Genomic DNA, 230,686 nt, shown 5'->3' on the forward strand with positions numbered 1-230,686 from the left:
ATGGGCACCACTATTTTATCATTTGAAGACCGTGTTGTCATCGAAACTCTTCGTTATGAAAACCGCTCCCTTAAGGGAGCGGTTTTCATAACGAAGAGTTTCGATGACAACACGGTCTTCAAATGATAAAATAGTGGTGCCCATAAAGGTCCTTCTTTCTAATGGAATGTTGTGGTGACACCATTAAAGACCTTTATGGGTTTTTATGTCCACTAATATGTTCAACTTAAATCTTACAATCTACCATAAATGTCTTTTGATGGCTTGTTTACTCATGCAATTGTCCATGAGCTAGATCAAAAATTAACTACTGGTCGGGTAGCCAAAGTTAGTCAACCTTACCCTGCAGAATTAATCATTATGATCCGTGCTCACCGGCACAACTATCCATTACTCATTTCTGCTAATCCAACATACCCACGAATCCAAATTACTGAGATCCCATACAAAAATCCAGTGGTTCCAACTAATTTTACAATGACGATGCGGAAATACCTTGAAGGTGCAATCGTCAATAAAATTGAACAAGTTGATAATGATCGGATTATCAAAATTACCTTTGACACTCGTGATGAATTAGGAGATAGTCAACAATTAGTTCTTGTGAGTGAGATTATGGCCCGGCATAGTAATATTTCACTCGTTAATCTTAAGACGGGTAAAATCATTGACACCATTAAGCATGTTGGCTCAGATCAAAATCGGGTTCGCCTGTTATTACCTGGTGCTACCTTTGTCATGCCACCAAAGCAAGATAAAGTTAACCCTTACTTGCCAAACCAAGTCTACTCTGATCTTGTAAGACAAACCGATGACACAGTAGAATTAAGTCATCAGTTACAGGAGCATTATCAAGGATTTGGCAAAGACTCCGCACGGGAATTAGCTGCAGAATTACTGCAAAGTGATAATTTACCAGCTACCTATCAGCACTTTCTTAAGCACTTTGAAAATCCAGAGCCAGTATTAATCACCCACTCTAATGGAAAGTCTCAATTTGCTGTGTTCCCTCCATTAAATATTGATGGTGAGTTGCAACATTTCGACTCCCTCTCTGCCCTTCTCGATGCCTTTTATGCTAATAAAGCAGAGCAAGATCGTTCCAAAGAATTAGCTGGGCAAGTGTTAAAGGTATTGAAGAATGAGCTAAAAAAAGATCGGCGAAAAGTAAAAAAACTGCAACAACAATTACAAGATGCAGCAACTGCAGATCAGTACCGAATTTGTGGTGAGATCCTTACTACCTATCTTAGTAAATTAACTCCAGGAATGAAAGAAATCGAACTTCCTAACTTTTATGATGATAATAAGCCACTGAAAATCAAGCTTGCTCCAGAATTATCACCATCGCGTAACGCCCAAAAGTACTTCACTAAGTATAATAAACTTAAAACCTCTGTCGAATATGTAAAGGAACAGCTAAAACTGACAAATGATGAAATCAAATACTTTGAAAACATTGAAAATCAGATTAAATTAGCTGCTCCTGCTGATATTCAAGAGATTAAACTAGAATTACAAGAGCAAGGTTATATTAAAAAGAAGAAAAGTGGGAAAAAGCAACGAAAAGTTAAGGTAAGTGCCCCAGAAGAGTTTCATACTAGTGATGGCACTACAGTTTTAGTAGGTAAAAATAACCTACAAAATGATCGTCTTAGCTTTAAAATTGCTAATAAAAATGAAATTTGGTTACATGTTAAAGATATCCCAGGTTCCCACGTGGTAATCCGCTCAACAAACCCATCTGAAGATACGATTCTAGAAGCTGCACAGTTAGCAGCATACTTCTCTAAAGGTCGCGATTCCGATAACGTGCCCGTTGATTATCTCCCTGTCAAGCGACTTCATAAGCCAAACGGAGCTAAACCTGGATTTGTTATTTTTACAGGTCAGAAAACACTTTATGTAACACCACATAAGCTTTCTAACTAAATGGAAAAGTTGAAATCTGTATTGATTATTGGAGCAGGAGCCAACGATGTTCAACATGGTGATGAGCTCGACTCTGCTATTTACCAGGTCTCACGCGTTTTTAAGCAAATGAAGATAAAAACAATCTTGGCAGATGATAACCCATTTTCAGTAAGCTTAGAAAATGTTGACCACGGTTGTATTGTCCCACTAAAAGTCGAAAGCCTAATGGATATTATTAATAAATTTCATCCTGATGCAATCTTACCTACACTGGGAAATCGTCGGGCTTTTGAACTTACCCAAGAATTACTAGAAAAAGGGATTATTCGTAAAGAAAATATTCAATTGCTAGGAGTCCCTGAAGCAACTATTCGTCAAATTAATAGTGCGGTTTTACTTGAACGAACCCTTCGTCAAATGGAAGCACCTGTTAAAAAAATCGTAACGGTTAATAATTATCAGGATGCTTTGGATGAGGCAACTAAACTAGGATATCCAGTTATTATCCGGTCGGTATTACCTAAGAGTAACAGTACGCGTAAAATCGTGCATGATCGAAGTGAATTGGCAGATGCGGTAAAGGCTTGCTTGAGCCAGTCGCGTGCGGAACAGGTAGTAGTTCAGCAAAGTCTTGCTGGCTATAAGGAAATTGAAGTCGTCGTTCAACGTGATAGTTCTGGAACGATGATGTTGTTGTCAATGATTGAGGATATGGACCCAATTGGTATCCATGCTAGTGATTCGATTGCTTTCAATCCTGTCCAAACACTTCGCGATCGGCAGATTCAGGATATTCGGGATACGGCTTTTGCTATTACTCGCAAATTAAGAATTGTTGGTACAAACCATATTCAGTTTGCCCTGGATACAAATAGTGATCGTTTTTATGTCATTAAGAGCAGTCCATACTTTGATCGAATTACAGCGTTTGTGTCGCAGTCAACTGGTTACCCAATTGCTCAAGTAACAGCACAATTATATGCAGGGAAGCATCTGCGGGACATTGATCTTGGCGAAAATTATGTTCATCATGCGGCTCTTATTGAACCAACGATGGATCATATTGCTGCACGGGTTCCAATATGGGGATTCAACGATTTACCAAAAGCTAGTCGTTTACTTGGAACAGAAAAGCGGTCGGTGGGGACGGTTTTTGGTATCGGCCGAAGCACTATTGAAGCACTTTTCAAAGCTATTGAATCCCGTTATCACGAGCCAGCTGACTTTCATCTTGCCGCTCAAAAGCAATTGACTGATGACCAATTAATCGCCAAAATTGTCCACCCAGAAGCAGGACGACTTTTTGTATTAATTGAAGCAATGCAGAGAGGATATTCAGTTAACGAATTAGCAGAGATGACAAAGATTGACCCATTTTATTTTGAACAGATTAATAAAATGCGGTTGTTGATTCGGGAAATTGCTGAGCATCCAAATAAAGAACCGGTTTTACAAAAAGCAAAGAGTTACGGATTAAGCAATCAGCTTATTGCAAGACTATGGAAAACTACCTCTGAGCAAGTTTATCAGATGAGTTTAGACCATCAATTGTTGACAAAGTACAAGGAAATCGAACCATCGGCCGGGGAGTTTGATCAACATACTAATAGTTTTTATTCTGCTTATGAAGAAGAAAATGAAATTAGCCGAACTTCCCAACCAAGTGCCCTTGTAATTGGAACGGGGGGACTACGTTTAGGATTAAGTAATTCTGGTGATTACTTTGTTGCTATGATGTTAAAAGAGCTTCATAATGAGGGCTTTAATAACGTCATTGTAAATTCGAATCCTAGTTCAGTTACGTTTAATCCAGAGTTAGCTGAAAAGCGCTATGTTGAGCCAGTAACGATTGAAAATATTTTGCAGATATTACGGATAGAGCAACCCCAGTATTTGTTTATTCCTGCTAGTTATAGTAAATTATTGAAATCATTGCAAAATTATGACTTGGATGTAAAAATCATCGTAATTCCAGATGAATTGCCAACTACTGCTGCTAGTAGCGATAGGCAACGTTACTCCTTCAATTATGTCTATGATGGTAATTATGCTTATCCATTAGGAACAATGACTGATCTTTTTTCACCAATTGCGTTAAACTATCAATCCACCGCTTTACGCTACCCGGCTGATCTTCCTTCGTCAACTTACCAAAATCTCAATGACCAGGCTAGTGTTGCTGTGTTAAAGCTGGAACAGCCAGGATTATACCAAGTGATTTTTGAAGAGAATGATGGTGAATTTAATTTAATTAAAGTTCAACCATTATCATTGCCAGAAGTAGCCTTTTTGTCAAAAGCACTTCATATTAGCTTACCAGGAATTTTTACTCAATTATTCACTGGTAAATTCGATAAAATGCTGGAGCCCAAACCGGTATCAGGGATTGTTAACTATCGTGCAACCTTCCCATTTAAGGCGTTGCGAGTCAAAGGTGGAATCCCTGCCCGCAACCGAGTTATTGGTGCTCAGATGCAATTTTTAGGAGAATAAGTGACAGCACGATACCTAATATTTGAAGATGGCTCAATTTTCGCTGGCGAAGGTTTTGGTTCACCAGCTGTTACTTTTGGTGAAGTTGTTTTTAACACCAGTATGACTGGTTACCAAGAAATCATCACTAATCAGGTTTATAATAACCAAATTGTCGTTTTTACCCAGCCGAATATCGGGAGTTACGGCATTCAACGTAATATTTATGAATCCATTGTACCGACAATTAAAGGAATTATTGTTCGTTCCCTTGCCGATGCTGGCACCGATGATAATGGACGACAATTGACACTTGATAAATACCTTCAACAAATGAATATTCCTGGAATCGCTAATATTGATACGCGAGCAGTAGTTCATAAGTTAAGAAAAGCTGAAAAGCCATTAAAAGGAAGTATTGTTCCAGTTCCAGATGATCACGCTTTTGACCAACTTCATGCGACAGTTTTAACGAACCAGCAAGTTGCTCAAGTCTCTACTCCTAAGCCATATCCTAATCCTGGAACCGGGTTAAGTGTTGTTGTGATTGACTTTGGATTAAAGAACGGAATATTACGGGAATTGAGTCGACGAAAATGCAATATTACTGTCTTACCATATACTGCAACGGCTGAAGAAATATTACGGTTAGATCCTGATGGGGTTGTACTTTCAAGTGGACCGGGAAACCCAAATAATGTTCGTAGGTCGGTCCTGGAAATGATTCGTACTGTCCAGACCAAAGTACCGATGTTTGCTATTGGACTAGGTCATGAATTATTCGGAATCGCCAATGGAGCAAATGTCCAGCAAATTCCGGTCGAACACCATGGGATGAATCACCCAATTCATGAAATTATTACTGACCACATTGTCTATGCGACTCAAGCAGAAGGATACTTGATTGATCGTAATTCGGTTGACCGCTCCCAGCTTTTTATTACATACGTTGACATGCTTGATAATAGTGTTCAAGGGCTTCGTCATCGTCGCTATCCAGCTTTTTCAGTTCAATTCTTTCCCGATGGTGCACCGGGGCCTGATGAAACTGATGGCTTGTTTGATGAGTTCGTTGATACAATGAATAGGAGGGGGGATCGTCATTGAATGTCTGAAGAATTAGAATTAACAATTGATGGTGAGATGGTGGGAAGGATTGATAAGCAGCTTGGTCATCACTTTGATCAATTTTCCCGATCACAAATTCAACATTGGATAGAAGATGGTCACGTCCTTGTTAATGGCGAACAGGTAAAGCCTAAATATAAGTTGCTTGTAGGTGACCACGTCCAAATAATTCCAGAAGAACCACAAAAAATTGATTTAACACCTGAGGATATTCCTCTTGATATTGTATATGAAGATGATGATGTTATTGTCGTTAATAAACCGCAGGGGATGGTGGTTCATCCTGCACCAGGTCATCCAAACCATACGCTTGTAAATGCTCTTTTATATCATTCACCACTATCAACTATTAACGGAGAATTTCGGCCAGGGATCGTTCATCGGATTGATAAGGATACCTCAGGACTATTGATGGTAGCCAAAAATGATATGGCGCACCGTTCTTTGACAGCTCAATTAAAAGCAAAAACTAATAAACGAGAATATGTTGCGCTTGTGCATGGAGTTATAAAAGAAGATAAAGGAACAATTGATGCTCCATTAGGTCGCTCATTAAAGGACCGCAAGAAGCAGGCAGTTGTAGTTGATGGACGTCATGCGATAACTCATTTTAATGTGTTAGAACGGTTTAAGAATTACACATTAGTTGCCTGCCAGTTAGAAACAGGACGGACTCACCAAATTCGCGTTCATATGAAATATATTGGTCACCCGCTGGCGGGAGATCCGTTGTATGGACCGCGAAAAACGCTTGCTGGCAACGGCCAATATTTACATGCTCGTTTGTTAGGCTTTAAACACCCCCGAACAGGTAAAGAAATGGTTTTTACGGCTCCATTACCAGCCTATTTCACAAAAATGCTTGAACATTTACGTAAGACAGACCAATAATTGTTACTGGGGATCGCTATTGTAATTATTTTAATTTTAACAATTTGTGACCAATTATTAAAATCTTGGGTTGCTTCTTCAATTGTTCTTGGTGGTAGTAAGCAGTTAATTCCTGGTATTATTGAGTTAACTAATTTACGAAATTCAGGGGCTGCTTGGAGCATTTTTGAAGGGCAACAAACTTTTTTTACCATTATAACTATTATTGCGATTATTGTAATTGGTTACTTTATCTGGCAGTACCGTAAAAATATTCCTATGCTAATTGGCTTATCATTGATTATGGCAGGAACAATTGGCAACTTTATCGATCGGTTAAGACAAGGGTATGTTGTGGATATGTTTGAAACAACATTTATTAATTTCCCAATTTTTAACATTGCGGATATGTGCTTAACAATTGGCGTAATCTGGCTAATAATTTGCATCTTAAAGGAGAAAGACTAAATGGAAGAAGAAACTCGTTATTTTTACCAACCAGACCTTACGGGGACAATTATTAGCTGGTGTTGGACTTTTCTCTTCTTTATTGCCGGTCTCGTAATTTGGCTTGAAATTACTCATTTTCAGTGGCTCAGCGCGCTCTTTTTTGCAGTTTTTGTAATCCTTGCCTTATTAGAATGGCGGCGACGAACCGTAGTAATCACTCCGACTAAAATGGTGTTTAATCGCTTGTTACAAAAACAGTACCTCGTTATCCCAATCTCTGATATTCGTCAGCCAGAGTTTACCAAGCATACGGTGACAATTACTGTGAATGGAGAGGTAATGAGTTTTACCTTTACTACCAAAGCAATTGCACGTTTGAAATTGGCATTGAAACAACAGGGGGTTCAATAAATGATCAAAATCTTTACAGATGCTGCAACAAAAGGGAACCCGGGCCCTACTGGTTTGGGAATAATAATAATTGCCAATCATAAGCAAATTCAGCTTGCAATCCCAGTAGATAAGGAAAGCATGGATAACCACCATGGCGAATTCGCTGCAGCTCACTTTGGATTTAAATATTTAATTGATCACTTTAGCAATAATGAAACAATCCTATTTTATACTGATAGCCGTATCTTAAGTGACGCAATCGGCAAAAATTATACAAAACATTACCAAAAAGAATTAGCAGCATTAAATCCTCTTCTCCAACACTTTCCAACAGTTGTTACCCAGTGGATTCCTGAAAGCCATAATCGTGGAGCACATAATTTAGCAAATCAGGCCCTCCATAAAATAGAGTGATTGGTTTCAGTTGATTACTTAAACCGTACCGGTAAGCAGGGTGCCTTAATCGGCATCCTTTTTTGTTTTAAATTTAATATAGAATTAGTGCGAAAATTATATCGGAGTTATAATGGAAATAAATATAAGCATGTAAAATAAATGACAGAACGTAAAACAGTAATTGACCTTGCAAGTTTTCAAAGTCATTTAACAGTTGATGATTATAAGGCTATTGGCGCTGATTATGCGATTATCAAGACAACTGAAAGTATTAATTATGTTAACCCATACATTCGTTCTTTGATTGATCGAAGTGCTGGCGGTGGAATTAAAGGGTTTGCTTTCTATCACTTTGGTCGTTTCCATAATGATGCGCAAGCGGTGGCCGAAGCAAACTACTTTATTGCTAACTCAAATGCACAAGCTAATGTACAACCTGGTACGTTAATGATTTTAGATGCTGAAATCTCTAACATGCCAACATCATCAGTGATTGCATTTCTTAATACTGTTCGGAATGCTGGGTATCATCCTGGATTCTATACATACAAGTACTTACTGCCTAACTTTAATTTAGAAGCCATCCATCCAAATATGGATATGTTCTGGTTAGCGGCATATCCATTAGCTAATGGGAAAGCAGCCGGAAAGAATCCGGACTTCAATTACTTCCCATCAGCAAATTATGTTGATATGTGGCAACACACAGATAACCTGCTTGGATACAACGTTGATGGTTCTATTACATTAACTGACAATGCTATTAAACTCTTTAATCCAAGTGAAGCACCGAAGCCAGAACCAAATAAACCAATTGAGCAGGAAACGCCAGCTATTACAACTGAGCTTCCATCCAATCACTGGGTTGATGATATGGGTGATCGTTGGTTTGCTGAGAAAGGTACTTTTATTACTGGTACAGCAATTAACTTACGCTGGGGCGCTAAGACAAATAGTGCCTTAATTGCTACATTGCCAGCTAATAGTGAGATTAAGTATGATGCATGGTCTCGTCACGATGGTTATGTATGGTTACGTCAGCCACGTCCAAATAATCAATATGGTTATCTTGTTTGCCGTGATGCAAATAACAACCAACCATTTGGCACATTTAAATAAATGCACTTATTATTAATGGCACTACCTTATCATGAAGTAGCATTACATCAAGCAGCCAAGCAAATTGACGATCCTTTAATAGTTGGATTTACTTTGCTTGTATTATTCGATATTGGATCGGGGATTGCCAAAGGCTTACGTAGCAATCACACAGCTACTCGGACAAATTCGACCAAAGGGACATATGGATTGGCAAAAAATTTTATCCTTATGATTGGAGTGCTTGCTTTTTATCCATATCTAATTTCAATCGGTTTTGATTATGTTGCACAAGTAATGGTATTGACATTCTGCTATCAATACTTGGTATCAATTGTCGAAAATTTAAATCAGATGGACATACAAGTTCCGTGGTTATCCCCAATCATTGACTCGTTAGCCAAAGCACTTAATGTTGCTAAGGCTCAAGATGACTACAATCCAGCTGATTTTCATAAGATAACTGGTGATTATAAAGTAAATAAGGAGGAAAAATAAATGCTAGAATCAACAAAATCAATTACCTTAACAGGAAAGTCCACAGTAAATGGTCAAGTAATCGCTAACTTTACCGCAAATGTATTTGATGATGATGCCGGTAATGATACTTTTAATACCTTCATCACTAATAAAGAGTTGTACGATGCTAACAAGAAGGTAGTGCGAAAAGATACCCAAGATTTCCAAAACTTGGTATATAATGCACAAGATGAAATCGCAAATTCCGCTGATAAGACAGCAGATAAAACAAATGAATAGATGAACAATATTGATATGAACTTAGTAGCTCAAAGTCTTAACCAAAAATTGGCAGTTGCTAATTACACGGCTGCCTCATGGGAAGCAAAGGCTACGCAACTTGACAATGAAAATAAACAATTAAAAGGTCAACTAGAACAATTGAAACAACAAAACGATGAAAAAGGAGATAAGTAAGTGTTAACACAATCAAAAGAAACTCGAAATGCTTGGCGAGCTTCACAGCGAATTTTGGATATTAAAGTTACGATTGATGGTAAAACATATGGTGCAACTGATATTAATAGTTTGAAGTACGATTCAGGAGCTTACAACGGTGATACGTTTGCAATTGGGTCTACGTATTCAAATACAGTTCAGATTGAATTCTCTCACCTTATTGAGGGATTGAAGCTGGGAATGGAAGTTCGTCCTAGCATTGGAATAAAAACGTCTAGCGGTTATGTTTATGAACCGTTGGGCGTTTTTATTATCTCCAGTGAAATCAAGATGGACCGAAATAATAATCTTACAACTGTTAGTGCTAGTGATCGTTTCTGTGGCTTAGAGGGAGGTTATGTATCTAAACTAACGTACCCAGCCAAAGTATTAGATGTCATTGCGGAGATCTGTGCTCAATCAGGTGTTAAGGCTAATACTGATGATTTAGCACGTCTTCCGCACCAAGCAGATTTGCCAGCCCCAATCACTGGTCAAAGCTACCGTAAAGCACTTGGCTGGATTGCTCAGTTGTATGTTGGTTATGCTCTGTTTGATCGACAAGGTTTATTTACAATTCGGACAATTTCTGAACCAAACTATGAATTAGATCCTAGTCAATATGAACAAGCAGGACTAACGAAGAATGAAGCCGCTTATAAGATTAATGGTATTCAGTGTCAAGTCACGATTACCACTAAAACTCGTGATGGTGAGAGTACAGAGGAAACCAAGACTTATCAAGCTGGGGATGCTACTGGATCTCAAATTAAACTCGAAAATAATATCATGACACCACAACGACTTAATGATATTTGGGAGCAATTGAAAGACTTGACTTTTTACCCGTTTAGTCTGAATTGGTTTGGAAATCCTGCTGTTGAAGCAGGGGATTGGCTACGGCTAGAAGATAAACAGGGAAATTCTTTCGTTGTTCCAAACAGTAGCTACACACTTGATTTTAATGGTGGCCTTTCTGCAACTTCAAAAGCTGATCAGACAACTTCTTCTGATCAAATGGTTCCTTGGCAAGGCAACGTTGCTCAAACAATCAAGGAATTAAAGATTAGAAGATCACCAGATGGGACAGTTGTGTTTCCGCCAAGCGTAACAGAACCACCAGCCAACGCTAAGTTCAATGATGTTTGGTTTAAGAAAAATGGTAATTCAACCGAACTTTGGATATTTGAAAAGCAAGATGATGGGTCCGGTAAGTGGATTCGTAAAGATTTATCTGATGACGAGATAAAGAAAAAGGTTGCGGACGCTCAACAAGGACTCAACCAAGCCAAAGCAGATATCATCAGCAATAAACAAAAAGCTGATGCAGACATTGAGAATCTCAACAAATCGATTGAAGATAATAAAAAAGTTGCCGATGAAAGCTTACAAAAGCTAAACGATTCGGTAACTAATCTGCAAGGTCAATATGATAACAATGTTGTTCCTAATTTAAATAAGGTAATGGCTGATGCGTCTGATGCACTGCAAAAGTATATCTCTGCTCAAAATTCAATTGCTGATCTAACTAAGCAGGCACAAGAGCAAGGCAAAGATATTGCTGATGTAACTAACACGGTTAAAGGGTTAAACATCAATTACGCCAATTTAGCAGGGGATGTTAGTTCCACCAAAGTTGACGTAAAAGGTCTGCAAACCACTATTGGTACTGCTAACGGTGATATCGCACAGTTAAAGCTTGATGCACAGAATCTACAAACAATGTTGGCTGGTAAAGTCGATAATACTACCTACACGAATTTTGTTAATCTAACTAATCAAGCTTTGAATGCTCGGTTAACTGCTAGCGATTTAAACGGTTACGCTAAAACTGTAGACGTGCAGGCGACGGCTAATGGGTTACGGGTTGATTTAAATGCTGTAACCGGAAAATTGAATAACATGATAGTTGGGAATCGAAACCTTATCAGAAATTCCGCTTTTCCAACAAACACTGACTATTGGGAATCAACGGCTGAGATTACTACTCATATTTTTTATTACCAAGGCAAGAAAAATTTATTTGTAATAAATAATTCAAGCACTGATGAAAAGGTATGTGACTCAGCACGATTTCCAGTAAAGCGAAATACAGATTATGTTTTTAGCTTCAAAGGGTTTATGTCGTGGAATGTGTCATCGTATGATGTATGGTTCTTGGCGAGAAAGAATGGAGAAACTTCACAATTCTCTTATTCTAAGCCGATTGTTTCAGGTCAAAGACTTTCTAACGGATCACTACAGTATGTAAAAGATATTGTATTTAACTCTGGGGATAATGATGAAGCTTATATTCGATTTGATAATAACGGATCAAACGATGGTAAAAACTCTGTATTATGTTTTGGTGAAATTCAATTAGAAGAAGGAAACAAATCAACGGCATGGAATGCTGCACCAGAAGATGAAAAACAACGTGTTGACGATATAGCTTCACAATTATCCGCCCGAATTACAGCTAACAGTCAACAATTTAGTTCTTACTATACAAAAGTAGAAGCGGACAATAAAACCAATTCAGCTAAGGAAGAAGCAAAAAGCAATGCAGTCAATGCGATCAAGAGTGAGGGTAATTGGCAAGGGCTAAATAATATTCTGACTAATTCAGGATTCTTACAAACTGCTGACGGCTTTTTACAAAAAGTTCAACAGACAACTCAACCAATGATTGATGCTAATAATGGTGGTGGAATCAACTTAGTTGGATTATCTGGTTTCCACAACATCAGTGTTGATCAGTTGAGATCGCGCTGGGCAGTTTCGGATAATGTTTCTATTAATGCTAAGGGCGGACGCAATCAGACCGGTAGTATTGTTATCGATGCCCGCGCAACTGATACTTACCGAGAGATAACACAAACAATTGATTTAGAACCGGATACTGATTATCGGCTATCTTTTCATTTATTATTTGTTGAATTAAATAATAAGGATTACAGTGCGTACACTTATTTAGTCGAAAAGGATTCATCGGGTAACAATGTAGTTCCATATCGTGATAGTAATCGTTTAATAGCGAACACTGATGACAGAAACAAAAATTCATTTATTATCCACACCAGTACATCAACTAGCAAAGGTATACTCTATATTCGTGCAAATCCTGGTACGAAGATTGAATTGGAAGAAGTAAAGTTAGAAAAGGGGAGAGTTTCTACTCCATGGTCTCCAGCACCAGCTGACTTTGCAACACAAATTAAATTTACGGAATTATCGCAATCTTTGGACGGCTTACGTTCGACGGTAGGAAGTAACTATGGTGACTTACTGACACAGATTAGCCAAAGCTCATCTGCTGTCCGCACTGAGTTAACTAATAAAATTACTGGTGTTCAAAACCAAATAACGACAACCGCAAACGGCTTAGATGCAAAAATTGCTGGTATTCGAGTTGGTGGTCGAAACTTAATTCAAAACAGTAATGCAAGTATAGACCGTGCTGTTCCTTGGGAGAACACCACGCTTCAAGCACATTCTTTTTACTATAATGGCACCAAGAAAATGTTTGTACTGCAAACAAATAGTAAAAACGAATTAACTAGCGGAAGTAACTGGTTCAAAATAAAGCCTGGTCAAAAATATACTTTTAGCTTTTGGGGCTTCCAGTCTTGGAATATGTCAAATTATGATGTATGGCTATTGCTCCGTCATTCCGGCGAGAACGGGAGTTATGATTCGACATATCAGATTGTTACTGGAGAACGACTATCAAATGGCAATTGTCAGAAAGTAACAAGAACTTTTACAGCACCTGATGGGTATGATGAAGCTTATATTCGCCTAGATAATAACGGATCCAATGACGGTAACAATGCCGTCTTTTTCTTTAATGAACTTAAACTTGAAGAGGGGACAATAGCGACTGATTGGTCGCCGGCTCCTGAAGATGATGATAAGGCTTTTGCAGCATTAAACGTCACTATCGATGGTTTAAAATCAACTATTTCAGGTAATTATGGTGATTTAAAAAATCAAATTACTCAAACAAACCAAACTACTCGCAATGAAATTGATGATAAGGTTAAGGGACTTCAGGGGCAATTAACCTTGCAAGCAAATAACTTTAATGTTTCTTTGAATAATCTTCAGATTGGTGGTACCAATTTAATTCGCAATTCTGGCAATTTCCAGAATACAAACTACTGGACTTTAGATTCATGGGGTGGTCAACGAGGACAATTAGGCCTGGGGAAACACGGCTTCTGGAAGAATAATCAAGAGAACCTATTAGAGATAACTAATTATGACGTAAATGCTACTGCCGTAGCAAAATCTAGTCGTTTCAATGTAAAACCAAGTACAACCTATACTTTAAGCTTTAATGGTTTTCATGACGTAAATCTAAAAAGCTACACGGTTTATTTCTTAGGCAGAAAATACAATTCCAGTAACGACTACGATGTGGTAGTACCGATAATTGCTGGCTCAAAATTATCAGCAAGTCAGTCTACGTATGTGAAGGTTCAATTTAATACTGGTAATTCAGATGAAGGATATATTCGGTTTGATAGTAACGGAATATTAAACAGTGGAATGTCGACTCTATATCTAGCTGATATTAAGGTAGAAGAAGGAGACAAAGCAACCGCTTGGTCACCGGCGCCAGAAGATCAAGTAGCAAAAGATCAAATTCTTGCTCAAATCAACATGTCTGCTGGAACGACTCTTATTCAAAATAACAAGATCTACATGGACGCCAGTTCAACTATTTTTAGTGGTAATGCATTTATCCCAAGTGCAGCTATTACTTCACTTAATGCAGATAAGATTACTGCTGGAACAATTAATGGTGCAAAAGTTAATGTCATCAACCTGAATGCGAATAACATTACTGCCGGGACATTAAAAGGTAGCAATGGTGAATTTTATCTCGATAGTGGATCCCTCCATGTTTGGCAAGGTGATCATAATGCCTGGATAGATAAAAACGGAATACATGATTCTGATAATAGCGGTAATAACGTTTGGATTTCCAATGGTTCAATTAGTGCTTATGGAAATTCAAGCGGTGCATATCTTTTTGATGGTGGCTTATATCTTCATAAAAGTCAATCTCTTTCAGACGCTGTCTTGAATCCAAACTATGGAAGCATTACTAAGAGTGATAATATTGTATCCTTTGGAACGTCTGGCTTAGATATTGATGGTAAGGATGGCTTTTTACTAAGAACTCATGGTTGGAACGATCAAACATTAGCTTATTTGAATGGAAACGAGATTATTGGTGCTGGTATTGCTGGAAAAAGTGATGGCTTTATGAATATTGCTGCTAAGAAGCAACTCTTCCTATATGCTGGCGAACCGGTTCAGAACGATAAGCTAAAAACAATACCTAAATTAGTATTGGACGGGACATATCAAAATGGTCAAACAGCATTGAAAGGCACGTTCTCGCAGTATTTCTTTCAAGGACCATCAAGTGGATTTTCTGGAGGAATAACACTACAAGATGAATTTGTTAATGTAGGAAGCTTAAATGGAAAAAATTATTTTTCTATTAGTAATGATGGTGCAATTAGTATCACAGCAAACGGCAAAAGTATTCTATCTTTAAACGGATTATTCCCAGGGGTTAATGGAGATTTTAATGTTAGTGGGAATTTTACTGTTACTGGTTCAAAAAATGCCGTTGTACCAACATCGCGGGGAATGGCAGCTATTAACGCCTATGAAACCGCCGAATATTACTTTGGCGATATTGGAGAAACACAAACTAATAGTAATGGTGTAGTTACTGTCATGATTGATCCTTACTTTTTAGAAACAGTTAATACATTGGTGCCATACCAAGTATTTCTAACTTCATATGGCGATGGAAACGTGTGGGTTTCTTCACGTTCAGCAAATAATTTTACAGTTAAGTCTAGCAAACCTAATATTCACTTTGTTTGGGAAATCAAAGCTAAGCGTAAAGGGTACGAAAATGATCGAATGAAAATAGTTAAAGGGGTTTTTAATAATGAACAATATTGATTGTATTCTCTAAAAATTTCTGGGACAGTGGTTAATCCTGCCCCACAAACAATGCAGGTTGCTATTCAAGATATTGATGCAAAGGCGACCCGTGATGCGCAAGGACTTTTACATCGTGATCGAGTTGCAACTAAAAGAAAAATAACATTAACTTTTGGTGCTTTAACAGTAGCAGAGTGCGCAAAGATTTTAGATTCTGTTAAGGCTGAATTCTTTAATGTTGAGTATTTAGATCCAGTAGACGGGCAAGTTCGATCGGGGACGTTTTATGTTGGTGATCGGACAGCGCCCGTTTATTCATTTGTAGGATCTTTACCAGTTTGGAAAGGTTTATCTTTTGATCTGATTGAGCAATAAATGGACTTGGAAGAACTTGAGTTAAGGTTTAGAGCTAATTATGGGGATGTACTCCAAAAAATGGATGAGTTGACTAGTCTCATCGGCCAAAAAACTAACGATATGCAAGTCAAAATCCAAAGCAACTTGGACCGTATTCAACAGAACATGAACGACAATGCTTCTAAAGCAAATGAGAAAGCCAAAGAAGAAGTTCGTCAACGTGAAGAAGCTGAAAATTCTAAGCAAAAATCTATTGAGCGTACAGCTAGCGTTCAAGATGATGCAACTAATAGGATTATCGAAGGAAACAAGGCGCAAGCTGAAAGTTCCAAAGAAGCTGTTAATCAGTCAGAAAAAAGCTTGGATAGTTTGACTGCTCGTTTACAGGAAGCAGCTAACATGCAACAACGAATTGCCCAACAAACTAAGGTAGCTCGTGAAACTGTTGGTGATATTCCGGTTAAACAAGTTCAACAAGAAGTACGTCCTAAAGAAAAGCCTAGACCAAGAATAGAAAACTCAAGCTTCGATGACTACCAAGAAAAAAGAATTCAGAGCTATATGCCTAAAAGGCCGGTTGATTTAGGGATTGATGATGAAATTCAAGCGGAAGTTTCCCGAGCTAAAAAGGAAATTGATGGGCTTGTATCCCACATCAACGAAAAAATGCAACAGGCGCAATCAATGCAACGTAGAATAGCAACATTGATGGCTAGCAAAGATAATCTTGATATGAGCAAACAAGGCAGCCAGGTTAGAGCAATGCGACTTGATGACCAGATTGCTAATGCACAAGTCAAGATGGAACGTTATCAGAACCAAGCCAAAGCCCTTGCGCAAGAAATGTCGCAAGAGCTTAATACTATTCCAAATTCACTCAAACGTATTGAACGTGAGATGGATCAAACGGAAGCAAAGATTGAACGGATTAGGCGTACTATTGCGGAAACCAAAGCACAAGATGCTGTTCTTGGTAGATCATCTGGTAATAACAAGGAACTTAAAGAAGCCGAAGCAGAGTATAAACGCCTTGTAAATCGAAGTAATGAATTGGCTAAGGCTTATAGTTACGTTAGTTCTCGTGGAGATGAATTACGAAATGCTTCTTCAAGAGTGAACACTACACTCGCTCAAGAAGGTAACACCGCATCAAATACAAGTTCACGGCTTAATCGGTTACGAAATACTATTTCAAACGTCACCTCGTCATTTAGGCGCATGGGTGATAGTGGTAGTTCCTCAATGAGAAGAGCTGGTACAAGCGCTTCTTTACTCAGTGAACGATTAAAGGGCGTCAAGATGGCAATGAGAATGTTAGCTAGTCAGTTAATTGTGTTTACATTGCTGTATCAAGGTATCATGATGCTTGCTCAGGGAATGGGTTCAGCATTGATGACTAACCGCCAATTTGCAAGCAGCTTTAATGCAATTAAGGTTAATTTACTGACCGCTTTCTATCCGATTTATAGCTATGTTTTACCAGCGATTAACGCGCTAATGAATGCCTTGCGTAAAGCGACTGGTTGGATTGCTCAATTTACTTCTGCTTTAACTGGTATGAGCCTTTCTGGTGCTCGTAGCGGGGCACAAGGACTTTATAACCAAGTTCGAGCAATGAACGATACTTCAAAAGCGGCAAGCAAAGCTAGCGATGCCGTCAAGAAGCAACAACAGGAACAAGCGAAGGCAGTTCAACGTGCTAACCAACAGATTGCCGAAGCTAACCGGCAAGGTGCAGCGGCAGTAGCGGCAGAAAACGAAAAGATTAAGGCTGCTAACGAACAAGCTAAGAAAGCCTTTGAAGATACTAAGAAGGCAAATGAAGACCTTCAAGCATCACTCATGGGCTTTGATGAGTTAAATGTTTTAGATAATAACAAAAACAATAGCGATAATGGTAGTTTTGAAGCGCAACCACTAGAGAAATTCACTCCACAACAAAAGCAAGATACGCCAATCTTTGATGATCCTGGCATTGATGACGGTGGAGCTGGTGATGAGGGCGATCCTGGTATTGATTGGAACGTTCCTCTTGAAGCCTCACAAAACGCTATTGATGCGGCTAATAAAGTCAAAAAAGTTCTTGGCGAACTATTTGATCCAATGAAAAAAGCTTGGGATGAAAAGGGTCAAGCTGTTGTTGATGCTGCTAAGTATTCATGGTCAGAGATCAAACGGTTATTAGGTGATGTCGGCCACTCGTTCATGCATGTGTGGGATAACGGAACAGGACAAAGAACCGTTGAGAATATCCTACAATTGCTGGCTGATATGCTAAATATCATTGGTGACATAGCGAGGGCGTTTGCGGAAGCGTGGGAAGAAGGCGGACGTGGTACACGATTCCTTCAAACTATATTTGATTCGCTGAATAATATCCTAGTTGCTATTCATCATATAGCTGAATCATTCCGTGAAGCTTGGAATACTGGTGATCTTGGCAAACGAATCTTTGCTAATTTGCTAGATCTCGCTACTAATCTTGTTAAGTTTATTGGTGATATTGCCAAAGCGTTCGATGAAGCATGGCAACACGGCAATAACGGAACTAAATTATGGCAGGCATGGCTTAATGCCTTAAATAATATCCTTAGAATTTTTAAGGATATGGTAGGGTCAATTGATGAAGCATGGAATCATTCAAGATTAGGTGTTTCAATTTGGGAACATTTAATTCAGATTGTAACTGGTATCGGTAACACAATAAGTAACTTAGCTAGCCAATTCGACAAAGCATGGCGACATGGGAATGTTGGAACATCTATCTTTAAGACTTTGCTGGGTATGGTAGATGATATGCTTAGTGCCTTAAGTGATATGGCAAATTATACTGCCAATTGGGCTAAGAAACTTGATTTCACACCATTACTCCAGTCAATTGATAGCCTGTTAAAAGCTATTCGTCCAGTAACTAAGGATATATGGGATGGTCTAGCTTGGGCTTACAAGAATGTTTTGCTTCCATTGGCTGGGTTTACGATCACGAAATTACTACCTGATTTCTTTGATCTACTAGCAGCCTCACTTAAAGTCGTACATAGCGTGATTAAAGCAGCTGGTCCAGTATTCGAATGGTTTTTTGATGGTTTTCTTAAACCGTTAGCCAAGATTACAGGATTTGCTATTGTCGGAGCATTAAAGCTGTTAACTGGTGCACTTGAATTACTGTCCGATTGGATTGATAAACATCAGACGGCAGTTAAAATAATGACTACCACTTTGCTTACGTTATTTAGCATTAAAGTAGCAGGAAAAACTATTTCTGGCATCAAAGACTTTATCGATACGCTTAAGATATTAACGATGCTTAAGTTTGACAAGTTAAAGGCTGGTGCCAAGTATGCTGACGATCTTTTAGGCACAGTAATTGAGTTTGGTAAACATCCAATAACTAAGATTCAGGAACTTGCCAAAGTTAGTTTTAATAATATTAAAACAGGCTGGAGCAATGCTACAAAGCTATGGGATGAAGTCAATAAGTCATGGCAAAACACTAATCTTGCTAAGACTGATTTTCTTAAATCTGCTAAGTCATCTATTAAGTCTGGCGAACCAATGAAGCTTGGCCAGAAGATGGGGATTGGCCTATCAACGGCTATGATTGGTGTAACGTCTGGAATCGATATCTATAAGGGTATCAAGGCTAACAACAAAGAAGACAAGTTCAAGAATTTTGGTTCTGGTATCGGTGGAGCTATTGGTGGCGGAATTGGGCTTTTCTTTGGTGGTCCGATTGGTGCTGCTATTGGTCAACAAGTCGGTTCATTTATCGGTAAATGGGGTGGCGTTGGTGCCTCTAAGTTTGGCGATGGATGGGCTAAATATGGCAAAGGTAAAAAGCCTAAAGATTGGGTTGAAGCTATTGGCTTTAAATCACATGAAATCCTAGATAACTTTACGTCTTGGGCTAAACAAGTTGGACCAAATATCAGTAACTATATTGGCAAAAGCAAGAAAAATATTGAAAAAGCTGGTAAGAACATTGGTAAATGGACTACTGGTTTTATCAGCGATACTCAAAAGACATTAAAGAAGTGGGCTTCGGGTATCGGAACTAACTTCAATAAAGATGTTGAAAAGAGTAAGAAACTTGCTGTTGCTGGTAGTAACAAACTTAAATCTTGGACTACTGGATTTGTTGATGATGCAAATAAGAACATCAAAAACTGGGCTCAGAAGATCGGTTCAAATATTAATAATGATGTAGAAAAAAGTAAAAAATTTGCTAGAAAAGCTGGTAGCAAGCTTGAAGACTGGACTACTAATTTTATTGGTGATGCAAAGAAAAAGGTTCATACTTGGTCATCTCAGATTGGTTCCAATATTAATTCAAGTGTTGAAGCAGGGCATGAGATGGCTACAAATGCTGGAACAAAATTAAAGGACTGGACAACTAGTTTTAGAGAATCAGCAAGTCAGCGGATCCGTTCGTGGGCACAGCGCTTGGGTGACCACATTAACAATGGTGCTGAGTCATCACGATCTGGTGCTATTAATGCTGGTAATAAATTATCTGAGTGGACTAGAAGCTTCTTTAATGGTGCCAATAGTAGTATTCATAATTGGGCTGGTAATCTAGGTGGTCATGTAAGCAACGGTATTGGGGGCGCTTACAATTCAGCTAAGAATGCTGGTGAGCGTTTAGGAAGTTGGGTTTCTAGTTTTAGAGATGGTACTTCGAGAACTCTTAGTTCATGGGCTGGTGGCCTTGGTGGCACTATTAGTAATGGAATCACTAGTGGTTTGCAAAGTATTAGAAATGCTGCTAACCGAGTAGCTGATGCCATTGTTACTCCAGTTAAGAATGCTACTAATAAGATTCGAGATGGTATTAACTGGGTGCTTAATAAACTTGGCGGTGGTTCTGTTGGCTGGGGATTCTTTAATTGGAATTCATATGAAACAGGGACACAAAATCATCCAGGTGGATTAGCATTAGTTAATGATCAAGACGGTGATATCTACCGAGAAAGTTATGAACTGCCAAATGGTGAGCAAGGACTGTTCCCTGCCAAACGTAATTTCTTAACTTATCTGCCGGCTGGTACTAAGGTCAAGACTGCTACAAATACCGCTAACGAATTAGCAAACATGGTCCCTAAATATGCTGGTGGGATTGGTAGCTTTAATTTTGACTTTAGTGGAATTAGTCGAGCACTTAGTGGTTTAAACTTTGGTGGCCTTTTTAGCGGTATTGGTGGATTCTTTGATGCTGCAATGGATGAACTCGAAAACGTTACAGATGACATTGCCCATCCCGAAAAACTCGTTAACTATATTGTCGATAAGTTTGTGACCTATGATTGGGGAGCAGGCGAGGTACCATTAAAACTCGCCAAGGGTGCTGTTAACGAAGAAAAGAAGGGGATGATGAACTGGGCCCGGAAGGTGATTGACCAATTCGGTGGTGCAACTCATCAAACCGGACCAGGTGCGGAAGGCTGGCGTAGTGCTGTTAAGAAAGCGTTACGTAAGAACGGCTTGCCTGCCAGTGCTGATTATGTAAATGCTTGGGTTCGCCAAATTCAAACTGAATCAGGCGGTAACGAACGTGCTATTGGTGGTAACGATGGTTTAGCTGACGGAAACGCAACTGGTCTTTTGCAAACAAAGCCAGGAACATTTAATGCTTATGCTTTCCCTGGTCATCACAACATCATGAAAGGTTACGATAACATGCTTGCCGCTATTAATTACGCTAAGCATCGTTACGGTTCTTCAATGTTGGCAGTTATTGGTCACGGACACGGTTATGAAGATGGTGGCTTAATTTCTAAACACGGCTTCTATGAAATTGGTGAAGGTGATAAGCCTGAAATGGTTATCCCACTAATGAATCGTGAATTAGGTATGCAACGGATTAACGAAGCGATTGCATTTATGAATCGGAATTTTGGCGGAGGGTTACAACTTCCAACAGTTCTCTCAAATAATGCAATTACTTCAAATTCTATGTATGCTGAATCTTCATCAAATAATGATGCAACAATGCAAAACGGCGGATTCAAAGAAATGAGTACCAACCTAGTAAATGCCATCGTTCAAGCATTACAAATGCAAAATACTACTAACAACAGTAATCAACCAGTTGACTTACACTTAACCGTTAAGATTGGTGATGAGTCATTTGGCGAACATGCTATCAAAGGAATTAACGCGGTAAATCAAAAGAATGGTCGAAATATGTTAAATATTTAAATGACGCAGATTGCCGCTAACAGGAAGCGAGAATTAAATGATTTACGTGCCAAAGCATACATGGATCACCGTTTAAGTGAGTTGGTAGCATTTGCGATTAATGATCCTGCTAAGATGCCTAAGTTAGAAGAAGCTTATCCGTTTGTTAAGGATGATATGAATCAGATAGAGCAACCACCTGAAGAAGAGCCCGATTGGAAGAGAGATCAAGCTATTCTTATGCAACAAGCTCAACGAATTAGACAATTTAATAAAGATAAAGGAGGAGGTGAATAGATGACAACTACTGTTAAGAAAGCAACAAAGACAATGCAATTAGGTGATTTGGAACTTGACTTAAAGCTCGGCGGTCGTGAGGTATTTAAGATTGAACGCCGACTCGGTAAGTCTATGTTGTCCTTGTTTATGGACTCTCAAGGTGGAAACAAGCTACCTCCAGTTAATGAAATTCTGATTGTCTTACAAGGCGCTAATCAAAATCATGGCGTAACTGATAAACGTGTATTGAATGCCTTTGAAAAGTACTTAGATGATGGTAATACCACGATGGATCTCTTCAATGCATTGATGGAACTATTTGAAGCGTCTGGTTTTTTCGGCAAAAAGAAGAAATCATCGAAGACCAATTCGGAATCGGACGAAGTGACATTAGATCCAGTGGAAGCGGGACAAGATCAGTTGCTGTAGATGAAGAACGTAAAATTTTATGGCGACTTATTGAAGCTAGACTTACAACGATTTGCGGTTGATAGTACTGATGGTTTAGTTGGTACTGGGACCAAGCTTGAGCGGTCAGAAGATGGATCAACGTGGGAAGAAATTGCAGATATCAAGACGATTCCCGAATTAGGTGGTGACACTGAAAAGGTGGATGTCACTACTTTGGCTGATGACCGACGGAAGCAAGTTGAAGGAATCCAAAACGCCTCTAACGTTCAGTTCCAAGCCGTATATAAGGGTGCTAGTTTTGCTAAGGCCCTAAAACAAGCCGGTGACCGGAAACAATACCAATGGAAAGTTACTTACCCAGATGGAATGACTGCAACGATGCGTGGCTCATATAACATTAAGTTTGCAGCGGTTGCAGTTAACGGGGCCTTAGGTTACACCATCACAATTACTGTATCTGATGGGCCACACTTCACTGCTGCACCAGGTAGTGAAACGCCAAAGGGCTAGATGGAAATCTACAACGTTAAAGCACTGGTATATAAGACGCTAAAATCTATTCCAGAATTAAAGATCGTCTCGCCATCGTATCCTGATAAATTTACCGTGTTTCCTATTGCTATCTATAAAACCTCCCAAACTTCTTTTATTCGTAATAACTGGCAAGAAGAAACCGATACTGAATGGCAGATAACAATTGATTTGTATAACGATAAAGGATCACTAACCAAGATAAAAAATGAGCTCATTGCTAAGTTTTCAGCAATGGGCTTTTCTAATAGCGTTGGTGACCAAGATTTAAATGGAATATCACGAGTAGTCCTTGTCTTTACAGGGGTTGTTGATAATACCAGTAAACGTGTATATCAGAAAGGATGAATGATTGAATGTGAGATTGTGGGGCTCAATGAGTTAAAAACTAAGCTACGAAAACTTCCTCAAGTTGTAGCAGATGCAACCGTTAACGGCCAAGAGACAGCAATTGAACAAGCTGAAGCCTATGCGGTCCAAGAGTTGCAATCTAGTATCAAATATTCTACTGGTGAACTTGCTCGTAGCTTTAAGCATGAAGTAAAAGTCGATGGAGATGAAATAGTTGGTCGTTGGTGGAATTCATCAATGATTGCTATTTTTCGTGAGTTTGGTACTGGTAAGGTTGGTGAACAATCTAGTAAGCAGCTTCCACCTAATGTGGCAATTATTTATCGCCAAACTCCCTGGTACATTCCAGCTGAAGAAGTTGATATTGATCTTACAAAAATCTATGGAATTCCAAAGGTTAAGATTAAAGACAAGTATTTTTATCGAACCAACGGCCAACCAGCAAGACAATTTATGACACCTGCTGCTAACAGAATAGCTAAGGAAGCACCTGGGATTATAAAGAAATCAGTTGACCAAGAGCTTCGTGATAAATTAGGTGGTTAAATGAGATTAAAAGAAAGTGCTCTCACAACCGTTTATCTTAAAGAACCGATGAATACTCAAGATGATGAAGGCTATAGTATTTCTGGCTGGGGTGATCCACAACCAATTAGGATGAATATTCAATCAGCTGGTGGTACGGTCAATGCTCAGATCTATGGAAAAGATATTAAATATATCAAGACATGTAAGTATCAAGGCGATTTACTTTCAGAAGGGCACGGCGAAGGATTTGGCATTTGCCTAAAGGTTCCGAGTTCGAGTGATCCTGATTATAAGATTACGGCTATTCAAGAGTTTTCTACTCATAAAAACGTTACTTTGGAACGTATCAAGAGGGATGAACAAAATGATTGAATGAATAAGCAAACACTTAAGCTAGATTTACAACGTTTTGCCACACCAATTCTTGATATGTTCGATCAGAATACGGTGCTTGATTATACTCGTAATCGTCAATATCCAGATATGTTAGGTGATACTTTATTTCCAGCAACTAAAGTTCCAACACTCGAAGTTGATATCTTAAAAGCTGGTAGTCGTGTCCCAACAATTGCTAACTACTCAGCCTTTGATGCCGAAGCTGAAATTGGTAGTCGTGAAGCAAGTAAGATGACTGCTGAATTAGCATATGTAAAGCGCAAGATGCAAATTACCGAAGAAATGCTAATCAAGTTGCGTTATCCACGTAACAATGCTGAAGCTAACTACTTAAAGCAATATGTATTCAATGATATTGATGCAATGGTACAAGCAGTTAAGGCACGTGGCGAAAAGATGACAATGGAAATGTTTGCTACTGGTAAGATTACTGATAAAGACAACGGTATTTCCATTGATTATCAAGTTCCAAAAGAGCATCAAACTACATTATCAAGTAATGCTACTTGGGATAGCGGCAGTGCTTCAATTATTGAGAACCTACAAGACTGGTCAGATAAGTTGGACATTACTCCAACACGTGCATTGACCTCTAAGAAGGTGTTGCGGACATTGATGCGTAGTACTGAAATTAAAGAGGCAATCTTTGGTAAAGATACTGGTCGAGTTGTTGGTCAAGCTGACTTGGATCAATTCATGGTTGCTCAAGGACTTCCGGTTATTCGTGCATATGCTGGTAAGTATCGTGAGGAAGACGCTAAGGGTAAAGTTAAAACACAAACATACTTCCCAGAAGATCGGATCGTTCTCTTTAATGATGAAGTACCAGGTGAAAAGATCTATGGACCAACTCCAGAAGAAAACCGTTTGATCTCAACTAATGCGCAAGTATCAGAAGTTGGTAATGTTATGGCTAAGATTTATGAATCCGGCGAAGACCCAATCGGAACTTGGGTATTAGCAGCGGCAACCATGGTTCCATCCGTGAGTGCTCGTTTAAAAGTTACGGATGATGAATTGATTAAGGAGCTAGTAGAAGAAGCAAATGCTCAGGTGCTAGATTATACGGGTCAAAAAGAATTAGTTGGTAACATGAGTGTGTATGTTAAAAAGTTGGCAGTCATTAATTACAATCGACTAGGGCTTGAAGGCGAAACGCAACGCTCGGAAGGTGGCGTAACTAATTATCTTGAAACTGGTATTCCAAAAGATATTCGACAAGGATTAAACCGTTATCGAATTGCTAAGGTGACGAAGCTATGAATGTACACACGATTTCAAGATGGTAAGCAATTAAACTTCCTTGCTTCTGAGAAGTTCACTGCTTTCCCTGAAACAATTAACAAGGACAATTACAACGTCCAAACTGATGACTTAGGGCGCAAGTATGTGCCTGCTGGGACAGTATATCCAACTAACGACGCAAAGGCTGTTGGTATTACTGTTAATGATGTATATGTATCAGAAGACGGTTCTAATCAAATGGTTGCCGTTATGCGTGAAGGTTGGGTATTGAGTCAACGATTAACTCCAACACCATCCGCAGACGCAATTAAAGCAATGACAGCAATTCATTTTAAGGATTTAGACACGACTGCTGATGCTACCCCAACAGATCCAAAAGCGTAGATGGAAAAAGTAAAGTTTTATAGCAATTTGCTAAAGCTGAACTTACAGCGGTTTGCAGATGAAGGACAAGATGGAGAAGGAGGTGCTGATATAGGAAACGAAGCAACGGATACTAATGATGATTCTGATACGCAAAATAAGCCTTTCATGACGTTCCAGACCCAGTCAGAATTGGATTCTTATTTTGATAAGAAATTAGACAAGGCATTAGGGACTGCTAAGGCTAACTGGGAAAAGGAACAAAGCGATAAGGCAAAGAAAGCTAAGGATCGCAAGAACATGACCGAAGAAGAACGACGTGAGGATGACTTCAAGCAACGGGAAGAAGCTTTATCTGCTCGTGAAGCTGATGTTACTAAGCGTGAGAATCGGAGTAAGCTTGCTTCTCGTTTAGTTGATGATGGTTTGCCAACTGGGTTAGTTGATGTTTTTGATGATGTTCTAGCTAACGAAGACAATATGAATGAAACGTATGAACGGGTAAGTGAAGTATTTCGTAGCGCTGTTCATGATGCCGTTGAAACTCGGTTAGCACAAGGCTCACGAACACCTAAGAGTACGGATGATAATTTGACTCATAAATCGGCTGGTGAGCTTTATGCTGAAAAGGCTAATAGTGCTAATAAATCTGAAAGCGATTTTTGGAAATAAATGAAAGTTGATAAAAATAAATTCAATTATTGGCAATTGCGAGACTTGCAGGACGAACAAAAGAACCAGGATGAAGCAACTAAACGCCTAAAGATTATTAACGCGGCGTATCAGAAAGCACAAGCATATTTAAGCGACGAGGTCCAAAAGATTTATCGTCGCTATTTTTATGCTGACATTACTGCTGATGAAGTTGCAACGATCATGTCTTCGCACATCTCACCATCTGAACTCGTAACCTTACAAGCGTTAGCAAGCAATATTGTCGATAAAGAAAGTAAGAAGGCTATTGATGATTACTTAAATCAACTAGCCGCTAAGAGCAGAATTACTCGATTGGAAGAGTTACAAGTTAAAGCGTATATTGCTGCTAAAGATGCTGGAGACGTTGAATTAGATCAGAATATTAAATTGCATACTGATGTGATTAAAAGAACCTGGGCCGAAGTTGAAAAGCAAGGAGCCGTATATGATAAAGCAAAAGATTACAAGCTCCCTAATAAAATAAAACCAGCCTTAGAACCTAAAGAGAACAGAATCGTTATCAAGAACCCTAAGACTGATAAGCAGATTGCAACGGTATCGATGGAACAAGACGTACCGAAGTCGAAAATTACTGAGATACCTAATCGTTACGTAGAAGCAGCATTAAATTCCAGATGGGAAGGCAAAAACTTTTCATCACGTATTTGGGATAATACTGATAAGCTTGCTGAACGCTTGCAAAAATTATTTACGGCTAAAGAGTTAAGTGGAATGTCTGAACGAGAAATGATTAAGCAAATTGAAGATGAGTTTAATACAAGTCGTTTCAATGCTAGTCGATTAATCAGAACCGAAGCTAATTATTTTTACTCTAAGGTAAAGCTTGATAGCTGGAAGAAACGGGGAGTTAAGCAATATCAGTTAATTGCTGTTCTTGATAGTCGAACCAGTAAGATATGTCGAGCAATTAATAATAAAATTTTTAACGTATCTGATGCAGTTATTGGTAAGAATGTGCCACCTTTGCATCCGTTTTGTCGAACTGTGCCTGTAATCTATCTAGGTAACAATAAATCTTGAGTGACTGTAAATGATGAGAATGGAACTCTGACGGCTGTATTTGCAAATAGTGAACGCATTGAAAATAAAACTTTGCTAAACGCATTTGAGAACACAGTTAATCAGCTTGTGGAGCAATACGGTCAATACATCACTGTTTTGTAGGTGGCTGTTGCAATTGATAGAGAATTACTTGGGGATGTTAATAAGCCAAATCTTGAGGCGATTAATTATGCTATTCGTAAACTGAAAGAACGACAAAGCAGGCTAGATAAACTTGCTGATTATTACAACGGAAATCAAGAAGTTAATAACCATCGCTTTGAGAATGCTAAAGTTAAGGCTTCTAACGTTATGATTAATCATGCTAAGTACATCACTGATATGAATGTTGGCTTTATGACTGGTAATCCGGTTAAATATACCGCCAAGAAAGGTAAGAATATTGACGATGTGTTAGAAGCACTAGAAAAGATTGATATTCATAAGCACGATATCGAGCTTGAAAAAGATTTATCTGTTTTTGGGTATGGCTATGAGTTGCTTTACCTTAAAACAATTGATCCAACTATTAGCATTGATGAGCTTGGCAATGAAAAGATTACTCCTAACACTGAATTACGAGTAGAAGCCGTTGATCCACGTGCAGCAATTGTTGTTACTGATGATACGGTTGAACATGAACCCTTGTTTGGGGTATTTGTGCAAGCAAAGAAGAATTTGAGTGGACAGATTAATGGTTATAGCGTCACAGTCTACATGCCAAAAAAGATTGTAGAATATCGCACTGAAGTAGGAATGGAAGTATCGACAGATGATCAAATCGTTGACGAATACGATAACTTATTCAATGCAGTTCCATTGATCGAGTATCGAAACAATGAAGAACGACAGGGTGACTTTGAACAACTAATCTCATTGATTGATGCTTATAACCTCCTTCAAACTGATCGAATTTCTGATAAAGAAGCCTTTGTCGATGCAATCCTTGTTACATTTGGCTTCAGTTTAGAAGAGGATACGGATGCTATTGAAGCATTAAAGAATGGTGTTATCAATGCACCTTCTCGTGACGATGGAGCTGATGTTGAATGGTTAACTAAAACTTTCGATGAAACACAGGTTAACTTGCTAAGTCAATCAATTGAGAATGATATTCATAAGATTTCATACGTTCCGAATATGAATGATGAAAAATTTATGGGTAATGTGTCTGGTGAAGCAATGAAATTTAAGCTGTTTGGACTTGAAAATCTTATCTCAATTAAGAAACGTTACTTCTTTGATGGCTTGCACCGGCGATTAAAATTGATTCAAACCATTGTTAATATTAAAGGCGGAAATTCAGATGTTGATGGTTGCGAGATATCGTTAACATCAAACATTCCGGTTAACTTGTCTGATGTAGTTAACAACATTAAGAATGCTGACGGTATTCTTCCTCGTAAGATTACTTATAGTTGGCTTCCACAAGTTGGGGATGTTCAAGAAGTTATTGATGAAATGGCTCAACAAGATGCTGATAACATCAAAAAGAACCAGCAAGCGTTACAGCGACAAGATCCAGACCGTTTAGAATTGGAGGATAGCCAAGATGATTCGAGTGAAGATTCAAAAGGAACCAACCAAGACGATAGTCAAAGCAAGCGGACACGCTGAATGGGGATAAAGACAGTTAGATTTAAGTTTACCCCGTTTAGTTGTAAACAGCTTCAAGTGCTTAGCTGGTGGGCTAATGATGAATTAAAGGGTTATGAAGCTATTATTTGTGACGGCTCCGTTCGTGCTGGTAAGACAGTTGTGATGTCACTTTCTTATGTGCTGTGGTCAATGACCCAATTCAATGGTCAGCAGTTTGGAATGGCTGGTAAAACAATTGGATCATTTAGGCGTAACGTGCTAAGACCATTGCGAAGTATGCTAGAAAGTGAAGGATATGCTATTCACGATTCAAGATCAGATAATATGCTAACGATCAGCAAGAATGGTCATACAAATTATTACTTTATCTTTGGTGGTAAAGATGAAGCATCACAGGACCTAGTTCAAGGTATTACTTTGGCTGGGTTCTTTTTTGATGAAGTTGCACTTATGCCGCAAAGTTTTGTTAATCAAGCCACAGCTCGTTGTTCGGTAACGGGCTCTAAGATGTGGTTTAACTGCAACCCCGAAGGACCCTACCATTGGTTCAAACTTGAATGGATTGACCAAATGAAAGATAAGCGAGCGTTACGACTTCATTTTATGATGCAGGATAATCCGTCATTGGCACAAGAAACGATTGATCGTTATAACCGAATGTATTCTGGTGTGTTCTATCAGCGTTATATCTTAGGGCTATGGGTAATGTCAGAAGGGGTTATCTATGACAATTTTGATCGAGATACGATGGTAGTTAATAAATTACCTAATCACTTTGAAAAGTATTATGTGTCTTGCGACTACGGTACACAAAACCCAACAGTATTTTTATTGTGGGGACATAATCATGGCACTTGGTACTTAGTTAAAGAATATTATTACTCAGGACGTGCAACTGCTCACCAAAAGACAGATGAGCAGTATTGTCAGGAGCTTAAGAAGTTTCTTGGGAACATTCACGCAAAGATTATCATTGACCCGTCTGCGGCTTCTTTTATTGCTGTGTTACGGAATAATGGTTTCCGAGTGCAAAAGGCAAAAAATGATGTGGTAGATGGTATTCGTGTTACCCAAACGGCAATGAATGAAGGCAAGATACTATTTAGCAATCAATGTCCTAATTTATTTAAAGAATTATCCAGCTATGTATGGGATGAAAAAGCAGCTGAACGTGGTGAAGATAAGCCAGTGAAAGAACATGATCATGCTTGCGATGCTATGCGTTATTTCGTTTACATGGTTATCCATAAAGGCTTCACTGCCAAGATTACTAAACGTCCACGTGTTCGTGGGTTATAGATGAGTAAGATGGAAGAAGCTAAGGCGGATTATTTAGCTGGAATGAAATATAAGGACATTGCCAAGAAGTATGGCGTTGCGCTTAGTACAGTTAAGTCATGGAAGACCAGGAATAAATGGCAACGAAATAATGCAACCAAGAAGAAAAGTATGCATACAAAAGTAAAAAGTACGCGTACAAAACAAGAAAAGGTTGCACCGTCGTTAACACCTCCAGAATTGCCAGATAGTAATGAACTTAATGATAAGCAAAAAGCCTTTTGTTTGTACTATTTACAGCGATACAACGCTACTTGGGCTTATCAAAAAGCTTATGGAGTTGACTATGGAACAGCCAATAAATTAGCAAATCGAATGATGGTAAATGATGGTATAAAAAAATACCTTACCAAATTAAAGAAACAGCAATCGCAAGACCTATATGCGACCGCCAATGACATCTTGCTACGTTACTTAAATCAAGCGACTAGCAACGTTACTGATGTTCTATCGTTTAGAACAGAAAAGCATTTGGCCTATTATAAGGTACGCGATAAAAATGGACCTTATGAAGATGGTGGGGGTAATTTCCGCTATGTGCCGAAGATTGACCCTGAAACAGGCGAACAGGCTTATTACTATACGAACATCGTTGAATTAAAAGATAGTAGCGAGATTGATACATCGAACATCAAGAGTATTCGAATTGATAAAGGTGAGCCAGTTGTTGAAATGGAAGATCGTCAGAAGGCAATGCAGATCTTACTTGATCGTTTACCTGAACCAGAAGTTAACGATGAAAGCACCAACTCATTACTTGCTGCACTTAGTAACGGTATGAAGAAGATATGGAGTGATAAAGATGGGGATAAAGACAGTTAGATGGGTGGACGTGGTGCATCTTCGGGTGTGAGTGTGAAAGGTAAGAAATATGGAACGGAATACCGTACTTTACTCCAATATAAGAACATTAAATTTGTGCAGTATAATGATGCACGTAATTCAAAAGTTCCAATGGAGACGATGACAAAAGGAAGAATCTATGTGACTGTTGGCAAAGGTGGACCTCGTTCAATATCGTTATATAACCGCAAGGGATTACGACTAGCACAAATAGATATTGCTGGAACTCCTCATAAGATTAACAATAAGCCCGAACTTCCCCATGTACATATTGGGTTCAATCATAATGAACATGGAGATAGAAAACCTAATTGGTATGAAAGACGTTTGATTAATGTTGTCAAGTCAGCATATAATAAATACAAAGGGTGAATGGGAAGTCAAAGAACGATAAGCAAGTATAATCTTGAATATTATTCATCTGATATGGCAACCGGTAAATTTGATATGCCTGTGTTAGCACCAACAATTTATAAGCCAAAATCATTAGTAGGATTTAATCAATTAAAAACAGCGAATAACTCGGCTGGAATCCATTTTTATTTAGATGATTACCAATTTGAAAGATTTTGGAATAGACCAGGTCTTTATATTGATAAATTAAGCCAATTTGATTGTGTATTAACTCCAGATTTTAGCCTATATCAAGACATGCCTTTACCTATGATGATGTGGAATGTATATCGCTCACGGCTGTTAGGACAAATGATGCAACAATTAGGATTAACTGTTATTCCGACCGTTTCATGGGCTGATGAGCGCTCGTTTGAATTTTGTTTTGATGGATTGCCCTTAAACAGCACTTTATCTATTAGCACAATTGGTGTGAAGAAGAGTGATAAAGCGAATCAGATGTGGCAACGTGGAGTATTAAAAATGATTGCCAAATTACATCCTAAGCAATTACTAGTCTATGGTGGCCAAGTTGATTTCATCTATCCAGATGGTATTGATGTTGTTTATTACGAGAATGATAATATCAAGCGATTGAGAGGTTTATAGATGGAAGAACATGTTAAAAGATTAGTAGTTGAGAGAGATGAGCTTTCGGATAAGCTTAAAAAGCTCTCGGAATTCATGAAGAGCGATGCTTTTAAGAAGCTTGATGAAGATGACAAAATGATTTTGAAAATCCAAAAAGATTCTATGAAAACATACAAACGAGCTCTTGGTTTACGTATCTATTGGGAAATCTAAATGAAATTTATTGCTATGTTAATGGTTCCAGTTATGTTTATTGGAGCCCTATTAATTAAGCCAACACTCATTGGCGTTGGTTTATTTGTTACATCGCTAATTGTCGAATTTTTGATTATTTATTTAGTGACTTATATGCTAGAAGCTCATTAAATGTTATTGGTGATATGTATGAAGAAAATAAAAACTTTTTTAATGGATAATCAGAGTAAATTATATAGTGCATGTTGTTTTTATCCATTTATATTTGCTGGAACTATCTGGGGAATACCTAAATTAATACATATATTTAGGAAGCCGTCAGAAACTTTATCGCTTTTTGTGCAATATTCATTTTTAACAAGCTGTTTAATATCTTTGATAATAGCGTTATGTATAATGATTTGTCTTGATAATAAAAGAATTGACGTGGTTGTTTCGCTAATTAATTTAGTATTTATATTAAGCATATCTAGGTTGCAGGCGGATCAACAGAATAAAATAACGATTACAATGGAAATTTTTATGCTTGTTTTCATATTGACTATTGGAAGCTATAGTGTTGCTTATGTAGTGGTGTCCCTTCTTAATAATCTTGGAAAATTGAAGATTTCAAAAATTGAAATTCCAGCAGAATGGATAGGATTTCTAGGAACTGTAATTGCAGCTTTAATAGGGCTTCTAAAAAAATAAGCTGACGTAGCTCAATGGTAGAGCGTCACAGTTGTTTCCGTTTCAACGTGGAGATAACAGTTCAACTCTGTTCGTTAGCAGTGTGCCCATCTTGGACCTCAGCAAGCAGTGCGACTCGTAAGCACTGCTATATACCATAATTATCAATGTACGGGTGAAGAAGGAGGCTGCCGAATAACCTCCTTTCTTCTGATAATCATGATATAAAAACTTAGTAGGGTTTTGCACCCATACAGCCTTGAAGCCTAAGTATAATCAGGACCACACAATCACCGCACCCGGTCGTAGTTTTCCGCCTACTCCTGTAACGGTATTGCTGTCCATTCATACGGTAATCCTTTAGCCGTTGAGTTAGATTACGTACTCTTCTGCTGATTACAGCACGGTTGCTACGAGACTATCAGAGTAGCATGTAAATTTAATGATCTAAAGGTGATCTTCTAAAACGCACAAACCAAATTTAATCGTTACCGTAAATTTATTTTGAAGTTAATGATAGTCTCAACGTGGATTATGGGTGGAACTATTAAAAGGGGATAATAAGAAAGCAACAATTGCGAACGTACAGAATTTCTTTTTAGACGAAGATAAATACCCAACTATTAGACGTAGATCGGGTGATTGGGGTATTAAATCGCCACAGAATGATATTACAGGTATTCGAGGATCAAGACGTGGCAATGGTTCAGAAAAAAGCATGATCGAATATGCTGAATACACGTTGGCAAAACGAGCGGTTGACTATGCGATTGCAGGATGCAGCAGTAGTTACCGGCACCCTAGCCAACAGATTATCAAGTATAGATATATTCAAGGTTTATCTCTTTCAGTAATTAAAGAGCGAATTAACAAATTCGGCAATTCTACTTACTATCGAGCTGATGATTATGCTTGCTTAGAATTTGCGGATTGTTTAGAAGCGGTATGTGAACGGCTTAATGTTGATTCTGATATTATTCCTGACTTGCGAGCAAAAAACAGGAAGAAAACGGGACAAAAATGGGATGAAAAGAGGACGAAAACGGGAATACAACGGGAGATATAAATGGGAAGAGTAATTCGTAGTTTTGCTGGATATACAGTAATTGGATTTATCGGGCTTATAGTTGCTGGCATTGCATTGTTAGGTCTAGGTGGAGTGCTATACATGGTATTTAGTATTTGGTATGCTGTCTTTTCTTTCTTTGGATAGATGGCAATACCTAAAAAACTATCTAAAGCAATGGATTCATTAACTGTTAATCATGAATGGGGTGGAGTTAATGAAATGCCAGAAGAGATCCTTGCTCCTAATGATTGGCGACTTCAAGAAATTATGAAGTTTCGTAAGGGTTTGAAGTTGCGAGAACCTAGAAGAATTAAAGAAGCTGAATGGCGAATTAAGCAATATTTTTATAAGCACAATATTAATAACCCTTTTGCACAAGCTTATATCTTGCGAAAAATTGGCACTAAACAGTCTACTATTCTAAAGATTACAGGGTTATCAAAACCTGAATACTATCGTCACGTAGGAGTATTGTTTCGTAATACAGGCTATTACGGACAATTGAGAATTACAGATGTAGAAGCAGTTTTAAGGCAAGAAAAAATATCTGACATTTTGAAAGACGTAAATAGCAAGATTAAAGGTTAAGTGAAACTTACCTTTGAAATTGAACCTGTAGAACAAGCACGGCCTAGAGCAACTCGAATGGGTAAGGGAATACGCTTGTATGATCCAAAGAAAGTGTCGGTATACAAAAAACAATTGGCGATGATGTGCCAATTTCAATACAAAAAAGAGCCTTTAACAGGCCCGCTAATTGTTAGTCTTAAATTTTACCGACACATTCAATCAAGCATATCGAAAAAAGAACGCGAATTGCGGATCGCAGGAGCGCACAGGCCCATTGTTAAACCAGATACAGACAATTACATTAAATCTACTTTAGATGGCTTAAACGGCCTGCTATGGGAAGATGACAACCAGATTGTAAAGATAGTTGCTGAAAAGTATTACAGTGACCATCCTAGGGTAGAAATCGAGGTAGAGGAGGTAAATGAAGATGGCAATACCTAAATGCTACACAAGTACAGAAAGACAGCCTTAATCGAAGCTGAGCGGTTCGATGGGTCAGATGAAATGATGAAGAAATATCATATTAATAACCGAGCTTGGATTGGTAGGGTGATTGGACCAGCGGATTTTCGATTGCCTACAAAAGAAGGATTAATGGAAGTAAAGATTGATGACTGGATAGCTACTGGCATTGATGGAGAACACTGGGCTATTGCACCAGATATATTTGAACGAACTTATGAGAGGGTAGATTAGATGAATTTGATCAAAAAATTATTAAAAGAGAATGCAGAAGTTGCAGGCAAAATGAGTCGTTTACAGGATTTTATGAAAACGAAAGATTACGACCGATTAAGTGCTAAAGAACAGCGTCTAATGATTATTCAGTACAACGCTATGCAAGTTTACGCTGATGTACTTTTACAACGGATTGATGAGATTAAGGAGCGATTGTAAATGGTATTTAACAAGCAAGAACTAAGGAAAATTATTCAAGCACCTATTTCGGTTGATATGAAGATTGATTTGATTGAACAACTTCACCATCAAGACGTTCAAAAAACTGTTAATAAGGAACTAGAATTAATCAGTAAAAGAATAGATACAGTGTTTAGTATTGAAAGAGCAGAAACTAACGTAACACCTGATCTCGAAGACAATGTTGATCCGTTTTTACTCGATGCATTGATGCTCAAAAAGAAAACAAAGTTAACTATTCCATATCTTCAACGTACTTTTAAAATCGGATACAATCGGGCAAATCGATTATTAGCTCAATGTGAGCAAGTAATGAATGAGGAGGAAGAGTAAATGAAGTGCCCGTACTGTCACACTGATTCTGATGGCAAGCCGCTAAAATACTTGAAAAATAACGAGGACTGCAACATCTTTCTTACAGGCAATGAACTTCACATTCGAGCTCTTAAAGGCTATACAAAGCCTAGTATGCTCTTAGATGTTAATTATTGTCCTAAGTGCGGTCGTAATTTGAATGAGAAATCATCTATACGTGAAAGAAAATGTTTTGAATGCAATGGAACTGTAACGCACAATTCGGGAGATACATTACTTAGTTTCTTTTTTGACGATAGAGAGAAAAAGAATTTTATCTTTCAAAGACATTTTGACTATAGATTTAGATATAACTTATTTTTTGATTTTTGTCCGTTTTGCGGAGCGCCATTGAACGAGGAGGAAAAGTAAATGAGTAGACAACGAAAAGTACATCATGAAATAGCATCACGACAACATACGTATCATGTAGCAAGGCATTTAGCATATAAATTTGGCTACAGGCACAAACCGCGTTGGAGAAAAAGCTGTCGAGCAACTGGCAAAAGTACTAGACAAATGACTTATGCAATGTTTGGCCCTGAGTATATGGGAGTAGAAAGGAAAAGCTAAATGGCAGAAATAATTAAAGAAGATTTTTCAAAGCAAAAATGCGGTGTGTGCCATAAACGCTTTGCTACTAAATGGTGCGATTACGTAATTCAATATCCCGAGTCATCAACATTTGTTTGTGGAAGAACGAGTTTTCAAGATTTTTTGTCAGCACAACGGCAAATAACTTGTGATTGTGCTTTGTGTGATGAGTGTGCTAAAAATCACGGCTTAATTGATTTTTGCCCTTACCACGAAAAAATTGTGAAACACGAGAAAATAGATACGCCTGATTATGTAGTAAAGTCACGTGTGGAAACATGGAGGAGAGAAAATGAGTAGATGAACGCAAATAGTTATATAACAACTGATGAGCTGATTTACACGATTAATCATAGTCAAGAAATTGATCGTGGCGATGAAATGGGTCCCTTTGCCGTTAAACGGGGCAAGTATGTTTATGTTTACCGCACATGGCAGGACGCACGAGACGAGGAAGAACGCAAGCCAATGTGGCTGATGATGATTCCTGTTAACATCGAAAGCTTATCAGAATTATACGAACGAGAAGATTTAGATGCAGCTGATTTGGAAAGTAAAGGCTTCTGGCCTCTAATTGAACTAATTAGCAAATACGCACATACACCGTTAGGCTTTCGAGGCACAGTACTAAGCGATAATGACAAAGAAGAACCGCATACAACCTACATGGATGTTCGCAAAGCTGTATACACAGCAATGGATCGTGGTAATGAGCGAAAGATTGAAATTAATCCAGATATTCAAGCGGATTGGAAGAATATTCCGTTTGATGATGAAACATTTGATCTGATTGTATTTGATCCGCCACATTTAGTTCGTGCAGGTAAAACGTCATGGCTTGCGAAGAAGTACGGAACCATTGACTTAATGACTTGGCCAAACGAATTTCATAAGGCTTTTCAAGAAATAATTAGAGTGCTTAAACCAACTGGGACAATGATTTTTAAATGGAATGAAGAACAAATTCCAATCAAAGAAGTATTCAAAGCGTTTGGTCAGCAACCAATATTAGGCGATATGAAGAGCAAGACGAAATGGAGCGTCTTTATTAAAAATGGCAGAAATAATTAAATGACTAAAGAAAAAGTGAAAAAGAAATGGGCTTCTACTCGGAAGCTATTAGAAATAACTGATAGTGAATATAACGGTGTAACACAAGAAGCTGCTAACCTGCGTTTTATCAAAACTAAGCTACAAATAGCAGTTTATTATCTGCAAATGCTTGATGAGCATGACAGCGAGTATCAAGTCCCGTGGAATAAAGAACAATTCAAATGGGCGCTTAGAAAGCCTGTCGGAGATAAAAAGAAACAACAAGCTAAAGAATGGTGCCACCAGTGCCGTTTAATGCGAGATAAAGCCTGTGCGACATGGAATTACGAGGAGGTAAAGACAGCATGAATGGCACGAGTTAAGAAGATTAAGATTAAAGGCTTCACGATCATTGACAATGACATAATCAATGATCCAAGAATGCATCTTAAAGCCTTAGGCCTCTTTGCGTATATGTGGAGTAAGCCAGATGATTGGCAATTTTACATCAGTGAGATTGCTACACATTTTAAAGATGGTGAATCAGCTGTAAGCAGTGCAATGAAAGAGTTAATGGAACTTGGCTATTTGAAGCGAACTCAAAATCGAAAAGACGGTAAATTCTCAACGTATGATTATGTTCTCCAAGAAATACCGAAACCAGAAAATCACAGTTCGGTACCGAAAGGCGATTTACCGAAACCAGAAAAACCGAAATCGGAAAAACCGATTCCGGAAAATCAAGGACTACTAATCACTGATAACACTAATACTGATTTAAATAATACTAATAAGCTGTTAGCTGATGCACAGCATTCCTTCCAGGAAATCACCACCCTTTGGCAAAATAATTGGGGATTCCCTAATGGGATTGCTCAACAAGATTTAACTGAGTGGAGTAAGGAATTTGGTAATGACCTTGTTTATTACTGTGTTGAGTTTGCTTTGAGACACAATGTAACAGCGAGAGGTGCAGATCCCTACCTTAACAGGAAGCTCAGCGACTATCGAAAACAAGGAATTAAGACCGTACAAGCTGCTATTGAGTCTGATCAACGTCACGAGCAACAAATGAGCCGTGAATATCAGCAAAAGAGTGTCTCACGTAAACGTCAACCAATTAACGAAGGCTTGCCAGGGTGGTTCAAAAAGCAACAAAAGCAAGAAGAACAGCCTAATAAACGGCACTACGAAAGAATTGATGATAGTGGGGATCCGATGCCACATGACTAAATGAAGCTGACAGCTGATAATTACTACTCTCATGAGACCGATTGGCAATACATGAGCGTGTCACTATTCAAGGACTTTGAAAAATGCGAAGCTCGTACCTTAGCCAAGCTCAAAGAGGACTGGCAACCTGTATCTAGCCCTGTGCCACTTCTTGTTGGTAACTATGTTCACTCGTACTTTGAGAGTGCTAAAAGCCATCAAGACTTTATCGAAGCTAATAAAAAAGAACTAATGACTCGACCTACTAAAACTAATCCTAACGGCCACCTCAGAGCCGAATTCAAGGGCGCTAACAGCATGATCCAAACGTTGCAAGCCGATGATATGTTCAATTACTTCTACGCTCCAGGCGACAAGGAAGTAATCGTAACAGGTGAGATTGACGGCTACTTGTGGAAAGGCAAGATTGACAGCCTTGTGCTTGATAAAGGGTATTTCTGTGATTTGAAGACAGTAGATGATATCCACAAGGGGCACTGGAATGCTGATGAACATAGATATATGCCATTTATTCAAGACCGAGAATATGACCTGCAAATGGCGGTCTACCGTGAACTTATCAAGCAGACCTTTGGTAAAGAGTGTCAGCCATTTATCTTTGCAATCAGCAAGCAGACACCACCAGATAAGATGGCAATTGATTTTAACGGCGTTGATGATGATTACCAAATGCAAGCCGATTTAGACAAGGTAAAGGAATTACAACCGCATTTCTGGAAAGTGATGACTGGAGAAGAAGAACCTGTTCATTGTGGCAAATGTGATTACTGCCGTGAAACGAAGATGTTAAGTGGATTTATACACGCAAGTGAAATCGAGGTATAAATGAATAATCAAGTAACTAAGGTAACAGTCAATCCGAAAAGTATTACTGATGATGTACTTGATCGAGTTAATGAGATGAAAGAGAAGGACGGCTTCTTGCTTCCTAAAGGGTACAGCGCCGAAAATGCTCTTAAATCTGCTTATCTCGTGCTTCAAGGCGTAAAAGATCGTAACAAGAGACCAGCACTAGAAGTATGTACAAGGCCATCAATTGCCAACACATTACTTAACATGGTAATTCAAGGCTTAAGTCCTGCTAAAACGCAGTGCTACTTCATTGTGTACGGTAACGAGCTTCAAATGCAGCGCTCCTATTTTGGTACAGTTGCCGTTCTTAAACGACTAGATAGTGTTAAGAATATTACAGCTCAAGTTGTGCATGAAGGCGATAAGTTTGAGATTGGCTCTGATGAGAACTTCCAAACAGTTGTTAAAGAGTTCCAACCAAGTATCGAAAATCAAGATAAAGAGATTGCCTATGCTTTTGCACGGATATTCAAGAATGACGGAACCTATGTTGACACTATCATGACTAAAAAGGAAATTGACCAGTCGTGGTCACAAACACGTCAAAAGAACAACAAGGTGCAACAGAATTTTAGTCAAGAAATGGCAAAGCGTACTGTGCTTAATCGTGCCGCTAAGATGTTTATTAACACGTCTGATGATAGTGACCTATTGACTGGTGCTATTAACGATACTACAAGCAACGAATACGATGATGAGCGCCGAGACGTAACACCAGAAAATAACGAACATCAGCAAACGACGAAAGAACTGCTTGATGGATTTAACAAGTCACAAGAAGCGAAGGCTAAGGGGGTAAAGCAAGATGGCAACAGCAACGAAGAGCAAGAAGCGAACGGCGAAGAAGTCGCAGACGGACAAACAGAACTCTTCAACGAAGGGACAATCAAGCCAGCTGATGAAGCTGACAGCTGAATGTTTAACCAAAAATTGAAAAAGGCAGAGGGATTTATCCTTCTACAAAATAATCTAATGAACGCAGTATTTGTTAAGCAAGCAACCCCCGTAGGTGATGTTGAAGCACTTACTCGCTATTACAAATCGCAACAAACTTTATCAGAATTATTTAATGAGCAAATGGGGTGGATGTAAATGAATGAACCAGCTTTAATTTGTACGGGCTTAACTGCTGCAATGTTAATCTCATTGTTTTGCGGATCTGGATTGTTCCTTGTCTTTGGATTTGTTCTTTTCTGGCAAATCTTAGGAGCATTAGGTGACCCAGATAATCCAAACAAAAAAGCCACCGGATCCGACACATCCGATGGCAAATAGATGGGACTAACGCCAAGACATCAAAAGCCATTTCAAAAGAAAGACTGGGCTTACCTAGACACATACATAAAAGCAAATATTGATAATAGTAGTCTTCCACATCCTAGTGTGGCTGTAGAATTAGATCAATTTGAAATGTCCAAGGAAGAAATCATTCAAGAACTAAAACGTAATGGCTATCAAGTTACTGATGAACATACTGGATTTTTAAGAGTTAGCTAAATGTTAGGTTTAGCAATTCCTTGGGTGGTAATTATGGCTTGCTTCTTAATTGGAGCAATCGTCAACGTTATCGAAGGCGAGAAGCTGAATGTGCTGAAAGAAAAGTACAGAAAGAAACATTAGATGGAGCAATCGCCAATAATCGTGACGGATAAACAGACGTTGCAAAGGATGATTGAAGAAGCTGTAACAGAAGCGGTCAAGCCATTCAAACAACAGCAAGAGCAATTATCTGACAATGACACAATTCCTATGTCCGATTTAATCAAAAGTCGTAAGTATGGTAGTCGTAATACGATTATGAAACTAAAAGATGAAATCATTAGTGATGATGATGTCTATCAAACGGAAACAGAAGGCGAAATTTTCATTAAACGAGGACGTAGGTATTACTTTTATATCAAGCGTTTTGATAATTGGTTTATGAAACGAAAGAGAATACATGAAGAAGAGTTGAAAATTGATCCACGCTTGAGAGGAGTGATGTGAATGCGGTTAGATCCTGACTGTATCAGAGATATATTAGTTGTCGTCGAAGATAATACCGACTTCTCAAAAGTAGCTACTACTGGAGATTTTATTGAATCCGGAATTGTTCAAAAATATAACATGAACACTATTGCATATCATATTCGGCAAGCTGATGAAGCCGGTTTATTGCTAGGGGTAACTTTTTGTCTTGGGGGCGATTTTTTAATTCAAGATCTTTCGCCAGAAGGCCATAAATTCTTAGCAGATATTCGTGAAGATAAGAATTGGGCTAAGACAAAAGCCATAGCTAGCAAAGTAGGCTCAACATCATTAAATGCTTTAGCCTCAATAGCAACTAATGTTATCTCGGCAGCCATCAATCAACGTCTAGGCCTTTGAATGTCAAATCTTACTTATGGAGAGCGAATGGCGATTCAACTATTAAGAAATAAAAAAGCTGGTCTCCAGCCTTCGACGCAACAAGCCATAGCCCAAAAATTTGGCCTTTCAAAGATGTATGTCAGTTCTATCATTGCTGAAAAGCAGCATGGCGAGAAATCGAATGCATGGAGAAAAAAGTTTGCAGCATATGCAGGGATGGAAAGCTAAATGAATTTAGCGCAAAGAATAAAACAGTTAGCAAGTAATCGTGGAATTACTATTGCTGAGTTAGAACGCAAAACTGGAATATCTAATGGTCAAATCTCTAAATGGAATGTTAGGTCTCCAAAAACTGAAAATCTTGAGAAAGTCGCTAAATATCTTGGAGTGTCTCTAGATTATTTAACCGGTAACTCGGATAGCAAAAAAACAGCTGACCTCGCAGATAAAGATACTGTGTTTACATATGAAGGGAGGGAAATTCCGCCTGAAGATTTAGAATACATGAAACGTTTATTGCGTGGTGATGAAGAATGAATGATTTATGAACAAATGAAAGAAGCTTGTGCTTATCTGTCAGAAAAAGCAGAAGAATATCACATTGATGTTAAATGGAAGCACTTTTCACCTACTACTCCGCCTGGCAGTAGCTATGAATACCGTCGAGTAGTCATGAATGTTGACTGGCATCGACCCGAAGAATTCGTTTTTCAATTTGCTCATGAACTAGCTCACGTTATACACGGCGACTCTGGTGATATTGTTTTCTATCACGCTAGTTTTACTGGAAAAGAATCAGTTGAATACAAGGCTAATGTCGGAGCTGTTAAATTATTGGTTCCATTCTATTGTCAAGAAGTCGATAGAGAATGTGTTAACAGTGCAAACTTTATGGAAGCTTTCCACGTACCTAACTATCTTTCAAGCGTAGTTGAGCACGAAATTACAGATTATTACATCAAATAAATGAAGAAAATAGGTTTAATATGTGCTGTTGTTCTAACGGGGATGAGCCTGGCAGCGTGCAGTAATCAATCAACTAAAGAGAAGCTTAAGCAATCTGAAGCATCGAGTCTTGCTGAAGAATCATCAGATACTTTAGATAAGACTTCAGATGAAGAGCTTTTCAGCGATGACGATGAATCAACTGATGCAACAGAAAATGCAAGTAATGCTAATGCGGAAACTACTGAAAATAAGTCTAGTACTAGTTCGTTTAGTGCGCCAAGTGTAAATACATCTTCTATTCAATTATCTGGTGGCTCTTCAGTAAATATTCAAAAGCCACAATTAAATAATTCAACTACTGATCCGACTACTCACAGAGTTCAAGTTGAAACAGCGAAAATACAACATGCTTGGAACGTTAAAAAAGGTATTGAGAATCCTGATGGAAGTGAAACACAAAACTTCAAAAATTGGGTAGCTAAGCGAGATCAAGCATGGGCTAATGGTCAAAGCATGGCTGAATATGATCAAAATCAAAAATATTAAATGAAAAAAGAAAATATAGATAATTCAATGATCGATGATAAAACAAAGAATTTAATAAACTACTTTCTAACAAATAATTTTCTTGACTATGCCAATGATAAAAACCCTAACCGAGCCTACATAAGCCAATTGTACTTCCCATTTTATAAAAACTTTAAACCATCTAGTACTATAGATTTTTCTTTCCCAATAACTGTTCTAGTTGGAAAAAATGGTAGCGGTAAAAGTTCTATTTTACATGCCCTCTATGGATGTCCTTATGGTCCAACAATTGAACATTTTTGGTTTTCCACAAGTGTTGATCCTATTGAAGATGGAGACGGAGAACATAGCCATCGTTATGTTTATACGTATAGACAAAAAGGAAAAGATGCAAAGGTATTATATTACCGAGCATCTCGTCCTGGAACGCAAACTAAGAAGGAAAATATGGATTATTGGGAAACTGGCAAACCTCATGCAGAATATGGTATGGACGAAACAAAAAGGTTTCCACCAATGAGGGCAAAAGTTACATATATTGATTTTAGAGAACAATTAAGTGCTTATGACAAATTCTTTTACTTTGGTAATACTAATGGTCTCAAAAAGAAGTCAAAGCAAGACTTCATCCGCTTAAAATCTGAATATTTAGATAATGTTCTAAATTCAGATAAGATATATAAAAGTCGAAGTAAAAAGAAAAATCACAATTCATCTCCTATTTCATTGACTAAACCTGAATTACGCTTTATTTCAATAATTCTTGGTGTTGAATATACTAGCGGGAAACTAGTTCACCATAATTTTTTTAGAAACGAAGGAGATTCAATTCTTTTAACTAAAGCAGGATTTACTTATACTGAAGCGCATGCTGGTAGTGGAGAATTTGCTGTAGCTAATTTAGTCCATCAGATTTTTAATCTAAAAAAGAATGAAAATAATTTAATACTATTGGATGAACCCGAAACATCATTATATCCAGGTGCACAAAAAAGGTTATTATATTTTCTATTAGAAATGACAAAAAAACTCCACTGTCAAATTATAATTGCCACACACTCACAAAATTTTATTTCAGAATTACCTAATTTTGCAATCAAAGCTATTCATTTTGACAGTACTGAAGGTATTTCATATATTACTAATGGTTGCTCTCCTTCTCGTGTATTTGAAGAACTAGACTTACCTATACCAAAATGTAATGTCTATACAGAAGATAGAGCAGCCGCACTTTTAGTTCAAGCTGTCGCGAATAACGAGAATATATCAAAATATTTTTCCATATCATATGAAGGAGATGGAGCAACTTCATTATTAAAAACTTATATTCTTTCTGATAGTTCTGGAAATGGTAATAATAACTACTATATTTTAGATGGTGACATGAAAATTGATAAAATTGACGTAGAGAATTTACCAAAAGTTAAATTAGAAGACAAGAACTTTATTAATGATTTATGTAATAATATTTGTGAAAAAATTAGTTTTCCTTCGTCTAAAGGAAAAGACAATGATTCTAAAGAAGATATTATAAAATATAAAGCACAATTGAAGTATTTACGTTATTTCTATAATCATGTACACTACCTTCCAAAGTCAACAACACCAGAACAAATTATTAAAGACAGCCAGTTTCTTAAGAGTCTTATTCCTCAAGGATGCGATATAAATGTATCTGAAAATAGACCTATTAAGGATGTATATTATGATATAGTAAAAGCTAGATTACTTGTTGATAAACCAAATTCTGAACAATATTATGCAGTAATTCAAGAATTAATAGCTAATTGGATTCGAAATTATTCAGAATCTCCTGAATACTACAGTATTAAGGATACTTTGTTAGAAATAAAAGAATTTTATGACAAGAGTACAGGGAAGTGAGTGAACTTAAGTATGGAGAAAAAGTTACAAGCAATAGACCTTTTTTCAGGATGTGGCGGATTAAGTGTAGGGTTAGAATCGGCTGGAATAAAAGTATCTTATGCTGTTGAACTTGATCCAAAAATCGCTAATTCCTACGAAGAAAATCATAAAAATACGACTATGATTAATAAAAACATCCGAGAAATTTCAGATGATGAATTTAAAAAGATAGGCAAAAACATCAATATAGTTGCTGGATGTCCACCATGCCAAGGTTTTACTAAAATCAATCGAAACAACATAAGGTCAAAATTCAATGATGACAGAAACACTCTCATACTGGACTACTTTAGAGCTATTAAAGATATTCTGCCTGATTTTATCTTAATGGAAAATGTTCCAGAAATAGTAAAGTTCGATAAATTTCATTATGTTGTTAACGAATTAGAAAAAATTGGCTATAGTATTAGCTATCAAATTATCAATGTCAATGACTTTGGAGTTCCTCAAAATAGACGCCGGCTAATTTTAGTTGGTTCAAGAATACGAAAAGTAAATTTACCTACTTTCCAAGCACAAAAGAAAATGACTGTCAAAGACGCTATTGGCAATTTAGATAAAAAAATCAATTCTAAAGACCCACTGCAAAGTATCTATTCACATCATACAGAAAGAATACTGAAAATAATAAAAATGATTCCTAAAGATGGTGGCAGTAGAACTGATCTACCAAAAAAATATTGGCTTGCCTGCCATAAAAAAGCAAACGTTGGTTTTAGGGACGTATATGGACGGATGAGTTGGAATAAGCCCTCTCCTACTATTACAGGTGGATGTCTTTCACCTTCCAAAGGACGGTTTCTGCATCCTACCCAAAATAGAAGTATTAGTATACGCGAAGCTCTACTATTACAAGGATTTCCTAAAGACTACAAGCTTAATCCAGAATACTCCAAAACTCTTCTGGCACAAATGGTTGGTAATGCAATACCACCACAAGTTGCTAAAGCTCAGGGAGAATATATTAAATCTATTCTACGTGAATAGATGAATAAAAACGAATTACTAGAATACATTGACACTAACTCATCAGCAATCACAATTTTCAAAGACAAAGTGCGTAATGATCAAGAAGCCAAAAATAAAAAGCGCCAACCCGCTAAGCGATGGAACGAAGCAAAGATTGAGCGCCAAGTGGATAAATTTACTGATGAGTTCATTGGTAGCGTCTATGACAAGATTTCTAAAGGACTTAAGGCGAATCGAAACACCCCTGCTCAAGAATGGATTAATTTTATTGAAACTAACGAAATTTTAGATAGCCTTGAAGAATCCGTTAGCATGATGGAGATTGGAGAAGATTAGATGTGGGTGGAAAAACGTGCCGATGATAACTACAAATTTATCGAAAGGTATAAGGATCCATTAACTGGTAACCTTAGGAAAGTATCTATCTTTTTTGAAAAGAATACAAATTCTACACGTAAAAAAGCGCAAATGGCATTAGAGAAAGAGATTCATCAAAGACTAGCCAAAATTCAAGATGGAACTATCAAAGAAGGAATTACGCTAGGACAGGTTATCAAAGAATGGGAGCCAATATATAAACAACAAGTCAGGAGTACGACTTGGCAATCATATTTAGTGGCAAAAAAGCATATCGAAAAATACATTGGCAATGATGTTCAAGTAAGTAAGATTACACCTAAATATCTTATTCATATTTATGAAGATATGCTTTACAAACATGGGTATAATAATCCAACTGTAAAAAGCGTTGAGTTTAAAATGAATAATATTTTACGATTTGCTTTCCGTCGTGATTATATTGCGAATCAACCACCAAAGTTACTACCGGTAGAATGGAAAAAGAATAAAGCAAACGATGTCGGAAAAAAATTTCTTGATCAAGATGAGTTACCATACGTTTTAAGCGAAATTGAAAAACTTAATCCTTTATATGAACAGATCTTTGATTGGCAATATTTAACCGGTATGCGTATCGGAGAAGTGCTTGCGTTAAGAGTCAAAGATATTAAGAAGAAAAGTGGAATCTACTATGCAAGTGTTTCAGGAACGTTAGACTATTCTGCAAACAAAGTTAGCGAATACGTACGCCAACCAATGCCTAAAAATGATTCTAGTTTCCGAGATGTTAAACTTTCTTCTGATGCCCTTGAAATTTATAAGCATAGAAAAAAAGGTAAACATAAAGACGATTTCCTTTTTCAAGATAATCATCAATGGTTTACCTTTACTAGATTAAATGCTAGTTTACGAAAAGTTAAACATGATTTGAAACTAGATAAGCAACTTACTACTCATACATTTAGGCATACTCACGTTTCAAAATTAGCTGAACTGGGAATGCCATTATATATCATACAAGATCGAGTAGGTCATAAGGACGCCGAAACGACTAGAGAAGTATATCTCCACGTTACTCAAAATGCTCGAAAAAAATACGATGATTTACTAGACAAATTATAAGTGCAAACATATCAGTTAATTGCTACTGCTGCTGCAGGTATTGAAGCATTAGTAGGAAAAGAACTAAGAGATCTTGGCTATGAAGTCAAAGTAGAAAATGGTCGGGTGCGTTTTCAAGGGACAATGAAGGATGTCATTCGGACTAATCTCTGGCTACGGACCGCAGACCGAGTAAAAATTGTTGTTGGTGAATTCGATGCTCGGTCTTTTGAAGAATTGTTTGATCGTACTGAAAACATTGCATGGGAAGATTTGTTACCAATTGACGCGAATTTCCCAGTGGAAGGAAAAAGTCATAACTCACAATTGCATAATGTGCCAAGTGTTCAAGCAATCACTAAAAAGGCGATTGTTCAACGCCTCAGTAATGCATACCACCGTCGGACTCGCTTAGCCGAAACTGGTGCCACTTACCCGTTAGAAGTAGCGATTAATAAAGACCATGTTCTTCTTACGTTAGATACTAGTGGAGAAGGGCTTTTTAAGCGTGGATATCGTAAAAATAAAGGTGGAGCACCGTTGAAGGAAAATATGGCAGCCGCCTTGGTGATGCTGGCTTACTGGTTCCCAGATAATCCATTTGTCGATCCTGTATGTGGTTCGGGAACGATTCCAATCGAAGCCGCATTATACGGTCATAATATTGCGCCGGGCATCAACCGTTCATTTATTAGTGAACAATGGGTTAACTTAGTTCCAGATGGTTTATCTGATGAAGTTCGGGATGAAGCCGATTCCTTAGCAAATTATGATATCGAATTAGATATCCACGGATATGATATTGATCAGAATATGATTGATATTGCTCAAGAAAATTCTCGTGCGGCAGGATTAACTCACGATATTACGTTTAAGCAATTAGCCGTAAAAGACTGGCAAACAAGCGAAGTTAATGGAGTTATCGTTGCTAATCCGCCATATGGTGAACGGTTAAGTGATAAGGAATCAGTTCATGAACTTTACCGGCAGATGGGTGAGTTATATCGTCCATTAACCACATGGAGTAAATATATTTTGACGGCTGATATGGAATTTGAAAATTATTATGGCGCACCCGCTACCAAGCGTCGTAAACTTTATAATGGTGCTTTACGAACAGATCTCTACCAATATTGGGGCAAAAAAGATCGCTCCAAGATCAAATCCCTTAAATAGAGGAAGCGAGACAGAAGTCACTTGTTACTTTGTTTTTCGACGCGAAGCTAGCCTCTGGGAGACCTCGCAAGCAACAATAGGCCTCCAATGTTTGGCTTTTTTGCCGGACGTTGGAGGCCATTGTTGTACTGCGTATTTGCTTTTTATGAAAGTAACTTAACTTATGTCACAATCCCTTTTTATGGATAATAAGAGAATAAAAATTGTATATATGTCGTTTTCTGGGAATGTACGGTCATTTACTCATCGGCTTCAAGAATACGCAACGCAACAACATCATTTGAATAATGAAAATCCTTTAGTCGATTTATTGGAGATTTCAGAGGAGACACTTCCGACTGAAAGCGATAGTAAATTTTTTGTTTTACTACCAACATATATGATTGGTGGAAGTAGATTTACGCCGACATTAACAGAGATTTTAACAACACCAATGCACGATTATTTGGAAAGCTATAACAATGTTAAATGTTGTGCGGGAATAATTGGCAGTGGGAACTTAACCTTAGGGAAGATGTATGTAATAACTGCCAAGACATACGCCAAAGAATATGGTTTGCCTTTATTGGACGCATTTGAATCTCGTGGCACCACCTGGGACATAGAACGCGTTTATAAAATATTAACTGATAAAGTAAATGAGAATTCATTAATGTAGTTGGATAACATAAAATTTACTCCACAAGATATTTTGCACAAGCAATTTAAGGAGAGAAATATTGGCAAAGGCTACGATGAAGCGGATGTTGATGCTTTCTTAGATGATGTTATTAAAGACTACGACACCTATAACAAAGAACTTGAACGTTTAAATGATGAAAACGAACGTTTGAGAGCAAAGGTTGATGAATTAAATCGTCAAGTAGAAGTTGGTTCATCTATGAGTAGCCAAACTACTTCCCGACAACCTGTATCGAGCGCTACAAATATGGATATTTTAAAGCGTCTATCTAATCTAGAACGTCGTGTATTTGGTTCACAGTTAGATGGTAATGATAATAATGACTCACATTTGCTTTAGATGAAGAGATTATGGATTACTGGCTATCGAAGTTACGAACTAAATATATTTAAGGATGATGATCCCAAAGTTCAAGTAATAAAAGAGGTGCTAAAAAAATATTTAAGGGCTCAATTAGAATTAAATGATGATGAATTTTGGGTAATAACTGGACCACAAATGGGAACGGAAAGATGGGGACTTGAAGCTGCTTTAGAATTCCAAGCGGATTTTCCACAATTAAAAACAGCTTTAATGTTTCCTTTTGCAGAATTTGGTAAGCAATGGAATGAAAGTAATCAGTTGAAGCTGACAAATATTACCCAGCAAGTTGATTTTTTTGCTAATGTTTCAGATAAACCTTATCAATCGCCACAACAATTACGGAATTATCAGCAGTTTATGCTTACCCATACTGATGAGGCTTTTCTTCTTTACGATCCAGAGTATGAAGGAAAAACTAAGTATGATTATGAGACGATTCAAAAATATATAGAAGAAAGTGAGTATTCGATGACGCTTGTTGATTTTGATGAACTTCAAGAAGAGGCAGAAGAATGGGCCGAGCGTCAAAGGGAAAAAGATGAATTTTAAGTGACCATTCACTATCCCAATGGTCAGCAACCTGTACAACACTATAATACACATAATGAATTACCGACACCACATCAATCTATTTATGCCAAACGTGGGATGTCATTAGAGGATGAGATCAATCATAGTAATCATTACTATTTGGCTCGCCATATTGCTGTTATTCATAAAAAGCCTACCCCTATTCAGCTTGTAAAAGTTGATTACCCCAAGCGGAGTGCGGCTGTTATTAAAGAAGCATATTTTCGGCGACCATCAACTACTGATTACAATGGAGTGTACCGTGGATACTACATTGATTTTGATGCTAAAGAAACACGTAATAAAAATTCTTTTCCATTAAAGAACTTTCATCCCCACCAAATTCAACATATGCGTGAATGTGTAGCACAGGGAGGAATTTGTTTTGCTTTCATTAAATTTACGGAGCTTGACCTGCTATACCTGCTTCCCGCTTCCAACCTGTTTAAATATTGGGACCAACAGCAAAATGGCGGCCGTAAATCAATTTTGAGAACTGATATCGCTAAAGAAGGCTATCAAATTCATTATCAACTCAATCCGCGTTTACCATATTTAAACGCTGTTGATAAAATAATTGCTGCAAAAGCGTAAATGTCAAATGATAATCAGTCAACGCGTAGTGAGCGTCATAATAATAATGACAATCAACAGCGCAATGTTGGCGGCTTAATAAAGAAAATCTTGCTATGGGTAGCAGGAATCGTCGTTCTACTAATGGTGGCATCTGCAGCTTTATTTTTCTACTATGCCTCAAGTGCTCCTAAAATTAGTAGAAGCGACTTAACAAGTCAGAGTATTACGACTATTTACGATGATCAAAATCGAGTGATTTCTCGTTTAGGAGCACAAAAGCGAGAATATGCCAAGGATAATCAAATTCCAAAGCAGTTAAAAAATGCTGTTGTTTCAATTGAGGATCGCCGCTTCTACAAGCACCATGGTGTTGATACAATTCGAATTCTTGGAGCAGCCACTTCTAATGTTTTTGGTCGTTCAGCCGGGATGCAGGGGGGAAGTACGCTGACTCAACAGTTAGTTAAATTATCCGTCTTCTCAACGGCTGCCTCTGATCGAACATTAAAACGTAAAGCCCAAGAAGCATGGCTTGCTATTAATGTTGAGCAGCATTTTAGCAAGAGTCAAATCCTTGATTTCTACATTAACAAGGTTTACATGGGAAATGGAATTTATGGAATGCAAACAGCAGCCCAGTACTACTACGGTAAAGATTTAAACGATCTTGATCTTTCCCAATTAGCCCTGCTTGCTGGGATGCCACAATCTCCCACTTACTATAATCCACTTGTAAGTAACACAAAGTATGCAACGCAACGGCGCAATGAAGTATTGAATGCGATGGTTCGCAGCAATTATATTACCCAATCCCAGGCTAACCAAGCTGCAAGCGAAAGCGTTACTGCTGGTTTAGACCCTGATCACGGTAATATTTCGGGAAGCGGAACTGCTGTAGATTCTAAGGTTGTGGATCCTTATGTAAAGCAGGTTCTTGCTGATTTACAGGCACAAGGATACGACCCTTATAGTGATGGGTTAAAGGTTCACACCAATCTTGACCTCGATGCGCAACAACACCTTTATGATGCTGCAAATAAAAATGTTCAGTTCCAAAACGATAAAATGCAAGCTGGAGTGGCTGTTACCGACCCCCACAACGGGCAAATTATTGCCATGCTCGGTGGCCGTCACACAGGAAATGTTGTGTATGGACTTAACCGAGCTGTGCAAAGCAATCGTAGTTCTGGGTCAACCGCAAAGCCATTAATGGATTATGGTCCGGCTATCGAATACTTGCAATGGCCAACTTTCAAATCAATTGCTGATACGCGGTTTGTCTTTCCTGGTACCAACACTGTCCTTCATGACCTTGACAAAAAGTACAAGGGTAATATGACAATGCGTGAAGCCTTAGTTCAATCACGGAATGTTCCTGCTATTCGCGCATTGCAAGCTGTTGGAATTAAGCGTGCTACTTCTTTCCTTGATGGATTAGGAATTTCACAAAAACAACCATATACTTTACAAAACGGGATTGCGTTGTATATCTCCCCACTCCAAGTTTCTGCTGCATATGCGGCCTTTGCTAATGGTGGTACTTACTACAAACCTTACTACATTAGCTCGATTACTACTCAAGATGGTTCAGTAAAGCAATTCAATCCTAAAGGTAAACGCGCAATGAATAAGGCTACTGCCTACATGATTACTGATATGCTTAAAGGAGTTTTCACGGATTCACAAGGAAGCGCAACTGACGCTCGACTCGACGGTGTTAACCAAGCTGGTAAGACAGGGACGACAAACTACCCTGGAAATTCTAGCCAGTCTGGCGTAATGGATTCCTGGATGGCTGGTTATACTAAGAATTACTCAATTGCAGTTTGGACTGGTTATGACCACCCACTCGAACCTGGTGGCAGCATTTCAGAACAATATGTAAAGTCAGCGCAATTGCTTTACAAGGACTTAATGCAATATCTTGACAGCCAAAATCACGCATCTGATTGGACGATGCCAGACACTGTTGAGGCTGTTCGAGTTAAAGGTAAACGTCAGCTTGTAATTCGTGATTCAAAATGGGCATTTGATTACACTGAAGATACATCGGATGATCGTGATAGTAGTTCTACTTCTAGCTCAAGCGATTCATCATCGTCTTCATCTTCTTCTAGCTCTGCTTCAAGTAGTAGCAGCGAAAGTCGCACAGAAGAACGAAACAATGCTCCAGCTGAGTCTTCATCAAGCAGTGCTCCGGCTAGTTCAAGTTCATCTGCACCCGCACAAAGCTCAAGTTCTAGCCCTGCCTCTGCTACACAACCAAGCACGACTAATCCCTAAATGGAAAAATCTTCTTCTCAAGTAATGAAAGGAATTATATGGGCAGCGGTTGCCTCCGCTATGTGGGGAATATCCGGAACCGTTTTGCAACTCATCTCACAAAATTTAGCAATTCCTGCTACGTGGATGCTCTCAATGCGGACTTTTTCAGCAGGAGTAATTTTATTAGTAATTAGTGTATTTTTATATGGAAAAAAGATTTTTAACGTATTTAAGACACGAGCAACTGCTATTTCAGTTATTAGTTATGCTATTTTAGGATTGATGGCAAACCTGCTTACGTTCTATTATGCTATTCAAACAGGAAATGCCTCAGCAGCAACAATTCTTCAATATCTTTCCCCGCTTTTTATTGTGTTAGGTGGAATTATTTTTATGCATCGTCGTCCGTTCAGGAGTGATATTATTGCGTTTGTTGTTGCTTTGATTGGGGTAGCATTATGTATTACGCGTGGTAACCTTACCCAATTAGCTTTACCGTTTGTATCCCTTCTCTGGGGCTTAGGTTCTGGAATTACAGCTGCATTCTATGTTGTCCTTCCACAACGTGCTGCTGATGAAAATCCGCCAATTGTTGTCCTCGGGTGGGGGACGATGATTGCCGGAGTCCTATTTAACCTCTACCGGCCATTTTGGGTCAATCCACCACATATTACTACCACGTTAGTAGCATCGGTTGCGACGGTGGTGTTATTCGGAACGATTTTACCATTTGGAATTTTGCTTCATGCAACTAGATATGCCCCATCTGATGTAGTTAGTATCATGGATGCCGTTCAACCAATTACAAGTTCGATTTTAAGTGTGATCTTCTTTAAATTGAACTTGAATTGGGCAGAAATTTTAGGAATTATTTTAGTAATTATTGCCGTCTATATTCTACAAAATGGTCGGCGAAAACGTACAATTCATTATTAAATGCCAGATGCAAGCCTTTTACAACATTATTTGCAGGCAGGAGAAACAAATATAAGCAACTTATTGCTACATCATTATAAAGAGTTGGGGATGACAACCTCTCAATTTGTCTTATATCTTCAGTTCAAATCCTATCAGGACCGAGGAATAATGAATCCGGACGTTCGTACAATTGCAAAGAACTTAGGAACAAAAGAGCGACAGGTGTTTGAACAGCTTCACCAAATGATGACAAACCATCTTGTTGAGCAGAAGATGCGAAAAATGGAAGATGGTAAAGAAGATGCAATATATGATTTTTCGCTCCTTATCAATAAATTAGCATTGCTCAATGAGAATGACCAAGAGGAAACAATTAAGGTTGAAAATACTAATAGTCGGGTTGAGACATTTAATCAGCTAGAGGCCGAATTTGGCCGGCCACTCTCATCAATGGAATTGCAAATTATTAATGATTGGTTGGATAAAGATAATTATTCGGCAATAATGATTAAACTTGCTTTACGGCAGGCAGTAATGAATAGTGCGCTAAATCTCCAATATATGGACCGGATTCTACAAAGCTGGGATCGTCAGGGCTTACGGACAGAAAGAGATATCAATGAGCACGAAAAGAGGTTTGAACAGCGTAAAGAGGCTGGACAAAAGCCAGAAAAGAAGACATTAAAAAAGCCTAAAATACCGATTTATAAATTAGGCGAATAAATGCAAAGTCGACGTGAAGTTCAGCGTGAACAAAGTCGTGGTTCCTCAATGCGGACAATTCGTAACCTTTTGATTGCGATTTTACTAATCTTGTTAATAGTGTGGAGTGTTTTTGCAGTTAGCAATCAGCCGCGAAATTCAGCGCGACGACAGACAATTTCACTTGCTGAAAAATATGCTCATCTTCAATCTCCTGACCAATTTTATATTTATAATCGAGAGAATACTTACTATACGATTAGTGGCAAGAATCAGCAAAACCAACCGATCTTGGTTATGGTTCCCCAACACGGTGGCAAGATCAGAGTTCTAAAACAATCAAGTGGGATTACTGCTGCGAGAGCACGAGCGATGACAAAATCAAATCGTGATCTGCGAGAAATTTTAAAAGTTGCTCCCGGGATATTTAATGACAAGATTGTCTGGGAAGTAACATATCGTAATCAAAAAGGGAATCTCTGCTACGATCTGATTAATTTTAAGACTGGACAATACGTTCAAAATATTAATAACCTTTAAGTGACACAGCGTAGTAGTCAGCGCACAAAAAAGCGTGACAAGAAAGCGCCAATCTACTCAGTTGTTGATTTAGAAACAACCGGAACGAATGTTAATCATGGTGATCGAATCATTCAAATCGGTTGTGTTCTCGTTCAAGATGGCGAAATCATGAATCACTTTGAAACAAAAATAAATCCACGAGAGAAAATTCCTCGTTCAATTGTTCAATTAACAGGAATTGAAGATAAAGACGTACGAAAAGCACCTTTGTTTGAGGACATTGCTGGAACTATTTATAGTTTGTTGGCGGAAACGACCTTTGTGGCTCACAATGTTAATTTTGACTTTCCTTTCCTAAATGCAGAATTAGAGCGAGCTGGATATCCCTCATTATCAATTCCTGCAATCGATACTGTAACCCTTAGTCAGATTCTTCTTCCTACTGCAAAGAGTTTCCGTTTACGAGACTTAACTAGTTCGTTGCATATTGAGCATGATCACCCTCATAGTGCAGTATCAGACGCTGAGGCAACTGCAGACTTACTTAATGACTTGTTAAAACGAGTTCAAGAATTACCAACGCTTACGCTTGAAAAGATTACTCAGTTGAAGCTCAACCTACCTCAGCAAACAGCCGGGGTTTTTGATGCTGAATTGCAGCGTCGACGTAAATCGCCCCAGCCATTAAGCGAAGAGTTGTATGTCTCTCACGGAATTGTTCTTCATAAATCGCGGCCGATTACTGCTAATGGTCAGCGAGAAAAGCATAAATATCCTTCCACTAAAAAGGCAAAGGAAAAGCTATACGGAGATACGTTGAGATTGCGGCCTGTTCAAGCCAAAATGATGAACAGCATTTACAATAATTATACTCATGCTGAACCCCAAAATATGATTGTCGAGGCTGGAACTGGAGTAGGGAAGACATTGGGCTATCTTTTTCCGCTAAGTTATGTTGCATATCTTGATAAGAAGATTGTCGTCAGCACAGCAACTAATATCCTCCAGCAACAAATTATTGATACATCAATCGCACAGTTAAATAAGGTGTTGCCTTTTAAAATGAATAGTGTGATTATCAAAGGAAACGCTCATTATATTGATATTGCACGTTTTGTTCATTCCTTAAGTGTGATTGAAGATTCGAAGCTTGTTCAGTTGTTAAAAGCTAAAATTTTAGTATGGCTGCTTTCAACGCAAAGTGGGGACCTTGATGAACTTAATTTAAATTCTCAGCAGTCGCCATACTTTACTGAAATTCGTCATCAGGGTATTCGGAGCTTGAATCCAGCAAATGACTTTTACCATGATGATTTTCTCGTTCGGCGGGAAAAGCGGCTTCATCAAGCTGATATTATTATTACGAATCATGCGTACTTGGTTGCTCATGCCCAGGAATTAGGGGATGGAACTCGTCGCCCATACTTAGTAATCGATGAAGCTCAGCACTTAAGCGAAAGTATCTTAAAACGGTCACGGCGAACATTTAATTTTCAGAAATTGCGCACAGCAGTTCATATAATGTCTGGGTTAGTTAATAATGGCAATGACCGGAACTTAACTGATATTTTCGCTGAACAGGCACTAGGCAGTTATAATGTTGAATTGCTTCGTGGTGATCTCAATGCAGTAGAAGAAGCGGTTGACCTTTTCCAGCAAGCCCTTTACCGTCAATATATGGCAAGCGCTACTGGTAATCCTGATAATGAATTAATTGAACAACCACTACAAAATGATCAAGTGATGGCTCTTTTAGATATTAGTGGGCCCGTGATGATGAAGCTAGAGCAAGCATTAAGCAGTGTGCAGCTTCATTTTTCTGCCCTCAGTCATTTATTTAGCAGTCAGCCAGACCGGTGGTTATTAAGTGATCGTTACCTCATGAGCCAATTTCAAAGTCAGCTTGCAAAATTAATTGAAGCCGATCAGACACTAAATGAATTTAACGAAACACTTCAACAACAAGGAGAGGCTGCTGCTTTTTGGATTACTATTCGCCAATCAAGTGAACAAAGTGCCTTACAGCTTAGTGGGGGGCTATTGGAAGCAACCCATTACCTCACAAAGAATGTTTATCCATATTTTGCTCAACCATTATTTGTGGGGGCGACATTGTTTACATCGTCACGATCGCCGTATCTTTACCACCAGTTAGATTTAGAGCGCAATAATACTTTAACGCGTCGATTCGCATCTCCATACAATTACAAACAGAATGCTAAATTATTGATTGCAGAAGATGCACCAGTACCGAGCGCGCAAAATAACAGTGATTACATTAAATACCTCAGTGACACGATTTACCAATTAACGAAGAATGCTGATTATCAGACAATGATTTTATTCAACTCACTGGTGATGATTGAGCAGGTATATAGCCAACTTCGTGAAACGGATCTATTTGATCAGCGGGATATTTTAGCACAAGGAATTACGGGTAATCGTGATAAAATCTTAAAACAGTTTAGTGGTGGAAAAAATTCGATCCTTCTTGGTGCTTCTAGTTTTTGGGAAGGGATAGATTTACCAGAGTCCGCTCTTGAACTCTTAATTATTACGCGCTTACCGTTCGATTCGCCTGATGAAATAATGAATCGTGCTCATAATAAGTTACTTCAGCAGCAGGGGAAAAATCCGTTCTATCATTCAGAATTGCCAAAAGCAACGATGCGGTTACGTCAGGGGATTGGACGATTATTACGGACAGAAGATGATCATGGGGTTGCAGTAGTTCTTGATCCACGACTACAGACAAGACGGTATGGGAAGACGATTTTGAGTAGTCTGCCCACTGATTTACCGGTTAATAGTAAAAAAACTGCTGACTTGATTTCAATTACTCAGAAGTTTTTACGAAATGGTAAAGAGGACAAAGTTAATTAAATGGTGAAACAACAAGGGATTGGTACTAGCCATGCGAAAATCATTTTAATGGGAGAACATAGCGTAGTATACGGTCAACCGGCAATAGCCTTACCATTGCCAAGCGTTCAATTATCAGTTACGCTCAGCAGTCGCCAAGATAACCAGCGAATTATTAAAAGCCGTTATTATCATGGTAGTCTAGGAAATTTACCTTCCTCCATGATCGGAATTAAAAAATTAATTGACACTTTATCTGCAAGGTTTAATGACCACGAAACTGGTTGGGACTTAAAAATTGAAAGTCAATTACCTGCTGAACGAGGAATGGGGTCGTCTGCCGCCAGTGCGATTGCAATTATTCGAGCATTCTTTGATTATTATGATGAACCACTCGATCGAACATTATTGCTTCAGCTTGCAGATGTCGAAGAACAAATTACACATCGTAGTCCATCCGGTTTAGACGCTGCTACTGTCAGTTCAGATAAACCGCTTTTTTATGTTAAGGGGCGGATTGGGGTACCAATTGAAATGAACCTTGATGCCTCTTTAGTAATTGCTGATACCGGAAAAAAAGGTGCTACTAAGGAAGCTATTTTGGCAGTTAAAGATGAACTGAAAAATAACAATGAAAAAGCTGAAGGACATATTAAGCATCTCGGTGAATTAGTAAACCAAACAAAAGACTATCTTACACAAAATGATATTGTAAAATTAGGCGATGCTCTTAACTTTGCGCAAACTGATTTAGCTGCTCTCAACGTGTCAGACCCATCATTAGATCACCTTATTCATGTTGCACGTGATAATGGAGCTCTTGGTGCAAAATTAACTGGTGGTGGTCGCGGCGGTTGTATGATCGCCTTAATGCAAACAGCTATGGGAGCTCGCCGCCTTGCAAGTATCCTAAAAGAGAACGGGGCACATGATATTTGGCTTCAACCACTTGATAAGCGAGGTAATAACTAAATGGCAACTGCAAAAGCACATACTAATATTGCGCTTGTTAAATATTGGGGAAAGAAGGATCAAGAATTAATCATTCCACAAACTGACAGTCTCTCCCTTACGCTTAATGAGTTTTACACCACTACTACCGTAAATTTTGATAATCACCTTACTTCAGACTTAGTTGCCATCGATCAACAAACACTTAGTAAGAAAGAGGCCAAAAAAGTAGTTCATGTTCTAGATATTGTTCGGCAATTAAGTGGAATAAAAGCTTTTGCACGCGTAGAGTCAATTAATCATGTTCCAACTGCAGCCGGCCTTGCTTCCTCAGCTTCCGCATTTGCTGCCTTAGCAGGCGCTGCCAGTACTGCGGCCGGATTAAATCTCTCAAGCCGTGATCTATCACGACTTGCCCGACGTGGATCTGGTTCGGCAACTAGATCTATTTATGGCGGATTGGTTGAATGGCAAAAAGGAACTGATGATGCATCCTCGTTTGCACAACCAGTTTTAGAAAATGTTGACTTTCCAATCGAAATGTTAGCAGTTTTAGTTGATACAAAAAGGAAAAAAGTTTCCAGTCGATCTGGAATGCAATCCAGTGTTGAAACTTCACCCTACTATGGTGCTTGGCGCCAAGTAGTAGCGAATGATATGGTTGCCATAAAGAAAGCTATCAAAGCAAAAGATATTGACCAAATCGGCCATATTGCTGAAGAAAATGCTCTTCGGATGCACGCACTTACTTTTTCAGCTGACCCTGGTTTTACCTACTTTAATGGTGAAACGTTAACCATCATTAAAGCAGTGGAAGACTTGCGCAATCAGGGAATAAACTGCTATTATACAATGGATGCCGGTCCGAACGTCAAAGTGATTTACGACCGAGAAAACCGGAGCAAAATTGTTGAAAAATTAAGTAATATTGTTGGCCCAGAACGGTTGGTGGTTTCACAACCGGGACCTGGAATAAAGATTTGGAATGAATAATTGATTACTGAAAAAGCTCCCGGTAAATTGTATATTGCCGGCGAATATGCTGTTGTTGAAAATGGTTATCCTGCAGTTTTAGTTGCGTTAGATCAATTTGTTACCTGTACAATCGAGGAAAGCACTCAAGAAGTTGGTCAAATTATTAGTCGCCAATATAATAACGATCAATTATCCTGGCGACGTTTAGGAGACCAAATGGTAGTTGACAAACGTGACAATCCTTTTTCTTACATTCTTTCTGCTATTAGAGTTACAGAAGAATATGCTCGTACTTTTAGTCGTGACTTACGAATATTTAATATCCATATTGACAGTCAATTAGACAGTGCTAATGGTCGAAAATATGGTCTTGGTTCCTCTGCAGCTGTTACTGTAGCAACTGTTAAGGCTCTTTGTCGGTTCTATAATTTGCCCGTTAACAAGGACCAAATCTTTAAATTAGCTGCAATTGCCCATTTTGAAGTTCAAGGAAATGGTTCGTTGGGTGATGTTGCCGCTTCCGTATATGGTGGTTGGATTTCCTATCATTCATTCGATCGGCAGTGGCTTGCCCAACAACGTAAGTATCTTGACCTAAAGACGATCATTGATTTACCTTGGCCTGATCTGAATATTGAGTCTCTAACTGCTCCCAAAAACTTAGAACTTTTAATTGGCTGGACTGGTAAACCAGCCTCAACTTCCCAACTTGTTGATAAAATTTCTCTTTTTAAAGCTCGTCGTCAAACTGAATATCATCATTTTCTTGAAAAAAGTAAATCATGTATCCAACGAATGGTTGATGGTTTTCACCGTCAAGATCTTGAAGCGATTAAAAATGAAATTCGTTATAACCGTGACCTCTTAAAACAACTCGGCACTAATTCGGGGGTAAACATCGAAACCGAATCATTATCTAAGCTTTGCCAAATCGCTGAATCTTTTGGTGGGGCTGCTAAGACATCTGGTGCTGGTGGCGGTGATTGTGGGATCGTCGCTATTGATAGCAACTCTAACTTTGGGAACGTTCTAAAGAGCTGGGCCAAAAACCGCATCGAACAACTTCCTTTATCCGTACACTTTATCGATAACGCAAAAAGCTTCAAGAAATCTGTTAAGCACCATCTTTCTTACATTCACAAGTAGATGGAATCACGTCATGCCCAACGAAAAAACGAACACCTTTCATTAGCTGCCAAATATTATGACCAGGTTCATCAACATCATTATTTTGATCAAGTGCGTCTAATTCATGATAGCTTACCTGAAATGACAACAGATGATGTTGATTTGCATGTCCAGTTAGCTGATAATTTAGAAATTGAATGTCCTTTTTATATTGAGGCAATGACTGGCGGAAGTGATCAAGCCCTTAAAGTCAACCAACAACTTGCTCAATTAGCTCATAAACACCATTTAGCAATGGCAACTGGATCTCTCAGTATTATTTCAAAAGACCCCCAATCCTTTTCGTCTTTTGAAATAATTCGCGAAGAAAATCCAAACGGTATTATTTTTGCAAATTTAAGTGCAAATGCCAGTCTTGACCAAGCGATAAATGCTATTTCCCTTTTGAAGGCAAATGCCCTTGAACTGCATATCAATGCGGCCCAAGAATTAATTATGCCTGAAGGTGATCGCGATTTTAATTGGTTGGATAACATCCAATACCTTGTCAGTGAACTAGAAGTCCCAGTTATTGTAAAAGAGGTTGGCTTTGGAATGAGCAAAACGACGATTGCCAAACTGCAAACCCATGACGTTCACCTCATCAATGTTAGTGGACGTGGTGGGACAAACTTTGCAGCGATTGAGAATCGGCGTAACCATGATATTAATTTTGAGAGTTTATTGGACTGGGGACAAACAACTCCCGAATCACTATTGGAAGCTCATTCAATTCGGCGCGGTAAAACTGAAATTATTGCCTCTGGCGGAATTACTTCTCCCCTCGATGTTATCAAGGCTGGTGTATTAGGCGCCCGGGCAGTTGGTGTTGCCGGTTACTTCCTCAATATTCTTCAAAATGAAGGCTATGAAGCATTAGACCAAACGCTCGGTGAATGGCAAGTGATTGTCAAACGCTTGCTCGCGCTCCTTGGTTGCTCATCATTTACCGAGCTTTCACGTGTTGAATATGTTTTAGGAACAGACTTACTATCATATGCTCGTCAACGACACTTACGCTAAATGGTGATTGAAGTGAATAAAATTAATTGGGGCAAATCAATTACAGTTGGTATAACGGCTGGTCTTGTTGCCGGCCTTGTTAAACTTGGTTGGGAAAATATTCTCCCACCACGGACACCAGAGCGAGATCAAACAAACCCACCACAAAAAATGCTTGAGCAATTTGGCGTTCCAACACAGATTACACATGCTACTTATACCTATTCCGGCCAACAGTTGCCATGGGTAAGCTATGTTGTTCACTTTAGTTTCTCAGCTGGTTTTGGAGTTCTCTATAGTATCGGTGGACAGTTAGCGCCGTGGATCAAAAAAGGCGATGGAATACCATTCGGGATTGCTGTTTGGGATTTCTTCCACCTCAAGTTAATGCCATTAATGGGAACAGTGCCTGCTGCAAAAGATCAACCACTTGAAGAACATGTTTCTGAATTTTTAGGACATGCAATCTGGATGTGGACGATTGATGCATTAATAAAAAGTAAAAAATAAAAATAATAAAAGAGGCTGGGAAAAAACTCCTAGTCCAAAATAAAAACCGGATGATGAATTTTTTGAACAATTCATCATCCGGTTTTTATGTACACAGGAAATCGTTCCTGATATGATGTAATTACCCCTAAAAACAACCAAAGGGAGCGATTTCCATGTATCAAAATTATACCATAGGACAAACCGAATTCGTACTAAACTATAACTATGATTTACCACAAAATCATATTGCGCGGCTAATTAGTGATTTTGTCGACTCGATTCCACAAAATGTGCTATTAGAAGATTCAGGAGCGGCTACCGGCCGCCCTTCATCGCATCCAGCAATTATGCTTAAGATTCTCTTGTTTGCCTACGCACGTCAAACTTATTCTGGAAGAAAGATTGAAATGATGTTGGATGAGAACCTGCCAATGCGTTGGTTAGCCCATGATTATACTTATAGCTACCATACCATCAATAACTTTCGACGCAGTCAGTACGCTAGTAAGCTAATTAAACATGCCTTTGTCTACTTTACCATGGCTTTGAAAGATCACGGACTAATTCAAAATGATGCAGTTTTTATCGATGGGACCAAGGTAGAAGCCGATGCCAATAAATATTCATTTACTTGGCGGCGGGCGGTTGAAAAGTATCACGCTAAGTTAAGAGAAAAGACGAGTAAGCTTTATGGGGAACTAGTAGAAAAACAAGTGGTGCAAGAAATGGCACCCGAGCTGGTTACTTCTGCCGAAGGCATGGAAGTAATGAAACAAGAGCTTGCGGAGAAAATCATTAAGTTAGATGAATAGATTAAGCAAGAATCAAAAATCATCAAAGGTGGTTCAGTTAGAAAACGGCGCCATCAATTAAGCAACGACCTAATTCCGCGTGCCAAAAAGTATGAACGTACCGAAGATATCTTCCAAGGTCGTAATAGCTATTTCAAGACTGATCATGATGCGACTTTTATGTGTATGAAGGAAGATCCGATGATGAATCGGGAGTTGAAGCCCGGCTATAACCTGCAAATCGCTACACATAAGCAATTTGTCCTTGATTACGGGCTGTTTTCAAATCCAACTGACACCAGGACCTTAGTGCCATCCCTTACCCAGTTTCATGCTTTAGATTTCTTTAAGCATATCGTTGCCGATGCCGGTTATGGTAGTGAGTACAATTATACAATGATTCTTGATCGGTTTGAAAAGCGGCCGGTTATCCCATACACCACCTATCAAAAGGAACAGAAACGTAAATTTAAAAACGATCCAACTAAATCACAAAATTGGCAGTATAATGCCGAGGATGATTACTACATCGATCATTTAGGAGTCCGTTTTAGCTTTTATCGTTATAGTAAGCGAACCGATAAATATGGTTTCGAACGTGGTTTCAAACTCTATCGAGCGGATAAGCACCAACTGTCAGTGCAATTGGATGAGTTGGCAAAAACACCAGGTGGTCGTCAACGCTATATGAAGGTTAACCCAACCTGGAATTATTACAAGGCTAAAGTTAAAGATGCCCTCTCAAGTGACGAAGGCAAGGCAATTTATCGTCGACGGAAGTTCGACGTTGAGCCAGTCTTTGGTCACATGAAGAGGGATTTTGGCATACGCCGAACTCATCTCCGTGGCCAAGGGGCTGTGGAAAATGACATTGGGGCTAGCCCTGGTGGCATTAAATCTAACGAAACTTGGCCAATCAATTAGTCGATTGGCGACTAATTTTATAAATAATTTAAAATTCGGACTATGATTTTTGAATCGATCAAAAATCATAGTCCGGATTTTACTGTTAGAGAACCAAGAATTAATAGTTAATTCCCAGCCTCTTTATGTATCAAAATTATACCATAGGACAAACCGAATTCGTACTAAACTATAACTATGATTTACCACAAAATCATATTGCGCGGCTAATTAGTGATTTTGTCGACTCGATTCCACAAAATGTGCTATTAGAAGATTCAGGAGCGGCTACCGGCCGCCCTTCATCGCATCCAGCAATTATGCTTAAGATTCTCTTGTTTGCCTACGCACGTCAAACTTATTCTGGAAGAAAGATTGAAATGATGTTGGATGAGAACCTGCCAATGCGTTGGTTAGCCCATGATTATACTTATAGCTACCATACCATCAATAACTTTCGACGCAGTCAGTACGCTAGTAAGCTAATTAAACATGCCTTTGTCTACTTTACCATGGCTTTGAAAGATCACGGACTAATTCAAAATGATGCAGTTTTTATCGATGGGACCAAGGTAGAAGCCGATGCCAATAAATATTCATTTACTTGGCGGCGGGCGGTTGAAAAGTATCACGCTAAGTTAAGAGAAAAGACGAGTAAGCTTTATGGGGAACTAGTAGAAAAACAAGTGGTGCAAGAAATGGCACCCGAGCTGGTTACTTCTGCCGAAGGCATGGAAGTAATGAAACAAGAGCTTGCGGAGAAAATCATTAAGTTAGATGAATAGATGAATCGGGAGTTGAAGCCCGGCTATAACCTGCAAATCGCTACACATAAGCAATTTGTCCTTGATTACGGGCTGTTTTCAAATCCAACTGACACCAGGACCTTAGTGCCATCCCTTACCCAGTTTCATGCTTTAGATTTCTTTAAGCATATCGTTGCCGATGCCGGTTATGGTAGTGAGTACAATTATACAATGATTCTTGATCGGTTTGAAAAGCGGCCGGTTATCCCATACACCACCTATCAAAAGGAACAGAAACGTAAATTTAAAAACGATCCAACTAAATCACAAAATTGGCAGTATAATGCCGAGGATGATTACTACATCGATCATTTAGGAGTCCGTTTTAGCTTTTATCGTTATAGTAAGCGAACCGATAAATATGGTTTCGAACGTGGTTTCAAACTCTATCGAGCGGATAAGCACCAACTGTCAGTGCAATTGGATGAGTTGGCAAAAACACCAGGTGGTCGTCAACGCTATATGAAGGTTAACCCAACCTGGAATTATTACAAGGCTAAAGTTAAAGATGCCCTCTCAAGTGACGAAGGCAAGGCAATTTATCGTCGACGGAAGTTCGACGTTGAGCCAGTCTTTGGTCACATGAAGAGGGATTTTGGCATACGCCGAACTCATCTCCGTGGCCAAGGGGCTGTGGAAAATGACATTGGGGCTAGCCCTGGTGGCATTAAATCTAACGAAACTTGGCCAATCAATTAGATGATTACATTTGATGAACAACAACGTGTTTTTCACTTAAAAAATAAAGAAATTTCCTATTTATTTTCAATAGAAGAGGGAAATATCCTCAGTCACCTTTATTTTGGACCGGCAATTCGTAACTACCATGATGAACGCCGATATCCACGAGTTGATCGTGGATTTTCAGGGAACCTTCCTGGATCGATGGACCGAACTTACTCTAAAGATGATTTGTTGCAGGAGTATTCGGGAAACAATACCGGAGACTATCGTGTGCCTGCAATTATTATCAAAACAGAAAATGGTTCACGACTGACTGATTTCCGTTACAAGTCTTATAAGATTTTACCGGGGAAGCCCAAACTAGCTGGGTTACCTGCATCTTATGTTAAAAGTGATAAAGAAGCAGAAACATTGGAAGTTACTTTGGTTGATGAAACAATCGGTGCACAACTTATTCTTTCATACACTATCTATAACGAACGGCCGGTTATTACACGGAATGCGCGGTTAGTAAACACAAGCAATCAAGAATTACGAATTGAAAAGATTGCCTCAATGCAACTGGATTTAACTAAACATGATTATGACGTTATCTCCGTTCCAGGCCAATACGCTCTTGAACGACAACCTGAACGACAAGAATTACGTCGGGGAATAACAGAATTTTCTAGCCGTCGAAATTCTAGTTCTCATCATATGAATCCGTTTGTGGCCTTGGTTGACAAGAACACCGATGAATTTCAGGGAAATGCTTTGGGAGTGCTCCTTGTCTACTCAGGTAATCACCAGTTTACCTTGGAAAAAGATCAGATCGACCAGATTCGCTTAATAACTGGAATTAATGATTATAACTTTGAATGGGTTCTTGAACCGGGAAAAGATTTTCAGACACCTGAAGCAATCATGGGCTTTAGTCAGCGTGGCTTAAATGGGATGTCACAAGTATTCCATAAGTTATTACGAGACCGGGTTGCTCGCGGTAAGTATCAATATGCAGACCGACCAATTGTTATTAATAACTGGGAAGCGACCTTCTTTGACTTTGATGATAAGAAGTTAGACCAAATTATTGATGAAGCAAAGCCATTGGGAATTGAAATGTTTGTTCTTGATGACGGCTGGTTTGGCCACCGGAATGATGATAATTCATCGCTTGGTGATTGGTTTGTTAACCAGGATAAGCTTACTGGTGGATTAAAGCGGGTAGCAGACCGGACCCACGAGCATTGCATGAAATTTGGTCTCTGGTTTGAGCCAGAAATGATTTCAGTTGACTCTAAGTTATATAAGGAACATCCAGACTATGCCTTACATGAACCAAACCGTGGAATGACACTTTCTCGTAATCAATTAGTGCTAGACTTTAGCCGTAAAGAAGTCGTTGATAATATTTACAATCAAATGTGCTTAATTTTAGATAAGGTGCCACTTGACTATATTAAATGGGACTTCAACCGTAATCTTACTGAGGTCTTCTCTAGCGCAGCGGATGCAGAACATCAAGGAGAAGTTAGCCACCGTTATGTTTTAGGTTTATATGACTTAATGGAGCGGTTAGTTACCCGTTATCCTAATATCTTGTTTGAAGGCTGTTCTGGCGGTGGTGGCCGCTTTGATGCTGGTATTCTTTACTACATGCCGCAAAGTTGGCCATCAGATGATACAGACGCGGTTGAACGTTTAAAGATTCAATACGGAACATCTTTAACTTATCCAATCTCATCTATGACGGCGCATGTATCGGTTTCACCTAACCAGCAAACTGGCCGTTCTACCAGTTTTAAGATGCGGGGCGATGTTGCCATGAGTGGGGTCTTTGGATATGAACTTGACTTAGCAGATTTGACTGAAGAGGATCGGCAAATGGTAAAGGAACAGATCAAATTTTATAAGGCTCACCGCCACTTAATTCAATATGGTGACTTTATTCGCTTAGAAAGTCCTTTTGATAGCAATACAGTCGCCTGGGAATTTGTCAGTCCGGATAAGTCAGAAGCACTGCTATTTATGTTTAAGCAGTTGCATACTAACCGTTTTGAAATTAATAATACCAAGATGGCAGGGCTTGATCCAACAATTGATTATCATGATGAAATGACTGATAAGACTTATGGTGGAGATGAATTGATGAATGTCGGTTTGTTCCGTGACCCGACTCGTACGGGGGACTTCACTTCCGAAGTGCATTACTTTAAAGGTAAATAAATGACTGGTATCAGAAAAATAGCACGTGAGGCTGGTGTATCTCCTGCCAGCGTTTCACGTGTCTTAAGCAATGATTCATCTTTTTCAGTAGGTGAACAAACAAGAGCACGAATTAAAAAAGTAGCAGCAAAGTATAATTACCATCCCCACCTAAACAGGACCGTTACTCCGCCGCCAACTCCTCGTTCAATTCTAGTGCTTACAACTCATTCGCTCGAGACAGAAGCTCATGACCCTTATTTCATTCAAGTCCATGATGGAATTATTCAGGAAGCTTCCAAGCAAAACATTCAAATCAAAGCTTTTGTTCGTTTTCCCAATAAAGCCTTTCAATTTACTGACGCTCAAAAATATGATGGCGTAATTGTTGCCGGAGTTTTTACGCAAGAATTCTACGCTAATTTAGCTAAAAACAATCCCCATATCGTTTTAATTGACGACTATCGATATCTCCCCGCTTACGATATTATCCGTAATTCGTATTTTGAAGCCACTCAGATCGTTCTTGATCAGTTACTAGAAAATGGACTTAATAAAATCGCCTTTATCGGTGGAAATATTCATCCCATGAATAATAATGGCGAAACGACAGACTCGTATCAAGATATTCGAGCTAAGGCCTATTTGATGTGGACAAGACTTCATAATATTTCTCCATTGATTGTCCTTAATGGGTGGACTCCTAAAGATGGCTTTGACAGCATGAATACTCTTTTGAAAGATAATTTTCAGGCCGCCTTAATAGCTAGTGACCAACTAACTATCGGCGCATATCGAGCCCTGAAGCAACACCAGCTTAAAGTTCCTCAAGACCTTCAAATTATTAGCTATAATGATTCGGATATTGCTGAATATTTAGTTCCGTCTCTTTCATCAATCAATCCAGCGAGTTTTTTAATGGGGACAATAGCAGTTCAAAGACTAGTCCACCGTCTGAATAATCCAAATGAAATCCCTATTCATATTAATTTGCCTGCCAAAGCCACTTGGCGCGAAAGTTCAGAAATTAATTTGAATTAGATGTTATTAGGAAGTATTGAAGCTGGCGGTACTAAGTTTGTCTGTGCTGTCGGTGACGAAAATTTTAATGAAATTGATAAAAAAATCATCCCTACAACCACCCCCGAAGAAACTTTAGGGGCTTCAATTGAATTTTTTAAGCAGTACCCTGAACTAGCTGCACTTTCAATTGCCAGTTTTGGACCAATTGATACTAATCCGGCTAGTGAAAAGTACGGTTATATTACTGATACTCCTAAAGTTAAGTGGCAAAATTGCAATTTTGTCGGCACAATGACTGACGCCCTCAATATTCCCGTCTACTGGACAACGGACGTCAATGGTTCGGTTTACGGTGAATATGTCAATTTAAAAGATAAGTATGATAATCCGGCCTTGGTTTACTATACCCTTGGAACTGGCGTGGGTGCTGGAGCAATTCAAAATGGCCGCTTTATTGGTGGAATTAGTACCCCTGAAATGGGCCACGTTCGCTTACAACGCCACCCAGCTGATCTAAACTTTACTGGTATCTGCCCTTACCACCACGATTGCTTGGAAGGATTGGTAGCTGGACCAACTTTCAAGGCGCGGCTCGGTATTAGCGGCGAAGATGTTCCTGATAATCACCCTGTTTGGGATATCATGGCATATTACGTTGCACAAGCGGCAGTTCAGGTAACTGCCATTTTGCGGCCACAAAAAATTATCTTCGGTGGAAGTGTTTCGCGCCCAGCCTTTCTTGAACGGGTTCGGAAGCAATTTGCAATGTTATGGAATGATTATCTTCCAGTTGGATCGCTCGATGAATATATTGTCAACCCTTCTGTTCCAGGAAATGGCTCTGCTACTCTCGGTAATTTTGCATTGGCTAAACACTTAATCGAAACAAATAAATAAATGAAGGAAATCGTTCAAGAAGTAGTTAATACCGGGTTTAATGGAATCCTCTTAATTGCTGCCAACCCAGTCGATATCTTGACATATGCTGTTCAAAAAATTTCTGGTTTTCCAGCACATAAAGTAATTGGATCAGGAACCTCTCTTGATTCGGCACGCTTAAGAGTAGCGATTGGTAAAAAGCTAGCTATTAATCCCCGAGATGTTCATGTTGATATGTTAGCAGAGCACGGTGATTCAGAATTTGCTGCTTATTCTTGTGGGACAATCGGTGGAACGCCTTTAATGGATTATGTTTTAGCTAATGGGCTAACAAAGCAAGAATTGTTAAAACTAGAAGAACAAGTACGTAATAAGGATTATGAGATTATTAACCGGAAAGGCGCAACATATTATGGAGTAGCGACTTCTTTGGCAAGAATAACAAAAGCAATTTTGTATGACCAAAGTACAGTATTACCCGTAAGTGCATATTTAGATGGTGAATATGGAGAAAAAGATATTTACCTCGGGACACCGGCTGTAATTGATAAAGACGGTATTCAAAGGGTAATAGAATTACCATTAGATTCGCGTGAACAAGAGGCTTTAATTAATTCAGCATCAGTTTTGCGTGAAACGACAGCCAATGGAATGACTAAAGCGGGTCTATTGAACTATCTTTGGAAATAAGTGCCCAGCTCAGTTTTGATTGGTGCGCTTTCTGGTTTTTTGTATCATGATCGAAAAAGTTATTTTAAGGTAATGACGCCGTGGCATGGTTTTATTGTGGGGATTTTGATGGAAAGTATTCAAATGCTTTTTATCTTACTATTCGGTCCCACGGGATGGGTCTTAGTTAAATATATTGCCCTGCCAATGATCTTGGTTAATTCACTGGGGACATCGATTTTCTTATCAATCATTTCAATGTACCTTCACCAAGAGGAAGAACTGCGCGCTATGCAAACTCATTCTGTCTTGCAATTAACAAATGAAACCTTGCCTTATTTTCGTCAAGGATTAAATAAAAGCTCAGCGCAACAAGTAGTCAAAATTATTAAAAAATATACTAATTTTGATGCAGTGAGTATCACTGACAGACAACGAATACTGGCGCATATTGGGGCTGGTGATGATCACCATATTCCAGGAAATAGGTTAGAAACTTCTTTATCCAGTAATGTGATCAAAACGGGCCAAATAAAGATCGCAAATAATAGTAAAATGATTGGTTGTATCGATCCCAATTGTCCTTTAGAAGCAGCGATTGTTGCTCCTCTGCGAATTGGGAATGAAGTTATCGGCACGTTAATGATCGATGGCATTTAAATGATATATTTAACAATTTTAATGGCTGAGCGCGTTGGTTTAATTATTATTCTAGCGTTTTTGCTGGTTAGTGTACCCCTATTTCGCCGCCTATTATTTAATCAAACCATTAGTGCCAAAATTCAGCTAACGATTCTTTTTTCTATTTTTGCTATTATGGCTAATATGACGGGAATAGAAATTGACGCAAATAACCAGTTGCATAATAAAATTATTCTTACGGCCATTTCAACAAATGACTCGATTGTCAATGTCCGAATTTTGGCTGTTTCAGTTGCTGGAATTATTGGTGGGCCATGGGTTGGTAGTTTAGTAGGATTAGTAGCGGGGGTCCATCGGATTATTCAAGTGCACCCCTGCAAGGTTGGTTTTATGTGCCCAGCTCAGTTTTGAATGAAAGAAAAAGCAGCCTTTCACGTTAATGGCTACCTCGGGTTACTCGGGGCGATTATTATCGGTTTAATTAGTTTGTGGCTGATGTTTGTTGGCTTTACGCGTAATTTTCCGGTAGTCCTGACAATTGGAATTATTTTATTCTTGATTGTGATTCTTTTTAGTACATCATTGACAATTATTCAGCCAAATGAAGCCAAAGTTTTAACTTTTTTTGGTAATTATATTGGGACTATTCGTGATGCGGGCTTATTTATGACGGTACCATTTACAAATAAGGAGACTGTTTCTCTTCGTGTCTGCAATTTTAATAGTCAAATTTTAAAGGTCAATGATTCGAAAGGTAATCCAGTCGAAATTGCGGCCGTTATTGTCTACAAAGTTGTCGATACCGCAAAAGCACTCTTTTCGGTTGATGATTATGAGCAATTTGTTCAAATTCAAAGTGAGTCTGCGGTTCGTCATGTTGCTAGTGAATATCCCTATGATAGTTTTGAAGATCAAGATGCAATTACCCTTCGCGGGAATCCCACCGAAGTATCAGAGCGTTTAACTGCTGAACTGCAAGAACGGTTAAATGTCGCGGGGGTCAAAATTATTGAAACACGGTTAACGCACTTAGCCTACGCAACTGAAATAGCGAGCGCCATGCTGCAAAAACAACAGTCATCAGCAATCCTATCAGCGCGCAAGATAATCGTTGAGGGGGCTGTTTCAATTACTGAAGAAGCGATTGAACGCCTAAGCAAGGAAGCCAACCTTGATTTAACAGATGAGCAACGTTTGCAAATTATCAATAATATCATGGTAGCAATTATTAGTGAACGGGGAACGCAACCAGTAATAAATACAGGGACACAAGGATAAGTGCAATTACCAAATGAATTTGTCACGAAATACAAAAAACTAATGGGAGCAGAGGCCGATGAGTTTTTATCGGCACTTGCTCAGTCAAGTTATAGTGGTTTTCGCGAGAATCCATTAAAGAACGGACAGCCGGTTGCAACAATTGAAAAAGCCACGGGAAAAGTACCGTATGTGCCGACAGGATATTATGGTCAAGTGAATGGAAAATCATTAGACCATGTTACTGGATGGGTATATAGTCAAGAGCCGTCAGCAATGTTTGTAGGAGAAGTGGTTAATCCACAAGCTGGAGAACGAGTGCTAGACTTGTGTGCAGCTCCGGGAGGTAAAACAACACACCTCATCGCTAAAATGAACAACCAGGGACTATTAGTTGCTAATGAAATTTTCCCTAAACGGGCGAAAATTTTGGCTGAAAACCTGGAACGATGGGGAGCAAAAAATGCAGTTGTTACTAGTGAGAGTCCCGCAGATTTAGAAAAACAATTTCCTCAATATTTTGACCGGATTCTTGTTGACGCGCCTTGTTCGGGAGAAGGAATGTTTAGAAAAGAGCCTGCCGGAATTGAATATTGGTCACCAGAATACCCTGCTGAGTGTGCTAACCGTCAGCAGAAGATCCTAGCATCCGCAATGAAAATGCTAAAGCCAGGAGGAACATTAGTCTATTCGACCTGTACTTTTGCACCAGAAGAGGATGAACAAACTATTTCATGGTTGCTTGGTGATTATCCGGATTTAAAACTCGTCCCGATTGAAAAGGCAGTGGGGATGGATGATGGTCGTCCAGAATGGGCTGATGGCAATGAAGAGTTGAAAAAGACAGTCCGATTATTCCCGCACCATCTCAAGGGGGAAGGACATTTCATTGCTAAGTTAGTAAATGGTAAGCCAGAGTCAACTAATGAAAAGCGCAAAAAGAAGAATAAGCGGAAAAAGCAATCGATTGTTAAACCGGACAAAGAACAGGTCAAACTCTTTAACCAGTTTGCTACAAGCGTTTTTCCAGACTATCAACCACACCAATTGATTTTATTTGGTGACCAGCTCTATGATTTGCCATTAGAAGAGGACAAAATCGAGGGACTAAATGTACTTCGGCCTGGACTTCACCTCGGTACTTTTAAGAAAAATCGATTTGAACCAGCGTTGGCATGGGCCCTTGCTAGCTTACCACAGGAGGCAAAACGGGTCATTGACCTAAACAGAGAACAGTGGCACCAATATGTCCATGGGGATGTAATCAATATTGATGCTGACCTTCCGAATGGTTGGTATTTACTAGTATGCGACAAACATACCGCTGGTTTTGGAAAGTTGGTCGGTAAAACAATCAAAAACTTTTATCCCAAGGGGTTACGTTTTTAAATGGATCAACACTTGATTGCGCTTGATCTTGATGGCACAACATTAAATAATCAATCGAAATTAACAAACGAGACAATTATAACTTTACGTGCCCTTGCCCGGGATGGACATATTGTCAGCATCATCACTGGCCGTCCTTACCGAATTGCCAAACATATTTACGATGAAATTGGGATTAAAACTCCGATGGTAAACTTTAATGGGGCCCTAACGCATATACCTCATGAACACTGGGATAAAGAATATGATGTTGAATTAACACGGGAGCTAGCCCTCGATCTTCTAGCCCACCGGAAAGAACTAGGAATTAAAACAATTACCGTTGAAAATAAACATCATGTATGGGCTAATCAAGCTAGTAATGATTTACCCGAATTCTTACCGAACAAGTTGCGCGATGATCAAATCCTAACCGCGACTAACTTAACAGGCAATCCAATCGCAATGACGATCCAATATGAACCAGAACACCAAGAAGAAATCATTAAAGCAGTTAATGAAAAATACGGCGATTTTGTTGAACCACGAGTATGGGGTGGCCCTTACAACATCTTAGAACTGATCCATCGTGGCACTCATAAGGAGTCAGGAATGTTTTATATCGCTAAGCAGTACCAAATTAACCGGCAAAATATTATTGCTTTTGGTGACGAGCATAATGATTTAGAAATGCTTGATGCAGCTGGACGTGGCGTTGCAATGCATAATGCCATTTCTGAGCTTAAAAGTATTGCTAATGATGTGACCCCAATTGATAACGAGCATAACGGGCTGGCGAAATACTTGCAAGCTTATTTCAAAGTTACAATATAAATGGCAGAAAAAACATTTACAACAACCGAACTCGCTGAGTTCGATGGTCGAAATGGACATCCTGCATACGTTGCCGTTAAAGGCGTTGTTTACGATGTCTCTAACGTTCCGCAATGGAAGGATGGTAAACACCATGGAAACCTTGCTGGTCGTGATTTAACTTCAGTAATGCCTCGTTCTATCCATCTGGAATCAGTCCTTGAAGGTATCCCTGTTGTTGGCAAACTAGTTGACTAGATGTCATCAATGATCCTCTTTTATTTTACAGCATTAGTTTTATTCTGCAATAAATTTTCACAATTATTCCAGCCGTTTATTGAAACTATTTCAGCAAGTGTGAAAAATAACTTTTGGATCTTGATAATTATTAGCAAAAAGAAGATACTGAAGAAGAGATAAATGTATAGAGTACTTGTGGCGGATAATTATCCCATCATTCGAATGGCAGTTAAAAATCTGGTTGAACAACTAGATAATTTTAAAGTAATTGCTGAAGAAACAACCGGAATAGATGCCTCATTACGGGTTGAACAAGGTGACATTGATATCATTATTATGGATTTAGCGATACCACCTGGTGAAAATGGTCTGATCACAATCAAAAGAATTCATGAACATTTCCCTAACACCAAAATTATTATTTTTTCTTCTCGTAATGAACCTCAATACATCAATCAGGCAATTTATAATGGCGCAAATAGCTATATCTTTAAAAGCTCCTCTCCAAAAGAACTAGTTCATGCCCTAAGACACGCTATTAATGGTGAAAAATACTTAGACAATAATATTATGGTAACGAAGAAAGATTTATTAGTTATCAAAGGCGGTTCTCCGCACTTCGATTTAGGAAATTACGTTGCTCTTTCGAAACGTGAGCAAGAAATCTTACCGTTAATCGTTCTCGGATATACTAATAAAGAAATTGCTACTAAGATGTTTATATCCCCTAAAACTGTTGAAGCCCATAAGACAAAGATTATGCAAAAATTAAACCTTGCTTCACACGCAGAACTTCTCCACTATGCAGTTAAACATCAATTAGTAGACCTATAGATGGATATTAAACGCTTTGTTTATCAACGAAAAAGACTCGGCTACTCACAAGTTGCCTTAAGCAAGGGGATTTGTACCCAGTCGACCTTAAGCAAGTTTGAAAGCAATGGTCAAGTACCATCACTCACGATTTTGGCGCAGCTTTGTGAGCGGCTAGGATTAACGATTGATGATTTAAGTAAGGACAATACGTCTTCAATTCGTTATATCCGGAGTCTGCTAGACCAAATTGAATTAGCTTTAATGATTGAACACTTTCCACAGGCAGTTAGTAACCTTAAGAAGATTCGGCTTGAAGATTTAAAATCGCCACAAGACCGGATGCAATATTATTATTTAAAAGGGATGATTTACACTTTAACTAATAATAACGCGTCGACAAGTCTTTTTAACTTTACTAAGATTTTAGATGAACTGGATGAGCAACATCGGACGATCTTTTCACCATTAGCATATTTAGGATCAGGGATCTTATATGCACGACAAAATTCAATGGAACATGCTGATTTCTTTTTCTCAAAGGTTATTGCATTCTTAAGATCAAAGGCTGATGAAGACTTAGCGGGTGTTGATCGGAACTATTATCTACGGATTGTAACGATGATGTACTACGCTGCCGAGTATCATTCATTAAACAAGCGGTTGGAAGTTAGTAACCAAGTGTTGGAGGCTACGACAAAGATCTGTGCTAGCAACCACGTTACTTATTTCTTACCACGAATCAAATTACTAGAAGCAAATAATACAATTGAGTTAGGAGAAAACTCGAAAAAAATACGTCAACTTTTAACTGAAGCAGAAGTATTTGCGCGGTTCAATAAAAATAATGTTGTTGAAGTTCAAGTAGCTGCTCTGTTAAATAACTTTGATAAGACAATTAGTAATAAATGAATGGCTGACGAAAAAGATACTCCCTTTTCCCCAATTGAAAATAAAGTGATGGATGCGTTGGAAGAAGTTATTGACCCAGAATTGGGAATTGACCTCGTTAACCTTGGCCTTATTTATGATGTTAAAGTTGATGATAATGGTGAATGTACGGTTACAATGACTTTAACGACAATGGGCTGTCCATTAGGCGACATCTTAAATCGCGACATTACCAAGGCGGTTACTTCTGTTGAAGGTGTAACTAAATGTAATATTAACCTTGTGTGGGAACCCGTCTGGGATTTGTCAAGAATGAGTAGGTTTGCTAAAATTGCATTAGGAATTCACGGTTAGATGAGTAATGATGCAGCTAGCATTATAAATAATAATGACCAGTACGAATACGGCTTTCACGATAACGTTGAGCCGGAATACTCAACTGGGAGAGGATTAACAGAAGAAACTGTCCGCAAAATTTCAGCTGCTAAGCATGAACCTAAATGGATGCTAGATTACCGGCTTAAAGCCTACAAGATTTATAAAGAATTACCGATGCCAAAATTTGGGCCAGATTTATCAGAATTAGACCTGAAGAACATGCTTTACTACCAAAAGATGACGGATAAAAAGTTTCGCGACTGGGATGATGTGCCCGAAGATTTAAAACGGACTTTTGATCGCTTAGGAGTTCCGGAAGCAGAGCGAAAATACCTTGCTGGTTCTTCAGCTCAGTATGAATCTGAAGTCGTTTATCACAACATGAAAAATGAGTTTGAAAAGCTGGGGATTATTTTTACTGATACAGATACAGCCTTAAAAGAATATCCAGAATTATTTAAGAAATGGTTTGGTAAATTAGTTCAACCAACTGATAATAAATTTGCGGCCCTAAATGCAGCAGTATGGTCGGGCGGTTCATTTATTTATGTACCAAAGGGCGTTAAGACAAAGACGCCAATTCAATCTTACTTCCGGCTTAATGCGGAAAACTCAGGACAATTTGAGCGAACCTTGATTATTGTTGATGAAGGGGCAAGTGTTGATTATGTTGAAGGATGTACTGCTCCCAATTACTCTTCTGATAGTCTCCATGCTGCCGTTGTTGAAGTTAACGTCTGCAAGGATGCTTATTGTCGTTACACAACTATTCAGAACTGGTCTGATAATGTTTATAGTCTAGAAACAAAACGGGCAGCAGCAGCAGAAAACGCAACCATGGAATGGGTCGATGGGAACCTTGGCTCAAAAGTCACGATGAAGTACCCAAGCGTCTACCTTAATGGTGAGGGGGCACGGGGAACCATGCTTTCCATCGCAGTTGCCAGCAACGGAATCCACCAAGATTCGGGAGCCCGAATGATCCACAATGCTAAAAACACATCTAGTTCAATTGTTTCGAAATCGATTGCTAAGACGGGGGGCTCAACTGATTACCGCGGAACGGTCCGCTTTGGTAAGCACTCTGATGGCTCTAAAGCCCACGTTGAATGTGATACGATCATTATGGATGACCAATCATCCTCAGATACGATCCCATATAATGAAATTGACAATGCTCATGTCGCAATGGAACATGAGGCAAAAGTATCTAAGATCTCTGAAGAACAGCTTTACTACCTTATGAGCAGGGGAATTTCAGAAGCAAAGGCAACTGAAATGATTATTATGGGCTTTGTGGAACCATTTACGAAACAATTACCGATGGAATATGCAGTTGAATTGAACCGTTTGATCAGTTTTGAGATGGAAGGTTCAATTGGTTAATTGGGACTATCTAAGTTAAGTGGTTTATACCGTGAAGTGATTCTCGATCATGCCGATCATCCACATAATAAGGGAGAATTAGCAACTACTACGAATGCAATGACCCTTCATAATCCGACTTGTGGAGATACGATTAATCTTCAGGTTGAAGTAGAAGATAACAAGATCAAAAATATTGCCTATACTGGTGAGGGCTGTACTATTAGTCAAGCATCAGCAAGCATGATGACCGATGCTGTTAAAGGAAAAACAACTGAAGAAGCCCTTGCGATGGCAAAGACTTTTTCTGATATGGCAATTGGCAAAGAACATTCAGAAGCTGACTTGGATCAACTAGGGGATGCCCGGATTCTTACTAGTATTATGGAATTTCCAGCCCGAATAAAGTGTGCCACGCTCTCATGGTGGGCATTACAACGAGCACTGTTGAAGGATAGCGAGGAGGAAGAAAATAATGAGTAAATGGACAGCAATACGAATGATTATTTAGCCGACTTTCCAGCACTTAATCAGCGAGTTAATGATGAACGCTTAGCCTACCTTGATAATGCTGCGACTGTTCAGCGCCCGCGTCAGGTAATTCAGGCACTTATTAACTTTTATGAACAAGATAATGCAAATGTTCATCGAGGGGTTCATACCCTAGCAGAACGTGCAACTAAGGATTATGAAGAAGCGCGAAAAAAAGTGCAAAAGTTTATTAACGCGTCGAGTGCTAATGAGATTATCTTTACAAAGGGATGTACGGATGGGTTGAATCTCGTCGCTGCAACTTATGGCGAACAAAATATTCAACCTGGTGATGAGATTGTTATTTCAATAATGGAACACCATAGTAACCTTATTCCTTGGCAACAATTAGCTAAGGAAAAGGGTGCTACCCTGAAATATATTGAATTAACTCCAGATGGCGAACTTGATCTTGCAGATGCTAAAAAGAAAATTACCGATAAGACAAAGATTGTGGCAGTAGCTCATGCTAGTAATGTATTAGGAACAGTGACGCCCTTGAAAGAATTAGCAACGATTGCGCACCAACATGGGGCAATCGTTGTCGGTGATGGAGCACAAGCAGTTCCCCATATGCCAGTCGATGTACAAGATCTTGATGTTGACTTTTACGCTTTCTCTGGTCATAAGATGATGAGTCCAATGGGAATTGGGGTTTTGTACGGAAAAGAGAACTTATTACGAGCGATGTCTCCTTACCAATACGGTGGAGAAATGATTAATGACGTTCACCGGAATGAGAGTACATGGGCTGATATCCCGTTTAAATTTGAAGCGGGAACCCAAAATATTGCCGGGGCAGTTGGGCTTGGAGCCGCGATTGATTATTTAAATGGTATTGGAATGGATAGGATTGTGCAAAAAGAACAGGAACTTGTTAATTATGTTTTACCCAAGTTAATTGCTATTCCAGATGTCGAAGTTTATGGTCCGCAATCGCCAGCAAAACATACTGGGGTAATTTCCTTTAACATCAAAGGTCTCCATCCCCATGATGTTGCTACGGCCCTTGATATGGATGGGGTAGCAGTCCGTGCTGGTCACCATTGTGCGCAGCCACTCATGGAAGACTTGGGAGTAACAGCAACCGCTCGTGCCAGTTTTTATTTTTACAATACTAAAGAAGATGCTGATCAATTAATTAACGCAATTAAGGAAACAAAGGAGTTCTTTAACATTGGGACTATCTAAATGACAGAATTAAACTCAGCAAAAGAACAAATAATTGCTGCTAGTAAAGCAAATAATGAACCTCAGCAATTGATTGATCGCCGGCTTAGTGCTCGGGAGTTAATGGAAAAGCTTCGTTTGCCACGGATGCAACGGTTCGATTTTCGAACTTGGCCCCTTATTGCGGAGCGGCCATTGAAATGGATTGAATCAGACGCCGACTTAGTTGAAAAATCAGTCACCGATGATGAAGTAATTAAGGTAACTCAGTTTGGGCAAACTTTGCTCCACGTTAACTTGCCACAAAAACTTCAAGATCAGGGGGTTATTCTCACAGATATCTTTACTGCTGCGCGCGAATATCCTGAACTTTTCAATAAGTACTTCATGACCGCTATTAACCCCGAAGAAAACCTATTAACTGCTTATCATCTTGCCTACCTTAATGCCGGTTTATTCCTCTATATTCCAAAAAACGTTGAAATTGAAAAGCCAATTGAGGCTGAGATTATTCAGGACAGTACTCAAGATGAGCCTCTAATTTCGCATATTCTAGTAATTGCCGATCGTGGCAGCCGCATTAAGTTTATCCAACACCTTACAACTGTTGGTGATCATGAAAATGCCGCTAATATGATGATTGAATTAATGGCGCAGGAAAATAGTGAGATTGATTTTTCTTCCTTAGATGAATTTGGTCCCCATACTCATACTTACTTTAAGCGGCGTGCCGATATTGGCAAGGATGCGCACGTTGAATGGGCAGTCGGCTTGATGAACGATGGTGCCACAGTTGGTGATATGGATTCCGAATTGCTAGGTGATGGGGGTTATGCTAACTCAAAGATGATTGCCGTAACTACTCGTGACCAAGAAGTTGGCGTCAACAACCGCGTTACTAATCACGGCAAGCATACTACCGGATTGATAAACCAGCGAGGTGTTATTCTTGAAAAGTCTGAATTGATTTTTAATGGAATTGGGCAAATTATTCATGGTGCTCATGGTGCAAAGGCTGATCAACAAAACCGGGTATTGATTATGTCCGATCAAGCACGAGGAGATGCTAACCCAATTCTGTTAATTGACGAAAATGATGTTGAGGCAGGACATGCGGCTAGTGTTGGCCCAGTTGATCAACAACAAATGTATTACTTAATGAGTCGGGGAATTCCGCGCGCACAAGCAGAACGAATGGTTATTCGAGGATTCCTAGGAGCAGTCTTGAGTGCAATCCCAGCAGCGGATGTACGAAATAAGTTAATTACGATTCTTGAAAGGAAGCTCGCCGATGGACAGCAATACGAATGAATGGCAACACTAGAAATAAAGGATCTTCACGTTTCAGTTAAAGATGAAGAAAGCAAAGAAGAAAAGGAGATCCTTAAAGGGGTTAACCTTAAGATGAAGACTGGAGAAATCCATGCAATTATGGGACCAAATGGAACTGGTAAGTCTACTCTTTCTCAAACCATCATGGGTCATCCTAACTATCATGTTACAAAAGGCGATATCCTTCTTGATGGGGAGAGTATTGTTGATATGCCGGTCGATGAACGAGCACGAAAAGGTCTCTTTCTTGCAATGCAATATCCCGCTGAAATTCAAGGGGTTACTAATGCTGAATTTCTTCGGGCTGCGATCAATGCTCGTCGTCCTGAAGATGATCAAATTTCGGTAATGGACTTCATTAAGAAACTCGATAAGAACTTGGAATTGCTTGATATGAGTCAATCCATGACTGAACGTTATCTTAATGAGGGATTCTCTGGTGGTGAAAAGAAGCGGAATGAGATTTTGCAGCTTTTAATGATTGAACCTAGTTTTGCGATTCTTGATGAGATTGACTCTGGACTTGATATTGATGCCCTTAAGGTGGTTTCAAAGGGTGTTAATTCAATGCGGGGCGACAACTTTGGTTCATTAATTATTACCCACTATCAACGTCTTTTGAACTACATCGTTCCTGATACAGTTCACGTAATGATGGGTGGCCGAATTGTTAAAACTGGTGGCCCTGATCTTGCCAAGAAACTTGAAGATGAAGGTTACGCTGGCTTACGTGACGAATTAGGTCTTGATATCAAACTTGTAGATGATGAAGACTAGATGATTCAACAAAATTATATTCTTCACTCATTTGACTGTTTAAATACAGCCACTGCCGCCCGATTACATGATATGGGCTTGTGTGAAGGGTGTCCGATTAAAGTAGTTCAAAAATATCCTTTTCATGGCCCAGTGATAATCGAAAATGATCACCAACGAATTGGTTTGCGGTACACTGTTTTTACGATGCTTACGGGGGCAGAATAAATGACAACAGTTGCACTGATTGGAAACCCTAATACTGGTAAAACTACCCTGTTTAACTCGCTCACTGATAAATACGCCTATGTCGGTAATTGGACAGGAGTCACAGTTGAAAAGAAACAAGGAACGCTTAAGGGAACAGATATTATTATCATCGATTTACCTGGCGTATATTCACTCGATCCTTTGACAAAAGACGAAGCAGTGGTAACTAACTACTTAATGCATAACCAACCTAATATGGTCTTAAATATTACAAATGCTAGTCAGTTAAAACGAAACCTTTTGCTAACAATCGAGGTATTGGAACTCGGCTATCCTGTTGTATTGGTTCTTAACATGATTGATGATCTCCGTCGATCAGGGTACGACTATGACCTTGACCTGCTTGAAAAAAGGCTGGGTTGTAAAGTAATGACAACAAATGCGCGTGGACATCAAGGGATTGATCAATTACGAAAAGAAACTATCAATTGTAATTCGCTCCACCCTACCCAACTAGATTTAGATTATCCCCCGATGATCAAGCAAGCAATCAGGCAGGCAAGTACAGCGTTGGAAAGTGATTATTCTTTTGCGCCCCAGGTTGCGCGTTGGTTAGCGATTCAATTCATAAGTAAGAATAAAGTAATTCGTAAATTTGCCCGGGAAAAAGAGCTAACTCCCCTTCTTTCGCAACAAAAATATTATGACGCGCAAAAGTTCGCTGACCAAATTTTTGAAGTCCGGCTACAGTTTATTGAGGACACTCTCAACCAGGCCCGTCATCCACTTAACAATGGTGGGCAAGTTGAGATAACAAGTCGAATCGACAAAATCGTTACCAACCCGATTCTTGGCTTACCAATTTTCGTCCTAATTTTCTTTGTAATGTTTAAGATGTCCTTTGATTGGGTTGGCACCCCACTTTCCGATATGCTTGATCAGTTTATATCAGGCCCAGTTTCAACTACTACCGACCAAACCCTCGCTAGTCTAGGGGCAATTCCTGCATTACGGTCGTTAGTCGTTAACGGCATTATTGCCGGGGTTGGTGGAGTTTTAGCCTTTATTCCACAAATCTTCATGCTCTTTGCCTGCATTTCCCTGCTTGAGGACTCTGGTTATATGGCGCGGGCAGCGTTAGTAACGGACCGGGTTATGCAGATGATTGGTTTAAATGGTAAGTCTTTTATTCCATTAATTATTGGTTTTGGTTGTAACGTTACGGGAATCATGGCTGTGCGAACAATTGAACAGCCTAAAGAACGACTGATCACTACCTTAATCATGCCGTTTATGAGTTGTTCAGCCCGCCTACCGATTTATAGCTTATTCGTTGCCGCCTTCTTCCCACGTCACCAAGCACTGATTGTTTTATCAGTCTACTTCTTAGGAATTGTCGTGGCTTTAGCAATGGCAAAATTCTATCAAGTAATCTTTAAGGTAAAAGAAAGCTCAGTGTTTGTAGTTGAACTTCCTCACTATCATCTTCCCCGTCTTGATATAATTTGGCACGGAACATGGGATAAGGGTAAAGGATTTATTAAAAAGGCTGGGACAATTATTTTTGCTGGAACTGTTTTAATCTGGATCTTATCAAGTTTTGGTCCTAGTGGTTTTGTTACTAATTCGGCTAATAGTTTTGCTGCCGACCTTGGACACATCCTTGTTCCGATCTTTAAGCCAATTGGTATTGACCAGTGGCAGCCAATTAGTGCTTTGTTTACAGGGATCCTTGCCAAAGAGGTTATTACTTCTAGTATGATGGTAATGTTCCATACAAGCAGTAAAGCATTCCTCATCGCTTCACTTGGTCAGTTTATGACTCCGCTTTCTGCTTATACGTTATTAGTCTTTATTCTCTTATATGCACCATGTTTCGCAACGTTAGCAACTATCAAACAAGAAACTGGTTCTACAAAGTGGATGCTTTATTCTGTTGCATCCAGTTTAGTCGTTGCGTACGGGCTTGCATTTATTATCTTTCAGGTTGGTCGATTATTTATTGGGTGAATGAAATTAATTATTAACGTTATTATTATTGCTGCAATTATTGCGTTAGCCTTTTACCTCCTTGTTAAGACTTTTCAACGAGGCAAGCAAGGGAAATGTGCAGCTTGTGACTACGATTGTGAAATTAAAAAGCTGGCAAAGAATAAAAAGTAAATGGAAACACAAAACTGGCTATTAAAGCAAGCAGCAACTCAGCCGAATCAGATTGCGATTGACGATGGTAATGAACGCCTATCATTTGCTGAATTAAAAAAACAGGTAGAGGTACTTGTGGGAAAAATTGACCATCTTAATCCTGGTTCGCGGGTAGGCATCCTAGCTACTAATACTCTGATGAGCTATAAATTATCACTAGCGATCATGTGTAGTGGCCGCACGATTGTCTGGTTGAACTGGCGGCTTGCTGGTGAAGAGCTTGAACGACAGATTAAAGATAGTGGACTTCAGTTGTGTTTGGTTGAAAATTCTCTCTGGCGATCAGGGATGACGGATCCTTTTAAGTCTTACAGTGCGTTCTTGATAACAAGTGCTGATCCAGGAGAGCTAATTCCAGTATTTAAATCAAACTGGGTAGCCAGCATTATGTATACTTCTGGGACGACTGGTAGGCCGAAAGGAGTTTTGCAAACTTTTGGCAACCATTTTTATTCAGCAGTCTCTTCTGCATTGAATTTAGGTTTATCATCCGCAGATAAGTGGTTGTGTGTAGCGCCGATCTTTCATATTAGTGGTTTTTCGATTATTATGCGGGGATTAATTTACGGGATGACTGTTCGCTTGGTTGAGAAGTTCCGTGCTGAAGAACTTGAACGAATTTTAGCAAATGAAACGGTCACCATTATGTCGGTTGTGCCTTTTATGCTGAAAAAGCTCATTCAGCAGCAAAATAAGACTAATACGCACTATAATTCAGCATTTCGTTGTATGTTACTTGGGGGCGGAACGATTGATCGAGAAACGCTCGAAGCATGTTTGCAACGGTCAATTCCTGTTGTTCAATGCTATGGAATGACGGAAACATGTTCCCAAATTGTTGCATTACGGTCAGCTGATGCACTCCTAAAATTAGGATCAGTTGGGCAGCCACTATTCTCAACCCAACTAAAACTTAGTAAAGATGGTGAAATTCTGCTGAAAACACCAGCTTTAACTCCGGGCTATCTTAACCTGCCTGATAAGTTGCCTTCTAAAATGATTGACGGGTGGTACCGGACAGGAGATATCGGTCATCTGGACAAAGAAGGATATCTCTATATCGATGGTCGCGCAGATGAAATGTTGATCTCTGGTGGAGAAAATATTTTCCCCCAAGAAGTTGAGCAGGTCTACCAACGTTACCCACAGATTAATGAAGTTGCAGTCGTTGGTCAAAATGATTCTGTCTGGGGCCAAGTACCAGTTGCCTTTGTCGTCAGTGATCGTCGTCTTTCTCCAACTAAGCTAATAAATTATGGTTATGAACATCTGGCGCGATATAAAGTTCCTCAACACTATATTTTTGTTTCAGAATTGCCAAAAAACGCGAGTGGTAAGATTCGCCGATTTATGTTACGAGAAAAATTGAATAATGAGTAAATGACAACAGTTGATTGGCAACCGGTTAAAGATTATTCTGAAATTATTTTTGAACGAGCGGGAAAGATTGCAAAAATTACAATGAATCGTCCAGAAAAGATGAACGCCTTTACCCCCGTTACAATTCAAGAAATGATCGACGCGTTTACCATCTGTCGTGATGATAGCACAATTGGGGTGATTATCCTAACTGGTGCTGGTGATAAGGCTTTCTCATCTGGTGGTGACCAAGGAGTTCGTGGTAATGGTGGATACGTTGGTCCAGATAAGATTGCCCGTCTCAATGTCCTTGATTTGCAGCATTTAATCCGGATTATCCCTAAACCAGTCATTGCGATGGTAAAAGGTTGGTCAGTTGGTGGCGGAAATATCTTGCAACTTGTTTGTGATTTAACGATTGCTGCTGACAATGCTAAATTTGGTCAAACTGGTCCTAAGGTCGGAAGTTTTGATGCTGGCTATGGATCTGGTTATCTTGCCCGCGTAATTGGTCATAAACGGGCAAAGGAAGTCTGGTTCTTAAATCACTTCTATAGTGCCGATGAAGCCTACCAGATGAACTGGATTAATAAAGTTGTGCCATTAGACCAAGTTGAATCGGTTACCTTGGACTGGTGTAACGAAATCTTGAAGAAGTCACCAACGGCATTACGGTTTATTAAGGCTGCCATGAATGCTGATACTGATGGACTGGCTGGCCTCCAACAGCTCGGTGGTGATGCGACGATGCTCTTCTACACCACTGATGAAGGTAAAGAAGGGCGGGATGCCTTTAACGAAAAACGGGACCCTAATTTTGACCAGTTCCCTAAATTCCCATAAATGAACCTATTAGAAAATTTAGATATTCAAACTCAATCAGTCACAGCCAACAAGTGCGTTATCACTGTTAAAGTAAGTGATAAGCTCAAGCAACCTTATGGAATCGTTCATGGTGGAATAAATGCAGTCCTCGCTGAAACCGCAGCTTCCTTAGGTGCCAATCAATGGTTAGCTGATCGTCAACAAGATCAAATAGCTCTCGGTGTTAATATTACCACAGAGCACCTCATTGCGGTATCGAATGGTAAATTAAGAGCAATTGCAATTCCGATCAAACGTGGCCGGCGAATCCAAACCTGGCAAGTCGATATCCATTGCAATGATCAATGTACTAGTACCAGTATAGTTACTTTGATCAATCAACCCCGGTCTTAAATGCGCTTCAATGAAAAAGATGAAGAAAAGTACCTTAAGCTGATTAACAATACCCGTCGCGGAAGCAATAAAGACTTCGAAGAGTTATTTCGCCGTTATTGGCCGCTCGTTCGCCGACTGTGGCAACGATATAATATTAGCGGCCTTGAATTGGCGGATTGGGAACAGGAAGCCCGCGTTGTGATGCTAGAAGTTATTCGTTTATACAATAATCAGGGGTTGCGCATGTTTAGCTGCTTTTTTAAGGAATGCTTAACTAACCGGATTCGTGATATCCAACGACAAACTCAGGCCCACAAACGGATTCCAGCAGGCTGTCTTTACGCATTAAGCGATGATTTTGCTGAAACACTTACCGACTTTTTACATCATTCTCCTGATGATATTATTTATTGCCGGCAGAGTCTTGACCGTTTACTTTGCCGCTGTTCTACATTTGAACGAAAAGTACTAGTTTATCTTCATACTGGTTATTCGATAACTGAGATTGCTGGTACCCTTGATTGCTCTAAACGGAGCGTTCAAAGTGCCTTGCATCGTTGCCACGACAAGCTATTAAAAGTATTAATGAAGTAAATGGAAAATATAGGTAACTTTACAGTAGCAAAACGATGGGGATCTTTTCTGCTACTATATTTAGGATATATGATTTTATTTGCTGACCGCACAGTGATGAATATTTCCCTTGCTTACATCGGTAAAGACTTTCATGTTGGGGCGGCAGCGTTAGGGGCAACCGCCAGTGCGTTCTTCTTAGGGTATACTTTGATGCAGATACCTGGAGGATACTTAACTGATAAGTTTGGCAGTAAACTGATGGTAATTATTTCCTTGTTTGCCTGGTCGTTGATGACAATGGTGACTGGCTGGGCGTGGTCCCTTGCTGCCTTGATTGCGATTCGGTTTCTGTTTGGGATTGCAGAAGGGCCATATCCAGCAGCGGCATTAAAACGAATTTCTGAAAATTATGATAAGAGTGAGAAATCACAAGCAACTTCTGCTTTAATTTCATCGAATTATGCCGGGGCAGCAGTAGCGCCACTAATTATTGTGCCAATTATTGCTAGCAGTGGTTGGCGAAATGCCTTTGTTTGGCTTGGGGTTGGTGGGTTTATTATTTTACTTACCTATTACCTGGTAGAACGGCCAATTAATAGCAGCCAAGAAAATGGGCAGGCGCGTTCCAAGATTGAATGGAAAAAGATTGACCACCGTGTCTGGGCCTTTGTAGTAATTGGACTTGCGCTGAATATCATTACTAAGGGACTTGAAACCTGGATGCCAGTTTATTTCTTGCAAGAACAGGGAATTAACTTGAAGAACTTAGCATGGTTAGTGCCATTACCAGTTATTTTTGGAGGTATTGCAGCATTTATTTCTGGCTTTGTGATGGTGCACTTGTTTAAGAAGCATGAACGGTGGATGATTAGTATTGCTTCATTCCTGACATTGGTTTTCATGTTTGGGCTCTTCAAGTCCACCTCATTAGTAGGTGTTGTGATCTTTGATGTCTTGATCTATTTCGTTAAATCATTGGCATTTACTGGCATCTTTAGTTTCATTGCGCAGATTTTATCAGAAAAAACTTATGGATCATCAATTGGGATTGTTAATTTTGGTGGACAGCTTGGTGGCTTTGTTGGTCCGCTCTTAATTGGGTGGATTGTTCAAGCAGCAGGCTCATATTCAGCCGCTTTCTTCGGCCTTGTTATCAGTGCATTAGTTGCAGTGATTGCATGTTTGTTTATTAGAAAAGCGTAAATGGATTTCTCATTTAAAAAACGACCGGTAAAAAGACTATATGGTGAATATACTATTTTATTCATCTTTTTAGCCTTATGTATTTTCGGGACATACTTAATTACTGGTCATACTTTTATCCTTAGCAAAGATGCTCTCAATCAGCATTTACCCTTACTAGCAAAGTATCGGGAAGCACTGGTTAGCTTCTTCCACCATCCCCGCCTAAACTTCTGGTCATGGCAAATGGGGCTAGGCAGTGATACCTTTCAAGTATATTCTTACTATACGATTGGAGACGTTTTCTCTTACCTTGTACTACTTTTTCCCGTGGCAAAGATTACCCTCGCCTACCAGGTAATTAATATTATCCGGATGTATTGTGTTGGCCTCGCTTTTGTCTACTTCGCGCAACACTTTAAATTTCGGAATAGCGTCATTTTGATGGGGGCAACAACCTACCTGGTCAATTCGTTTTTACTCTATGCCTGTATCGCCCAGCCGTTCTTTACCACGCCATTTATTATCTTTCCTTTAATCGTGGTCCAGATTGAACGGATATTGCAAGAAGGCTCGCCCTGGCCGCTTGCTGGTGCCTTTACATGGATGCTAGTAAGCAACTATTACCTTGCTTACGTTTTAGGAATTGGTTCATTTCTCTATCTTGTCCTTCGTGTAGGAACGCATTATCGTCGCACGCTTAATTATGGGAAAGCCTTGCTTAAACTCGCCTTTGCGACAATTACTAGTGTCCTCTTATCCGCGGTCTTGCTCGTCCCAGAAATTATCGCGGTCACAAATTCAACCCGGACTGGATCATTATTTGCTAATGGTTTAAAAACCTATCCTCTTTACTACTATCTCTTTTTGCCTAAGTCACTGATTAACGGTGGTCAATGGTATTTCATGTTCTGGTCTGCGCTAGGGATTGTTTCAATTGGTTTTATCGCCCTTGTTTACATTTATTCTCGTCCCCGAAAGTATCCCCTGCTAACGATTAGCCTTGGTCTTTCCTTAATCATGCTGCTAATTCCAGCAGTCGGCGCTTTCTTCAACGGAATGATGTCAGCTTCTAACCGTTGGACGCTCTTGATCTACCTTCCATTAGCAATGGCCGTCTGTATTCTAGCAGAGAACATTCCAACGCTTGATCAAAAGACAATGGCGGTCCTAAGTTGGGCAACAGGGATTTACCTCATTGTCTTGATTGCAACCTTCTTCTTTGACAATGAGAATGATATTTTTATGCCGGTTATTTTCTTAATTGGCTCCCTAATGGTCATCTGGTTGATTCACTTAAATAAACTTACTCATCCTTACCGGTGGTTACTAGCGATTACAATGCTTAACGCTGGGGTGAACGCAATTTACGCGGCTTTCCCCTATAACGGAGATTTCTCTAGTAGTATGCTGAGCCGGGGAGAGTATCAAGCAATTACTAGCAACCGTTACGGTAACCTTGATCAGGATTTGAAGAATAATTCTTTTTACCGCGTTTCAACAATTAGCCAAAATAAGATTATTGACGGCCCGAACCTTGATAACGACCTTACTTCTGGATTGCATAACATTGATTCTTACTATTCACTGCAAAATAAATATTTGGGACAGTTTAATACAAGCCTACAAAATAACCAGTATCAGGCTAATATCCCCATTCGGCAAGCCGATGATCGGACAATTATGAACAATTTCTTTAGCGTCAAATATCTCTTTGTTCAAAGCAATGGTGATAACGCGACAAAGATTCCCGCTGGTTACTTTTTAGATAAAGCAACTGATCCAGTCATCAATTATGATGAAGGACAGCCAAGCAATCCCCAAAGCAAAGATGAGTTTGTGCCCACGCAAACAATGCGGTACAAAACGAACTATGCTTTCCCATTACTTTACTGGCAAGATAACTACATTAGTAAAAAAGATTATCAATCACTCTCACCAACTGAAAAAGAACGCGTTTTAGCTACCGGTGTTCTGGTTGATAAGCAAGAAAAGCTTCGAGGAATGAAGGCCGCTAATCTCAAGACGCATGTCTATCCCCTTAAAAGCGAGTTAGTTTCTAACCGCTTGAATAAGGTTAACCCGGCTAAGCTGACCTATACCGATAGTGAAGAAACTTATCAATTGCAATTACCAGAACTGCAAAGTAAAAAAATGCAGCAAAAATTAAAGGGCAGCGAGTTGCATATTGAATTTTCTAAGATTAAGTACACTCCTTTCTCCATGAAAGAACAGATTGCCTATGAGCAAGCACATCTGAAGGAAACGGTCCTTAATCCCGGAAATGTTATTAATCAGCGCTATACCCACTATCGCTATTGGCGTTACCACGTTTTAAATGGTTCACCTGATATTAGCTTTAAGCTTAATGTCGGCAGTAAGTTTGGAACTGCTACGATTGAACAGGCGCGGCAAAGTACCCTTTCTTTATTTAAACACGTTACTAATTCGACGCTTAATATTGGTTATTATGATGGCAAACTGCCAACTTCACTCACCTTCCAGCCTTCAAAGCTGGGAACTTATAAGCTCAAATACCGGGTAGTAGCAGAAAAACTAGATAATAATTATTATCGTGAAGTTAAAACATTGCAACGCCATCGTCTAGAGGACGTTAAATTCAAACGCAACCAAGTTCAGGGAACGATTAAAACTACTCGTCCTGGCGTCCTCACCTCTTCGATTCCTTATTCTACTGGTTGGTCAGTGAAAGTTAATGGGAAAAAGACAACTACCTTACGAACAAACCAGGCTTTCTTAGGAGTATACTTACCTGCCGGAACTCATCATGTTACCTTTAGCTATGAGTTGCCAGGAATCAAATTAGGCGTATTACTCAGCTTGATTGGCCTAGGCTGGACCATTCTTGCCGGAATCATTACGATCGTATGGGAGCGGAAGCGCAAGTAAGTGCATAAGAAGTTTACCTATATTGTCTACCAAATTATCATGGCTATCTTAGCCGTTATCTCGATTGGAATGCTAATCGCATATTATGCTAAGTGGATCAATATTGATGCCTACCCTTACAATATGATTGACAATGGGATTTGGTTGGTCTTCTTTACTGATTACGTTATCCGCCTGATTATTTCACCAGATAAACGCGAATTTGTTAAAGATAATATCTTTGACCTTCTATCAATCATTCCTGCCAGTAGCCTCTTCTTTCTCTTCCGAATTGGGCAAATTGGTAGAACTTTTCAGATGCTTAAACTCATGCGCATTATGCGTTTGGTCGGTTTTACCGGTCGGTTGGGTGTCTTCTTTGAGCGAAATGAGTTGCTCTACTACTTGTACATTACGATTGCTGTCATAATGGTAGCCGCAGCAATGTTTTGCATCTCGGAGAAAGTCTCTTACGAAACAGCCCTGTGGTGGGCAATTACAACTGCTACTACGATTGGTTACGGGGATGTGATTCCTAAGACCGGAATTGGCCGGGCAGCCGCGATTGTCTTGATGCTCTTGGGAATTGGTTTTATTGGGATGCTTACCAGTACGATTACTGAGTTCTTTGCCAAAAAAGACGAACGAAAGATTTCCGCCCAGTTAGTCAAAATCCAACATGAAAATCGCCAACTAAAGGCTGAGTTAGATGAAATCAAGCGTTTGATTCAGAAAAATAAACGTTAGATGAAAGAATTTACTGGAAAATTTAATGTTCAAAGTGCAAAAATCGGGATTGTTGTTGCTGATTTTAACGAAACTGTCACTAAACAATTAGTGCAGGGAGCTACCGAAATGTTAGCTAAGTTTGACCTTGAAAACGTTGATGTATACCATGTGCCGGGAGCATTTGAAATTCCGTTTATGACAAAACAATTATTGACAAAAAAGGAATATGACGGCATTTTGACGTTAGGCGCTATTATCAAAGGTGAAACAGATCACTACGATTTAATTTGTCAAAATGTTGCTGGCGGCGTAATGAATCTTAACTTAACGAGCAATATTCCAATTACATTTGGCATCCTTACTACCGATAACATTGAACAGGCAATGCAACGCGCGGGACTCAAAGCGGGTAATAAAGGAGCGATCACTGCACAAAGCTTACTAGAGATGATTTCGTTAAATCGACAAATAAATTAAATGGATGTAAAGAAAATTCAAGCAACGATTAAGCATTTGCAAGAAGGTGGTTTAGCAATTGTCATGGATGATGCAGACCGCGAAGCAGAAGGCGATTTGGTGGGGCTTGCTAGTGAAGCTACTCCCGAAAAGGTTAATTTCATGACTAAGTATGCCCGTGGATTGATGTGTGTTCCCATGGCACCGGAAGTAGCTGAACGATTGAAATTACCTCAGATGACTGCTGATAATTCAGATCCTTTTGGTACGGCTTTTACGATCAGCGTTGACCATCATTCGACAACAACGGGAATTTCAGCTTTTGATCGTTGGCGCACTATTACTCATCTTGCCGCACCGACTGCTAAAAACGAAGACTTCTACAAACCAGGTCATATCTTTCCTTTAGTTGCAAAGAAAAATGGAGTATTAGAACGAAATGGACATACTGAAGCTGCTGTTGACCTTGCGCGCTTAGCTGGGGTGGAACCAGTTGCTTATATCTGTGAGATTTTAAAAGACAATGGTGAAATGGCACGATCAGTTGAACTCCATGAGAAAGCAGCCGAATTTAGCTTACCCATCATTACGATCAAAGAACTTCAGGAATACCGGCAAAGTCTAGCGAGCAAACCAGTAGCAGAGGTGCACCTCCCGTCTCAGTATGGTGACTTTCGCTTACGGTGGTTTGATGGCAATAATCTAGCGCTAATAAAGGGAGATATTGATCCAACTACTCCTGTAATGGTTCGCTTGCATTCAGAATGCTTTACTGGCGATGTTCTTGGTTCCCTTCGCTGTGATTGTGGTCCTCAACTTCATGAAGCAATGCGCCGAATTGAGAAAAACGGCAACGGGGTTATTATTTATTTGCGTCAAGAAGGTCGTGGAATTGGTTTAGCAAATAAGTTGCGAGCTTACTATTTACAAGAGCACGACTATGATACTGTCGAAGCCAATGAAAAATTAGGTTTTGCGCCTGATGAACGGCAGTATGACCAAGCAGTTGCGATTTTACATCAATTAGGGATAACCAAGATTAACCTACTTACTAATAATCCCGATAAAATTGCGCAATTACAACTTGGCGATATTGAAATCAATGAACGGATACCATTAGAAATCGCACCTAATAACTACGATGAGAATTACTTAATCACAAAGAAAAATAAATTTCATCACTTACTGAATCTGGAGGCTTAAATGTTTAGTGGTTTAGTTGCGGAAACGGGACGAATAGTAAAAATTACCCAGGATGGCGAAACGATTGAATTGGTGGTTGAACCCCATAGTGATGATTTTTTAACTACCGTGCAACTTGGCGATTCAATTGCGGTAAATGGGACATGTTTAACGGTCGTAGAAATCAATAATAATCAATTTATGACGACATTAATGCCGCAAACCTTTGAAAAGACAACGTTCAAAAACTTGGAAAAAGGGTCCCTGGTAAATCTTGAACGTTCATTGCAAGTTGGCGCACGGCTAGAAGGTCATATTGTAACGGGGCATGTTGACGAACTATCACGAGTTTTAAAGCGGACTGTCAATGAAAATGCTATTGAAGTGCAATTTAGTCTTCCGCAACGCCTACAAGGTCAAGTGGTAGCGCAAGGAAGTGTCGCGATTAATGGCGTAAGTTTAACCGTGATGGAAACTGGTGATGACTGGTTTATGGTTGGGCTGATTCCGCACACTCAACTCGTGACTAACTTAGATACGCTTAAAATAGGGGATGAAGTTAATCTAGAAACCGATATTTTAGGCAAATATGTAGTCGCAAATTTACTAGGAGGCCGAAAATAAGTGGAAGATGTTCATTTCATGCAAATGGCAATCGCTGAAGCAACAAAGGCCGGCAATGAAACCTGGAAAAATCCTCGTGTTGGGGCAGTTATTGTGAAGAATGGTCAAGTTTTAGCGCGAGGTCATACTCACGAATATGGTGGAATTCACGCTGAACGGGATGCAATAGGTAAACTTACGCCGAAACAGTTACAGGGAGCAACTCTTTATGTCACGTTGGAACCCTGCAATCACTATGGGAAACAACCGCCATGTAGTCAGGCGATTATTGACGTGGGCATCAGAAGGGTTGTGATTGCGGAAACAGACCCGCACCAGCTTGTCACCGGGAAAGGAATTGCTACGCTTCAACAGCAAAATATTATTGTCAAAACGGGCGTCCTTAAGGAAGCAGCACAGGCCTTAAATCCGCATTACGATTTTTTCTATCGGTACCGACGACCATGGGTAACTTTAAAACAAGCAGTGAGTCTTGACTATCGCGTGGCCGCAGAAAAAGGTCAACGAACGGCGATTACTAATTCTGCTGTGGCAAAAATGGTTCATACCGAGCGTGGTAATTTTCAAGGAATCTTGATTGGAAGCCAAACCGCAATTATCGATAATCCAACTTTATTAACGACTAGTCCGACAAAGTTTCCGCCAGTAAGGATTGTTCTTGACCGCCGGGGACGTTTAAAAGATAATCCAACCTTACACTTGTTGACTGACGGGCGGGCACCTACTTGGATTTTTACGGAAAATGGCACTATGCAAGGCCAGTTTGCTAAAGATGTGCGGGTATTTTACCGACAAACGTGGTCAATTGCTGACATTTTACATGAACTTGGTCGACAAGAAATTCAATCTGTTTATGTAGAAGGTGGCCCGACAATTCATCAAGTATTTTTACAGGAAGGCTTATTTGAAGAGATTATTACATACGTAGCTCCCCACATGCTTGGCAAAAAAGGTGTTAGCGGCATGAAACTAGCTTACCCAATGAATTTTACCCATCAGGAAATTAAAATCTTAGAAAATAATATTAGGATTGCGGAAAGGAAGATTGAAAATGTTTAGATGACCAAAAAGATAATTCTTGACTGCGATCCTGGACATGATGATGCATTGGCGTTAACGATGGCTATTGCTTCACCGAAGATTGATGTCCTTGCCGTAACAACTTCTGCTGGTAATCAAACACCGGATAAAACCTTAAATAATGCGATGCGGATGTTAACCTTACTTCATCGAGAAGATATCCCGGTTGCTCAGGGAAATCAAACTCCGCTGGTCGAGCCGCTTGAAACTGCACCGGAAGTTCATGGTGAGACGGGGTTAGATGGTGCGGACCTTCCTGATCCCGATTTCAAAGTTCAACCAATTCCGGCTATTGAATTGATCGCTAAAACTCTTCGTGAAAGTGATGAGAAAGTCACTCTAGTTGTCACCGGTCCAATGACAAATGCAGCCTTATTCTTGCGAGTCTATCCCGACTTGGCAAAAGAAAAGATTGATCAAATTGTCTTCATGGGTGGGGCAATGGGACTTGGCAATTGGCGGCCATCAGTTGAATTTAATATTTTTGTTGATCCAGAAGCAGCTAAAATTGTAATGAACTTTGGTCTGCCTCTGGTAATGGCACCATTGAACGTGACCCATAAAGCTCAGATTATGAAGGATGAAATTGAACAAATCGGGCAAATCGACAATCCAGTTGCCCAGGCTTTCTATGGCCTCCTAAACTTCTTTGAACAGTATCATAAAAATCCTAAGTGGGGTTTTAAAGGTGCGCCCCTCCACGATCCATGTACGATTGCTTGGTTGATTGATCCTACTATGTTCGGTACTGACAAAATGAATGTGGATGTTGAAACTCAGGGCGATCTCACACGGGGAGAGACGGTTTGTGATTACTATCAATTAACCGACAAGCCTCAAAATACTGAAGTTCTTCTTGATATTGACCGTGAAAAATTCATCCAATTAATCATGGATACCCTTCAAAATTTTTCTAAATAAATGAAGAAAAACAAAACTACACAACCTAAGAAGCATTCAAAGAAGAAGTTTACTATTTTAGCCCTTTTAGCTGGCGCGATTGCTTTACCAATTTATTTAGTAAAGAAAGCGTAAATGTTAGATATCCTGGATTACACTAAACAAGAATTAATTTCTGATGCTGATTTTTGGAAATTTGCAGGCGAACACCTTGAAAAGCCAACTGAATTTAGGGGCGTTTCATTTGTTTCTTCAATTAAGTTTATTGAGGAGCAACTGTTACCGCGCTATGATAAGGTCACTTTAATCCTTGGCTTAAGCGATAATGGAAAAGAATCAATTGGTAAACGGATGAGGCAGTTAAATGACCGGACTGAATTTGTCAATTATGGTTATGAACACCCTGATAGTGAATTTACGAAGCGAATTTTAGATGGGAGCTTGCGACTTTTATTCACAAAGCAAGAATTAATTCATACCAAAATGTACTTAATGACAAGTGACGACCGGTATCTCTCATTTGCCGGTTCGATGAATTTAACTGAAGCAGCAATTCATCGTAATTTAGAACAACTCGATAGTGACTATGGAATGCAGACGGATCCGCTTTATCAATGCCATGTTCAGATGTTCGACGATAACCTTCGCCATGCGACTACCTATCTGGACGCAAAGAAAATGGCCGGGTTCATTAAGGCGAAAAATAAAGAGCAACTTCAGATTAATGTCTATACCGATACGGTGAATATGGTGAAAAACAAGGATACCGGTGACAAGGATGCGGTGATTATCCCGGCAGAAGAAGTAAAAGAATATAAGGATCAGTATAGTTCTGACGAGGAATTAAAGAAACTATCAGCTCCAGAAAAATTGAGTGTTGCCCAAACTGTCAAGCTCTTTGGTAATGCTGGCTATAAGAAACGCAATCTCGAAAATATCGGGAAAGAACTCTACAGCCTTACCCAGGTAGTTAAACATGTGTCTCGAAACGATGATAACTCAGGAAAGGTTACCCGTGAAGAAGACCTCTACCCTAAACCAGTCTTGTTTTATAACAATGGTCAGTTATTTGAAGCGCCCCGTGTTGGTGATAATGTAAAGTCAGAATTAATAACATCGAATTTAACGGGTGACCGGCTCCGTGAACAGCTGCAATTATTTAGTGATATTGCCCATGAGTACGATAATTACAAAGAAGTCGGTGAGGGGTGGCAGGCATGTGATTTCATGTGTTTCCTATTTGAAGCGCCCTGGCTATGGAAAATCCGTAATATGTATGAATTATCGCCAAGCAGTAAATCACGCGAAGATGTTCCCCTCGGAGTAGCCTTGATTGGTCAAGGACGGACCGGGAAGTCGACGTTGGGAAAGCGGCTAGCAGCCAAGCTAACGGGGAGTGGCAACTTCCTTGATGGCGGTGTTTTTGATGCTAAAAATTATGCATTAGGAAAGTCCAATATCAATATGACGATTACAACGGTTTTAAGCGATTATATGTATAGTGCTGGTCCTGTTAATCCGATGATGATTGATGATATTAGTCCTGACTTAACGACACGGCCATATTTTGATCGCTTCATTAAAGAAATTACTAACAATCGTAGTTTAACTCAGCCACTCCCATCATTTATTTTTACGATGAATCGTCGTGAGGGTGATAGTAAATCGCAATTTTCCCTTAAACCGGAAATTATGCGTCGTTTATGGTACCTCAGCTTTGAATCAACTTTTGCCGGGGATGAGGATGAACGTGAAGCTAAATTAAATGACTTGCTTGAGCGCGCTAACGATCAGCTTTATCGTTATTGCCAAGTTGAACTCGCAAAATTCTTCAATGACGTGTCGCCAGAAACAGAACAAAAGATTGAGAAGGATTACCTTTATCCCATCAAATATGTCTTGAAACAAGCGATGAACCAATTTGGGATGTTTGAGCTTGTTAAAGACTACTTCGATGATAATTATGATTACTCACTCTTTGTTGGTCGGAATGATTGGACAATGCTGATTAACCAGGCAGAAGTGGGGGCTGATCTAACGTTTATTCAGCAGGATGGTCAGTTAAAAGCGCAAATTAATAAGCAGCTTTTTAATAAGGTTTCAGATAGTACGGCGCGAAATAATGGTTCAATGATGATGGAACGGTACTTCCAATACCTGCCGCGAAAGTATCGGATTAGTTATCAATATACTAGTACCGGTTTTATTGTCGATGTTGCTAATTTTGATCAGTGGCTTAACAGTGATACCCTTCAGCAAAAGTATAATAGCAGCGAGGTAGCTCGGGACGCTCAAAAGGTAAATACTGATGCAAAGGTGACTGAATTGCTTGCCCGGTTAACAGAGGCACAAGAAAAGCAAGCGCACCGCCATGGGATATTTAGCTGGCTTAAAAAGAAATAAATGAAGTGTCCATGTCATAACTTATCAAAGAACCAAAAGATTGTTTTATTAACCCTTGTCGCAGGAGCCTTAATTTGGCCAATGTACTTGCTATATAAGCTGGCAAAGAAAAACTAAATGATTGACTATACAACGTTAAAACATCAAGCCGATGGTACTCCGACTTGGGATGCATTTTTAGGAATTATTTTAAAAGTTGCCGTTGAAAGGCAGAATTGGCAAAGCAGTGAATTGATACAAAGAACTTTAGAAGAAGCTAATTTACCGCAAAGCATGTTGCAAATGCGTTATCCACAAAAGAGTCACGATTTGGTCATGCGTAATCGAGTTAGTTTTGCTTTAAGTGATTTAGCAATTTCAGGTTTATTAGACCGACCCGAGAGAGACCTTTACCTCCCAACTAGTCGCGGGCAAGAGCTTAGTAAAGAATATGGAATTAATATAACGAGAACTTTGATCCATAATGAGCCAGCTTACAAGAAATATAAACAAGAAAAAAGTAACCAAAAGAAAAATAGACAGAAGCGAGAAAATAAAGATTTGGTTGAAAGTCAAATTAAGGAATGGTTTAATCAGCAAAACGAAAAAACGCAGGATGAATTATTAAATCACTTGGTAAAAATGAATCCATATAAATTTGAAAATTTAATGGTTCAGTTGTTATCTGTAATGGGCTACAAGGGTGATGAAGGGCAAGCCTTAGTAACACAAAAATCAAATGATCATGGGATTGATGGAATTATTAATCAAGACCCACTAGGTTTGCAAAAAGTTTATCTTCAATTAAAAAGATATGCGCCAGATAATTCAGTTCAAATGCCAGAAATTACAGCATTTAGTGGTTCAATTAAGCTCAAGCATGCAGATAGAGGTGTATTTATTACAACTTCTACATTTACTCAAGGTGCAATTAACGCAGCAAAGGACTTAAATATTACACTGGTTAATGGTGAGATGTTAACTAATTTAATGATTCAGTATCAAGTTGGAGTAGAAGTAAAAGAACATTATATGACATATAAAATTGATGGTAATATGTTTTAAATGGGTGAAATCATGGCAGAATATAAGAGAAGATCAGTAGAAAAAGCAATTATTATGGCATTAAGAGATTTGGGTGGGTCAGCAAGCCGAAAATCTATTCGGAAAGCAATTGCAGATAATGAATATGATGGATTAACTTATGATCAAGTCTATTCAACTAAAGAAGGTAAAACGGGCACTTATTCACCATTCTTGTTTGACTTTAACTTTGGTATTCGAAATTTGCGCAGTATTCAATATATTGAAGCTCCTCATCGTAATCAGGATATTGTTCTTACTAAGGCCGGAGAGAACGATGATTTAACAAATTATCCTTCGTTAGAACAGAAAAAAGAAATTGGTGCTTATTGGGATAAGAAAAATAAGGAACGTGCTGAACGTAATAAAAATAAAGTAAGTGAAGAAAGCGGAGACGAATCAACAGGACCAGAAGACCAAGAGGATACTAAAGATTTAAACTGGAAAAACCAATTGATTACTCAATTAATGAAGTTTGATCCTAGTAAATTTGAAAGTTTTTCGCGCTTATTGATTTCAAAAATGGGTGTTGTAATTGATAAAGATCGCGGAATTGTTCGTTCCGGTGACCATGGAATCGATGGCTTTGGATATTTTACATCTGATGAATTCAGAACTAGTCGGGTAGCGATTCAATGTAAAAGGTACACAAAAGGAGCAGTATCAGAACCTGAAATCGATAAGTTTAAAGGAGTAATGGATAGTTTTAATGCTGAATATGGGATATTTATCACAACTAATCATTTCACAGATCGTGCTCGAAAAAAGGCAACCCAAGGAAATAATACTGTAACATTAATTGACGGGCAGACACTAGCTGAATTGGTTGAAAAATATCAATTACATATTACGCCAGTTAATACGTATGCTTTGGATGATTATTACTTCGATTTGAAGTGATTGGGAGATATTACAATTCCTATCAAAACTTACCCATATACAAGAAAATACGAGACAAAAAATATAACAAAATTTAAGTATATTCATTATGGCGATATACATACAGGAAAAGCAAAAAAAATAAATGAACCTAGTAAGTTACCATCAATAACTAAGGGAAATTACTCTACTTTAAGAAATGGTGATGTCGTGGTGGCCGATGCTTCGGAAGATTATAAGGGAATTGCAGATGCCGCTATCTTACTAAGCACTGGAGCATTTTCAATTATTGCCGGATTACATACAATAGCTTTTCGTCCAAACAGAAAATTAGTATTTCCAATGTTTATATATTACAATCTCCAAACAAGTAGATTTAAGCATTATGGATATCATGTTGGAACTGGTCTTAAAGTATTCGGTATTTCAAGTAATTTGTTTTTTGATTATTCAGCATTTTATCCTTCACTCATAGAACAGCAAGAGATTTCAAAACTAATTGAATCGTTAGAGAATCTGCTTTCTCTCCAGCAACGAAAATTGAAGCAGTTAAATTTATTACAGAGATATATCAAAGAAAAGACTTTACCTTCACAAAAAGAGCTCCCTAAATTAAGATTTTTGACTACACCGTATAATACTTATAAATTCTCGGAACTATTTAAAAAATCAACTAAGAAAAATGATGGACAAATTTTGCAAAATCATGTTATATCTGTTGCAAGCATGAGATGGGGGAAATTACCAAAAAGTTCTTCTGAAGCATATATGAAAACCTATTTTATCTTTAATAAGGGTGATATAGCGTATGAAGGCAATAGAAGTAAAAGTTATTCTTTTGGCAGATTTGTAGCAAATGATTTAGGAAACGGAATTGTTTCTCATGTATTTAGCGTTTTTAACTCTAAAATTAATTTCAATCTTGAGTTTCTAAAAAATTATATTAATAGTGAACAAGTTATGCGGGACCCACTAAGGATGTCCACCTCTCGTACAACAATGATGACTAATTTAGTTTTGAAAGATATTGCTAAGCAAACACTCATGATACCCTCAAAAGATGAACAAGATTTATTAGGAAGTCTATATAAAATTACTCAGTCAATGATTGAACTTAATAAAAAACAACAACAAGAATTAATCTATCTGAAAAAATACCTCCTCCAAAAGCTCTTTATCTAAATGTCTCGGAAACACTACAGTACAAAGCTATTTTATAAATACTACATGGATTGGATTAAGCTTTATAAGGAAAAAGCAGTTCGAAAAGTGACGTTGGATAAATATTATTTAACGCACCGAAAAATTAAAGAGCTTGCACCAGAGTTACATATGAATGAACTTACTCGCCAATCATATCAAAAATTGTTAAATAACTATGCTGCTACTCATGAAAAACAAACTACTCTTGATTTTCATCATCATCTAAAAGCAGCCTTAGTTGATGCACTAGACGAAGGATTACTGGAACATGACCCTACACGGCGAGCAATTATAAAGGGAGTTGATCCTAGCAATAAAAAGAATAAATTTTTGAATCTTTATGAATTACAAAAACTACTCCGCCATCTTGATCTAGGCGACGAATTAAACTGGGATTGGTTTATCTTATTAGTATCAAAAACTGGCTTACGATTTGCGGAAGCGTTAGCCTTAACTCCAGAAGATTTTGATTTTGAAAGGCAACAAATTATCGTTAATAAATCTTGGAATTATAAAACGCCAATTGGTAATTTTCAAAAAACTAAGAATGAATCTTCAAACCGCGCTGTGATGGTTGATTGGCACCTTATGAATCAATTTAAATCACTTATTCGAAATAAAGAAAGTGACTGGCCAATTTTTGTGCCACACAATAAAAGAGTATTTAATTCAACTGTTAATGGCTTATTAGAAAAATATTGCTATAAATTAGATATACCAACTATTTCGATTCATGGTTTACGCCATACTCATGCCTCATTATTACTTTATGAAGGAGTGTCAGTTGCTAGTGTTGCCAAAAGACTAGGTCATGCCAACACCACAACGACCCAAGAAACCTATATTCATATTATTGAGGAACTCGAAAATAAAGATAATGATAAAGTCTTACATCATCTATCTCAACTAAACTAAATGGATAAAAAGCCCGAAAAATTGGTGCCTGAAGTCCGTTTTAAAGGATTTACTGACGATTGGGAGCATCGTAAGTTGGAGAACGTTTTTACAAAGTATCAAAAAAGGATCAATCCTACTCAGCAAAATCTAGAATTGTGGAGTTTGACCATTGACCAGGGGTTAGTAGCAAAAACTAAGAGATATGATCGTAGTTTTTTAGTTAGAAAGAACGATATATTTAACCTTGTTCCTAAGGGATACTTTGTTTACAACCCGATGAACATCACTTTGGGAACTATAGATGTAAATAAGTACCATAGTATAGCTGTTTCAGGATATTATATTGTCCTCAAAAGCAATGATCAGTTTAATGTTGCTTTTCTTGCATCTTTATTGCATACGAGCAGTATGATCAACAAATATAAAAGGTTTTCGACTGGATCATTATTAGAAAAACAAAGGTTGCAATTTCCGAATTTTGCAAAAGTAAAAATCATTAGTCCTAGACTATCTGAACAAACAAAAATCGGATTATTAATGAATCAAATTAATAATCTAATCGATCTCCAGCAACGAAAATTGGAACTGCTTAAACAGCTTAAAAAGGCGATGTTACAACAATTGTTTGCTGATAAAAATAGCAAACAGCCAAATTTAAGATTTAAAAAATTTAAGGGTGATTGGGAACAGCGTAAGTTGGGAACAGTGGGTAAAGCTCAGTCTGGAATTGGATTTCCTAATAAGGAACAAGGTGGTCAAAAGGGAGTTCCATTTTTTAAGGTTTCGGATATGAATAATAATGGAAATGAATTTGAAATGACTACTTCGAATAATTATGTTACTGAACAACAAATTATCAGCAAAAAATGGAAAACAATAACCAAAGTTCCAGCAGTTATTTTTGCAAAAGTTGGAGCTGCTTTAATGCTGAATAGAAAAAGACTTGTTACAGTTCCGTTTTTGATTGACAACAATACAATGGCATATATATTCAGCAAGAACTGGGATCCATATTTTGGTAAGGTCTTGTTTGATACACTAAATTTACCCAAATATGCACAAACAGGTGCTTTGCCTTCATTTAATGGTTCGGATATTGAAAATATCAAAGTAATGTTTCCTAACCAAGTCGAACAACAAATAATTGGTTGTTTCTTTGAAAGTATTAATGGACTCATCACTCACCAGCAAAATAGACTTACTCAACTAACTGCCTTGAAAAAATATCTCTTACAAAAACTTTTTATCTAAGTGAATAAAGCACAAGAAATAACAAGTCAATTATGGGAAATGGCAAACCGCTTACGGAGCAATATGGATGCCAGCGAATATCGAAATTATATTTTAGGTTTTATGTTTTATCGGTATCTTTCAGAACATCAAGAAAAAAGTATGGTTGAAAACAAATTGATCGATATTGCAGAGGGTCAGAGTGTAAATGACGCATATAAAGAACAAGCAAGCGGTGAAGACCTAAATGATTATTTAGAAGAAATCGCTTCTTCGCTTGGTTATGCGATTGCCCCTGAATATACATGGGCAACAATTGTCGATAAAGTCAATAATAATACAATTGCTCCCTCAGACTATCAGGATATGTTAGATAGTTTTAACCATAATCTAAGCCTTAATCGGAATGCTAAAGTAGATTTTCATGGGATATTTGATGATATGAACCTAGGTAATTCTCGTCTAGGTAATTCAACATCAGCGCGGGCAAAGGCATTGACTGATATTGTTAATTTAGTAGACCAAGTTGAATATAGAGATGAAAATGGTAAAGATATTTTAGGAGATATTTATACATATCTAATTAAAGAATTTGCCGGAAATTCAGGAAAAAAAGCTGGAGAATTCTATACCCCACACCAGGTTTCTGAAGTATTAGCTAAATTAGCTACATCAGGTTTAGATCCTGAATTGGAATCCCCAGAAGTGTATGACTTTACTTGTGGAAGTGGATCACTACTATTAACAGTAAAAGATCAGCTCAAGAATAAAGTTGCACAGAAGAAGTTAAAGTATGCCGGACAAGAATTAAACACGACAACTTATAATTTGGCGCGGATGAATTTAATGATGCATGATGTTCGTTATCAAAACATGACGCTAAAAAATGCAGACACGCTTGAAATGGATTGGCCTGATGGTGTAGACGAACATGGGATAGATCATCCGCATAGTTTTGACATGGTTGTGGCTAATCCACCTTATTCTGCACGGTGGGATAACAATGATAGTAAGTTAAAAGATCCTCGTTTTAAAGGGTATGGAGCATTGGCACCGAAGACAAAAGCCGACTATGCCTTTCTTTTGCATGGCCTATATCACTTAAAACAAGATGGAACGATGGCAATTGTTTTGCCACACGGGGTTCTATTCCGTGGTGCTAAGGAAGCTCAGATTCGTAAAGCTTTATTAGAGAAAAATCAGATTGATGCAATTATTGGGTTGCCAGCAAATTTATTCTATTCAACTGGAATTCCGACAGTTGTACTTGTCTTAAAGAAGAATAAAGAAAATAAAGATGTATTGTTTATTGACGCAAGCAAAAACTTTGAAAAGGGTAAGAACCAAAACGTCTTACGAAAAGAAGATATTGATAAGATAATTGATACATATAAGGAAAGAAAAGACGTTGACAAGTATGCTCATGTGGCAACAATCGATGAAATTAAAGAAAACGACTATAACCTTAATATTCCGCGATATGTTGATACATTTGAACCTGAACCACCAGTTGATCTTGGGAAGTTAACAAAAGAAATGGAAGAGACTCAAAAAGAGATCGAACAGACCCAAAGTGAGCTTTTGGGGATGATGAAAGAGCTAACTTCGAAAGACGAGAAGACCCAAAACGACTTAAACGAATTTATCAAAATGTTAGAAAACGAGGTAAGGCGTAATGGATAAATGACTATTTGGAAGAGCGAACTAGCATTTGAAAATGAATTAATTAACCATCTTAGTAATTTAGGTGGAACTAAGCAATGGGAATACTTACCACAGATTAAAACAACAGATCAATTGTGGGACAATTTTAAGCGTATTCTTGAGCAACATAATCAAGACCGCCTAGAGAAACCGTTATCGCCAACTGAATTTAATCAAGTGAAGGCGATAGTCAATAAATTAAATACTCCCTATGAAGCCGGGCAGTTTCTATACGGGACTAATGGAATATCGCAAATTGAAATTGATCGTGATGATGGTAAACATGTATATTTAACAGTTTTTGACCAGGATCAAATAGGCGCTGGGAATACTGTTTATCAAATTGTTAATCAGATTGAGCGTCCAGCAGTAATTCCAGGACGGAAGAATCGTTGTTTTGATGTAACAATGTTAATAAATGGGTTGCCGATTATCCAAATTGAGGAAAAAGCTGATGGTCGGGATGCTAAAGAAGCGTTAAACCAAATGCATCAATATATCGAAGAAGACCAATATTCTGATATTTTTGGCACTCTTCAAATTTTAGTTGCCTTAACACCACATGATGCACGTTACATGGCTAATACGACAGCTGACAAGTTTAATACAGATTTTGCTTTTCAATGGCAACGAGCAAAGGATAATAAACCAGTGCTAGATGCAATGCAATTTGCGGATCTAATGTTATCGATTCCGATGGCCCATCAAATGGCAACAAATTATATGATTTTGGATGGAACACCCCGTCATCAAATGATAAAGATTATGCGTCCATATCAAGTTTATGCAACAAAACGGGTCATTAACAAAATTCGTGAGCATACGTTTGGGATTGATGATCAACGAATCGGATATGTTTGGCATACAACTGGATCTGGTAAAACCATCAGTTCATTTAAGGCTGCCTGGCTTGCATCACGATTACCTAATGTTGATAAAGTTGTATTTATGGTTGATCGAGTGGCCTTAACTAACCAAACAGTTGATGAATATATGGCGTACGATCCTGAAAATACTGAAGGAAGTAATGGGGGAGTAGTTACTGATACTGCTAATCGATGGGCATTAGCTAATAAATTGAAGCGTAAAGGAAACGGAATTATTGTAACTTCTACTCAAAAGATGGATGCAATGGTTCGAAGCAAAGACTTCAAGCCTGTGGATAAGAATCTTGTCTTTATTGTTGATGAGGCTCACCGATCAACTTCTGGAGAAATGCTGCAAAGAATTCGGAAAGCTTTTCCTAAATCGGCCTGGGTTGGTTATACTGGGACTCCTGTATTTCCAGAAGAAAATGGTAAATCTAAAGCCCCGACAACTCGTGATATCTTTGGAGATGTTATTCATACTTATACAATTCAAGATGCCATTAAAGATGGTAATGTTCTCGGATTCAAGGTTGATTTTGAGACAACATTAACTGAAAAAGTACTGCGAGAACAGTATCTGCCAGAGTATTTTAAGGCTCGCTATCCTAAGATGACAGATGAGGAGATTCAAGAACGAATCGTCAACATGAATGAAAACGACATGGACGATAAGGTTGAGCCAAGTGTCTATGATGAAAATCATAAACATGTTGAGTTGGTCGTTGAGGATATCTTGAAAAATTGGAGTAAACGCTCTGTTAATGGTAAGTACAATGCAATTCTTACTACTCATGTTGGTGGCGGGAAAGCATCAACTCCAATGGCGATGGAGTATTATAACGAATTTAAGAAGCAAAATGCTAAAAGGGAACATCCATTACGAATTGGAATTACCTTTAGTCAAGATACGTCCAATGGTGATAATCAGCTAGAGACGAATGATTCTTTGCGTAACGCAATGCAAGACTACAATGAAATGTTTGGTACTAGCTTTAATGATAAGCAGGTTAAAGAATATACAGAACAAGTAGTTTCGCGATTGAATCGGACAATTGATGATGGCAAATACTTTGATCTTGTTATCGTTGTTGACCAATTATTAACGGGCTTTAATGCACCACAATTAAATACTCTTTATGTAGATCGGACATTAAAGGGTGCAGCTTTAATTCAGGCATATTCGCGAACAAACCGGGTTCAGGATATGCAAACTAAGCCATTCGGCCGAATTGTAAATTACCGGTGGCCTAAACACACGGAAAAATTAATGAAAAGTGCATTGGCAAAATATGCAAACCGCAACTCCGTTAACATTCAAGAAGAACTTTTTAACGATGAAGGTAAAAACGATGGTGTTATTGCCCCTTCTTATGGTGAAGTTAAGAAAGAGTTGCATAAGGTAGTAAACAGGTTAGCTGGTTTTTCAGAAGATTTTACTGATATTCCAGCAAGCGAAAATGCACAAGAACAAATGTACAAAGACTTACGGCAATACAACCATTTGATGGCAATTGCCAAACAAGATGATGAATATGACGATACACGCCCTGAAGAATTATTAACTTCATTGGGGATGAGCTTGGATGATGAAGAAATCTTAACAACCACTTTAGCAAATCGGCTAAAAACAAAAATTGCTAAAAGACATCATATTGATTTCTCGCAAGTTGACCTCCAAATGGAACACGTTAAAGAAGTGAAGGTTAATTGGGATTATCTTGAAGGTTTAATTGTCGAGGTAATGAATAAGTATCATGATAACGACATTGAGGGCGCTAAAAAATCCGCTGAAGAAGTAAAGATTATTTCCGATAAATTAGAAGATCGGGGATATGCGGCCAAGATTCTAAGATTTATTAAGGAGCTCTTCAAAGGAAAGGTTAAATTTGAATATCCTGTGCAACAAAAGCACGTTAAAAAGTTAATTGCCCAAAATAATGAAGGTCAACAACGTTCTGCCATTTTTGAGTATAAGAAAAAGTGGGGACTATCTGATATTGAAGATTCACATTTAGTAAATGAAATCTTAGATAAGCATGTCATTGGTGCCGATGACCTAAACGGAAATGGAGAGCTCGACAACATCGTCATGGAAGGTCAAGCGGTATACAAGACAGATGCTGAAACTGAAGAGGTTAAGGGACTTTCAAGGATAAAATATCGAACGAAATTACGTCATTCTATCAATGAGTTTGCAGATGAATTAAAGAAAAAGTTTTAGATGGTCATTAATGGTTATCATAAAGAAGAAATAGACAAGACAACCAAAGAATTAGCTGACAAAGGATATAAGGTTGTGGCAGCTCCTGGTGACGTTTCAAAAAAGGAAACTCATGAAATGCTTGTAAAAGCTGCTGTGGATAATTTTGGACGCCTTGACACTTACATTAACAATGCCGGAATTGCACAAATCGGTAATCTCCTAGACGAATCAGCCGAAGAATTTCATAAAATTTACGCTACTAATGTTGATAGTGTTCTGTTTGGGATTCAAGCTGCTGCTGAACAATTTAGGAAGCAAGATGATGGAGATAAAATCCGTAAAATCATCAATGCTTCAAGTATCGCTGGACACATTGGTTATGAACAATTAGGAGCATACTCTTCAACTAAATTTGCTATTCGTGGATTAACACAAGTAGCTGCTAAGGAATTAGCTAAATTTAATATTACGGTTAATGCCTATTGCCCAGGTATTGTGGGTACCGATATGTGGGACTTTATCGACGAAAAGATGGTTGAAGAAAATAGTGGTGAAAAAGGTCAATACTTAAAGGCCGCTATTGACGGAATTGCTCTTGGTCGTGTTGAACATCCGTCAGACGTCGCTAACTTTGTCTCCTACCTCGCTTCAGACAAATCTGACTACATGACTGGACAAGCTGTCCAAATTGACGGTGGAGTTCAATTTATCTAAATGTTTGAAGCTTACAAATACTACTGGGAAAACGCCTTTAAGTACCGGGCTACTTCAACGCGGGCGGATTTTTGGTGGCCAGTATTAGTTAATTTCATCATTTTTGTTATTTTATATTTCTTACTAGCAATCGCTGATTTTGCTTCTGTCACTTCGATTATGAATGGCTATAATCGTGGCGTTGGATTCTTAATTTTCTTACTCTTCATTATTGCAGTATTCGCTATTGCTATTATTATTCCCGGAATTGCTATCTGTGTCCGGCGGGTTCGTGATACCGGTTTGACTGGCTGGACTGTACTGGTTTTCTGAATGGAAACTATTTCCTCAGTCATTGATATAATCTTCTTAGTGATTCTCTGCTTGCCAACAGGCTATGTCAGCAAGCATGGGTGGTGGAGTGCCAATTACGGTAATGATATTACTGTTCCATCATTACGAAACAATGATTAAATGTCATTGATGCAAAATACCTCAGAAATTAACAAGACTGATAAGCAGGTGTACTTAATCACTTTATTGCGGAAGAGTACAAATATGCCACAATACATTGACCACATGATTTATGAAACTGCAGAAGGCGGTCAAAAATTTATGGCACGCTTAGTCGAAGCTTTTTCACGGGCAGGTTACCGGGAAAAGAAGCTTAGCGACGATAAGTACAACCTCGATAACGGACTTGATAAGATCACTTTACGGGGATCATACCAACCTATTTACAAGGGATAAATGGAAATTAATGCAGATGCTCTTAAGAACTTCCAAGATTCGAAGTTCAATTTTGTAGATGCAGATGGTAATGATGTAGACTTTGATAACTTGGACGAAAGTGTAAAGTACACTCTTCGTGACGGTGAAACAGTTGTTGAAGATGATATGCATGCCAAGGACGTTGTTGATACCATTAATAATGAATATGGTAAGACAATGAACGTTTAAATGAAAATCCGGAAAGCAACAATGGCAGATTTAGATGTAGTAGTAGATATTTTACGTGATGGACGTAACCAGTTAGCTGAGCGGGGCGTTGACCAATGGCAGGGGGATTATCCGAACGTTACCCATGTAAAAGAAGATATTGAGAATGGTTATGCTTATCTCGTTAAGGCAGATGATGGACAAACAGTTGGCACGTTAGCAATTGTTGAAGCACCGGATCATTTTTATGACAAACTCAACGGGGAATGGCTAATTAATACTGAAAATTATGTTGTAATCCACCGCGTAGCTATTCATTCACGGCACGCAGGAAAAGGATATGCATCCAAATTATTTTTGAGTTTGATTGAGTATTTGGAGACCGAGCGTCCAGAAATCAAATCAATTCGTTTAAGCACAAATGAAAATAATATGGCAATGCAACGGATCGCAACTAAGAGCGGCTTTAAAAAAGTGGGGACCCTCCATGGCGCCTTTCGTCCAAGTGAGTTGTCTTATGTTTATGAACTGTTAACAAAAGTGCGTGTAGCATAAATGAATTATTTTATCGGTGTTGATGTTGGAACTACTTCTACAAAGGCAGTTCTATATGACCAAAATGCAACTGTGTTAGATCAATTTAGCCAAGGTTATTCCCTTTACCGCGATGCTAGTGGAATGGCTGAACAAAACCCAACTGCAATTGTCGAAGCAGTCGAAAAAGTTATTCATGATGCAGCACAAAAAGCAGATTTAACAAACGGAAAATTGTTAGCGGTATCATTTTCTAGTGCTAACCAAAGTGTGATTATGCTCGACAAGAATTTCAATCCCCTTTCACGGGTCATCACTTGGGCTGATACCCGTGCACGTGATGTCGCCAACGAATTAAAGAATAGTCCTGCTGGTCAGCAAATCTATGCTAAAACAGGTACACCTATTCATCCAATGTCCCCATTGACCAAGATTATGTGGCTCAATAAGACACAAGCAGATAAGGTTGCTCAAACTGCATATTTTGGCGATATCAAATCCTACCTCTTCCACCAGTTTTTCAATACATTTAAGGTTGATGTTTCCATCGCTTCATGTACCGGAATGATGAATGTCAATACGTGTGACTGGGACGATCAAGCATTGGAACTCGCTAACGTCGACTGTTCCCAATTACCAGAAATCGTGAACGGAACAACCCAAGCGATTGGCCTAACAGCAGCGGCGCAAGCAAAAATGGGTATCCCCGCTGACACGCCATTTGTCTATGGTGCCTTTGACGGTGCTTTATCTAATTTAGGTGTGGGTGCAATTAAGCAAAATACTGTTGCCATTACGATTGGAACTTCGGCTGGTGTTCGGGTAGTAACTGACCATCCAGTGATCGATCCTCAGCAACGACTCTTCTGTTACGCCGTGGATAAAGGTTTATGGGTCATCGGCGGTCCGCTTAATAATGGTGGCGATGTCTATCAGTGGGCCGTTGAACACTTAGTTGACGCTAGTGCAGTTAAAAATGAAAATATTGATCCCTACACTCTTGCTAACCGAGTTATTGAAGGTGTTCCCGCCGGAGCTCACGGTTTGCTCTTCCACCCATTCCTTGGCGGTGAACGGGCACCATTATGGGACGCTAATGCGCGCGGTAGTTTCTTTGGACTTTCCCACATTCATACTCGTGCCGATATGCTGCGCTCAGTAATGGAAGGAATTTGTATGAATATTGCAACTGTTTTCCAAGCGGTTCGTGATCTTGTTGGTAATCCTGCAAGCGTAACTGCAACTGGCGGTTTTGCGCGAGCTGAAGTTTGGCGGCAAATGTTAGCAGACGTCTTGAACTGTCCGGTCAATATCCCGAACTCATTTGAATCTGGTTGTCTCGGTGCAATCACCATGGCAATGAAGAGTTTAGGAATGATTGAAAACTATGAAATCATTAAAACATTAGTTGGTGATATCAGTTCTTATCAACCAAATCAAGATGCGGTTAATGTTTATCAAAATTACTTACCACTTTTTAAGCAGGTCGAAGGATTATTAACACCAGCCTATTCGACCATCGCTAAATTACAACAACAATCTACTACTCATTAGATGCCTTTACTTATTGTTTTAATCGGGGTTATTATCTTAATTTTCATGATTGTTAAACTAAAGATGAACACTTTCGTTAGTTTAGTAATCACATCATTCATCGTTGGTTTGTTACTCGGCCTTCCACTTACAAAAATTCCGCAGACAATTGAAACCGGGATCGGGGGCCAATTAGGACACTTAGCTATTATCTTTGGTTTCGGGTCAATGCTTGGTAAATTAGTTTCTGATGCCGGTGGTGGATATCGAATTGCAACAACATTGATTAATAAGTTTGGTCGGCGTTGGATCCAAGTTGCTGTTATCCTTGCCTCCTTTATCATTGGGTTAGCATTATTCTTTGAAGTTGGGCTTGTCGTTGTTTTACCAATTATCTTTATTATCGCCCACGAGCTTGATATGCCATTGATGTATCTTGGTATTCCAATGGCAGCAACCTTAAACGTTACCCACGCTTTCTTACCACCACATCCCGCTCCAACTGCTATCACGGACATTCTTGGTGCAAACCTTGGACACGTCTTGCTGCTTGGTATTTTAGCTGCAATCCCAACAATCATTATTGCTGGTCCAGTTTATAACTGGGTATTACAAAAAGTTTATCCGCGTGTTTACCGTAAAAATATTGATATTTCAGTTCTTGGCGAATATAAAGAATTCAAGCTTGAAGAAACGCCTAAGTTCGGTATCTCCGTTCTAACTGCAATGATGCCAGTTATTTTAATTGCCGTTGCTACTATTTGTTCATTTATTTTCCCTAAGAACAATCCAGTTAATGAATTCATTCAATTTATTGGTGCACCTGACCTTGCAATGCTTCTTTCATTAATCTTCGCAATCTTTACAATGGGATTATGGCGAAACAAGAAAATGGAAGAAATTTCAACCGCCCTTGCCGACTCAATCAAGCAAATTTCTGTAATGCTTTTGATCATCGGTGGTGGTGGTGCCTTCAAGCAAGTTCTTGTTGATGGTGGAATTTCAAAATATATTTCTGGTTTATTCGCTCAAACTAACATTTCACCAATTCTAGCTGCTTGGTTAATTACTGCTTTATTACGGATGTCACTTGGATCCTCAACAGTTGCTGCGATGACCGCTGCCGGCCTTGTGGTTCCAATGGCTCACCAATTTGGCGGTAACTCAATTATGGCAACATTGATGGTTCTTTCCATCGGTGCTGGTTCTGTCTTTTGTGGACACGTTAATGATGCCGGTTTCTGGATGATTAAGGAATATTTTGGTCTTTCATTAAAGGAAACTTTACTTTCGTGGACAACTCTTACTTCCGTCTTAGCTCTTGCTGGATTGGGAGCCGTCTATGCCATTTCATTATTTGTCTAAATGACGCAACATACTACTATCGCTGACGTTGCTAAAGCAGCTGGTGTTTCGGTGACTACTGTTTCACGTATTATTAATGGTCGTTATGATAAAATGCGCTCAGCAACGCGGAAACGGGTGGAAAAAGCAATTAAAGACCTTCACTTTGTTCCAACCGCTTCTGCTCGACAGCTTCGCCAAACTCATAGTCACGTTGTTGGAATCCTCGTTGGAGATATTTCTAACCCCTTTTCATCTTTACTTGCCAAAGGGATCGATGATGTTTTGCAACAGGCAGGCTATGATATCCTCCTCATGAATACGAACAACTCTCAGGAAAATGAAAGTCGTGCTCTTCAGCGACTATACCAACAACGAGTTGACGGCATTATTGTCCAACCTAATTCCCGTCACTTTAGTCAATTTGCTCCTGCTATTCATAACGATATTCCACTAGTGATCGTTGACCGTGAAGTTGATGACCAGCCTTCTACAGTTGGTAAAGTCACTTCTGCTAATCGCGATGCTTGTTATAACCTCGGTAAGATTCTGTATCAATATGGTTATCAAAATATTTTAACTGTCAGCGCCCACTTTGCGGAGGCATCGGGTCAAATTCCTCGAATTGCCGGTTTAAAGGTTGCTGCTGCTGATAATGGGCTAAGCTATCACAATATTGAAACCCGTGGACATGATCGCCAATGGCTTGCTAAAACGTTTCTGCAACAGTTAAATAAGCTCAAAGGCAAAACTGCTGTCGTTTCATTAATGGGACCTATTTTATTTGACCTTTTAGCAATTTTTAAAGAACTAAACCTTTCTTTCCCTGATGATCTTGGCTTAGTTAGCTTTGATGATTGGGAATGGTCACAGTATGTCGCTAATGGAATTTTTCTGTTGAAGCAAGATATGGAGTTAATGGGTAGCTTAGCAGCTAATAAGCTTTTAACACAGATTAACCAACAAAGTACAATCAGTTCCACTACCCTTTTACCAGTTGAAATCATTGCACACCAGTCACTTTAGATGAACTACTTAATTGGTGTTGACGTTGGAACCTCTAGCACAAAGGCCGTTTTATATGATCAAGATGCGCAGGTGATCACACAAGCTAATTATGGCTACGAATTGCATCGTAATGCCGCGGGAATGGCAGAGCAAGAGCCAGAAGAAGTAATTAATGCTGCGGAACAAACTATTCATGATGTGGCTACAGCAGCTGACCTCAGTACAGGAAAACTACTGGCAGTCTCAATTTCAAGTGCAAATCAAAGCCTCCTCTTATTAGATAAAAATAAGAAGCCTCTTTCACGGTTAATCACTTGGGCAGATAGTCGAGCTCAGCGCGCAGCAGACAACCTTAAGATGATGACTGAAGGACAACAATTATATATGAAGACGGGGGTTCCTGTTCACCCTATGTCAACCTTGACAAAGCTCCTTTGGTTAAGGGAAGACGAACCTGACTTATTTAACCGCACAGCATATTTTGCTGATATTAAGGCTTACCTTTTCTACCGGTTATTTAATGAATTTAAGGTTGATATGTCAATCGCTTCCTCAACTGGCTTGATGAACCTTAAAACTTGTGATTGGGATGACCAGGCTCTTCGGGTTGCAGGAATAACCAAAGATCAACTGCCTGAAATTGTCGATGGAACAACTCAAGCAACTGGTTTAGTGCCCGAAGCCCAAGAAAAACTAGGAGTACCAGCTGATACGCCATTTGTTTATGGTGCTTACGATGGTGCCCTTTCAAATATTGGTGTTGGTGCAACCAAGCAAAATACAGTAGCAATTACAATCGGTACTTCCGCAGCTGTACGAGTCGTAACTGATCATCCTGTTATTGATCCAGAACGCCGCCTCTTCTGCTATGCTATTAATAAAGGATTGTGGGTCGTTGGTGGTCCGCTTAATAACGGTGGCGATGTCTATGAATGGGCAGTAAAACACCTTGTCGATAGTAGCGCAGTTAAAAACGAACAGGTCGATCCTTATACTTTGGCAAATCACGTTATTGAAGGAGTACCAGCAGGCGCGCATGGGCTTCTCTTTCATCCCTTCCTGGGCGGTGAACGGGCACCATTGTGGAATGCTAAAGCGCGTGGTAGTTTCTTTGGGCTTTCTCATATCCATACACGGGCTGATATGCTACGAGCAGTTATGGAAGGAATTAGCATGAACATTGCAACAGTCTTCCAAGCAGTACGAGCGTTAGTCGGTGAACCAGCGAGCGTTACTGCAACAGGTGGCTTTGCTCGCTCAAAAGTATGGCGCCAAATGCTTGCTGATATCTTAAACTGTCCGGTTAACGTTCCTGACTCATTTGAATCTGGCTGCCTCGGGTCAGTAGTTATGGCTATGCAAGGCCTGGGAATGATCGATAGTCTTGATACACCACAGAAGTTCATTGGCAAGGTTAGTTCTTACCAACCAGATCCAGCCGCAGTAAAAGTATATCAACGCTATACTCCACTCTTCCAACAAATTGAAGATATGCTTGCTCCGGCTTATTCTGAAATCGCTAAACTACAAGAACGCCAAAACAATTAAATGGCCGCATGGAAAAAATGGTGGGTTTCATTTGTAATGATGCTTCAAGTAATCGTTGGAATTGTTGTCGTATCATTATGGTTTTATCGTGACCAAACTTGGACAATTCCAGTTAATGATTGGCTTTATAGCCCCATCGGTCAAAGTTTCTCAGCAGGAGTCGCAGTATTTTTAATCATTGTTGCTTTAACCGTAATAGCGATTGCTGTTTTTCGTCCCACAACAACTAAACAAATGACAATCGCTAGAGATGGTGCTAATAAAGTTCAAATTGATCAGCATGCAGTTGAACACAGCTTAACTACTTCAATTGCCAAATTTGACCTTTATAACCCAGTGATTAACCTCAAAATGCACCGGAATAATCATAATGCAGACGTTACCGTTCATGGAATGCTCTCTAAGAGAACCAATCCAAAACTAATTCATACAGTACTACTCCAGACAATTAAAGAAAACCTAAAACGAGATTTCGACATTGACCTTAATAAATTACACATTAAGCTAAGTCCCTACTCAAACAGAGAATCAGTTAACATTGTCTAAATGAAACTTGCTACAATTGGCGTTATATTAGGATCGCTTATCAGTATTAGTTGGATTATGTGGGGCTTTTTCCCAATGATCGGTATTCTATTAGCTGTCACTATCTTGGGCGGAATTGGCTATATTCTTGATGCAAAGGGCTATTCATTAAATAAACTTGCGATAAAAATGTTAGATAAATTTGCCAACTAAATGACAACCACTACAAATAATAAAACAATTGATGAGCAATTAACATTCGATGATCAAGTAATTGAAAAAATCGCTGGGATCACCGCTAGCAAAGTTCCTGGAATCCTTTCCCTTGATGGAAATATGTTTAGTGAATTAGCAGATAAAGTAACTTCCGGAAGCAATCCAACCAAGGGTATTAATGCCGATGTTGGTGAAAAGCAAGTCGCATTAAAAATGGAAGCTACCATCGAATATGGCAAAAGCGCTCCAGAAATTTTTAAGGCTGTTTGTTCTGAGGTACAACACGCAATTAATAAAATGACTGGCTTGAATTTAGTTAAGTTTGAGCTACATATCAATGATGTTAAAACAAGAGAAGAAGTAGAAAAAGATACAAAATAAGTGGAGTTACAATACCGCAAAGCGACACTTGAAGATTTACCCAAAATTGTTGAAATTTATAATCAAATTATTCCATCACGGTTAGCAACTGCAGATCTCACCCCGATAACGGTTGACGCACGCAAAGAATGGTTTGAAGCATTTGACGAAAATCATCCAATCTGGGTAATTGAACATCAAAATGAGGTTCTCGGTTGGGTGGCCCTTGAACATTTTTATGGTCGTCCAGCATATAATCATACTAGTGAAATTGCTATTTACCTTGATCAACGGTTGCGGAAACAAGGAGTTGGTACAAAAACCATGGAATTCATTATTGGTCAATTGCCTAATTTAGCAGTTGATACAATCGTGGCTTATATTTTTGGCCATAATATTCCAAGCCTAAAGTTATTTAAATCGTTTGGTTTTACTCAATGGGGCCTTTTACCACAAGTAGCAGAGCTTGATGGGATTAAACGTGATTTAGTTATTTTAGGCCGCCATTTTAAATGAGTGAAGAAAAAAGCTATGCGACGAGAAATAAAACTATTAACTGAAGAAAATCAACAATTACGGCGATATACCTTGCTAGCATCAATCGGAATTTTATTAAGTATGATGATTGGGTTAGTTCGAATGGTTCAGAAAAATTAGATGATTTTTAACGATATTATTAGCATTTTATTATTTTGCGCGTTTGCTTATCTTTTTAATTTTAACTTTCACCGCGATAATTATGCCTATGCTATTGTGATGTTTATCGGCATAATGGTATTTTATGGCGATTTTTACCATCATCTCCCAATCAACTGGAAATTGTATATTTTGCTTATTGCTACTTTTTATGGGCTTTATTCACAATCTTCATGGGGAGACAAGCATTAAATGAATATCACATTTACTGATCAAGCTATCGAACGTTTACAGCGTTATGAACTGTCATCTAAGAAGATGCTCCTAGATTTTGATGATGGGGTTGGTCCATTTTCTGCCGTTGGGGGTTGCAGTTTAGATGGTGATTATCGACTAATCCTTGTTAAAGAGGATTTAGATACCCCCGATTATAATGAAAAGATTGCCTCTAATTTAGGGGATGTTTTTATTAAAGACCATACAGCAGTTCAATTTGATGATGAAATGGAAGTAAGGTTTAACCCGCGTTACTTTACAATGCCACTTGTCAGTCCTAAACGCGTTTTAACAGATAATCTTGAAGTTCTGGATCTTAGTAATACAGGCTTAAATTCTCAAATTGATCGAGCACATGATTGCTAGATGAGCAAAGAATTAGTATTTGGACACCAAAAGCCTGATACAGATGCGATTACTGCTGCAATGGCATTTTCATACTTCCAAAACCAATTGGGATACGAAACTGAAGCAGTTGCTTTAGGTGAACCAAATGATGAGACTAAGTTTGCATTGAAGACTTTCGGTATGGAAGCACCACGCGTAATCGAAACCGCTGCAAACGAAGTAGATAAGGTAATGCTTGTAGACCACAACGAACCACAACAAAGTGTTAGTGATATCGACAAGGTCACTGTAACGCACTTAGTTGACCACCACCGAATTGCCGGCTTTGAAACGGCTCAACCACTCTGGGCAACTGTTCGTCCTTACGGTTGTGTAAGTACAATCATTACAGAATTGTTCCAAGAAAAGCACATTAATATTCCCGCTAACTTGGCTGGGATGATGCTTTCTGCTATCATTTCTGATACCTTGCTTTTGAAGTCACCAACTACAACTGACCACGATCGTGAAGCTGTTAAGTACTTAGCAAAGATCGCTGGTGTTGAAGATTACGAAAAGTACGGCATTGAAATGCTTAAGGCTGGTACTAACCTTGGTGCTAAGTCTGATGCTGATATCGTTGATGGTGATGCTAAGACCTTTGAACTTGGCGGCAAGAAAGTTCGTATTGGTCAAGTTAACACCGTTGATTTAGATGATGTTTTTGCTCGTCAAGCTGATCTTGAAAGTCAAATGCAAAGTATGATGGATGATAACGATTATGATTTATTCTTATTAATCGCTACTAACATCTTAAACAGTGACTCAGAGTTATTAGTTATTGGTGATCCTGCTGAAAAGGTTGAAGCAGCCTTTGGTAAGAAGCTTAACGAAAACAAGCGGATGAATTTACCGGGTGTTGTATCACGGAAGAAGCAAGTTGTTCCTCCTTTGACTGATGCATTCGAAGGTTAATTGGCGTATATTAAAGAAATTCGTGATTTAGTTGGGAATCGTCCCTTAATAATGACCAGTGCTTCTGGGGCACTCTTAAACAAGCAGAAGGCTGTTTTACTTCAAGAACGGGCGGACACTGGTGATTGGGGTTTCCCAGGCGGCTACATGGAATTTGGCGAATCTTTTGAGCAAACTGTAAAGCGGGAATTTAAAGAAGATGCGGGAGTTGAAGTCGTGCCTGTCAAACGACTAGCAATTTTTGATCAGAATTTTTACACTTATCCTAATGGTGACCGCGTTCAACCAGTTAATGCTTTTTACTTAGTTGAAGAAAGTAGCGCTAAGCATTATCAGCCAAAAATTACAGAAACGACAACTACTGAATATTTTTCGTTAGATAAAGAACCACCACGTTTTTTTAACAGTCAGCATGAACAAATGTGGCAGATCTTAAAAGATTTTATTCATAATAGGAAAGATATTTAAGTGAGAAACGGAAAAATTGAACATATGACGCTCGAACAGATCATGGGTGATCGTTTTGGGCGTTATTCAAAATCAATTATTCAAGAACGAGCTTTACCTGACATTCGTGACGGATTAAAACCGGTTCAGCGCCGGATTTTATTTGCCATGAATAAAGATGGAAATACTTATGATAAAGGGTTTCGTAAGTCTGCTAAATCAGTCGGGAACGTAATGGGTAACTTCCACCCCCACGGTGATAGTTCAATTTATGAAGCATTAGTTCGGCTAAGTCAGGATTGGAAATTACGTGAACCCCTAATTGAAATGCATGGTAACAATGGATCAATGGATGGTGATCCACCAGCGGCCATGCGTTATACTGAAGCGCGGCTTAGTAAAATAGCAGGTTTAATGCTTCAAGATATCGACAAAGATACAGTTGAAATGGCCTTAAACTTTGATGATACTGAAAAAGAACCGACAGTTTTACCAGCACGTATTCCTAACTTACTCGTTAATGGAGCAACTGGAATTTCTGCTGGATATGCTACTGAGATTCCAACACATAATTTAAGCGAAGTTCTTGATGCACTGATTTATCTTATCAAGCATCCAACTGCTTCTTTGGATAAGTTAATGGAATTTATTCCTGGCCCTGATTTCCCAACTGGTGGAATCATTCAGGGGATTGATGGCATTCGTAAGGCATACCAGACTGGTCGCGGTCGGGTTGTAGTGCGAGCAAAAACGGAGATTGAAACCTTGCGGGGTGATCGTCAACAAATTAATGTGACGGAGATTCCTTATGAAGTAAATAAGGCGCAACTGGTTAAGCGAATTAACGATCTGCGCCTTGCCAAAAAAGTTGAGGGAATCGCGGAAGCTCGCGATGAAACTGATCGTAGTGGATTACGAATTGCAATCGAACTAAAGCGGGGAGCTAATGCGAACGGTATTCTTAATTACTTATTAAAGAACACTGATTTACAGATTAACTATAACTTCAATATGGTTGCGATTGATGACCAGCGGCCAATGCGTGTTGGATTGAAGCGAATTTTGACTTCCTATCTTGAATTCCAGAAAGAGATTATTCGTCGACGGACACAATATAACCTAACGAAGGCTCAACAACGATTGCATATTGTCGAAGGGTTAATCAAAGCACTCTCAATTTTAGATAAGGTCATTAAAACGATTCGAGCAAGTAAGAATCGTAAGGATGCAAAGGAAAACTTAGTAAAAGAATACAACTTTACACCTGAACAGGCCGAAGCAATTGTTACCTTGCAACTTTATCGCTTAACAAATACGGATGTAACTGAGCTGAAAAAAGAACAAGAACAATTAAATTCACGGATTAATGAATATCAGTTAATCTTGACTAACGAAAATGAGCTAGCAAAAGTTCTTACTAAGGAAATTAGGGCCATTAAGAAGGAATTTGGCAATCCACGACGGACCAAGATTGAAAATCTTGTTGAAAAACTTGAGATTGATACTAAAGTTACGGTTGCCAACGAAGATGTTGTGGTCTTAGTTTCGCATGCGGGCTATATCAAACGAAGCAGCATTCGTTCCTTCAAGGCATCGGAGGCAGAAGAAAACGGTCTCCGAGAAGACGATTACCCATTATTGATTCAACAAACAAATACATTATCGCATTTATTTATGTTTACCAATCTTGGGCATATTATTTACCGCCCAATTCATGAAATTGCAGATGCGCGGTGGAAAGATACCGGCGAACATATCTCACAAACAATCGGTTTAGCGGATAATGAAGAGATCATTAAAGCAATGATTTTTGATAAACTAGATCAGCCAGGAACAATCATCATGGGAACTAGCGATGGTCAAGTAAAACAAACGGCCTTTAATGACTATAAGCCTGGTTCACGTTACAAGAGCCATGCAAGTGTCGCAATTAAGCTTAGGGATAATGCGCAAGTTGTAAATGTTGATTACTATGAACCAACAAATGAGAACCGTTCACTATTGACGATTAGTCGCCAAGGATATGCAGTGCGGTATGATGTTGCAGATGTTCCTGTAACAGGAATCCGGACAGCTGGTGTACGGGCCATTAATTTGAAAGATGATGACCAAGTAGCAGATCAAATCTTGGTTAAGGATGGTCAAGATATTGCTGTAATTACTCAACGAGGTGCATTTAAGGAAATGCCAATTGATGAGATTGAAGTTGGGGCACGAGCACGGCGGGGCGAACTTGTCCTTCGGCGGTTGAAATCACATCCTCATGAAATTGCAGACTTCCTTGCTTACGACCATGATTATCAAGGTGCTTTTGAGACTATTACTAACCGGCCAGCATTCCAAGATATAATGGCTACTGACCATCATCTAAGTTCGATTAAGTCAAATGGAACTTTTGTAATTGATACCGATACGCAAGGGGAACCAGTAAAACTTCGAATGAAACAAACGAATGTTTTATCCGAAGAACCTGTTAGCCAAAATTAAGTGGCCAAAGAAGAAGTAAAATATGATGCCTCATCCATACAAGTATTAAAAGGGCTTGAGGCAGTACGAAAAAGACCAGGGATGTATATTGGGTCTACTGACTCACGTGGATTGCACCACCTGGTATATGAAATAGTAGATAATGCCGTTGATGAAGCATTATCCGGTTATGGTGATGAGATTAACGTCACCATTGAAGCAGACAATGCGATTACAGTTCAAGATCATGGTCGGGGGATGCCGGTTGGGATGCATGCTTCCGGTAAGCCGACACCTGAAGTTATTATGACGGTTCTCCATGCTGGAGGAAAATTTGGTCAGTCAGATGGTTATAAAACTTCAGGAGGGCTTCATGGTGTTGGAGCTTCCGTAGTAAATGCCTTATCATCACATTTGACGCTGACAATTGTCCGTGATCACGTCCGTTACCAAGAAATTTTTAAGGATGGCGGTCAACCAGTTGGAACGTTGAAAAAATTAGGAAAAACTAAAGCTGAGAACGGAACGACCGTCTCATTCAAGCCGGACCCGAAGATTTTTTCAACTACTGTTTATGACTACAATACCTTAGCTAATCGGCTCCGTGAGTCGGCCTTTTTATTGAAAGGGATTAAGATTACCCTTACCGATAAGCGAGCTGGTCAAGAAAAACAAGATGTATTCCAATTTGACAATGGAATTCAAGAATTCGTTTCTTATCTTAACGAGGGTAAGGACGTTTTAGGAAAGACGCTCTACTTTGACGGAAAGCAAGATGGGGTCGAAGTTGAAGTAGCGGCTCAATATAATGATGGTTACTCTGAGAGCTTGTTATCATTTGTCAATAATGTCCGAACTCCAGATGGTGGTACTCATGAAGCCGGATTCCGGAGTGCCTGGACGAAAACTTTCAATGAATACGCAAAAAAGGTTGGGCTGTTAAAGGCTAATGATAAAAATCTAGAAGGTAGTGATGTTCGGGAAGGGTTAACAGCCGTTATTTCTGTCCGGATTCCTGAACGTCTACTTCAATTTGAGGGTCAGACAAAGGATAAACTGGGAACTCCTGAAGCACGGAAGATTGTTGATGCGATTGTCAGTGAGCAGCTTAACTATGCCCTAATGGAAAATGGCGACTTTGCTCAGATGTTAATTCGTAAGGCATTAAAGGCGCGTGAAGCTCGAGAAGCTGCCCGTAAAGCCCGTAATCAAGCTCGTGGTGGTAAACGAAAGGGCAAAAAAGAACGCAATCTTTCTGGAAAATTGACTCCGGCCCAATCAAAAAATGCTAAGAAAAATGAATTATTCCTAGTCGAAGGGGATTCGGCCGGTGGTTCAGCCAAGCAGGGGCGTGACCGTAAATTCCAAGCAATTTTACCATTACGAGGGAAAGTGCTAAATACAGAAAAGGCGAAGTTAGATGATGTATTAAAAAACGAAGAATTGAACACAATTATCTATACTGTTGGTGCTGGTGCTGGTTCTGAATTTAACGTTGAAGATTCAAACTACGATAAGATTATTATTATGACTGATGCCGATGATGATGGTGCTCATATTCAGATTCTTCTTCTTACCTTTTTCTACAAGTATATGCGGCCAATGATCGAAGCTGGAAAGATCTATATTGCTCTTCCACCACTTTATCGCTTGCAACGCGGACGTGGAGCTAAGACTAATATCACGTATGCGTGGACTAATGAAGAATTAACAAAATTGACTAAAAAGATGGGCAAGGGAGCACAATTACAACGGTTCAAAGGGCTTGGTGAAATGAATGCTGATCAGTTGTGGGAAACGACGATGAATCCAGAAACTCGGACACTAATCCAAGTTCGGATCGAGGATGCTGAATTAGCTGAGCGTCGTGTAACTACCTTAATGGGTAATAAGGTGGAACCACGGCGAGAATGGATTGAAGAAAATGTCCAATTCACGTTAGCCGATGATCAAGAATCTGATAAATTAGTTGAGAATAAAGGACAATTACCTCAAACTAAAGAGCCTACAATTAATACATGGAATAAATAGATGATTTTTGAAATTATTGGGATGATTATTATTGCTTACCTCTTAGGTTCAATCCCAACTGGCCTCTGGATCGGTAAGTATATTTATCATAAAGATATTCGCAAGTTAGGTAGCGGTAATATCGGAACAACAAATACCTTTCGAACATTGGGATTTAAGGCGGGCGTCGTTGTTTTGGTTATCGATATTCTAAAGGGAACACTCGCTGCCAGTCAGCCATACTTTTTAGGGATATCTGGAACCGTTAACCCCCTATTGATCGGACTCTTTGCTAGTCTTGGTCACACTGTATCAATATTCGATAATTTTCATGGCGGGAAAGCAGTGGCAACTAGCGCGGGGATTCTCTTAGCTTATAACCCCCTCCTCTTTGTTGTTGCCTGTTTGATTTTTATCTTTGTCTTATGCTTGACAAGTATGGTTAGTACCGCCAGTATGGTAGGGATTAGTGCAATTTTCATTATCGCCCTCTTCATTCATGCTTGGATTTTAGCAATCGTGGCAGGAATATTAACAGGAGTGGTCTTTTACCGCCACCGATCAAACATTCACCGAATTTTATCAGGAAAAGAATCAATGGTAAGTTTTGGCCTTGGCTATTATTTACGAGAAAAGAAGCTAAATAAATAGATGATTACTTTACAAAACCAACAATTAACCGTAAAAATTGATGAATTAGGTGCTCAACTACATAGTATTAAACGGCAGGATAACGGAATCGAATATTTATGGCAGGGGGACCCCGCTTCATGGAATCGCCAAGCACCAATCCTCTTTCCGTTCGTTGGCCGCTTAAAAGATGATCAATATCAATATGGCAACCAAACTTATCATCAAACACAACATGGTTTTGCACGTGATCGAAAATTCCAAGTTATTGAGCAAACACCATCGATGGTTGTGATGGAACAGCATGATGATAGTGAAACTAAGAAGGCATTCCCTTTTTCATTTAGTCTTCAAGTAAAATTTGAATTAGTTATTGATAAAGTTGAAATTAGCTATGTGGTGAAGAACCCGAGCGGAGATGAAACCTTAATCTATGCCATTGGAGCACATCCTGGTTTTAATATGCCGTTAACTAGTACTGGGGGTTTTGAACAAACAGAATTAAGCGTTAAACCGGCAACAGAATATTCACGGATCGTTTTAGATGGCGCCTATAACGATTCAGCTCATCCACAATTGATTAATATGCAGGATTCATTATCACTTAATCATGATCTTTTTAATAAGGATGCTATTATTTTCAAAACAGATGGCGGCCATTTTACAGCCAAATTAACGGATACTGTTGCTAATCACGGGGTCGTAGTTGATACTTTTAATACAGAATACGTGGGAGTTTGGTCGCAATATCCAAGTACAGCTTCATTTGTATGTGTGGAACCATGGTGGGGAATAGCAGATAATGTCAAGGCTGATGGGCTCCTCCTCCATAAGCAAGGGATGCACCGTCTAGCACCAAATGAAACAGATAATTATCATTTTAGTATTAAGCCATTTTAAATGGCAACCAAAACAACCAAATCAACGGCGAAAAAGACAACTCGTCGCCGTTCAAAAATTAAAAAAAATCTGGTGATCGTGGAGTCACCATCAAAGGCAAAAACAATCGGTAAATTTTTAGGCCGGTCCTATAAGGTTGTGGCTAGTTTAGGTCATATTCGGGACTTGCCAAAAAGCCGGATGGGGGTAGATATTGAAAATGACTACACCCCTGATTACATTTCAATTCGGGGGAAGGGTGATGTAATTAAGGAACTACGGAAGGACGTTAAAAATGCAAAAGCCGTATATCTTGCATCTGACCCGGACCGTGAAGGGGAAGCAATTGCCTGGCACGTTTCAAATATTTTAAAGCTTGACGATGATCAAAAGAACCGGGTTACCTTTAATGAAATTACTAAAGATGCTGTTAAAGAAGCTTTTAAGGAACCCCGAGAGATTAATATGGATCTCGTGGATGCCCAGCAGGCACGACGGGTATTAGATCGATTAGTTGGATATTCAATTAGCCCAATTTTATGGAAGAAAGTCAAAAAGGGCTTAAGTGCTGGTCGTGTTCAATCAGTTGCCCTTTACCTGATTATTCAACGTGAAAATGAAATTAAAAACTTCAAACCAGAGGAATACTGGACAATTGATGCTGATTTCAAGAAGGGCAAAGAAGAATTCAAGGCTAGTTTTTACGGTGAAAATGGTAAGAAGGTTTCCTTGAAGAATAATGATGATGTTCAGGCAGTCCTTTCTAAAATCGATAAAAAGAAAGATTTCGATATTACTAAGGTGACTAAAAAAGAACGTCGGCGGCAACCACAGCCACCATATACGACCTCGACCATGCAACAGGATGCTAATCGTCGTTTGAACTTCCGAACACGAAAGACAATGATGGCAGCACAAATGTTATATGAAGGGATCGACATTAAAGAAGGAGCACCGGTTGGGTTAATTACCTATATGCGGACGGACTCGACTCGGGTAGCGTCAATTGCTAAGCATGAAGCGTCTAACTATATTCATGAAAACTATGGAGCAGAATATGCGGCAATAAAGCCGGTTAAGGGAAAATTACCTGAAGGGGCCCAGGATGCTCACGAAGCTATTCGGCCAACTTCAGTCTATCGGACACCAGCTAAAATGAAGCAATATTTAACCTCCGACCAGTATAAACTTTATAATTTGATTTGGTCGCGGTTTGTGGCTAGTCAAATGACTGCGGAAGTAATTGATACGATGAGCGTTAACCTCCAGCAAAATGGGGTCGATTTCCGTGCAAATGGATCAAAAGTTAAGTTCCCTGGGTTTACGAAAGTATATAAGCGAGGAACTGAAAAAGATAACTTGTTGCCAGAATTAACTGAAGATGACAAGGCAAAAATGATAAAGGACGATCCAGCTCAGCACTTTACCCAGCCACCTGCTCGTTATACAGAAGCGGCTCTTATTAAAACCTTGGAAGGAAATGGCGTCGGTCGGCCATCAACCTATGCGCCAACCCTTGATACGATTCAACGACGGTACTATGTTCGCCTTGTATCACGCCACTTTGAGCCAACTGAATTGGGTGAAATTGTCAACCGAATTATCGAAAAGCAATTCCCTGATATTGTCAATGTCCAATTTACTGCCGATATTGAAGGCAAACTTGATGAGATTGAAGAGGGTAAGCAGAACTGGATTAATGTTGTTGATAAATTCTATCAACCATTCTCAAAAGAAGTTGATGCAGCTGAAGAAGAGGTTGATAAGATTGAGATGAAAGATGAGCTTGCTGGCACAGATTGTGAAATTTGCGGGGCCCCAATGGTTATTAAAATGGGTCGTTATGGTAAGTTCTATGCATGTTCTCGTTTCCCAAATTGTCGGAATACCAAGGCGATTGTAAAAGATACCGGAATTACATGTCCAAAGTGTGGGCAAGGAACGGTTGTTGAACGAAAATCAAAGAAGAACCGAACTTTCTATGGTTGTTCCCGTTATCCAGATTGTGACTTCGTTTCATGGGATAAACCGATTGGACGTAATTGTCCTAAGGATGGGCACTTCCTTGTTGAAAAGAAAGTCAAGGGTGGTAAACAGGTTGTCTGTCCAAATGGAGACTACCAAGAAGAAGTTCAGAAGTAAATGTTACAAGTAAACGATTTTCTATTACGGTTAAGTTTATGTCGCGGAATTGGCTTAGTTTCAAAGTATCGTCTATGGGAGTGTGCTCAACAGGCGCGCTGCTTTAATAATATTGACTATTTGATTGACCATGCAAATGTTAGCTTACGAAGTGCGTCGTCATTGAAAAATAATTGGACAAGTCCAGAGCTTGATCAAGCAGTGGCCTTAAACAGTCAGGAAAAATTTATTACAATTGCGGATCCGTTATACCCGATCACCTTGAAAGAAACGTACTGTCCGCCCTTGGTATTGTTTTATCGTGGTAATCTGAGCTTGCTCCATCAGCCTTCAATTGGTGTTGTTGGCACTAGGCAGATAACTAATTATGGACAGAGCGCTTTACGAGGATTGCTGCCACCAGTAATTAAGCGGCAGATAGTAGTAATCAGTGGTTTAGCTCAAGGAGTAGATGGTTTTAGCCATGAACTGGCGTTAAAACATGGTGGCCTTACTATCGGAGTGATTGGGACGGGTTTAGATCAAGCTTACCCCCGAAGTCACCAAGTCCTTCAAGATGAGGTTGCCAGACAGGGATTAGTAATTTCTGAGTATGGGCGGGGTGAATCACCTGTGGCTTATCACTTCCCAGAAAGGAACCGAATTATTGCAGGTTTAAGCGAAGTGGTTTTGGTTGTCGAGGCAAAGAAAAGGAGTGGGAGTTTAATCACCGCGAATATCGGTTTAGATGAAAATCGGTCTGTATGCGCTATTCCTGGAAGGATTGATGCTCCCTTATCAGTAGGATGTAACAGTTTAATCGCAGCTGGCGCGAAACCAATTCTCAGCGCCCAAGATCTGCTAGACGAGTTTCGGCTGTACGATTCAAGGGCTTGAATGAATAAGGAAACCATTAGTCAAATTAAGGCCCGTTTACAAACTATCACAGATACAACTGATCCTTACTTGCAAACTATTCGTGATGATTCGCGAAAAGGTGTTCAAGCAGCAATTCAGCAATTTGAACGGCGGCTTGCACGGCAGAAGGAAGCTGAAGAGGCGTTCAATAACCGGTTTAAATATGAAAAGTACTACTGGGAAAAGGGATATCAGTATGTTGCAGGAATGGATGAAGTAGGAAGAGGACCATTGGCTGGGCCGGTGGTTACTTGTGTAGTAATTTTAAATGCAGATTTTGACCTGATAGGGGTAACAGATTCCAAACAGTTAACTAGGCATGAACGAGAAAATTTGTATTTACGGATTGTTGATGAGGCGGTTGAAGTTAGCATTGCGGTAAATGATGCGCCAGTGATTGATCAAATGAATATTTATGCTGCTACCCAGGATGCAATGATTCGGGCAGTTAATCACCTTCACCATCGACCAGATCATCTGATTGTTGATGCTGTCCCATTAGCAATTGATATTCCTCAGACGACTTTGATCAAGGGGGATCAAAAGAGTATTAGCGTTGCTGCAGCCAGTATTGTCGCAAAAGAATACCGTGATCACCTAATGCGGGACTATGATTATGTTTATCCAGGGTATGGTTTTGCACAAAATATGGGTTATGGAACCAAAGAACATTTAGCCGGCTTAGAAAAAATGGGGGCAACTCCTATTCATCGGCGCTCTTTTAATCCCGTTCCAAAATATTTAAATTAAATGGCAACAATTCAATGGTTCCCAGGACACATGGCAAAAGCATTACGCCAAATTCGTGAACAAATGCCACTAGTAGATATTTTGTTTGAGCTAGTAGATGCTCGTGTCCCCTATTCGTCACAAAATCCAGAAGTGGCACTAGCTGCAGGAGAAAAGCCCAAACTTTTAATTATGACAAAAACGGACCTAGCAGACCAGAAACGATTAAATGAATGGATTAAATACTTTGAGCAACATAATCAACCAGTTCTTGCTCTCGATTCACGCCAAAATAACGTGGCAAAAGTTGTAACGGCTAAAAGTAAAGAGATATTAAAAGATAAATTGGCAGAAGAAAAAGCCAAGGGAATGAAAAAGAGGCCAATTCGGGCAATGTGTGTTGGTGTTCCCAATGTAGGGAAATCAACTCTTTTAAATCACCTGGTAAAAAAGAACGTTGCGGCTACTGGAAACCGTCCCGGAGTCACTACTGGACAGCAATGGTTGCGGTCATCAGCAGAATTGGAATTACTTGATACTCCTGGTGTCCTTTGGCATAAATTTGCTACTCCTAAGCAGGGGATAATGCTTGCTTTAACGGGAGCAATTAAAGATAGCTTATACGCAAAGGATGATGTAGCGTTGTTTGCCCTTGATTACTTGCGGCAACATCAGCCAGAGATGTTAAAGCAACGTTACCACTTAACTGATGCAGATCTGGACGAATCGGTTGCCAATCCAGATTTACTATTAACGATTACTGCTAAAATGGGCTTTCGTGATGATTATGACCGGGCTAGTGAACGCTTGATTTTTGACTTGCGAAAGGGAAAATTAGGACCAATCACTTTGGAAGTACCTGCTGACCTAAATGAGGATGGACTAAATGAATAAATGAGAATGAGTTTTTATCAGTTTTTAATGACTCAACGAAATCCGAATAGTGCAGATGAAGTTCAACAGTTTGCAAACAATGCTTTTTTGGATACTACTTTTCCTAAGCATTCCGAGGATTTTGATGAAATTTCGCATTATTTAGAAGAAAATGCTGACTATTTGCCATCAATGACAATTTTTGATGAAGCTTGGCAACGGTATATTGATGCAATGAATTAGATGAAAAATTCTGAAGAAAAAAAGACTAATTGGTGGAAATGGGCCTTTTTTTGCTTAGTAGCCTTGATTGTAATTAGCTGTGGGGTTGTGTTAAACAAGGCGACTGCACCGACTCCTGCTACTACAACTAGCAAAGCAGTAAAGCCAAGCGATTCATCAGTAACGGTTGAATTGAATAAAAAACAGGTGAATGCTTTAGCTGCTAATTACCTGAATCAGTTTTTAAAAGGGCAAAAGATCCGTTATGATTTTATTGTTGGCGATCAGTATGCTACCTTGACAGGAAATACTAAGTTTCTAGGGGCTAAGGTGCGATTTGCCATTAACTTTATTCCTGAACGACTAAGTAACGGAAATATCTTGTTGCGGGCTAAGGGACTTTCAGTTGGACGGTTAAATATCCCGATCAAATTTGTGATGGGTTACATTGCAAAGAATTATAATATTCCTAAATGGGTAACAATTAACCCACAAAAGAAGACAGTTTTATTAGACCTTAACCGTTATAGCAAGCACCGTTCTCTTAAGTACTCGGCTCAAGAAATTAACATGCAAGAAGGACGGTTTAAGTTTTTAATCACGGTCCCAACAAGTAATGAATAAATGAAAAAGTGGACTAAATGGCTATTATTATCGCTTTTGGCTATTATGATTATTGGTGGGGGATGGTATACTATTAACCACTTTACAAATTTAACTAGTAATAGTTCAAAAGTTGTTACACCAAAGTATGTTGAAAAGAAAAATGTAAAGCTGGTTGCACTAGGCGATTCCCTTACTCACGGTCAAGGGGACGAGAGTAATAATGGTGGATACGTTGGGGTAATTAAGGAAAAAATCGAACACCGTTACCACCAAACTAAGGTGACAACAGTCAATTACGGGGTAACAGGGGACCGATCCGACCAGATTCTTGACCGCTTAAATCAGCAATCTCAATTACGTAGTGACTTACAGAGCGCGGATGTGATTACGATGACTGTCGGTGGGAACGATTTGATGCAGATCTTGGAAAAAAACGTAATGGGCTCTGAACGGCAAGTTACCAGTAGTGTTGAAAGTGGCGAAAAGACTTATCAAAAAAAATTAATTAAGCTATTTGATGCAGTTCGAAAGGAAAATCCTAAGGCTCCTATTTTTGTGATGAGTATTTATAATCCCTTCTATACCTATTTCCCAGATGTAACAATTATTAACAAGTCAATTAATCAATGGAACCAAACTACGCAAGATACAATGAATAATTATAAGTCAATGTATTTTGTGAACATTAATAAGTTGATGTCATACGGTCAATATCAGACTAAGAGTCAGCAACAACAGCTGGTCAAGGAAGAAGAAAAGGCTAATCAAGGGCAAGTCAGTCAAAAGCGGGTTATTGAAATTATGAATCATAAGGATAAGAACCTTAATAAATACATTTCAACAGAAGATAATTTCCATCCTAATCATACGGGATACGTCAAAATTGCTGACCAATTATTTAAGGTAATGCAAAAACATGATAGCTGGGAATTCACACGGAGGTAAATGGCAAAGATAAAAATTGTTTGTGACTCATCAGCAGGATTAACTGATGAAGAAATTAAAAAATATGACATTACAATTATACCATTAAGTGTAATGATTGATGGGACGGTATACGTTGAGCGTGAAACAATTACAAACGAACAGTTCCCTGAAATGATGAAGAATGCTAAGTCACTACCAAAGACTTCCCAGCCACCAATTGGGAAGTTTGTAGATGCCTTTGATAAGCTAGGTGAAGATGGTAGTGAAGTATTATGCGTTACAATGATGGAATCAATTAGTGGGACCGTCCATGCGGCTGAACAAGCGGCTGGAATGACAAAGACAAAAGTTACAGTCTACGATTCCCAGTCAACCGACCAAGTAATGGGCTTCGAAATAATTGAAGCAGCCCAAGTGATTGAAGCTGGTGGTAGCGTTGAAGATGCAATTGCTAAGATGAAAGAAGTACTTAGTAAATCTGAACTTTACTTGGCAATTGATAATCTTGATAATTTAGTTGCTGGTGGCCGAATTAATAAATTTGCTGGTGCTATTTCTAACCTATTAAACATTAAGGTTATGCTCCATGTGTATGACGGTCAGATTCATATTGAATCAAAAGGCCGTGGCATTAAATCAATGCATAAGGAATGGGATAAGATTTTAGATGAAATGGCACGGGGACCAAAAGTTAAGCGAATTGGAATTTCTCATGTCGATGCTGGCAAAGAAGTAGAACGCTTATTAGCAAAAATAAAAGAACTTTATCCAGAAATCGAGGTTACTGTTCGAGAGACAGTGCCAATTATTGCAACTCACACTGGAATGGGTGCTTGTTGTTTGCTATACTATACAGAATAAATGGATAGACAAAAAGAGACAAGAGATCGGCGTACTTTGCTGATAGAAATAGGTAATGCGGTTACTCATGGGATTGGAGCAGGACTATCAATTGCTGGCTTGATCTTGTTAATTATCAGAGCTGTTCATACTGGTAGTCCCATGCGAATTGTTACCTTTACTATTTACGGAAGTGCTTTAATTCTTTTTTACCTTTCGTCAACCTTATTTCATGCCTTGATCTTTACACGAGCTAAACGAGTCTTTCAAATTCTCGACCATTCAATGATCTTTGTGCTTATTGCCGCGACTTATACCCCCTATTGTTTAGTTAGTATCCGCGGCTGGTTAGGCTGGACAATTTTCGGCGTGATTTGGGGCTTATCTGTTATTGGAATCGTGTATAAATGTATTTGGTTAAAACATAAAAGTAAATATTCAACCATTATTTACATTCTAATGGGCTGGCTATGTCTAGTTGCCTTCATGCCTCTCTGGCATGCGCTTGGTCCAGTTGGCTTCGGATTGCTTTTACTAGGAGGACTTTCCTTTACTCTTGGCGCCCTCTTTTACAGCCGGCCAACGGCATATACCCATTTGATTTGGCATATTTTTGTCCTCATCGGCACGATATTAATGTACTTTTCAATTCTTTTATACGTTTAGATGAGTGAACTGAATTTAATCTGGGCGGAAGATTTGAATGGTTGGATTGGCAAAGATAATACAATTCCGTGGCATGTTTCTGCTGATATGAAGCATTTTAAGACAAAAACTACTGGTCACCCAATTATAATGGGGCGAAAAACTTTTGCTTCTCTTGGCAATAAACCGTTGCCTAAGCGAGAAAATATTGTGCTTACCAGTCAGAACATAGATGCTGAAGGAGTGAAAGTCGTTCATTCTTTAGCTGCCCTTAAAGAATATCTTAAAGCAAATCCAAACGAATATTTTGTAATCGGTGGGGCAACGATCTATCAGCAATTACTCCCAATGGCGACAAAGCTAACACGAACGGTGATAAATAAGCAAATTGTTGGAGATACAAAAATGCCAACGATCGATTATGACCGTTGGCACTTAGTAAACCACAATAATTATGAAAAAGATGACCAGCTAATTTGTCGTTTTGAAGAATGGGAACTAAACGTATAAATGGCAACAAATATAAATGAAGAGCAATACTTAGACTTAATTCGTTATGTTTTGACGAATGGACATCAAAAGGGTGATCGGACAGGAACTGGTACTAAGTCTGTTTTCGGATATCAGATGCGGTTTGACTTAAGCAAAGGTTTTCCTATTTTAACTACCAAGAAAGTCCCATTTGGCTTGATTAAGAGTGAATTACTATGGTTTTTACGAGGTGACACTAACATTCGCTTCTTACTTCAACACAAGAATCATATTTGGGATGAATGGGCATTTAAGAAGTGGGTGGAAAGTGCTGAATATCAAGGCCCAGATATGACAGACTTTGGTCACCGCTGGCTTAAAGATCCAGAGTTTAAGCAGGTCTATCTCCAAGAAAAGAAGGCATTTTGTCAGCGAATTCTTGAAGATGATGATTTTGCCCAAAAGTATGGCGATTTAGGGCTTGTTTATGGAAGTCAGTGGCGAAAATGGAAGACGAGTCAAGGCGACACAATTGATCAAATTGCTAATGTTATCCAGCAGATTAAAACTACTCCAGATTCACGACGGATGATTGTTTCAGCTTGGAATCCAGAAGATGTTCCTTCCATGGCTCTCCCTCCATGTCACACAATGTTCCAATTTTATGTTAATGATGGAAAGCTTAGTTGTCAGCTCTATCAACGGAGCGCCGACATCTTTTTAGGAGTTCCATTCAATATCGCTAGTTATGCATTATTGACGCATATGATTGCTCATCAATGTGGTCTAGAACCTGGCGAGTTTGTTCATACATTAGGGGATGCTCACATTTATCTGAACCACCTTGATCAAGTTAAAGAACAGCTGACAAGAACACCTCATGAAGCTCCTAAATTGATTTTACCTACTAAACCAAAACCAATCGATCAATATGAAATGACTGATATTAAATTAGAAGGCTATACTTATGAGCCGGCAATCAAGGCTCCCGTAGCAGTTTAAATGCAAACAATGCGTGCAGAGGGCCTAACCAGCACATACGGTGAAAAGACCTTATTTGATGATATTTCGTTTATTATCAATGAAAATGATCGAATTGGACTGATTGGTGTTAATGGAAGCGGGAAAACAAGTCTTCTTAACGTAATTAGTGGGGAAGTAAACCCAGAAGGTAGCGGTCAGATCACTAAACCCAATGATTATACGATCGGTTATTTAAAGCAGCAACCAGAGCTTGATGAAAATAAAACAATCATGGAAGCTGTTTTTGAAGGTAAACAACCAGTGTTTGAAACGATTCGCCAATATGAGTTGGCGCTTGAACGCTTTACAAAGCACCCGGAAGATCCACAAGCAATCGACCGTTACACAAAAATGCAGGCACGAATGGATCAAGAAGATGCATGGGAAGCAGATAGTCGGGTGAAGACGATTCTGACCCAGTTAAAGATAAAAGATGTAAGTCAAAAGATTGCTCAACTTTCTGGAGGACAAAAGAAACGGGTTGGGCTAGCACAAGTCTTAATTCAACAGCCAGATCTCTTATTACTGGATGAACCGACTAACCACTTAGACCTCGATTCGGTAGTTTGGCTCCAAGATTTTCTTCGTAGTTATAAGGGTGCCGTCCTTGTTGTTACCCACGATCGATACTTCCTTGATCAAATTACAAATCATATCTGGGAACTATCTTTTGGTAAACTTTATCACTACGAGGGAAATTATCAGGACTTTGTAGCAAAAAAGGCGGAACGAGTAGAATTAGCTAAAGATACTGAGAAAAAGAATCAACAGCTGTATAAAAAAGAATTAGCCTGGATGCGGACAGGTGCAAAAGCCCGTTCCACAAAACAAAAGGGGCGAATCAATCGGTTCCACGAATTAGAGGGAAAAATCGGTAATCTTAAAACCGATGAAGATATTGCTATTAATCTTGGATCACAACGTCTAGGGAAAGATGTTATTCAATTTAAGGATGCTAACTTAAAATTTGATAATCATCAAATCCTTCATGACTTCAATTGGCTTGTTCAAGCAGGTGATCGAATTGGAATTACTGGTGAAAACGGGGCAGGTAAGACGAGTTTATTAAACGTAATTGCCCAACGTGTCCCTCTAGATAGTGGTGTCCTTAAGATTGGTGAAACCGTTAAGTTAGGATATTATACCCAGCAAACAGAAGGAATTGACAATGATAAGCGGATGATTAGTTTCTTGTCTGAAATTGCAGATAATGTTACTGATAAAGATGGTAATAAGCTTAGCGTTACCCAATTATTAGAACGTTTCCTATTCCCTCGCTTTATGCATGGTACTTTGATCCGAAAGCTTTCTGGGGGTGAAAAGCGACGATTATACCTCTTAAAAATCTTAATGCAGCAGCCTAACGTCTTATTACTAGATGAACCAACTAACGACCTTGATATTGGAACACTGACAGTTCTTGAAGATTACCTAGATAATTTTGCGGGAACTGTTATTACGGTTTCTCATGATCGTTATTTCTTAGATAAAGTGGCCGACAATTTGCTAGTCTTCAATGGAAATGGTGATATTGAGCGTTATACGGGACGCTTTACTGATTATTTAACTGCTAAAAAAGAAGAAGCAGATAAGGATAAAGAGCTTAAAAATGATCAAAAAGCCCTTGCTAAAAAGCAGGCAAGTAAGCAAGAACCAGCCAAAAAAGAAAAAACAAAACTTACTTATGCTGAACAACTCGAGTGGGATCATATTGATGAAGAATTAGACGCCCTTGATCAACAGCATCAGCAATTAGAAAATGAAATGGCTAAAGCAGCAAGCGATTATACGAAAATTGCTAAGTTACAGAAGCAGCTAAATGAAATACAAGAAAAAATTGATGAAAAGACAGCTCGTTGGGAGTATTTAAGCACATACGTTGACGAGTAAATGAAAATAAAACAATTACCAGCTATATTTGAACCAGCACGCCCTGTTTTACAAAAAATAGAGGAGGCCGGCTACGAAGCATATTTTGTTGGCGGTTGTGTCCGTGACACTATTTTGCATGATGAGATTCATGATATAGATATAGCGACGAGTGCTTACCCTAGTGAAATAAAGGCGATTTTTAACCATACTGTCGATACCGGAATTGAACATGGTACAGTTATGATTCTCGACCATGGAACGGGATATGAAACAACTACTTTTAGAACCGAGTCAGGTTACCAAGACTACCGCCGTCCTGATAAAGTGACTTTTGTTCGTTCATTAAGTGAAGATCTCCAGCGTCGAGACTTCACAATTAATGCCCTCGCCTTACGGGAAGATGGGGAAGTTATTGATCTATTTGACGGACTAGAAGACTTGCAAAAACATCTTATTAAAGCAGTTGGCAACCCTAATGAACGTTTTCATGAAGATGCTTTACGGATGATGCGGGCCGTGCGTTTTGCAAGTAAGCTTGATTTTGTCATTGATACTGCAACATTAAAAGGGATTAAAGGAAATGCACCATTATTAGAAAAAATTGCAGTTGAACGAATCCGGGTTGAACTAGAAAAACTATTGCTGGGTCAAAATCCAGTAGCGGGTTTAAAAGATTTTATTGCGACTGGATTGTACCAATATTGTCCAGGGTTGGAAAATGCGCAAGCTGCTTTATCGGCTTTATTAATCCTTAACCAATGGCATTTGGAAAATGAGGTCCAATTGTGGTCAGTTTTGAGCTTACAGCTCCAGCTTGATCAAAAAGAAATTGGTAAATTCTTAAAGAAGTGGAAGACAGCAAATGATTTAATTGCGCAGGTCAAAAAAGTAGTTCCAGCAGTCCAAGCAATTCGTCAACGTACGCTTACGCCAACACTAATGTTTAATACCGGTGAAACAGCCCTCCATGATGCTAACCAAGTAGCTAAGTTATATGGATGGGCAATTAATGATGAGGAATTACAAAAAGCTTATCAAAAATTACCAATTAAAAATGCTAAAGAATTAGCAATTGATGGTCGAATATTAATTACTAAAGCGGGGGTAAAACCGGGACCATTGATGGGGAAGATTCTTCAGCAATTAACGTTGGCAGTAGTAAATGGCGAAATAGCTAACGATGCAACAACCTTATTAGAAAAAGTAGAAGAGATAACGAAAGAGGGATAAATGACCTACTCAGAACAAATGCTTGATCAATTAGAAGCAGGAAAATTAAAAGAAGCCCAAAACTCATTTAAACTCGCACTAATTAATGATGATGATGATATGTTATTTAGCCTTGCGGAGGAATTGTACGCATTGGGCTTTCTTCAACAGGCACGAACGATTTACTTAAAATTATTAGATTGTTATCCAGATGAAGATGAATTAAAGACTAATTTAGCGACGATTGCAATTGATGAAGGACATAATGACGAAGCTTTATCATACTTAGCCCAGATTAAACCAGACTCGCCAGCTTATGTTCAATCATTACTGGTTGCCGCGGACTTATATCAAACCGAAGAAGAATTTGAAGTGACGGAGGAAAAGTTAAAAGAAGCTTACGCGTTGGCTCCCGATGAACCAGCTGTTGAATTTGCGCTTGGTGAATTTTACTTTATGGTTGGCCAATATTCTGAAGCAATCCAATATTACTTCCAACTAATTAAAAATGGGTATACTGACTTTGCAAAAGTTGATATCGCTGGACGTCTAGGGATTTGTTACGCTCAGAGCGGTCAGTTTAAGAAGGCTTTAGGGTACTTCAATCAGGTTAAACCGGAATACCAGACTAGTGATATTCGTTTCCAAAAGGGGTTGACCCGACTTCAATTAGGAGATACTGAAAAGGCAATAAAAACCTTAGAGGATCTTATCAATGATGATAACCAATATGCGTCTGCTTATCCTGAACTAGCAAAGGCATATGAAAAGGAAAATAAGTATCAGCAGGCATTACGAGTTGTCCAAGAAGGGCTCAGTGTTGATCAATACAATGAATACCTTTATTCATTAGCAGCTGAAATTACCAGCTACCTTGGCGACCAAAAGTTAATGAAGAAATACTTGGTAAAAGCGCATGAACTTGCTCCAGAGAATATGACGATTACTTTACAATATAGTAATTTCTTGCTTCACCAACACGATGATGAGGCAAATATTAAGCTCCTGAGTCCATTGGTAAAAGAAGATGAAACAGATCCACAATTATATTGGAATCTAGCGCGGTCATATCAACGAACTGATCAGCTTGAATTAGCCGGAAAATATTATGAAGCTGCTTTGCCGGCATACAGTGAAAATCCAACATTCTTAAAAGAATTAATTAATTACTACCGCGAAACTGGTGAAACTGATAAGTTAATGGATGAATTGGAACGCTATCTCCGGTTAGTCCCAACAGACACTGAAATGCAAGATCTTTATGACCAATATGAAGATTACAAATAAATGGCAAACAAAGCAGAATTAGTAAGCAATGTTGCTACTGCAACTGGCTTAACCAAGAAGGATGCTACTGCAGCTGTAGATGCTGTTTTCAGTTCAATTCAAGCATCTTTAGCTAAGGGTGAAAAGGTTCAATTGATCGGCTTCGGTAACTTCGAAGTACGTCAACGTGCTGCACGTAAGGGCCGCAACCCACAAACTGGAGAAGAAATCAACATTCCTGCAAGCAAGGTACCAGCATTCAAGCCTGGTAAAGCTTTAAAGGACGCTGTTAAGTAATTGGCAAATCCAATCGTAGCAGTTGTTGGTCGTCCAAACGTTGGAAAATCAACATTATTCAATCGTATTGCGGGAGAACGGATTTCAATTGTCGAAGATACTCCTGGAGTTACTCGAGATCGTATTTATGCTCATGCTGAATGGTTAGGAAAACATTTTAGCATGATTGATACTGGCGGGATCGAAATATCAGATCAACCATTATTGACACAGATTCGCCAACAAGCAGAAGTTGCTATTGATGAAGCGGATGTAATAATCTTCGTTGCCGATGTAGAAAATGGTGTAACTGATGCTGATGAACAAGTAGCACGAATTTTATATCGCTCCAATAAACCAGTGGTCTTAGCTGTTAATAAAGTCGATAATCCAGAACGGCGGAGTGATATTTATGATTACTATTCCCTTGGTCTGGGTGAACCGTATGCAGTTTCAAGTGTTCACGGTATTGGAATGGGTGATCTTTTGGATGCTGTTATTAAAGAGTTTCCTGATAACGCTGCTAATGATGAAGATGACTCCATTCACTTTAGCTTTATTGGGCGTCCTAATGTGGGGAAATCATCACTAGTTAATGCAATTCTAGGTGAGAACCGGGTAATTGTATCTAACGTTGCCGGAACTACCCGTGATGCCATTAATACTCAATTTGAAACAGCAGATGGACAAAAATTCACAATGGTTGATACTGCTGGAATCCGCAAAAAAGGAAAAATTTATGAGAACACTGAGCGTTATTCATTGATGCGGTCCATGCGAGCAATTGATGATAGTGATGTTGTACTTGTTGTCCTAAATGCAGAAGAAGGTATTCGTGAATTAGATAAGCACATTGCTGGATATGCTCATGAAGCAGGATGTGGGGTTATTATCGTCGTTAATAAGTGGGATACATTAAAAGAAAAAGACCACCGAACGATGACAGATTTTACTAATCTGATTCGGCAAGAATTCCAGTACCTCAGTTATGCACCAATTATTTTCGTTTCGGCGAAGACAAAGCAACGGTTAAATCAATTACCGGGATTGATCGAGGAAGTATATCAACATCACCGTCAACGGATCCAATCGGCAGTCTTAAATGATGTTTTAATGGATGCAATTGCTGCCAATCCGACTCCAACACAAAATGGTCGGCGTTTGCGAGTATACTATGGGACACAGGTTGCAACCGAACCACCAACATTTGTTATCTTTGTTAATGATCCAGAGTTAATGCACTTCTCCTATGAGCGTTATTTGGAAAATCAAATTCGGAAGGCATTTGACTTTTCTGGTACACCGATCCATTTAATCAAGCGTCAACGGCAGTAAATGGCTGAAAACAACGAAAATAAAAACGATATGTTAGAAGCGCTTGATAGCATTGAACAAGTTAAGGTGGGCGATGTTGTCAAGGGTGAAGTTTTGGCAATCGATGACGATCGTCAAGCTATCGTTGGTATTAAAGATGCAGGGGTTGAAGGTGTCGTCCCTGCTAAGGAATTATCAACCAAGCCAGTTGAAGACATCAATGATGCTGTAAAAGTAGGTGACGAATTAGACTTAGTTGTCATTTCTAAGATCGGTAACGATAAGGAAAATGGTAGCTACCTTCTTTCTCACCGTCGTCTTGAAGCCCGTAAGGTATGGGATGACATTCAAAAGAAATTTGATGAAGGTGAACACATTACCGCCAAAGTCACTCAAGCTGTTAAGGGTGGATTAGTCGTTGATGCTGGAGTTCGTGGCTTCGTCCCTGCTTCAATGATTACTGATCACTATGTTGAAGACCTTAATCAATTTAAGGGTCAAGAACTTGAATTCAAGATTGTTGAAATCGAACCAAGCGAAAACCGTTTGATTCTTTCACACAAGGAAATCATTCAAGCTCAACACGAAAAGGCTGCTGAAAAGGTATTTGCTGAATTACAACCAGGCGATGTTGTTGAAGGTAAAGTTGCACGGATGACTAACTTCGGTGCATTTATTGACCTTGGCGGCGTTGATGGATTGGTTCACGTTTCTGAAATTTCATACGATCACGTTGACAAGCCTTCTGATGTATTGACTGCTGGTCAAGATGTTAAGGTTAAGGTATTAAGCGTTGACCCTGAACGTGAACGGATTTCATTATCCATTAAGCAAACTTTACCAGGACCATGGGATGATATTGAAGAAAAGGCTCCAGTAGACAGCGTATTAACTGGTACTGTTAAGCGTTTGACTAGCTTTGGTGCTTTCGTTGAAGTATTCCCTGGTGTTGAAGGTTTAGTTCACATTTCACAAATCTCACACAAGCACATTGCTACACCTGCAGATGTTCTTAAGCCAGGTCAAGAAGTTCAAGTTAAGGTAATCAATGTTGATCCTGAACACCAACGTCTTGGTTTATCAATGAAGGCTCTTGAAGAACGTCCAAAGGAAGACGAAAACAACAATAACAACGGTGAAAACTACCGTGGTCGTCGTCGTTCACGTCGTAACAATAACAACCGGAGCTTCATGAACAACGCTCCAGAAGAAGAAAGTGGCTTCTCAATGGGTGACTTAATTGGTGACAAGCTTAAGGACCTACGGAACTAGATGTGTAAGGGATTGCAAGTAGCAATTGATGGTCCGGCCTCAGCAGGAAAGAGTACGGTCGCTAAATTAGTAGCAAAAAAGTTTAATTATGTCTATTGTGATACCGGCGCAATGTACCGAGCTGTTACATTAGCAGCATTAAACCAGGGCATTGATCCAAAAGATGATAAAAAGGTTGCTGAAATTGCTCGGCAAATAAAAATAGATTTTGAACCTGGTGAAACTGAACAAAGAGTTTTCTTGGATGGCAAAGAGGTGACTCATGATATTCGGTTGCCGAAAGTAGCAGCAAATGTATCTGCTGTGGCGGCAGTTCCAGCTGTTCGCGAAGAGATGACTAAGCAACAGCGGCAAATTGCTGAAAATGGTGGAATTGTAATGGATGGACGGGATATTGGTACAACTGTTTTACCACAAGCACCCGTAAAGATATTCATGGTAGCGAGTGCCTATGAACGGGCGCGACGGCGATACGCTGAAAACCAGGCAAAAGGGATTAATACAACATCGCTTGAAGAATTACAAAAAGCAATTGAATTAAGGGATAAAAAAGACTCAACGCGAAAAATTTCACCTCTTACACAAGCACCTGATGCAATCAAATTGGATACAACAAATATGACAATTGATGAAGTTGTGAGTGAAATCAGTAAAATAATAAAAAAACACAAGATGAATTAGTTGAGTGAGGAACGGAAAGAGAGCCGACGAGCTAACGATGAATTATGGGATAAAAAGTTTACAGATAACGAAGACCTTGATAGTGATGGCCATTTATCACGAACAGAACACCGTAAGCAACGATCACATAATTCAATGATTACTACGATCTTAATCGTGTTAATTATCGTTCTCGCCGTTACACCACTTATTTATTGGATTAATAATAAACAGTCCTTTAATCATCCGGTGAGAACTGAACAAGTAGCTGCTAGTTCTAAAAATAGTAAAAAAAAAGAATCTCACAGTTCGAGTACCTCTAGTGAGCATTCAAAGAAGGAATCTAGTATAAGCAGTAGTGAATCCTCTTCTTCAAGTATTGAGGAATCAAGTTCGACGCAAACCAGCCAAAGTTATAGTGCTCCGCAAAGCAGTAGTAGCTATTATCGATATAGTAGTAGTTATCGTTATGGTAATGGGTATCAAAACCGGACTACTCCTAATCGCTACAGTAGTTATCAGCAGCGTTATAACAATAACCAAACCTATAATCGCTACAATAATAATACAGAAAATACAAACCGTTATCGTTAAATGAAAAATAAGCAAGAAATTCTAGATGTTTTACAAAATCATTTTGGCTTTGAGGATTTTCGTCCAGGCCAAGAAGAGACAATTAACGCCTTACTGGAAGGGAAAGACGCTTTATCGATTCTTCCCACTGGTGCCGGGAAATCCCTTTTATATCAATTGCCAGCTTATTTATTGTCAGGAACGATCCTCATTGTTTCACCGTTGATTTCACTAATGCAGGATCAGGTTGACCGTCTTCATCGGCAGGGAGAAAAACGAGTCATTATGTTAAGCGGCCAGCTTGTCGGAAAAGAGCGAGCAAGTGTCCTCCACAATTTGAAATCATTTAAATTTATATTTACTTCTCCGGAAATGCTTGATAACCAGCAAGTTTTAACCGCGCTTAAGAAAAATAAGATTGCGTTAATGGTTATTGATGAGGCCCATTGTATCTCACAGTGGGGCCCTGATTTTCGTCCTGAATATTTATTACTAAAGGAAGTGCGGCAGCAATTAGGATCGCCGACAACATTGCTGTTGACGGCAACTGCTACTCCTCGTATTCGACAGGATATTTTGAAAAAAATGGGGATGACGACTGCCTACCAGGTAATTAAATCTGTTGACCGTCCTAACATTTTTTTAGCTGTTAAGTCCATCGCTACTCAAAAGGAAAAGGATGGTGAACTTCTGAAACTAGTTCAAAAATTCACTGGTCCCGGAATTATTTACTTTGCAAGTCGTAAGCTGGCTTCTCAGATGGCAGAATGGCTTGAAAACCAAACTGATTTAAATGTGGCAGCTTATCATGCTGGCGTTGTTCCAATTGAACGATTTCGAATTCAAAATCAATTTATGAATAATGAATTACAGGTAATTTGTGCAACGAGTGCGTTTGGGATGGGAATTGACAAAAATGATATTCGTTACGTTATTCATTATCATTTGCCAAGTAATTTAGAGAATTATTTACAGGAAATCGGTCGAGCTGGGCGTGATGGTAAGCAGAGTTTGGCAGTTCTTCTATATGCAAATGGCGATGAAATGATTCAACGACAATTAACAAGCGTTGATCTTCCGCCAGCTACAATTTTAGAGCAGATTAAGAATGGCAAGTTGTCAGCAAGTATTTTGGGGGAGCAAGCGTCTTTATTTGCGTTTTATCTTGAACATTCTTTTACGCCGCAGCAAATAATTACGATGTTTGAGCGGCGCAAAATTCAAACAGAAAAAGAATTGCAAGAAATGGTTGCTTATATCAAAGAGGACGGTTGTAAAAGAGAATATCTTTTAACATATTTTGGTGAGCAATTTGCCGGTTCGAATGAATTTTGTTGTGATTATGAGCTTTCAGATTGGGCAACTAAACTTATTTTGCCGGTCAGTCAGCCACTTTCTGAAAACAATAAAGTAGGATGGGAAGACCGCTTAAAGGGCCTGTTAAATATTACTGAAAATTAAGTGAATAAATTATTGCGCTTTTTTAGCTATCACCAGCCACGGCGAATTCGTGTAATTGAAAACACTCTGCGAAGTCGGCGAACAGTCGCAACTCTCTTTTGGGCTCGACAGTATGGAATCTTAGAGTGGTTAGGGGCAGATCGAACACTGAATCGACAAGAATATGATCAGCTTATTAATCAACTTGTTGCTGATAAACTATTAGCGATTGATGATCAATCCCAAGCAATTCTTACAGAAGAGGGCGCGAAAGTTTTAAAAAACGAAGAAGAAACTTTCTACATCCCATCGTTTTATGACTGGTACTGGTTAACCAATACGCAACGAATAATCCAACGACTTTTTTTAGCTATTCAAGTCGTATCAGAATTCTCTTATCATCAAAGAAAGTATGTTCCATTGGCGATTTCATATGGTGAAATGGTTGCGGTGAAGCAGTGGTTTCGACAAAATTATCATCACGATCTGGTTAAAAATCTCTATACTGATCTCCATCGGTTTGGCAGCGCTTTGGAAAGTGAAGATCCACGAATGACAACGGACCTTTTTAATGTCATGATTGGTTATCAGCGATCAGGATGGACAATTAATCAAGCAGCTCAAGAATTGAAAATAAAAATCGATGATATCCAGTACTTACGTCATGACGAGATGTTAGCGGTTAGCGCTTATGCTCGTAATTTTCCTGGTCCACTGCAACAATTGCTCCTTCCGCTGATCAATGAGAGTCCACTAAATCGGAGTGCCCAAGTAACGTTTGACTTATATACCCAGGGAGAGCCAATTGAACTGATTGCTCAAGAGCGACGGTTGAAAGAAAATACAATTAGGGAGCATCTCTTGGAAGCGGCAATCCTTATTCCTGACAAGCTAGACTGGGATATCCTTTTGCCAGAGAGTAAGCGTGACGAACTTAGTCGATTCTATAAGGGCGAACCGACCGTATGGAAATTTGACGAGCAAATTGCCAGTTTTTATGAATACCGCCTATATCAAATATTTCAAGGAATAACAAATGAAAAATAAATGACAGTAACGCATCAACGTATTCAACGATTGGTAGGCATAGCCTGTTTGGGTGCCTTAGCATTTATTTTAATGTTTTTTGAGTTTCCGGTTTTGCCGATGGCGCCCTATCTTAAACTGGACTTTTCTGATGTCCCTGTTTTGATAGGGGGCTATATCTATGGGCCAGTTGGCGGAATTATTATCGCTGCAATTAAATGCTTAATTCACGGAATGATTCATGGCTTTTCGCCAGCTGAATTAATCGGGGTTACCAGCGACTTTATTTCATCCCTCGCTCTTCTGCTTCCGTTCTGCTGGGTATGGCGTCATCATAACTGGAGTAATAAAAGACAAGCTATTATCGGAATTGCTTTAGGAACCGTAACGTTGACTGTTTTAATGTCTCTGCTTAATTTGTGGATCCTTACCCCTTTATATATGGCAGTTTGGAACTGGAAGTCAACTTTGCCCGTATCTCAATTAGTAGCGATCGGTGTGTTGCCTTTTAACCTTATTAAGGGTTTGGTTGTTACAATTGTATATGTAATTATCGCGGGTCGGTTGCGTCCATGGCTAGACCAGCATAGAATGATTTAAATGGAACGATTACAAAAGGCAATGGCGGAAGCGGGAGTAGCTTCTCGTCGGGCATCAGAAAAACTTATCCTTCAAGGGAAAGTTGCAGTTAATGGCAAGATTGTGACTGAACTTGGCACTAAAGTTGGCGTTCACGATGAGATTGTAGTAAATGGTGTTCCAATCCATCACGAACAGCACGTTTACTACTTGTTAAATAAGCCGCGGGGAGTTATCTCAAGTGCTCATGATGATAAAGGCCGTCGAACAGTGGTTGATATTATTCATGATGCTGAGATTGATGAACGCATTTATCCAGTTGGCCGATTGGACTATGATACAACTGGAATTCTTCTCCTAACAAATGATGGTGCTTTGGCAAATAAACTGATGCATCCTAAATATGAAGTTGAAAAAACCTATGTTGCTAAGGTTGAAGGAATCGTCAAAAATGATGAGTTAAAACAATTACGTTTAGGGGTAGTCATCGATGGTCGAAAGACAAAACCGGCTAAATCGAAGCTCTTGAATGTTGACCGTGCCAAGAAGACAAGCCTTGTTCAATTAACAATCCACGAAGGACGAAACCACCAAGTTAAGAATATGTTTAAGGCAGTAGGACATCCGGTGACTAAACTTCATCGTGAAACATATGGACCATTAAATTTATATGGTCTTCAGCCGGGTGAATTCCGTGCATTAAAGCCTGAAGAAGTGCAGTTATTAAAGAAAAAGTAAGTGACGAATACGAAACTAACCAACCAAGCGCAGATTGAAGGATTACTTTTTATTAGTGGGGACGAAGGAATTCCCCTAGGCGATTTAGCAAAAATTTCTGGTTTTATGAAACCGGCTGTTCTAACAATATTACAAGAGCTAAAAAAGAAGTATGAAGATGATCCCACATCTGCTTTTATCTTGCTTGAAAGTGATCAGACCTATCGTTTAGCAACCAAGCCTCAGTTAGCAGAGGTCATTAAACATTACTTTGAAGTCCCGTTAACGGTACCATTGACTAAAGCATTATTAGAAGTATTGGCCATTGTTGCTTATCGGCAACCAATTACGCGGCTAGAAATTGATGATATTCGGGGAGTACAAAGTTCAGGATCATTACAAAAATTAATGGTTCGTGGTTTAGTTGACACTCATGGACGTTTGGATGCACCAGGCCGTCCATTTTTATATTCAACAACCCCGGCTTTCTTAAACTATTTCGGTTTAAGCGATTTAGATGAACTCCCACCGTTACCCGATCAAGACGAATTAGAAATGAGCAATATTAATGGAGATATTTTCCTTGAAGCATTACAGGCGCGAGAAGAACGAAAGGACGATAATTAAATGAATAAGCAAGTGCAACCACAAAATCCATTTCAACCGGTCATAAAGGTTCATGACTTTGAAGGACCACTAGATTTATTGCTCCATTTAATAAAGCAATCTGAAATGGATATTTATGATATTCAGATTTCGCAAATTACAAGCCAATACCTTGATTACCTTCACCAGATGCAAAGCCACCAATTAGAAGTCGCGGGTGAATATTTTGTAATGGCTGCGACTCTGATGGACATTAAAAGTCAGATGCTGTTACCTTCGCCGCCAGTATTGGATGATGAACTAGAAGTAGAGGAGCTTGATCCCCGACAAGAATTAGTGGAACAGCTTTTGGAATATCAGCGTTATAAAAAAGCAGCAGATCGACTAAAAGATAAAGAAAATCTGCGTCAACAGGAGTATACTCGACCAGCAATGCAAGTTCCACGTGAAATGGTAAAATCTCACGTGGAGCCGGGCATCAAATTAACGGATTTGCAACAAGCTTTTGCAGCCGTTCTTCGCCGCCAACAATTAGCTACTCCATTAGTTGAAACTGTAGCAGCTGAAAAAGTAAGCGTTGGTCAACAAATGAACCACGTGATTGAAATTATTCATGATGGTCCGGTTAGGTTTGAAGACTTGTTTGAAGATTTACATACTCGCGATGGCTTAGTTACAACTTTTTTAGCAATTCTTGAACTGGCAAAGCATCAAGCGATTGTTATTAACCAAGGTGGCTTGTTTGAACCAATAATTTTAGCGGAGGGATCTAAGAGTGACGAATACGAAACTAACCAACCAAGCGCAGATTGAATGTTAGTTCGTTATCGAAAAGATTACCAAAAAATCGCCCTAGGTTTATTATCCTTAGTAAAAGATCTTCGAAAAGATAATCGTTTTATGGAAGAGATGGACTGGGCACTGGCTAATGATTGGCCAATCTTTTTGTGGAAAGACATGGATGATAGTCACTTTATTGGAATTGTGATGATAGAAATAGGGGATTGTTACGTGCTGGTTCGCCGCTTATCGTTTACGCCAAGCGAACGAACGGGGTATAATATTTTTTCCTTATTAGATGGCGTTCACGATCAATATCCTCATAAACGCCTCATGGGAACCTTAGCAACCCAACCAATAATTAGCATGTGGGAGAGAAATAATGAATAAATGAATAATGAAGTGGCTGCGTTTTTAGCTTTTTTAAAAGATAAACGACAATTAAGCGATAATACCTTGATGAGTTATCAACGGGACTTAGAACAAACTGTGACTTATTTAGAAGATCGAGGAATTGATGATTGGCAACAGGTGGACCACTATTTGCTAATTGACCTCCTTAATAGTCTTCGTCAGCAGGGAAAAGCTAATTCAACAATTAACCGTGTGATTTCAAGTTTACGGCAATTTTATAAATACATGATTCGTCACCATAACCTAACCATTAATCCAATGGAAATGATTGATCACCAGTATACCTTTAACCAACCACCTGCACCGGTAATTTTAACTGAAAAAGAAATTGAACAACTGCTGGCAGTCCCGGATGTTTCAACCCCAATTGGTCTTCGTGATCGAGCGTTGTTAGAGATTATGGATGCAACGGGAATGAGGGTTAGTGAAGTAATTGCCTTGGATCTGACAGCACTTCATCTCGACGTTAAGCTTCTACAACTAACAGGAAAGAATGAACGTGAGCGGATGATTCCCTTAAGTCAACCAGCAGTCAAGTGGCTTACCGGTTACCTAGACCGTGGTCGACCACGTTTGCTCAGAGATGATCACGAAACGCGGGTGTTCTTAAATGCTCATGGTTATCCTTTGACGCGGCAAGGAATTTGGAAAAAAATGAAGGAATGGGTCAGTGAGGCTAAAATCAAAAAAGAAGTTACTCCTCAAACTATGCGTTATTCTTTTGCTGTTCATTTAATAGAAAATGGCGCCGATGTTCAATTAATCCAAGAAATCCTTGGTTATAACGCGATGAAGGCTCTCCAACCATATTTACAGGTCTCGCCGCAACAGTTATCCGCTAACTATATGAAATATCATCCTCGTGCATAGATGAATTCAGCATTAGGAAAAGTTGTTACAGCGGTAATGATTGATGAAAATGATACCGATTATTTTGTTCAACCAGATCGTAATGGGCAAACGTATCGATTACCGAAAAGCGAAAGTCCTCAAGAATTACATATTGGTGGACAGGTACGCGGCTTTGTTTATGAAAATGAGGACCACCAACTACAGATGACCTGTAAATACATTCCAACGATCCAGGTTGACCATTACGATTATGGTACAGTAGTTAATGTTCGTCGTGATTTAGGGGTTTTTGTTGATATCGGTCTTCCCAATAAGGATATTGTCGTCTCTTTAGATGATTTACCAAGCTTGAAACACTTATGGCCACAACCAGGTGACCGTTTATTAATGTCCCTTCAAGTTGATGATAAGGATCGTCTATGGGGTAAATTAGCAGATGACCAAATCTATCAAACTATTTCAGCAGCTCCAGATAAACGCTTGCTCAACCATGATACTTATGCCACAGTTTACCGCCTTAAGATGAGTGGAACCTTTGTGATTACTGATGATTATCGTTTAGGATTCATCCATCCAAGTGAACGAGACCAAGAACCGCGATTAGGTCAACGAGTTAAAGCGCGGGTTATTGGAATTTCGTCACATGGTAGTCTCAATCTCTCCCTTAAGCCTCGTGCCTACCAAGCTATTGGTGAAGATGCACAAATGATTTTGACAATGTTAGAACATGGTATAAATCACCGCTTGCCATACACTGATAAGACGGACCCATCGATCATTCGCGATGTCTTTGGCATAAGCAAGGGGCAGTTTAAACGTGCTATTGGGCATTTGCTTAAAGAGAAATTAGTAAAACAAGAAAACGGTCAATTAATCCTAGTAAAAGAGAATCAAGATTAAATGAAGAAAACCAAGATTGTAAGTACACTTGGTCCTGCAAGTACTGATGTTGATACGATCGTTAAGTTGATCAATGCGGGAGCTAACATTTTCCGTTTCAACTTCTCACACGGTGACCACCCAGAACACTTGGGTCGGATCGAAAACGTACACAAGGCTGAAGAAATTACTGGCAAGCACGTTGGTCTTATGCTTGATACTAAGGGTGCCGAAATTCGGACTACTGTTCAAAAAGAAGGTAAGATCAACTTTGAAATTGGCGACAAGGTTCGCATTTCAATGGATCCTTCAATTGAAGGTACTCATGACAAGATTGCTGTTACCTACCCAGGCTTATACGATGATACTCATGTTGGTGGCCATGTTCTTTTTGATGATGGTTTAATTGACATGGTTATTGATGAAAAAGACGATGCAAACAAGGAACTTGTATGTCACGTCTTAAACCATGGTGTTCTTGGTTCTCGGAAGGGTGTTAACGCCCCTGGTGTATCAATCAACTTACCAGGTATTACTGAAAAGGACAGTAGCGATATTCGTTTTGGTTTGGAAAACAAGATCAACTACATTGCTGCATCCTTCGTTCGTAAGGCTCAAGATGTTCTTGACATTCGCGAATTACTTAAGGAAAAGAACATGGAAGATGTTCAAATTTTCCCTAAGATTGAATCTCAAGAAGGTATCGACAACTTTGAAGAAATCATTGCTGTTTCTGACGGTTTAATGGTACCTCGTGGTGACATGGGTGTTGAAATTCCTGCCCAAAATGTGCCAATTGTTCAAAAGCACATGATCAAGCGTTGTAACGAATTAGGTAAGCCAGTTATTACTGCTACCCAAATGCTTGACTCAATGCAAGAAAACCCACGTCCAACCCGTGCCGAAGTATCAGACGTTGCTAACGCCGTATTTGACGGTACTGATGCTACTATGCTTTCTGGTGAAAGTGCTAACGGTGACTACCCAGTTGAATCTGTTGCAATGATGAACAACATTGACATCAAGGCTGAAAACCACCTTTGGGAATTCGGTACTGAAAAGTTCGATTGGGACAAGTCTGACGTAACTGAAACTATCGGTTCTGCTGTTGCTAACGCAGCTAAAGACTTAGACATTCACACAATTGTTGCTTACACTGCTTCAGGCTACACTGCTAAGATGATTTCTAAGTACCGTCCTAATGCTGATATCGTTGCATTAACTCCAAACGAACGTGTAGAACGTGGACTTATGATCAACTGGGGTGTTCAACCATACGTTGTTGATGAAATGAAGAACACTGATACAATGTTCGACTTAGCTGCTAAGAAGGCTGTTGAACTTGGCTTTGCTAAGAAGGGCGACAGAATCATCATCGTTGCTGGTGTTCCTTTGGGTGTACCAGGTGCAACTAACATGATGCGTGTTAAGACTATCGACTAAGTGGATTTTACGCCCTTAGATGTTAAGAGTAGTTATAGTTTGCTAAAAAGTCCCACCCGGATTTCTGACCTAGTTACAACGGCTAAGGAACGAGGGTATAAGGCATTAGCGTTAACAGACGAAAATGTTTTATATGGGGCTGTCGAATTTTATAATGCAGCAAAAAAAGCAGGAATTAAACCCATTCTCGGCTTGCGGCTGGTAGTTGCATTAAATGAGACGGATGGTACCAAGCTAGATTTAGTATTTCTAGCTAAGAATCAACGAGGGTATCAGCATCTGATGGACCTATCGACGCTTCAGCAAACACGAAAAGATAAAAAAATACCTTTAACGATTGCGCAAATTAGTTCTTTATTGGATGAATTGTTTATAATTATCCCCCCACAAAGTACAGTTTTTAGTATACTTGCTCAGCCAACATCAATTTTAACTGAGCTTGCTAATCTGGGGGATGATGATAGCGTTCTGTTAGGAGTCAATTCGCGGTTAGATGACGTTCAAATAGATACCTTGCAACAATTATCAAAACAATTATCTTTGCCATTAGTAGGGACGTCTCCAGTTGATTATTTAAATGCTAATGACCTTTTTGCTAGTCGGGTTTTACAAGCAATTGATGCCGGAGTTGAGTTAAAAGATCCGACAATAGAAGCGGGACGAAGAGGACAACATTATCTTCATTCGAAAGAACAGATTGTCCAAGATTACAATGCAAAGGGGCTTAGTGCAGCCGCGCAAAAGACAGTTGAAGTAGCAGCCCTGTGCAACGTTGAACTTCAATTTAGGGCCCCGGTCCTTCCTCATTTTAAAAATCAAGCAGGGATACCATCTCAACAATATTTACGTTCTCTATGTATTCAAGGATTGAAAAAAAGACGAGTAGCACCAGGAAAAACTATTCAACAGTACCAAGAACGTTTAGCGATGGAATTAAAAGTAATCCATGAAATGGGCTTTGATGATTATTTCTTAATTGTATGGGACGTAATGAATTTTGCTCACCAGCAAAAGATTACGACCGACCCTGGACGAGGATCAGCTGCGGGATCATTAGTTGCCTATGCTTTAGCAATTACAGAAGTTGATCCTTTGCAATACGACTTATTATTTGAACGCTTTCTGAATCCAGAACGAGCTCAAATGCCCGATATTGACTTAGATATTCCTGATAATCGGCGTGATGAAGTTTTGCAGTATGTACATCAAAAATATGGTCACCAACGCGTAGCCCAAATTATTACTTTTGGGACATTAGCCGCTAAACAAGTCGTTCGTGATGTGAGTCGGGTCTTTAACTTGCCCCGTTACGATATGCAAAGGTTAATCGATGCATTACCACATGGCCTTCACGTGACACTCAAAGATGCATTAAAGGAGTCACAACAACTAAAAAATCTTCTTGACGATAATCCTAAATTTCGTTTGCTGATTCAAGTTGCACAGCAATTAGAGGGATTGCCGCGTCATTATTCAATTCACGCGGCAGGCATTGTCCTTTCTGAGCAGCCATTACATGAAATTGTGCCGTTACAAGATGGTAGTGATGGCTTATTAATGACGCAGTTTGCCAAAGACACAGTAGAAGCGCTGGGGCTATTAAAAATGGATTTCTTGGGATTGAAGAACCTTTCAATCATGGATAACATCCTTCAAATGATTCGGCAAGAAGACCCTAATTTTGATTTGCAAAAAATTAACTTTAATGATCCGTTGACTCTTCAACTGTTCCAGCGAGGAAAAACTGAAGGGATTTTTCAATTTGAATCAAGTGGGATCAGAAATGTATTGGTCAATCTTCACCCAACGAATTTTGAAGATATTGTGGCAGTGAATGCACTTTATCGTCCGGGCCCAATGGAAAATATTTCTCATTTTACCGCCCGCAAAGCTGGAAAAGAGAAAATTACTTATCCTGCTCCGTCACTTGAAAAAATTCTGGGACCAACTTACGGTATTTTGGTCTATCAAGAGCAGGTAATGCAATTGGCCTCGGTAATGGCTGGCTTTACCTTAGGAGAGGCGGATCTTTTACGCCGGGCAATGAGTAAGAAGAAAAAGGCCACAATGGAGGATATGCGGACAAAATTTATTGCCGGCGCAACAGAACACGGCTATTCAGCACAAGTTGCTCACCAAGTATTTGAATATATCGATCGCTTTGCTAATTATGGGTTCAATCGTTCGCATGCAGTTGCCTATTCTATGATGGCGTTTGAGATGGCATATTTGAAAGTTTATTACCCTGCAGCTTTTTTTACAGCCCTAATGAATGCAGAAACTAATATTGAGAAATTGAAACGGCACGTGGGGGATGCAAAGCAATTTGGCGTCAAGGTTAGTGGGCCGCGAATCAATATAAGTGAGAGTAGTTTTCTATTACATGATGGGACAGTTTACTTTGGCTTTTCTGCTATTAAAGGAGTACGTCGTGATTTTGTCGCCGCAATTCTTGAAGAACGGCAGGAAAATGGCAAGTTTACAGATCTTCGTAATTTTATTGCGCGTATTCCAGAACGTTGGCAAAAGCAAGAATTAATCGAACCGTTAATCTATAGTGGGGCCTTTGATAAGATGGAATATAACCGAGCGGAGATGATTGACGCCCTTCCTAAATTAATTTCCGGGATTGAGTTGTTTGCTGGTTTTGCTAATTTTGACGATCCGGCTCTCCAAACGGCAATTGACCAACGAAATGAATTCCCTCTGTTGACCCGTTTAACGAAGGAGAATGAATACTTAGGAGTGTATCTTTCCGGCCACCCGGTTACCCAATATTACCAATTAGGACAGCAGCTCCATGCAACTAAAATTGCTAATTTATACCCGCATTCAGAAGCGACAATAATTGTCCTTACAAATCACGTTAAGACTATTTATACTAAACGTGAACATCGGGAAATGGCCTTTGTTAATGGAACGGATGAGACCGGAGCAATTGATATTACCGTCTTTCCCAAACAATATCAGCAGTTCAAAGAGCAACTAGAAACAAATAAGATTTTAATTGTCAGAGGTCGAGTAGAATATCGTGAGGGACGGGGTCTACAATTAGTTGCTAATCAATTGCAGGATGTTAAAAAAGTTCAACAGAAACGCCGCAAGCAACGATGGGTTTTACGAATCTTACCGTCATTAGACACTGAGATGGTGCATCGAGAGTTAAATAATATTTTTAATGAATACCATGGTTCAATTCCTGTCTTGTTGTTTTATCCAGCAAACGATAAGAAGATCCTGCTTGACCAAAAACGATGGTTAAAAAATTCTCAGAAAGCAAAAAAGGCGCTTGTCGCCGTTCTTGGCCAAGAAAACGTTGTCTTACAACAGCTTAATAGTAATCACTGAATGAACTTTTTATTAAAGAATATCGTGGCTGGTATTTGGGCACTTATTCTGGGTGAGGTCCTAGCTTACATCACAAGTCAACTAGAATCGATGACACCAGACTACACCCTTGTCGGCTGGTGTTCTGTAATTATGGGATTAGTCGTTATCAATTGTGTGGATAAAATTACCGCAGATGCAAATCCTAGCAAAAATGAAGGTTAAATGAGTGAGGAAAAGTATGAGGGGTTATTACCACGTTTTTTGAAGTATGTTAAAACTGAAACAAGGTCAAATCCAGATTCAAAAACAATTCCTTCTGATCCTAAGGAAACTGCATTTTTAAATGAATTAAAAGATGAATTGATATCTTTAGGGTTGAGTGATGTTCATATTAATCCACAAAGTTCATATTTGGTCGCTACAATTCCAAGTAATATTGACAAGGATGTGCCAACGGTTGGCTTCATTGCCCATATCGACACTGCAGATTTTAATGCTCATAATGTTAATCCACAGATTGTCAAAGATTACGATGGCAAGTCAGATATTAAGCTTGATAAAGATGGCCAATATGCCTTAACTACTACTGAATTTCCATCATTGGAAAAATATCAGGGCAATACTTTAATTACTACTGATGGGTCTACTTTGCTTGGGGCTGATGACAAGTCAGGAGTAGCGGAGATTGTTACAATGGCTGCTTACCTGATGGCTCATCCTGAAATTAAGCACGGAACAATTAAGATTGGTTTAGGACCTGATGAGGAAATCGGCACCGGGGCTGATCATTTTGATGTTAAGGATTTTGGGGCCGATTTTGCCTATACGGTTGATGGTGGTCCACTTGGCGAATTGGAATATGAAACATTTAATGCAGCTCAGGCAGAAATTGAGATTCAAGGAAAAGATGTTCACACTGGGGTTGCTAAGGGAACAATGATCAATGCTATTCAGGTTGCAATTGACTTGCAAAATAGCTTGCCAGCACATGATCGAGCTGAACGAACAGATGGACGGCAAGGATTCTATCACTTATACAAGTTTGATGGAACTGTTGATCATGCTTCAATGACATATTTAATTCGTGATCATGATAAGCAAACGTTTATTGAACGGAAGCATTTACTCGACCGGGTTGTTGCTGGCCTAAATGATGAACTTGGTGCAGACCTAGTAACGATGAATCTTTATGACCAATACTACAACTTAAAAGATGCGCTTAAGAATCACATGGAAGTTGTTGAAATTGCGAAGAAAGCTATGGAAAATCTAGACATTAAACCGGATATCTATCCAGTTCGTGGCGGGACGGATGGTTCAACAATTTCTTATAAGGGCTTACCAACTCCTAATCTTTTTGCTGGTGGAGAAAACATGCACTCGCGTTTTGAATATGTATCACTGCAAACAATGGAACGTGCATTGGACACCCTACTTGAGATTGTGCGGTTGACTGCGGAAGAAGATAAATAAATGACAACCGGTAACCAATTAATTGCGCGTTTTGAAAAATTTGCTAATCCGCAACTAGCAGAAAAATGGGATCATGTCGGTCTACAAATTGGCAATCCAGATCTCCCGATTACTCGACTAATGACCACCCTTGATGTTCGCCCAGAAGTGGTTGATGAAGCAATTGAGCAAAATGTTGACCTTATTTTTGCTCATCATCCCATTATGTTTCACCCAGCAAAGAATCTAGATACGCGGGATCCGCAAAATGCAATGTACGCTAAACTTTTGGCGAATAATATTACTGTTTATGCAGCTCATACGAATTTGGATACTGCTAATGGCGGAATGAATGACTGGTTAGCAGATCAACTTCGCCTAACTAATACTGTGCCTTTAGTGCCAGCAGGAAATGATCCAATAAGCGGTGAACCAGTTGGAATGGGGCGTGTTGGTGAGCTGAATGAACCATTAACACCGCGAAAATTTGCAAATTATTGTATAGATGTTTTTGCCATCCGCGGATTACGGTTAATTGTCAACCCGCTTGACCAAGAGAGAGAGATTAAACGTGTTGCAGTACTTGGTGGTGCTGGTCAAGATTTTTATCAACAAGCTCTTGAAACTGGAGCTGATGCTTATGTCACTGGAGATGTAAGTTACCACTTTGCGCACGATATGATTGCTAATCACCTTGTTGTTATTGATCCTGGACATCATATTGAAGTGGTAGCTGCCCACCAGCTTGCTAACTTAATCACCCAGTGGAAGAATGAAAATAATTGGCAGTTTGAGGTGCTAGAGAGTAGAGTTAATACAGAGCCGTTTACTTTTATTACTAAATAGGTGGATGAAAAGCACTTATCAGCACGTCTGGCATGTGTTGCTTCCCTTGTTCCAGCAGGTGCGCGGGTGGCTGATATTGGTTCTGACCATGCATATTTACCAGCCGCATTAGTGTTAGATGGTAAAATTGATTTTGCAATTGCTGGAGAAGTAGTAAAGGGTCCTTATGAAAATGCCGTTCGTGAAATAAAAGACCACCGATTAGAAGGCCGGGTTATCCCACGTTTGGCAGACGGTTTAGCAGCGATTGAACCAGCAGATAAAGTCGATACAATTACGATTGCCGGAATGGGCGGGAGTTTGATTGCTTCGATTTTAGAGAAAGACAAGAATCAGTTAACAGGAATTAAGCGACTTGTCCTTCAACCGAATGTAGGGGAAAGTCAGTTGCGTGAATGGTTAATGAATAATTATTACCAAATAATGAACGAAAAAATAATTGAAGAAGACAATCATATTTATGAGATTATCGTTGCTGAGCCATCAGTTGTCCCATTTAGATACAGTAAGTATGAGCTTGATTTTGGACCATTTTTATTGGAAAACAAAGGACCTGCTTTTAGGAAAAAATGGCAAGAATATCTTCAACGTGAAGCCCATGTTATTGATCAGATGCAAAAGGCTCAACAGCCACCAGTAAAAAAGATTAATGAGATAAACGAGTTTTTATCACAAGTAAAGGAAGCGATCGCCGATGACAACCGGTAAATGAGTATGCGAAAAGACGTTTACGAAAGGATGAGATATTTTGTGTTAGAAAAGATAAAACCAAATTATTCTGCCATTGCACGGCAATATGGTGTTGATCCACGAACCGTAAAGGCGGCCTATTTAAGAGCTCAGAGTGGTGAAACAGCAGTCGTTAGGAAGCGGCGAAGCCGTCGTAGTAAGCTAGACGGATATCAAGATATCATTGAGGATAAGTACACGGCAGGCTGTTCTGCCAGATCAATTTATGACTTTATCGTTGAAAAAGGCTTTACCGGTAAATACACAATCGTTAAAGAATACTGTCGTCGGTTTCGCAAAACACAAACTAAGAAAGCTACGATTAGAGTTGAGCATACGATTGGCTTAAGTGCTCAAGTTGATTGGAAAGAACAAGTTACCATGACTGACCAGAATGGCGTCCCACATACTTTCAGTATTTTCTTATATGTCCTACCTTATTCAAAATTTAAGTTCTTAAGACTAACTCTAGATCAGAAGCAGGATACTCTATTCAAATGCTTATTTGAAGCCTTTAAGGCTACTGGTGGTATTCCTAAAGAAATTTGGTTTGATAATATGTCAACTGTCGTTGACCATAAATTGAGTGACTTTCATCATCATCGATTTAACGAACGGTTCCTATCATTTAGTCATGATGCGGGATTCCAGCCAATCGCTTGTCGTCCATTTAGACCACAAACCAAAGGTTGTGTTGAGGCCTTGGCAAGAACAATGGGACGATTAAAGCCTTACGATGGAGAATTCAGTACCATCAATAACTTGAATGATATCGTTAATCGATTAGCTAAACGACTTAACCATGAGAAGTCACAAAGTAATAATCAGAAGCCAGTTGAATTATGGGCAAAAGAAAAAGAGCATTTCCGGTCTCTCAATTACGATCTCACAAGGTACTTCGACAGCGTCCAAACTAGAAAAGTATCGCGAGATTCAATGATTAGATTTCAAAACCATCAATACTCTGTTTCCCCTAATTATATCGGAAAAGAGGTTGAAATTAAACCAACTACTGATGGTAAAGCTATTCATATTTTCTATCAAGGCGTTGAAATTCAGAAACATGATTTAACTAACAAGCAGTTTAATTACGATCCGCACGATAAACATGCCATTCTAAAAAGTGATTTGATGGAAGATAAAACGGATGAAGAAATTAATCAGTATATGCTTAACAACCTCAGTATTTATGATCAGATTGGGGAATAAATGAATCAGTATCAAAAACTAATTGATAATTTAACGAAGTTAAATTTACATCATATGGCTGCATCAATTACGGATTATCGGCAACAAGTCAATGACAGCCAAATCAGCTTTAGTGAAGCACTATTAGAATTAACCGATAAGGAGATTGCCTATCAGCAACAAGAAAGCCTAAAGAGAAGAATCAAACGTGCTAGATTTCCGATTATTAAACGACTAAATGAGTTTGATTATCAATTTCAACCTTCGATTAACCAGCAGCAAATCGCTGAGTTTGCGACCATGTCATTTCTGGATAATCAAGAGAATATTATCTTTATTGGCAGCCCTGGCGTAGGTAAAACGCATCTGGTAATTGGTCTTGGCATCGAAGCATGCCGGCAAGGTGTACGAACACTATTTATTAATTGCCATGAATTAATCCTTAGATTGAAGGCGGCGCAAGAAAAGCAACATTTAGAGCGCGTAATGCGCCGATATGAAAGATATGACCTGTTAATCATTGATGAATTAGGCTATTTACCAATAACGGCGGATGAAGCGAAACTATTGTTTCAACTAATAAATGGCCGCTATGAACGTAAATCAACGATCATAACGACCAATGTACCATTATCAAGTTGGGGAACCGTCCTTCATAGCACGGCGACTGCAGAAGCAATTTTAGACCGCCTTGTCTATCACTCACATGTAATTAAGATCAAGGGAAAGTCATACCGTTTAGCATCGGTCAATCCCTAAATGCCAGAATTATCTGCTGATTTATATGGAACTGTTAGTCACAAGTTAGATGCGTTACAGCCATCAGGTATCCGTGAATTCAATAAAGAAGTTTCAAAGATCCCAGGAATTATTAAATTAACATTAGGAGAACCAGACATGGCAACTCCTGAACACGTTAAGCAAGCAGCCATTAGAAGTATTGAGGAAGATGATTCTCACTATGCTCCTCAAATGGGAAAGCCAGAATTACTTGAAGCAATCAGTGATTATATTCAGAATACTCGTGATGTGCACTATGATCCGCAAACGGAAATAATTGCGACTGTGGGAGCAACCGAAGCCCTCGATGCAACCTTATTTGCAATCCTTAATACTGGAGACAAAGTTGTGGTTCCGACCCCGATTTTCTCTCTATATTTCCCATTAATTGAAATGACAGGAGCAACAGTTGTTCAGGTTGATACTTCAGCAGATAATTTTGTTCTAACTCCAGAAAAGCTTGAAGAAGTTCTTGAAGAAGAGGGAAAAGGCGTCAAAGCTGTTATCCTTAACTACCCAAGTAACCCAACTGGTCGTGAATATCCTCAAGAAGTTCTAGCAGGATTAGCTGAAGTAATTAAGAAGCATCATTTATATGCGATTGCTGATGAAATCTATAGCGAACTAGTCTATGGGGTAGAGCACTATTCAATTGCTACTATGATTCCAGAGCGGACAATTTTTATCTCTGGACTCTCAAAATCTCACGCAATGACTGGTTACCGTTTAGGATATGTTGCAGCTCCGGCTAAGATCATGGCTAATATTTCAAAGATGCATGCCTTCTTAGTCACAACCGTAACTAATAACGTTCAAGTTGCAGCGGCTGAAGCACTGACAAATGGTTTAAATGATCCATTAGAATTTCGAAAGATTTACCAGCATCGTCGCGATTTACTTGTTGCCGGTCTTAAGAAATTAGGCTTTGAAATGTTAACTCCTGAAGGGGCATTTTACCTTTTTGCTAAGATTCCAGCTCAATTTGGAACTGACGATGTTGCCTTTGCAAAGCAGCTTGCTAAAGAAGCAAAGGTTGGAGTAACACCAGGTAGTGCATTTGGTAAGGGTGGCGATGGTTATGTTCGTCTGTCATATGCCTCCTCTGATGAAAACCTAACAGAAGCTATTAAACGAATTGGTGAATTTTTAGACCATCTTGCGTAAATGGCAAAAAGCAAAAAAAAAGACATTGTTATTTCTAACAGCGCCAATTTTGACCAACAAGAATATGACACCGCAGTTGGTAAGTTAATTCGTAATTACAAGAAGCAAAAGCAGATTGAGTACGATGAATTAACTACTAAAATTGCTAAACCATTTGAATTGAACGCTGATGGGATTGACAATTTACTTCAAAATATTGAAGATGCCGGAATTAGTGTTGTCGATGAAAATGGGGATCCAGATCCTCGTGCTTTAAAGGCTACTGAAAAATTCTCACAATCTGCTATGAAGGATACATCAGCTCCAACTGGAGTTAAAATTAATGATCCTGTGCGGATGTATTTGAAGGAAATTGGTCGTGTAAATCTTTTGACGGCTGATGAAGAAGTTCAGCTTGCTTTACGGATTGAAAAAGGTGATGAAGTAGCTAAACAAGAATTAGCTGAGGCTAACTTACGGTTAGTTGTTTCAATTGCAAAGCGTTATGTTGGCCGTGGAATGCAGTTTCTTGACTTAATCCAGGAAGGTAACATGGGACTTATGAAAGCCGTTGAAAAATTCGATTACCGGCGAGGATTTAAGTTCTCTACTTATGCTACCTGGTGGATTCGTCAGGCTATTACACGGGCAATTGCTGACCAAGCACGGACAATTCGGATTCCGGTTCATATGGTTGAAACTATTAATAAATTGATCCGGATTCAACGGCAATTACTTCAAGATTTAGGACGTGAGCCGTTACCCGAAGAAATTGGTGCAGAAATGGATATGCCAACTGAAAAAGTACGGAATATTCTTAAAATTGCCCAAGAACCAGTTTCACTTGAAACGCCTATTGGTGAAGAGGATGATTCTCATTTAGGGGACTTTATTGAAGATCAAGATGCAACAAGTCCAGCTGACCATGCTGCTTATGAAATGATGAAGAAGCAACTTGAAAATGTGCTGGATACGTTAACCGATCGTGAAGAAAATGTTCTGCGGCTTCGTTTTGGTTTAGATGATGGTCGGACACGGACCCTTGAAGAAGTCGGAAAAGTCTTCGGGGTAACGCGGGAACGGATTCGTCAGATTGAAGCTAAGGCGCTTCGGAAATTACGTCACCCATCACGTTCTAAGCAATTAAAAGATTTCTTAGAATAAATGGCAAAGATACCGCGTAATGTAATTGATGAAATACGAAATTCAGTTGATATTGGTGATGTAATTGGGCGCTATGTCCAACTGCATCAGGCTGGAAAAAATCTAATTGGGTTATGTCCCTTTCATGATGAAAAGACCCCCTCTTTTTCGGTGAATGAGGAAAAACAATTTTTCTATTGTTTTGGATGTCACCGGAGCGGAAATGTATTTCAATTTTTGATGGAGTTAAAGCATATCGATTTTGTCGATGCAGTTAAGGAGATCGCTAACGATAGTAATATCAAGATTCCTGAACAATATGTTAGCGTTCCGGCTAAACCATTAAATAACGAGAATCGACAGCTGTTTGATCTTCATGATAAAGCGGCTAAACTTTATCACCATATATTGGTAAATACACCGGCTGGGCAAGTTGCACTTAATTATTTAAAAAAACGGGGAATGAGTGAGGAGCTGATTGAACAATTTGGTTTAGGCTATGCTCCTGATCAGCGAATATTGAAGCCTTTCTTCCAACAGCAAAAGGTTGATTACCAATTGCTAAGAAAAAGTGGACTTTTTAGTGAAGATCAACAAGGAGAGTTGCGAGACCGGTTTATTGAACGGATAATGTATCCAATAAAAAATGGTCAAGGGCAGGTAATTGCTTTTTCTGGGCGATTAATTGATACCAGTAAAACAAATTTACCCAAATATTTAAATAGTCCTGAGACACCGATTTTCAATAAACGGCGAACATTATTTAATTTTGATGTTGCACGAAAAGCGGCACGTAAAGATGGTCGATTATACTTATTTGAGGGATTTATGGATGTAATCTCGGCCTTTGCTGCAGGGATCGAAAATGGAATCGCTTCAATGGGAACTAGTTTTACCGAAGAGCAAGTAGCGATTATTGGTCGAGCAACTAGGCAATTAGACATTTGCTACGATGGAGATCAACCGGGACAAAATGCAATTGACCGTGCAATTAGCCTCGTTAATGATCATCGACCTAATCAGTTGCAGGTAAAGGTTGTCCAATTGCCGGCTGGGATCGATCCAGATGAATATGTTCAAAAGTATGGACCACAGCAATTCAATGCCTATCTTACGAATAAGGAAGAAACAACAACAGAATTTTACCTGCGCTTTTTAAGAAACGGGAAAAATTTAGATAATCAGAATGAACTAATGCAATATCTTAACCAAGCGCTGAAGGTAATTGCTCAGGTTCAAGCTCCCTTAGAAGAAGATATGTACTTGCAACGGTTGGCAGGTGAGTTCAAGTTAGATCGACAAACCTTAAAAACGCAGTTAGATCAATTGCGACAACAACTAGGAATTCATAATCAGCCATGGATTAAGCAACAGCCTTCACTAGCTCGTCATCAACAGTTTCAACAAACTAGTGAAGAAGAACAGCAAAAAATTAAACTTAGTAGGACTGAATTAGCGGAACAGATCTTATTAAGGTACATGCTATATGATCGTGAAGTATGGATGCATGTGACAGCAGATCACAATTTTCATTTTGCACATGAGAAATATCAAACTTTGTATTTATTAGCAGCAAGTTATTTTTCTGAAAATGGCTCGTATTCAACTGCTGACTTTCTTGATTATTTAGATGAAAGTAGTTTACAAGGTACTCTTGGGCAAATTGAGAATTTAAATGTTGACCAAGAAGTTGATATGCGAGCAATTGATGATTGTATCCATATGATCGTAGAACAAACACCGTTAGCTGCGCAAATTGCAGATAAGCAAGCCCAGTTAAAAGAAGCTAATTCATTGCATAATACAGAATTAGCTACGCAATTAACGATTGAACTGGTAAAATTATTAAAGCAGCAGCAACGCTTAAAAACGGAGGAGACTAATTAAATGGCAAATACATACTTATTAGAAGTCGGTGTTGAAGAAATGCCTGCTCACGTTGTAACACCAAGTATTAAACAGTTACACGAACGAGTAGAAAAGTACCTTAAAGAACAACGGATTACTTTTGATGATATTCAAGAATTCGCTACTCCACGACGGATGGCATTACTAATCCATGGCTTAAGTGATAAGCAACCTGATATTGATGAATCAGTTAAGGGCCCTGCAAAAAAGATTGCGCAAGATGCTGATGGTAATTGGACCAAAGCTGCAATTGGTTTTACCCGGGGACAAGGTGCCTCTGTTGAAGATATTGAATTCAAAGAAGTAAAAGGCGTTGAATATGTTTTTGTTGAAAAGCATATTGCTGGAAAAACTGTTGCTGAAGTTCTTCAAGGATTACCAACAGTTATTACTTCGATGAATTTCCCAACCTTGATGAAGTGGGGCTACAATAACTTACAATTTATTCGTCCGATTCGGTGGCTAGTTTCATTATTAAATGATGAAGTCGTTCCATTTAATATTTTGGACGTTGAAGCTGGTCGAGAAACACAAGGCCACCGGTTCTTAGGCCATCCAGTTGAAATTGCTAAGGCTGATGATTATGAGGAAACCTTAAATAATGATTTCGTTATTGCTGATCAAACAAAGCGAAAGAATTTAATTAAGGATCAAATTACTAAGATTATTAATGAGAACAACTGGCAAGTTGATTGGGATGAGGACTTACTAGAAGAAGTTAATAACCTAGTTGAATGGCCAACTGCCTTTGCTGGATCTTTTGATGAGAAGTACTTAGCATTACCTGACCCGGTCCTAATTACTTCCATGAAGGATAACCAACGATTCTTCTGTGTACGGGATAAAGATGGTAACCTCTTATCGCACTTTATTTCTGTTCGCAACGGTAACACAGACTACCTTGATAATGTTATTAAAGGAAATGAACGGGTTCTTGTTCCTCGTCTTGAAGATGCTCAATTCTTCTATCAAGAAGATCAGAAGTTGACAATTGATGAATATGTGGAACGACTTAAGAAAGTTAGCTTCCATGATAAGATTAGTTCAATGTATGACAAAATGCAGCGGGTCGCAGTGATTGCGAATGTTCTTGGTAAGCAACTAAATCTTTCAGATGAAGAACTAGCAGACCTTGATCGAGCAGCACATATTTATAAATTTGACCTTACTACGCAAATGGTGGGTGAATTCGCAGAGTTGCAAGGAATTATGGGTGAAATTTATGCTAAGCTATTCGGTGAAAAAGATGATGTTGCCACAGCTATTCGTGAACACTACATGCCAATCTCTGCAGAAGGAGAATTGCCACAAACTAAGATTGGCGCGGTCTTAGCAATTGCCGATAAACTTGACAGTATCATGAGCTTCTTTGCAGTTGATATGATTCCAAGCGGTTCAAATGACCCTTATGCTTTACGTCGGCAGGCATTTGGAATTGTCCGGATCATCGCCGATCGTGGTTGGAACCTTCCATTATTAAGTATTCAATCAGAAATTGCCCCTGCCTTTGAAAACGCTGAAATCAATGTTTCTTTTGATTTGAATAAAAATAGTGATGAAGTCCGTTCGTTCTTCTTGGACCGGATTAAGCAATTATTCCATGGTCAAAAGGTTCGTCACGATATCATTGATGCAGCTACCGATACTCATCAAAATGATATTGCTAATATCCTTGAAGCTATTCAAACTATTGATGATCATAAGGATGATGATAACTTTAAAGAAGATATTGAAGCTCTTACCCGGGTATTACGGATTGCAAAGAAGGATAAACGTCCAGTTAGTGAGCTTGTAGTAGATCCTAATTTATTTGAGAACCCATCTGAGGCTAAGATGCATACTGCTGTTTCAGAATTGATTAAGGAAAATCAACAGACAGTAAGTGAAAACTTTGCAGCCTTACGGACTTTAACACCAATAATTAGTGAATATTTTGATGAAAATATGATTATGGATAAGAATGAAGATATTCGTAATAATCGTTTGGCCCAATTAAGTATTTTGGCTAATCAAGCATCATTAATTGGTAACTTGGATAACTTGATTGTAAAATAAATGACGAAAAAATTAACCGTGCAAGATATTATCTTTACATTGGAACAATATTGGGCAGATCAAGGCTGTATGTTAATGCAGGCTTATGATAACGAAAAGGGTGCGGGGACAATGAGTCCTTACACTTTCTTGCGGGCAATTGGTCCTGAACCATGGAATGTGGCTTATGTTGAACCTTCACGGCGGCCAGCTGATGGTCGTTATGGTGAAAACCCAAACCGGCTTTACCAACACCACCAATTCCAGGTATTAATGAAGCCTTCTCCTGATAATATTCAAGAATTATACTTAGGAAGTTTGAAAAAGTTAGGGATTGATCCTTTAGAGCATGATATCCGGTTTGTTGAAGATAACTGGGAAAACCCTTCAATGGGCTGTGCCGGTGTTGGTTGGGAAGTTTGGCTTGATGGAATGGAAGTTACTCAATTTACTTACTTCCAAGTCGTTGGAGAGTTGCCAATGAGCCCAGTGGCCGCCGAAGTTACTTATGGACTTGAACGGTTGGCTGAATATATTCAAAATGTTGACTCAGTTTATGACTTAGAGTGGGCGGATGGTGTTCTGTATGGTGATATCTTCCAAGAACCTGAATATGAACATTCTAAGTATGCGTTTGAAGAAAGTAACCAAGATATGCTTCTGCAAGACTTTAATGATTACGAAAAAGAAGCTAAACGTTTAATTAAGCTTGGATTGGTTCACCCAGCTTATGATTATGTTTTAAAGTGTAGTCATACCTTTAACTTGTTAGACGCGCGTGGTGCTGTTTCAGTTACCGAACGTGCTGGTTATCTTCACCGTATTCGAATTATGGCAAAATCAATTGCAAAAGCCTTTGTTGAAGAGCGGCGTAAACGTGGCTTCCCACTGATTCATGACGAAGCAGTTCGCCAAAAAACAGTTGAAGAATATACAAAAAAAGCGGAAAAGGCAAAGGAACGGGCCGCAAAGCAAGCAGCTAAGAAAGCACAAAAGGGGGAAAAGTAAATGGCACGCGTAACCACACAATTTACTGGGATCATTATGTACCGACAGGATTATCGTGAACGCGACCTATTAGTAAAAATGCTCACTGATAAGATTGGGCCGGCAATGTTTTTTGTAAAAAATGCTAAAAAACGTGGCTTTCGGATGACTGCTGATATCCTGCCATTCACCCATGGTACATACATTGGCTCACTTGATGAAAATGGCTTAAGTTTTATTAATACAGCAAGTGATACTAGCCAATACAAGAATATTGCAAGTGACATTAGCAAAAATGCATATGTTACGTATATTTTGGCATTAGTTGACAGTGCTTTTAATGACGGTCGAAGCATTGGTGGCTGGTTTAATCAAGTTGCTGCAGCCTTAGACTTAATCGAAAAAGGATTAGATGAGCAAATAATTACAAATATTATTGAAACACAGCTGTTAGTTGCTTTTGGTGTAGCACCAATTTGGGATCGGTGTGTTGTTTGTGGCCGCAATGATCTGGCTTTAGACTTCTCTGAACAATATGGAGGGATGCTTTGTCAGAATCACTGGTCACTTGATGAACATCGTCTTCACCTTGACCGTAAAACTGTTTATTATCTCCAACAGTTTGCCACAATTAACTTGCAGAAATTGAATTCTATTCGGATTAATCCAGCTACTAAACGACGTCTCCAACAAGTCTTGGATACTCTTTATGATAACGAGGTTGGACTAAACTTGAAGGCAAAACGGTTCATTAGACAAATGAATAAGTGGGAACAAAATATCGGAAAGTTATCAATGAACGATTGAATGGATAATCCAAATTATAAGTCTGGCTTTGTGGCAATTATTGGGCGCCCAAACGTTGGAAAATCAACTTTATTGAATTATGTTGTCGGGCAAAAGGTAGCAATTATGAGTAATGTTGCACAGACAACGCGTAATAAGATTCAAGGAATTTATACAAGCCCAGAAGCACAGATTATTTTTATTGATACGCCAGGAATTCATAAACCATCTACTAAATTAGGTGATTTCATGGAAAAATCAGCAATGTCAGCATTAGATGAAGTGGATGCTGTCTTATTTGTTGTTAGTGCGACTGAGAAGCGCGGCCCTGGTGATGACTTTATTATTGAACGCTTAAAGAAAGTTAATCAGCCAATCTTTTTAGTTGTTAATAAGATCGATCAAATCAATCCCAATGATCTGCCTGAAATTGTTGATCAGTATAAAGATACCCTTCTATTTAAGGGAATTGTACCAATTTCGGCTTTGCAGGGAAATAATGTGAATAACTTAATCAATGATATTATTAAGATTCTTCCCAATGGTCCGCAATACTACCCAGCCGATCAAGTAAGTGACCACCCTGAACGTTTTGTGATTGCAGAAATGATCCGTGAAAAGGTCTTTTTGCTGACGAGACAAGAAGTGCCGCATTCAGTAGCTGTTGATGTAACATCGATAAAGCGTGAGGATGAAAACCATATTCATATCTCGGCCAATATTATTGTTGAACGTCCTGGCCAAAAGGGAATTATTATTGGTAAAGGTGGAAAAATGCTGAAAAAGATTGGGACAATGGCCCGACAAGATATTGAAAAATTACTTGGTGACAAAGTATTTCTTCAACTATGGGTAAAAGTTGTTCCTGACTGGCGTGATAAGTCTGCAATGCTAAAAGACTATGGTTATCGGAATAAAGACTATTAAATGGACTCACGCGATAAACATCAAACTGAGAAAAATCATCACTTAATTCAAGCAATGCGTCACGCAATCGATGGAATTATCCAAGTATTACGTGAAGAGCGTAATATGCGGTATCATCTTTTAGCTGCCTGCTTGGCCATTATTATGTCGGCCTTATTGCAGATTTCAGCAATGGAATGGTTATGGATTTTATTAGCAATCTTTGTTGTTTTTACATCTGAATTTCTTAATACGGTTACCGAAGCTGTTACAGATTTGATTGTTGATCACCATTATGAATTAAATGTAAAAAAAGCTAAAGATGTTGCTGCTGGTGGCGTACTGATTTCAGCGATATTTTCGGTTTTGGTGGGTCTAATTATTTTTATTCCCCGTATATTAGCAATTATTAGATAGATGGACTTGGAAATTTTCGATCAAACAACAGCACAGCTTCCAAATGAACAATTGGCGATGGTAAAGGACTTATTACAGTATGCTGCTAAAGAACTTTCCTTATCAGAAAATACAGAAATGTCTTTAACGTTTGTAAATAATCCAGAGATAAAAAAATTAAATGCCCAGTATCGTAATGTTGACCGGGCAACTGATGTTTTAAGTTTTGCCGCAGAAGAAGCGGGAGATGAAACACCGATTATTATGGATCCCCAAATGGCCGCTGAAATCCCTGTTAATCTTGGTGACTTATTTATTTCCATCGATAAGGTAGCAGAACAAGCAAAGTTTTTGGGCCATTCAGTTGATCGAGAGTTAGGATTTTTAGCTGTTCATGGTTTTCTTCACTTAAATGGATATGATCATGAAGAGCCGGCAGATGAAGAAAAAATGTTTAAATTACAACGGGAGATACTAGACGGTTATGGACTCACGCGATAAGTGGGAGAACAAAAAACGATTGAACAAACTTTTCAAATTGAAAGTCCAGAAATAGAAGTTGGCTTACTAGGAACACAGGATAAGTTTGTGAGCCTGATTGAACAAGGAATGGATGTTGAAATCCGACCATTCGGTGAAAATCTTAAAGTAAGTGGACAAGAAGAAGACGTTAAACTTACGATCGATGTATTTCGTGCCCTTATTTCGTTGCTAAACCAAGGGATCCGCATCCACAGTACAGATATTGTTAGTGCGATGAAGATGGCGCATCGTGGAACATTGGAATATTTTGCTGACCTCTACAGTGAAACGATTATTAAAGATCGCCGGGGAAGAGCCATTCGGGTAAAAAATTTTGGTCAGCGGCAGTATGTTAACGCAATGAAGCATAATGATATTACGTTTGGGATTGGCCCTGCCGGAACAGGGAAAACTTACCTAGCAGTCGCAATGGCCGTGGCATCCTTAAAGCGTGGCGAAGTGGAACGGATTATCTTGACGCGACCAGCAGTTGAAGCTGGTGAAAGTCTAGGATTCTTACCTGGTGACCTTCGTGAAAAAGTAGATCCTTATTTACGACCAATTTATGATGCCTTAAATGATATTTTTGGGGCTGATCATACACAGCGGTTAATCGATCGAGGAATTATCGAAATTGCACCTCTTGCTTATATGCGTGGACGAACTCTTGATGGAGCTTTTGTAATTTTAGATGAAGCCCAAAATACGACTAATGCCCAGATGAAGATGTTCCTTACCCGTTTAGGCTTTGGCTCAAAAATGGTTATTAATGGTGATGTTTCACAAATTGACCTTCCACATGGGACTCGCAGTGGTCTTGTAAACGCGCAACGAATTTTGAATAATATTAAGTCAATTAAGTTTGTTAAATTTAGTGCAGAAGATGTTGTTCGTCACCCGGTTGTAGCACGGATTATTACTGCTTATGAGGACCAAACATCAAAGCGATTAGCAGAAAAAGATAAAGATAAAGAGACAAAAGAGGAAAAATGAATGGTTCATTCGACGGCACAGAAAATTTTATGGCAATTACTTTCAGCACCAGATTCATGGATTTCTGGAAATGATTTAGCAAAGCGATTTAATATTAGTCGTGAATCTGTTTGGAAGGCCATCAACGGTTTACGAAAAAACGGAAATAATATTGAAAGTCGTAGAAACCTTGGATACCGTTTTACCGGAAATTCAAGGTTGAGTGCTGATATTATTGATTTTTATACTCATAATCACTTTAAGAATCGTCTTTACGTTGAAAATCAGGTTAGCTCAACTCAAAGCATCGCGAAAGCTTTTTTGAGTCACCACCTAGTTAGTGCGCCAACGGTATTTATCGCTGATCATCAAACTGCTGGCTATGGAAGACAGGGACGGTCCTTTTACTCTCCGGCAGCAACTGGCTTGTACTTTAGTATGATTCTGCCTAGCCCAACCGACAGACCACTACAAGCTGGGTTAATGACAACGACTTTTGCAGTTTTAATTGGGGAAGTTCTTAAACAATTTTTCCCTGGTCAAGACTTTCGGTACAAATGGGTCAACGATATTTATTTAAACCATAAAAAAGTCGGTGGAATTTTGACCGAGGCAGTAGTAGACCTTGAATTAAGAGCAACGGCATCCTTAGTGGTAGGAATTGGTTTGAATATAACTACAAAAGAATTTCCGCTGGGCCTTAAAAATAAAGCGACAGGAATAGCACCAGCAGATCGTAATCTTTTAGTCAGCCGTCTTATTGAGACGATTGCTAATAATTATTTAGACTATGATAATCCACAGTATCTTGAGCAATATCGCCAAGACTCAATGATTTTAGGACAGAAGGTGGACTTGGTAGTAAATGGTGAGGTTATTGCTGGAACTGCTAAAAAAATCGAAAATGATGGTGCGTTAACAATTCGCCTGGCAGACGGAAAAACGAAAACTTTTAATAGTGGGGAAGTAGTTAAAGTTAATTTTGAAAAATAAATGATTAGGGAAAAGATAAGTTTATCAATTTATGAAATGACTGTCGTTGCCATGATGATTGCAATTATTGTTATTTTAGGAGCAGTCCCGGGAATTCCGGTGGGGGTTATTCCGGTGCCAATTGTTTTACAAAACATGGGAATAATAATTGCTGGAGAATTACTTGGACCAAGATTAGGAACATTTGCTGTATGGCTCTTCTTGTTTTTAGTTGTGCTTGGATTACCACTACTTTCTGGTGGACGCGGTGGAATGGTGACAATATTAGGTCCAACTGGCGGATATATTTTTGCTTGGTTATTTGTCCCATTGTTGATTGGTTTTAGTCTAAAATTAAGTTGGCATTATGGGATGACACAGGGGATAACTGAATTTCTAATTGTTTGGCTATGGGGTGTAATCTTTGTGGAAGGAGTCGGCGCAATCTGGTTAGCTAATCAATTACATACCACGCTTATTTCTGCCTTGGCTTCCAATGTTTTATTTGTTTTTGGCGATACAATCAAAGCGCTTATTGCCGTCTCAATTACTCGCCGTTTACGACACATTAAGGCTTTTTGTTAAATGCCTATTAAGAGAATGTGGGGTGGACGGTTTGAAGAAGCCGGTGACCAACTAGTTAACCAATTTAATGCGTCAATCAGTTTTGATCAAGAAATGGCTCAAGAAGACATTGAAGGCTCATTAGCCCATGTAAAAATGCTGAAAGAAACACAAATTTTATCAGCAGATGATGCTGATAAGATTATTGCTGGACTTAAGAAATTACGTGAACGATTAACTAGTGAAGGACTCCCATTTTCGATTGACAATGAAGACATTCATATGAATATTGAGGCATTGCTGACAGAAGAAATTGGCCCCGTTGCTGGTAAGCTTCATACTGGGCGGAGCAGAAATGATCAAGTTGCAACTGACCTTCATTTATATGTAAAGAAGCGGTTGCCCATTATCATTAATGAATTGAAAAACTTACAGGCAGAATTAGTAGATAAAGCAGCAGAAAATGTTGAAACGATTATGCCAGGGTACACTCATATGCAACATGCTCAGCCAATTTCGTATGGGCACTATCTCATGGCTTATTTCCAAATGTTTCAGCGAGATGTTGAACGTTTTGAATTTAACCAGCAGCACACGGATTTATCACCACTAGGAGCGGCTGCTTTAGCTGGGACCACTTTCCCAATTGATCGACAATTAAGTGCAAAGTATTTAGGTTTTGCTGAACCATACCATAATTCACTGGACGCCGTTTCTGATCGGGATTTTGCCCTTGAATTTTTAAGTAACGCAAGTATTTTGATGATGCACTTGTCACGATTATGTGAAGAACTGATTTATTGGTGTAGTTATGAATTTGGCTATTTAGAATTGGCAGATTCATATTCTACTGGTAGTTCGATTATGCCCCAAAAGAAGAACCCTGATATGGCAGAATTGATTCGTGGTAAAGTTGGGCGAGTTTATGGTGATCTTTTCGGCCTATTAACGACAATGAAGGGACTTCCGCTTGCTTATAACAAGGATATGCAAGAAGATAAAGAAGGATTATTCGACGCGGTAAAGACGATTCTCCCAAGCATCAAGATCATGACCGGGATGATTGCCACCCTTCAAGTAAAGAAAGAAGCCATGGAGCATGCAACTCATCATGACTTTTCTAATGCCACTGAATTAGCAGATTATCTCGCTACTAAAGGAATTCCGTTTAGGGAAGCGCATGAGATTGTCGGTGAGCTAGTACTGAAGGGACTTAAGACAGGGACAAATCTTGTTGATATTCCATTAGACGAATATAAAAAGATTTCGCCCAAAATTGAAGAAGATGTTTATACCTGCTTACAACCTAAAGTAGCAGTTGAACGGCGGAATTCTTATGGTGGAACTGGTTTTGATCAAGTTCGTCAACAAATTAGAGATGCTAAGAAAATTTTAGAAGGTAATTAAATGTCAAAAGAAAAAATTGTTTTAGCTTATTCTGGTGGTTTAGATACTTCAGTTGCAATTGCCTGGCTCAAAAATAAGGGGTATGACGTAATTGCATGTTGTATTGATGTGGGTGAAGGAAAAGACCTTGAAGCGATTAAGGAAAAGGGTCTTCAAGTTGGTGCGTGGAAGTCAGTAGTGATTGATGCCAAGCGGGACTTTGCTGAACAATTTGTATTACCAGCCCTTCAAGCCCATGCAATGTATGAGCAAAAGTACCCATTAGTTTCAGCACTTTCTCGTCCATTAATCGTTCAAAAACTAGTTGCAGTTGCTAATCAATACGGTGCGACTGCTATTGCCCATGGTTGTACTGGAAAGGGAAATGATCAGGTTCGGTTTGAAGCAGGTATTCATGCTTTAGCACCAGATATGAAGATTGAAGATCCAATTCGGGATTGGCACTGGTCACGGGAAGAAGAAATTCAATACGCTAAGGATAATGGCATTCCTGTTCCAATCACAAAGGCTAGTCCTTATTCCATTGATGAGAACTTATGGGGCCGGGCAAATGAATGTGGAATTCTTGAAGATCCATGGGCTGCGGCACCTGCTGATGCATATGATCGGACGGTTTCAATTGAAGAAGCCCCTGATACCCCAACCACAATTGAAATTACCTTTAGTGAAGGGGTTCCTACAGCAATTGATGGTGAAGAAATGCCGCTTGACCAGTTAATTATGAAACTGGACAAATTAGCTGGTAGTCATGGGATTGGTCGGATTGATCACGTTGAAAACCGGCTTGTTGGTATTAAGTCACGGGAAATTTATGAATGCCCAGCTGCAACTGTTTTATTGGCAGCCCATAAAGACTTGGAAGACCTGACCCAAGAACGGGAAGTAGCGCACTTTAAACCCCTAATTGAACAAAAAATGAGTGAAATTATTTATAATGGGCTTTGGTATTCACCATTAATGAAATCTTTAGTTGCTTTTATTGATGAATCACAAGCAGTTGTTAATGGAGTGGTAAGGGTTAAATTATTTAAGGGAAATGTAATCTGTGAAGGTCGGAAATCACCAAATTCACTTTATGATAAGAACTTGGCAACTTACACTTCCGCTGATGAATTTGACCAAGAAGCTGCCACTGGCTTTATTAAACTTTGGGAATTACCAGATAAGGTCTATGCTCAAGTACAAAACAAAAATAAAAAGAAAGTAAAGGAGAATACAAGCGATGCCTATTAAATGTGCACATCAGTAATTTATACAGCAGGTGATTATTACTTTGGCCGTAACCTTGATTTGGAAGTCAACCTTGGTCAAGAAGTAGTGATTACCCCACGTAATAAGACTTTAGAATTTCGGAAAATGCCAAACCTTGAACACCATTATGCAATTATTGGAATGTCGATTGTTCGTGATGATTATCCATTATATTTTGATGGGGTAAATGAGAAGGGTGTTGGAATGGCAGGCCTTAATTTTGATGGTCCAGCTCATTATTTCCCAGTCCAAGAAGGAAAAGATAATATTGCATCATTTGAACTAGTTCCTTATATTCTTGCGGCTGCTTCCTCGGTTGCTGAAGCGAAGAAGTTACTTTCAAATGCAAACATTGCTAATATCAATTTTTCTGATAAACTCCAAGCTGCACCGCTGCACTGGATTATTGCTGATAAAACGGGGGCTTCTGTGACTGTTGAATCCACCGCAAAAGGATTGAATGTTTATGATAACCCAGTTGGTGTTTTGACAAATAATCCGGAGTTTCCTCGTCAATTATTAAATCTTAGTAACTATCGTAGTGTTGCACCTGCTAATCCGGCTAACGTATTTGCACCTAATGTCGACTTACCAGTTTATAGCCGGGGCTTAGGGACCCATTTTCTCCCGGGAGGAATGGATTCTGAAAGTCGTTTTGTTAAGGCTACATTCACTAAGATGCATGCCCCAGTTGGTAATTCTGAAGTTGAGAATATTACCAACTATTTCCACATTCTTCAATCTGTCGAACAACAAAAGGGATTGGATGAAGTAGCACCGGATACTTTTGAATATACGATCTACTCTGATGGTTCAAACCTAAAGAAGGGTATTTTTTACTACAAGACTTACGAAAACAGTCAAATTAATGCAGTTGATATGCATAAGGAAGACCTTGAAGCATCAGAATTAATTACCTATCCAGTTCAAAATAAACAAATTATTAACCAACAAAATTAAAAAAGGGACTGTGACATAAGTTAAGTTACTTTCATAAAAAGCAAATACGCAGTACAACAATGGCCTCTAACGTCCGGCAAAACCGATCGTTAGAGGCCTATTGTTGCTTGCGGGGGCTCCCAGAGGCTAGCTTCGCGTCGAAAAACGAAGTCACAAGTGACTTTTGTCTCGCTCCATGAGCTTACTACAACAATTAACGTCAGACATGGTATCAGCAATGAAGAATCGTGATAAGGAAACATTAAACGTTGTCCGGATGCTTAAAGCAGCAGTTCAAAATGAACAAATTGAACTTGGCCACGATTTGAGCGCTAATGAAGAAATTGCGGTAATGGCACGTGAATATAAACAGCGTAAAGAATCGCTTGAAGAATTTGAAAAAGCTGGACGAGAAGATCTGATCAACCAAGCTAAAAATGAATTAGCAATTGTTGAAAAGTATATGCCAAAGCAGTTATCAAAAGATGAAGTTACTAAGATTGTTAAGGAAGTAATTGATGAGCTTAATGCTTCTAGTATGAAGAACTTCGGACAAGTAATGGGGTCAGTTATGCCCAAAGTTCAAGGTCAAGCAGATGGAAAATTAGTTAACCAGGTTGTAAAAGAACAATTGAGTAAGTAAATGTCAAAAACAGTCGTTCGTAAGAATGAATCTTTAGACGACGCTCTTCGACGCTTTAAACGTTCAGTTTCACGTAACGGAACATTGCAAGAATATCGTAAACGTGAATTTTACGAAAAGCCAAGTGTAAAACGCAAGTTGAAATCTGAAGCGGCACGGAAGCGTAAGAATAAGCGCGGTCGTCGTTACTAAATGAAAGGTTTTAAACATTTATTACTGCTAATGGTAATTGCGTTTCCGATATTATGTACACCTATTACTGCATTAGCTGCTAACGAGAGCAGTTCAACTAGCTCTTCATCAACCAATAATCCATCGCAAGTCGCTAGCAATGATTCAGTGCAAAAGATTAAACAAAAAGGAACATTGGTTGTGGGAATGAGTGCTGATTATCCACCCTACGAATTCACAACCAAAGAAAATGGAAAAACTAAATATGTCGGTTTTGAAGTTTCCCTTGCTAAACAATTTGCTAAAGACTTAGGAGTAAAACTAGTTATTAAAAACATGGACTTTGACTCACTTCTAGTTGCGCTAGAAACAGGTAAAATTGATGCTATTATTTCGGGAATGAACGTTACGGCTGAACGAAAAAAGAGCGTTGACTTCTCAAATACATATTATTCCGGTGATAGTTACTTTTTAATTAATAAAGGAGATAAAGATAAGCTAGTTAATGTCAAAAGTTTTAATGGGAAAAATGTGGGAGCACAAAACGGTACGCTCCAATCAACCCTAATTTCAAAGGAAATGCCTAAAGCAAAAGGCAAAGGGCTTGCTAAACTTTCTTCCTTAGTCATTGGGCTTCAATCTCATAAATACGATGGGATTTTAATGGATGCTGCAACTGCTAAAGCCTACGCTGCCAATAATTCAAATCTTTATGCCTTTAATTCGAAATTGCCAAATACTGCTGGCGGAATTGCCATGGCCTTTCCTAAAGGTGATACCTCGTTAGTCAATGCCGCCAACCAGACAATTAAAAAAGTTAATAAAGAACAACTAATTAATAAAAAATGGATGGTGGATTATAGAATGAAGTTAGCCACCTAAATGGTGGATTATAGAATGAAGTTAGCCACCTAATTGGTGGTAAATGCAAAAACGCCATTCGGCGTGACATCAGGTATCATATTAAGTGAATCAAACCTATATGAAAGGATGTCCGTCAAATGACGCACTTAAATGATACCATGATGACGCACTTAAATGATACCATGCCCACTAACTTTTTGGCCACCCATCGCAAATATGCACACCTTACTAAAGAAGAGCGAGTGATGATTGCGACTTTAAAGTCGCAAGGACTTTCCAATCGCGCAATCGGTCGTCAATTAGGAGTGAACCACCAAACCATTAATAATGAGCTTAAACGTGGTACAGTTCGCCAAATTCGTCGTCAAAAATTCAATGGTAAGACTTACGATTACCCTTATCACATCTACAGTTATGAAGCTGGTCAGAATATTTATCTTAAATGCCACCAACGGTCTGGTCGTCCTCGTTTATATTACCGCTCAAAGCGTTTTTTACAATTGGCCGACCAATTAATGCTTGGTGAATTTGATGAGCATCGTTACTCTCCTCAAGCAGCTATTTATAAGGCACGTGATTTGATGAGTGATGATTCACTGATCCCTAAGTCTGTTGTGACTTTGTATCAGTGGACCAATTAATGCTTGGTGAATTTGATGAGCATCGTTACTCTCCTCAAGCAGCTATTTATAAGGCACGTGATTTGATGAGTGATGATTCACTGATCCCTAAGTCTGTTGTGACTTTGTATCAGTGGATCAGGAATTCTTATTATGAGGGGTGACTACAATAGAATCGCCAACAATGTGATTACTATCCCAGATACAGTTTCCAAGGTAGTAATTAATGGTGCTGCGAATAACAACTGGGTAGTTTACAGCACAGAGGGATTTGCATTCCAAGATGGTGGAAACCAGTCAAATAAGAATATAGGTATTTAGTGGAATTCTTATTATGAGGGGTGACTACAATAGAATCGCCAACAATGTGATTACTATCCCAGATACAGTTTCCAAGGTAGTAATTAATGGTGCTGCGAATAACAACTGGGTAGTTTACAGCACAGAGGGATTTGCATTCCAAGATGGTGGAAACCAGTCAAATAAGAATATAGGTATTTAGTTGAAAAAAAGCTATAAAACTCTTGATGATTATATCTGTAGCCACTCTTCTATTTTAGTTAGGAGGAAAACGTTATATCGGCGCTTGGAAGAGAATAATATTTCTGAAGAAGAAGTCTCTCTTCTTATCGAAGAGTTAAAGACTAGGGTTAATACTTCATACATAAGTCCTATTATTAATCTATTATCAATTATAATAGCTCTTCTTTCAGTAATATTAAGCGCAATAATTTTATATTGTAATGCCGATAATCACATAGAAAAGAAACTTCTAAAAGATCTGGGAAATAGTTTTTTTGGAGGCCTTGTCTCCGCAGCAAATGTAGGTGCCATGTCTGACTTGGAAAGATTTATTTTAAAGGACCTACGTTTATTATTTTCAATCATAATATTTCTTGTAATCGTTATAACAATTGGTAGTATGTATAAATTTCTACAGAAAAGACTCCTATCGTCGCTATATGCATATAAACGTTTCCTAATAAAAAAGAAGAAGAAGTACCCAACTTTTTAATTGCAGGCAAAGGAATTAAAGGAATACATACTAGCTGATACAGAAAGACTTTACATAATTTTACGCAATGCTGGATTTCATGATTTCCGGGAGCGAGCCGAAGAAATTAGGTGCGCCTTGCCTAATTACACTAATCCTACGGGTGTCATGATTAGACTTAATAATTCGTTAAATACATCGCTGTTTGAATTGGGGTATTCCGGGGATATCTTTGGAGCCCTAGGCGTTGTTCTTGAAAAGCAATTTTATGAAGTGATGAGTTATATCCATAGCTTATTGGGACTGTCTAGCAATCATGTTGCCAACTCATTTGATCCATTGGCGACTTTAAAGAAGTTGTCGAAAAACTCTAATACTCAACATCGTCGGATAACAAATAATAAGTTATATGACAAAGGGGTTTTAAATAAATTTGTCAACGGAATTCATGCATCGGTAATTGAAGAAGGGATCTCCCCGGATATTGCTAGACGTTTTGATGTTATGTACGATCCACACTTAGATCGAGTTGTTTTCCCACATTATGATTGGAATGAATTTGACAAAGTTGTGGGTATTCAAGGGCGATCAACTATGTCTAAAGCCGAACTTGAATTAACAGGGACACCAAAGTATCTGAATTACATTAAGGATTATTACAAACTATTAAATCTGTATGGATATAATCAGTCTTGTCAAAATATTAATGATCATAAACGGATAATCTTATTTGAGGCTGAAAAGTCAGTATTAAAGGAGTTTACTTTGAGCCGAGGAGATGGGGTGTCAGTTGCCTTGGGTGGACACTCAATCAGCGAACAGCAAGTTGATTTTGTTTTACGCAAGTTACCTGTCGATGGGGAAGTAATTATTGCATTTGATCATGACGTAATGACTAAGGAACAAGAGGGAGAAGAATATATTTTGAGTCAAGCTAAGAAGTTCTCTCCGTTCCGCAAAACAAGTTATATATTTGATAGTTACAATATTTTGGGTGAAAAAGACTCGCCAATAGATAAGGGTAAAGTGATTTGGGATCACTTATTGAAATGGAGGAAAGTTATTAATTGATTGAGATTAAATAAAGAACAAAGAAAAGCCTTGGAAAAGAAATACGGGGTAGATAGAATTTGGAGCTTCTCACGCCTTCAAACATTTCACAATTGCATTCAGGAATATGTGCATCTATACCTCCGTCATGATGTACCACGAACAGATAATGTTTACACGATTTTTGGTAGTGAAGTCCATGACATTACTGAAGGACTGACTAAAAAAGAATTTGATTTAACTTCAGCTAAATCTTTATGGGATAACTTCGTAAAACGTTGGGAGAATGACCCCGATGGATTAAGATTTGATACTGAGAAGATTAAACAAGGTTATATTGGAAATCTCGGTCATTACTTTACTCATACAAATATTCCGGAAGGAAGTAAATTCCACACAGAATTACCAGTTATGACTAAAGTTGGTGGGACAAAAGAAAAGCCTCATTATGTATTTGTCGGATATATTGATACTGAATACATCGACAAAGAAGGTAATGTAGTCTTAGTAGATTATAAGTCTTCTAGTAAATCTAGCTTCTCGAAATCAAAGCTGCCAGAAAAGTCTATGCAATTAATGCTATATTCCATTGGTATTCATCAACAGGAAAACATTCCTTATGAAAAAATCAAGGCACGCTTTGACATGATGAAATATGTAACTGTCCATTATAAGCAAGAAAATGGTAAATGGAACACCAGTGTGCAAGAACGTTCGATTTGGGTTCTAAAAATGCAAAAGAAATTGGAAACCAAGTTAAAGAAATTAGGTATAGATAAAGAAGAAGCAAGAAAATTGATTCAAATTGCTTCACTTGCGAATAATATGGACAACCTTCCTAAAGAGGTTCAAGACCAATTTTATATAACTAATTATTATATTGAGTTAGATATTAATGAAGACGACTGTAATGATTTGTTGAGAAAGATTGAAAAACAATGTGATGAAATCATTGAGTTAGAACAATTATCACCAGATGCGCAAGATAGTTTTGCTGATGTGAATCATCATTATAATCCAGATGATTACTACGATAAAAAATTATGTGCATATCACACTTCTGCTAAGTTCTTGGAACAAGAGAAGACGTTAATTGGTAAACCACAGTCAGAATTTAAGATTGAAAATAAGGGTAATAATATTCTAGATTTATTTAAATCTGACAATAAGGAACGAAATGACGAAACCCTTATGAAAGAGTTATTTGCTTAGATGAGCTACAATTATTGGGTATCATTACATCAACACGATTATTTTTCGAATGCTGGTGGGTATTTTGAAATTGTGACGAGTACTAAGGACTATATCAAATATGCAAAGAAATATAATTTACCAGCGGTATGTATTACCAACCACGGAAATATCAGTGGATGGGTTCAAAGGAAACGAGACATTGAAGCAACAGGGTTAAAGTACATTCATGGCATGGAAGGCTATACTACGATGGATTTAGAAGATAAAAATCGTGGATATCATACTATTATGATTGCCAAAAATTATGATGGCGTTAAAGAGATTAATCGCTTATCCTCAAAGTCATTTAATCGTGACGATGGACATTTCTATTATCACGGAAGAATCACTTTTGATGAACTTCAACAAGTTGTCTCAAATGGAAATATTATTATAACCACCGCTTGTCTTGCTGGACCAATTGCTCAAAACTTAGTCTCTTCTGATATGAGCGATGAAGAGAGAACGAGTCGCAATAATGTATTACAACAATGGATAGAATTAGCCCGAAATAATCGCGATAACGTTTATCTTGAAGTTCAACCTCATGACAATGTGGAGCAAGCGGAATTAAATAGTGTTTTACAAGGTTATGCTAATCAGTATAATTTACAACTTGTTGCCTCTAACGATATTCATGCTTTGGATCAGGACCATGATCGTTTGCGCAAGATTATTAAGAAGGGCAAGCGAAATGGTTATGACAATGATGATCAATTCGAATTGTGGTGTAAGACTCGCTCTGAGATGGTTGATGAATTCAACAAACAGGGAGTATTAACACAAGAGAGCATCCAAAAGGCATTGGACGCCACTGTTGATATTGTTAATTCTGTTGAAAATTTCGAATTAGATAGAAATCCTAAGTATCCACAATTGTATGATAATCCAGAACAAGAATTTCAAAGAAGAATTAAACATGGGCTGCTAAAACGAGGTATAGATAAGCTCCCTACAGATGAACGCCGAGCGTATATTAATCGTGTTAATCATGAATATAGTGTCTATAAGCATAATGGTGCGATTGATTACATGTTATCACACCAAGATATTATCAATGCGGCTAAAGAGCATGGTATTCATTTTGGCCCTGGACGTGGTAGTGTTGGTGGATCTTTGATTGCCTATCTATGTGGTCAAACAGAGATGGATTCACTAAAATTGGGATTGAATTTTGAACGATTTATGAACCCAGAACGTGTTAGCCTTCCCGATATTGATGTAGACGCATTTAGCAAGGACCAAAAGTGGGTGCAACAATGGATTTTAACTAATCCTAAATGGCACGCCGCGTCAATTATGACCGCTAACACCTATGGACTAAAAGCTGCCATTAAAGCAGTCGCGGATGGTATGGATCGTTATGCTGGTAAACCAGCATATATTCAATCGATTCGCAACCAGATTGGTGATGATGGTGTTGTCCCAACCGAAGTGTATGAAGAACATCAACAATTGATTGATGACGCTAAAAAGGTAGTTGGTGTAATCGATTCGTTTGGACGCCATGCCGCAGGTATAATTATTGATACAAATACCATTGACGATACGCTTGGAGTACAGACTATTTCTGGCTGGGATTATCCAGTAACCCAGATAGACATGGGAGAAATCGAATATTTGAAAAATATTAAGTATGACGTATTAGGACTAGATAATATAGGGTTAATCTCACGTACCGCTGAATTAGCAGGGATTCCATTCCCCACACCAGATAGTGATTTTATTGATTTTGAAGACGAAGCCGTATGGAATTCAATGAGAGAAAACAACATTGGTGTATTCCAAATGGAAGGAGATCGTGCAGGTAAATTACTGCGTGATATGTTATCTTCAGAAACTATTCGAAATATTCACTCTAACGAAGCGGGTAAAGATGTTAAATACATGGACTTACTGAGCCTCGTTAATGCAGGACAACGCCCAGCAGGTTCAAGTTATGTTGATGCGGTTACTCATGGACGATTTAAAGATAATAATCATTCAGCACTAAATAAGTTCTTAGCTCCAACATTAGGACAGCTAGTTTATCAAGAGCAATTAATTCAATTCTTGGTTGAATTTTGCGGTCGAAGTGCAGGCGAGGCAGACGTTCTAAGACGTGCGGTGGGCCATAAGATCAAGTCGGTCATTGACGAAGAAGTCCCAAAGATACATAAAGATTTTATTAATACTATGGTTACAAAATACAATGATTCACCAGAGCACGCTGAAAAAATAGCTGATGACTTCATTCAGGTTTTCATGGATGCGGCCAATTATGGTTTCTCCATCAATCACTCAATGGCCTATTCGTATATTGGTTATATTTCGACTTGGTTGCGTTATTACTACCCACTAGAATGGTGTACGGCAGCATTCCAGATTTGGGAAGGTAAGCAAGATAAACTTAATCGCGTAATTAGTTTTGCTAAAGAACATAATATTCAATTAAAATCATTTGAGTTTGGTAAGTCAAAAAGTGGATATTACCTAGAGAAGAACTCGAAAACTATTTACGAAGGAACGACTTCCGTTAAAGGCGTATCAAGCGATGTGGGAGATCAATTATACTTATTACACGATAAGCAAAATAAAACTTTTACGGATTTATTAATGGATATCTATGATAATTCACAAGTAAGTATTAAAAGTATTGACGGAAACTTAAAGCCCGGAACATATGATATAAAAGAGCTTTACAATTCGTTCAATGAAGATGAATTAAAACAATTGGATAAGTTAGTGAAAGTCAAGTCGGATACAGTAACCACTAGATACAATCAGGCGTTTGCAGTTACACAACGTGACTTGTTAAACTTAATATTGCTGAATTTCTTCTCTGATTTTGGTTCGCCGAAGAAGTTAAAATCTGTTTATGAAAAGTTTCATAAAACTTACAAGCCTAAAAATAAGAGATTCGTTGGTAAAAGCCAAAAATATCACGAATGCTTAGAATATGAAAAGTCGTTAGACGATGATGACTTCCCATTAATTACTACGCTACAAAACGAATATGATTTACTAGGTAGATGCCTAACTACTAATAGTAATATTCCATCTAATTATGCTTTTATTACCAGTCTAATAGTAAGAAGTAATAAAGTCATTGTAGGACTGTACTCAATTAAACATGGGAAAGAAGTCAAAGCGTTTGTCTCTAAAAGACTTTATAACTCAAGTAGTATCGCAAAAGGAGATCTCATCAAAGTTGGTGATACTACAGCTCGACCAAAGACTATTATGCAGGACGGTAAATGGGTGAAGAGTAGGACTGACAAGGACTTATGGATCGACAGTTTTGAACATGTTAACAAGGCTAATTAAATGAAGACTTTCCAGATTACTATTACTAACGAATGGTTTAACGCAAGCGAAGAATTAATTGCAGTTGTGCAACAGTTGTACGATTTGCGTACAGCATTACTTAAAACAAAATCATTGGAAGGCTACAAGGCTTACTGTGATTGCTACGCTAAGATGAATGCTTTATTGCGCAAGATAACTAAGACTGAAACAGCTAATGTGATGCTATGTAAGGTTGAACGTAGCATCTGCTGGATCTTGGAACTTAATTATCTTGAAGATGGCGATTCTCCAATTGAAATCTATGATTGGCCGTCTATAGAGGAATTAAACGAAGAAGGCCTAGATACTCTCAAAGGAGAAAATATTACAGTAGTTCGCATAGACGAAGAACTAGAAGATAATGACGAAGAGGGCTTTATCGAAGAATTAGCGGACGAATTTGAATAAATGATAGAAACAATCATTAATGACTTAAAAGCAATTGTTGATGAAATTAGTGCGGAGAGCTCTAATAACAACAAAATTACTATCTTAAAGAAGAATGCGGATAATGAAGAGTTCAAAAAGCTATTAAAGTTTGTCTATGACGACTTTATTCGTACAGGATTATCAGTAAAAATGTTGAATGAAACCCCAAGATCAAGTGTTGTGGCCACGGATTATACTGGTGACTATACTCTCGATGGTTTGATGAATTATATAACGGAACATAATACCGGGACCCTATCCACTGTATACTTGATTCAAGACTTTGCTTCATTATTTGATGATGACACTAAGCAGTTTATCTATCAAATTTTTGGTAAAGAATTAAAGATCGGTATCACGGCTAAAACTATTAATAAAGCGCTAGGCAAGGGATTTATCCGTGAATTTAATATTCAGTTAGCACATCCGTATCATAAGTATACAGAAAAGGTTCCAGGCAACGAATTTACCTTAACTCAAAAATTAGACGGTCATAGAGCTGTGTTCATTGTTAAGAATGGCAAGGGGCAATTCTATACGCGTAAGGGATTACCTATTCATAGATTAGAGATACAAACAGAACAAGCATTAAAGCTTGCTGAATTGCTTGGAAATTATGGCGCTGAGGACTATGTATTAGACGGAGAACTATTGTTATCTAATGATGAAAATATGGAAACAAAAGATTTGTTCCGTGCCACCTCACGTATATTACGTAGTGAGACTGCCGATAAGAGTGATATTCAATATAATGTCTTTGACGCGCTGCCTACTAAGGAGTTTGAGGAAGGTAAGTCTGAAAATACATTTGACGATCGTAAAAGCTTCTTGACGATGGCTTTTAGTGACTTTGATTACAATGAACCACAATCAATTGATCACATTCATCTTGTTAGAGATTTATATGTGGGTTCTGATATTTCAGTGATTAAAGATTTACAACAAAACCTAGTAGAGCCAAATGGTTGGGAAGGGCTTATGCTAAATCTTAATAATGAATATTATGTAACCAAGCGAACAAGTGGATTGCTTAAAATTAAGGAGTTCTTTGATGCTGACGTCTTGGTGAAGGATATATTCGAGGGGACCGGCAAGTTTAAAGGAACCCTTGGCGGAATTATTGTTGATTACAAAGGATATGATATTCGTGTCGGGTCTGGATTTACGGATGCTGATAGAGAATGCTATTGGAATAATCCAGATGAGATTATTGGCAAGATAGTTGATATTAGCTATTTTGAAGAAACACATAACCAGAAGAACGACGATATCAGTCTTCGTTTTCCCACATTTCTCTCAGTAAGATTTGACAAGACACCTGCCGATATTTCATATGAGGTTTAGATGTCTTACATAGCGAAGAATAAAGCAGGAACATGGTTTGGACAAAAAATAGAAAAAGATGGCTATAAGTTTGATTCAATTAAGGAATATAACTTTTACGAAAATTTTGTTAAGCCATCTGGATTAAAGTTCGAAGTGCATAAAGGATTTAAGTTGCATCCTATTATCGAACTACAAAATGGTGATTTAAGACTTAGGTCGAGTATTTATACACCGGACTTTGTTCTTTATAACAAAGATGGTGGAATGAAGCATGTAATTGATATTAAATCAGGATTTACTCAATTCGCTATTGATTCTGCCGCAGCGTTACGATTCAAATTATTTGCTGATAAATACAAAGTTCCCGTTGAAGTTATTGTTCCAAGAGTTCATGACTTTCGAGTGAAGATCATGGGGACTACGAAGAAATTTGACCCACTTATTAGAGAAAATTTGACGTATGACACATCTGAATTAGTAAAGGAAGCTTTTTCGAATTTGAAGGGTTGATTGGCTTCAATTTGGGGGAAGACATTCGGTAAACGAAATGCTAAGAAAAACGTTACCCGAGAATTGTCTGAAAAGATTATTGAATACAAAAATGACTATGGTTACGAAACAATTGCAGAAGCAGTGGTTCAAGTAGGTAATTCATACGAATTTGCCAAAGATATGGATCACGCAGCTCCAATTTATGCAGTATGGAGAAGTGCTAAGGAGCTAAATGTACTTGATATAGCCGTTATGAGAGCCATTACTGAACAGGATAAATATGAAGATGAATCTGATGATAGCGATGATTCGAGTGCAGCTTTAGCAACAGCTTAAATGAAGTTTATCGACTTTTTTGCCGGAATTGGCGGTTTCCATTCTGGTTTAGAGAATGCCGGGCACGAAATGGTCGGTTGGGTTGAATGGGATAAATTTGCTCGTCAATCATATGAAGCAATGTATGACACAGAAGGGAAGTATACAGCTAATGACATTAAATCAATTAAAGATGGAAAAGAACTCCCAAAAGCAGACCTCTGGGCGTTCGGTAGTCCATGCACCAACATCAGTTTGGCCGGCAATCGAAAAGGACTCCAAGGAGAACAATCAAGCATGTTCTTTGAAGTTATCAGACTCCTTAAAGACAGAACTTGGGAAGAGAAACCTTCCTATCTCCTCATGGAAAATGTTAAAAACCTTCTTGGTTCAAACAAAGGATTTGACTTCTTCCGAGTTCTCTATGAAATGGACGAAGCTGGGTATGATGTCGAATGGGAAGTGTTTAATTCCAGCTGGGTTATCCCTCAAAACCGTGAACGGGTATACATCATTGGGCACAAGCGCGGCATAGAATATAAACCCGTCTTTCCTATCAATCGCGGTGAACTAGAGAAGAAGCGAAAGTACAACGTTCTACGTGATGTGCTTGAAACTAGTGTAGATAGCAAGTTTTACCTTTCTAAAGATAAGGTGGAACAATTACTAGTCAACGATAAAAAATCCACCTTTTTGAATACTGGTAAAGTCAAAATTTTTGGGAACACTTCAAACACAGGACATGGCAGTGAAGACGTGTTACAGGAAGACGGAGTATCAAAGACATTAACTGCTACCAATTATAGACATCCAGTTAAAGTCGCCACCGAAGTAAAGCAGGTTGGAAATATTAGTCATTCAACTAGCTTTGGAGGAAATCCTCAAACAGGACGTGTTTATGATGAGTCTGGATTATCCCCTACATTAAATACGATGCAGGGTGGTGGAAGAGAACCAAAAGTTTTAGTCGAACCATGTTTAACTCCTGATAGAGTTAATAAACGGCAGAATGGACGGCGTTTTAAGAACAATGATGAGCCAAGTTTCACGTTAACTGCGGCCGATCGTCATGGGATTTTGCTTAGTAACGGTAAAACATATGTTATTAGAAAATTGACTCCACTTGAATGTTGGAGATTGCAAGGGTTCACAGATGAACAGTTTAACAAAGCAAAGGAAGCTGGAGTAAGTAATAGTCAGCTTTATAAACAAGCCGGTAATGCGGTAACAGTACCAATCGTCGAAGCAATTGGAGAGAAATTAAATGAAAAACTGGTTAAAGAATAAATGAAAAACTGGTTAAAGAATAACAAGTATAAAATTATCATTTTACCTGCGGTTTTATTAGTTGGAATCTTTATTGGTACTTGCACTAATAAGACAGTATATGCAGATGAAGATTCACCGTTAAAGTCAATTGGTGGTTGGGCGTTTATTTACCGTTCAGGACTAGCTGTAGATAAAGAAACCCATGTTCAATATATTGTAGTAAAGAATGGTGATGGTATCTCTGTTACTCCACGGTTAAACGCAAATGGAAAGCCAATGACAAAATAAATGACAGGATTAAAAGCACAAATTAAGAAATACTTACGTAGCAACGGAATTAACATGATTACTAATGAACAAGGTCGTTCAATTCGTTTAGGTAATGCTAAGACGCAAGACTTACTCAAGGTAGCAGTAAAGCATGGTTTCTAAATGGTTTCTAAAACTTTAACTAGAGAGAAGAAAATTAAAAATATTCATACATTAACAGCAACAAATTGTCCTTATTGTCATAAGTCAGATCCAATTTATACCTTTACAGATAATTGGAATTCGACACTCGCTACAAAGCATATTGTGTTGAGTCACTCTTGTATAAATGAGGAAGATGATATTTTTGAAATTTGTCCCGATTATGGGAATAAGGTCGGTGTACTTGTAGAATTTAATTTTTGTCCTATGTGTGGAAGAGATTTGAAGGGGGTGGAAGAATGAATGACTAACGAGGAATTTATTGCAGTAGCAAAGGCGAAAGTCTTTGAGAACTATAGGGATAGAATAATCAATAATTTTGCTGCGTTTCCCGACTCACCAAAAGTTTTTGTCGCTTGGTATACGAAAATATTACAAAATCACAAAGCATTATTAGGTGTTTCTGATCCATATGATCAACATTATTACGAAATCACATATAACGGTGATAAGGGTGAATTGTACCTAGACGTATATAACAAGGAAGAGAATGTTTGCATCAAGGTGAATGAGAATGAGTAGATGAATATTTCCCATTTATTCACTCGTGTCACTCCAATTTCCTCTAGGTACACTCTTGATTCTGCTATCAATAAGATGACAAAAATCAAAAATATTCATATGACAACCCATCAATAAATGTACGACTTATTAGAAATTTTAGTATGGACTATTGGTGGAGTTTTCTTCTTTTCACTGTTCATATTATGTGGTGCATTCATGTCATCAGGTCATTTTATTTTAGGGCTTGGAACTTTTGCCCTTATCATTTTTATGCTTCTTTGTGTAGTACACGCAGCCTTGTAAATGTCAACTAAATTATTTGGAACAAAATGTCCATATTGTCATTTTGTTGACGCTACTGATCCTGATAGCGATCCATTAGACACTATTATCAGTTCAGATAACGACGTAGAACTATTTATAAAGCCTGATCGAACATTTGAAGCTATCCTCAACTGCTATGACGGGGTTGATGGAGATTATAGTTTCACATACAAGATTCCCAATACACTTAATTATTGTTATCACTGTGGCCGTCGCTTAGATGAGAAAGAGGGCGTAGATTGGAACGATCTATTAGTAAAGATTGGATTCACATTATCGTTGCTCCTCGTTCCTATCAGCGTAACTTTAGCAATTACAGTAAATCCAAACTTTTTATGTGGAGTTATGTTGGGAATTACTTTAACATTCATTTCTATTGTTTGGGCGGATTAGATGGCAAAAGACGATATTGCGAAAATAAGAAAGAAATTAACAAAACTAATTAGAAAATTTAACAAGGAACAAGTTGAGTATGCTGCTGTAGGAAAGCACGCAGACAATACAGATATTGTAATGATTATAGGTAGTTGGGGCGCAGATTCTCTACGGCATATTTTAACTATTCGTCCCGGTGGAATTTATTCTACAGGTAAAGATACGTTTAAGATTAATGACAACTTATTAGTATTTATGACGAATGCTTATGAGTTGGTTAAAAAGTTAGATGATATTGAAATTCACAGTGCTAATGTCCCAGACTTGGATGCAAATGACATTCCAACAATTAAAAACCCATTTGGGAACATTGACTCAATTACACAAGGCATTCAAGGGTTTAAGCCTAAGGTAGAGTTATAAATGGTAGCAACTAAAGGATTTAAGTACCCTGATCGTGAATTATATGATTGGGTATTAAATGAACTACATAAACGACATATTAATAATGAAACAATTGGTGAAATTGCATACGAAATGCAACACCAATACTTACCGGAATTAACCGTAGAAGATTTCGGCAAGGAATTAGACGAAGTATTAAAGAAGCGAGAAGTATTGAATATTCTTGCGACAGGGTTTGCCTTAGACAATTTGGCTCAAGATGGATTGTTACCAGAACCGCTTCAATCCATTGTTGCCAACGATTCTGGGGTTTTTGGAGTGGATGAGAGCCTTAGTTTAAGCCTTTCACAGCTTTATGGTTCTATTGCAGTAACCAACTATGGCTATACCGATAAAAATAAACCTGGTATTGCTGCCCAGCTTGATAATAGTAACGGTCAAGTTAATACATTCGCAGATGATTTGGCTTTAGCTCTTGCTTCGGCAGTAATTGGTCGCTGTGGTCATGGCTCCAAGCTAGAACTTGAAGACAATACCGTAGAAGGTAAACAAATTAATGATGAATTTAAAGAACTCAAGTTTGTGGTAAACGGTAAAGAAGTGAGACCCCAAGGCGATCTACGTTATTTTGCAAAGCCTATTAAGAGTGATCACAAATTCCCTAATTGGGATCTAAATAATTTTGCAAATGATTTAGGAAAAACAATTAATGAATCGCGTGAACTCGCAGATAGATTAGAAGAAGAATTTAATCATGATTATTATGTTAACTTGAAAGTAGGCATGGATGAAGAGTTTGCTTGGCAACTAGCTATTGACCTATTAGATAATCAAATGGAATTAGTCGATGTAATTTTCGTCGATTTAGAACACTTCCTTGACTACGTATATCTTGAAGTCGATTCGTCTAGTGAGTTTGTTGACACGGCACAAATGATTGCTCAATTCGTATTTGAACATGACCTATATCCATATCCAGAGGACAGTAACGATTTAGAAGAAGCAGATGACGAAGACAATGAACTCGATATGAGTGAAATGGCCAAGGCGCTTGCTACAATTACCCCATTATTCATGGAACACTTCAGCTCATTAATGAAGTCTGGATCACTAGATAGTCTAAGTGATATGTTGCGCGCCGAAAAAGATAATCGAAAGGACGATGCTAATGAATAAATGAATAACGAAACACAAGAAAACATTGATATGAAATTGAGCCCAGATAATATTTACGGCTACATTTTTACAACCCAGGGCTATTCAGAAGATCAAGACGATAAACGTAAGAAACCATTATTCTTCTGGAAGGGATTCCATATGTATCCACTTGTTGTGCAAAATCCAGAAGACTATGATTTTGAAGACCCAGATTTTGATGCAACGGAATTGGAATTCTTGGTTTGTACAGAAGGTGGAGACCAAGATAACTATGAGTATGTTGAAATGAATGCAACAGAACTGCGTGATTTCTTACGTGCGCATCCAGCATTCCGCATGTTCCCAGCAGCAGACTTATTTGAAGAATTACATGTGATTTAAATGCGAGGCAAATCATTGTCCTTGCTAACCACAGCTCACAATTACCAAGAACAAGATAAAGATGTTTTGATCATGACCAGTGCCATAGATGATCGCTATGGCGTTGGAAAGGTTTCTAGTCGAGTAGGATTAAGTTGTGAAGCACAACCAATTAAACCAGAAGATAACGTAATTGAATTGATTACAAAATCATTGAAGCTGGATACAGAAGGAAGAACTGTTTGGCCACACTGTATTTTAATCGACGAAGCCGAATTCTTAACTGCACAGCAAGTCGTTGATTTAGCTAATATTGTTGACACATATAATATTCCAATCATCTGTTATGGTTTACGAACCGATTTTCAATGTAACTTATTTGAAGGATCAAAAACATTGTTTGAAGTGGCCGACAAGTTAGAGGAAATCAAAACAGTTTGTCAATGGTGTGATCATAAAGCAACAATGAACTTGAGAATGGTAGATGGCGCTCCAGTTTATGATGGAGATCAAATTCAAATTGGTGATCAGGAATATATTTCGGTTTGCCGCTACCATTACACAAATCCAGTAATTAAAGTAACTAAGAAAAATAAAGAAAAGGAAGTATGAATGGGAGCATTGGCACTAGGTCTTGTAGCAACAGGAACAACAGCAAATGCCGACACAACTATTGACAGCAACCACGTGCAAGTAGAAGCGGGTGACACATTATCTGCCATCGCTCAAAAGCACGGAACGGACGTTGATACTCTTGTGCGTGATAATCATATTGCAAACAAACATTTAATTCACGTAGGAGATAAGTTGGTTGTTATGCCTGGTGTAAAGAACACCGATGTAAACGGGCAAGATACCGATAATCATGTAACGAACCCTGTAACTACACCAACTAGCGACCAACAAAATACTACAACTAATAACACACCAGTTAATCAACAAACATCTGTAGCAAGTGGTGTATCAGGTATCTATGCCTCAGGTTCAGAGGCTGAGGCAAAGGCTTGGATTGCACAACGTGAATCTGGTGGTAGTTATACTGCTGCAAATTCGCGGTACTATGGTAAATTTCAGCTTGATGTCTCATACCTTAACGGAGATCTAAGCCCTGAAAATCAAGAAGCTACAGCTGATCGATATGTTGCGCAAAGATACGGTTCGTGGACTGCGGCCAAATTATTTTGGCAACAAAATTCATTCTACTAGATGAAACAGTTAGTCTTGCCTATAAAAGACTCTTATGTGTTATCTGAAGTACAAGATACGTTATTAAATAACTTTAAAGCTGGTGTTAGAAACTACACTATATTCCAAGTAGGAAAAGCAACCTTACTTCGAGTAAGTGATGTACTCAGATTAAAACAAGAAGATATCTATGATAAATATGGCGAGGTAAAAAGAAACGCATTTATTAAAGATAAGAAAACGGGCAAGCAAAATACGTTGTATTTAAAACCTGTCCGTGAAGATTTAGAGAATTACAAAAAATGGTTAGAAGAAAATAATTATTATCAAACTACGCCATGGCTATTTCCATCGACTACCAGGCCAAATAAACATATCGATGAAAGAAGGTATTATACGATTATGCATAAAGTTGGAGATCTCCTGGACATTCCATATCTGGGAACACACACCATGAGAAAGACTGGAGCATATCGAGTTTATGTACAGAGTAATTATAATATCGGATTAGTCATGTCATTACTTAACCATTCATCAGAAGAAATGACCCTGAGATATTTGGGATTAGATCAAGTATCTCGAGAAAGACTATTAGATAAGATTAATTTCGGTTAAATGCAGCCATTATATATTTTGCAGGGACTTATAAGTCTCATTATTCTATTTCAAATAATTGCTACTTCACTTTTTAATAGGAAGAAAAAGCATTGGATTGCTATTGCACAAATGAGTTTAAGCGTTGTTGTTTTAGCTCTTGTCTCAACAGAGTTATTTGTTATTGGACATGTAAGCATTCCAGTAGTAATTATATTCATTCTTCAATGCGCATTGATTCGGATATTTTGGAGGACGCTTAAACAGTTCGAAAAATAGATGAGTAATAAGATATACCGTGTTTTGGATGAAGAGTCAGGTACTTATATCAGTAAAGTTGCCGGATTTATACGATCAGAAAAATATACAAAAGTTGATTCAGCTTATGTCTACAACAAAGAGCAAGCAACAAAGATAGTCAAACTAATGAATTATATGCGTGACCATATGTTAAAAGAAGAAAATTTACCTTCGAAATTAGAGGAAAGTCTTCGAAGCCAAACTCTTGCCATTATTGAGGTAGAACTAAAAGACGTAAAACTATCTTTAGAAGAAATTAGCAAGGCTCTTGAAGCAGCAAAAGCAAAGAATATACCCGAAGAACAAGCTTTTAGGAATGCTCAATGGGAAAGAATCCGTCGATATCACGACTATTTTGATTACGAGATTAGTACCCCAAGTCACCAATACATCTATATGCATGATTTCTTTTAGTTGAAAGGACCAATTTTAAATCCTACTAAAAAATTATTACGAAGGGCCAATAGAAAAATAGAAGAAATATATAATCCACGAAAGAAACAAGCTTTATTCGTGTTCACCACTAACCTTGATGGGTATCATCTTACCTATAAAATGAGTTTAGACACTTTCGCTGCCTTGGGTACAGCGATTTCGTACACCATAATAAGCGAAATTCCCGCTAAAGATATCGATAGTAAAGAATATATCCTATTTCTCTTTTCTATTTATAATAAATGGAACAAGTTACCCATGGTTTTTAGAGGCTATACGCCAGAACAGGTTAAATGGTTTATGAAAAAATTTGGAAATAGAATATACAATGAAAAATCTACAGTAGATTGGTGGAAAAACACTTATTAAATGACAAAAAGTAGCACGCAAACTTTCTACGGTACCAATAACCGTAAAAACCAGACACATAAGACGCGGCGACAGGTTGTTGAAGAATTTGTTGATGAATGGGTCGATAAAGATAACAATGGAATTATCAAGGAAGATGCTAACCGACAACCGTTTATAGATGATCTATTGAGAAGAGTATGTGGTATTGAACAGCCAACACAATATATCCAATATGAGAAGGATGTTCAAGTTAAAGCTGATGGGGAAGTTACCACTCGGCGGATTGATGGTTACATTCCTTCTACTAAGGTTATGTGGGAAATGAAAGGAAGCAACAAGAAAGACCTTACTAAACCAATCGTTCAATCTGGTGGAGATATGCTTACACCATACGAACAAGCAAAACGTTATGCTAACTTCTTGCCACAAAACGAACAGCCACGATGGATTGTTATATCTAACTTTGTAGAAATAGATATTCATGACATGAATAAGCCTTTAGCTGATCCAAAAGTTATTATGCTTAAAGACTTAGCGACTAATTATAAGGCTCTCGACTTCATGGTTGATACTAATCAACAGCAAATTATTGATGAAAAGCAACTGTCAGTTGATGCGGGTAACTTGGTAGCAAAGATTTATGATGAGTTATCTAAAGCCTACTCGCTACATGCTAATATTGATGACCCCAAGATTCAAAGCAGTTTGAATATGTTGATTGTTCGATTAGTATTCCTTCTATACGCTGATGATACAGGTATTTTGGGACAAGAAAACATGTTTCAGAACTTCCTGGAACGACGTGAACCACGTGATATTCGTCCAGCCCTTATCACGCTATTTGAGACGCTTGATAAGGACCCCGACAAGGGCGAACGTGATGAATTCTTGGACCAGGAATATCTTCAATTTAAGTATGTTAACGGTGGAATGTTTAGTAATGAGAATGTTACTATCCCTCAATTCACCCAAGAATTAAAAGATCTCATTGTAAATGAGGCTGGTAAGGGTTTTAATTGGTCTGATATTAGTCCAACCATTTTTGGTGCGGTATTTGAGTCTACACTGAATCCAGAAACACGTCGATCAGGCGGTATGCACTATACTTCGATTGAAAACATCCACAAGGTTATTGATCCACTGTTCTTAGACGACTTACGTAATGAGTTTGATAAAATTCAAAACATGCCTAACGTCAACCAACGAGTTGACGCGGCTAGAGAATTCCAAGATAAGATAGCTAAACTTAAATTCCTTGACCCCGCTTGTGGTTCTGGGAATTTCCTTACCGAAACATATTTGTCCTTGCGTAAACTCGAGAATGAATGTCTCAAGATTATTGTTGGTAATAACATGCTATTAAATACTGATAGCGATATTCGAGTTAAAGTCAAAATTCAGAACTATTATGGCATTGAAATTAATGATTTTGCCGTTTCAGTTGCTCGGACAGCAATGTGGATTGCTGAAAGCCAAATGTGGGAACAGTCTCAGGACATTATTTATTCTCAAGACGATTTCCTGCCATTGGATAGCAATGACTCTATTTACGAAGGAAACGCTCTTCGCATGAATTGGTCTGACATTGTTAAGCCATATGAGCTGGACTATATTATGGGGAATCCTCCATTTATAGGTTCCTCTATGATGACAGATGAGCAAAAAGATGACTTGAGGGACGTATGTCTGTCAATCAAAGACAAGCCGGTAAGAGGCGTAAAGAAAATAGATTATGTTGCAGGTTGGTATTTTAAGTCTGCAAGATTCATTCAAGGATCCACGATATCTTGCGCTTTTGTTTCTACCAATTCTATTTCTCAAGGTGAGCAAGCGGCAAATATTTGGGATACTTTGAATCATGATTACGGAATCATTATAAGTTTTGCCTATCGGACATTTGTGTGGAATAATGAGGCGCAAAACAAGGCACATGTTCATGTGATAATTGTTGGGTTCTCAGTTAAAAGTGAAGTAAATAAAATCATATTTGACGAAAGTGGCAGGCCTACTATCTCTAAGAATATATCAGGTTATTTAACCGACTCTTCGAATATCTACATTAAGAGTATTGGACACCCGATTTCAGGTCATAATACACTGACTAAGGGGAATCAACCATCCGATGGCGGAAACCTGATCTTATCAAAAGAAGAGGCGGATAGTTTGATGAGTCAAGACACAAATCTGTCAAAAGTAATAAAGCCCTATCTAGGAGCAAGAGATTATCTTCATAATGATGAGTCTCGTTATTGCTTATGGCTCCGCAATGTTAGCCCGTCATTATATGCAAACAACAGAAAAATACACGATAAATTGCAAGCGGTTAAGGAATTTAGAAGCAAAAGTAGTGCTAAGCCGACACGCCAAAAGGCTAATACACCTGCCCTGTTTTTTTCGACACCTCAAAAAGAAAAAACCAATTATATTGTAATACCTCGTGTTTCATCACAGCGTAGAGAGTACATTCCGATGGGAATAATTAACGATTCAATCATTGCAAGTGATGCTGTATCTATAACAGAAATGACTTCGTTAGCCGAATTTGGTGTATTGGAATCGTCAACACATATGTCTTGGATGCGTTTGGTGGCCGGAAGACTGAAATCTGATTATAGGTATAGTGGGAGAGTTGTATACAATAACTTCCCATGGCCTATGTTAAGCGATGCACAAAAACAAAAGATTTCTAAAACAGCTCAGGCCATCCTTGATGCCCGCAACATCTATCCAGATAGTTCGCTTGCCGATTTATATGATCCACTGACGATGCCAGTTGAACTCCGCAGAGCTCACGAAGAAAATGATAAAGCTGTTCTTAAAGCATATGGATTGAAGTCAAGCGCAACCGAACAAGAGATTGTGCAGCGGCTATTTGAAATGTATGAAGAATTAACCAAAACGGAGGATTAGATGCAAAAATCAACAATAACATTAATTTGGACGATTACAGCTGTAGTATTAATACTTTTCAGCAGTTTCTTCATTCACAAAGAGAATATTGCGCCTGTGATTAATATAATTGGGTGCCTTATCCTAGTAAGAGAATTTACACAAAACTTTGGTAAAGGAAGTAAGAAGGTTATTTTCTGGGGTTATATAGGGATAGCTGCATGTTTGGTAGCTGTTTTCATAGATTTAATTCTACTAGCCTTCTAAATGAAAATTAAACATAAATGGATAATTCCATTATTACTCTTGGTTACTATTGGTCTTGTTGGATGTAGTAGTACTAATGGCAAAAGTCAGGGATCTAAAACTGGTCCACAATCTCAAGAGGAAAAGCAAGCGCTTACCGGTGTTTATAAGATAAGCGATAAATACAATAAAACAGATGATGGAACACCTCAGCCTAGTTACTGGTACTTTAAGAAAAACGGTAAGCTCTTGCATTGTACGCCTCAAGTAAATTCAACAAACCAAAATAGTGACACAGATCTTTGGTATGGTGAAGCCGATCGAGGTACATGGAAATCATTAGGTAATAATATGTTTGAACTTAAAATGCATGATGTGTATGATAATGACTATTACACCATCAAAGCAAAACTTAGTGGTAACAAATTATATACCTATTCTAATTCTAAGAATGCTAAATATAGTTGGAGTGCAGATGTAAACACAAAGCAATCGTCTATGACATATTCTGATTTCATGGATATGTTTAACAAGGCTAAAGACTCTGACCAGAAAGGCATTCAAGAGAGCGGCTATACTAAACCTGATAATGATTCGTCGTCAAACGGCAGCAATAATTCTTCTTCAAATAGCGATAGCGATTCTTCATCTACATCAGCCGATCCAGACGAAATTGGTAAAGCTGTTTATGCCCGAGTTTTCCCATCTGAACAAGTTGATTCTGTTGAACAAAATGGAGATAGTTATTATGTAAGTAACGAATATCACAGTGCTGATAGTACTGTCGAATTCCAAATTAATGGAGATACAGTTACTTACTGGACACAAGCTGATGGTGATACAACTGCTGACGGGAAGAATGATGCCCACACTGTAAGTATCAAAGATTTACTTGGCAACTAAATGGAAGTGGAACAGCAGGTTAAAGCGGATATTACGGACTTTACTGAAAAGGCCATCTCAGCGAACTCAGCGAAAAACGAGCTTGCCGTAGCGAAATATGCCTCCTGTACTTTGATTATTTAAATGACTGAAGATATTCGAATAATTAAAACAAAAGAGAATATTCAAAATACTTTTATTAATATAATGGCAGAACAAGACTTTGAAAAAATTACTGTAAAAGCAATTACATCTCGTGCACGGATAAATAAAAGCACTTTTTATCGAAATTACACAGATAAATACGATCTTTTTTATAGTATTATTAACAATTTATTAAGAGAATACAAAGCTACTCTTTCCCCTGATTTTTTTGAATTAGTAAGCATCGGATCTATTGCCGCAATTGAAAAGGCGATAAATCCAATTATTGATTTTTTTGATCAAAATAAGAGGACCTTATTGATTATTCATTCTTGCCAACTATCATCCATACTTTTTGATGGTATGGTAACGGAACTTCATGACGTTTTAATAAAAAAAACGGATAAAAAAGATTCTCTTGTTAAAAGCTTTTATTGCACTTTAATTGCCAACAACATCCTAACATCCATTAAATGGTGGCATACTTATAATAACCATCGCATGAGCAAAATGGACTTTATAAATGTGGTTACAACAACGATTAATGAAGGAATCGTCTCAAGCATTGATTAGATGAAAAATCAATATTTCCCAAAGTTATTTAGGCATGGGAAGATAGGTAACGTGGAGATAAAAAATCGGATTGTTCGCAATTCTATGGGCACATACCTTGGTAATCCTGATGGTTCTGTAAGTGAGGATCAAATTAAGGCATATGCACAAGCAGCTAAGGGCGGTGCTGGTCTAATTTTTATGGATAACGTTACTCCTGTTGCTATGACATCTTGCGGGTTACGAGCTGATGATGATCGTTTTATTCCTGGATTATCTCGCCTAGCCGATGCTGTCAAACTAAATGGGGCAGTAGCTGGAATGCAGATTGCTCACCCCGGTCGTGACGCTGGTTTTGTTGGAAGCGAGGACGTAGTTGCTGCTTCACCAGTAACTTATGAGCCTTGGTATCAACATGGTGCAAAATTACCGCGTGCATTAACAATTGATGAAATTCATTCCCTAGTGGAAAAATTTGGTGATGCAGCCTTACGTTGTAAAAAGGCCGGTTTTCAAATTTTAGAAATTCATGGTGCTGCAGGATGCTTACCAACTAATTTCCTTTCGCCACATGATAATCAAAGAACCGATATGTACGGTGGGTCATTACATAACCGAATGCGATTCCTTTTAGAGATCATTCAAAATATTAAGCAGAAATGCGGGACTAACTTTCCAGTTGGCGTAAAACTATCTACAGAAGATTGGGAACCTGCTGGAATTACATTAGATGAAACAATCCAAGTAGCAAAAGCACTTGAAAAAGCAGGGTGTTCGCACATTAATCTAATCTGTGGTACACATGCAACTTCGGACCGTGAATTTTTAATGCCAAATGAATTTAATAATAAAGAAACCAAAGCTATTCAAGATGCGGTAAGCATTCCTTGCTTTGCAGGACATAATATTTTTACACCTATCGAAGCTGAAGATGCGCTCGAAAAGGGAGCCGGAGATTTCGTTGCGCTTGGTCGTTCACTGTTGGCAGATCCGATGTGGGCTAAGAAAGCACAGGAAGGTCATCCTGAAGATATAGTTCCCTGCATTAACTGCCTAGTCGGATGCTTAGATCGTGGCTTATTAAGTAATAATGTTATTCACTGTGCCGTTAATCCATCTTTGTACCATTTCGAAAATGATGATCATACCAAGGCGAAGGAAGCCAAGAAAGTAGCCGTTGTTGGTGCAGGGCCAGGGGGCTGCGAAGCGGCACTAGTCGCTGCTCAGCGCGGACATAAGGTTACTCTATATGAAAAGAGAGCGCTTGGTGGCGCGATGATTGAAGCGGCCGTCCCAGATAATAAGCGAAACATTAATAACCTAATAAAATATTATCACCATGAAATTGCTCATAATAAAAACATATCTGTTATTGATGAAACAGCTACTGTAGACAAGATAAAAGCCGATAATTTTGATGCTTGTGTAGTTGCTATTGGTGGTAAAGAACGTAACTTAAAAATTAATGGTGCAAAAAATGGTGCTTCAATTATTTCAGCAATGGATTATCTTAATGGTAGTCAAAAAGCAAATGGTCAGAATATTGTTGTTATAGGTGGAGGTATTACCGGTGCTGAAACTGCTCTAGAATTAAATAAATCTGGTAAGAATGTAACAATTGTTGAAGTTACCGATCATTTTTTGTCTCATCAAGCAACATCATCTAGTAGTCGTGCTTATGCATACGCTATTAGCAAAACCAATATTAAGGTGTTAACAGGGTTAAGACCGACTAGTTTAACTGATAAGAAGCTAACTTTAGTTGATCGTTTTGGAAATCAAAAAATGATTCCTGCTGATATGCTTATTTCTGCGGCAGGATTTATTCCACAACATGAACTTTATGACCGCTTAACTGAAGAAACAAATATGCAAGTTTTCAATGTTGGAGACTCAAAGTATGTTCGTCAGATTTATGATGCAATTCACGAGGGTTATATCGCTGCTAAACAACTATAAATGTCTGAACTATTTAACGCACTTAAAACAAACGTTAAAGGAATTGCTTCCGATTTTCAAGATCACGCCCAAAAGAGATTATACGAAAAAGAAAAAGAGAATTTTGACTCTTTATCTGAAGAGGATAAGCAGGTAGTCTTAGCGGCAGATGAAATGATAGCAATAACTTCTGATCATTATCCACACAAAGACTACGAAGTAATTGGAGACGCCTTTGGAGTCTTTGTTGCCTCAAAAAATGCTCTTAGCGATTTTGGAGCAAGCGCCAAAAACCTTATCGGTGGTGAACTTGGTGGATATTCTAAAATGAATATGACTGCAAAAACTCTGGCAGTTAGACGTATGAAGATTGATGCTGCCAATCAAGGAGCCGATGCGGTTATCGCTATGAGATTAAATCAAAGTGCTTCTGGAATTGGAAACAGCGATAATATGCTTACTTTTAGTGCTTATGGAACAGCAATTAAGTTTATAGAACAATGAATGTTCCTAAACATGAACCCCTTTGATAGCTTATGGAAAGTTATCTGGGCCATGCAAGGACTAACCCCAGGTGTACAATATGCTACCTTGATCACTTTTGTAGTGGTCGTAAGCATTATTGCACTCACTATTTGCTACACGCATCCGCGTAAATAAATGAAATTAATTCGAGATATATTCTTTTTGGGGTTGGAACCTCCGAGCGATGGTGCTGAATGGGTTTCACTAATTTCTTTGTGGGTACTAGTATTGCTTCTCGTGGTATATTTAATCGGTGTTTCATATGCTATTTTTTCTTCTTTCAGATCTTCTTCAAAAGGTGAAAACTGGGAAGAAAAAGAGAAGCTCAAGGAACTATTGCTTAAATATGGGAATAAATATCATGATAATTTGATTTCTGTTTTGCTCTTTAGCCAAGACAAAGAAATATCAAATGTTCGAACCAGTATGATCATGGATGGTAACTTAGATGAGGCTATTCGCCAGATTCTAAATGAAATCCATCATGATAATAACAATGGTGACAATGGATCGGACAATTTGGTTGCAATCCAAAGCATGAATACTACGATTTCAAATATGAATTCTATGCCACTCATATGAGTGATCCTTATAAAAGAGACATTTTATTTAATCAAAGTGGGGCAGCTATATGTAAGTGGAGTTGATGGTAAGCAACTAACGAGTAGATTTGGCATGAGGGCTTCTGACATTGAGGTTAATGAGGTATATTTAACGCCAAATCTAAACGAAGCATTAATCTTTGAAAAAGATGATTCTTGTTATGAAATTTATTGCCATGCAGCCGCAATGATGAGAACTAAGTTGACTAAAATGGAGCAGGCGGCATGATTGTTAGCAACAGAATTTAAAGAACGTATCGAACAGATGTCGAGAGGTCAAGTTGAGGTCACTGTTTTAGAAAATGATGATGTTCTAATTCGGCCGGCAATTGACTGGAATAGCGTCCCAGATTTCGTTAGGAACGTATTCTTAGAGTATTTGGGCATTATAAAGAATGGACGGTGAATGAGTTACACAGCAATTATTTCATTATTAGTGATGTTGGCATTTTTAGGCGTATCTACTGTTGCATATGGTGGTATCAGCCTATTTATTATTGTCCCAATTATTGTTGCGACTGGCTTTCTAGTCAAGGAAATGAGTTAGATGAAAATAGCATTTGTTCAACCAACTGAGGCTAGTTTAATCAATAGAGATTTTTGGTATGTAATTAACACGGATAATTCGTTAGAATATGAAACCTTTATCGAGAGTACTGCATTAATGAAATGCGAATATGATTTATTTGATACTATCAAAGAAGCTGAAGATTACTTAGATGGTATACAGGCAACTGAGTTTTATAAAAAGAGAATGCGTAAAGAACTTAATAAGATTAAAGATGACGTAAGGATTTTTAATTGGGCGGTGGCATAATTGAAAAACTTATTTAGAAAAATCAAAAACGTATTAGATCAAGAAGCCATTTCAATTAACATGGGTACTGGCAAAAACTTAAACCAATACCATTCCTGTGGTAGCAGTATCGTTAATATGAATGGTGTTCGCCTTGAAGTATCTGATGGGATTATTCGATTATATACTGACGATGACCATTACAAGATTATTGTAGATGGCGAAGTAATAAGACGGTAGTTGAAGAAAAAAGTTACACCTTTAATAGTAATTTTGGCCATTATTGGCTTTTCTTTTTGTTTAGGTTCAACAATTCATGCTGATATGATGTCACCGTCTAGTCCAACAAACCTAACTAATCCAAGTAACCCGGCAAATCCAGCTAGCCCACTCAATCCTGCCAATCCTGCCTCGCCATTGAATCCAGATAATATGGAACATGACGAAGAAGAGCATGAGAATTCTAATAACCGAATGTCTGATAAAGACGAAAAACTTGGAATTGTTATTATAGGCATTTTTCTTGTAGGGGTAGTTTTTACACTAGTTTTCTTAATCATTCAAGCAAATTGGTAGATGGGATTATTTCATAAGAAGGCAGAAAAAGTAGCCGTAGAAGAACCAGAGGACAAAGAAGAATTATCACCTTTTGAAGCTTCGGAACAACGCATTATTGGTTACTATTCCGATTTTGATAACGAACAGCTCTTCACCATTCATTTAGTTTTTGAAAACGGCGCTGAATACGATCTATCACATCAAAGTAAAGAGAATGTTGCATGGGTAGTTGCTCATAAGAACCTTGATTCAAAAGGTATTTTCCAGTACGCAATTAATGATGGGGTTGGCGTTGGAATTGATCTTCGCAAAGTAATTATTCTCACTGTTAAACCTGAAGAGACGTCAAAAGATGAGAAAGATGCCGCTTGAATGGCACAAGAAAACACACATCAACCAGAAATAAGTAAATTATTCTTGGAGGCTATTGCTGGAGGATTGCCAGTACAAAACGGCTCCGTTGAATTAGCAGGGCGCAAATATGAAGATGTAGTAGTTCATAATGGCGTTTCGGCAGTCCGCGCATATATTCAATGCTCGTGGTTCAGTCCAGAAGAAATTGATTTTATGGAAAAAGGATTAGAAGCATTAGGCCAAAATCCATCAGTTTCATTGCAATACAGTCACCACCCATTAAGCCATCAATACAATGACATTGATGTAAATGAACACCCAGAAGTAATGGGAGACCGTGAATGGCAACAGAATACATACCAAATGGATATGCACGCAATGTATGGCATGGAAATGGGTATTGGATTATTTATGCCAAGTAAACCAGACGTTGGTCAGATGTATGAACAAGGGGTACTTTATGCTTTGCACAAGCCAAATATTTTGATCATTCCTGATGATGAAAAAGATATTCCGCTTAATTTGATGGTCGGGTGTGGCAATACTCGAATTATTACATTAAGCGAAGCAAGAGATTTTGATTTCCATGATGTTATGTTTAAGCCTTACGATGGGAAGGTATTCTAAATGCAGCTTAAACAATTATTTTGTAAACATGATTATAGGTGGTTAGATGACATCTATTACCCCTACTGGGACGGTAGTAACATGTCAGAAATCTATCAATGTTGTAAGTGTGGTAAATATAAACGAGTACGTAAGTTGGACCTAAGTAATTACGGCATTGAGCAATCTATTAAAGCGGGACTAAGGTATGAAGAATGAATGAAAACAAAAGATATTTATGTAGTAGTTCACGCTAGTGGTTGGTATAGCGATTATGCAGAATATGTGGTTGGGGTAACTGATTCATATAAATTAGCGCTAAGCTATGCTGACAAGGAAGCAGAAGCCACTAATAATGATGAGCGTTATTGGTTTGATCATGACACAATTGATATTCGTAGATATCAACTTAATAGGTACAACCGATACTTATCTGAAGCAGAAAAAGTTGTAGAGAATGTTGAAATGTATAGAAACGAATTTGAGTATGATGAAACAATATATGAAGGGTCAGCGATTCAGGATAAATTTGTAAAGGTTAAGAAAGATGCAGCTTAAATGATTGACCACTTATTAATTCCAGTTATTACAACGTTCGTAATTGAAGTGACGATGTATCTCACTGTAAGAATAGTTGATAACGGATCAGAAAATCATGCAAAGAGTAATGCTGAAAGTGTTGTAATGCTATCAGCGCCTATTATTTTGGGCATTTATGGCATTATGTCTTTCATGCCATTTTAAATGACTGGTATGTATTTTGACGAAAATAATAATGAAGTGCGGAACGTTGTTGAGGTGTTTAGAAACAATAATATTCGTTACCCAAGCACCGTAGATGAGCTTGTACTTAGTTCTGAACAAATAAGGGCTATTGAAATGGTGCTAGACCATTGGTCAGAACGACACAAGAAAGACAAGGGCAAAGACCCACGAGAAAACATTGAAGTTAATACTTTCAGTGGTCTCCCAGTTGTGTATATTGCTGAATACACAACTCATGATGATTATGGTCCATTACGTGAGACTGATGTCTTTTCAGAAGAAATAGATGCCTGGGCTTTTGTTTTAAAACAGCGTGACGAAGGGGCAACTGATATTTCTGTTAAGCCTCGTTTGGTGTACTTAGATAAGGATAGAACGGTGAATTTTAATGATTGAGTGCATTTATATAGGGTCGTAATTGGAACATATTATCTAGGACTAGTAGCAGCTCATTCAGAAGAAGAGGCTATTAATACCGCTGTCCATAATGTTTTGCCTGGGCTACGTGGTGAAAGACTCGCTTATGAGCGGGAAGTAGCTTCTGCGGAATTGATTAAAACGTCCATGTTTGATAAACCAACAATGATTATATAAATGGGAGTTAAGAACTTTCCGCTTTATAAAGTAACAGAACATGCTAAAGAACGAATCTTAACAAGATTCAATATCACTAAAACTGAATTTGATGGTTGGATGAGTCGTTTATTATCACAAGGAGAATTCGTTGAGAAGCAGAATAATAATCGTGAAAAGTATCGACTACACGATATTGTGTTTATCATTGATACACGCCAAAAGCAGGTTATTACTGTTTATTCAGAGAATGAGCATGACGACAATGGATTCAAGGTGAACACCAATCCAGAAGTTAAATCAGCTATTAATGAAGCATTAGATTTGTTAGTAAAGCAGAAGAAAGTTCGAACTGCCGGTAAAATCTACGACAATATTCAAGCGATGATGGATTATTGTGAACGAATGAAGAGTCCTCATGTTAATCACCGTTTTGCTGATGTTGCTTGGGAACAGTTGTTGAAAGAATTCAATGAAATTAGGCGAACACTGGACGGAAGTATGCAGGTTATTTCTGAGGCCAAACAAAGGATTGCGGAGGGTTAAATGAAGACATTTCGAGGGAGACCAGTACCAACAGGAAGCATTGCCTGGCTAACAACAATTAGCTTGAAACATCAAGCGCTTATGTCATTTCCGGGTAAAGTTGAGAATATTACCGAACCAATTAAGGGAGTATGCATGATTGACTTTGGGAATGATGGATCATTTACTTGCAAACTTGATGACTTAAACAGTATTACAACAACGCCAATGATGTTGAATAACATAATGAGAATGTAAATGACCAATAAAGAGATCAATGCTGAAAAATTAAATGTTGAATTATTTGAATTAGAAAATAAGATGAAAAAACTACAAGAATTCGTTGATAGTGATGATTTCTTAAGCATTTCAACCATTAATCAAATGTTGTTGGCTAATCAAATGGTTGGTATGGCAATGTATAGAGATAGTCTGAATAAACGCCTTAGATTAGCAATGAATAAGATTAAATATACTGTTCAAGTGCTTCCAAATAATAAAGGGTACATCAACTTTGAGGCCGATGAACAAAGGTATACATTAGATACCGATGATGAGTCAGAACATTTTCAAACTCACTTCACTCAATCAGAAATCAATGAATTTAAGAAACGAAAAGATTTAGCGATTGACTGGGATAGAGTAATTATTGAACCAGTAAAGGCGGAGAATTAAATGGAAACTATAGTGCATGATCCACTTAATCGAATTACTGCAAAAGAAGCGAATTTACGAGCAACGAAACAGAAAGAGAATGCTTATAAAGAGACATTAAAAAGGGTATATGGTGCTATTCACGCTAACGTATCACTAGGCCGTTTTGAAACAGAACAAATTATCGATGGATTTGAAGAGGCTGATTATGTATTTAATCAATTGGTTATGAAAGATGAGTATGCGGTAACCCTAGGCGCAGTTAATAGTGATCCAGATGATGAAAGAATGAAGTTAACAATATCTTGGGATTCTGAATCGCTTATTGACCCTAATAAAAAATACATTTTACCTATGGAAGGTACAGAAGAACATGGATGTCCTGGAGAAACTACTCAAGGCTATGCGTATAAGAACAGGCGTGGTATTTGGACTATTTGTCATGTTTTTGGTGCTGGGGGAATTATGGATGAACGTGTGGTCACCGCCAAAGATATTGAAGAAGCACCAGAATGGGTAAAGGCGATTGAACCAGTGGAGGTAGCAGGCTAATTGATTACCCTTGGAGCTGCGATCGGCGCAGGTAAGAGCTCATTAACACAGATTTTATCCAATGAATTAGGAACAAAACCTTTCTATGAGCCAGTTAGTGATAATCCAGTATTGCCTTTATTTTATAAGGGTAATGAAATTGCAGCTAAAAAACGAGCAGCTGGTATTAAAGATGCAACAAATCCATATGCTTATTTACTACAAACATTTTTTCTAAATCGTCGTTTCAAGATGATTAAACAGGCAATGCAACAAGATAATAATGTCCTGGACAGATCAATCTATGAAGATCATTTATTCATGCAAATGAATGTTGATATGGGAAACGCAACGCAGGTTGAACTTGAGGTATATGAAAAATTACTTGAGAACATGATGGAAGAATATCCACTATTTAGTCCTGGTAAAAAGGCTCCAGATTTAATGGTTATGATTCATGTATCATATAACACTATGATTAAGCGAATTACAAAACGAGGGCGAGAATTTGAACAAATTGAAAACGATCCTTCATTAGAAGAATATTATAAGAATTTGCTCACCTACTATGATAAGTGGGAAAAAGAGTACGATATATCTCCATTATTAGTTATAGATGGTGATAAGTATGACTTCATGGAGAACCTTGACGATAGAAAGACTGTCTTACAGCAAATCTATGACAAGTTATTAGAAGTGGGATCTATTGATAAGACTAAGTATTCAGAATTAGTTGATTCTTTAACTGATTTAAAGCTGACTAATCATGAAGGTGAATATGATACTAATACCAAGGAGGCGGCTTAAGAGGTAGTAGTTCAATTGGTAGATCATGCTAGGATGTGGGTTCGATTCCCATCTACCTCAAACACATTAGCTCAGTCTGGTAGAGCGTTCATGTAAAGCGTGAAAGTGCGAGGGTTCAAATCCCTTATGTGTTAACTCCAGTAACTCAGTCAGGTTAGAGTGCACAACTTATAATTGTGAGGTCGCTTTGGTTCAAATCCAGCCTGGAGTATGCGAATTAGCTCAGTTGGTTAGAGCAGAGGTCTGTTAAACCTTGTGTCATCGGTTCGAATCCGATATTCGCAGATGGTTGCGTGTGCGACTACCTGTGATGCAGATATTGCCCAAGTTACTGCTGAGTTTAATTCTCAGGTTGCGGGTTCGGGTGATCTGGTAATCTACACCCTGAATAATACAAACATAAGATTGCAAGTCATTTAAACCTAGATAGCGAAGTCTGGTCAAACGCGACGGTCTCCAAAACCGTTCCTTCGGGTTCGGGGGTTCAAATCCCTCTCTAGGTGTTCGGCATAGCTCAATGGTAGAGCAACATTGTGCGGTGTAGATATGTGGTTCGATTCCCATTACCGAAAGTTTCGGTAGCTTAACTGGATAGAGCATCGGTCTTCTAAACCGAGGGTTGCGAGTTCAAGTCTCGCTCGAAACAATGGACAAAGCATTGATTAAATTGTTTGAAAAAGAAATGTTTAACAAAGAGAATGGTGCAGATGGTTTTCGTAACTTTGTACTTGATTACTATAAGAAACATTCGAAAGACACGTTTGAATATCCTAAGGATCGTTATGAACTTTTAACAAAGGGTAATCCTAAAGCGCAATGGACTATGGAAGATATTGTTGTATATTATCTCTCTAATAGCGATCAAAAAGGTAAAGTAACTTTTATTTGAATGATTAAAGTAAAGATTTATACAAAAGAAAGTTGTCCGGCTTGCATGATGACCAAGAAATTATTTAATGATTTAGGCGTAGATTATAAAGAAGTGGTAATTCTTCAAGATAGTCCTATGTTAGAAGTTTTACGTAAACAGGGGTGGCACAGTTTTCCCGTAGTAGAATGGCTGGACGAAGAAGGCGTAGGAGACGCTTGGTCAGGATTTAAACCAAATAATATTAAGGAGATATCTAGTTATTATGGACAAAGCATTGATTAAATGGATAACGCTATTGAAAAGATTGCATGGTATAACGTATTTAAGCCAAGCTGGTATGTAGAGCAAATGAAGGGGTGGACAACCCGATCATATGGTTTATTACTTATTGGAATTGGTTTAATTGTAGGAATGACTATTGGTGGTGGAGTATTTAATCCTGTTACTATGGCAACTATGTTTGCAGGTGTACTAGGATTTACATGTACCCTGTCAATCACCAATACTAAGCCTCTAAATGGGGTTTTGGGTCTTGTATCAGCGTTGATTTATATTGTTGTAGCAGTTCAAGCAAAGAATTACAATGATGTGTTATTACAGGCTATTTATATTTTGCTACTTGATTTGCCTGTGTTATTAATGCCTAGTTGGGCTAAAGACGTTGATAAGAAGGTACGGTTCTTACATGAGCGTGGCCGTGGATTAACTAATTGGGTATTGGTAATTGTATTTTTTGTTGTGTTGACTGGTATTCTGTACTACTCGGATACACATATCTTTATTAGCCCACGTCCATGGATTGATAGTATCGCTGCCTCTATTGGTATTACTGGTGCAGTATTAACCACGTTGCGATTTAGTGAAAGTTACTATTGTTGGACTATCCAAGGGTTAATGTCAGTGATTTTATGGGGAGTCACAGCAGCACAAGGAGATGCAAACTTTGTATTATTTGTAACCTACATTCTCTATCTTACAAATGATATGCTTGCTTTCTTTGATAAGAATGTGTCGTGGTTTCATCATAAAACAGCGAAATAAATGGGGTATTTTATTGTTAAGTCATTAACGATGATTATTGTCATCGGAATATTGATTTTTGGTATTCTATTTCTATCTGATAAGAAGAGTAATAACTCGGATAAGCAGCTCGAAAATAAACGAGTGAAAGCTACTGATAAGAAAGAGGGAATGTAGATGGAAAAATCAGTTAAATGGTCTATTGGAACAGTTATTGTATTGTTGGGTGTCATGATTGGTGGCTTCCGATTCTTTGAGAAGATTGATAATGGTAACGTTGGTATTCGTTATTCGATGTCGGGAGGGGTTCGTGACGAAAGTTTAGGTCAGGGAGTACGATTCGTTGGGTTAGATAAGGTTACTCAGTACCCTATTCGCAGTCAAACTGTTAAACAAAAGGTTGGGTCTGCTACTAAAGATGGGAAGAAGACTACCGTTAACATTACTTACGCTTACCATGTAGATCCAACTAAAGCCACTAAGGTATATAAGAAATTTGGATCAGCAGATATTAAGTCAATTGAAAATGGTTGGCTTAATCAAAAGCTTCAAAAAGCTAGTCGTGATGAATTATCTAAGTATAGCTTGCTTGATGTAATGGGTTCTGGCTCTGCTAAGGTCCAAGGCGCCATTTTGAAGGACTTCCAAAAGTCAGTTGAAGACCAAGGATTTATTGTTGAAGATTTAAGTTTCGGCGTTCCTGATGTTGATGCTCAAACTCAAAAATCAATTGATGATTTAATTAAGGCCAGTCAAGATAACGAACGGGCTAAGTTAGAAGCAAAGACTAAGAAGACCGAGGCCGAAGCTGATGCAAATGCAAAGATTGCACGTGCAGAAGGGGAAGCTAAGGCAAATAAGAAGATTTCTGATTCAATCACTGATAAGAATATTCAATACATGGAAGCACAAGCACACCTTAAGCATGGTTTCGTTACTGTTCAAGGTGCAAATGGTGTGATTGTAGATCAAACAGGTAACAAGTAAATGTATTTTTACTATAAAGGAATTCAAATTATTCCTACTAATCAGTGGGAAGTAGCAGGTGACAATGGAACAGTTCAGTTTATTGATGCAATTAATGTTAGAACAGGGCGTGAAATGACTGGATTGCCTGCTAAAAAGATTGTTGTAAGTAAAATTCATATATTACCAAATAAGGAGGAACTAAATGGAAAAATCAGTTAAATGATGAAAGAGTATAACGGCGAATCCATGCGAGTTATTCGTGCTTATAAAGTTGATAATACTCAATATGTAGATTTGCGTAATCAAGCTGGAGAAGACTTTGAAAGTATTCCAGTTGAGGATTTAGGTAAGAAGAAAGCAATAAAAAAGAAAGCTGTAGTTGAAAAAAGAGTTCCTAGAATTCGTTTTTCAAAGGGCGATGAGGAATATAGCTTTTGGTTAGACTCTAACGAATACGAAAAGTTTGTTGCCGATAATAAATTAAATAAAGCAATGATTCAAAATTGTCTTGAAGGCGTAGTAAAAACACATAAAGGATACAAGATAAGTGAAGTTAAATAGATGGCCGAAATAGAAATTGTAGGTTCGATTCAGCGCATAAGGTTTGCCGCCAACGATTCATTATTCAAAATTGCTACGATGAGGGTGTCAGAGGTACGAGAAGGGAATATTGTTAAAAATTCTTTTGGCGATGTAGTGTTCAAGGGTGAGATGTCACTCATTCCTCAGAACGAATATATTATTCGCGGTGAATTTATTAACGATGAAAAATATGGTCCGCAATATCAATACATTAGCAGCAAGCGTCGAGATCCAATTGAAGGTATGTCTCGAGAAGACTTCCGGCAATTCCTTACTGATATCTCCCCCAAAGGGGTACTTGTTAATGCTCAGTTTGATGATCCTCGACCTATTTTTCAAGAGCATAGGGTAAAAGAATTGATGTCTATCAAGGGCATTGGACCTGTTAGTGCTGACAAGTTGATTAACGCCTATGAAGAGCAAAAAGATTATAGCGAAGCCTACGTTGCTTTTGGTAAGTGGGGGTTTAACCCTAACATGACGCGGAAATTAGTACGCCACGTTCACTCAGTGGAAGGTGCTATCGAAATGCTTAATAAAGACCCCTATGAGTTTATAGATGTTCCAGGAGTAGGTTTTAAGACTATAGACGAAAAGGCGCTTAATTTTGGTATTCCATCTAATGATCCACGTCGTGTCCATGCTTTCGTAAAGGATTACTTTGATAAGTTAGCTATGGATGGAAGTTCCTGGACTAAAGAAATAGATTTGATGAAATATCTTCGCCAAGAAGTGTTTGATTGTGACGTTGAAGAGACACTTCAATGGATTAACGACAGCGACGAATTTGTCATTTATGAAGCTGATGATGTAAGACGAGTAGCTACTAAGCATTTGTATAACACCGAAAAATCTATTGCAAAGAATCTATTGAGATTACTTCACTCTAAAAATAAATTTGAGTATAAAGAGCGCGATAAAATTATCGACAGAATTCAAGAAGAACAAGGTTGGAAATACTCAGACGAACAGACCGAAGCAATTAATATGATGCTTGATAAAAATGTATCAATGTTACAGGGATTAGCCGGTACTGGTAAATCTACCGCCTTAAATGCCGTGATTAAAGTATTACAGGAGAATGACTACCAGGTAGCTACCTGTGCATTGTCTGGGAAGGCAGCTGATAATCTTACTCAACTAACAGGTAAACGAGGGCAAACAATTCACCGTTTACTTGGAATTGGTGATCCATTTGGCGGTTTTGAACACGAAGAAAATCCATTGCCAGTTGATGTAGTTATCTTAGATGAGGTGTCAATGGTTAATGATAGCTTATTTGAGGCGCTAGTTAATGCTCTGGGCGATGGCACTAAATTTATTATGGTCGGTGATATCGCCCAATTAGATTCTATTGGGGTCGGAGTTATGAGAGATATCATTTCTTCTAAAATTGTTCCTACTGTTTCTTTGACTAAGATCCACCGGCAAGCACAGGATTCAGCAATTATCACCCATTCATTACAATATCGAATGGGTAAGATGCCGAAAGTAAGCCCTAAGGATAGTTGGACGATGCTAGGCAATAAGAACGATCTAGGCTATGTGTTTGAAGATTCGGCAGAAGAAGAGAAGCTAAACACAGATGCTTATAGGATTTTTGCCCAGGCGTTAAATAAGTATGATGTTAGCGATATTCAAATACTCACTCAGACAGTTAGTGGTTGTACTCGTATTAATGACTTAGCGCAAACAATTGCTAACCCTAAGAGTCCTACTAAGAACCAGTACAAGGTCAAAGCTAATAGTGCTGATGCTTATATTCTACGTGAAGGCGATAAAGTTCTTAACACGTCAAATAACTATCGAGCAACAGCGGCAGAGAATCATCAGATGTATCGCCCTATTTTCAACGGGAACACAGGAATTATTGAAAGTATAGACCTTGAATTTAATAGCAAAGGTGGCGTTAGCCATGTTGAGGCCGTTATTGATTTCGACGGGGTCGGTAAAGTATTTCTTAGAGATAAGGAGCTTGAGACTATCCAATTGGGGTACGCGATGACAGTTCATAAGTCTCAAGGGTCTACTATTCCATGTGTGATTGTGGTGCTGCCATTTCATTACATGCTAAATAATCGGGAATTATTATATACGGCTTTGACCCGAGCTAGTGAGCTTTGTTTCTTGCTTACATCAACAAAATCACTTAAATCAACTGTTAAAAAAACTGGTGAGACTGTTCATCATAGTAATCTAGGATTGTTATTAAAGAGGGAGGAGAAGCAATATGATGAAAGAGTATAAATGGAAGTGACCAAGAAGCCATTTACTTTTACGTTAAAAAACGACTTCAACATGACTGGTTTTTTACTAAAAGCAAAACCCGATGAAGCATTTAGAACTAAGACTGAATTATCAAAAGAACTAGTTCGTACAAACACAACTTCTAATGTGAAGTTAAAAGATAATATTGATTTAACGCAAGAAGATGTAGAAAAACTTATTGAGGCTGGCCGTAAGACTCTGATTTATTATGAAGCAAATAATAGATTAGATGCATATAATTATCCTGACGAATTCGAATTACTTGATCTGGTGGTGAAATATTAAATGAAGCAAACATACTCAGACGAATTTTACAATCATTTGTACCGTTTGGAATCATATAACAAGATTGGCGAGAGCTGGTCACGAAAAGCTGACAAAAATAACCCGGATTTAATTTGGATACGCAATTATATTAAAGAAAATAATTTATTTGACGAATATAGTCATGATCGGCTAGAAAGAATGCTTAACAATTGCATTAGTCGTGGACTGGTTACGATTAAAGAAATTGCCGATGACTTAGAATTATCGGTACGTAAGATGCACAATCTATTAGTCAAGTATGACTTGCTAAGAAAACAACGTCTTGCGTACTATGCGAAAGTCGGTTATGTGATTACTGATAAGAATAATGATAATCCGGTATTCGTTAAGAGTATTTCTCATGGCTTAAGAGTTGCACCTGAACTAAGTAGACGGTCATTTGTTAATCTTGAAGGTCATAGAGCGATGCGAAACGGTCGTCATTTATATAAGACTGATGTCTGGAAGAAACAACACCCTGAATTCAATCTTGAGGAGGTAGCGTAATTGGTAGAAAAGGTAAAACAAGAAAATACCATTATAAAATCTGACTTTTATAAAGAGCTGAAAACTCAAAGAGGTATCATCGAGAGTCAATTAATTTTTTCTCTTTACGGTGATACAAATTACTTTTTTGATTACCCTGTAAATCCAAACGATATTTCTAATTCGATGTGGCGTTTCTACTATCATATGCTGAAAGAGATGGTCGAGGATCGTGGGCTTAAAACTTTGGATGCAGTATCCGTAGGTGCCTACGTAAATTCCAAAGAAGAGAAAATTCAAAAAGCATATTCAGAAGCTGGTGGTTATGAAACCATTGAAAAGGGTATTGCCATTGTCGAAAAAGAAAATGTCGATAGTTATTACAATGAATTGCAACGTTATAAAACGTTAATGAAACTGACTGAGATGGGATTTCCTATTAAGCAGAACTGGGATAAATACCAGGAAATGGACTTGGAAACCCTCAATGAAGTATTAGAAGGTCTTATAGCAGAGGCATTTGTAGATTCTCAATTTGGAAATGACCGAGTTGAAGAAATGTTTGATGATGTTGATGAAATGCTTAAAGAGGCTGATGAGGGTATTGCACAAGGACTACCATTAGGAAGTCCATTAATGGATTCAATTCAAAACGGGTTAGCACTAGGAAATATTACAATGTTAGCTGCCAATTCGGGGGTAGGGAAGACGTTTCTCACTACCCTTTTGCATATTCAAAGTTCAATTAATAACGAGGAACCTGTCTTAATTATCGCTAACGAAGAAGAAAAAAGCCGATATGTTCAAGGATTACTAACAGCTTATATTAACGCTCGCCATAAGGGGGCCATGTTTAACAAGAATAGGTTCTTACGAGGTAGTTTTACCGATGAAGAATGGGAATATTTAAACGAGGCTAAAGAATGGTATTTGAGAAAGGTGTCAGAAGGTCTAGTTCGTTTTGTTAATATGAATGAGTTTAGTATGGCAAAGACAATTCGGCTTATTAAGAAGTATGCTCGATTATATGATGTACGGTATTTTATCCTTGATACATTGAAATTGGATAACGATACATATAGTCGGGTTAACGATAGTTCTTGGCTACAATTACAACAGAATATGGTGAAGCTATATAACGTGATTAAGCCTAGTAATTTGAACGTCCATGTTTGGGTTACTACGCAGATGACCAAGACTAATCGACGAGCACGTTATTTGGATCAAAGCATGATTGGAATGGCGAAGAATATTACCGACGTAGTATCGTCATTGATTTTAGTACGTATGGCCTCTCAATCAGAGGTGAGTGGGAAGAATGCTATTAAGGTAGTTAACTCAAAGGGACACTCAGAAATGTTAGACGAAGATAATGATTACATGATTGTTTTCTGGGATAAAAACCGACAAGGTCAGACTAATCGACAGGTTGTTCTGGAGGTTGATCGTGGACTTAATCTTATTCGTGATGTTGGAAAAACACAAATTAATAATGATTTAGAATAAATGAAAGATAAACACATGTGGATAGATCAAAAAATCGAAGAGCATAAACATGTATTAATGGCTTCATTTGGCTTTCAAGGTCTATTGAAATCAAAATTAAAGCTTCCATTGATTCTAAAGATTATAAGAGAAATGCCAGGGAGCGCAATTGAAAATGTAACAATCTTTTTTGATGAATTACGTGAGCGTTATCTTGCTGATTCTCAATTCAAACAGTTTAGATTAAGCGAAGTTGATAGATTTATTTCAGAAGAGAAAAGTTTGGTAGGGTTGAAAGTTATTAATAATTAGATGGCTGTTCAAAAGTGTTATTACTGTGCTAACCCATTGAATGACGAGGATATGGTAATCAAACCAATCCCGCTAAAAACTAAGAGAGGGTGCAGAAATTATAAACGTAAATTCCATATTGACTGCTTACCTAAGTATCTTAAAGAGCATAAGGATATCAAGTTCAAAAAACAAGAAAAAAGTGATTGGGATCAAGTTTATGGGTATTTTAAGTCAGAAATATTGAATCTTTCTGCTGGCAATAACTTATCAGAATATTGCGTTGAACGCCTTTTGGGATTGAGAGTGGGTAAATTCAAGCCTTCGACAACGAATGTTAGTGGAAATAAGCAGGGATACTCGTTCAAAACTATCTACTATACGCTTTTATATTCTTATGACGCTATTAAAAAAGCACAGAAAACAGTTGAATTTAAGAACGAGGAACATGAAATTAATTACATCATGAAAATCGTGACAAATAACATTAATTTTATCCAGAGAAGGTTGGACGCTTTGGATAAAGAGCGGAAAAAAGTAGAAAAAATTAGTAAAGAGGAAGAGAAGAAGGTTGAGCAGCCTACAGTCGCCTACAAGCGCAAAGGCTCTGGGAAACGGAAGGTTGATTTTATTTAAATGATGGAACAAGAGGGGTTCTATGATAGTGATACTAACGAAAACTATCGTGGACTTATTAAACGTTTTCAAAAAGATTCTGGCCGTTTAAAAGATGCAACTACTCATGCGGACTTGATTGCTGATAATAAGTTGCAAAGTATTCAGAATGCAATTGGTCAATTGAATAGTAAGAAGTTGGAAACACAAGAGCAGGGTCGGGTAATTCGGCGATTAGTTCGTCAAACTAATAAAGATCTGTTGTTCATTAATGAAATTAAGTCGGCGTTAGAAAAGACCGATTTTGTTTTAGCAGAAAATCCAGTAATTCTTCCTGATGCTGGGCAGGATACAAATAGCTCAATGATCGTTTGTTTATCCGACATTCATTATGGTGCATATGTTGATATGCCAGAAAACTATTATGATACACAAGTGGTTGAAGGTTTATTAATTAAATATGCTGATAAAGTCATTAAACTTATCGAAGAAAATAAAGTCTATAGCGTTGATATTGTTAATCTTGGGGACATTGTAGAACATGCTTACATGCGTAACCAGAACCTATACGACTCAGAAGAAACTTTATCTGAACAAATCGTTCATGTAACAAAATTAATTATTGATTTTATCCAACGAATTCGACAACATGTAGAGCTAATTACTTATCGCGGAATTGCTGGGAACCATGATCGTATGCAAGGTGACAAGAATTCTAACTTGAATTCTGATCATGCAGTAAATATTAGCAATCAGATTATTAAGATGTGGATTGAATTATCAGGATCAGACGTAGAATTTATTGATACAGATAGCTATTTTACAGACATTAATGTACAAGGCTGGAATTTTGCGTTTGTACATGGTGATAGAAACAGTTTGAATAAGAAGACTACATTAGCTGAATTGGGAGAACAATATGATCGTCATTATGATGCAGTTCTTGGAGGACATTTACATCGTTTCTCAATATTAGAAGTGGGCGATAATCGTTTCCAAGCAACTTTTGGATCGATCAAAGGAATGGATGAATATAGCAAAAAAATAGGTGCGAAGTCCAGTCGTTCTCAAGGCGTAGTTTTAGTTAATCAAAATGAATTTGAAATTCGAAAGGTTAAACTCTAAATGGCGTTAGATTTGGATATGTTGCGAAAGCCTAATAGCCGAAAAAAGGGCTTAAAGATTTTAGTATATGGTCCGACAGGTGTCGGTAAAACAGTTTTCGGTCTTTCATTCCCAGAAATCATTGCAATGGATAGTGAAGACGGGTATGCGTGGTACGAAGGAACGGAACGAGCTAAGAATTTATTAGGAATTGTTGATTCTCAATCCTTTGATGATTTAGCTAATTTGATTGATGAATTAGACGAAAATGTGGACGACTTCAAGACATTAATTATTGATTCAGAAACTAAGATTTACGAAAACATTCAAGAAGCTCTTCAAGAAGTTGAAGAGTCACGAGCAATTCGTAAAGGAAAAGATGTACTTGATGCTAATTTGTCTGTACGTTCATGGGGAAAGATTAAGCAATTAGCAAGTCGCTTGCAGAACTTAAAACTTAAATTAGCAAGTCAAGGAATTAATATTGTGTCAATTGCTCAGGCTTCAGATGTAATGAAAGATGCAGGTAGCGGTGTCCGTGTTAAGACTGGCGAGAAGCCGGATATGGCAAAGAAGGCGCCATTCGATTACGACGTGGTTCTTCGATTATTTACTCGTGACAATAAGTACTTTGGTGTAGTTGAAAAAGACCGTACTGATACCTATGCTCGGGGAACCGAAATCGAAAATCCTTCGTATGCCAACTGGGCCAAACGCTTAGAAGCAGATGACAACAAGGGGAATGTTATTGTTAAAGACTTTAGTAAGGATAAGAAAAAGGCCAAGGTCGCATATGAAGAAAGTATTACTTCTGAAATGCCGTTTGAAGATCAAGTAGCAGATTTCTTATCTTTGTTAGAAGGTCAAGATAAGAAGCAAGAATTTGCTACTAAAGTTAAAGAGATGACTGGAAGCAAGACTTTAAGCGCATTAACTAAAGAACAACAAAATAAGGTTATTAAGTATATGAATGAACAAAAGGTGAAAATTTTAGACGAAACACCGGTAGCAGCTTAAATGCCAAAGGCTAAGTTAGAAAAAGAATTAAAGCCGGGAATTGCCCGTTTTATTGCTCGAGGACGAGCTTCTATTTCAAGCGACACATTCCCTGCACAAACTACTGAATCTAAGTCAGGTTGGGTATATAAACGAGTAGGCTTCCCAGTTAAGATTGGTGATAGTAATTCTATTTATGTACAAATGATGGGTGGCTACTCAAAGCGTAAGCCGGTTGTCCATGTGTTTAACAAGGATACTAATCAACATATGGAGCTTGATTGGGATTTACGTGATAACGAAGATGCTCTTAAAAATGTTGCCGAATTCTCATTCATCAATGTTGCTCTTGAACGCGACGAAAAAGGAAAGTTAATCCGAAAACGTTTCTTATCTGAACTAGATGCTATTAATTACATGAACGAACACTTACATGACGGCCAAGAAATTTACGTTAGTGGTAACGTTGAATACCAACGTTACGATGGAAAGATTAGTCGTAGTTTCAATGTCACAAATATTGGCCTGTACGACGGTAAGGATAATGAGGAAGTAGAAGAAAAGGCGGAAATGCGTCAAACCTACTTGCTAGAAAGTACGGCGTTGCCAAGAGATTGGGAAAAGACATTAAAAGAAAGAAACGAGATTGTTGTTAATGCCTTTGTCCCACAATACGTTGGTAAGGAAAATGGCAAGGAAATTAAAAAGACGCTTGCTTTCCCACAACAATTTACTATTCAAACTACAGAAGACAAAGTAGATATGATGACCAAAGCTATCGAAACGCTTTTTAAAGTCAAAAAAGGCGTAGTTCGTGAAATTGGTCTCAAGAATAATATTGTTCACGGTTATGAAAAGAGTACGGGTAAGATTCAACGAAGTAAGCAGGTTATGGAATTGATTCAACTTGGTATTATGACCGAAGAACAAATTGAAAATGAAGAAACAATTGGTGACCGCAGTGTTGACAAGGTCATTTTCAAGATGCCATTAATGAACGTTGATGGTGAAAAGTCCGATTTCATGTTAGCAGACAAGTATTCGCCTGAAGCATTGATTGTCGTTGAAGATGATGAAGATATTGAAGAAAATACTAGCGTGTTCAACGAGGACGATAATAAAGATGAAGAAGGCAATGCAGACGCAATGTTTGGCGGTCTGTTTGAATAAATGAGTAATTTTACACACAAATACGACATAGAAGTTGGATTAGATTTAACTAAAATTCTTACTCCAGAAGCTATTCCTGGTATTAAAGCCTATTTAGGTGTCGATAACGACAATGAACTTCTGAATGCTATCGCAGAAGATAGGTACCAAAAGTTAGTCCAAGCATTACAAGAGGCTGGATTTGGAGTTATTCGCGCAGGATTCTCAAGAATTGAAGAGAAAGACCATGACGAACAAAATGGTGCAAGCACGTCACCTTTAAATAAAGCTAAGGACCATAACGTTAGCAAAGAACAAAAAGGTGAGCAATTAAGTCTTGAAGAATTTAGTAATACACTGATCTCCCTTTTAAAGGGCGAACAAAAAAGGATCTCTGATAGTGACGGAGAAATCATCAAGGTGGATATTGACGCAGATTATATTAGTATTGCTCCAAACTTTGATGTTATCCGTAAAGATGCTGGATTAAACAATGAAATAGAATTTAATTTTGAAGAGTTAAATGATGGGGTAATACTAATCTCATATACAGATCCTGAAAAACAACAATTACAATTTAAGAAAATTTCCAAGGAGGAATTAGTTAATGCCAAAGGCTAAATGGGTTCTAGTGGTGGTGCCGGTAAAGACACAGTAGCAAATTATATCAAAGATAATTTATTCAACGGCCGTGCTGTTAAACACGCATTAGGGGAACCTATTCATGAATTAGCTGAACAATTTGCTGGGGATAAGGTACAGCGTCATCATTTGCAGGATCTAGGAGAAAGTATCAGAAGTATTTTTGGTCATGAAGCGTGGATTAATCTACTTGACGAAAAATATGGCGGTATTGACGTACCATTAATAATTCCAGATATTCGTAAATTATTAGAATATTCACACTACTGTATCGAAAAAGAGTTTAAGCCGTTATATGTGTATACTGACCCAGAAATTGCAAAAAAGAGACTAAAAGATCGAGATGGTGGTTATAACGAGGAAGATTTAGGTAAGAATATCGAACGACAAATGGATTTCTTACAGGACTATGGTCGTAAACAATTCCCTGAGCGCTTCGTTACACAGTTAAATGCACCATATCCATTCGGCGAAATTTATGTTATTGATAACTCGGGTTCACTCCAAGATACATATCGACAATTAAATGAATGGTGGGAATTGATTCATGAGTAAATGGAAACTAAGATACTTTTAGATAGAATCGGTAATCTTAATAGGATAATTAATGATCTAGGGGAGAGAGATCAGAAAGAAATTAGTAAATTATTATTGTCGGTGGATTATAATTCAGAACAAATTGAAATTATATTTCACGTGTTTTTTAATAACTTCATGAATGATGAGTTAAATAAATGCCTTCAACTCCGAACATATCGAATTGAAAAATATAGGTCTTTTAATCCTAAATATGAGATTGGGAATAACATAAAACAATTAGCATGGTATTACTATGCAGAACGGCACAACGAAGTAAGTGCAGCAAGTGCTAATGCTGCGTTGACCGATGTGGAAATAATCGAAAAAAAGTATAAGATTCCATTTTGGGAATTCAATAAAGTTCAGATAAAAGAGTTTCGTGAATATTTGCTTGAAGAGAAGAAACTTAATAAAAGGACGGTTGATAATAAATTAGGATATTGTCGTACCTTAGTGCGATCAATTAACGATTTGTTATCAAAATACAATGACAAGAAGATAGCGATTGAAGACAATTGGGCTTTACACTCAAATAAATGGAAACCTAGAAAAGTACAACTGATTACGTATGATGAACTTATGGACAATTTTATGCCAAAATCGCCAAGTCCAGAAAACTTAATTGCTCTACTTCTTTTTAAAGGTGTATATCTTGCCAGAGAAACGGAAAATAGCGAAATCGCTCGCATTAAGCTAAAGGACTTTAACGGAAATGAATTAACTGTCCATGGTAAATATGGTGATAGAATTGTTAAGTTTACTCCAAAAGAAATGGAGTGGATAAATTTAGGGATAAAAGAAGTCAAGGTGAAGAATGCAGGAGGGGCTAGTCCTCAAACTGACAAATATTTTATACCTGTAACACAAGATTCTTATCTTTTTCGTAAATTAAAATTTATAAGCAATGAAGAAACTCCACTGGGACATTGGACTCTTAACAAGAGGCTTAATGAAGCATGGAAAATGGTATATGGCAAGGATTCAAAGATTAGTGCCAATAAATTAAGAACATCTGGAATACTTGACCTAGTTAATCGTAGGCTTATAGCTAAATACGGTACTCTACGACCAGAACATCAATCTGATGTAGTGATCGAGATTATAAAAGTATTTGGTGAGGTTGGCGACTATTCAGAAAACGAGATTAAAGAGGCTATCTCTTCACAGAAGTCAGCAAATTCAATTTGGCATCGTGGGCTTATGTACTATCACGACAGAGAAAACTTAATGAAAGTAAAGCAGTAGATGAGTGAAGAAATGATAAATGTATATCAAACGTGGATTAATTCGTTGGCATCAACAAATACAATTAATAAGTACACAAGCTCCGTAACATTGTTTAGTAATATGGTATTTAAGAAAAAACCAACAGAAATTTCCGAATTTGATTTAGTTCATTTGCGATACAGTGACGTATTGAATAAATTTGTTACGCCACTTAAGGAGAATGATATTAAAGGCTCAACCATTAAAGGACATTTAATTGCGGTTAGATCTTTAATGAAGATGATTAAAAAAGAAGGTATTTATGATAAAGCCAATATTGACGATTTAAATAATTATGTGTTAACGAACAAAACGTTAAAAACTAATGACGTAAAGCATCATGAAGCAATTTCATTAGAAGAGTTAGATCAGTTTAAGGATTTTTTAACTAAAAGAAAATATCGTGACGACCAAGATGGCATGATGGGTAAAAAATATGCTGAGTTAGTGGACTTTATGTTCAAAACTGGTATTCGTGTCACAGCTACGTTTTCAATCAAATGGATAGATTTTCAATTTATCGTTGCACATGACGGTACTCGTTTTGCTCGTTTAGACGTAATTGATAAGGGGCATAAGTTAAATACTAAATACCTTACATTAAGCTACTATCAAGATTTACATAATTTGCTTTTTACGGGTAGTGACGAAGAATTTGTTTTTGGCGAATTATCACATGAGTCGTTAAAAAATGCTTTTCGTGATTTCAGTAAGAAGATTAATCATAATCTATCTCCTCACTCGTTACGTGCAGGCGCGGCCACGACACTTTATTACCAAACAAAGGATATTATGTTGGTAAAAGATTTTCTTGATCATGAAAGCGTAGCAAATACAGAAAAATATATTCATAATCAAACAGATCCCACTATGACAGGTACGGCAATGCTTACCGCAGATTATGATTACTCAGAAATTGATAACCTCTCTAAAGAACAATTACTAATGTTAATTCATTCACGTCCCGAAATTGAAAATGTAGTATATCGTGCCGGAAAAGATCATAAAGTGCTAAAATAAATGAAAAAATATTTTAGAATTCTAATTGCTGTTTTTGTGGGAATTGGCGTTATATCTATTTCTGGTAATGTACATGCTATGACAAATAAGGATTTGGCGGGGAAGATATACTTGCGAAGTAGTCCTAAATCAGAAAATCGACGTATTGTCATTCTGTTTAACGGAAAAGGAACTGGTTATCGTCAATTTGTCGCCGAAGTAGATGAGAATAACAATATAGACGAGTCAAAACTAACCTCTAATGAAAAGAAAGATTACAACAATATGCTATCTAGCAAAAATGGCTATAATAAAAAGCAAAGTGACGACAGTGACTTTTATCCAGTAAAAGAAGGATGGATGAAAATAAAACATACGAAATCTGGAGATAAAATAAAACTTGATGGTCAGAATGGGCCTAAGTGGTGCAAAATCAATGGTGATGATCCGAATAATTTTACAGTAGATTATGTAATCGACAAGGATAGAAATATAGTTGAGACTTACACGTATCAACTGTCACCACAACAATATAAATTTCAATGGTAAATGGAGACTTTAGCAACATTATTAGAATTGGTATTTTTAGTATCGTTTATTGTAGCGATTGTTTACGGTATTAAATGGTTCAAAAATAGGAATGATAAAGAGAATGACTTATTTAAGAAAAACAAGAAACGTTTTTGGATTAGTATTGCTGTAGTTGTGATTTCCTTTATCCTTGGAGGAATGGCTCAGAGTAGCGCTGATGACGCCCAAGAACAGGAAGCTACAGCACAACAAGAAAAGAAAGATAAATCAAACTATGAGGATGATAAAGAAGAATTCGCCAACGAATACTTTGCACTTGGTCATAAGGTAGAAACGCTCTCTTCAAAAGAAGGAGAAGAATGGAATGACGCTATAGAAAATTCCGACGAAGATTTTGATGTAGATTCTGCTATTGATACTATTCAAAATAATCATACTGATGAGATTGATGATGTTGATAGTAAACTTAGCGATCTTCATGACTTAGACCAGAAGATTCAGAAAAATGATTCGGTCGACGATTCAGATAAAGAGAAATTTCATAATGCATATTTAGACGTAAAACATTTTGCCAACCATGCTACTAATATTAGTGGAAGCTACAATGATTTTATGGACGAACATAATGATTTAGATCGAAAGGTAGCTGACCATATAGAAGAACTTCAAGACCTTTAAATGAGTAAAGTACAGTATAAACAGGGAGATATTATCTATTTAGACTTTAGTCCGGCTATAGATACTGAGATGGAAGGTATTCATCCAGCGGTAATTATTTCTAACGATCGATATAATCGCAATACAAATTATCTTATGGTAGCACCAATCACTTCTGGTGGGACTTATTTTAATGGTTACGTTAATTTACAGGGATATGCAAACATATATGGTCGAGTAAATGCAACACAAATACATTGTTATTCTCGTGAAAGAGTGCGTTCTTTACCAATGGATAAATTGCGATTGGAGGATTTTAATAAGGTTAAACGACAAATTAGTCGAGTTATTAATGATTTTTGTATATAGATGACGCATTTAATTATTATCGGAGTTTGTTTCTTAATAGCAATTTGTATTGATTGGTGGGAAGGAAATTTTCCTCCAAAAATTGAAAAGAAAAATAAAATCAACCAAAAAGGGGGTCGTCATTCTAGGCGATCCTCTTTTTAGATGTGGAAACATAGAACATTAATTAATGATGCAGTAGAGATTTTTAGTAACCTATGTGGCTATATGGGCGTAACTGGGAAAATTTTGAATAGTAACGTTGGAAAGAGTTTTCTTTGCGTTATTGCTCCCGAAGGTGGAATTCGTTCTTACGAATTAAATGATGATTGGTTAGAGAACATTGCTGCTGGCTGGGATAAAGGTAATATACGCGTGGAAATTACAAAAGATATTATTTCAAAATTATCATTTGGTGGGCTTGATAGTACTCCATATTCCGATTTAAGCATTAATGATCGAGATTATTTTGATAATTTTAGTATTAAATTAGCTGATCTAACCGTTTCGAGAGCATATATGAAATTATAGATGAATTTGATTAATCGTATTGGTGAGGAACTAGGATTTGCGTTTAATTTTGTGAAGGTTGGATTGTTATTAGCTTGCTTTTTGGTAGCAATTGCAGATTTATTTATGTAGATGTTAATTAGTCCGACGTTAGAACAAAAAGAAATTATTGAGAAAAATGTAGCATTAGCAAAGTCAATTAATAAATTAGATTGCGATTACAATACTTACCCGGAATTTGTAAAAATTGCATGTGGGAATCTAATTAGCGAAGAATATCCCGTTAATGAAGAAAATGTCGTGAGTGTTTCAAATGCGATGTTGGAATATGTAAAAGAAACTAAAGAATCAATTGAGACAGCAACTTTTATGGTAATCGTTGAAAAGAAATTTTAGATGGAATATTTAACAGAAAAAGAAATTTTGACTATAAATAGACAGCTGATTAAAAAAGCGGGTGAAGGAGTTTATGGTATACAATACCCGGAAGGCTTAAGTTTAGTAGTTGAACAACCACAGATGATTGTTTTTGGTGCGGAATTATATCCAACAATTTGGGTTAAAGCTGCGTATGTAATGCAGAAGATTACAAAAAAGCATATATTTTCTGACGGAAATAAAAGAACAGCTTACGTTGCTACAAAGCTGTTCTTAATGAAAAATGATTATCATCTTAAAGTTACTAAGGATGAGGGTATAGCTTTAATGCTTGGTATTACTACACAGGATGATACCGAAGAAATTATGCTTAAAGTAGCTAAGTTCTTAAAAGAACATTCAAGTCGAATAAATGAGAAAGACCACTAAATGCAAGAAATTCGTGAAAACTCAAAATTCTTTAAGTCTGGAAATTCATTTGGTTTACGATTAACAAAGAGTGACAAAGAAAAAATGCACGCTCATCCAGGTGATGAATATGAAAAAGATATTTCTCCTGATGGTCGAGTAATAACTTTTAAGAAAAAGGAAGATATAAGTAAAAATACTCAGCAAATGATAGATAAAATTTTCGATGAAGACTCCGATTTAATAGACGCTCTCAAGGATTTGTAGATGTCATGGTTAGAAGTGCCAGCAGGCGTTGAAATGCCGACAACAACGACGTATGAACGTGCTGTGAAGCGTCGCAAGGCAAAATTTGACGCATGGTACGAATCACAATATATTGAGCCTACACCACAAGAAAAATATAATTTGGCCATGCAGAATTATTGGAGCACAAAAGAGCATAACGAAAAGGTTAATAAGCGCCGAGCAAAACGAGGGTTAGAACCTTTGCCAATGCCCGAAAAACCGAATAAGAGGGACTACATGACTGAGGAAGGCGGAAATAAGTAAATGAAGTTAATTGCAATTGATCGTGACGACCGTTCAGTATATCAAGTAATTGTTAGTCGCTATGATTTAGTGCCGTACTTACTAGAGCGGTTCCCAGAAAGCTACAGTTCAGAATTGGATGTCTTGGAAAAAATTTTGAATATGAACCCAGAAGATGTAGATGATCTGATTATTGG

At 38.4% G+C, this 230,686-nt stretch carries 267 protein-coding genes, 8 tRNA genes and 12 pseudogenes (1 of these 287 cut by a window edge); 286 read left to right on the forward strand and 1 reads right to left on the reverse strand.

What is annotated here, in order from left to right; all coding sequences use genetic code 11:
• Positions 1-75, forward strand: a pseudogene (locus HHK02_RS13240) (helix-turn-helix domain-containing protein); the annotation flags it as partial.
• Here HHK02_RS13240 and HHK02_RS13245 read toward each other — a convergent pair.
• Positions 70-144, reverse strand: a pseudogene (locus tag HHK02_RS13245) (helix-turn-helix domain-containing protein); the annotation flags it as partial. The pseudogenes HHK02_RS13240 and HHK02_RS13245 overlap by 6 nt on opposite strands.
• A 105-nt stretch (positions 145-249) precedes the next feature.
• On the opposite strand from HHK02_RS13245, the gene HHK02_RS00005 reads away from it, so the two are divergent.
• The 285 genes and pseudogenes from HHK02_RS00005 to HHK02_RS01415 form a co-directional block, all read left to right on the forward strand.
• Positions 250-1,932, forward strand: coding sequence for an NFACT RNA binding domain-containing protein (locus HHK02_RS00005; RefSeq protein WP_152717945.1), 1,683 nt, complete (start codon positions 250-252; stop codon positions 1,930-1,932).
• Positions 1,933-4,407: an ATP-binding protein gene (locus HHK02_RS00010; protein ID WP_181462501.1), complete on the forward strand. Its 2,475-nt coding sequence runs from the start codon at positions 1,933-1,935 to the stop codon at positions 4,405-4,407.
• Positions 4,408-5,493 (forward strand): carbamoyl phosphate synthase small subunit, encoded by a 1,086-nt coding sequence (locus HHK02_RS00015; RefSeq protein ID WP_004562296.1) that lies wholly within the window; start codon positions 4,408-4,410, stop codon positions 5,491-5,493. It abuts the gene before it with no gap.
• Positions 5,494-6,405: an RluA family pseudouridine synthase gene (locus HHK02_RS00020; protein WP_098035495.1), complete on the forward strand. Its 912-nt coding sequence runs from the start codon at positions 5,494-5,496 to the stop codon at positions 6,403-6,405.
• Positions 6,406-6,852, forward strand: a complete 447-nt coding sequence (lspA, locus tag HHK02_RS00025) for a signal peptidase II (RefSeq protein ID WP_004562298.1) — start codon at positions 6,406-6,408, stop codon at positions 6,850-6,852.
• Positions 6,853-7,245: an EbsA family protein gene (locus HHK02_RS00030; RefSeq protein ID WP_003666197.1), complete on the forward strand. Its 393-nt coding sequence runs from the start codon at positions 6,853-6,855 to the stop codon at positions 7,243-7,245.
• Entirely contained in the window at positions 7,246-7,641 is a 396-nt protein-coding gene (locus tag HHK02_RS00035) for a ribonuclease HI family protein (protein ID WP_102816037.1), read from the forward strand.
• A gap of 141 nt (positions 7,642-7,782) precedes the next feature.
• Entirely contained in the window at positions 7,783-8,742 is a 960-nt protein-coding gene (locus HHK02_RS00040) for a GH25 family lysozyme (RefSeq protein WP_181462502.1), read from the forward strand.
• The gene (locus HHK02_RS00045; protein WP_181462503.1) at positions 8,743-9,219 is read left to right on the forward strand and encodes a phage holin family protein; all 477 of its coding nucleotides are present in this window, start codon (positions 8,743-8,745) and stop codon (positions 9,217-9,219) included.
• A complete protein-coding gene (locus tag HHK02_RS00050) occupies positions 9,220-9,480 on the forward strand; it encodes a hypothetical protein (protein WP_079376045.1) in 261 nt (86 codons plus the stop codon).
• The gene (locus tag HHK02_RS00055; protein ID WP_181462504.1) at positions 9,481-9,657 is read left to right on the forward strand and encodes a hypothetical protein; all 177 of its coding nucleotides are present in this window, start codon (positions 9,481-9,483) and stop codon (positions 9,655-9,657) included.
• Positions 9,658-15,651 carry a coiled-coil domain-containing protein gene (locus tag HHK02_RS00060; protein ID WP_181462505.1) on the forward strand — a complete coding sequence of 1,998 codons (5,994 nt, stop codon included), beginning with the start codon at positions 9,658-9,660 and terminating at the stop codon, positions 15,649-15,651.
• Positions 15,652-16,008: a DUF6711 family protein gene (locus HHK02_RS00065; RefSeq protein ID WP_086135779.1), complete on the forward strand. Its 357-nt coding sequence runs from the start codon at positions 15,652-15,654 to the stop codon at positions 16,006-16,008.
• Entirely contained in the window at positions 16,009-22,188 is a 6,180-nt protein-coding gene (locus HHK02_RS00070; RefSeq protein ID WP_181462506.1) for a lytic transglycosylase, read from the forward strand.
• A complete protein-coding gene (locus HHK02_RS00075) occupies positions 22,189-22,464 on the forward strand; it encodes a hypothetical protein (protein WP_087214739.1) in 276 nt (91 codons plus the stop codon).
• The gene (locus HHK02_RS00080) at positions 22,465-22,875 is read left to right on the forward strand and encodes a DUF6096 family protein (RefSeq protein WP_087214741.1); all 411 of its coding nucleotides are present in this window, start codon (positions 22,465-22,467) and stop codon (positions 22,873-22,875) included.
• The gene (locus tag HHK02_RS00085; protein WP_181462507.1) at positions 22,876-23,367 is read left to right on the forward strand and encodes a phage tail tube protein; all 492 of its coding nucleotides are present in this window, start codon (positions 22,876-22,878) and stop codon (positions 23,365-23,367) included.
• Positions 23,368-23,736: a hypothetical protein gene (locus tag HHK02_RS00090; protein WP_181462508.1), complete on the forward strand. Its 369-nt coding sequence runs from the start codon at positions 23,368-23,370 to the stop codon at positions 23,734-23,736.
• Complete coding sequence (locus tag HHK02_RS00095) at positions 23,737-24,285, forward strand: HK97-gp10 family putative phage morphogenesis protein (RefSeq protein WP_094532571.1); 549 nt, start codon at positions 23,737-23,739, stop codon at positions 24,283-24,285.
• A complete protein-coding gene (locus HHK02_RS00100) occupies positions 24,286-24,639 on the forward strand; it encodes a hypothetical protein (RefSeq protein WP_181462509.1) in 354 nt (117 codons plus the stop codon).
• A complete protein-coding gene (locus tag HHK02_RS00105; protein ID WP_269204223.1) occupies positions 24,640-25,926 on the forward strand; it encodes a major capsid protein in 1,287 nt (428 codons plus the stop codon).
• A complete protein-coding gene (locus tag HHK02_RS00115; protein WP_181462510.1) occupies positions 25,927-26,292 on the forward strand; it encodes a hypothetical protein in 366 nt (121 codons plus the stop codon). It begins immediately after the preceding gene.
• Positions 26,293-26,943, forward strand: coding sequence for a DUF4355 domain-containing protein (locus HHK02_RS00120; RefSeq protein ID WP_181462511.1), 651 nt, complete (start codon positions 26,293-26,295; stop codon positions 26,941-26,943). It abuts the gene before it with no gap.
• Complete coding sequence (locus HHK02_RS00125; protein ID WP_181462512.1) at positions 26,944-28,008, forward strand: minor capsid protein; 1,065 nt, start codon at positions 26,944-26,946, stop codon at positions 28,006-28,008.
• The gene (locus tag HHK02_RS00130; protein WP_181462513.1) at positions 28,009-28,152 is read left to right on the forward strand and encodes a ribosomal-processing cysteine protease Prp; all 144 of its coding nucleotides are present in this window, start codon (positions 28,009-28,011) and stop codon (positions 28,150-28,152) included. It begins immediately after the preceding gene.
• Positions 28,153-29,646 carry a phage portal protein gene (locus HHK02_RS00135; RefSeq protein WP_181462514.1) on the forward strand — a complete coding sequence of 498 codons (1,494 nt, stop codon included), beginning with the start codon at positions 28,153-28,155 and terminating at the stop codon, positions 29,644-29,646. It abuts the gene before it with no gap.
• A complete protein-coding gene (locus tag HHK02_RS00140) occupies positions 29,647-30,927 on the forward strand; it encodes a PBSX family phage terminase large subunit (protein WP_181462515.1) in 1,281 nt (426 codons plus the stop codon).
• Positions 30,928-31,788 (forward strand): terminase small subunit, encoded by an 861-nt coding sequence (locus HHK02_RS00145; RefSeq protein ID WP_181462516.1) that lies wholly within the window; start codon positions 30,928-30,930, stop codon positions 31,786-31,788.
• Positions 31,789-32,181 (forward strand): hypothetical protein, encoded by a 393-nt coding sequence (locus tag HHK02_RS00150; protein ID WP_094532553.1) that lies wholly within the window; start codon positions 31,789-31,791, stop codon positions 32,179-32,181.
• On the forward strand, positions 32,182-32,811 hold the full coding sequence (locus HHK02_RS00155; protein WP_181462517.1) for a DUF4417 domain-containing protein: 630 nt from the start codon (positions 32,182-32,184) through the stop codon (positions 32,809-32,811).
• Positions 32,812-33,006 carry a crAss001_48 related protein gene (locus HHK02_RS00160; RefSeq protein ID WP_086135766.1) on the forward strand — a complete coding sequence of 65 codons (195 nt, stop codon included), beginning with the start codon at positions 32,812-32,814 and terminating at the stop codon, positions 33,004-33,006. It abuts the gene before it with no gap.
• Positions 33,007-33,159: a hypothetical protein gene (locus tag HHK02_RS00165; RefSeq protein ID WP_181462518.1), complete on the forward strand. Its 153-nt coding sequence runs from the start codon at positions 33,007-33,009 to the stop codon at positions 33,157-33,159.
• 42 nt (positions 33,160-33,201) lie between these two features.
• Positions 33,202-33,678 carry a hypothetical protein gene (locus HHK02_RS00170; protein WP_181462519.1) on the forward strand — a complete coding sequence of 159 codons (477 nt, stop codon included), beginning with the start codon at positions 33,202-33,204 and terminating at the stop codon, positions 33,676-33,678.
• A tRNA-OTHER gene (locus HHK02_RS00175) sits at positions 33,679-33,758 on the forward strand. It abuts the gene before it with no gap.
• Between the two features lie 437 nt (positions 33,759-34,195).
• Positions 34,196-34,723: an ArpU family phage packaging/lysis transcriptional regulator gene (locus HHK02_RS00180; protein WP_019251683.1), complete on the forward strand. Its 528-nt coding sequence runs from the start codon at positions 34,196-34,198 to the stop codon at positions 34,721-34,723.
• Positions 34,724-34,870: a hypothetical protein gene (locus HHK02_RS00185; protein WP_164480651.1), complete on the forward strand. Its 147-nt coding sequence runs from the start codon at positions 34,724-34,726 to the stop codon at positions 34,868-34,870.
• Between the two features lie 30 nt (positions 34,871-34,900).
• The gene (locus HHK02_RS00190) at positions 34,901-35,314 is read left to right on the forward strand and encodes a hypothetical protein (RefSeq protein ID WP_231124881.1); all 414 of its coding nucleotides are present in this window, start codon (positions 34,901-34,903) and stop codon (positions 35,312-35,314) included.
• Positions 35,315-35,740 (forward strand): RusA family crossover junction endodeoxyribonuclease, encoded by a 426-nt coding sequence (locus tag HHK02_RS00195; RefSeq protein WP_181462521.1) that lies wholly within the window; start codon positions 35,315-35,317, stop codon positions 35,738-35,740.
• A complete protein-coding gene (locus HHK02_RS00200; protein ID WP_181462522.1) occupies positions 35,741-35,995 on the forward strand; it encodes a hypothetical protein in 255 nt (84 codons plus the stop codon).
• Entirely contained in the window at positions 35,996-36,196 is a 201-nt protein-coding gene (locus tag HHK02_RS00205) for a crAss001_48 related protein (protein ID WP_231124882.1), read from the forward strand.
• Positions 36,197-36,550, forward strand: coding sequence for a DNA translocase FtsK (locus HHK02_RS00210; protein WP_181462523.1), 354 nt, complete (start codon positions 36,197-36,199; stop codon positions 36,548-36,550).
• A 594-nt stretch (positions 36,551-37,144) separates the two neighbouring features.
• Positions 37,145-37,465 carry a hypothetical protein gene (locus HHK02_RS00215; protein WP_152726440.1) on the forward strand — a complete coding sequence of 107 codons (321 nt, stop codon included), beginning with the start codon at positions 37,145-37,147 and terminating at the stop codon, positions 37,463-37,465.
• Entirely contained in the window at positions 37,466-38,236 is a 771-nt protein-coding gene (locus tag HHK02_RS12975) for a class I SAM-dependent methyltransferase (protein ID WP_331271641.1), read from the forward strand.
• On the forward strand, positions 38,237-38,566 hold the full coding sequence (locus tag HHK02_RS00225) for a hypothetical protein (protein ID WP_181462524.1): 330 nt from the start codon (positions 38,237-38,239) through the stop codon (positions 38,564-38,566).
• Positions 38,567-39,430: a DnaD domain protein gene (locus HHK02_RS00230; protein WP_181462525.1), complete on the forward strand. Its 864-nt coding sequence runs from the start codon at positions 38,567-38,569 to the stop codon at positions 39,428-39,430. It begins immediately after the preceding gene.
• Complete coding sequence (locus HHK02_RS00235; RefSeq protein ID WP_181462526.1) at positions 39,431-40,255, forward strand: PD-(D/E)XK nuclease-like domain-containing protein; 825 nt, start codon at positions 39,431-39,433, stop codon at positions 40,253-40,255. It begins immediately after the preceding gene.
• Entirely contained in the window at positions 40,256-41,197 is a 942-nt protein-coding gene (locus tag HHK02_RS00240; protein WP_181462527.1) for a recombinase RecT, read from the forward strand.
• Positions 41,198-41,374 carry a hypothetical protein gene (locus tag HHK02_RS00245; protein WP_179226310.1) on the forward strand — a complete coding sequence of 59 codons (177 nt, stop codon included), beginning with the start codon at positions 41,198-41,200 and terminating at the stop codon, positions 41,372-41,374.
• A complete protein-coding gene (locus tag HHK02_RS00250; protein WP_132140067.1) occupies positions 41,375-41,557 on the forward strand; it encodes a hypothetical protein in 183 nt (60 codons plus the stop codon).
• Entirely contained in the window at positions 41,558-41,779 is a 222-nt protein-coding gene (locus HHK02_RS00255) for a hypothetical protein (protein WP_181462528.1), read from the forward strand.
• Entirely contained in the window at positions 41,780-41,902 is a 123-nt protein-coding gene (locus tag HHK02_RS12825) for a hypothetical protein (protein WP_263853082.1), read from the forward strand.
• Positions 41,903-42,268, forward strand: coding sequence for a hypothetical protein (locus tag HHK02_RS00260; RefSeq protein WP_181462529.1), 366 nt, complete (start codon positions 41,903-41,905; stop codon positions 42,266-42,268).
• The gene (locus tag HHK02_RS00265; protein WP_181462530.1) at positions 42,269-42,649 is read left to right on the forward strand and encodes a DUF2513 domain-containing protein; all 381 of its coding nucleotides are present in this window, start codon (positions 42,269-42,271) and stop codon (positions 42,647-42,649) included.
• Complete coding sequence (locus HHK02_RS00270) at positions 42,650-42,859, forward strand: sigma factor-like helix-turn-helix DNA-binding protein (protein ID WP_181462531.1); 210 nt, start codon at positions 42,650-42,652, stop codon at positions 42,857-42,859. It begins immediately after the preceding gene.
• Positions 42,860-43,168 carry a helix-turn-helix domain-containing protein gene (locus tag HHK02_RS00275; RefSeq protein ID WP_181462532.1) on the forward strand — a complete coding sequence of 103 codons (309 nt, stop codon included), beginning with the start codon at positions 42,860-42,862 and terminating at the stop codon, positions 43,166-43,168.
• The gene (locus HHK02_RS00280) at positions 43,169-43,597 is read left to right on the forward strand and encodes an ImmA/IrrE family metallo-endopeptidase (protein WP_181462533.1); all 429 of its coding nucleotides are present in this window, start codon (positions 43,169-43,171) and stop codon (positions 43,595-43,597) included.
• Complete coding sequence (locus tag HHK02_RS00285; RefSeq protein ID WP_181462534.1) at positions 43,598-44,125, forward strand: hypothetical protein; 528 nt, start codon at positions 43,598-43,600, stop codon at positions 44,123-44,125.
• Positions 44,126-45,991 carry an ATP-dependent nuclease gene (locus tag HHK02_RS00290; protein ID WP_181462535.1) on the forward strand — a complete coding sequence of 622 codons (1,866 nt, stop codon included), beginning with the start codon at positions 44,126-44,128 and terminating at the stop codon, positions 45,989-45,991. It abuts the gene before it with no gap.
• A gap of 12 nt (positions 45,992-46,003) precedes the next feature.
• Positions 46,004-47,020 (forward strand): DNA cytosine methyltransferase, encoded by a 1,017-nt coding sequence (locus HHK02_RS00295; RefSeq protein ID WP_181462536.1) that lies wholly within the window; start codon positions 46,004-46,006, stop codon positions 47,018-47,020.
• Positions 47,021-47,338: a hypothetical protein gene (locus HHK02_RS00300; protein ID WP_181462537.1), complete on the forward strand. Its 318-nt coding sequence runs from the start codon at positions 47,021-47,023 to the stop codon at positions 47,336-47,338.
• Positions 47,339-48,463: a tyrosine-type recombinase/integrase gene (locus tag HHK02_RS00305; protein WP_181462538.1), complete on the forward strand. Its 1,125-nt coding sequence runs from the start codon at positions 47,339-47,341 to the stop codon at positions 48,461-48,463.
• Positions 48,464-49,618, forward strand: a complete 1,155-nt coding sequence (locus HHK02_RS00310) for a THUMP domain-containing class I SAM-dependent RNA methyltransferase (RefSeq protein ID WP_181462539.1) — start codon at positions 48,464-48,466, stop codon at positions 49,616-49,618.
• A gap of 181 nt (positions 49,619-49,799) precedes the next feature.
• Positions 49,800-50,276, forward strand: coding sequence for a class Ib ribonucleoside-diphosphate reductase assembly flavoprotein NrdI (locus tag HHK02_RS00315; RefSeq protein ID WP_181462540.1), 477 nt, complete (start codon positions 49,800-49,802; stop codon positions 50,274-50,276).
• On the forward strand, positions 50,277-50,639 hold the full coding sequence (gpsB, locus tag HHK02_RS00320; RefSeq protein ID WP_152697652.1) for a cell division regulator GpsB: 363 nt from the start codon (positions 50,277-50,279) through the stop codon (positions 50,637-50,639). It begins immediately after the preceding gene.
• The gene (locus HHK02_RS00325) at positions 50,640-51,212 is read left to right on the forward strand and encodes an SLOG family protein (RefSeq protein WP_004562304.1); all 573 of its coding nucleotides are present in this window, start codon (positions 50,640-50,642) and stop codon (positions 51,210-51,212) included.
• A complete protein-coding gene (recU, locus tag HHK02_RS00330) occupies positions 51,213-51,827 on the forward strand; it encodes a Holliday junction resolvase RecU (RefSeq protein ID WP_035160109.1) in 615 nt (204 codons plus the stop codon).
• The gene (locus HHK02_RS00335; protein ID WP_181462541.1) at positions 51,828-54,092 is read left to right on the forward strand and encodes a PBP1A family penicillin-binding protein; all 2,265 of its coding nucleotides are present in this window, start codon (positions 51,828-51,830) and stop codon (positions 54,090-54,092) included.
• Positions 54,093-55,010: a DMT family transporter gene (locus HHK02_RS00340; protein WP_181462542.1), complete on the forward strand. Its 918-nt coding sequence runs from the start codon at positions 54,093-54,095 to the stop codon at positions 55,008-55,010. It abuts the gene before it with no gap.
• Positions 55,011-55,715, forward strand: coding sequence for a DnaD domain-containing protein (locus HHK02_RS00345; RefSeq protein ID WP_168240416.1), 705 nt, complete (start codon positions 55,011-55,013; stop codon positions 55,713-55,715).
• Complete coding sequence (locus HHK02_RS00350) at positions 55,716-56,234, forward strand: cell wall elongation regulator TseB-like domain-containing protein (protein WP_078009577.1); 519 nt, start codon at positions 55,716-55,718, stop codon at positions 56,232-56,234.
• Positions 56,235-59,099 carry a helicase C-terminal domain-containing protein gene (locus tag HHK02_RS00355; RefSeq protein ID WP_181462543.1) on the forward strand — a complete coding sequence of 955 codons (2,865 nt, stop codon included), beginning with the start codon at positions 56,235-56,237 and terminating at the stop codon, positions 59,097-59,099.
• Positions 59,100-60,050, forward strand: coding sequence for a mevalonate kinase (gene mvk / locus HHK02_RS00360; RefSeq protein ID WP_004562315.1), 951 nt, complete (start codon positions 59,100-59,102; stop codon positions 60,048-60,050). It begins immediately after the preceding gene.
• On the forward strand, positions 60,051-61,022 hold the full coding sequence (gene mvaD, locus HHK02_RS00365) for a diphosphomevalonate decarboxylase (protein ID WP_181462544.1): 972 nt from the start codon (positions 60,051-60,053) through the stop codon (positions 61,020-61,022).
• Complete coding sequence (locus tag HHK02_RS00370) at positions 61,023-62,150, forward strand: phosphomevalonate kinase (RefSeq protein WP_004562317.1); 1,128 nt, start codon at positions 61,023-61,025, stop codon at positions 62,148-62,150.
• A complete protein-coding gene (gene fni / locus HHK02_RS00375) occupies positions 62,151-63,194 on the forward strand; it encodes a type 2 isopentenyl-diphosphate Delta-isomerase (protein WP_181462545.1) in 1,044 nt (347 codons plus the stop codon). It begins immediately after the preceding gene.
• Positions 63,195-63,683 carry a DUF1440 domain-containing protein gene (locus HHK02_RS00380; RefSeq protein WP_004562319.1) on the forward strand — a complete coding sequence of 163 codons (489 nt, stop codon included), beginning with the start codon at positions 63,195-63,197 and terminating at the stop codon, positions 63,681-63,683.
• A gap of 155 nt (positions 63,684-63,838) precedes the next feature.
• Positions 63,839-65,426 (forward strand): annotated as a pseudogene (locus tag HHK02_RS13055) (IS1182 family transposase).
• Positions 65,427-65,505: 79 nt separating this feature from the next.
• Positions 65,506-66,868: pseudogene (locus HHK02_RS13250) on the forward strand (IS1182 family transposase).
• Positions 66,865-69,054: an alpha-galactosidase gene (locus tag HHK02_RS00395; protein WP_181462546.1), complete on the forward strand. Its 2,190-nt coding sequence runs from the start codon at positions 66,865-66,867 to the stop codon at positions 69,052-69,054. The pseudogene HHK02_RS13250 and the gene HHK02_RS00395 overlap by 4 nt, the downstream one beginning before the upstream one ends.
• On the forward strand, positions 69,055-70,074 hold the full coding sequence (locus HHK02_RS00400; RefSeq protein WP_085650099.1) for a LacI family DNA-binding transcriptional regulator: 1,020 nt from the start codon (positions 69,055-69,057) through the stop codon (positions 70,072-70,074).
• On the forward strand, positions 70,075-70,953 hold the full coding sequence (gene scrK / locus HHK02_RS00405) for a fructokinase ScrK (RefSeq protein WP_019253600.1): 879 nt from the start codon (positions 70,075-70,077) through the stop codon (positions 70,951-70,953).
• A pseudogene (locus HHK02_RS00410) lies at positions 70,954-71,625 on the forward strand (lactate/malate family dehydrogenase); the annotation flags it as partial.
• Positions 71,626-72,246, forward strand: a pseudogene (locus HHK02_RS00415) (LytS/YhcK type 5TM receptor domain-containing protein); the annotation flags it as partial.
• A gap of 18 nt (positions 72,247-72,264) precedes the next feature.
• Positions 72,265-72,656 (forward strand): annotated as a pseudogene (locus HHK02_RS00420) (LytS/YhcK type 5TM receptor domain-containing protein); the annotation flags it as partial.
• A gap of 1 nt (position 72,657) precedes the next feature.
• Complete coding sequence (locus tag HHK02_RS00425; RefSeq protein ID WP_003672105.1) at positions 72,658-73,524, forward strand: SPFH domain-containing protein; 867 nt, start codon at positions 72,658-72,660, stop codon at positions 73,522-73,524.
• Positions 73,525-74,892, forward strand: a complete 1,368-nt coding sequence (locus tag HHK02_RS00430; RefSeq protein WP_181462548.1) for an RsmB/NOP family class I SAM-dependent RNA methyltransferase — start codon at positions 73,525-73,527, stop codon at positions 74,890-74,892.
• Positions 74,893-75,705, forward strand: coding sequence for a Cof-type HAD-IIB family hydrolase (locus tag HHK02_RS00435; RefSeq protein ID WP_078009632.1), 813 nt, complete (start codon positions 74,893-74,895; stop codon positions 75,703-75,705).
• Positions 75,706-75,942, forward strand: a complete 237-nt coding sequence (locus tag HHK02_RS00440) for a cytochrome b5 domain-containing protein (RefSeq protein ID WP_003666157.1) — start codon at positions 75,706-75,708, stop codon at positions 75,940-75,942.
• The gene (locus tag HHK02_RS00445; protein WP_181462549.1) at positions 75,943-76,104 is read left to right on the forward strand and encodes a hypothetical protein; all 162 of its coding nucleotides are present in this window, start codon (positions 75,943-75,945) and stop codon (positions 76,102-76,104) included. It abuts the gene before it with no gap.
• Positions 76,105-76,758 carry a response regulator gene (locus HHK02_RS00450; RefSeq protein WP_181462550.1) on the forward strand — a complete coding sequence of 218 codons (654 nt, stop codon included), beginning with the start codon at positions 76,105-76,107 and terminating at the stop codon, positions 76,756-76,758.
• Positions 76,759-77,649, forward strand: coding sequence for a helix-turn-helix domain-containing protein (locus tag HHK02_RS00455; protein ID WP_078009970.1), 891 nt, complete (start codon positions 76,759-76,761; stop codon positions 77,647-77,649).
• Positions 77,650-77,982, forward strand: a complete 333-nt coding sequence (locus HHK02_RS00460; protein WP_003667917.1) for a metal-sulfur cluster assembly factor — start codon at positions 77,650-77,652, stop codon at positions 77,980-77,982.
• Positions 77,983-79,392 carry a Fe-S cluster assembly protein SufB gene (sufB, locus tag HHK02_RS00465; RefSeq protein WP_066035282.1) on the forward strand — a complete coding sequence of 470 codons (1,410 nt, stop codon included), beginning with the start codon at positions 77,983-77,985 and terminating at the stop codon, positions 79,390-79,392.
• Positions 79,393-79,854, forward strand: a complete 462-nt coding sequence (sufU, locus tag HHK02_RS00470; protein WP_078009969.1) for a Fe-S cluster assembly sulfur transfer protein SufU — start codon at positions 79,393-79,395, stop codon at positions 79,852-79,854.
• A complete protein-coding gene (locus HHK02_RS00475; protein ID WP_085680228.1) occupies positions 79,855-81,093 on the forward strand; it encodes an aminotransferase class V-fold PLP-dependent enzyme in 1,239 nt (412 codons plus the stop codon).
• Positions 81,094-82,383 (forward strand): Fe-S cluster assembly protein SufD, encoded by a 1,290-nt coding sequence (gene sufD / locus HHK02_RS00480; protein WP_181462551.1) that lies wholly within the window; start codon positions 81,094-81,096, stop codon positions 82,381-82,383. It abuts the gene before it with no gap.
• The gene (sufC, locus tag HHK02_RS00485; RefSeq protein WP_035160234.1) at positions 82,384-83,181 is read left to right on the forward strand and encodes a Fe-S cluster assembly ATPase SufC; all 798 of its coding nucleotides are present in this window, start codon (positions 82,384-82,386) and stop codon (positions 83,179-83,181) included.
• Complete coding sequence (locus HHK02_RS00490; RefSeq protein WP_003672088.1) at positions 83,182-83,388, forward strand: FeoA family protein; 207 nt, start codon at positions 83,182-83,184, stop codon at positions 83,386-83,388.
• Positions 83,389-85,380, forward strand: a complete 1,992-nt coding sequence (gene feoB / locus HHK02_RS00495; protein ID WP_181462552.1) for a ferrous iron transport protein B — start codon at positions 83,389-83,391, stop codon at positions 85,378-85,380.
• Entirely contained in the window at positions 85,381-85,533 is a 153-nt protein-coding gene (locus tag HHK02_RS00500) for a FeoB-associated Cys-rich membrane protein (protein ID WP_003672085.1), read from the forward strand.
• On the forward strand, positions 85,534-86,955 hold the full coding sequence (locus HHK02_RS00505; RefSeq protein WP_078009965.1) for an o-succinylbenzoate--CoA ligase: 1,422 nt from the start codon (positions 85,534-85,536) through the stop codon (positions 86,953-86,955). It begins immediately after the preceding gene.
• Positions 86,956-87,777, forward strand: coding sequence for a 1,4-dihydroxy-2-naphthoyl-CoA synthase (gene menB, locus HHK02_RS00510; RefSeq protein WP_003672083.1), 822 nt, complete (start codon positions 86,956-86,958; stop codon positions 87,775-87,777).
• Complete coding sequence (locus tag HHK02_RS00515) at positions 87,778-88,152, forward strand: PaaI family thioesterase (RefSeq protein WP_085680232.1); 375 nt, start codon at positions 87,778-87,780, stop codon at positions 88,150-88,152. It abuts the gene before it with no gap.
• On the forward strand, positions 88,153-88,728 hold the full coding sequence (locus HHK02_RS00520) for an RNA polymerase sigma factor (RefSeq protein WP_098039698.1): 576 nt from the start codon (positions 88,153-88,155) through the stop codon (positions 88,726-88,728).
• Positions 88,729-89,913, forward strand: coding sequence for an MFS transporter (locus HHK02_RS00525; protein ID WP_181462553.1), 1,185 nt, complete (start codon positions 88,729-88,731; stop codon positions 89,911-89,913).
• Positions 89,914-92,802: a YfhO family protein gene (locus HHK02_RS00530; RefSeq protein WP_181462554.1), complete on the forward strand. Its 2,889-nt coding sequence runs from the start codon at positions 89,914-89,916 to the stop codon at positions 92,800-92,802.
• Positions 92,803-93,528 (forward strand): potassium channel family protein, encoded by a 726-nt coding sequence (locus HHK02_RS00535; protein ID WP_181462555.1) that lies wholly within the window; start codon positions 92,803-92,805, stop codon positions 93,526-93,528. It begins immediately after the preceding gene.
• Positions 93,529-93,987, forward strand: coding sequence for a 6,7-dimethyl-8-ribityllumazine synthase (ribH, locus tag HHK02_RS00540; protein ID WP_181462556.1), 459 nt, complete (start codon positions 93,529-93,531; stop codon positions 93,985-93,987).
• Entirely contained in the window at positions 93,988-95,169 is a 1,182-nt protein-coding gene (gene ribA / locus HHK02_RS00545) for a GTP cyclohydrolase II (RefSeq protein ID WP_181462557.1), read from the forward strand. It abuts the gene before it with no gap.
• Positions 95,170-95,772, forward strand: coding sequence for a riboflavin synthase (locus tag HHK02_RS00550; protein WP_181462558.1), 603 nt, complete (start codon positions 95,170-95,172; stop codon positions 95,770-95,772). It begins immediately after the preceding gene.
• A complete protein-coding gene (gene ribD, locus HHK02_RS00555; protein WP_181462559.1) occupies positions 95,773-96,831 on the forward strand; it encodes a bifunctional diaminohydroxyphosphoribosylaminopyrimidine deaminase/5-amino-6-(5-phosphoribosylamino)uracil reductase RibD in 1,059 nt (352 codons plus the stop codon).
• The gene (gene rihA, locus HHK02_RS00560) at positions 96,832-97,773 is read left to right on the forward strand and encodes a pyrimidine-specific ribonucleoside hydrolase RihA (RefSeq protein WP_181462560.1); all 942 of its coding nucleotides are present in this window, start codon (positions 96,832-96,834) and stop codon (positions 97,771-97,773) included.
• Positions 97,774-97,887: 114 nt separating this feature from the next.
• Complete coding sequence (locus HHK02_RS00565; RefSeq protein ID WP_181462561.1) at positions 97,888-100,155, forward strand: phospholipase D family protein; 2,268 nt, start codon at positions 97,888-97,890, stop codon at positions 100,153-100,155.
• Between the two features lie 117 nt (positions 100,156-100,272).
• Positions 100,273-101,199, forward strand: coding sequence for a restriction endonuclease (locus HHK02_RS00570; RefSeq protein ID WP_181462562.1), 927 nt, complete (start codon positions 100,273-100,275; stop codon positions 101,197-101,199).
• Positions 101,200-102,117 carry a restriction endonuclease gene (locus HHK02_RS00575; protein WP_181462563.1) on the forward strand — a complete coding sequence of 306 codons (918 nt, stop codon included), beginning with the start codon at positions 101,200-101,202 and terminating at the stop codon, positions 102,115-102,117. It abuts the gene before it with no gap.
• Positions 102,118-103,278, forward strand: coding sequence for a restriction endonuclease subunit S domain-containing protein (locus HHK02_RS00580; RefSeq protein WP_181462564.1), 1,161 nt, complete (start codon positions 102,118-102,120; stop codon positions 103,276-103,278).
• The gene (locus HHK02_RS00585) at positions 103,279-104,214 is read left to right on the forward strand and encodes a site-specific integrase (protein WP_181462565.1); all 936 of its coding nucleotides are present in this window, start codon (positions 103,279-103,281) and stop codon (positions 104,212-104,214) included.
• Positions 104,215-105,447: a restriction endonuclease subunit S gene (locus HHK02_RS00590; protein ID WP_181462566.1), complete on the forward strand. Its 1,233-nt coding sequence runs from the start codon at positions 104,215-104,217 to the stop codon at positions 105,445-105,447.
• Between the two features lie 39 nt (positions 105,448-105,486).
• A complete protein-coding gene (locus HHK02_RS00595) occupies positions 105,487-107,109 on the forward strand; it encodes a type I restriction-modification system subunit M (protein WP_414601694.1) in 1,623 nt (540 codons plus the stop codon).
• Entirely contained in the window at positions 107,110-110,220 is a 3,111-nt protein-coding gene (locus tag HHK02_RS00600) for a type I restriction endonuclease subunit R (RefSeq protein ID WP_181462568.1), read from the forward strand.
• Positions 110,221-110,916: pseudogene (locus HHK02_RS00605) on the forward strand (SDR family oxidoreductase); the annotation flags it as partial.
• Positions 110,917-111,369: pseudogene (locus HHK02_RS00610) on the forward strand (DUF805 domain-containing protein).
• Positions 111,370-111,645 (forward strand): hypothetical protein, encoded by a 276-nt coding sequence (locus tag HHK02_RS00615; RefSeq protein ID WP_181462569.1) that lies wholly within the window; start codon positions 111,370-111,372, stop codon positions 111,643-111,645.
• Positions 111,646-111,855 (forward strand): hypothetical protein, encoded by a 210-nt coding sequence (locus HHK02_RS00620; protein WP_003666103.1) that lies wholly within the window; start codon positions 111,646-111,648, stop codon positions 111,853-111,855.
• Positions 111,856-112,389 (forward strand): GNAT family N-acetyltransferase, encoded by a 534-nt coding sequence (locus HHK02_RS00625; RefSeq protein WP_003671015.1) that lies wholly within the window; start codon positions 111,856-111,858, stop codon positions 112,387-112,389.
• A complete protein-coding gene (locus HHK02_RS00630; protein WP_099979761.1) occupies positions 112,390-113,922 on the forward strand; it encodes a gluconokinase in 1,533 nt (510 codons plus the stop codon).
• Positions 113,923-115,266 carry a gluconate:H+ symporter gene (locus HHK02_RS00635; RefSeq protein ID WP_181462570.1) on the forward strand — a complete coding sequence of 448 codons (1,344 nt, stop codon included), beginning with the start codon at positions 113,923-113,925 and terminating at the stop codon, positions 115,264-115,266.
• Positions 115,267-116,271 (forward strand): LacI family DNA-binding transcriptional regulator, encoded by a 1,005-nt coding sequence (locus HHK02_RS00640; RefSeq protein ID WP_181462571.1) that lies wholly within the window; start codon positions 115,267-115,269, stop codon positions 116,269-116,271.
• The gene (locus HHK02_RS00645) at positions 116,272-117,801 is read left to right on the forward strand and encodes a gluconokinase (protein ID WP_098035083.1); all 1,530 of its coding nucleotides are present in this window, start codon (positions 116,272-116,274) and stop codon (positions 117,799-117,801) included.
• A complete protein-coding gene (amaP, locus tag HHK02_RS00650) occupies positions 117,802-118,347 on the forward strand; it encodes an alkaline shock response membrane anchor protein AmaP (protein WP_152702984.1) in 546 nt (181 codons plus the stop codon).
• The gene (locus HHK02_RS00655; protein ID WP_003670923.1) at positions 118,348-118,539 is read left to right on the forward strand and encodes a hypothetical protein; all 192 of its coding nucleotides are present in this window, start codon (positions 118,348-118,350) and stop codon (positions 118,537-118,539) included.
• A complete protein-coding gene (locus HHK02_RS00660; protein ID WP_078009054.1) occupies positions 118,540-118,923 on the forward strand; it encodes an Asp23/Gls24 family envelope stress response protein in 384 nt (127 codons plus the stop codon).
• Complete coding sequence (locus HHK02_RS00665) at positions 118,924-119,418, forward strand: GNAT family N-acetyltransferase (RefSeq protein WP_003670921.1); 495 nt, start codon at positions 118,924-118,926, stop codon at positions 119,416-119,418.
• Positions 119,419-119,559: a hypothetical protein gene (locus tag HHK02_RS00670; protein ID WP_003666088.1), complete on the forward strand. Its 141-nt coding sequence runs from the start codon at positions 119,419-119,421 to the stop codon at positions 119,557-119,559. It abuts the gene before it with no gap.
• A complete protein-coding gene (locus HHK02_RS00675; RefSeq protein WP_229048380.1) occupies positions 119,560-119,790 on the forward strand; it encodes a hypothetical protein in 231 nt (76 codons plus the stop codon).
• Positions 119,791-120,180: an iron-sulfur cluster biosynthesis family protein gene (locus HHK02_RS00680; RefSeq protein WP_181462572.1), complete on the forward strand. Its 390-nt coding sequence runs from the start codon at positions 119,791-119,793 to the stop codon at positions 120,178-120,180.
• Positions 120,181-121,116 carry a manganese-dependent inorganic pyrophosphatase gene (locus HHK02_RS00685; RefSeq protein ID WP_003668076.1) on the forward strand — a complete coding sequence of 312 codons (936 nt, stop codon included), beginning with the start codon at positions 120,181-120,183 and terminating at the stop codon, positions 121,114-121,116.
• The gene (locus tag HHK02_RS00690; protein ID WP_085679620.1) at positions 121,117-121,584 is read left to right on the forward strand and encodes an NUDIX hydrolase; all 468 of its coding nucleotides are present in this window, start codon (positions 121,117-121,119) and stop codon (positions 121,582-121,584) included.
• Positions 121,585-124,050 (forward strand): DNA topoisomerase IV subunit A, encoded by a 2,466-nt coding sequence (parC, locus tag HHK02_RS00695; protein ID WP_085679617.1) that lies wholly within the window; start codon positions 121,585-121,587, stop codon positions 124,048-124,050.
• Positions 124,051-126,060 carry a DNA topoisomerase IV subunit B gene (gene parE, locus HHK02_RS00700; RefSeq protein ID WP_089413505.1) on the forward strand — a complete coding sequence of 670 codons (2,010 nt, stop codon included), beginning with the start codon at positions 124,051-124,053 and terminating at the stop codon, positions 126,058-126,060.
• Positions 126,061-126,690 carry a glycerol-3-phosphate 1-O-acyltransferase PlsY gene (gene plsY, locus HHK02_RS00705; RefSeq protein ID WP_003670914.1) on the forward strand — a complete coding sequence of 210 codons (630 nt, stop codon included), beginning with the start codon at positions 126,061-126,063 and terminating at the stop codon, positions 126,688-126,690. It abuts the gene before it with no gap.
• A complete protein-coding gene (locus tag HHK02_RS00710; RefSeq protein WP_181462573.1) occupies positions 126,691-127,569 on the forward strand; it encodes an aldose 1-epimerase family protein in 879 nt (292 codons plus the stop codon).
• Positions 127,570-129,690, forward strand: a complete 2,121-nt coding sequence (gene topA / locus HHK02_RS00715) for a type I DNA topoisomerase (RefSeq protein WP_181462574.1) — start codon at positions 127,570-127,572, stop codon at positions 129,688-129,690.
• Positions 129,691-130,566 (forward strand): DNA-processing protein DprA, encoded by an 876-nt coding sequence (gene dprA / locus HHK02_RS00720; RefSeq protein WP_087215666.1) that lies wholly within the window; start codon positions 129,691-129,693, stop codon positions 130,564-130,566. It abuts the gene before it with no gap.
• Positions 130,567-131,337 carry a ribonuclease HII gene (locus tag HHK02_RS00725; protein ID WP_003670909.1) on the forward strand — a complete coding sequence of 257 codons (771 nt, stop codon included), beginning with the start codon at positions 130,567-130,569 and terminating at the stop codon, positions 131,335-131,337.
• Entirely contained in the window at positions 131,338-132,210 is an 873-nt protein-coding gene (gene ylqF, locus HHK02_RS00730) for a ribosome biogenesis GTPase YlqF (RefSeq protein ID WP_003670908.1), read from the forward strand.
• Positions 132,211-132,432, forward strand: a complete 222-nt coding sequence (locus HHK02_RS00735; RefSeq protein ID WP_003670906.1) for a YozE family protein — start codon at positions 132,211-132,213, stop codon at positions 132,430-132,432. It begins immediately after the preceding gene.
• Positions 132,433-133,035, forward strand: coding sequence for a YpmS family protein (locus HHK02_RS00740; protein WP_085719980.1), 603 nt, complete (start codon positions 132,433-132,435; stop codon positions 133,033-133,035). It begins immediately after the preceding gene.
• Positions 133,036-133,962, forward strand: coding sequence for an SGNH/GDSL hydrolase family protein (locus HHK02_RS00745; protein WP_181462575.1), 927 nt, complete (start codon positions 133,036-133,038; stop codon positions 133,960-133,962).
• Positions 133,963-134,805, forward strand: coding sequence for a DegV family protein (locus HHK02_RS00750; protein WP_181462576.1), 843 nt, complete (start codon positions 133,963-133,965; stop codon positions 134,803-134,805).
• Positions 134,806-135,450 carry a PAQR family membrane homeostasis protein TrhA gene (gene trhA / locus HHK02_RS00755; protein WP_085649508.1) on the forward strand — a complete coding sequence of 215 codons (645 nt, stop codon included), beginning with the start codon at positions 134,806-134,808 and terminating at the stop codon, positions 135,448-135,450.
• Positions 135,451-135,939: a dihydrofolate reductase gene (locus HHK02_RS00760; RefSeq protein ID WP_003670900.1), complete on the forward strand. Its 489-nt coding sequence runs from the start codon at positions 135,451-135,453 to the stop codon at positions 135,937-135,939.
• Positions 135,940-136,902, forward strand: coding sequence for a thymidylate synthase (locus HHK02_RS00765; RefSeq protein WP_181462577.1), 963 nt, complete (start codon positions 135,940-135,942; stop codon positions 136,900-136,902).
• Positions 136,903-138,813, forward strand: coding sequence for an ABC-F family ATP-binding cassette domain-containing protein (locus HHK02_RS00770; protein ID WP_181462578.1), 1,911 nt, complete (start codon positions 136,903-136,905; stop codon positions 138,811-138,813). It begins immediately after the preceding gene.
• Complete coding sequence (locus HHK02_RS00775; protein ID WP_181462579.1) at positions 138,814-140,025, forward strand: CCA tRNA nucleotidyltransferase; 1,212 nt, start codon at positions 138,814-138,816, stop codon at positions 140,023-140,025.
• Positions 140,026-141,291 (forward strand): tetratricopeptide repeat protein, encoded by a 1,266-nt coding sequence (locus HHK02_RS00780; protein ID WP_152711620.1) that lies wholly within the window; start codon positions 140,026-140,028, stop codon positions 141,289-141,291.
• Positions 141,292-141,567 carry an HU family DNA-binding protein gene (locus HHK02_RS00785; protein ID WP_003666054.1) on the forward strand — a complete coding sequence of 92 codons (276 nt, stop codon included), beginning with the start codon at positions 141,292-141,294 and terminating at the stop codon, positions 141,565-141,567.
• Complete coding sequence (gene der / locus HHK02_RS00790; protein ID WP_035157732.1) at positions 141,568-142,881, forward strand: ribosome biogenesis GTPase Der; 1,314 nt, start codon at positions 141,568-141,570, stop codon at positions 142,879-142,881. It abuts the gene before it with no gap.
• Positions 142,882-144,132 carry a 30S ribosomal protein S1 gene (rpsA, locus tag HHK02_RS00795; protein WP_003666049.1) on the forward strand — a complete coding sequence of 417 codons (1,251 nt, stop codon included), beginning with the start codon at positions 142,882-142,884 and terminating at the stop codon, positions 144,130-144,132. It begins immediately after the preceding gene.
• Positions 144,133-144,813: a (d)CMP kinase gene (gene cmk, locus HHK02_RS00800; RefSeq protein ID WP_085679581.1), complete on the forward strand. Its 681-nt coding sequence runs from the start codon at positions 144,133-144,135 to the stop codon at positions 144,811-144,813.
• A complete protein-coding gene (locus tag HHK02_RS00805) occupies positions 144,814-145,386 on the forward strand; it encodes a LysM domain-containing protein (protein WP_181462580.1) in 573 nt (190 codons plus the stop codon).
• Positions 145,387-146,826, forward strand: coding sequence for a RecQ family ATP-dependent DNA helicase (locus HHK02_RS00810; protein ID WP_085679575.1), 1,440 nt, complete (start codon positions 145,387-145,389; stop codon positions 146,824-146,826). It begins immediately after the preceding gene.
• Complete coding sequence (locus HHK02_RS00815) at positions 146,827-147,852, forward strand: helix-turn-helix domain-containing protein (protein ID WP_181462581.1); 1,026 nt, start codon at positions 146,827-146,829, stop codon at positions 147,850-147,852.
• Positions 147,853-148,431 (forward strand): ECF transporter S component, encoded by a 579-nt coding sequence (locus HHK02_RS00820; protein ID WP_181462582.1) that lies wholly within the window; start codon positions 147,853-147,855, stop codon positions 148,429-148,431.
• Positions 148,432-149,148, forward strand: coding sequence for a pseudouridine synthase (locus HHK02_RS00825; protein WP_035157748.1), 717 nt, complete (start codon positions 148,432-148,434; stop codon positions 149,146-149,148).
• Positions 149,149-149,754, forward strand: a complete 606-nt coding sequence (scpB, locus tag HHK02_RS00830; RefSeq protein ID WP_181462583.1) for an SMC-Scp complex subunit ScpB — start codon at positions 149,149-149,151, stop codon at positions 149,752-149,754. It begins immediately after the preceding gene.
• A complete protein-coding gene (locus tag HHK02_RS00835) occupies positions 149,755-150,546 on the forward strand; it encodes a segregation and condensation protein A (protein WP_003671047.1) in 792 nt (263 codons plus the stop codon). It abuts the gene before it with no gap.
• Positions 150,547-150,903, forward strand: a complete 357-nt coding sequence (locus HHK02_RS00840; protein WP_085649501.1) for a reductase — start codon at positions 150,547-150,549, stop codon at positions 150,901-150,903.
• A complete protein-coding gene (locus HHK02_RS00845; protein ID WP_152711616.1) occupies positions 150,904-151,797 on the forward strand; it encodes a tyrosine-type recombinase/integrase in 894 nt (297 codons plus the stop codon).
• Positions 151,798-152,679 carry a CvfB family protein gene (locus HHK02_RS00850; RefSeq protein ID WP_181462584.1) on the forward strand — a complete coding sequence of 294 codons (882 nt, stop codon included), beginning with the start codon at positions 151,798-151,800 and terminating at the stop codon, positions 152,677-152,679. It abuts the gene before it with no gap.
• Positions 152,680-154,101, forward strand: coding sequence for a pyruvate kinase (gene pyk, locus HHK02_RS00855; protein ID WP_085679561.1), 1,422 nt, complete (start codon positions 152,680-152,682; stop codon positions 154,099-154,101).
• Positions 154,102-157,449: a DNA polymerase III subunit alpha gene (dnaE, locus tag HHK02_RS00860; RefSeq protein WP_181462585.1), complete on the forward strand. Its 3,348-nt coding sequence runs from the start codon at positions 154,102-154,104 to the stop codon at positions 157,447-157,449.
• Positions 157,450-157,653: a YjzD family protein gene (locus tag HHK02_RS00865; RefSeq protein ID WP_181462586.1), complete on the forward strand. Its 204-nt coding sequence runs from the start codon at positions 157,450-157,452 to the stop codon at positions 157,651-157,653.
• Positions 157,654-158,904 (forward strand): peptidase T, encoded by a 1,251-nt coding sequence (gene pepT, locus HHK02_RS00870; protein ID WP_168240279.1) that lies wholly within the window; start codon positions 157,654-157,656, stop codon positions 158,902-158,904.
• Entirely contained in the window at positions 158,905-159,729 is an 825-nt protein-coding gene (locus HHK02_RS00875; RefSeq protein ID WP_003671063.1) for a Nif3-like dinuclear metal center hexameric protein, read from the forward strand.
• The gene (locus HHK02_RS00880; RefSeq protein WP_181462587.1) at positions 159,730-160,437 is read left to right on the forward strand and encodes a tRNA (adenine(22)-N(1))-methyltransferase; all 708 of its coding nucleotides are present in this window, start codon (positions 159,730-159,732) and stop codon (positions 160,435-160,437) included.
• Between the two features lie 6 nt (positions 160,438-160,443).
• Complete coding sequence (gene istA, locus HHK02_RS00885; protein WP_181462888.1) at positions 160,444-161,667, forward strand: IS21 family transposase; 1,224 nt, start codon at positions 160,444-160,446, stop codon at positions 161,665-161,667.
• Positions 161,668-162,405 carry an IS21-like element helper ATPase IstB gene (gene istB, locus HHK02_RS00890; protein ID WP_181462588.1) on the forward strand — a complete coding sequence of 246 codons (738 nt, stop codon included), beginning with the start codon at positions 161,668-161,670 and terminating at the stop codon, positions 162,403-162,405.
• The gene (locus HHK02_RS00895) at positions 162,406-163,590 is read left to right on the forward strand and encodes an aminotransferase class I/II-fold pyridoxal phosphate-dependent enzyme (RefSeq protein ID WP_003671065.1); all 1,185 of its coding nucleotides are present in this window, start codon (positions 162,406-162,408) and stop codon (positions 163,588-163,590) included.
• Complete coding sequence (gene rpoD, locus HHK02_RS00900) at positions 163,591-164,733, forward strand: RNA polymerase sigma factor RpoD (protein ID WP_003671067.1); 1,143 nt, start codon at positions 163,591-163,593, stop codon at positions 164,731-164,733.
• Positions 164,734-166,599: a DNA primase gene (gene dnaG, locus HHK02_RS00905; RefSeq protein ID WP_085719937.1), complete on the forward strand. Its 1,866-nt coding sequence runs from the start codon at positions 164,734-164,736 to the stop codon at positions 166,597-166,599.
• A complete protein-coding gene (gene glyS, locus HHK02_RS00910; RefSeq protein WP_181462589.1) occupies positions 166,600-168,675 on the forward strand; it encodes a glycine--tRNA ligase subunit beta in 2,076 nt (691 codons plus the stop codon).
• Positions 168,676-169,662: a glycine--tRNA ligase subunit alpha gene (gene glyQ / locus HHK02_RS00915; protein ID WP_003665860.1), complete on the forward strand. Its 987-nt coding sequence runs from the start codon at positions 168,676-168,678 to the stop codon at positions 169,660-169,662.
• The gene (gene recO, locus HHK02_RS00920; protein ID WP_019253441.1) at positions 169,663-170,448 is read left to right on the forward strand and encodes a DNA repair protein RecO; all 786 of its coding nucleotides are present in this window, start codon (positions 169,663-169,665) and stop codon (positions 170,446-170,448) included.
• Positions 170,449-171,354 (forward strand): GTPase Era, encoded by a 906-nt coding sequence (era, locus tag HHK02_RS00925; RefSeq protein ID WP_019253440.1) that lies wholly within the window; start codon positions 170,449-170,451, stop codon positions 171,352-171,354.
• A complete protein-coding gene (locus HHK02_RS00930) occupies positions 171,355-171,750 on the forward strand; it encodes a diacylglycerol kinase family protein (protein WP_003671074.1) in 396 nt (131 codons plus the stop codon).
• A complete protein-coding gene (gene ybeY / locus HHK02_RS00935) occupies positions 171,751-172,230 on the forward strand; it encodes an rRNA maturation RNase YbeY (protein WP_181462590.1) in 480 nt (159 codons plus the stop codon).
• Positions 172,231-173,244, forward strand: a complete 1,014-nt coding sequence (locus tag HHK02_RS00940; protein WP_085678302.1) for a PhoH family protein — start codon at positions 172,231-172,233, stop codon at positions 173,242-173,244.
• Complete coding sequence (locus HHK02_RS00945; RefSeq protein ID WP_181462591.1) at positions 173,245-174,216, forward strand: biotin--[acetyl-CoA-carboxylase] ligase; 972 nt, start codon at positions 173,245-173,247, stop codon at positions 174,214-174,216.
• A complete protein-coding gene (locus HHK02_RS00950) occupies positions 174,217-174,780 on the forward strand; it encodes a biotin transporter BioY (RefSeq protein ID WP_085678296.1) in 564 nt (187 codons plus the stop codon).
• Positions 174,781-176,166 (forward strand): argininosuccinate lyase, encoded by a 1,386-nt coding sequence (argH, locus tag HHK02_RS00955; RefSeq protein ID WP_085678293.1) that lies wholly within the window; start codon positions 174,781-174,783, stop codon positions 176,164-176,166.
• Positions 176,167-177,399, forward strand: a complete 1,233-nt coding sequence (locus HHK02_RS00960; protein WP_035159966.1) for an argininosuccinate synthase — start codon at positions 176,167-176,169, stop codon at positions 177,397-177,399.
• The gene (bsh, locus tag HHK02_RS00965; RefSeq protein WP_152699295.1) at positions 177,400-178,377 is read left to right on the forward strand and encodes a choloylglycine hydrolase; all 978 of its coding nucleotides are present in this window, start codon (positions 177,400-177,402) and stop codon (positions 178,375-178,377) included.
• Between the two features lie 175 nt (positions 178,378-178,552).
• Positions 178,553-178,999 carry a GatB/YqeY domain-containing protein gene (locus HHK02_RS00970; RefSeq protein ID WP_003665848.1) on the forward strand — a complete coding sequence of 149 codons (447 nt, stop codon included), beginning with the start codon at positions 178,553-178,555 and terminating at the stop codon, positions 178,997-178,999.
• Entirely contained in the window at positions 179,000-179,191 is a 192-nt protein-coding gene (gene rpsU, locus HHK02_RS00975; protein ID WP_003665847.1) for a 30S ribosomal protein S21, read from the forward strand.
• Positions 179,192-180,022, forward strand: a pseudogene (locus HHK02_RS00980) (transporter substrate-binding domain-containing protein); the annotation flags it as partial. It abuts the gene before it with no gap.
• A gap of 173 nt (positions 180,023-180,195) precedes the next feature.
• A pseudogene (locus HHK02_RS00985) lies at positions 180,196-180,672 on the forward strand (helix-turn-helix domain-containing protein); the annotation flags it as partial.
• Positions 180,666-180,794, forward strand: a pseudogene (locus HHK02_RS00990) (IS30 family transposase); the annotation flags it as partial. The pseudogenes HHK02_RS00985 and HHK02_RS00990, both read left to right, overlap by 7 nt.
• Positions 180,795-180,840: 46 nt before the next feature.
• The gene (locus HHK02_RS12830) at positions 180,841-180,975 is read left to right on the forward strand and encodes a hypothetical protein (RefSeq protein ID WP_269204224.1); all 135 of its coding nucleotides are present in this window, start codon (positions 180,841-180,843) and stop codon (positions 180,973-180,975) included.
• Positions 180,976-180,988: 13 nt separating this feature from the next.
• The gene (locus HHK02_RS00995; RefSeq protein WP_181462592.1) at positions 180,989-181,156 is read left to right on the forward strand and encodes a hypothetical protein; all 168 of its coding nucleotides are present in this window, start codon (positions 180,989-180,991) and stop codon (positions 181,154-181,156) included.
• Positions 181,157-181,669 (forward strand): hypothetical protein, encoded by a 513-nt coding sequence (locus tag HHK02_RS01000; protein ID WP_181462593.1) that lies wholly within the window; start codon positions 181,157-181,159, stop codon positions 181,667-181,669.
• Positions 181,670-182,719: a DNA primase gene (locus HHK02_RS01005; RefSeq protein ID WP_181462594.1), complete on the forward strand. Its 1,050-nt coding sequence runs from the start codon at positions 181,670-181,672 to the stop codon at positions 182,717-182,719.
• Positions 182,720-183,910: a PD-(D/E)XK nuclease family protein gene (locus HHK02_RS01010; protein WP_181462595.1), complete on the forward strand. Its 1,191-nt coding sequence runs from the start codon at positions 182,720-182,722 to the stop codon at positions 183,908-183,910.
• Positions 183,911-187,237, forward strand: coding sequence for a PHP domain-containing protein (locus HHK02_RS01015; RefSeq protein WP_181462596.1), 3,327 nt, complete (start codon positions 183,911-183,913; stop codon positions 187,235-187,237). It begins immediately after the preceding gene.
• On the forward strand, positions 187,238-187,666 hold the full coding sequence (locus HHK02_RS01020) for a hypothetical protein (RefSeq protein ID WP_181462597.1): 429 nt from the start codon (positions 187,238-187,240) through the stop codon (positions 187,664-187,666).
• Entirely contained in the window at positions 187,667-189,031 is a 1,365-nt protein-coding gene (locus tag HHK02_RS01025; protein WP_181462598.1) for an ATP-dependent DNA ligase, read from the forward strand.
• Entirely contained in the window at positions 189,032-189,523 is a 492-nt protein-coding gene (locus HHK02_RS01030; protein ID WP_181462599.1) for a DUF1064 domain-containing protein, read from the forward strand. It begins immediately after the preceding gene.
• On the forward strand, positions 189,524-189,841 hold the full coding sequence (locus tag HHK02_RS01035) for a hypothetical protein (protein WP_181462600.1): 318 nt from the start codon (positions 189,524-189,526) through the stop codon (positions 189,839-189,841).
• On the forward strand, positions 189,842-191,107 hold the full coding sequence (locus HHK02_RS01040) for a DNA cytosine methyltransferase (RefSeq protein ID WP_181462601.1): 1,266 nt from the start codon (positions 189,842-189,844) through the stop codon (positions 191,105-191,107). It begins immediately after the preceding gene.
• Positions 191,108-191,377: a DUF6440 family protein gene (locus HHK02_RS01045; RefSeq protein ID WP_181462602.1), complete on the forward strand. Its 270-nt coding sequence runs from the start codon at positions 191,108-191,110 to the stop codon at positions 191,375-191,377.
• Positions 191,378-191,521, forward strand: coding sequence for a hypothetical protein (locus HHK02_RS01050; protein ID WP_003676647.1), 144 nt, complete (start codon positions 191,378-191,380; stop codon positions 191,519-191,521).
• On the forward strand, positions 191,522-191,803 hold the full coding sequence (locus tag HHK02_RS01055) for a hypothetical protein (protein WP_181462603.1): 282 nt from the start codon (positions 191,522-191,524) through the stop codon (positions 191,801-191,803).
• Positions 191,804-192,082, forward strand: coding sequence for a DUF6275 family protein (locus tag HHK02_RS01060; RefSeq protein WP_181462604.1), 279 nt, complete (start codon positions 191,804-191,806; stop codon positions 192,080-192,082). It begins immediately after the preceding gene.
• Between the two features lie 117 nt (positions 192,083-192,199).
• Positions 192,200-192,367, forward strand: coding sequence for a hypothetical protein (locus HHK02_RS01065; protein WP_181462605.1), 168 nt, complete (start codon positions 192,200-192,202; stop codon positions 192,365-192,367).
• The gene (locus HHK02_RS01070) at positions 192,368-192,781 is read left to right on the forward strand and encodes a hypothetical protein (protein ID WP_181462606.1); all 414 of its coding nucleotides are present in this window, start codon (positions 192,368-192,370) and stop codon (positions 192,779-192,781) included.
• Positions 192,782-193,186, forward strand: coding sequence for a hypothetical protein (locus tag HHK02_RS01075; protein WP_087214335.1), 405 nt, complete (start codon positions 192,782-192,784; stop codon positions 193,184-193,186).
• Positions 193,187-194,344 carry a phosphatidylglycerophosphatase A family protein gene (locus tag HHK02_RS01080; protein WP_181462607.1) on the forward strand — a complete coding sequence of 386 codons (1,158 nt, stop codon included), beginning with the start codon at positions 193,187-193,189 and terminating at the stop codon, positions 194,342-194,344.
• On the forward strand, positions 194,345-194,707 hold the full coding sequence (locus HHK02_RS01085) for a hypothetical protein (protein ID WP_003676633.1): 363 nt from the start codon (positions 194,345-194,347) through the stop codon (positions 194,705-194,707). It begins immediately after the preceding gene.
• Positions 194,708-195,298, forward strand: coding sequence for a thymidine kinase (locus tag HHK02_RS01090; RefSeq protein ID WP_181462608.1), 591 nt, complete (start codon positions 194,708-194,710; stop codon positions 195,296-195,298). It abuts the gene before it with no gap.
• Positions 195,299-195,892 carry an aggregation-promoting factor gene (gene apf, locus HHK02_RS01095; RefSeq protein WP_003676631.1) on the forward strand — a complete coding sequence of 198 codons (594 nt, stop codon included), beginning with the start codon at positions 195,299-195,301 and terminating at the stop codon, positions 195,890-195,892.
• Entirely contained in the window at positions 195,893-196,486 is a 594-nt protein-coding gene (locus HHK02_RS01100) for a tyrosine-type recombinase/integrase (RefSeq protein ID WP_181462609.1), read from the forward strand.
• 258 nt (positions 196,487-196,744) lie between these two features.
• Positions 196,745-197,179, forward strand: coding sequence for a hypothetical protein (locus HHK02_RS01105; RefSeq protein WP_181462610.1), 435 nt, complete (start codon positions 196,745-196,747; stop codon positions 197,177-197,179).
• On the forward strand, positions 197,180-197,569 hold the full coding sequence (locus HHK02_RS01110; protein ID WP_181462611.1) for a hypothetical protein: 390 nt from the start codon (positions 197,180-197,182) through the stop codon (positions 197,567-197,569). It begins immediately after the preceding gene.
• Positions 197,570-200,461 carry a DNA methyltransferase gene (locus tag HHK02_RS01115; RefSeq protein ID WP_181462612.1) on the forward strand — a complete coding sequence of 964 codons (2,892 nt, stop codon included), beginning with the start codon at positions 197,570-197,572 and terminating at the stop codon, positions 200,459-200,461.
• Positions 200,462-200,707 (forward strand): hypothetical protein, encoded by a 246-nt coding sequence (locus HHK02_RS01120; RefSeq protein WP_181462613.1) that lies wholly within the window; start codon positions 200,462-200,464, stop codon positions 200,705-200,707. It abuts the gene before it with no gap.
• Entirely contained in the window at positions 200,708-201,589 is an 882-nt protein-coding gene (locus HHK02_RS01125; RefSeq protein ID WP_181462614.1) for a hypothetical protein, read from the forward strand.
• Positions 201,590-201,712, forward strand: coding sequence for a DotU family type IV/VI secretion system protein (locus tag HHK02_RS12835; protein ID WP_263851075.1), 123 nt, complete (start codon positions 201,590-201,592; stop codon positions 201,710-201,712).
• Entirely contained in the window at positions 201,713-202,285 is a 573-nt protein-coding gene (locus tag HHK02_RS01130) for a TetR/AcrR family transcriptional regulator (RefSeq protein WP_181462615.1), read from the forward strand.
• A complete protein-coding gene (locus HHK02_RS01135) occupies positions 202,286-204,223 on the forward strand; it encodes an NAD(P)/FAD-dependent oxidoreductase (protein ID WP_086142056.1) in 1,938 nt (645 codons plus the stop codon).
• Complete coding sequence (locus tag HHK02_RS01140) at positions 204,224-204,706, forward strand: heavy metal-binding domain-containing protein (protein WP_117115131.1); 483 nt, start codon at positions 204,224-204,226, stop codon at positions 204,704-204,706.
• A 156-nt stretch (positions 204,707-204,862) separates the two neighbouring features.
• Complete coding sequence (locus HHK02_RS01145) at positions 204,863-205,309, forward strand: hypothetical protein (RefSeq protein WP_181462616.1); 447 nt, start codon at positions 204,863-204,865, stop codon at positions 205,307-205,309.
• Entirely contained in the window at positions 205,310-205,558 is a 249-nt protein-coding gene (locus HHK02_RS01150) for a hypothetical protein (protein WP_181462617.1), read from the forward strand.
• Positions 205,559-205,735, forward strand: coding sequence for a hypothetical protein (locus tag HHK02_RS01155; protein ID WP_181462618.1), 177 nt, complete (start codon positions 205,559-205,561; stop codon positions 205,733-205,735).
• Positions 205,736-205,876 carry a hypothetical protein gene (locus HHK02_RS01160; protein ID WP_181462619.1) on the forward strand — a complete coding sequence of 47 codons (141 nt, stop codon included), beginning with the start codon at positions 205,736-205,738 and terminating at the stop codon, positions 205,874-205,876.
• Positions 205,877-206,146 (forward strand): hypothetical protein, encoded by a 270-nt coding sequence (locus tag HHK02_RS01165; RefSeq protein WP_109885195.1) that lies wholly within the window; start codon positions 205,877-205,879, stop codon positions 206,144-206,146. It begins immediately after the preceding gene.
• Positions 206,147-206,365 carry a hypothetical protein gene (locus HHK02_RS01170; RefSeq protein WP_079376266.1) on the forward strand — a complete coding sequence of 73 codons (219 nt, stop codon included), beginning with the start codon at positions 206,147-206,149 and terminating at the stop codon, positions 206,363-206,365.
• Positions 206,366-206,701, forward strand: coding sequence for a hypothetical protein (locus HHK02_RS01175; protein ID WP_181462922.1), 336 nt, complete (start codon positions 206,366-206,368; stop codon positions 206,699-206,701). It abuts the gene before it with no gap.
• Positions 206,702-207,055, forward strand: a complete 354-nt coding sequence (locus HHK02_RS01180; RefSeq protein WP_181462620.1) for a hypothetical protein — start codon at positions 206,702-206,704, stop codon at positions 207,053-207,055. It begins immediately after the preceding gene.
• A complete protein-coding gene (locus tag HHK02_RS01185; protein WP_181462621.1) occupies positions 207,056-207,664 on the forward strand; it encodes a nucleoside 2-deoxyribosyltransferase in 609 nt (202 codons plus the stop codon).
• Between the two features lie 198 nt (positions 207,665-207,862).
• The gene (locus HHK02_RS01190; protein WP_181462622.1) at positions 207,863-208,201 is read left to right on the forward strand and encodes a hypothetical protein; all 339 of its coding nucleotides are present in this window, start codon (positions 207,863-207,865) and stop codon (positions 208,199-208,201) included.
• Positions 208,202-208,387 carry a hypothetical protein gene (locus tag HHK02_RS01195; RefSeq protein ID WP_181462623.1) on the forward strand — a complete coding sequence of 62 codons (186 nt, stop codon included), beginning with the start codon at positions 208,202-208,204 and terminating at the stop codon, positions 208,385-208,387. It begins immediately after the preceding gene.
• Positions 208,388-208,804, forward strand: a complete 417-nt coding sequence (locus HHK02_RS01200) for a hypothetical protein (protein ID WP_231124887.1) — start codon at positions 208,388-208,390, stop codon at positions 208,802-208,804.
• Positions 208,805-209,002 (forward strand): hypothetical protein, encoded by a 198-nt coding sequence (locus tag HHK02_RS01205; RefSeq protein ID WP_181462624.1) that lies wholly within the window; start codon positions 208,805-208,807, stop codon positions 209,000-209,002.
• Positions 209,003-209,527 carry a hypothetical protein gene (locus HHK02_RS01210; RefSeq protein ID WP_181462625.1) on the forward strand — a complete coding sequence of 175 codons (525 nt, stop codon included), beginning with the start codon at positions 209,003-209,005 and terminating at the stop codon, positions 209,525-209,527.
• On the forward strand, positions 209,528-209,764 hold the full coding sequence (locus HHK02_RS01215) for a hypothetical protein (protein ID WP_003676567.1): 237 nt from the start codon (positions 209,528-209,530) through the stop codon (positions 209,762-209,764).
• Positions 209,765-210,181, forward strand: a complete 417-nt coding sequence (locus HHK02_RS01220) for a crAss001_48 related protein (RefSeq protein ID WP_181462626.1) — start codon at positions 209,765-209,767, stop codon at positions 210,179-210,181.
• On the forward strand, positions 210,182-210,712 hold the full coding sequence (locus tag HHK02_RS01225; protein ID WP_181462627.1) for a hypothetical protein: 531 nt from the start codon (positions 210,182-210,184) through the stop codon (positions 210,710-210,712).
• Complete coding sequence (locus tag HHK02_RS01230) at positions 210,713-211,498, forward strand: deoxynucleoside kinase (RefSeq protein ID WP_181462628.1); 786 nt, start codon at positions 210,713-210,715, stop codon at positions 211,496-211,498. It abuts the gene before it with no gap.
• A tRNA-OTHER gene (locus HHK02_RS01235) sits at positions 211,499-211,558 on the forward strand.
• Positions 211,559-211,632, forward strand: a tRNA-Leu gene (locus tag HHK02_RS01240). It begins immediately after the preceding tRNA gene.
• Positions 211,633-211,709: transfer RNA gene (locus HHK02_RS01245), tRNA-Ile, on the forward strand.
• Positions 211,710-211,783, forward strand: a tRNA-Asn gene (locus HHK02_RS01250).
• A gap of 135 nt (positions 211,784-211,918) precedes the next feature.
• Positions 211,919-212,001 (forward strand) — tRNA-Trp (locus HHK02_RS01255).
• A tRNA-OTHER gene (locus HHK02_RS01260) sits at positions 212,002-212,070 on the forward strand.
• Positions 212,071-212,144: transfer RNA gene (locus HHK02_RS01265), tRNA-Arg, on the forward strand.
• Complete coding sequence (locus HHK02_RS01270) at positions 212,118-212,387, forward strand: hypothetical protein (protein ID WP_231124888.1); 270 nt, start codon at positions 212,118-212,120, stop codon at positions 212,385-212,387. The genes HHK02_RS01265 and HHK02_RS01270 overlap by 27 nt, the downstream gene beginning before the upstream one ends.
• Entirely contained in the window at positions 212,388-212,651 is a 264-nt protein-coding gene (locus HHK02_RS01275) for a glutaredoxin domain-containing protein (RefSeq protein WP_181462629.1), read from the forward strand.
• The gene (pnuC, locus tag HHK02_RS01280) at positions 212,652-213,410 is read left to right on the forward strand and encodes a nicotinamide riboside transporter PnuC (protein WP_065869168.1); all 759 of its coding nucleotides are present in this window, start codon (positions 212,652-212,654) and stop codon (positions 213,408-213,410) included. It begins immediately after the preceding gene.
• Complete coding sequence (locus HHK02_RS01285) at positions 213,411-213,566, forward strand: hypothetical protein (RefSeq protein ID WP_181462630.1); 156 nt, start codon at positions 213,411-213,413, stop codon at positions 213,564-213,566. It abuts the gene before it with no gap.
• Complete coding sequence (locus HHK02_RS01290) at positions 213,567-214,376, forward strand: prohibitin family protein (protein WP_181462631.1); 810 nt, start codon at positions 213,567-213,569, stop codon at positions 214,374-214,376.
• On the forward strand, positions 214,377-214,577 hold the full coding sequence (locus tag HHK02_RS01295) for a hypothetical protein (protein ID WP_181462632.1): 201 nt from the start codon (positions 214,377-214,379) through the stop codon (positions 214,575-214,577).
• Positions 214,578-214,919: a hypothetical protein gene (locus HHK02_RS01300; RefSeq protein WP_231124889.1), complete on the forward strand. Its 342-nt coding sequence runs from the start codon at positions 214,578-214,580 to the stop codon at positions 214,917-214,919.
• Complete coding sequence (locus tag HHK02_RS01305; protein ID WP_181462633.1) at positions 214,920-217,187, forward strand: AAA family ATPase; 2,268 nt, start codon at positions 214,920-214,922, stop codon at positions 217,185-217,187.
• On the forward strand, positions 217,188-217,493 hold the full coding sequence (locus HHK02_RS01310; RefSeq protein WP_181462634.1) for a hypothetical protein: 306 nt from the start codon (positions 217,188-217,190) through the stop codon (positions 217,491-217,493).
• Positions 217,494-218,021, forward strand: coding sequence for a hypothetical protein (locus tag HHK02_RS01315; RefSeq protein WP_181462635.1), 528 nt, complete (start codon positions 217,494-217,496; stop codon positions 218,019-218,021).
• Entirely contained in the window at positions 218,022-219,506 is a 1,485-nt protein-coding gene (locus tag HHK02_RS01320; protein WP_181462636.1) for a DnaB-like helicase C-terminal domain-containing protein, read from the forward strand.
• Positions 219,507-219,797: a hypothetical protein gene (locus HHK02_RS01325; protein WP_181462637.1), complete on the forward strand. Its 291-nt coding sequence runs from the start codon at positions 219,507-219,509 to the stop codon at positions 219,795-219,797.
• A complete protein-coding gene (locus HHK02_RS01330; protein ID WP_181462638.1) occupies positions 219,798-220,412 on the forward strand; it encodes a hypothetical protein in 615 nt (204 codons plus the stop codon).
• Positions 220,413-221,516 (forward strand): metallophosphoesterase, encoded by a 1,104-nt coding sequence (locus HHK02_RS01335; protein ID WP_231124890.1) that lies wholly within the window; start codon positions 220,413-220,415, stop codon positions 221,514-221,516.
• The gene (locus HHK02_RS01340) at positions 221,517-222,512 is read left to right on the forward strand and encodes an AAA family ATPase (protein ID WP_181462639.1); all 996 of its coding nucleotides are present in this window, start codon (positions 221,517-221,519) and stop codon (positions 222,510-222,512) included. It begins immediately after the preceding gene.
• The gene (locus HHK02_RS01345) at positions 222,513-223,661 is read left to right on the forward strand and encodes a hypothetical protein (protein WP_181462640.1); all 1,149 of its coding nucleotides are present in this window, start codon (positions 222,513-222,515) and stop codon (positions 223,659-223,661) included.
• Complete coding sequence (locus HHK02_RS01350) at positions 223,662-224,261, forward strand: hypothetical protein (RefSeq protein WP_181462641.1); 600 nt, start codon at positions 223,662-223,664, stop codon at positions 224,259-224,261.
• Positions 224,262-224,837 (forward strand): dephospho-CoA kinase, encoded by a 576-nt coding sequence (locus HHK02_RS01355; protein WP_181462642.1) that lies wholly within the window; start codon positions 224,262-224,264, stop codon positions 224,835-224,837.
• Complete coding sequence (locus HHK02_RS01360; protein ID WP_181462643.1) at positions 224,838-226,106, forward strand: hypothetical protein; 1,269 nt, start codon at positions 224,838-224,840, stop codon at positions 226,104-226,106.
• A gap of 12 nt (positions 226,107-226,118) precedes the next feature.
• Positions 226,119-227,147, forward strand: coding sequence for a tyrosine-type recombinase/integrase (locus HHK02_RS01365; protein WP_231124891.1), 1,029 nt, complete (start codon positions 226,119-226,121; stop codon positions 227,145-227,147).
• Positions 227,148-227,675 carry a hypothetical protein gene (locus HHK02_RS01370; RefSeq protein ID WP_181462645.1) on the forward strand — a complete coding sequence of 176 codons (528 nt, stop codon included), beginning with the start codon at positions 227,148-227,150 and terminating at the stop codon, positions 227,673-227,675. It begins immediately after the preceding gene.
• Positions 227,676-228,335 (forward strand): hypothetical protein, encoded by a 660-nt coding sequence (locus HHK02_RS01375; RefSeq protein ID WP_181462646.1) that lies wholly within the window; start codon positions 227,676-227,678, stop codon positions 228,333-228,335.
• Positions 228,336-228,683 (forward strand): type II toxin-antitoxin system PemK/MazF family toxin, encoded by a 348-nt coding sequence (locus tag HHK02_RS01380; protein WP_086142031.1) that lies wholly within the window; start codon positions 228,336-228,338, stop codon positions 228,681-228,683.
• Positions 228,684-228,827, forward strand: a complete 144-nt coding sequence (locus tag HHK02_RS01385; protein WP_181462647.1) for a hypothetical protein — start codon at positions 228,684-228,686, stop codon at positions 228,825-228,827.
• Positions 228,828-229,193 carry a hypothetical protein gene (locus tag HHK02_RS01390; RefSeq protein WP_181462648.1) on the forward strand — a complete coding sequence of 122 codons (366 nt, stop codon included), beginning with the start codon at positions 228,828-228,830 and terminating at the stop codon, positions 229,191-229,193.
• A gap of 111 nt (positions 229,194-229,304) precedes the next feature.
• Positions 229,305-229,568: a hypothetical protein gene (locus tag HHK02_RS01395; protein WP_181462649.1), complete on the forward strand. Its 264-nt coding sequence runs from the start codon at positions 229,305-229,307 to the stop codon at positions 229,566-229,568.
• Entirely contained in the window at positions 229,569-229,979 is a 411-nt protein-coding gene (locus HHK02_RS01400; RefSeq protein WP_098046950.1) for a type II toxin-antitoxin system death-on-curing family toxin, read from the forward strand.
• Positions 229,980-230,225: an AbrB/MazE/SpoVT family DNA-binding domain-containing protein gene (locus tag HHK02_RS01405; RefSeq protein WP_181462650.1), complete on the forward strand. Its 246-nt coding sequence runs from the start codon at positions 229,980-229,982 to the stop codon at positions 230,223-230,225.
• A complete protein-coding gene (locus tag HHK02_RS01410) occupies positions 230,226-230,510 on the forward strand; it encodes a hypothetical protein (protein ID WP_181462651.1) in 285 nt (94 codons plus the stop codon).
• Positions 230,511-230,686: the 5' portion of a hypothetical protein gene (locus HHK02_RS01415; RefSeq protein WP_181462652.1), read on the forward strand. Its footprint extends 70 nt past the window's final position; the window shows 176 of its 246 coding nt (coding positions 1-176); the start codon lies at positions 230,511-230,513; the stop codon falls past the right edge of the window.

Origin of the sequence: Limosilactobacillus reuteri (assembly GCF_013694365.1) — a bacterium.
In the GTDB taxonomy this organism is placed as follows: Bacteria; Bacillota; Bacilli; order Lactobacillales; family Lactobacillaceae; genus Limosilactobacillus; species Limosilactobacillus reuteri_E.

Coding starts and splice junctions, on each gene's coding strand:
- HHK02_RS00005 (WP_152717945.1), top strand. CDS start 250: ATGTCTTTTGATGGCTTGTTTACTCATGCAATTGTCCATGAGCTAGAT.
- HHK02_RS00010 (WP_181462501.1), top strand. CDS start 1,933: ATGGAAAAGTTGAAATCTGTATTGATTATTGGAGCAGGAGCCAACGAT.
- HHK02_RS00020 (WP_098035495.1), top strand. CDS start 5,494: ATGTCTGAAGAATTAGAATTAACAATTGATGGTGAGATGGTGGGAAGG.
- HHK02_RS00030 (WP_003666197.1), top strand. CDS start 6,853: ATGGAAGAAGAAACTCGTTATTTTTACCAACCAGACCTTACGGGGACA.
- HHK02_RS00035 (WP_102816037.1), top strand. CDS start 7,246: ATGATCAAAATCTTTACAGATGCTGCAACAAAAGGGAACCCGGGCCCT.
- HHK02_RS00040 (WP_181462502.1), top strand. CDS start 7,783: ATGACAGAACGTAAAACAGTAATTGACCTTGCAAGTTTTCAAAGTCAT.
- HHK02_RS00045 (WP_181462503.1), top strand. CDS start 8,743: ATGCACTTATTATTAATGGCACTACCTTATCATGAAGTAGCATTACAT.
- HHK02_RS00050 (WP_079376045.1), top strand. CDS start 9,220: ATGCTAGAATCAACAAAATCAATTACCTTAACAGGAAAGTCCACAGTA.
- HHK02_RS00055 (WP_181462504.1), top strand. CDS start 9,481: ATGAACAATATTGATATGAACTTAGTAGCTCAAAGTCTTAACCAAAAA.
- HHK02_RS00070 (WP_181462506.1), top strand. CDS start 16,009: ATGGACTTGGAAGAACTTGAGTTAAGGTTTAGAGCTAATTATGGGGAT.
- HHK02_RS00075 (WP_087214739.1), top strand. CDS start 22,189: ATGACGCAGATTGCCGCTAACAGGAAGCGAGAATTAAATGATTTACGT.
- HHK02_RS00080 (WP_087214741.1), top strand. CDS start 22,465: ATGACAACTACTGTTAAGAAAGCAACAAAGACAATGCAATTAGGTGAT.
- HHK02_RS00085 (WP_181462507.1), top strand. CDS start 22,876: ATGAAGAACGTAAAATTTTATGGCGACTTATTGAAGCTAGACTTACAA.
- HHK02_RS00090 (WP_181462508.1), top strand. CDS start 23,368: ATGGAAATCTACAACGTTAAAGCACTGGTATATAAGACGCTAAAATCT.
- HHK02_RS00095 (WP_094532571.1), top strand. CDS start 23,737: ATGATTGAATGTGAGATTGTGGGGCTCAATGAGTTAAAAACTAAGCTA.
- HHK02_RS00100 (WP_181462509.1), top strand. CDS start 24,286: ATGAGATTAAAAGAAAGTGCTCTCACAACCGTTTATCTTAAAGAACCG.
- HHK02_RS00105 (WP_269204223.1), top strand. CDS start 24,640: ATGAATAAGCAAACACTTAAGCTAGATTTACAACGTTTTGCCACACCA.
- HHK02_RS00115 (WP_181462510.1), top strand. CDS start 25,927: ATGTACACACGATTTCAAGATGGTAAGCAATTAAACTTCCTTGCTTCT.
- HHK02_RS00120 (WP_181462511.1), top strand. CDS start 26,293: ATGGAAAAAGTAAAGTTTTATAGCAATTTGCTAAAGCTGAACTTACAG.
- HHK02_RS00125 (WP_181462512.1), top strand. CDS start 26,944: ATGAAAGTTGATAAAAATAAATTCAATTATTGGCAATTGCGAGACTTG.
- HHK02_RS00140 (WP_181462515.1), top strand. CDS start 29,647: ATGGGGATAAAGACAGTTAGATTTAAGTTTACCCCGTTTAGTTGTAAA.
- HHK02_RS00145 (WP_181462516.1), top strand. CDS start 30,928: ATGAGTAAGATGGAAGAAGCTAAGGCGGATTATTTAGCTGGAATGAAA.
- HHK02_RS00150 (WP_094532553.1), top strand. CDS start 31,789: ATGGGTGGACGTGGTGCATCTTCGGGTGTGAGTGTGAAAGGTAAGAAA.
- HHK02_RS00155 (WP_181462517.1), top strand. CDS start 32,182: ATGGGAAGTCAAAGAACGATAAGCAAGTATAATCTTGAATATTATTCA.
- HHK02_RS00160 (WP_086135766.1), top strand. CDS start 32,812: ATGGAAGAACATGTTAAAAGATTAGTAGTTGAGAGAGATGAGCTTTCG.
- HHK02_RS00165 (WP_181462518.1), top strand. CDS start 33,007: ATGAAATTTATTGCTATGTTAATGGTTCCAGTTATGTTTATTGGAGCC.
- HHK02_RS00170 (WP_181462519.1), top strand. CDS start 33,202: ATGGATAATCAGAGTAAATTATATAGTGCATGTTGTTTTTATCCATTT.
- HHK02_RS00185 (WP_164480651.1), top strand. CDS start 34,724: ATGGGAAGAGTAATTCGTAGTTTTGCTGGATATACAGTAATTGGATTT.
- HHK02_RS00190 (WP_231124881.1), top strand. CDS start 34,901: ATGGATTCATTAACTGTTAATCATGAATGGGGTGGAGTTAATGAAATG.
- HHK02_RS00200 (WP_181462522.1), top strand. CDS start 35,741: ATGCTACACAAGTACAGAAAGACAGCCTTAATCGAAGCTGAGCGGTTC.
- HHK02_RS00205 (WP_231124882.1), top strand. CDS start 35,996: ATGAATTTGATCAAAAAATTATTAAAAGAGAATGCAGAAGTTGCAGGC.
- HHK02_RS00210 (WP_181462523.1), top strand. CDS start 36,197: ATGGTATTTAACAAGCAAGAACTAAGGAAAATTATTCAAGCACCTATT.
- HHK02_RS00215 (WP_152726440.1), top strand. CDS start 37,145: ATGGCAGAAATAATTAAAGAAGATTTTTCAAAGCAAAAATGCGGTGTG.
- HHK02_RS12975 (WP_331271641.1), top strand. CDS start 37,466: ATGAACGCAAATAGTTATATAACAACTGATGAGCTGATTTACACGATT.
- HHK02_RS00225 (WP_181462524.1), top strand. CDS start 38,237: ATGACTAAAGAAAAAGTGAAAAAGAAATGGGCTTCTACTCGGAAGCTA.
- HHK02_RS00230 (WP_181462525.1), top strand. CDS start 38,567: ATGGCACGAGTTAAGAAGATTAAGATTAAAGGCTTCACGATCATTGAC.
- HHK02_RS00235 (WP_181462526.1), top strand. CDS start 39,431: ATGAAGCTGACAGCTGATAATTACTACTCTCATGAGACCGATTGGCAA.
- HHK02_RS00240 (WP_181462527.1), top strand. CDS start 40,256: ATGAATAATCAAGTAACTAAGGTAACAGTCAATCCGAAAAGTATTACT.
- HHK02_RS00245 (WP_179226310.1), top strand. CDS start 41,198: ATGTTTAACCAAAAATTGAAAAAGGCAGAGGGATTTATCCTTCTACAA.
- HHK02_RS00250 (WP_132140067.1), top strand. CDS start 41,375: ATGAATGAACCAGCTTTAATTTGTACGGGCTTAACTGCTGCAATGTTA.
- HHK02_RS00255 (WP_181462528.1), top strand. CDS start 41,558: ATGGGACTAACGCCAAGACATCAAAAGCCATTTCAAAAGAAAGACTGG.
- HHK02_RS12825 (WP_263853082.1), top strand. CDS start 41,780: ATGTTAGGTTTAGCAATTCCTTGGGTGGTAATTATGGCTTGCTTCTTA.
- HHK02_RS00260 (WP_181462529.1), top strand. CDS start 41,903: ATGGAGCAATCGCCAATAATCGTGACGGATAAACAGACGTTGCAAAGG.
- HHK02_RS00265 (WP_181462530.1), top strand. CDS start 42,269: ATGCGGTTAGATCCTGACTGTATCAGAGATATATTAGTTGTCGTCGAA.
- HHK02_RS00270 (WP_181462531.1), top strand. CDS start 42,650: ATGTCAAATCTTACTTATGGAGAGCGAATGGCGATTCAACTATTAAGA.
- HHK02_RS00275 (WP_181462532.1), top strand. CDS start 42,860: ATGAATTTAGCGCAAAGAATAAAACAGTTAGCAAGTAATCGTGGAATT.
- HHK02_RS00280 (WP_181462533.1), top strand. CDS start 43,169: ATGATTTATGAACAAATGAAAGAAGCTTGTGCTTATCTGTCAGAAAAA.
- HHK02_RS00285 (WP_181462534.1), top strand. CDS start 43,598: ATGAAGAAAATAGGTTTAATATGTGCTGTTGTTCTAACGGGGATGAGC.
- HHK02_RS00290 (WP_181462535.1), top strand. CDS start 44,126: ATGAAAAAAGAAAATATAGATAATTCAATGATCGATGATAAAACAAAG.
- HHK02_RS00295 (WP_181462536.1), top strand. CDS start 46,004: ATGGAGAAAAAGTTACAAGCAATAGACCTTTTTTCAGGATGTGGCGGA.
- HHK02_RS00300 (WP_181462537.1), top strand. CDS start 47,021: ATGAATAAAAACGAATTACTAGAATACATTGACACTAACTCATCAGCA.
- HHK02_RS00305 (WP_181462538.1), top strand. CDS start 47,339: ATGTGGGTGGAAAAACGTGCCGATGATAACTACAAATTTATCGAAAGG.
- HHK02_RS00315 (WP_181462540.1), top strand. CDS start 49,800: ATGGATAATAAGAGAATAAAAATTGTATATATGTCGTTTTCTGGGAAT.
- HHK02_RS00325 (WP_004562304.1), top strand. CDS start 50,640: ATGAAGAGATTATGGATTACTGGCTATCGAAGTTACGAACTAAATATA.
- HHK02_RS00335 (WP_181462541.1), top strand. CDS start 51,828: ATGTCAAATGATAATCAGTCAACGCGTAGTGAGCGTCATAATAATAAT.
- HHK02_RS00340 (WP_181462542.1), top strand. CDS start 54,093: ATGGAAAAATCTTCTTCTCAAGTAATGAAAGGAATTATATGGGCAGCG.
- HHK02_RS00345 (WP_168240416.1), top strand. CDS start 55,011: ATGCCAGATGCAAGCCTTTTACAACATTATTTGCAGGCAGGAGAAACA.
- HHK02_RS00350 (WP_078009577.1), top strand. CDS start 55,716: ATGCAAAGTCGACGTGAAGTTCAGCGTGAACAAAGTCGTGGTTCCTCA.
- mvk (WP_004562315.1), top strand. CDS start 59,100: ATGGTGAAACAACAAGGGATTGGTACTAGCCATGCGAAAATCATTTTA.
- mvaD (WP_181462544.1), top strand. CDS start 60,051: ATGGCAACTGCAAAAGCACATACTAATATTGCGCTTGTTAAATATTGG.
- fni (WP_181462545.1), top strand. CDS start 62,151: ATGGAATCACGTCATGCCCAACGAAAAAACGAACACCTTTCATTAGCT.
- HHK02_RS00380 (WP_004562319.1), top strand. CDS start 63,195: ATGGTGATTGAAGTGAATAAAATTAATTGGGGCAAATCAATTACAGTT.
- HHK02_RS00395 (WP_181462546.1), top strand. CDS start 66,865: ATGATTACATTTGATGAACAACAACGTGTTTTTCACTTAAAAAATAAA.
- HHK02_RS00400 (WP_085650099.1), top strand. CDS start 69,055: ATGACTGGTATCAGAAAAATAGCACGTGAGGCTGGTGTATCTCCTGCC.
- scrK (WP_019253600.1), top strand. CDS start 70,075: ATGTTATTAGGAAGTATTGAAGCTGGCGGTACTAAGTTTGTCTGTGCT.
- HHK02_RS00425 (WP_003672105.1), top strand. CDS start 72,658: ATGAAAGAAAAAGCAGCCTTTCACGTTAATGGCTACCTCGGGTTACTC.
- HHK02_RS00435 (WP_078009632.1), top strand. CDS start 74,893: ATGGATCAACACTTGATTGCGCTTGATCTTGATGGCACAACATTAAAT.
- HHK02_RS00440 (WP_003666157.1), top strand. CDS start 75,706: ATGGCAGAAAAAACATTTACAACAACCGAACTCGCTGAGTTCGATGGT.
- HHK02_RS00445 (WP_181462549.1), top strand. CDS start 75,943: ATGTCATCAATGATCCTCTTTTATTTTACAGCATTAGTTTTATTCTGC.
- HHK02_RS00450 (WP_181462550.1), top strand. CDS start 76,105: ATGTATAGAGTACTTGTGGCGGATAATTATCCCATCATTCGAATGGCA.
- HHK02_RS00455 (WP_078009970.1), top strand. CDS start 76,759: ATGGATATTAAACGCTTTGTTTATCAACGAAAAAGACTCGGCTACTCA.
- HHK02_RS00460 (WP_003667917.1), top strand. CDS start 77,650: ATGGCTGACGAAAAAGATACTCCCTTTTCCCCAATTGAAAATAAAGTG.
- sufB (WP_066035282.1), top strand. CDS start 77,983: ATGAGTAATGATGCAGCTAGCATTATAAATAATAATGACCAGTACGAA.
- HHK02_RS00475 (WP_085680228.1), top strand. CDS start 79,855: ATGGACAGCAATACGAATGATTATTTAGCCGACTTTCCAGCACTTAAT.
- sufD (WP_181462551.1), top strand. CDS start 81,094: ATGACAGAATTAAACTCAGCAAAAGAACAAATAATTGCTGCTAGTAAA.
- sufC (WP_035160234.1), top strand. CDS start 82,384: ATGGCAACACTAGAAATAAAGGATCTTCACGTTTCAGTTAAAGATGAA.
- HHK02_RS00490 (WP_003672088.1), top strand. CDS start 83,182: ATGATTCAACAAAATTATATTCTTCACTCATTTGACTGTTTAAATACA.
- feoB (WP_181462552.1), top strand. CDS start 83,389: ATGACAACAGTTGCACTGATTGGAAACCCTAATACTGGTAAAACTACC.
- HHK02_RS00500 (WP_003672085.1), top strand. CDS start 85,381: ATGAAATTAATTATTAACGTTATTATTATTGCTGCAATTATTGCGTTA.
- HHK02_RS00505 (WP_078009965.1), top strand. CDS start 85,534: ATGGAAACACAAAACTGGCTATTAAAGCAAGCAGCAACTCAGCCGAAT.
- menB (WP_003672083.1), top strand. CDS start 86,956: ATGACAACAGTTGATTGGCAACCGGTTAAAGATTATTCTGAAATTATT.
- HHK02_RS00515 (WP_085680232.1), top strand. CDS start 87,778: ATGAACCTATTAGAAAATTTAGATATTCAAACTCAATCAGTCACAGCC.
- HHK02_RS00520 (WP_098039698.1), top strand. CDS start 88,153: ATGCGCTTCAATGAAAAAGATGAAGAAAAGTACCTTAAGCTGATTAAC.
- HHK02_RS00525 (WP_181462553.1), top strand. CDS start 88,729: ATGGAAAATATAGGTAACTTTACAGTAGCAAAACGATGGGGATCTTTT.
- HHK02_RS00530 (WP_181462554.1), top strand. CDS start 89,914: ATGGATTTCTCATTTAAAAAACGACCGGTAAAAAGACTATATGGTGAA.
- ribH (WP_181462556.1), top strand. CDS start 93,529: ATGAAAGAATTTACTGGAAAATTTAATGTTCAAAGTGCAAAAATCGGG.
- ribA (WP_181462557.1), top strand. CDS start 93,988: ATGGATGTAAAGAAAATTCAAGCAACGATTAAGCATTTGCAAGAAGGT.
- HHK02_RS00550 (WP_181462558.1), top strand. CDS start 95,170: ATGTTTAGTGGTTTAGTTGCGGAAACGGGACGAATAGTAAAAATTACC.
- rihA (WP_181462560.1), top strand. CDS start 96,832: ATGACCAAAAAGATAATTCTTGACTGCGATCCTGGACATGATGATGCA.
- HHK02_RS00565 (WP_181462561.1), top strand. CDS start 97,888: ATGTTAGATATCCTGGATTACACTAAACAAGAATTAATTTCTGATGCT.
- HHK02_RS00570 (WP_181462562.1), top strand. CDS start 100,273: ATGATTGACTATACAACGTTAAAACATCAAGCCGATGGTACTCCGACT.
- HHK02_RS00575 (WP_181462563.1), top strand. CDS start 101,200: ATGGGTGAAATCATGGCAGAATATAAGAGAAGATCAGTAGAAAAAGCA.
- HHK02_RS00585 (WP_181462565.1), top strand. CDS start 103,279: ATGTCTCGGAAACACTACAGTACAAAGCTATTTTATAAATACTACATG.
- HHK02_RS00590 (WP_181462566.1), top strand. CDS start 104,215: ATGGATAAAAAGCCCGAAAAATTGGTGCCTGAAGTCCGTTTTAAAGGA.
- HHK02_RS00595 (WP_414601694.1), top strand. CDS start 105,487: ATGGCAAACCGCTTACGGAGCAATATGGATGCCAGCGAATATCGAAAT.
- HHK02_RS00600 (WP_181462568.1), top strand. CDS start 107,110: ATGACTATTTGGAAGAGCGAACTAGCATTTGAAAATGAATTAATTAAC.
- HHK02_RS00615 (WP_181462569.1), top strand. CDS start 111,370: ATGTCATTGATGCAAAATACCTCAGAAATTAACAAGACTGATAAGCAG.
- HHK02_RS00620 (WP_003666103.1), top strand. CDS start 111,646: ATGGAAATTAATGCAGATGCTCTTAAGAACTTCCAAGATTCGAAGTTC.
- HHK02_RS00625 (WP_003671015.1), top strand. CDS start 111,856: ATGAAAATCCGGAAAGCAACAATGGCAGATTTAGATGTAGTAGTAGAT.
- HHK02_RS00630 (WP_099979761.1), top strand. CDS start 112,390: ATGAATTATTTTATCGGTGTTGATGTTGGAACTACTTCTACAAAGGCA.
- HHK02_RS00635 (WP_181462570.1), top strand. CDS start 113,923: ATGCCTTTACTTATTGTTTTAATCGGGGTTATTATCTTAATTTTCATG.
- HHK02_RS00640 (WP_181462571.1), top strand. CDS start 115,267: ATGACGCAACATACTACTATCGCTGACGTTGCTAAAGCAGCTGGTGTT.
- HHK02_RS00645 (WP_098035083.1), top strand. CDS start 116,272: ATGAACTACTTAATTGGTGTTGACGTTGGAACCTCTAGCACAAAGGCC.
- amaP (WP_152702984.1), top strand. CDS start 117,802: ATGGCCGCATGGAAAAAATGGTGGGTTTCATTTGTAATGATGCTTCAA.
- HHK02_RS00655 (WP_003670923.1), top strand. CDS start 118,348: ATGAAACTTGCTACAATTGGCGTTATATTAGGATCGCTTATCAGTATT.
- HHK02_RS00660 (WP_078009054.1), top strand. CDS start 118,540: ATGACAACCACTACAAATAATAAAACAATTGATGAGCAATTAACATTC.
- HHK02_RS00675 (WP_229048380.1), top strand. CDS start 119,560: ATGATTTTTAACGATATTATTAGCATTTTATTATTTTGCGCGTTTGCT.
- HHK02_RS00680 (WP_181462572.1), top strand. CDS start 119,791: ATGAATATCACATTTACTGATCAAGCTATCGAACGTTTACAGCGTTAT.
- HHK02_RS00685 (WP_003668076.1), top strand. CDS start 120,181: ATGAGCAAAGAATTAGTATTTGGACACCAAAAGCCTGATACAGATGCG.
- plsY (WP_003670914.1), top strand. CDS start 126,061: ATGATTTTTGAAATTATTGGGATGATTATTATTGCTTACCTCTTAGGT.
- HHK02_RS00710 (WP_181462573.1), top strand. CDS start 126,691: ATGATTACTTTACAAAACCAACAATTAACCGTAAAAATTGATGAATTA.
- topA (WP_181462574.1), top strand. CDS start 127,570: ATGGCAACCAAAACAACCAAATCAACGGCGAAAAAGACAACTCGTCGC.
- dprA (WP_087215666.1), top strand. CDS start 129,691: ATGTTACAAGTAAACGATTTTCTATTACGGTTAAGTTTATGTCGCGGA.
- HHK02_RS00725 (WP_003670909.1), top strand. CDS start 130,567: ATGAATAAGGAAACCATTAGTCAAATTAAGGCCCGTTTACAAACTATC.
- ylqF (WP_003670908.1), top strand. CDS start 131,338: ATGGCAACAATTCAATGGTTCCCAGGACACATGGCAAAAGCATTACGC.
- HHK02_RS00735 (WP_003670906.1), top strand. CDS start 132,211: ATGAGAATGAGTTTTTATCAGTTTTTAATGACTCAACGAAATCCGAAT.
- HHK02_RS00740 (WP_085719980.1), top strand. CDS start 132,433: ATGAAAAATTCTGAAGAAAAAAAGACTAATTGGTGGAAATGGGCCTTT.
- HHK02_RS00745 (WP_181462575.1), top strand. CDS start 133,036: ATGAAAAAGTGGACTAAATGGCTATTATTATCGCTTTTGGCTATTATG.
- HHK02_RS00750 (WP_181462576.1), top strand. CDS start 133,963: ATGGCAAAGATAAAAATTGTTTGTGACTCATCAGCAGGATTAACTGAT.
- trhA (WP_085649508.1), top strand. CDS start 134,806: ATGGATAGACAAAAAGAGACAAGAGATCGGCGTACTTTGCTGATAGAA.
- HHK02_RS00760 (WP_003670900.1), top strand. CDS start 135,451: ATGAGTGAACTGAATTTAATCTGGGCGGAAGATTTGAATGGTTGGATT.
- HHK02_RS00765 (WP_181462577.1), top strand. CDS start 135,940: ATGGCAACAAATATAAATGAAGAGCAATACTTAGACTTAATTCGTTAT.
- HHK02_RS00770 (WP_181462578.1), top strand. CDS start 136,903: ATGCAAACAATGCGTGCAGAGGGCCTAACCAGCACATACGGTGAAAAG.
- HHK02_RS00775 (WP_181462579.1), top strand. CDS start 138,814: ATGAAAATAAAACAATTACCAGCTATATTTGAACCAGCACGCCCTGTT.
- HHK02_RS00780 (WP_152711620.1), top strand. CDS start 140,026: ATGACCTACTCAGAACAAATGCTTGATCAATTAGAAGCAGGAAAATTA.
- HHK02_RS00785 (WP_003666054.1), top strand. CDS start 141,292: ATGGCAAACAAAGCAGAATTAGTAAGCAATGTTGCTACTGCAACTGGC.
- rpsA (WP_003666049.1), top strand. CDS start 142,882: ATGGCTGAAAACAACGAAAATAAAAACGATATGTTAGAAGCGCTTGAT.
- cmk (WP_085679581.1), top strand. CDS start 144,133: ATGTGTAAGGGATTGCAAGTAGCAATTGATGGTCCGGCCTCAGCAGGA.
- HHK02_RS00810 (WP_085679575.1), top strand. CDS start 145,387: ATGAAAAATAAGCAAGAAATTCTAGATGTTTTACAAAATCATTTTGGC.
- HHK02_RS00820 (WP_181462582.1), top strand. CDS start 147,853: ATGACAGTAACGCATCAACGTATTCAACGATTGGTAGGCATAGCCTGT.
- HHK02_RS00825 (WP_035157748.1), top strand. CDS start 148,432: ATGGAACGATTACAAAAGGCAATGGCGGAAGCGGGAGTAGCTTCTCGT.
- HHK02_RS00835 (WP_003671047.1), top strand. CDS start 149,755: ATGAATAAGCAAGTGCAACCACAAAATCCATTTCAACCGGTCATAAAG.
- HHK02_RS00840 (WP_085649501.1), top strand. CDS start 150,547: ATGTTAGTTCGTTATCGAAAAGATTACCAAAAAATCGCCCTAGGTTTA.
- HHK02_RS00845 (WP_152711616.1), top strand. CDS start 150,904: ATGAATAATGAAGTGGCTGCGTTTTTAGCTTTTTTAAAAGATAAACGA.
- HHK02_RS00850 (WP_181462584.1), top strand. CDS start 151,798: ATGAATTCAGCATTAGGAAAAGTTGTTACAGCGGTAATGATTGATGAA.
- pyk (WP_085679561.1), top strand. CDS start 152,680: ATGAAGAAAACCAAGATTGTAAGTACACTTGGTCCTGCAAGTACTGAT.
- HHK02_RS00865 (WP_181462586.1), top strand. CDS start 157,450: ATGAACTTTTTATTAAAGAATATCGTGGCTGGTATTTGGGCACTTATT.
- pepT (WP_168240279.1), top strand. CDS start 157,654: ATGAGTGAGGAAAAGTATGAGGGGTTATTACCACGTTTTTTGAAGTAT.
- HHK02_RS00875 (WP_003671063.1), top strand. CDS start 158,905: ATGACAACCGGTAACCAATTAATTGCGCGTTTTGAAAAATTTGCTAAT.
- istA (WP_181462888.1), top strand. CDS start 160,444: ATGCGAAAAGACGTTTACGAAAGGATGAGATATTTTGTGTTAGAAAAG.
- istB (WP_181462588.1), top strand. CDS start 161,668: ATGAATCAGTATCAAAAACTAATTGATAATTTAACGAAGTTAAATTTA.
- HHK02_RS00895 (WP_003671065.1), top strand. CDS start 162,406: ATGCCAGAATTATCTGCTGATTTATATGGAACTGTTAGTCACAAGTTA.
- rpoD (WP_003671067.1), top strand. CDS start 163,591: ATGGCAAAAAGCAAAAAAAAAGACATTGTTATTTCTAACAGCGCCAAT.
- dnaG (WP_085719937.1), top strand. CDS start 164,734: ATGGCAAAGATACCGCGTAATGTAATTGATGAAATACGAAATTCAGTT.
- glyS (WP_181462589.1), top strand. CDS start 166,600: ATGGCAAATACATACTTATTAGAAGTCGGTGTTGAAGAAATGCCTGCT.
- glyQ (WP_003665860.1), top strand. CDS start 168,676: ATGACGAAAAAATTAACCGTGCAAGATATTATCTTTACATTGGAACAA.
- recO (WP_019253441.1), top strand. CDS start 169,663: ATGGCACGCGTAACCACACAATTTACTGGGATCATTATGTACCGACAG.
- era (WP_019253440.1), top strand. CDS start 170,449: ATGGATAATCCAAATTATAAGTCTGGCTTTGTGGCAATTATTGGGCGC.
- HHK02_RS00930 (WP_003671074.1), top strand. CDS start 171,355: ATGGACTCACGCGATAAACATCAAACTGAGAAAAATCATCACTTAATT.
- ybeY (WP_181462590.1), top strand. CDS start 171,751: ATGGACTTGGAAATTTTCGATCAAACAACAGCACAGCTTCCAAATGAA.
- HHK02_RS00945 (WP_181462591.1), top strand. CDS start 173,245: ATGGTTCATTCGACGGCACAGAAAATTTTATGGCAATTACTTTCAGCA.
- HHK02_RS00950 (WP_085678296.1), top strand. CDS start 174,217: ATGATTAGGGAAAAGATAAGTTTATCAATTTATGAAATGACTGTCGTT.
- argH (WP_085678293.1), top strand. CDS start 174,781: ATGCCTATTAAGAGAATGTGGGGTGGACGGTTTGAAGAAGCCGGTGAC.
- HHK02_RS00960 (WP_035159966.1), top strand. CDS start 176,167: ATGTCAAAAGAAAAAATTGTTTTAGCTTATTCTGGTGGTTTAGATACT.
- bsh (WP_152699295.1), top strand. CDS start 177,400: ATGTGCACATCAGTAATTTATACAGCAGGTGATTATTACTTTGGCCGT.
- HHK02_RS00970 (WP_003665848.1), top strand. CDS start 178,553: ATGAGCTTACTACAACAATTAACGTCAGACATGGTATCAGCAATGAAG.
- rpsU (WP_003665847.1), top strand. CDS start 179,000: ATGTCAAAAACAGTCGTTCGTAAGAATGAATCTTTAGACGACGCTCTT.
- HHK02_RS00995 (WP_181462592.1), top strand. CDS start 180,989: ATGAGGGGTGACTACAATAGAATCGCCAACAATGTGATTACTATCCCA.
- HHK02_RS01015 (WP_181462596.1), top strand. CDS start 183,911: ATGAGCTACAATTATTGGGTATCATTACATCAACACGATTATTTTTCG.
- HHK02_RS01020 (WP_181462597.1), top strand. CDS start 187,238: ATGAAGACTTTCCAGATTACTATTACTAACGAATGGTTTAACGCAAGC.
- HHK02_RS01025 (WP_181462598.1), top strand. CDS start 187,667: ATGATAGAAACAATCATTAATGACTTAAAAGCAATTGTTGATGAAATT.
- HHK02_RS01030 (WP_181462599.1), top strand. CDS start 189,032: ATGTCTTACATAGCGAAGAATAAAGCAGGAACATGGTTTGGACAAAAA.
- HHK02_RS01040 (WP_181462601.1), top strand. CDS start 189,842: ATGAAGTTTATCGACTTTTTTGCCGGAATTGGCGGTTTCCATTCTGGT.
- HHK02_RS01045 (WP_181462602.1), top strand. CDS start 191,108: ATGAAAAACTGGTTAAAGAATAACAAGTATAAAATTATCATTTTACCT.
- HHK02_RS01050 (WP_003676647.1), top strand. CDS start 191,378: ATGACAGGATTAAAAGCACAAATTAAGAAATACTTACGTAGCAACGGA.
- HHK02_RS01055 (WP_181462603.1), top strand. CDS start 191,522: ATGGTTTCTAAAACTTTAACTAGAGAGAAGAAAATTAAAAATATTCAT.
- HHK02_RS01060 (WP_181462604.1), top strand. CDS start 191,804: ATGACTAACGAGGAATTTATTGCAGTAGCAAAGGCGAAAGTCTTTGAG.
- HHK02_RS01065 (WP_181462605.1), top strand. CDS start 192,200: ATGTACGACTTATTAGAAATTTTAGTATGGACTATTGGTGGAGTTTTC.
- HHK02_RS01070 (WP_181462606.1), top strand. CDS start 192,368: ATGTCAACTAAATTATTTGGAACAAAATGTCCATATTGTCATTTTGTT.
- HHK02_RS01075 (WP_087214335.1), top strand. CDS start 192,782: ATGGCAAAAGACGATATTGCGAAAATAAGAAAGAAATTAACAAAACTA.
- HHK02_RS01080 (WP_181462607.1), top strand. CDS start 193,187: ATGGTAGCAACTAAAGGATTTAAGTACCCTGATCGTGAATTATATGAT.
- HHK02_RS01085 (WP_003676633.1), top strand. CDS start 194,345: ATGAATAACGAAACACAAGAAAACATTGATATGAAATTGAGCCCAGAT.
- HHK02_RS01090 (WP_181462608.1), top strand. CDS start 194,708: ATGCGAGGCAAATCATTGTCCTTGCTAACCACAGCTCACAATTACCAA.
- apf (WP_003676631.1), top strand. CDS start 195,299: ATGGGAGCATTGGCACTAGGTCTTGTAGCAACAGGAACAACAGCAAAT.
- HHK02_RS01100 (WP_181462609.1), top strand. CDS start 195,893: ATGAAACAGTTAGTCTTGCCTATAAAAGACTCTTATGTGTTATCTGAA.
- HHK02_RS01105 (WP_181462610.1), top strand. CDS start 196,745: ATGAGTAATAAGATATACCGTGTTTTGGATGAAGAGTCAGGTACTTAT.
- HHK02_RS01115 (WP_181462612.1), top strand. CDS start 197,570: ATGACAAAAAGTAGCACGCAAACTTTCTACGGTACCAATAACCGTAAA.
- HHK02_RS01120 (WP_181462613.1), top strand. CDS start 200,462: ATGCAAAAATCAACAATAACATTAATTTGGACGATTACAGCTGTAGTA.
- HHK02_RS01125 (WP_181462614.1), top strand. CDS start 200,708: ATGAAAATTAAACATAAATGGATAATTCCATTATTACTCTTGGTTACT.
- HHK02_RS12835 (WP_263851075.1), top strand. CDS start 201,590: ATGGAAGTGGAACAGCAGGTTAAAGCGGATATTACGGACTTTACTGAA.
- HHK02_RS01130 (WP_181462615.1), top strand. CDS start 201,713: ATGACTGAAGATATTCGAATAATTAAAACAAAAGAGAATATTCAAAAT.
- HHK02_RS01135 (WP_086142056.1), top strand. CDS start 202,286: ATGAAAAATCAATATTTCCCAAAGTTATTTAGGCATGGGAAGATAGGT.
- HHK02_RS01140 (WP_117115131.1), top strand. CDS start 204,224: ATGTCTGAACTATTTAACGCACTTAAAACAAACGTTAAAGGAATTGCT.
- HHK02_RS01145 (WP_181462616.1), top strand. CDS start 204,863: ATGAAATTAATTCGAGATATATTCTTTTTGGGGTTGGAACCTCCGAGC.
- HHK02_RS01160 (WP_181462619.1), top strand. CDS start 205,736: ATGAGTTACACAGCAATTATTTCATTATTAGTGATGTTGGCATTTTTA.
- HHK02_RS01165 (WP_109885195.1), top strand. CDS start 205,877: ATGAAAATAGCATTTGTTCAACCAACTGAGGCTAGTTTAATCAATAGA.
- HHK02_RS01180 (WP_181462620.1), top strand. CDS start 206,702: ATGGGATTATTTCATAAGAAGGCAGAAAAAGTAGCCGTAGAAGAACCA.
- HHK02_RS01185 (WP_181462621.1), top strand. CDS start 207,056: ATGGCACAAGAAAACACACATCAACCAGAAATAAGTAAATTATTCTTG.
- HHK02_RS01190 (WP_181462622.1), top strand. CDS start 207,863: ATGAAAACAAAAGATATTTATGTAGTAGTTCACGCTAGTGGTTGGTAT.
- HHK02_RS01195 (WP_181462623.1), top strand. CDS start 208,202: ATGATTGACCACTTATTAATTCCAGTTATTACAACGTTCGTAATTGAA.
- HHK02_RS01200 (WP_231124887.1), top strand. CDS start 208,388: ATGACTGGTATGTATTTTGACGAAAATAATAATGAAGTGCGGAACGTT.
- HHK02_RS01210 (WP_181462625.1), top strand. CDS start 209,003: ATGGGAGTTAAGAACTTTCCGCTTTATAAAGTAACAGAACATGCTAAA.
- HHK02_RS01215 (WP_003676567.1), top strand. CDS start 209,528: ATGAAGACATTTCGAGGGAGACCAGTACCAACAGGAAGCATTGCCTGG.
- HHK02_RS01220 (WP_181462626.1), top strand. CDS start 209,765: ATGACCAATAAAGAGATCAATGCTGAAAAATTAAATGTTGAATTATTT.
- HHK02_RS01225 (WP_181462627.1), top strand. CDS start 210,182: ATGGAAACTATAGTGCATGATCCACTTAATCGAATTACTGCAAAAGAA.
- HHK02_RS01275 (WP_181462629.1), top strand. CDS start 212,388: ATGATTAAAGTAAAGATTTATACAAAAGAAAGTTGTCCGGCTTGCATG.
- pnuC (WP_065869168.1), top strand. CDS start 212,652: ATGGATAACGCTATTGAAAAGATTGCATGGTATAACGTATTTAAGCCA.
- HHK02_RS01285 (WP_181462630.1), top strand. CDS start 213,411: ATGGGGTATTTTATTGTTAAGTCATTAACGATGATTATTGTCATCGGA.
- HHK02_RS01290 (WP_181462631.1), top strand. CDS start 213,567: ATGGAAAAATCAGTTAAATGGTCTATTGGAACAGTTATTGTATTGTTG.
- HHK02_RS01295 (WP_181462632.1), top strand. CDS start 214,377: ATGTATTTTTACTATAAAGGAATTCAAATTATTCCTACTAATCAGTGG.
- HHK02_RS01300 (WP_231124889.1), top strand. CDS start 214,578: ATGATGAAAGAGTATAACGGCGAATCCATGCGAGTTATTCGTGCTTAT.
- HHK02_RS01305 (WP_181462633.1), top strand. CDS start 214,920: ATGGCCGAAATAGAAATTGTAGGTTCGATTCAGCGCATAAGGTTTGCC.
- HHK02_RS01310 (WP_181462634.1), top strand. CDS start 217,188: ATGGAAGTGACCAAGAAGCCATTTACTTTTACGTTAAAAAACGACTTC.
- HHK02_RS01315 (WP_181462635.1), top strand. CDS start 217,494: ATGAAGCAAACATACTCAGACGAATTTTACAATCATTTGTACCGTTTG.
- HHK02_RS01325 (WP_181462637.1), top strand. CDS start 219,507: ATGAAAGATAAACACATGTGGATAGATCAAAAAATCGAAGAGCATAAA.
- HHK02_RS01330 (WP_181462638.1), top strand. CDS start 219,798: ATGGCTGTTCAAAAGTGTTATTACTGTGCTAACCCATTGAATGACGAG.
- HHK02_RS01335 (WP_231124890.1), top strand. CDS start 220,413: ATGATGGAACAAGAGGGGTTCTATGATAGTGATACTAACGAAAACTAT.
- HHK02_RS01340 (WP_181462639.1), top strand. CDS start 221,517: ATGGCGTTAGATTTGGATATGTTGCGAAAGCCTAATAGCCGAAAAAAG.
- HHK02_RS01345 (WP_181462640.1), top strand. CDS start 222,513: ATGCCAAAGGCTAAGTTAGAAAAAGAATTAAAGCCGGGAATTGCCCGT.
- HHK02_RS01350 (WP_181462641.1), top strand. CDS start 223,662: ATGAGTAATTTTACACACAAATACGACATAGAAGTTGGATTAGATTTA.
- HHK02_RS01355 (WP_181462642.1), top strand. CDS start 224,262: ATGGGTTCTAGTGGTGGTGCCGGTAAAGACACAGTAGCAAATTATATC.
- HHK02_RS01360 (WP_181462643.1), top strand. CDS start 224,838: ATGGAAACTAAGATACTTTTAGATAGAATCGGTAATCTTAATAGGATA.
- HHK02_RS01365 (WP_231124891.1), top strand. CDS start 226,119: ATGATAAATGTATATCAAACGTGGATTAATTCGTTGGCATCAACAAAT.
- HHK02_RS01370 (WP_181462645.1), top strand. CDS start 227,148: ATGAAAAAATATTTTAGAATTCTAATTGCTGTTTTTGTGGGAATTGGC.
- HHK02_RS01375 (WP_181462646.1), top strand. CDS start 227,676: ATGGAGACTTTAGCAACATTATTAGAATTGGTATTTTTAGTATCGTTT.
- HHK02_RS01380 (WP_086142031.1), top strand. CDS start 228,336: ATGAGTAAAGTACAGTATAAACAGGGAGATATTATCTATTTAGACTTT.
- HHK02_RS01385 (WP_181462647.1), top strand. CDS start 228,684: ATGACGCATTTAATTATTATCGGAGTTTGTTTCTTAATAGCAATTTGT.
- HHK02_RS01390 (WP_181462648.1), top strand. CDS start 228,828: ATGTGGAAACATAGAACATTAATTAATGATGCAGTAGAGATTTTTAGT.
- HHK02_RS01395 (WP_181462649.1), top strand. CDS start 229,305: ATGTTAATTAGTCCGACGTTAGAACAAAAAGAAATTATTGAGAAAAAT.
- HHK02_RS01400 (WP_098046950.1), top strand. CDS start 229,569: ATGGAATATTTAACAGAAAAAGAAATTTTGACTATAAATAGACAGCTG.
- HHK02_RS01405 (WP_181462650.1), top strand. CDS start 229,980: ATGCAAGAAATTCGTGAAAACTCAAAATTCTTTAAGTCTGGAAATTCA.
- HHK02_RS01410 (WP_181462651.1), top strand. CDS start 230,226: ATGTCATGGTTAGAAGTGCCAGCAGGCGTTGAAATGCCGACAACAACG.